Here is a 230,686-nt window from a genome sequence, read left to right as displayed (position 1 = left end):
ATATTTATATTTTAAATTTGCAGAGTATCTCAACTCTGCCGGTTCAAAACAGGTCATTTTTGTATCTGTGTAAAAAACGTGTTCATAAAGCTGTATTTCACTAACATTTTGTTAACATTTTTGCATGGGACGGCATTTATGTGTCCATATGTTTTTATATCAATAGGTTATCTATCAAACAGCTGTTTGTTGCGAAAGGGTTATGAACCCTGATGTTAATAACTTTAATGTTGAGAAGGGTATTCTTATTAACATTTTATAAACATTGTTTTAAACAAAAAAGGCATGATGGTATCTTAAACCATCATGCCTTTCAGGTTATGTCTATTACTTTTGAGTTTTAAACATTTATTAAACCCCTGTGATATCCCAGGAATATAAAAACCGGCATGGGGTACAGGTAAAAATCATACCGGTATTCTATGCCGGTATCAGGCTGGATGGGAAATATCTCCAGGAGGTCTGCCTTAGTGATCAAAAGTAGGATGATACCTCCCTGATTTCAGAGAAGAGTTTTTGTTGGGAAGGGAAGATCTACGTACCATTCCGCCCCCTTTGGTTACCCTGACCGGATTAAATGGCAACGGTCGGCATGGACGCCGAAAGAGTTGCCATTTTCCTCGGAGCGGCCCATGGACGGGCTGCGAGAATGAGGGAAGGGCAACACCCGTTTCCGCCTGCCGATTTGAAGTGAATCTAAAAAAATTGATAATCGAGTGATAAGGTTGTGCTTTTGTCTCCACGGAATAAATGAGGTCCAAAATGGCCTCCATGTTGTCCTGTTGGGTGCCGAAAAGCATGGCGGAGGTCAGGGGTATGTTCCCGCCCAGGACCACATCGTGAATGTCACAGATTCTCTTGGCCTTGGCCAGGTCCACGTTTTCATCCACTGATATGGAGTCACTGCCGGAAAAGTATTTATATTTAGTGGCTGACCGAAAACCTGTGTTTGAACGAAAACTTACCCATATGCACGGCGCAAAAAATTCTGAAACCGGAGCGTACTACTGTACGTGAGGATTTCAGGATTTTGCAGCAACGCCGCAGATGGGTAAGTTTTCGTTCAAACACTATTTAATTATAATAATAATTAATAAGCAGTGTACGAAAGTTTAAAAAAATAGTAAGTATTTAAAAATATTAAATTATTTGTATTATAATTCTGTGGACTAATCAAATTAAATCGGTTTTATAAACGGTCATTTTTGTCTGTTTTAAAAAAAAGTGTTTATAAGTCTGGAGTTGTTGACATTTTATTGACATTATTCAATATAACAGGATTTTAGGCTGTATTATATTTTATATCAGCAGGTTATCTTTTTATATGCCATGTGTTGCGGAAGGGTTATCAACCATAGTGTTTATATCTTTCATGTCTATAAGGGGAGTCTTATAAACATTTTATAAACATTATTTTAAACAAAAAAGGCATGACGGTATTTTAAATCGTCATGCCTTTCAGGTTGTGTCTATTAACGTTGAGTTTTGAACATTTTTTTAACAGGGGTAGATTATAATTGAATCCATGCCCTCATGGCTGTAAGATCCTGGGCCGTCCAGGTATCGGATATTCGCCTTTTTATGTAAGCCGAATACAGGGCGTCTATAATTTCAAAAACATTGTTGCACAGAAAAACCTTTTCAAGAACAGCGCCTTCAACTTCATCGGGACCTTCTATTTTTCCGGAAGTAGGTGTTTTAAGGCCTGTGATATTCATGCTTTCGCCTTTGATGGTAAACCGGTACTCTGCCTCATCAATTTTAAGGTTCAGGTTAATCTCTGTGACGACACCACCTTTTTTAAGGGCCATGGTACCCTCTTCAAGACCTGCATCATCTCCCTTGATGGATATTTTTTCCTTTGCGTCATCTCCAAGTGAGTTTTCAAGTACAATACTATTTCCTATTTTTATTGATATCAGCCTGTCTTTGATCTGGGTCAATTCACCCAGGTTTATATCAGCCTCAATGACATACCACAGCCATGTCAAAAATTCGTTACCCAGAAATTTATACTTATTGTATGCAACTGCAATATCTAACATAATGTTTACCTCGAATATTTTACGGGAACAATATTGGCAATTTTATCCCTGTCATGGTCGGAAAAATCCTTGTCGCCCTCTGCCATAGTAAAGGGAAAGAGCCGGATTAATTTGAGTTTGAACGATGTTTTAAACAAGGTTTCAAGCTCTTCATTGGCAGCCTTCTGGGTGGTGAAAAACAGCAGGCTGTGATCTTCGGGTATCCAGAGCAGATCGTACATGTTTGGAATGGACGGCATCTGGCGCATGAGCTTTTCCGTGATCATGTCCTTGATGTCGGTTTTTTCGTTTTTTGACAAAAATTCACGACCGCTCTCCTTTAGTCGTTTTGTAACTTCCATGGCCACCTGTTTCTGAACAATTTTTGAAGGCACACTTTTTTTATCAATTCTTAAGGTAAAAACAAAATAGGTGCCAAATGTGAATGAAAACTTTTCAAAATCTGGGTCAAAAGGACTTTCAAAAGGGGTCCAGCCCACTGCAATTTCAGCATATTCATCTTCTATTTCACTTACGGCATTTTTTTTAAGCCCCTCTTTTATTGTTTCAACCAGGGATTCTTCAATTTCTCCTTCAACCCTGTATCTTGCAACAGACACACTCGATGATAATAAACCCATAGATACTCCGATACTGTTAATTAATGGTTGCGCTTCCTGTTTTTAAAGGACAGATTAATTTAGCACATCTTGAAAATTTAAAATAGTTTGGGATCACAATACTAATGGACACACTGTGCCATTACTCAACTGACTTGATTTGCGTTATAATCATGGAAATAAGGGAAGTTCACCCCAGGTAGATAAACCATGTTTAGCATTTACATATAAAATGGGCTGATGTATAAATATCAGCTTTAAAGGATAGTGTTATGGACTCTAATTACTTTAAAAGGTGGTTTTATGAAAAAAAATATGCAGACGATTGACGGGAACACAGCGGCGACCCATGTGGCCTATGCCATGAGTGAGGTTGCCGCCATTTACCCGATTACCCCTTCAAGTCCCCTAGGTGAAATTGCAGACTCCTGGGCTGCAAAGAACAGAAAAAATATATTCGGCCAGGTGCTTAACATCAAACAGATGCAGTCTGAAGCCGGTGCCGCCGGTGCCGTGCATGGATCCCTTGCCGCAGGTGCATTGACAACGACATTTACTGCCTCACAGGGTCTTTTATTAAAAATTCCAAATATGTACAAGATAGCAGGTGAACTTTTACCCTGTGTTTTCCATGTCACGGCAAGGGCTATTTCAGCCCATGCACTATCCATCTTCGGCGATCATCAGGATGTGATGGCAGCACGTCAGACAGGCTTTGCCATGCTTGCATCGGCCTCTGTTCAAGAGGCCATGGACCTTGCCCTGGTTGCCCACCTTGCAACCCTGGAAGGGCGGGTGCCGTTCATGCATTTTTATGACGGGTTTAGAACCTCCCACGAAATTCAGAAAATAGAGGTAATTGACTACGATGATATGCGTTCTCTGATGAACTGGGATGCCTATCGGGCGTTCAAGGCCCTTGCCCTGGACCCTGAAAATCCCAACACCCGTGGAACAGCCCAGAATCCGGATATTTATTTCCAGGGACGAGAGGCGGTCAACGCTTATTACAATAGAATTCCATTGATTGTAAAAAGTTATATGGAAAAGGTCGAGGCGCTCACCGGCCGGAGTTACAAGCTGTTTGACTATGTGGGAGATCCTGAGGCGGATCGGATCATCATCAGCATGGGTTCAAGCTGTGAAGCCATTGAAGAAACGGTGAACAAGCTCAATGACGACGGTGAAAGGGTCGGTCTTGTGAAGGTTCGGCTGTTCAGACCCTTTGATATTAAAGCCATGATGGAAGCTATCCCGGCAACGGCAGAAACCATCACGGTGCTTGACCGAACAAAGGAGCCCGGAAGCATTGGCGAACCCCTTTATATGGATGTGTGTACAGCCTTCATGGAAAAGGGTACGGGACCCAGGATCATCGGCGGTCGTTACGGGCTTGGTTCCAAAGAGTTTAACGCACCCATGATCAAGGCTGTGTTTGACAACATGAATAGTGCTGGACCCAAAAACCATTTTACAGTGGGCATCAAGGACGATGTGACCGATTATTCCCTTGATGTTGTTCCCGGATTCAACCCGGCGCCAGAAGGCACGGTGAGTGCAAAGTTCTGGGGTCTTGGATCCGATGGTACCGTTGGTGCAAACCAGAGTGCCATCAAGATCATCGGCGACAACACAGACAAGTATGCCCAGGGGTATTTTGCCTACGATTCAAAAAAATCAGGCGGTATCACCATTTCCCACCTGAGATTCGGCGATGTGCCCATCCAGTCAACCTATTTGATCAACCGGGCCGATTTTGTTGCCTGCCACAAGTCAAACTATGTTCAGATTTATGACGTACTTGAGGGGTTGAAGGAAGGGGGAACTTTTCTGCTGAACTCTGCCTGGTCCCTTGAAGACATGGAAAAAACCATTCCCGGTGACGTTAAAAAGACCCTTTTTGACAACAAGATCAAATTCTTTAACGTGGATGCCGTGAAGATCGCAGGCGAAGTGGGTCTTGGAAATCGCATCAACATGATCATGCAGACCTGTTTTTTCAAGCTTGCCAATGTCATTCCCTTTGAAAGAGCCATCGAACTTCTCAAGGCTGATATTAAAAAGACCTACGGCAAAAAGGGCGATAAGATTGTTCAGATGAACATAGACGCCGTTGACAGAACCCTGGCTAACCTTGTTGAAATCGAAGTGCCTGAATCCTGGGGTGCAGCTTCCGGTACCATGGACATCAAGGATACTGGCATTGACTATGTTGATAAGGTCATGCGGCCCATCCTCTCCCAGAAGGGTGATATGCTTCCCGTGAGTTCCTTTAGCCCGGACGGTATATTCCCCAATTCAACCAGTAAATATGAAAAACGGGGCGTTGCCATCAATGTTCCCGAGTGGATCCCTGAAAACTGCATCCAGTGCAACCAGTGCTCGTTTGTCTGTCCCCATGCGGCCATTATTCCCATCGTTGCAACCGAAGATGAGCTCAAGAACGCCCCTGGAACCTTTGAGACCGTTGAAGGCAAGGGTAAGGATCTTAAGGATTACAAGTTCAGGATGCAGATTAATCCCCTTGATTGCCAGGGATGCGGTAACTGTGCCGATATCTGTCCGGCCAAGGTCAAGGCTCTGGTCATGAAACCCCTTGCCACCCAGACGGAACGAGAGATTCCAAACCACGAATTTTCGCTGACCATTCCCTTTAAAGAGGCCCTTGGTAAGCGCGATAGCGTTAAGGGAAGCCAGTTCTTCAAACCCCTTCTTGAGTTTTCCGGCGCCTGTGCCGGATGTGGTGAGACCCCTTATGTAAAGGTGTTAACCCAGCTGTTTGGCGAAAGAATGACCGTTGCCAATGCAACGGGCTGTACGTCCATCTGGGGCGGTTCCGCACCCACGGCCCCCTACTGCACAAACAGTGAAGGGGAAGGTCCTGCCTGGGCAAGTTCCCTGTTTGAAGATGCGGCCGAATACGGCTACGGCATGATGCTCGCGTTTAACAACCGGCGAAAAACCCTTGCCGCCAAGGTTAAAGAGGCCCTTGCTTCTGACATTTCTCTGGAGATTAAGGAGAACCTTGAGGGCTGGCTCAACAACATGAACAATGCCGGAGAATCCAAGGTTTACGCAGACAAGATCAAGTCGCAACTGTCTGTTGGAACGGGCAATGCAACGCTTGACTCTATTTTTGAGGATGCTTCACTGCTGGTGAAAAAGTCCCACTGGATTTTTGGCGGGGACGGCTGGGCCTATGACATTGGTTATGGTGGCGTTGACCATGTGCTGGCATCGGGTGACGACATCAACATCCTTGTGCTGGATACGGAAGTTTATTCAAACACCGGGGGCCAGTCATCAAAGGCAACACCCACCGGGGCCATCGCAAAGTATGCGGCATCCGGCAAGAAAATCGGCAAAAAGGACCTTTGCGGGTTAATGATGCATTACGGCTATGTGTATGTGGCCTCCATTGCCATGGGCGCCAATAAACAGCAGACCATAAAGGCCCTTGTGGAGGCTGAGAGCTATCCTGGACCTTCCCTTGTCGTCTGCTATGCACCCTGCATCAACCAGGGCATCAGAAAGGGCATGGGCAAGACCCAGCAGGAGTCAAAACTTGCGGTTGAGTCCGGTTACTGGCCCCTTTATCGGTTTAATCCCCTGCTTGCCAAGGAGGGAAAAAATCCGTTTATCCTGGATTCAAAGGAGCCCGACGGAAACCTCCAGGAGTTCCTTGGCGGTGAAAACCGTTTTGCAGCCCTTGAGAAGAGTTTTCCAGACGAATCCATCCGTTTGAGGGCCAAGATTGAAAAAGAGCTCAAGGATAGGTACGAGATGTTGAAAAAACTCGCAGAGTAAATTCATATTGACATGATTCATCCAGGGTCGGGAGCGTTTTTCCCGGCCCTTTTTTGTTTAATCATTGGAGCCCAATGGAACAAGATAACGGTATTCTTGGGATACTTGCACCGGCATTTTTGTCAAGATCGATTATTAACACCGCCAACAGGTTTATCTATCCCTTTGCACCGGTGATCAGCCGGGGGATCGGGGTGCCCCTTACTGCCGTTACATCTGTAATTGCCCTGAACCAGGCGACCAATTTGCTGGGGCTCTTTGTCTCTCCCCTTGCGGATAAAACCGGTTATCGGCGAATGATGGTGACGGGTCTTCTGGCCCTGGCAGCGGGCATGCTTATGGCCGGCACCTTTCCCTTTTACTACACCCTTGTCATTGCCATGTTTTTGAGCGGGTTGTGCAAGAGTATATTTGACCCTGCAATCCAGGCCTATGTAAGCAAAAGGGTCTCCTATAAGCGCCGTGGAATGGTGGTGGGCATCCTTGAAATCAGCTGGTCTGTGGCTACCCTTCTGGGAATTCCCGGAATCGGCATCCTGATCAACTATTTTGGATGGAGATCCCCTTTTTTTGCCCTTGCTGGGGGGGCTGTTATTTCCCTTGCGCTTATTTTAAACTATGTCAAGGATGACTTTAAGCAGGGATCAGGAGCTGCAAAGACAAAGGCTCATTTTTTGGAAGGGGTCAGACATCTTCTGAAAATAAAAAGGGCCCGTGGTGCAATCGGAGTTGGATTCTGTATGGGTTTTGCCAATGATAATCTTTTTGTTATTTATGGTGCCTGGCTTGAAAGCGCCTTTGATTTAAGTGTGGTGGCCCTGGGTATGGGGACGGGTGTAATCGGGGTTGCCGAACTCATGGGTTCAAGCTTTACTGCCGCTTTTTCAGATAGAATCGGTATAAAATTATCGGTTGCCTGGGGTATAACCTTCTGTTCTGTGGCCTACCTTTTAATTCCCCTGGCCGGGGGGTCCCTGACGTTTGCCCTGGCCGCCCTGTTTGTTGTTTTTCTTTTTTATGAACAGTCTATTGTGGCGTTTATTTCCCTGTGTACGGAGCTTGTACCCGGTTCAAGGGCAACCATGATTTCCCTGCTGCTGGCCTCGTCTGGCCTTGGCAGGGTGATGGGCGCCTTTTCAGGAGGGTTAGTGTGGCAGCATTTTGGAATGGGAACCGTTTGCCTGGCATCCACCGTTTCAACCCTTATGGCCCTTGTCTTTTTGATCTGGGGAACCCGGGGGTGGGCGCCGGAATAGTGCTTTACAATGGCCAGACCGAATGGTATTTTATGAGATTAACTGCCTGTTCTCTATGGCAGTATTGAAGGAAATAGACCTCAGCATCAGGAGTCTTTTATAATGATGGAAAAAATTAAAATTCAGTTTGGCGACAATTTTGAAAGACAATGTAAATTAGAAAAACCCCTTGACGAGATGTTTCATTCCATGAATCCCATGTTCTGTCTTTCCCAGCGGATATGGAAACCCCAGATGGATATTTATGAAACACAGAAGGATATCATTATCCATGCTGAGATTGCCGGTGTTGAAAAGGATGATATAAATATAGAGGTCAACTCCAAAGCCGTTAAGATTGCCGGCGTAAGGTCCATTAAACCCCCGGGAGAATCTGCCAATTACAGGCTTGCAGAAATACAGTTCGGCAGGTTTGAAAGGGTTCTTTATCTACCTAATATTATTGATATTGAAAAAGTGTCCGCCTGTTTTTTTAACGGGTTTCTTGAAATCAAGCTTGCAAAATTTCCCATGGACAGGTCCCAGAGGATAAAGCTCTCCTACAGATGATACAGTCACAGGCATAGGAAATTCCATGAACCAACTTAACGATTCCGTCGATATAGGCCCTGATCACATCCCTGAAATTCTTCCTATTCTTCCCATTGTGGATACCAATCTTTTTCCAAAAATGGTTATTCCCCTGGTTCTCATGCAGGAGGAGGCCATAGCGCTCATTGATGAAACCATGGCAGGCTCCAGGATCCTGGGGTTACTGCTTTCCCGACGTTCGGATATTAATTCCCGCCATTCCGTAAAAGATCTCCACAGAATAGGAACGGTTGCCATGATTCTCAAGATGGCAAAATTGGAGGACAACAAGGCCCAGCTTTTGATCCAGGGGATCAGCAGGTTTAAGGTGGCCGAGTATGTTGAGGGAAAGTCCTATATGCAGGCAAAGGTGAGTGTGCTTGAAAGCCGTAACATCATACGGGACAAGGAAACCCGGGCATTGATGTCCAATATTGTCGAGCAGTACGAGAAAATTGTTGCCCTTTCTCCGGGACTACCCGCCGAGATCGGGGGTATGGTTAAATCCATACAGGAACCCGATGTCCTGGCCGACATGGTTGCTTCAACCATAAATGCACCCATCATTGATAAGCAGTCTATTCTAGAAATTCTGGACGTAAAAAAACGGCTGAAAAAGGTGACCCGGCTCGTCAATGACCAGCTTGAAATTCTTGAAATGGGATCAAAGATTCAGACCCAGGTGAAAGAAGATATGGACAAGCGCCAGCGGGAATATTATCTTCGCCAGCAGCTCAAGGCCATCCGGGAAGAGTTGGGAGAGACGGACAATGAACGGGTCGAGATTGAAGAGTATCGGGGCAAGATAACCGCCAATGGTCTTCCGGAAGCAGCCGTGAAAGAGGCGGACCGTGAGTTACAGCGCCTTTCACGGATGCACCCCTCATCGTCGGAATATATTGTGGCTTCAACCTATCTTGACTGGCTCACAACCCTTCCCTGGCAGAAGAAATCCAGGGACAGGCTGGATATAGCCGAGGCAAGAAATGTTCTTAACCAGGATCACTACGGCCTTGAAAAACCCAAGAAACGAATCCTGGAATACCTGGCCGTCCGGAAACTCAAAAAAGACAGCAAGGGTCCCATCCTCTGTTTTGCAGGACCGCCGGGAACAGGTAAGACCTCCCTGGGAAAATCCATTGCCCGGGCCCTTGGCAGGAAATTTGTCAGGATCGCCCTGGGCGGCATGCGGGACGAGGCTGAGATCAGAGGCCACAGGCGAACCTATGTGGGTGCCCTTCCTGGAAGAATCATCCAGGAGATACGACGGGCCGGAACAAACAATCCGGTTTTCATGCTCGACGAGATAGACAAGGTGAATTCCTCCTACCACGGCGATCCTTCGTCCGCCCTTCTGGAAGTACTGGATCCTGAGCAGAACTTTTCCTTTACTGACAATTATATGGACGTGCCCTTTGACCTTTCCGATGTAATTTTTCTGACCACGGCCAATGTACTTCACACCATACCCGCCCCCCTGCGGGATCGCATGGAGGTGCTGGAACTGTCTGGTTATACCGAAGACGAGAAGCTGAAAATTGCCACCCGTTACCTGATTCCAAGGCAGCGGACAGCCAATGGGCTTACCCGGTCAAACATCAACATTACCCAGGGAGCCGTCAAGGAGATCATATTCGGCTACACCAGGGAAGCGGGTCTCAGAAACCTTGAACGGGAGATCGGTTCTATCTGCCGTGGGGTTGCAGCAAGGGTGGCTGAAAGTGAGGTTGAAAGTGAAGTTGAAATGGTCAAGGTCGGGAAAAAGGACCTCCACGGCTATCTTGGCCCGGTGAGATACAAGCCGGAAAACGGTAATGAAATCATGGTTCCCGGAGTGGTGGTTGGCCTTGCCTGGACCCCCACGGGTGGTGAAATCCTCTTTGTGGAGGCAACGGCCATGAAGGGTTCCAAGGGCCTGACCCTCACGGGTCAGCTTGGGGAGGTGATGAAGGAATCGGCAACCACGGCCATGAGTTTTATCCGGTCTAATGCGGCAACACTCAACATTGCTGAAGATTTTTTTGAAACCCATGATATCCATATCCACGTGCCAGCGGGTGCCATCCCCAAGGATGGACCGTCTGCCGGGGTGACCATGCTGACAGCCTTAATTTCGCTCATTACCGGGAAACCCGTTAAAAAGGGGCTTGCCATGACCGGAGAGATCACCCTGAGGGGGGAGGTGCTTCCCGTTGGTGGCATCAAGGACAAGGTGATTGCGGCCCACAGGGCCGGTATACGGACATTGATTATTCCGAAATGGAATGAAAAGGATCTTGAAGATATTCCAGACAAGGTCAAGGAAAAAATTAAATTTAACTTTACGGACAAGATGCATGACGTCATAAAAAGGGCCCTGAATTGATGGAAAAAGCATGCAGGCTTGCCGTATTTGTTTTGTTGATGTTTGTGGTCGTTATTGCTGGATCAGGATGCGCCACCCATGAACCTGCGGGCGGTTCATATCCCGGGCCGGAAAAACCTTCCGGCACCCCGTCGGGCAAGGTTCCTGCCCATTCAAAACCCTATAAAATAGACGGTAAAACCTACCGGCCCATTGTCAGTTCAAAGGGGTTTTTACAGACGGGCAAGGCTTCCTGGTACGGTAAAAAATTCCACGGCAGAAAAACCGCCAACGGCGAAATTTACGACATGTATGCCATGACAGCGGCCCACAAGACCCTTCCCCTGGGCACCTGGGTCCGGGTTGAAAACCTTTCCAATCAGAAAAGTGTCATTGTAAGGGTCAACGACCGGGGACCCTTTGTTACGGGTAGAATCATTGATCTGTCCTATACTGCGGCAGAAAAAATCGGAGTTGTGGGACCGGGAACCGCCCCTGTAAAGGTCACGGCCCTTGGACGGGCAAGCGAGGACCCCAACCTTGCCAAGGGTCCGGTAACCTTTACCCCTGTGAATTACATCGACGGCAATTTCACCGTCCAGGTGGGTGCGTTCAAGGACATCACCAACGCCAACCGGCTTAAGACAAAACTTGAACAACGTTACGCCAATGCCCACATCGTCACGTACAGCGATTACCGGGGGGTGTTCTACCGTGTCCGGGTTGGCAAATATACCACCCTTGAAAGTGCCGAAGACTTTGAAGATCAAATGCTTCGGGAAGGTGCTTCAAATGCCTTTGCCGTGGCTGAATAGACCATGGTTTCCCAAAAATTGACCATATTCCTGGACCGGGACGGTGTCATCAATGTTGATTCTCCTTTGTACATTAAAACGCCCCGGGAGTTCCGGTTTATTTCCGGCAGTGCCGAGGCCGTGGCCCTTCTTTCCCAAAAGGGCTTTCACATCATTGTCATAACCAACCAGTCCATGATCAACCGTGGAATTTCCAACCGGGAAAACCTTGATGCCATCTTTGCAACCATGAAAGCCGGTATCCGGGAAAAGGGCGGTGAGATTCGTGACATTTTTTACTGCCCCCATGCCCCTGAAGAGGGGTGTTCATGTAGAAAACCAGGACCCGGGCTGATCGATCTTGCGTGCAAAAAATACGCGATCGATCCCCAGGCGTCGTTCATGGTCGGAGATTCAGCCAAGGACATGGAGTGTGCCCATAATGCAGGGGTTGGAAAAGCCGTTCTTGTGCTGACCGGCAACGGTCGAAAAGCCCTTAAAAGCCTTGAAGCGAAACAAATAAAACCCGATTTCATTGCCCTGGATCTCATGGATGCTGCCCGATGGATTCTGCAACAGCAGCAGGGGTCTTTAAAAGAACCATGATCGTTCTCCAGGGAACCCTTGAGCGGATCACCTTTCGCAACGAGGAAAATCACTATACCATCGCAAAAATAAAGACCCGGGAGACCCGGGACGCCGTTGTGGTGGTGGGTACCATGCCCGGGGTCAATGAAGGAGAAACCCTTAAACTTACGGGGCAGTGGGTGGCCCATCCCAAGTATGGAGATCAGTTTAAGGTCGACCGGTTTGAGGTTACACTCCCTGCAACCGTCGCAGGCATCAGACGCTATCTGGGCTCCGGGATCATCAAGGGCATTGGCATGGCCATGGCCAAACGGATTGTAGAGCAGTTTGAGGAACGTTCCCTTGAGGTCATTGAAAACGAGCCCGAACGACTCAGGGAAATTCCAGGGATTGGAAAATCAAAGGCCGACCTGATCACCAGGGCCTGGGACAAGCACCACGCCGTCAGAAAGGTGATGCGTTTTCTCCAGGACCATGACGTGGGAATTGCCCATGCATCGGCCATTCTGAAATACTATGGCACCGACAGCCTCAATATCCTCAAGCATAACCCCTACTCCGTATCAAAGGACGTTCCTGAGGCAGGTTTTGAGGTGGCGGACGCCATTGCCCTTAAGGCCGGTTTTAAACCGGATGATCCTGAACGGATCAAGGCCTGCCTCTTGTTTCTCCTGTGCAAAAAAGAGTGCGACGGCCACGTGTTTGCAGAATTTGAGGCATTGAATCTGGGCTGTGAGTCACTCACCGGGGCAGGCAGGGAAGATGTTGAAAAGGCCCTGGGGGCCCTGGCCGATGCCGGCGAGGTTGTTGTGGAACAGGATCAGGTTTATCTCAAGCGACTCCACATGGCGGAAAAGGGAATTGCTGAAAGGATACGGGCAATGCTTTGTGTGCCCATTAATCCTGTTGACCTTTCCGACGAAGCCATCACCATGGAGGTGGCCACAAGGCTTGCTGTAAAGCTTTCCCAGGAGCAGATTGATGTAGTAAAACAGGTGATGGCCCACCGGGTGGTGGTCATAACGGGTGGGCCGGGAACGGGAAAGACCACCCTGATCCGGGCTGTTTGTGCTGTTTTGAAAAAACTTCGCAAAACCGTGACCCTTGCCGCTCCCACGGGCAGGGCCGCAAGAAGGCTCTCCCAGGTGACAGATAAAAAGGCATCCACCCTCCATCGCCTGCTGCTGTGTGATCCCGACACCGGGGAGTTTGCAAGGAATCTGTCCAACCCCCTTGATTCGGACGTGGTCATCGTTGATGAGGCATCCATGGTGGACACCATGCTCATGTTTAATCTTCTTCTGGCCGTGCCTGTAAATTCAAGTCTTATTCTGGTGGGGGATATATTTCAGCTTCCTTCGGTGGGGCCGGGCAATGTGCTCTCCGACATCATTGCATCCAAGGCGGTCAAGACCTTCAGCCTGACCCGGATTTTCAGGCAGGCGGAACAGAGCCCCATTGTCATGAACGCCCACGCCATCCGGAACGGTGAAATGCCCTGCCTTGAGAACAGCTCAGACGGGCTGTCAGAGTTTTATTTCATCGAGAGCGCCTCGCCGGAACGGGTGGTGGCAACCATTGTGGAGCTGTGCAGCAACCGCATCAAAAAGGCCTTTCCCCATGTGGACGAAATCCAGGTGCTGACCCCCATGCACAAGGGCGAGGCTGGAACCATCAATCTCAACCAGAAGCTGCAGCAGGTGCTCAACAAGGCTGCCGGCGGCATTGAGGCAAGGGGATTGACCTTCAAGACCGGCGATAAGGTGATGCACCTGAAGAACAACTACCAGAAAGAGGTGTTCAACGGCGATATCGGCATTGTCCACGAGGTGGTGAAATCAGAGGGAAGGTTGTCCGTGGACTATGACGGACGGGTGGTGGACTATGACCTGCTCGAGCTTGATGAGCTGACCCTTGCCTATGCCGTGTCGGTCCACAAATCCCAGGGGTCGGAATACTCGGCCGTGGTCATTGCCATGACGGTTCAGCACTATCCCCTTCTCCAGAGAAATCTGCTGTACACGGCCATGACCCGGGGGAAAAATCTTGTCATTGTGGTGGGATCAAGAAGATCCATGGAGATTGCCCTGCACAACAACCGCACCGATTGCAGGCTTTCCGGACTCTGCAGACGGCTGGAAATGCCGGAGATGGATTCACGTGGGGTTGAATCTTGAATTAATTTCAATATATTGATTTTTTGTTTTAATTCATTTATTTTTCCTTCATATATCGGTTTTTTTAAAATGAAGGAAAAAAATGGGCCTTATAGAATTTACCGACAACCAATCCAGATTTTTTATAGATACCATCCAGTTATACGATGCATGGATAGATGCGTTCAGGAAAGGGATTGCATACCGAGGGGGGATGCACTGGAAAAAAGCGGGTGGAAAACAATACCTTTTTAAAACGACCGATCGATACGGAAACGGCAAAAGTCTCGGCCCAATGAGCCCTGGGACCCAGGAGATAAAGGCTGAATTTCAAAAAAATAAACAACAGGTCGAAAACAGAATCAAGACACTGAAAAATCGTCTCAAAGATCAGGCACGATTCTGCAAAGCGGCAAAAATATCACGTGTTCCAAGAATTGTCACCTCAGTATTGAGGGAGCTTGATAAACACGCGCTTCTGGGTAACAATATAATGCTCATAGGAACAAATGCTTTGTACGCCTATGAAACTGCTGCCGCCGTTTTTTTTGATCGCCAGCTCACTGCCACCCAGGACATGGATATCCTGTGGGATATTCGCCCTAAACTTTCCATGGTATCGGATAACAAAACAAAACAGAGCGATCTTATCAATATTTTGAAAAAAGCGGATAAAAGCTTTGAGATCATGGACAGGCAACGATTTCGAGCTGTCAACTCCCAAGGATATATGGTTGATCTGGTCAAAAGAAGCTTCTCAGGATGTTTCCAAACGACATTGTCGATTATGGTATCGATAGTATTGTTGCGTTTTGAACAGGAATGGAGAAACCATGGTTGAAATGATCTACGATATTATAGATTCCCCAATGGGGCCGATCCTGGTTGCAATGGATCAAAGGGGGGTAAGGCACCTTAGCTTTGAAGGGGGTACCCATCCCCTTGGCATCGATCCCGGCTGGACCAGGGACCCAAAAAAAGTAAAGCCGGTCATGGACCAGCTCGTTGCCTATTTTGCAGGAAAACTGACTCAATTTGAGGTTGACCTTGCCCCCCTGGGAACGGCTTTCCAGCAAAAAGTGTGGGCCGCCCTCTGCCGGATCCCCTACGGCAGGACAGCCTCATACCTTGATGTGGCAGTGGCTGTTGGCAATGAAAAGGCGTGCCGGGCTGTGGGTGGTGCCAATGGTAAAAATCCCATCCCCATCATTATTCCCTGCCACAGGGTCATTGGCAAGAGCGGGAAACTGGTGGGGTTCAGCAGCGGGCTTGACATAAAGACAAGGCTGCTGCAACTTGAATCCAGGGCTTACAGCAACGGCGAATGATCAAACAGGCGGTCCCGGGATGACAGATCAGCACAGTATTATCTTTGATATAAAAAAGTACGCCATCCACGATGGTCCGGGCATCCGTACAACGGTGTTCATGAACGGGTGTCCCCTGTCATGTCCATGGTGCCATAACCCGGAAGGGTTGTCCCTGGAATCAAGGGTCACATACAATGGTCAATCATGCATAGGGTGTGGGGAATGTGTGGCAGCCTGTCCTGAACAGGCCCTTGAACTAAACGAAAACGGTGTGGCACGTGACCTGGTAAAATGTATAAACTGCGGACATTGTGCCGAAATCTGTCCGGCCAACGCAATGGAAAAAACGGGCCGATGTCACAGCACGGACAGCCTGATGGAAATGATCAAAAAAGACCGGCTTTTCTATGAAAGTTCCGGGGGCGGCGTCACTTTTTCCGGGGGAGAGCCCCTGGTACAGTGGAGATCCCTTGATCGTCTCCTCAGAGGCTGCACCCGTCTGGGCATTCATACTGCCGTGGATACTTCGGGGTACTCAACCTGGGGGATCCTTGAAAAAATTGCTGAAAACACGGACCTTTTTCTTTTTGACCTCAAGGTGATGGATGACAGTCAACACCGGCTCTATACAGGTGTTTCCAATGGGTTCATTTTATCAAACCTGAAAAAACTTTCCCGCAGGGGGGCTGCCATTATCATCCGTTTTCCTTTGATTTCCGGTGTAAATGCAGACACTCAAAACCTGGAAAAAATGGGTCGGTTTGTCGCTGACCTGCCCCAGGTGCACCAGGTTGATATTCTACCCTACCATGATTTCCAGCGGGCCAAGTATCACAAATTCGGTCTGGCCTATCCTGGAGAAAAAATTGAACCGGTTTCAAAATTACAGATTACCAGGGCAGTGGACACATTAACGCATTTTGGCTTGAACGTCCATGTGCACTGACGCATTGGCCCTAATACCGGCCAGGGGAGAAGAAAAATGAACCCGCGAATCGCAACCCTCCGGGAACAGAGTTTTACTGCCATACCTGCCATCTCCATTGAACGGGCACTGCTGCAAACCCAGTTTTACCGGGAAAACCTGGGAAAATATGCAACCCCCATACTCAGGGCATTGAATTTTAAAAACCTGTGTGAAAAAAAGACCATTTACATCGGGGACCAGGAATTGATCGTGGGTGAACGTGGGCCCAGGCCCAAGGCAACGCCGACGTTTCCAGAATTAAACTGCCACTCTGTTGAGGATTTGGAAACCCTGCACAACCGGGAAATGACGCCCTTCAGGGTTGATCCCGGGGATATGAAAATCTACCGTGACGAGATCATTCCCTACTGGCGGGGACGAAGTATGCGTGACAGGGTGTTCGAACACCTACCCCTGCCGTGGCAGAAAGCCTATGGTGCGGGACTGTTCACGGAATTCATGGAGCAGCGGGCCCCGGGTCATACAGCCCTGGACGGCACCATTTATCAAAAGGGCATGACAGATTTCAAACAAGAGATCGCACAGGGCCTGGAAGCGCTCGATTACCTGCACGATCCCCAGGCCCAGGAACGGTCCGATGCCTTGACGGCCATGGATATCTCCTGTGATGCAGCCATCCTTTTTGCACAAAGACACGCCCGGCTGGCCGAAGAAATGGCTGCTCAGGAAACCCGGCCTGCCAGAAAAAAAGAACTCCTTGAAATTGCCCGTGTCTGCCGCCGGATTCCGGCTGAACGGCCGACAAGTCTGTGGGAGGCCATCCAGATGTACTGGTTTGTTCACCTGGGAACCATCACAGAGCTCAATGGGTGGGATGCTATGAGTCCGGGGCACCTGGATCAGCACCTTTATCCCTTTTACATGAGGGAACTGGAGCTTGGCACCATGGATGCCGATGGAGCCAAGGAGCTTATCAGTTGTCTGTGGATAAAGATAAACAACCATCCAGCCCCCCCGAAAGTAGGGGTAACGGCCAAGGAGAGCGGCACTTACAACGATTTTACCAACATCAACCTGGGGGGATTAACAAGGCAGGGTGCCGACGCTGTCAATGACCTTTCCTATATCATGCTGGACGTCATAGATGAGTTAAAGCTGCTCCAGCCCCAAAGCAATGTACAGATCAGTGAACGAACCCCCTACCATTTTTTAAAGGCGGCCTGCCGTGTTATCCGCAACGGTTATGGATACCCCTCGGTGTTTAATGCCGATCAGGTTGTTCTTGAACAGGTCCGTGTGGGCAAGCGTATTGAAGATGCCAGGGAGGGCGGCTGTTCAGGCTGTATTGAGACCGGGGCTTTTGGCAAGGAGGCCTATATTCTCACGGGTTATCTCAATCTTCCCAAGCTGCTTGAACTGACCCTGAACAACGGCAGGGATCCCCTTGGGGGTGGGATGGTTGGTCTTGAAACCGGAGATCCCAGGGGTTTTGAAACCTTTGATCAGCTTTATGACGCCTTTACCCGGCAGCTTGCCCATGTGGTGGATTTGAAAATCCGGGTCAATAATTATATTGAGCGCATGTTTGCCGCCAATGCTCCGGCACCGTTTCTATCCGTGGTGATCCAGGATTGCATTGCAAAGGGTAAAGATTATTACAACGGTGGCCCCCGGTACAATACAAACTATATCCAGTGCTGCGGGATCGGCACCATCACCGACAGTCTGTCAGCCATTAAAAAGCATGTGTTTGACGATAAAATCGTGACCATGGAACTTCTTTTAAAGGCATTGGCGGATAATTTTAAGGGCCATGAGGCCCTGCGCCTGCGCCTTTTGAACAAGACCCCTTTTTTCGGCAACGACGACGACCGTGCCGACCAGATCATGGTGCAGGTATACGATTCGTTGTTTTCTGCCATTGACGGCCAGCCCAACACTAAAAACGGGGAGTACCATCTGAACATGCTCTCCACGACCTGCCATGTCTACTTTGGTAAAAAGCTGGGGGCTTCGGCCAATGGTCGGTTTTCAGGGCTTCCCGAGTCCGACGGCACCTCCCCCTCCCATGGAGCGGATCGTAACGGTCCAACCGCTGTCATTAAATCTTTGGGTAAAATGGATCAGTCAAAATCCGGAGGAACCCTGCTGAACCAGCGATTTTTGCCCGGGGTGCTTAAAACCGAACAGGATCTGGACAAACTGGCGGGTCTGATCCGGACCTATTTTAAGTTTGGCGGTCATCACATTCAATTTAACGTGGTGGATACACAAACATTGAAAAGGGCCCAAGAACACCCGGACCAGTATCGCAATCTGCTGGTGCGTGTGGCCGGGTACAGTGATTATTTTGTTGATCTTGACAGGGATCACCAAGAGGAAATCATCAGCCGCCATGAACACCGGGGGCTGTAATCAATTGGGATACAGGGGGAGGGTGAAGTGGTGATTCCCTCCCCCTAATTTTTGCGCCTTGCATATGGGCAATTCTTTGCCCAAACACGGGCTCTCGGTCAGCCACTACTTATAATCGTGGGTGCCAATAATGACTTCAATGCCGAATTTTTCCTTGAGCATTGCTGCTTTTTCTTCGGCGGTGCTGTAGGGGCAGTCCGGTTTTGCATTGGCCATGCACGTGGAGAGATATATTTTGTCCGGCTTGATCTCGGAAAGTTTCATGGTCATTCCGGTGTTGGGAACCAGGGTGCGACCGGGGCATTCACATTTGACAAAGCCCACTACCTGGGACTCTTCGGTGAATTTCCCATCGCCAAGGGCCGCGGCCTTAAGACATCGCCATTCGCCTGGACAGCCGTAACCTGCGTCCATGTATGATCCGCATCCAACCACCAGTACTTTTTCCATTTTTCCTCCTATTCAAAAGCGTTTTTAAATGAATTCTGGGAATAAATCTCAGATTATGGGCTTTTGCTCATACCGTTAGGTATCAATCCCAATTGAAATATTCAACAGGAAAATTTTTATTTTGACAAGGTTTCGGGAAATGTCTATATCAATAGGCTCTATGGATAAACTTGGATACATCTATATTCTGGCGGCAGCCACCCTGTGGGGGGTTCTCGGACCCCTTGGGAAGATGGCCTTTCAGGAGGGGGTTGCCCCCCTTGAGGTTGCCTTCTGGCGGGCAATGCTTGCCTGGTTTTTGTTTGCGGTTCAGGCCCTTTTTCAACGGCGGGTTGCCGTGAAGCCCCGTGATCTTCCCGGTTTGGCCCTGTTCGGTTTTCTCTGTGTCACCCTGTTTTTTGGATCATACCAGATTGCCGTGGAAAAAGGCGGGGCTGCCATGGCCTCGGTGCTGCTCTATACGGCGCCGGCCTGGGTTTTTCTGCTTTCCCGCCTTTTTTTAAACGAGCGGGTGAATCTTAAAAAAACAGTGGCCCTTGTTCTTACCCTTGCAGGGGTGGTGCTGGTTTCCAGGAATCAGCAGGTTCAGCCCCTGGGAATCACCGGGGGGGCAGGCATGTCAGCCGTTCTGTTTGGACTTTTGTCGGGTTTCTGCTATTCTCTTTACTATATCTTTGGCAAGCATTTTTCAGACAAATACTCGGCATCGGTTCTTTTTCTTTACACCCTGCCTTTTGGTGCTGTCTGTCTTTTGCCCTGGTTTTCCTTTGCTGAAAAGAGTGCGACTGCCTGGGTGGCCCTTGGCTCCATAGCCGTTTTTTCCACCTTTGGGGCCTACCACTTTTACTATGCAGGTCTCAGGAGAATCGAGGCTGGCCGGGCGTCGATCATTGCCACGGCAGAGCCGGTTGTGGCTGCCCTGGTTGCCTGGTGCTGGTGGGGGGAGAGTTTCACCGTTTACGGCTATTTTGGAAGCGTGCTCATCCTTGCTGCCGTGGTTCTCATGATCCGGGACTGACCCTGGGACGGCTTGTTTGGAAGCTCTTTGCAGGACTTTAGCCAGCCAACACAGGGCACTTGCACAGGTGGAAAATTCTTTACATAAATACCAAAGATTGTTAAAGTTCTAGGCAACAGAAGTTTTTAAATATGATTAGAATTTTTAATTCTAAGGGGCTCGTTAGATGTTTATTTTCTGCTCTGAAATCAATAATTTCCATGAAATGCCTTAATTCAGTTCATGGAAACAAAGATGCTTAAAACCCCTTTTTTTAAGTTAAATATCAAAACAAAAATTATCATAGGGTTTGTTCCCCTTCTTTTGATTATGATTATAATCGCTTTTTTTTCCTTCTTCAGTTTAAAAGAAGCCGATCAAGTCAACAGAAATTTTATTGAACATGATTTGGTTTTGTTGGAAACAGCTGATAAGCTGGTGGATGAACTCCTGGCCCAGGAGTTATACGGGCGTCGGTATACTATTCTTAAAAATTCTGAAATGCTGGATGCTTTTTGGGATCAAAGTAAAGCGTTTGACAAACTGGTCACAGTGATACAACGCCTTCCTGATCCTTACAACGGTCCTGCATGCAGACTTTCAATCCTCCACGAGGAATTTAATTTATATTATCAGGTATGGTTTAAAGAAATTGAAAATTCTTCAGATATCCGGGCTGATGAGAATGATATCATCATTAAAAACAAACTGGATGAATTGATTTGTTTTGTTCAAACCGTGGTTAAGGATACCAAAAAAAGTCAAAATCATTTGGTATTGAAAACAGAAAATAAGGCACGTAAGACCATTCAAATCATTGTTCTTCTGTCGGGGATCGGGATTTTGATTGGGATAGTCATTGTCTCTTTCATAACCCGGAACATCTCCCGGTCAATTAAACAGTTAAAAATTGCAACAATGAGGATATCAAAAGGCAAATACGACCATCTTCCGCAAGTCAATACCAAAGACGAACTGGGAGAACTTGCCGGTGCATTCAAAAAAATGGCCCGGCGTCTGGCTCAGCTGGAAGAAATGTCTCTGGATGCCAGTCCTCTAACCCGGCTTCCTGGAGGGGTTGCCATTGAAAACGTTTTAAAAAAACGACTGGAAACCGATCGTCCCCTGGCATTTGCTTTAATAGATCTGGATAATTTCAAGTCCTACAATGACAAGTACGGTTATGCCAAGGGAAATGAGATCATTACATCCAGCGCAAAAATTATTGAAAGTGCTATTGTCGAACACGGCACAAAGGAAGACTTTGTTGGTCATATCGGCGGAGATGATTTTGCCGTGGTCACAACCCCTGAGAAATATATATCCATCTGCAAAGCCATTATAGATACTTTTGATAAAAAAATTGTAAACTTTTATGATTCTGAAGATATAAAAAAAGGCAGGATCATCAGTAAAAACAGGCAGGGTGAAACAATGGAATTCCCGATCATGACCATATCCATTGCTGTTATCCTAACAAGCGAAACAAAGCAGTTGAATCAATTTGAAATTGGAGAGATGGCGGCAGAATTGAAAAAGTATGCAAAATCACTTCCCGGCAGTGTATTTGTAGTAAACCGAAGAGAGACGCAATAGATGAAAGTTTTATGAATGATCCATTGAAATTATTCCATCCAGCCCGGAGCATCCGTGCAGTCATTATTTTGATATTTATTGGTTCAGGGATGAATTTATTCGGATGTACGGTAAAACAAATACCCAGCACCGCAGAACAAACACCTGTAATGAAGCCGGTTTCCCGGGATTATTTAAGTATAAAGGGTGAAAATATAGACGCTGAAATTTTCCATTTGGAGACTCAATTAAAAGATCAAACCGGAGAAGCGCATGATCCAAAGTTACTCTTTCATCTGGCTCTGCTGTATTCAAGCCCCCATAATCCTTTCCCGGATCATGGAAAAGCCCTGCAACTGATCAGGACATACATGGCACAAGCTCCGGATGAAATGAAAAACGATTTTGAACAATACGTAATGACGCTTCTTTTTGAAATCGAAAGTAGAAAAAATAAACTTAAACAATGCAAAACCAGCCTGGAAGCTCAAGATAAAACCAATCAAAAATTAAAAGTAGCCTATGATGAACTTTTTGATGAAAATAAAAATCAGGCAGAGATTATTGAAAAACTGAAAAGCCTGGGTACTCGTCTTGAAGAAAAGAGAAAAAGTATTGATTAGGCTCCTGGGCGAAATAAAATCTTCCTCCCTCTGAGCAGCCCATGGACGGGCTGCGAGAAGGCCATCGCCCCAACCCCGGTCTGAATCCATGACCCTGAATAAACAATGCTCATCCTTGCTGCTGTGCTTCTCATGATCCGGAGTTGTTCCGGTCAAGGCTGTTTACGAATTCTTGTATGATTTCATCCAGCAGCCGGTTCCATCCGCCGACAAGGGCCTGGGGGGTGCTTTCCTTGATTGCCGTCTCTTTTGAAAAGGTTTTTTCGTCGGTTGCATCAAGGGCAAGGGAGATCTCCATGACTGCCAGGGGGTGGCCTGGCTGCCTGAAATCGCCGTATAGACGATTGATCCTGCCCTGGAGCCGATGGTCTGCGGGTTTGTCCGGAAAGGCAGGAGAAAACAGTCGTGCATCAAAAAGGGCACGTTTGACCGCAGCTGTGATCATCCGCTGGGGGGGAATGATGAACTCGTTGAAGTAGTCTGTTTCAAACTGGAATTCATCCCTGCGGTAGACAAACGAATTGGCCATGTACATGGGGGCCATGTCAAACTCCTTTACCAGAAGCGTTGGCAGGGGGGCGTGCACGGAGGCAACGGTGGGAACTATTTTTGTCCCAAGGCTGTACAGTTTTTTTTCACTGATGTTTCTCTGAAAGGAGAAACATCCTGCCACCAGTACCAGGGTGCCGGCCATGGCCAGCATGACAAGCAGCCTTTTTTTTAACCCCCAAAAGCCCTGGGTAGACAATAGATTATTTTTCAAGGGTTTTCTCCTTTTCCGGGGGTGCCTCAAACAAAAGCCTTGCAGGATAACGTTTGATATCCTGGCTCATCTGTCTCAGGTTTTCCGAGGTGATCTTGAGGTTGTCAACAACGTCCTTGATGCTGTCCGTGTTCACCCATACCATATCCCCAAGGAGCCGGGAGGTTTTGTCAAGGGAACCGGCAAGGGAGTTGGCCGTGGCAGCCGCACCTCTAAACTCGTTAAGGGCCTGGGAAATGGGTGCTTTCGACGATTCAACAATATCTTTTGCCCCATTCACGGCGGCCCTGGCATCGTTCATCAGTCCCTTTGTCTGGGTTGAATCAAACAACTCTGCGAGCCGGGCATTGGTGGTTCTGATCTCTCTTAAAAGGGTGGCGGTCTGGGTGGATATTTCCTTGATGTTTGCGTTGTCAAGCTTGGCAGCGCTTAGGGCTATGACCGACTGGAGTTCAGCCAAAACCCCCTGGATGTTGATATCTTCGAGTTTTTTCATTATCCTGTCCAGGGATTCGCCCATCTGGGTTATTTTATTGGGTTTTGAGGGTATGTAGGGGTGCTTGGGTTCCCAGGGAATGGTAAGGGGAATCCTTTCGGTTTCGCCCATATAATTGGTTTCAAGATAGGCGGCCCCGGTCAGCCCCATAAAGGCCATTTGAACGGTCAGTCCTTCTGCCACGGCATGCTCGATTTTATCTTTGACTGAACCGCCGGGCTGGCCAAGGGAAACATCCTCAAACAGCGAGATGATCACCAAAACATAGTCGGATCTGACCCCGTAAACCCGTGAAGCCCCGGTGATCTCCTTGACCTTGCCAATATCCATGCCCCGGTATTTTACCGGGGAACCCACGTCAAGGCCCTGGACACTTTCGTTAAAACAGGTTTCAACAAGGGTTTCCTGCTTAAAAAAATCCCCGGCACCGAGCAGGGCAAGGGCAGTTACCAGCAGGGCAAACGAGATGATGACAAATAGACCTAATTTAAAATTGTTGGCTTGTTCGCTCATATGTTTCTCTTTTTCAGGCTATTCGGTTGAAAAAATTGTAAACCAGTGGTTTGGTTTGGTCCTGTTTCAGTTCAAGGGGCCCGCCCGTTGCAATGATACCCCTTGTGGACTTGTCTAGCATGATCACCCGATCGGCAATGGAGAAGATGCTGTCCAGCTCGTGGGTGACAATGACAAAGGTGATGCCAAGTGAAGTGCGAAGGGCCTTGATGAGTTTGTCAAGTTCGGCCGAGGTGACTGGATCAAGACCTGCAGACGGTTCGTCTAGAAACACAATGGCCGGATCAAGGGCCATGGCCCTGGCAAGGGCGGCCCTTTTCTTCATGCCCCCGCTCAAGGCATCGGGCATGAAATTCAGATACTCACCCAGCCCCACAAGGGCGAGTTTTGTTGTTGCAATGGCATCCATGGCCCCCTGGGGAAGGTCGGAAAATTCTTCCAAAGGCAGTTTGACGTTTTCAATCACGCTCATGGAACCGAACAAGGCTCCGCTCTGGAAAGCCACCCCGATTCCCCTGAGAATGGCGATCCGCTGGTCAAGATCTGCATCTGCAAGTTCCTGTCCCTGGATCAGGATGCTTCCCTTTTTGGGTTTAAAAAGCCCTGTCATCAGTTTCATTAGGGTGCTTTTTCCGCATCCTGAAGTTCCCAGGATAGCAAAGATTTCGCCTGGGTTTACCTGGAAGCTGATGTTGTCGAACAGGGTGAAATTCGTATAACCGGCGGTCAGGTTTTTTACCTCAATGATCGGATCTGTTCTGGTGTTCATGGGGTTAAATTCCAAGGCAGTAAAAGAGAACTGAAAATATGCCGTCAAACACGGCGATCAGGGTAATGCCCGTCACAACGGCGCTTGTGGTGCTTGCGCCTACGGCGCCGGGTCCGCTTTGGGTCTCTATTCCCCTGATGCATCCTGCAGCTGAGATCAGGATGCCGAACACAAAGCACTTGACCAGGCCCCCGGTGAAATCGATCCAGGTGACAAAGGAGATCACCTGGCTGTAGTAGGTGATGGCAGGATAGCCCATGGACAGAAGAACAATGGAGCCGCCCATGATACCGACAAAATTTGAAAAGATGGTCAACAGTGGGGTGATAAACACGGCGGCCAGGATTCTCGGGACCATGAGAAATCGGACAGGGTCAAGCCCCATGGTGGAAAGCGCGTCGATTTCTTCGTTGATTTTCATGGTGCCGATCTCGGCGGCAAACGCCGAGCCCGACCGGCCAGCCAGGATAATGGCCGTCATGAGGGGGCCAAGCTCCCGAACCATGGCAATGCCGATGAGGTTGGCCACATAGATCTCTGCGCCGAACATTTTCATGGGCATGGCCGCCTGAAAGGCCATGACAAGGCCCACAATAAAGCTGATAAGGGCGACGATGGGAAGGGCGTTGACACCCGAGCGTTCTGCGGTCAGCAGGGCGTCCTTCCACCGGACCGACAGGGGATGAAAAAAGGCGTGGATCAATGCCCGGGTGATCTGTCCCACAAGGGCGATGAACGAGGTTGCCTTTTCCATTTGATCTGCAAAGTTTTTCCCCCGGGTTTCGACAAATGAGGGGGGCTTTTTTTTGGGCTTTTTTTCTCCATCCCTGGTGTCAGGAATCGTTTCAGTCAGGTCCATCACCTGTTTAAATGCTGGTTTAAGCCCCAGGACCGAAATTTTTCCACCGGTTCTTTGTTTCCAGGTGGTCTTGATGAACCAGACCAGGGCCGCTCCGGCACTGTCCATGTGGTCCACCCGTTTAAGGTCAATGACCAGATCTCCTGTTCCGAAAAGGGCCTTTTCGGCCTTTTCCCACACCTTTGAAACACCGGCAATGTCCAGGCTGCCCGAAAGGGTGACCGTGGTGCCCTGGGCATTGTCATGATTTATTGACAGGGCTGCCAAAGGTCTTTTTTCCCTGTCATTCAATGCTTCGCCCCTCTTCAACTGCGTGGCAGGCCACCTGGGTGCCGTTGTCAAGTGTTACAAGTTTGGGGTTTTCCCGGGTGCACCGGTCATTGGCAAACAGACAGCGGCCGTGGAACACGCAGCCCGTTGGAAGGTGCACCGGGGTGGGCACCTCTCCCTTTAGTTTTATGTTGTTGGGCCTTGTCTGGCCCACCCGTGGAATGGCACTCAAGAGTGCCCGGGTATAGGGGTGGGACGGGGTGGCAAACAGGGTTTCAGGGGTGGCAAGTTCACACAGGGTGCCAAGGTACATCACGGCCACCCGGGTGCTGATGTGCTGGACCACGGAAAGATCGTGGGTGATAAAGAGATAGGTGAGCCCTCGTTTTTTGCCGGCATCCATGAGCAGATTGAGGATCTGGGCCTGGATGGATACGTCCAGGGCTGATACAGGCTCATCGGCCACGATGAGATCCGGATCAAGAATCAGGGCCCTTGCAATGCTGATGCGCTGGCGCTGACCGCCTGAAAACTCATGGGGATAGCGGCCGGACCAGGCCGGATCCACCCCTACCTGTTCAATCACGGATTTCACCTTGGCGTGAACCTTATCGTCGGTCATGTGGGGATTGTGGAAACGCAGGGGTTCTTCCAGGGTCTGCTTTACAGTTTTCCTCGGGTTGAGGGAGGCGTAAGGGTCCTGGAATATCATCTGCATTTTTTTGCGGAAGGGAAGCATCTCCCTGTGGGTGAGATGATCGATCCGGTCTTCTTTATAATAAATCTCCCCCGAGTTTGGCGGGTACAGGCCCAGGATCACCCGTGCAAGGGTGGATTTTCCGCATCCGGATTCACCCACCACGCTCAGGGTCTCTCCCCTGTTGATGGTGAGGCTGACGTTGTTGACCGCCTTGACCGTGGTTTTTTCCCGGACAATGCGGCTGTTTTTAAATTTAAGCTGTTCCAGAAAGCCACCGGAGATGTCAAAGTGCTTTACTATGTTTTTGATGGTCAGGATTGGGGTGTTGTTTTCCATAATCATTCTCTAAATCAAATGGCATGCAGCCATTATGCCTTTTTCGGTTTGCTTCAAAGGGGGGACCTCCCTGAGACAGATATCCTGTTTGATGGGGCAACGGGGGTTGAATGCGCATCCAGGGGGGATTTCCGTGAGGTTGGGCATCATGCCGGGTATCTGGTAAAGGGTTTCTCCAGGCTTCAACACCCCTGGCAGGGATTTGATCAGTCCCTGGGTGTAGGGGTGGGAAGGCGAATTGACAACGGTGGCGGTAGCGCCCTTTTCGATTATTTTCCCGGCATACATGACGGCGATTTTTTCCGTTACCTGGGAGACCACCCCAAGGTCGTGGGTGATGAGGATCAGCCCCATGTCATCCGTGAGGCAAAGCTCCTGGAGAAGGTCCATGATTTCGGCCTGGATGGTTACGTCCAGGGCCGTTGTGGGTTCGTCAGCAATGATGATCGAAGGGTCGGTCAACAGGGATATGGCAATGATAATCCGCTGGCGCATACCCCCGGAAAACTCGTGGGGATACTGGGAGAGTCTTTTTTCAGGCGAAGGGATGTGAACCTTTTTTAGCTTTTCCAGGGCGACCTTTTTAGCCTCGGCCGTGGTGATCTTTTGATGGGCCTTCAGGGTTTCCACCATCTGAGTGCCAATGGTAAAGACCGGGTTGAGGGTCATCATGGGATCCTGGAAAATCATGCTGATCCGGTTGCCCCGGATGGATCTCATTTTCTTTTCTGGAAATGCGCTGATTTCATCGCCGTTAAAGAGGATTCTTCCCCCGGCGATGAATCCGGGCTTGCTCAACAGGTTGATGATGGCAAAGCCTGTGACGGATTTTCCAGCCCCGCTTTCACCCACAATGCCGAGTCTTTCCCCCTTATCCAGGGTGAAACTTATGCCGTCAATGGCCGTGAGATCACCGAATCTCAGGGCAAATTTTACTTTTAGATCCTGTACTTCCAGGAGGTGGGACATGGTTGACTATCCTTTGTAGAGTTTCGGGTTGAGCACATCCCTGAGCCAGTCCCCGAGCAGATTGATCACAAGGACAAAGAGGATGAGAAAGACACCCGGAAAGATGGTTATCCACCAGATGCCGGAAAAGATATACTCAAATCCGGACTTGATCAAAGATCCCAGGGAGGGCATGGTCACGGGCATTCCAAGGCCAAGGAACGACAGGGCCGCCTCGCTCATCACGGCATTGGCCACCTGGATGGTGGAGATGACCATGACCGAAGTCAGGGTGTTGGGAAGGACATGGCGGAACATGATCACGGGCTGGGACAGTCCGATCACCCTTGCCGCCTCCACATACTCTTTGTTCTTTTCCCCCATGACCGATGCCCGTATGGTCCTTGCGTATACAGGCCATTCGGCAAGGCCGATGATGACAACGAGAAGGGGCACGGCCAGCTTTTCAAAGCTGCCGATGCCGAACATGAGCTGGAAAATGGCCGATATGAAGATGGCCACCATGAGGTAGGGAAAGGAAAACTGGATGTCTGCGATGCGCATGAGAACCGCATCCACCTTGCCGCCCATGTAGCCTGCTGTAAGACCGACGATGATGCCGATGAAAGCCTGGAGAAATACGGCCCCGAGCCCGATGAGCACCGATATCCTGAGCCCGTAGATCATGGTGGAGAGAAGATCCCTGCCCATGTTGTCCGTGCCCAGGAGAAATTCCGTGGTTCCGCCGTCCATGAAGGCCGGTGGAATCTCGGAATTCATGAGATCCGTGGTTGATGCATCATAGGGGTTGTAGGGTGAAACCAGAGGGGCCACAAGGCTCAGCAGCAGAAAAAATGTCAGAATGACAAAGCTGATCCTGGCGGTCCTGTCCCGCTTGAAACTGTAAAAAAGATAGGACGATTTAAAACGAGAGATGAAATTTTTCATTTTCTTCCTGCTATTCTTATCGTGGGGTTGATCAATCCATAGAGAATGTCCACCAGGGTATTTACAATGACAAATACGGACCCCACGACGATGAGATAGGTAATGAGAAGGGAGATGTCCGAGCGCTCCACGGCTTCAAGGAACATGTACCCCATTCCCTGCCATTGGAAAACCGTCTCGGTGAGGATGGTAAAGGCGAACATGATGCCGATCTGTACGCCAAAAACCGTAACCACAGGCAGCAGGGTGTTTTTAAATGCATGGACCAGCCATATCCGCATGGGGGGCAGTCCCTTGGCCCAGGCAAATTTAATGTATTCGGTTTCAAGCACTTCCATCATCTCAGACCGGATGAGTCGAATGAACAGGGGCAGCATGATGGATGCAAGGGAGATACAGGGAAGAATCAGATGTTTTAAACCGTCAGCGGTGAAAAAACCCGACTGCCACCACCCGTTGCCGAAAATATCCACGGTTTCTCCCCGGCCGTAGGAGGGGAGCCAGTGGAGCTGGACTCCGAAGATGTAGATGAGCATGATGGCCGTTAAAAATACGGGCATGGAGACCCCCAGGGTGGAAAATCCCATGGTGAATCTCGATAAAAAACTTTTGGGTTTCAGGGCCGTGTACATCCCAAGGGGAAGGGAGATCAGGATGATGAGCAGTCCGGCCCCAAAGACCAGCTCCATGGTGGCAGGGGCCTTTGAAATGATCACGTCAAGGGCGGGTTTCTTGTAGAAAAAAGAGAGTCCAAGGTCCCCGTGGGCCGCATTTTTAAGGAATCTCACATACTGCTCGCCAAACGAGTCGTTAAGACCGAGGCGATCCCTGATCTCAGCCCTTTCCGCCGGGGTCACCCGCTGGCCCACAAGGTCCCGGACAGGATCACCGATCTTATTTTTAATGGCAAACCCGATGAGGCTGATCACCAGCATGACAAAGACCGCCTGGGTGATTCTTCGTACGATAAATGCAAACATGGATTTATGTTCTCTGTAATGGGGTCAGACTTTGGTTGAAACAGTCTGCCCCTTTTTTTTTATATGAAACACTCGCCAAAGCATTGTCAATGAAGGCGTTTCAAAATTCGTTGGGGCCGGAACCATAACTCGATCCGGCCGTGCCGGTTTATATGAAACTCGTATCATTCCGCCGACCAGAGGGAGGTATTACCCTCCGCTCATTCTCACAGCCCGTCCTGGGCTGCTCCGAGGGAAACGGCAGCTCCTTCAGCGTCCATGCTGACCGCTGCCGTTTAATCCGCTGCGGGTAAAACCTCCCCCGGTCGCCTCTGCTGTCGAGTATCTAAGTTTCATGCTTCGTTATGGCCGGAAGCCGTGTCTGGCTCCGGCCATGCCGGTTATTTAACGACAATATCCCCAAAGTAGGGGAAATTCATGGAGTTGATCACAGGCTTGATGCCAACGTTGTTTTTGCCGGCATAGGAAAGATTCTGCCAGTGGAGGGGAATAAAGGCCGCATCGTCATACAGGATCTGCTCGATTTCCTTGAGCATGTCGGACCGCTTGGCAAGGTCCGTCTCTGACTGGGCAGCCACTGTCAGTTCATCTACCCGTTTGTTGCAGTACACGCCGCTGTTGTATGCACCGTAACCGGTCTCCTTGTTGATGCACATCATGAGGAACTCGGTGAAATTACCGGAATCTTCTGTGTCTGAATGCCATCCGATCATCTGGATGTCAGCCACCTTTGCATCAAATTCATCCCAGTACTGGGCCTTGGGCATGGTCTTGAGGTTCACCTTGATGTTGATCTTGGCAAGCATCTGGACAACGGCCTCTGCAATTTTTTCATCCTTTACATAGCGGTTGTTAGGAGCGATCATGGTGCATTCAAACCCATTCTCAAGTCCGGCCTCTTTCATGAGGGCCTTTGCCTTTTCAAGGTCAAAGCGGGGTTTGAGGTTTTCCTTGTATCCCGCATATCCTTCGGGTCCCTGCTGGGCTGCAACCGTTGCCGTTCCCTTCATCAGTTTTTTGACAATGCCGGCGTTGTTCACGGCATATACCATTGCCTGGCGAACCCTGACGTCCTTGAACTCAGGACGACGCTCCTGGTTCATCTGGAAGGTGATGATTCGGCCGCCGTTGATGGTGACAAGCTGGACATTTTTGTCGCCCTCAATGCGGTTGAAATCCTGGGGAGGAACGGGGGAGATAAAGTCAACATCGCCTGAAAGAAGGGCGGCAACCCGGGTTGCATCCTCTTTGATGGGGGTGAGGATCATTTGATCCACATTGCCTGGAGACTTGGTGTCCCAGTAATCTTTAAACCGGTCAAACACCATCTTGACGCCCTGCTCCCGGGAGGAAACCACAAAGGGGCCGGTTCCGGAGAGATGGTCCAGGGCATAGGAGGGACCAATTTTTACAATGGCGTCCTTGGGCTGGCCGGACTCATCCGTTCCTGTGTAAAATTCAGAATCCATGGCAAAGAAATAGGTGGCCATGTTTAAAAGAAGGGCATAGGGTTTTTTTGTTTTAATGTCCACGGTGTAGTCGTCAATGATGGTAACGCCTTCAAAGGGCTCAATCAAACCCTTGTAGTCTATACTTTTTCTCATGCGGTCAAAGGTCCACTTCACATCCTTTGCCGTAAAGGTGTTGCCGGAATGAAATTTAACCCCTTTTCTAAGGTAAAAACGCATGGTCAGATCATCCATCCGTTCCCACTTGGTAGCAAGGCGGGGTTCAAACTGCATATCCTGGGTCCAACGGACCAGGGGATCAAAGCACCAGTGTGACAGCTGAAGCATTCCGCCCGAGAGTTGAACATGGATGTCAAGGGAGACCGGATCAGCATCAAGACCGACTTTCATTGTTTTGGCATTGGCTGAAAAACCAAATGCCATCACCATGAAAAGGGTTAAACCAAATACAATAATTTTCTTCATCCCATTCCTCCTAAAAAGTTTAATGTGGGGCAGGCAACACCGATTTGTTCAAGGGTAATTTTGTTGTCTGCAATAGCGTATAACCGATCAAAAATACCAGACGGAAGACAGGGGGTCAAGTAAATAACCCCCTGTTTTTAATATTCGATCCTGCTGAAAGGGCCTGTCTCGACCTGTTTTCGATTTACAGCTAATGTCGAAATGTCTTAAAAACCAAAAACTTGTTGACTATCTGTCGTTCAAATGTAATGAATGATAATTCATTTATCAAACAAGGGGAAGACAGTCCGTAGCAACCGGGGTAAAGCGAGTGCTTGTTTTTATAAAACTATCTGTTTCTACTTTGTTTATTGTTTGAATTTTTGTTTTGGCATTAGGGCTATTCCTTGAACATTTGCCTTTTGAAGCCGGATTTAGAATATGAAGGGAAATTCATATCCTGTCTGGTTCAGGGCGATTGATCCAGGGGCTTTATTAATAATAAATTCATGGGGAGTTCAGCAATGGCACAGTTTATTTCCGACAGAAGGGATATTGATTTTTTACTCCACGAGATGCTTGACACGGCAGGGCTTGCAAAGAAAAGCGAAAAATTTGCAGAGTTCAACAAAAAAACCATCGACCTCATTGTTTCCGAGGCCCGCAACCTTGCGGTCAAGGAGATCCTTCCCACCCAGAAGGAGGGTGATGAGCATGGCTGTGTTCTGGAGAACGGCAAGGTAACAACGCCTCCTTCATTCAAGCGGCTCTATGACCTTTTTAACGAGGGAGAATGGCTTGCAATGACTGAAGACCCTGAATGGGGTGGACAGGGCATGCCAAGGACTATTTCTTCGGCAACCATGGAATACTTTAACGGGGCCAACTATCCTTTCATGATGTACCCCGGCCTCACCCATGGTGCAGGCAAGCTGGTCGAAGAGTTTGGCACCGACGAGCAGAAACGGGTTTTTCTTAAAAAAATGTACTCCGGCGAATGGGCAGGCACCATGCTCCTCACCGAACCTGGGGCAGGATCCGATGTGGGCGCCCTGACCACCACGGCCAAACGAAACGATGATGGCACCTTTTCCATCACAGGTGAAAAGATTTTCATCTCCGGCGGAGAGCATGACCTGACCGAGAACATCATCCACCCCGTCCTTGCCCGCATTGAAGGTGCCCCCGAGGGCACCAAGGGCATCTCCTTGTTTCTGGTTCCCAAGTTTCTCGTAAACGAGGACGGCTCCCTTGGTGAGTTCAACGATGTGGTGTGCACGGGCATCGAGCACAAACTCGGCATCCACGGCAACAGCACCTGCTCCCTGGCCCTTGGCAGTAACGGCAAGTGTGTGGGAACCCTTCTGGGTGAAGAGAACAAGGGCATGAAGGCCATGTTTGTCATGATGAACGAGGCCCGGCTCCTGGTGGGTTTCCAGGGATTTGCCTGCGCCACGGCTTCGTACATGTATGCCGTGAACTACGCAAAACAAAGAATTCAGGGCAAAAATCTTCTTGAGATGATGGATGCCAATGCAAAGGCCGTTCCCATTATCCAGCACCCGGATGTCCGTCGTCAGCTGCTCAAGATGAAGGCCCTTGTGGAAGGCATGCGAAGCATTCTCTACTATGTCAACTATTGTGCAGACATGGCAGCCATTGGAAAGGATGAGGCGGAACGGGCCAAATACCAGGGCCTTGTGGAGGTTCTCACCCCCATTGCCAAGGGTTATGTCACGGATCGTGCCTTTGAGGTGTGCAGCCAGGGCATGCAGATCTATGGCGGTTATGGATTTATCGAAGAGTATCCCATGGCCCAGCTCCTGAGGGACTGCCGCATCACCATGATCTATGAGGGCACCAATGGCATCCAGGCCATGGATCTTCTCGGCAGAAAGCTTGGTATGAACAAGGGCAAGCCCATCATGGATCTCTTTGGTGAGATGCAGAAAACCGTTGCTGGGGCAAAGGAGATTCCCGCTATCCAGGCCTATGCAGAAAAGATCGAAAAGGCCCTGAACAAGCTTGGCGAGGTTGCCATGACCATGGGACAGACAGCCATGTCACCCAAGGTGCTCAATGCCTTTGCCAATGCCCATCCCTTCCAGGATGCCGCCGGCGACGTTGCCGTGGCGTGGATGCTGCTCTGGAGAGCCTCCATCTCAGCCACCAAACTTGAAAAGGCCAAGGCAAAGGACAAACCCTTTTACAACGGTCAGATCAAGTCACTGCAGTTCTTTGTGGAGACCCTTCTTCCCATGACCATGGGTAACCTTGCTGGCCTTAAAACCGTCAGCGGTGCAGCCGTGGACATTGACGAAGCATCCTTTGCCGGTTAATCTTTTTTGAAGTAATTTCTGTAAAAACATGCCCGGGTCGTTTTGACCCGGGCTTTTCTTTTTCAGTGGATTTTACCCGTGGCTACATGGATTTCAAGTCCGCCGTGGAACAGGGGATGTAACTCCACAGCAAAGGGAAGTTCCCTGGCAAGTTCAGGTTCAGGCAGGAGGATGCCCACCCTCCATCCCTGGAAATTCCGGGCAAGCTTGTCGCCGATCCGTTTGTAAAATTCTGCGGTTTCACCCTTTTCCCCCAGGCGTTTACCATAGGGCGGATTCAGGACCACCACCCCGGCCTGGTCGGTGAAATCCTTCGGCCCAAGGTCAAAGAAGTCCTGTTTGTCTACCTGTACCAGCCCTGAAAACCCATGGTCGGAAAGGGTTTGCTCAAGACCCGCAATCAGATTCCCGGCCTGGTCAAAACCAAAGATAAGGGGCGTTTCCACGTTCCGGAAATTTTTTTCTGCCGTTTTTTTCAGGTGGTTCCACTGGGCCTGGCTGAAACAGGGGAAATGTTCAAAGGCAAACTGCCGATAAAATCCCGGGGGAATCTGGGATGCCATCATTGCCCCTTCAACGAGGAAACTGCCTGACCCGCACATGGGATCCATCAACGGTTCCCTGCCTGAAAAGCCTGTCCGGATCAGAATCGAACGGGCAAGGGTTGACCGCAGGGGGGCCATACCCACTGCGCTTGTGAGCCCCCGCTTGTGGAGAAGGTCTCCGCTGGTGTCTAAAGAGATGAAAAACCGGTCGTCCCTGACCCGGATCAGGATCTTGTAACTGGCAGGTGCGCCGGGTGATTCTGGTGCCGCCATGTCAAGGTGGTCCTGGATGATCTGAACGGCCCGCTCTTCAATGGCTCGCGTGTGATATAGCCTTGAGTGGTGGGTGGTGGCCTCCACATGGATATGGCTCCTTTTTTTAAGAAAGAGCTCCCACTCGACCTGGGCCAGTTTTTTTTCAAGGGTTCTGAAGTTTTCAGCCTTGAATTCCGCAACCTCCATGGTGATTCTGGAGGCGGTTCCAAGGTAAAGATTGGCAAGGTAGCAGGATTTCATGGGACCTGTGAATACAACCCCGCCCTCGGCCATGGTAAAATGTTCCGTTTCCAGGGGAAGGGCTGCAAATTCAGCGGCCAGGATCTGTTTGAGCCCCGGGGTTGTGGACGCAAAAAAGGTCTGCTTTCTTGCGGTTACCCGTCGTTTTATCCGTTTTTCAAATGGTGTTGGTTTCATGGTGTGATTATATCCTTTTAAATGCCCCAAGTAAACGTCGGGTTTGACACTGGTTCATAATTCCGGTAAAAGTTTTTTATGAACAGAACAGATCAGATTCCAGAATCAATGCCTTCAAACAAGCATTCACATAATTAAAACAAAATAAACAGGAGTTTATCATGGCTGGCGTTAACAAAGCGATTATTTTAGGTCATCTTGGCAGAGATCCGGAAATGACATACACCCCCTCCGGGCTTGCGGTGTGTAAATTTTCCCTTGCAACCTCAAAAAAGATGAAGGACGGACAGGAGGTCACCCAGTGGCATCGCTGCACCGCCTTTGGCAAGACAGGCGAACTGATTTCCCAGTATGTGAACAAGGGTAATCAGCTCTATGTGGAAGGCGAGATTACTTACAGCCAGTATGAAAAAGACGGCGTTACCCGTTATTCAACAGACATCATTATAAGGGAGTTCAACTTTATCGGTGGTGGCGGTGGTGGTGGTGGCGCTCAACAGGGCGGTGGCTATCAGGGTGGCCAGGGGGGCGGCGCTCCCCAGGGCGGTGGTTACCAGGGAAATGCCGGTTATCAGCAGGGTGGGGCGCCCCAGGGCGGCGGATATAAGGGCGGCGGATCTGGCGGGTCTGTGCCGCCCAAGGATGATATTCCGTTCTAACCGTTACCATTATTTAAATTGTAAACTTTTAGGGTGTAAGGCTTCGGTTTTACATCCTTTTTTTTGTATCACGGTATCTCTGTTTACCGCTTTTGGGTTTGTCCTGAATGGTCTTTTCGACCAGCCCTGCTTTTAAAGCAGGGGTTTTAAAAGATCCGTGGGGAATTTGGTTCGATTCGTTTTACCTACCAGGGTCAATAGATCTGGAACAGCCTGTTATCTCTTGCATACTGTCAATATTTCAACTTGGTCCCGACCTAGTCCCTTTGCACCATTGCATTCTTATATCGGATTCGAGTCGTATCTGCCAGGACCACCCTCCAGTATACACGTTTCCTGAAGGAGCAGTTGATGGATCCATTAGGCTGCAATCTCTTTTACTTGTGGACAGGGCAAACCGGTCACAAGATGCGAATATCTGTAAAGCGAATAACAGGTTGTTGGCTGGAAAATTCTGGGCCCAGTCCCGAGTTTTGGGTTTGTTTATCGAAAATTGATTTTTAACGAAGTTTATTTCTTTACATGGGGCGACTAGCGTATTGACTTTTTAAGCTGTCCGTACTTATTCTAAGAATCGTATGTTTTAATAAAATTTTGGAGAGATGGTAGGAGTCGATAATTTTCTAAGGTATAAAAATTGTGGCGTATGCTGTGTCTCAGAGCATTATGCTTCAAAATTATGTCCATCATCTTAAGTTGCTTTAAATTTTGTTAGACGCAAATGACATATATCATAACCAAAAGTTATAACGCATATGATAGAATATCCCAATGATCCCATATTCCAGAGGTCGTATGCCCTTGCAATCACGAAGCCTGTCTGTCAGTTGCAGCCCCATCGTGAAACATCTCCTTTTTATGTTGTCGATCATTTTTCGCTTTTTGTGAATACAATTGAGTTTTGTCTCCATTCCCTTGCCCTTGGCAGCCTTGACAGTGAGTTACAGCGGGATGACCTGAAAAATAAAGTTTTCAGTCTGATCCATTTTCAGTTTCAGGCACTTAAGAACGAAAACCCGAGAACAAAAATCCCAGGGCCAGCTGAAATTGATAAATATTCCAGCGAATTTATCAATACGCTTTTGAATGTAAAAAAAGGCAAGGAGTTTACCGATCGTATTTATTCGATTTCCGACAATAGATTCTATGAAATTCGATTCCGGCTGTTATACGAACTGGATGCATTTGACGGTTCATTCACCATTCAGCCATCGGTGGAATGTATCAATTTATACTTGCAGGCCCTTTCCCAACCCCTGATTGACAAAACCATTGCAACACAGGCCATTCTTGAACACCAGCTTAGATCAGGAAAACTGAGCCAGGCCATTCAGACCGCCGAAGAGCATTATAAAATCACGCTTCAGCAGAAACAGTATCTGATGGAACTTAAGACGAGCATCAGTATCAATCTGAAAAGTGTTCATTGGACCCGGGACATTATACCCCGGGTTGAAGGGGCAGAAGAAAATCTTGCCCTGTTTCTGGATTCGGATAAGCGTATTCTTTCTCATATTGAAAATGATCCCAACCTTGAAGGGGAGAGTGTCGAACAGCTGGCCTTCATCCGCAAAAAGGTCATGGACTGCGCCAACACCTACAGCCAATTGTTAACCGAAATTACCACCATGGGTTCCCATCTCAGGAAAGCCCAGGATGACCAGGCATTTATTGATTCATCCCGGTATGAACATCTCCCGAACATTATCAACGACATTTTCCTTCCTTTAATGGGACTTCCGAAACAATTGATCCCCACGTTGAACGAGAAACTTTTTCCAGCCATTATTCCGCCGTCCCTACCCTACGTGGATGATCTTACCTTTATCGTAAACCGTGCGCTGGTTGAAAGAAATATGGATGAAAATGCCGTCCCTGAACAAGACGAGTTCCAGGAATTCCTACGGGAGGAAGAACCGCTTGTTTCTGAACAGGATTTGTCCGAGATCCTGTCTTTGCTGGATGGTATTTGCCTAACCCGGGAGAGCGTGCTTCTTTCGAATTTGCTTGATCATCTTGTTGACGAAGGTTACTCCCAAAAAGTAGCCGCTGTTTTGCTTGCACATTTTATATTTCAGGCGCCCAGGAACTACCACGGATTTACCGCAGAGAAAACAGATACGACATTTAAATTTGAAAACTTTTCATGCGATGATGTTTTGTTGAGCCGGTCGATAATAGAAAAGGCAGAGGAAGCGTTATGAGTGATATTCAGGATGCATCATACCTTATTACATGCGGTCTCAAACCAAAGCTTGTGCCCAATAAAAATCCAAGGTACCGGGAGCTTCTGGAGCGGTATAATTTGGATGCTGAGTTTCATGGGGTGGTGGAAGAAATTACGGCGGGTCAGGGGCTCGTCATTCTTGATTCCTCACGGCTTCTGGTCCTGGGGTTGAAGGACCAGAACAGCCCATATGCTCCCACTATCCGAGATGTTTTCGGTAATGTCAAACCTGAAGAGCGGATGATGATCGGTATGTCTATCCTTGCCCTGGCAGCTTTTTGTTATCCAACCCCTGAAAGCCTTGACAACCCCCAAGTGATATATCCTTCATGTTACAATATCCGGGAAAGAATGCGAGAGTTGGTTGAAATGGCCTCTAATATTCAAACAGACGAGGAAGTGCCCGGGCTCAGGCAGGTATGGGAAATCATCAAATCCAACGAGCCGATTCAACGCAAAAACGAGAAACACACAAGGGGATCCCTGGCGTGGGCGGTCAAATTTGCTTTTTCGTTTCTTGAGTCACGAAATTTTATTTCCCAGACAAGTGATGACCAGGAAGGGACATTTGCCACCCGGGAAAAATTTCGGGTCCATGTAAAAAACATGATGCTCCATCGTTCTTTCCAGGTGGTGCAGGAGATGGCAGGCATGATGACTTCAAACTAAATAACAGAGGTGCGTTAATGCCATATTTATTGAATACATGGTTTTCAAGGGCGGGACATCCGGCTGCACGCCTCTATGATCTGAAGGTTGAATGTTGCAGCCCGGATAATGCATCAGAGTATACAGATACCATTGTCATGGCGGAAAACGGTGATGGAAAGAGTTCCATCATTCAGCTCATTATTTCAGTTTTTATTCCAAACAAGCGCATGATTACCGGTGGTAAAGGGTTTGATGATGTTCGCACCCTGGATTCATACTTTAAAGCCGGTGAGGTGGCCTGGGTTGTCCTTGAATTCACGGTTGATGACAAACAGGAGTTTTTGTTTGACGATAAGCCCACTCGCATTGTCGGGTTCATGGCATACAAATCCACCGTTCGGGATGATGCCGGCAATTTTGAATTAAAAAGGCATTTTTTCAGTTTTAAAACCGGATCCGGCTTGTCCGCTGATGATATCCCCATGAAGGAGAAAATATCGTATATTGAAGCGTGTGATTGGGCGAATGGTATTTTAAAGCAGCATCCAAAGTCAGAGCCTTTCAGCCACAAGCGCCAGTCCCAATGGGCTGATTTCCTGAAAAGTATCAATATTCATCCGGAGCTTATGAAAATGCAGCTTTTGATGAATAAAAAAGAATCCAATGCAGATGAAATCTTGAAACTGTCAAATATCAATGAATTTGTGGATCTTGTGCTGACCCCGCTGATAGACCCCGAAAGAACAAGCGCCCTTCCAGAGACCATTGAGGCCCACCGTAATGAGCTTGCCAACATTCCGAATCTGCGAAAAGAGCAAGAGTTTATGAATAAATTGGCCCGGCAGGTTTCTTTACTTCAGGGGCCGGGCAAGAATGTAAAACGCCTTGAAAAAGAGATCCATGGATCAGAAAAGAAAAGGGGAGAGATTGCAGATAAAATATCCAACACGGTTTTCCACCTCAAAGAAAAATCTTCAAAACTTCAATCAGATACGCTTGCCTCAAAAAATGAAGTAAATACGGTAACCGACCAAATAAAAAGGCTTAATGCCACCCGTCTCTGGTTTGAAATGAGGAAACTTCAGATCCTGGAGGAGAATGCCAGGATAGATGAAGCGTCGTCAAACAAAAGGTTGGAACAGGCCGAATATAAACTCAAATTGCTTAAAGCCGCTTCGTGCCTGGGGGAACTATTAAAGGTCCAAGCCACGATCCGTTCCATTGATGAAGCCATAGCCAAAGCTGATCTGCCCGCAAAGGCAACCCTTGAACAACTCCATGGGGTTGGAGCCGCCCTTTATACCTTATGCAACAAAAGAATCCAGGCGATTGATAGGGAACTGTCTGATATTCGCAAAAAACTGGCAGACGCCCGCAATGAACAAAAGACGCTGGTCCGCAGGGAGTCATGCCTGAAAAGTGACAAGGTGCATAACAGTGAAATCATTTCCAAGATTGAAGAGTGGTTATCAGAGGCAAAACTCGAACTAAATCATCTTGTGGAATCAGGCGTGATGCTGGCCCAGGAAAATTTTGTACAAGGCAAAGACCGGTGTTTAAGTGAAATATCGGACACGGAAAAATCCATTGAAGACAAGAACCGTTCCATGGGGCAATTGGAAGAGCGGCTAACGGCTCTTAACAAGGATACATTTGAGAGTAAGGTTAACAAGGAAAATTGTAAAAATAAAATTGAGAGAATCAGGGAAAAGATTAAAGATTACAGGGAAAGCCTTGCAAAAATAGAGCACAATCAGACTCTTATGGAACTCGAAGGCGTGGATGTTGTTATCCCCTATGACGCTGGACTCTGTGCACGTCTTGAAAAATATATCGACGAACAAAGGGCTGAACATCAGATATTGACAACAGCCCTAGAGTCGGATCAATTGGATCTGGAAGCCCTTGAGCAGAATTCGGTGCTTCCGCCGTCAAAGGATGTTGTCCGGGTCCTTGATTATTTTTCACACCAGGACATTGCCTGTTTTGGGTTTGGACAGTATTTTGCGCAAAACCGGGTTCTTGCGCCTGGGAAAGTAAGAGAACTTTTGTCCCAACAACCTGCCAAGTACAGCGGCATTGTTTTTCAATCCCCGGAGGAGTTTAAAAAGGCCAAGAAAGTGCCTGCCCTGGCGCATTTGCGTGGGCCGGTTGAACTGACCCTCCAGCAAGAGGGTCTTTCGGTAAATAGCAATTTTTCAGATGGTGTCCATAAGCACGTGGTGCTGCCGGATACCGATGCCTCTTTCAATGGAGACGCCGCTGAAATCTACAAACAGGAACTGAAAAAAAGACTTTATAAAAATGAATCCAGATTGTCCGAGGTCAACAGTCGAGCAAAGAGCGCTTCTAATATTTTCCATCATTTAAAGCGTCATCTGTCAATTTATGGGGTTCTGTCATTGGAAACAATGATTTCTGATTTGTCAGCTTTAAAGGAGGATTTGGGTAAAATCAAATCCCGTATCCTTCATATCAACGCACAAATAGATGACACCATCCATCTTAAAAAAACCATGGAAGTTGAAATTGTTTCTTTCCGAGAACAGCTTGGAGAAAAAAAGAATCACCTGAACGAGTTCCGTGTCTATGAAGAAACCTATCACCGCAAAATTGTTGGGCAAAAGGAGATTATCGAAGAGAAAAAGCGGAAAAACAAGGACATCGATAGGGCACTCAAAAAGATAGTGGCGGATCGGCTGCCGCTTGACAGCCTTATTGATAATCTGGAGGAAAAGAAAGAGCGGCAGGTCGGTCTGCTTGAATCAAAGAAGATAGATAAAGACAGCATCCAGTATTATGACAGGCAGGTGGGTGATGGCAAGGATTATGCCGAAGTTGATCACCATGAATTAACTGAAATGTACAAACGAACAAAAGATCAATATGAGAGCCAGTCGGACCTTACTGCCAAATTGAGGGGGGAAAGGGAAGCCACTGAAAGGCAACGCATGGGCATGGAAAAGAAATATGCCAATCTCAGGGGGAATCTTTCTGATACAGAGGTCAGGGAGGCTTTTGAGACCGACACCCCAGGCATTCAGCAGGAGAGTATTTCTGAACAGGAAACTTTTGTAAATACGTTAAGGGAGAATGCCGGCCAGAAAAAGCAGCAATACAAACAGGCAAAAGAGAACCTGTCTGAATGGCGCAGTCAATATCCTACCATTGAGGAACCGGTGGAGGCTGGGCCTGTCTCAACCGTTGAACACGCTGAAACTGTTTTGGATCGCCTTGAAAACGAGCTGGTTCAGACGAATCATCTGCTTGAAGAGAAAAAATCGACCCATGAACAGTTTAAAATAATGCACAACAACTGCCTGGGTGACATCCGAGGAATTGAGCCTGTTTTGCAGCTTTCCCTTCCCCATGCCAACCATCAGGATAATGGGGACCAGGTTTTTTCCGACATTGAAGAGGCTGGCCGTGCCTGGACGCAAATAGGACAAACAATTGCCGACATTAATGGGGAACTGGATAAATCAAAAGACGCTATCGCCGGGATTACCCAGGCGATAGACAGAATTCTCCATGATGAATCCTATCAGGATATTGCCGAGAAAATAAAAGCCCGGATTCGGAACATTAAAGACAGCCTTTACCTTCAAGCAGAGCACTATCTTTCTGAAATCATCCAGCGGGTGGATAGCATTCATGACACCATCGGCAAGATGGATAAGCGTATCGAGACAATCGTTGAAATCTACCAGCAATATGTGAACGAGGCCCTGGCAAATTTCAAAGCCCTTGAATCCTCATCGCGGTTTCCCGTGAATACCGGAACCTGGGAGATCTGGAGCAAGGAACCTTTTTTCAAGGTTCAGATGAACCCCAAGGTGAAGAATCCGGACTATGTCCGTACCCAGTTATCCTCGTTCATTGAACAGATATTGAGAAATCCCCAGGTGAAATTGAGTTCAAATTCCGTACAATTGATTCTACGGGGGGTACATGAAGTGATTGGGGGTAATTTCTCCATCCGGGCGCTCAAGGTCCAGTCAAATCCCACCAGGGAACGGGATGACATTATGCAGACACTGGCCCATTCAGGGGGAGAGAAAGCCACGGCAGCGATTTATTTATATACAACACTGGCCCGTATGGTTGGCAATAACTGCTACCAGCGCAAAAATTTCCCGTCTTTTTTGATTCTGGACAACCCGTTCGGTCAATGTAACAAGTCCTCTTTTTTGAAATTGCAGAGGGAAATGGCGCGTATATCAAATGTTCAGCTCATCTATTTTACCGGCATCAAGGACACGAGATCGTTAAGTGAATTCAACCGGTTTGTGACCTTGAAAAAAACAGAACGGACCACAAGGGGAGACCAGCGTGTCCAGGCGGTTGAAACCCGTTTTGAGTCAATCACCGCAGATTTTTCCCCAGACCCGATAACAGATCCTTTTGCCCCTGTGCTTGGCATCAAGGCCGGTGCCGATGGCAAAAACACGGAAAGAATCAATTAAAAAAGGTATTTTGGGGCATGCCATATGGATTTAACCACAACATTTTTTGAAAAATTACCCGATAAACAAAAGATTGATCTTTCAGAACTGTGGGATGTTTTTGAAAAGGTGGTGCCGGCTGATATGTGCCTGAACTCCCGGAAAAAATTATCGGAGTTGATCGACAATATGGTAAACGCCCATGGGCTGGAACTGCCAAAATCCAAGGCGCAGTTTAACCGTTCGGCACAGCCCCCATTGCCCAAATTTATCAAGCGTAAACCAAAGCATGGAAGTCACCGGGAAAAGCTAAACCCCAAGCATTCTCTGTGGCATCCTAAATTGGCGTTTCTTCCAGAATCAAGGCTGTCCTCTTTTGACAACTGGCTCAAGGTCGATGGGTGGTTAAAAAACGGCGGGCTTGAAAAAGAGGTTGTACCGGTAAACGAGCGCTCCTATGAGCTCTTTGGTGACGAAAAATATCTGGACAAACAATTTTCCCAGACGGTTCCTTTTACAAAAGGTCAGTTCTCCCTTGATGACCTTCGCTGCCGGCGTATTTATCATCCCCTTTCCTGGGAGGCAGGTCCTGAAAGCGCAAGGGGTAAACCCTGCCTTGTAATTGAAAATATGGCAACCTGGTTTTCATTGAAAACCCTTAATGATGAGCAAGGATGGTATTCGTCGGTTGTTTTCGGGTGGGGAGCAAAATTTGAGGGTAACTGGGTGAACCTTGAATTTATTATGAAAAAGTGCAGGTTTTCAGAGGTCTGTTATTTTGGGGATATAGATGAAAAGGGCTTGATGATCCCTTTTTATGTTAAAAGCCGTTTTGAAGATCAATTTGATATGCCATTTAACCTTGAACCTTTTCTGTATGAAAAACTGTTGTCTCTGGAAGTTACGCCGGGTCCCGACAAGAGCCATACCGGAAAATTCGATTTTAAAAAAATAGCGCCCATCATTCCTGAAAAGATCCGTTCAACGGTCTTGGATCTAATCCAAAATAAAAAGCGTATCCCCCAGGAAGCGCTCCAACCTTTAACGATGTTGTAATTCCGCCTTTTATTCAACCTTGTTTAGCTGTAAAGCCAACAGTCTTTGTTGGTTACTATGAAATAATAATAAGATTGCGTCCATACTCGCAAACTAAATAAATATAAATCCTTGCGAAGGATAAAAAATGTTGATACTGATGTAAAAAACGCAATGGAGATGATGCTCAATTGAAAACCATCCACGTTTCACCGCAAAAAATGGAGCAACAAGACGACTGGCGGCCGGTAGTTTATTTGTCGGGCGGTGCCATCTTGCGTGGGATGGGTGTGGGTTGGTTAACTTTGGGGGATCTTGCTGAGACTTGCGTTGAAGGGTGGCGGGTGAGTCGTAACCCGGCTGCCTTAAATTTTGATCCCATGGTAGAGACGGCCCCGGTTTATCGATTACGAAATATCCAGCCCCACATGATAGAAACAGAGCCGGATCACTTTAGTTCTCCTATGATCGCAGGCCAGCCCTTTTGTGTGGAACCCCTGGATATAATTATCCGGAAGGTTGGCAGATCCTGTGCGGCAATGGTGACCGCCTCCCATGGACGCCATCCTGTTGATGCAAATCTTGGAATTATTCGCGGGTTATCACAAGCTCAAGCCGTATGGGTCTGTTTTTGCCTGAATCAGCCCCTGTATCAGGACTATCTCAACGAATCTGATTCCATTGGTGCCCTGATTCGCCTGGGCCTTAAAAAGATTAAAGGGATGCCAATTTGCCCGGTGCCCGATTTTGTCCAGGACCTTGCCCCCCTTTATATGGGTGTTTATACACGTCTGGTGGATGCCCAGCAGATGCTTGCTTCGGTAAGGCAGCAGGTAAAGGAGTGGAGTGCTACCCAGCTTGCAGGCTTTGACAGGCTTTACTGGACATATTCGAAAAAGTGCCGGGGACAATTCTTCAACCCGCGATACATTGGTGATGCGCTTCATGTTCAGCAGATTGAGCAGGAGTACCTGCGCATTCAACTGATCGAACAATATGGCTTTAAATCCATTACTGAACTTGCTGTTTTGAATCCCATCAATGGAGAAAGGGTTATGGGTCAAGAAAGTAAGGTGCTTCAGATCGCCAACATCTCGGAACATCTTTCCCTCAAATTTCCCCTTTTGGAACGAACCCATGAAACCTGGCGCACCCAATACAGGGCGTTGTGTCAATATGATGTCCTGGTTTCCACTTTTGCAGAAAATGCCCGTGTGGCTTACATGGATACACCCCCCGTGGAGTTGATTTATCCAAGTGGCCAGATTGCGGCACTTCGGTTTCATCAATATCCGGGCGCCTTTGCCTTGCTCATGGAATCACGCCTGGTAAGGATGCAGCTTAAACGGCTTGCAGTCAACGGCGGTCTTCGATTTATACCCTTGGGACAGCTTGATAAAATCGTACTGCCTGAGCCTGATCCGGCCACCGCAAAATTCTGGCATGAAAAGGTGGTGGAACATCATGAAAAAAGTAGGGATGCCACAAAAGAGCTGAATGTGATATTGCAGCAGCTGTTGCCTGTTTTTAATGCTGCCCACGGAATCAGCCAAGGTACAAGCAAGCCACACACTATTAATCGGCTTCCAGGAAAAGGAGATTCGGGAATATGAGCGATCTTTCCCACAGGCTGAACCACATTAAACGCAGCCTTGCCAGTTCACAACACCTGTCTGAAATATGGCAGACTTCCCCCTTACTATGGCAGGAAATCGGCTGGCACCAGTCACAATTGCGGTTGTGGCTGGCGGTATTGCCGGAAATTGTGGTTCGCAAAGGTGAAAGTGATGATCCGGTTTATCAGATTCCCCAAGACCTGCAGAAAGGCGATGGTCAGGCAGATGACCTGGCAGGGGTGATCTGGCAGATTGTCAGTGCGTCAGGCCGCCCCATGCCCGTGGCACAGGTTAAAAGTAAACTGCCAACGGGGGTGGTGGCCACGGAACCCATGATTCTTGCGGCGGTCCGGGAACATCCCAAATTGACAACCATGGGGCCGGTTATTAAAGCCCTGGGCTGATAAAAATTATCGTCAACCTCCCATGGGGGCTGAAAACATAAAAGAACAGGAACACAGATGGCAAAAAATAAAGAGACCGAGCAAAATCTTGAAGTAGACTTCCAGAAAATGTGTAAACAATATCGTGATTTTCCCATCCCTGAATTGATCGAGAGCGATCTTGATTTTGTATATGCCGGGAATATCCACGGTAAACCTGCCGGTAAAGAGACCCCGCGCATTCTGGTGATTGCCCTTAAAGAGGGCAACTGGAGTTATTCAGACCCTTCCAGACTGCTGGAGCTCGTGTATCAACTGCTTGAAGGCCTTTCTGCCGAACTATGGCCTGTGTTTGCAGTCCTTGGAGACGGCAAGAATCAACGCTGCTATGAGCTCTTTACCGCCCGTGGCATTGACGCCATTGATGAAATCCCTTCCATTGAAGTTATCCATGAGTATAAACGGCTCAAGACCGATCCCACCCTGAAATGGTCATTAAAGATTTACACCAAGCTCATGCATGACCTGGACGGGTTCCATGAGCAGGTCTACCAGACTGTGAAAGATATGGTGAACGATAAGAACGATATTATCGAAGAGGTGGCCAAATTTTTGTTTCTGGAATCCTTTCGGGTCCAGCACGACGAAGAGATTACCTTTCCATATAAAGATGAGATCCTTGATTTCAGGACCGTGTTTGATTATCGATATGTGAAAGAACACGGCAGTGTTGCGGTGGACCAGATCAAGGCAGCCTTTGAAGCCTTGAAGGGCCATGAAGATTATGTGACAACCGATGATCTTGGAAAAAACCATCCCATTTTTGGTGGCCAAACCCATTTTCGTCTGGTTCAGCCCCGCAATTACGAAACGTTGTTGGAAGCCATCCAGAACCTGGGACCGGTTACCGACAACCATGGTAGGCCCATCGCGGGTAAGGATAACGGCACCCTGAAAGATGTGTCAGGGGATGTGCTGGGTCGTGTGTTCGATGTTTTTCTAAGGGCCAACTTTGAATCCAAAGGGGGGCTGGGGGTTTACCTTACCCCGAATCCGGTGAAACAGGCCATGCTCACCATGGCGTTCCACGATATTGTCCAGGATGCTGAAACAGTCGGGCAACTCACCACACGGGATGCGAACAACCGCCCGGTGTTTCGTTTCTGCGACCCCACCTGCGGTTCCTACGGGTTTGGTTCCGTGGCCTTAAGCCACCTGAAAGCGGCCCTTGACGATATTCCCATGGCTGATTCAGCAAGGGATGCCCTGTTTAATGACATGATGGAATACAGCTTTGTGGGCGCGGATTCAGCCCCCCGCATGGTGATGCTGGCAAGGGTGAATATGGCATTGCAGGGGGCCAATAAAGCCAAAATATTTTACACGGACAATTCCTTGACCACACCATCCCTTCAACCCAACAGTGTTGATCTCATCTGCACCAATCCCCCGTTTGGTACTCCCAAGTTCGGTAAGGGCAAAGCAACACAGAAGCAACATTACCAGAAAGATATGGATCTTATTCTGGACAATTTCAGGTCTGATCTGATCAATGTTTCCACCACTAAAGCGGATAAGATGGAGTGCCGACCCACCACCGGCGGTTTGGCCCTGGGTAGCAAACCCAACAACAAAGGCGAATGGAAACCGGTCAAAGGCGGTTCCATTGATCCGGCCGTGCTCTTTATAGACCGTTGTCTTCAGCTCCTCAAACCCGGTGGCCGACTGCTGATTGTGCTGCCCGACGGGGTGCTGTGCAACTCTTCGGACCGCTATGTCCGTGAGTATATGATGGGCACCAAGGATGCCGACGGCCAGTTTGTCGGGGGCAAGGCCATTATAAAGGCCGTGGTCAGCCTTCCTGCAGATACCTTCAAGTTATCGGGCACGGGTGCCAAAACCTCGGTGCTCTATCTTCAGAAGCGTAAGGCAAGCCCGGATCATCCGGAACAATTCCTGCCCGAACCCCAGACCGACGTGTTTATGGCCGTGGCCGAAACCCTGGGGTATGTGGTAAAGAATAATATCGAAGATTATGATTCTGGGGTGCCCAATGATCTGGATAAGATTGTTGGGGCGTATAGAAGGGCTGAATGATGCGTAGTTATAAAATAATGAATTCAAATCCGAGCATTGTTAACGTAGCGTCTTCTTTTGTTGAAGAAAGAGTTGATGCTTGTTACTACAAATCAATGCATTTAGAAAATTATGCTCGTGTAATTAGCTTTGGATCAAGTCCTTTAGGTCGTATTGCCGATGTGACAAAACTTTCTGGATTTGAATTTACAAAATATTTTACAGAGAATGATAATTTTTCAAGGGAAGTTCCTTGTGTAATGAGTCAAAATGTTCAAGAAAATAATCTTGATTTAACCAACACAATTTTTATCTCACGAAATACACATTTTGCCTTAAAAAGGTCGAGTCTTTCGCATGGAGAAATTGTTTTGTCATATACTGGACAGTATCGGAGAGCAGCTGTTGTTCCGGCAAACAAAGGCTTACTACATTTAGGGCCTAATGTTTGTAAGATAACAATTCATAAAGATGATCCTTTTTTTATAACGTCTTTTTTGAATTCATATTATGGTCAATCAATTCTTGATAGAGAAAAGACTATTTCAGCACAACCAACTGTCAATATGGCACGAATTAGAACAGTACCTGTAATTACCATAGAAGATTTTTCTCAAAAATACATCGGTAACAAAGTCCGTCAGGCCGAAACGTTAAGAGCGTGGGAAAGAAAATGTAAAAATAAAGCGGAAAATCTGGTTACAGGTGAGTTAAAATGGGACAATAATATTCAAAACACTTCAACTTTTAATAGAATTTCTTCAGAAGAACTTCAAATCAGACTTGACCTGAAATTTAATTCACCACAAAGGATTGCCTTATTAAGACATTTCAGAAAACATGATGTGATAAGAGAAGAACTTTCTAAGTTAGTCTCTATTTCTGCAATGATTGGTTGGAAAGGTCTTACGACAGAATATTATCAAAAAACGGGACCATGGCTTCTCCGAGGTATTGAATTTAACGATGGGGTTATTGAAACAGATAAACTTGTATGTATTGCAGAACATAAATATCTGGAGCAACCACAAATTCATGTGCGAGAAGGCGACATAGCATTTTCAAAAGATGGGACAATTGGCAAAGCGGTTGTAATACCGGCCTTAACTAATCGCATGGCTGTGGGATCAACAGTCGCAAGATTGAGGATATTAGACAATGTGGAGATAAATCCATATTATCTTCAATTTATATTAAATCATAAGTCTGTTCAAATTCAGGTAAAGAGCTTTGCTACAGGTGTTGCTCAGCCACATATTACACAAGAATGGATTGCTCAATTAATAATTCCAAGATTGCTTAAAGAAGAAAAAGTTGCTGATTTATGCTTGTCTCAGAGTATCTCAAAAAAGATTTCAAGTTCATTAATTCTGTCAGCTAAGCTGCTTGTAGAAGCCCTTATCGAAAACAAACTAACCGAACAGGAAATCATCAACGCCCAGCAGGCTTTAGAACGAGGGGACAACACCCTTGATCGTCAAATCCTAAGCCGATTAACACTAAAGGGGATTGACGATAAAGCGGGTGCTCCCCTGTTCCCTGATCTGGATCAACTCTATGAACTCCTGGAAAAGGCGGAAGAACCCTTGGAGGAAAAACCATGACCCTTGACCTTGACACCCTCCGGGAAGGCTGGGACTTTGAAGCCAAGCTGGCAACGGGCAGGGATGGTACAGGAGAGTTACCTAAATCCCTGTGGGAAACCTACAGCGCTATGGCCAATACCCATGGCGGTCTAATCCTTCTGGGCGTAAAAGAAAGGGCGGATGGCAGTTTTGAAGTCAAGGGGTTGAGCAATGTGGAAAAGGTCGAGCGAGATCTGTGGAATTGCCTTGCCAACAGGGAAAAGGTCAGCTGCGATTTGTTGACTCGTGACCGGGTGGAACATCATGAAATAGAGGGAAAAACCCTTCTGCTGTTGCGGATTCCCCGGGCCGATCGTCGACAGCGGCCGGTTTATATCAATAACAATCCCCTTCGGGGGACCTATGTCCGCACCCATGAAGGGGACCGCCATGCCACGGAAGAGAGCATCCGGCGGATGTTTTCCGACGCTTCCGAACGTCCTCCGGACAGTGAAATCCTCAAGCATTTCAGCCTCAATGACCTGGAGCTGGACAGTCTTGCCGCCTTTAGGAATCTTTTTAAAAGCAATCTGCCGGGGCATCCATTCATGGCCGGAGATGACCGGGAGATGCTGCGGCAACTCGGGGGCTGGGCCATGGACCGCTCCACGGGCGATGAAGGGCTGACCCTGGCAGGGCTGCTTATGTTCGGCCGCCAGCGAAGTATCCTTGATCATTTTCCCTACTTTCATCTTGATTATCGCCATCTTCCTTCAACTGACATATCCAATGCCCCCCGGTGGCTGGACCGGGTAACCCTTGACGGGCTTTGGGCCGGTAATCTCTTTGAGTTTTACCGCAAAGTGATCCCCAAATTGCGGGACGGTCTTCAAATTCCGTTTAAGATGGGACCGGACCTGTTTCGCAGGGACGAAACGCCCCAGCATGAGGCCTTGCGCGAGGCCACTGTCAATACCCTGATCCATGCCGATTACCAGGGGCGGGGAGGCATCAGAATTTTTCGTCTGCCCCATGGGTTTGAATTTCATAATCCCGGGCGTCTGCGTCTGCCGGCTGAACAGGTTCGTTCCGGGGGTAAAAGCGACTGCCGCAATCCTTCGCTGCAGCAGATGTTCCAGATGATCGGTGCCGGTGAAAAGGCAGGGTCCGGTTTTCCAAAAATACTTCAGGCCTGGCGGGAGCAGGATTGGCGCGCCCCGGCTTTGGAGGAAAATACCGAACAGGAAGAGGTTTGCCTGCGTCTGACAACCATCAGTCTTTTTCCACCCGAGGTGACCATTGAGATGGAACGACGATTTCCCCAGAAAATGCATTTGCTCGATGAAAATGGACGCCTGGCCATAGCTACGGCCATTCTTGAAGGAAGCGTTACCAACGACCGGCTTCAGGAACTCACGGATCAGCATCCCCGGGACCTGACCTTCCTTCTTAAAACCCTTGTTAAAAAAGGATTTCTGACGGTAAAGGAGAAAAGACGCTGGAGTTCCTATACCTTGGCACCGGAGGGGACGCATAGGGGGCGCAGCAGCTTACCCCATAAGGACGGCAGCTTACCCCATAAGGACGGCAGCTTACCCCATAAGGACGATAGCTCCCAACATAAGGCGGCCGAGACCTCACAGGGAGAGGACGTTTTGCCGCCTGAAGCTCCTGCAATTGATACTGACGCCACATTACCTGATATTGTTCGGGAGATCAGGAACCGCCAACGCAGTACCCCGGACAAAATGGAGGAGGCGATTCTGATTTTGTGTGAAAACAGGTATGTGATGCCCCAGGAGCTTGCTGATATGTTGAACCGGAAGATGAAAACCTTGAAAAATCATCTTTCAAAGCTGGTCAGTCAGGGAAAGCTTGTGTTGCGGTTCCCCGACCAGCCCACCCACCCGGCCCAGGCCTATCAGGCAGCAGTAACGGCAGACAAAGGAGAAAACCATGGGAGCTGAGGAACCATGGCTTGCGACGGTGCAGAGACTAAAACAACTGTTCATAAAAGGGGTTTGCCGTGTGGAACAGAGATCCCTTGCCGAACAGTTAAAAACACTTCTTTCTGGCATTGCGGCCCCGGCCTGTCCGGCATCCATGGAGGAAAGCCCCACCTCCCCTTTCCAGTGGATTGCAGCCAAGCCCCTGCTGGCCCTGCGTCAACGGGTGGCAACGGACAACGAGGCGGTGGCAGCCATTTTGGCAACGGCTGTTGGGATCCGGTCGCCGTGGCTGTCAATCATTGCGGCCCGTGTGAAAGAGGCCTCCGGGCTGAAAGCGTCCGAAGTTCTGGTTCAATTGGTGACCCAATTGGGTGAAGCCGCATCCTGGGTTGAAGCATCGTTACCCGGGGCAAAACTTGCTGCCACACCCTGGGGGGACCTGGAGAGACAGCTTTTGGGGTCGGTTGCAGAACTTGCTCCGGCAACGCCTGTTTTGTGCCGGGTGTTGTCTGCGGCAGCCTGGTTAAAGTCATTTCAAAGCAATCCGCTTACGGCGCTGAAACCGGTGGATCCTACGGGCCTGCGACCGGACATCAACTGGTGCAGGGGACGTTTGCTGGGATTGCCCCAGGCAGACGATGGAAATGCATTGCGTGGCGGTCCCATGCTGAATCAGATGATAGCCGGGGATTTTCTGCTCACCGGTGTTATTGAAAATAAAGGAGCTATCCAGGAAACCCATGAAATGGGAGCCCTTGCCTGGGTGCTGGCCAATCCCTGGGCGTTTCTGCTCACCTGCCTGATCTATGCCCAGGACAGTTGGGCCGCAGAACAGCAGGGGGGAATTTTGCTGGAACTTCCCGGCGGGCAGAATCCTTTTTTTCCGACCCGGATTCAGCTCCTTGTGGTGGATAAAGATGAAAATGAGGTGCTGTGCGGCACATTGGCCGGGTTGATCGTTCGTTTTCTGGAGAGCCGATCCATATATCTTTTTCCGGCAGCACCGACTGTGGATGAACTTGACACCCTTATGAGGCCTGTGGTGCAGGCACTGTTGACCCATCGGGTGTGGCGGTATTACGACGGCCTGTCCGAAGAGCAGGGGTATTATCGGATTGATCCTGATTTTGCGGATCTCTGCTACCGGCGTCTGGGAAGCAGGATTTTCCAGCGCTATGGCAGAACAATATGGCAGGAATTCAGACCCCTGGCTGAGGCGTGGCAACGGGAAAAGAGCGGTGTGGGCATGAACGAGCGAACATTAACTTTGATCCGAGGCGGTGTACTGTGAAAGAGATAAAAGAGGCTGCTGTTTCATATGAAATAATCGATCTTGCCATTAATCTGCATACCTGGGCAGCAACCGGTGTGTCGGATTATCCTCCCCGTGATCCCCTTGTGGGCCAGAGCCGTTTTTTTCATCAATACCGCCAGTTTATCCGAACGGTTGATCAGGATTCCGACAACTTTGCCCATGTCTTTGCCGTCATTGGTGAATGGGGACGGGGTAAATCCCGCCTGGGACATGAGCTTGTTTCCCAGACAAACGACTGCTCCCAGGGCTGGTATGTGCGAAACAGCCATCGGATTCTTGAAGATGCGGCCCTGTTTGACGATGACGCCGGCCGGGATGGCTATCTGGCCCTTTATATCCGATATTCACAGGTGGCTTCGGATTATCAGAACTCGGATAACTGGTTTGGTTTTGGTTTGTACAAGGCGCTTTTACCCCTTGCCACGAAAAAATTTGACGATTCCATCCAGAGTGAGATCGCAAAACAGGCCCTGCGCCGATTGAGCCCCATGGGGTTTGAGCCGGAAACCCTTGCCCATGTGATGCAACTTGATGCCGGTCATAGTGAAGAGGACCTTTACTATGATGCCAATCTGGTGACGGAACTTGTTCAGGCGGCTTACGCTTATCTCCATAAATTTGGCATAGATTATATTCTGGTGGTCCTGGATGAGCTTGAAACAGTGGCTGAAGCCGCCACCTTCGGCCTTGAGCAGGATGAAGCCAAGCGGCTGGACGGCCAGGCCATTCGCCTCATCGGCAAGGCCATCAAAGAGGAAGATCCCAGACGCAAACTGCCCTGGCTTCGTTATGTGGCCCTGTGTTCCCCCTTGCTGGGCCAGCAATTGAGGGAAATTCAGTCCACTGCAAGGCGTTTTGAACTGGTGGAGCTTGAAAACAACGCATTTGCCGATGTGGCCGATTATGTCAAAAAACTGGGGGAACAGCGGAAGCTGAGACACCGCTACCCTCCGGGATTGGTGGAAGCAGCCTATGCCATGAGCGGGGCAAATTTTGGCTGGTTCAATGTGATCATGGCCAATGTGGATGTTCTGCTGGATGATTACATCAATTCGGGCAAACCCGTGCCTGGGGTGGGTGAGTTGTTTGATGCCCTGCTCAAAAGCAGTGGACGTGTGGCCCGCTATATCCTGGATTACAAAGCCATTGAGGGCATCAACACCAGTGATCGTGCGTTGCTTGAAGCAGCCCGCAGCCTGCTGTTTGGCCAGCTTCCCCTCCCCCTGGCCAAGGCCGGTGATTTGACACGGAAACTGACCGATCATCAGAATGAATATGACGAGCCTGTGGCAAGCCTGTACCGAAAAGTCACCTGGGATCGTCTTGACTGCCGCAATGCCCTTGTGACGGCAAAATTTCAGCGGGACAAGGAGGAGTGGTTTTATCCCAGTGTGGATCAGGGTTTAAGTCTTGAAGGACTGCTTGAAAATTTGCAGACCTTTGCCATCCATGAACGGGAACCGGATGTGTTGCTGGTCCCCCTGGAACAGGGCGAATTCAAGCACCTGGTACAGCTTTTGTACAACCATCCCGCAGCAGAGTATGCGGCCGACGCCCTGTGGCAGAAGTTTTTTGGTCCTGAAAAACAGCTGGAACCCCATGAAGCCACCCATATCGGGCCAAGTGTGGCCATGCTGCTGCGTTTGGACCTGCGGTATCGCAGCCAACAGCAAAATTCAATGATTTTCAGGGATCCTGCCCATTCCGACAAACACAGCCAGGCAATGGAGGCGTATAAAAAAGAGGCTAAAAGTGTCGGTGCCAATAAAAATATGGTTTGCCGCACCCGGTTGACCGGCCTTTACCGTTTGCTGGACAGAAACTGGGAATATGCGGATCTGCCATGGCCAAACAAGGTCGGGCTGACCATTTTGACATCACCCAGGGCAAACGGTAGAACAGGCGGACTCATGCATTGTGATGGGTTGAAACTGCATCCCAAAAGGCAGGCCTGGTTTGCCTGGGTCGATACCAAGGATCAACTTGATGAACTACACGATCAGGTGGCCCAGATCAAAGGGGATGCCGGTCGTATTCCGGTCATGGCTTTTACGGCATCCATTGGTGTGAATGACTATTACGTAAAGGGGTTGAGCCATGAAACCCTCAGGGATGATATTTTACTCTACCACCTTAACAGCAGTGAAGTGGATGTGGTGGAGCGCATCGGTTTATTGCCTGAATACATGGCCGGTTTTGAGTTAAAAGAGAGTGTCTTTACAAGCAAGTTTAAAAACCGCCTGAATAACATTCGTGATTTTGCCTACAAGGCGATTCATCAATGGCGCCAGGAGTTGTCCCGGCGGGGCCTGATTGCATGGCCTTTGCGTCCCACGGCCAAAATAAATTCAAATGATCGACGGTTGCTGGCCGCTGCATGGCGGCTTTTGTGTATTGATGAGCCAAAACTTGGCGGTTTGTATGGGCTTACCGCAGATCACGGGGAACAAGGTGTGGACGTCGAGGCGTTAAGCGCATTATTGGGCCGGTTGCAGATTGATCCGACCCTGTATACCCAGGGGTATGAACAGGATGAACAGGCAGGTTTGTTCAATCATCTTGCCTCGCCCACCCAGGCCCAGGCAAGTTTTCCCACTTTTCTTGCCCGCATTGCCAATCCTGCAAAATCCCAGAGTTGGGATTATAAAAAAGCGCAACAGGAATGGTATTGGGGATATTTGTGGTCTGCAACGGGATTAAATGCAAAAAATGTATTTGATGACTGGATGTGGTTAGCCTCTGAAATCAATTTGCTGAAACCCCAGATGAACGCCGTAAAAGAAGGCGAGTGGATAACTGTTAACCGGGCAGGCCTTGAAAACGCCGTGACCGAAGCTGAGAACTGGTTGGACGGCGACAGCACCGAGGGGTATAAGGCCATTGTAAATCAACTGGAGAAGGTCTACGGCAGCAATCGAATTCGCGGGCTTTTTGCCCCCAGAGGTTCCATACAGGAAGGCACGCAGACCACCCATGCCCTTGAAGATCTGGAACGTGCACGCAAAGAGTTTGACCTGCTGAAGTGCCTGGAAGAGCAGGAACTTGGCAGTTTGTCCCCTGAGAGAGCTGCAACGCCCCTGGCCAAGGTCGTTAAAGCCCGGGGTATTGTTTTAAAATATGCAGCCGCTGTCTACAGTCGTGATTTTCCCCGGGTAACGCTTGATAACTTTAAGACGGTAAATCTGGAGGATCGCACCCAGTCACTCCACAATCGTATTGAGAAGGCACGGCTGTTTGCCCAGCGTGTCGAGCTTTGTGACCGGCGTGTGGGAGATCAGGTGCAGGCCTTGATCGAAGAGATTCACAAGGATCCTGGGGCTGCCCCGCCCTTTCCCCAACGTTTGTTTACCCTTTCCCTTGCAAGCATTACCCATATTTTTGACGGTGTATTGCGAAAATCCACAGATGGTGAGACCGCCAAAGGCGAAACCGGCTCAAGCAGTGATACCCTTTTGCACTATTTGCGTGATCTTCGTATGGATAAAGCAACCGAGCGTCTGGAACTCTTGAGCCATGAAGTCGGTTATGATCTGGCAACCGACCAGATGAAACCGCTTTCTGAAATTGAAGGGTATGTGATCGCTTGTTTCCGGAATTTCAAGCAGCGTTACCAGGTACAGCGCTCATCCCTTGAACGGTCAAATGTTAAGGTCGGTGCACTGTTGAAAAAAGTTGATCCGCCCCCTGCAGATTATCCCTATCCGGAACAGGTGGGAGAACTGGCTGAATTAAACAACAAATTGATTTTTATTGACGACAGTTTCAAAGATCTTGATGAAAAGGTGGATGAAGAACGCAGCAGGTTTATTACCCAGGCACGGAAAGGTAATTTTTCTGCCATCAAAGATATTCCGGATCGATTGATGAAACCCATCCAGTCCACCCTGGCGGGGATATCGGGTCAGATCAACACCATTGAATTAAAGATTGATGCCTATCAAAGAAAGCAGATGAAACGGGCCAACAGCGAGTTTGTGGAACAGCTTAAACCGCTTTTCAAAGCGTCCAGAAACAGGGATATCCCATTGATGCAGGATGCTGAAACAGCCGGTTTGACGCTTCTTGAGATTGAAATGGCCGTTAATGTACGGCTGGATAACCTGCATAAACAGGCCTCTGATATTTTGAACGGTACCGGGGTCACTGTTGAACGCTGGCTGGATATCGCCCGTTTGCTGTTAAGCGGTAATGAACCTGGGTTGAGCGTTGAAGAACAAACGGCATTGGTCAATCGCGGATTTCTTCGCGTAAAAGTGGCATTTGGAGGCTGAGATGGAAGGTTCCATATATCCGATCTTATATCTGGCGGGCTCGCTTGCCACCCACCGGCGCAGTCGTATTCTTGTTCAACTGCTTGATGCTGAACTTGCCGGGGATCTCCTTCCGGAAAAAGGCATGTGTCTGATGTTCGGCCAGGAGTATCAGCAGGCAAAACACGAGAAACAGAAAAAGTGGCAGGAGTGGTGCAAACAACCCGGAAGGACGCTCTTGTTGATTCCTCCTTTCCAGGCAGGGCAAGTGGGTGAGGGGGTAGATTGGTCCCTTGCCTTTTCCGGAGATGATCTTAAGGCTGAAAAAAACAGTGTTGCCCAGATGGTGGCCAGTGAAGTGACCTTTTTGCTGCAGAGTAAATTTCCGGTTTTTGATCGGACCCCGGGCTATCATTTGAATCATCAATGGACGGATTACACGTTTAACACCCTTTTTAACAAGCGGCATTCCGGGTCGGGGGTGTTTTGTGCAACCACCTTACCCCTATGGTCCATCTCTTTAATGGACGCAGGGGATAAACTGAGAAAATGGCTGGGACGATTGCATGAACATGCCGGAAACGCCTCTGAATCCAAGGGGGGTGTTGAAGATAAGGCGGTTTTCAATATTCTGGAACCCCAGGATTACAGTGTGTTGTCATGCGTTTACGCGTGGCAGACAACAACGCCAAAAGCACTTGCCGAAAAACTGGGCAGTCAAATAGTACCATTGTTTTCTTTTGATCTGGATTGGCTGACCACAAGTTACAATCGTCTGGAAAAGGCGGGTGCCCTGCAAAAGGGAGCGCTCACCGAGCTTGGGCTGGCACAATTACAAGAATGTCCCTGGTGGGGTCATGCCCAGCAGATGAAGGAGGTTTCTTAATGAAATCGGCACAACTTGCACAAACCCTTGCCATTGAAAGTCAGATCAGAATGCCGGGAAGTGCCGGGCGGTTATTGAAACAGATCCGGGATATTGAATCCGTTGCGCCCCTGTTTAAACGGGCAGGATTGGTAAAGGGCGTTGAACGTCCTGCCATAATGGATTTAAGTGTATCCGGCATTACCACCAAATCTTCTGTTATCAAAGCATTGGGAGGCTTTATTTTTGGTTCTGCGGCGGTTCGTACGGATATGCGGATCGATCAGAATCAAGTTTCCACCTGTGGCTCGGATTCCGTATCTGAGCTGGATGATATCGACTTTGAAGCCCAACGAAAACGGCTGGACCTGGTGGAGATGCGGCATGCCTATGCCCTGGTTGAACGGATGCTGAAAAATGAGTCTCCATCCCAATTGATTCTGCTGGATACGCCCCTTTTTATCAGCCGTGAGATGATTCCGTTGAAGCGGAACATTAAGCACTGGGCCGAGTATGAGAAAACCAGGAAAACCATTGGAAATTTTTGGGATGATTATCGTGGAATGTTGTTTCCCTGGAATCCTAACGGACCCGTGCTTGCAAGTCTTCTAGCCGAGCGTTTCAGTGCCGTTGTCAGTATTGCAAGGCAGGATCTTAGAAGCGATGAAGGCCGTAAACATTTGTTGCAAAGTGACGGGTTTGATTTCGAGAAAGCTGCACCGCTGCAAAATTTAGATGAAAAACTTTCAGGAATAGGTGATACCCGATTCATTAACGGTATCTTAACGGGGTTTACCCGAACCATTGCTTTTAGAATGACGGCGAATCGTTCCCGAATGGAACCGGCAGGAGCGGTTGACCATGGGGTTGTTGGATTTCACTACAAAGGCGGGCAGAGCAGCCAGATTAAGATGGTACAGCTTGCCGGTGACGAGCCTGAATGGTCAGGTGCTTTGCTGGATAGTGTGGCCTGGAAACTGATGGTCCTGGACATGCAGAATAGAAGTAATGCACTGCCGTTGCCACAACTGTTGGGGCAACAACAGTTGAAATTGCTGAATGACTTCGTTAAGTATTATCGCCGGGGAATCACGGATGCGCTGAAAAGAAACGACATTGAAGAAACCTGGATATCGGGTTTAGATGGAGAATAGATTATGCAATATCAGGTTTTAGGTACGCTGGTCGGAAATACAGGGGACTCACATAAACTGACCATGGTCATGAAAAATTCGTTCTCCGTCCGAAGGGGTGAATTTGTAAGGATTATGCACAAGGAGCGGATTGATGAACAGAGCGTTGCCGTGCTTGGACGTGTAACAGGGATTCACCGCTCCAACATGCTTTACAATGCGGGTTTTGGAGAGGGTGTGACAGAGTTGGAACTTATGCCCGGTGCCAACGTCACGGGTGAAAACATCTTTGCACAGCTTGAGCTGGTGGGGTATCGGGATCCTGTGTCCAGACAGATCAAAATACCCCGCAGGCCCCTTGATCCGGGTGCCCGGGTTGAAACGGTGGATTATCAATTTTTATGCGATTTCTATGAATTTAATGAACACGTAAGCTTGCACCTTGGCAATCTGGTGGGGTATGAGCGTGGTGAAAATACCGTGCCTGTGTTTCTTGATGTAAATAAGATGGTCACCGAACACCTGGCCGTATTGGCCATGACCGGTTCTGGAAAATCCTATACCGTTGGCCGGATTATTGAGCGCCTGGTGGCGCTGAATAACGGGTCGGTTGTAGTTTTCGATCCCCATGGGGAATACGGAAAGGCCCTGGCCAAGGGAAAGCTTCATTTTTCCGACGAGATAGAACAGGTGGAAGATCTGCGTGATCAAAAGACATTGCCCCAGATCAAAAACATGATTGAACGATTGCAGGAGGTCGGTGCGGGGATTCAGGTTTACACGCCCCAACACGAGTCCTTCCGACACAAATATGCCGGTAAAAATCATTGTCTGGCCCTCCAGTTTGATCGTTTTGAAATGGATGATGTGGCTGAAATTTTACCGGGCTTGACAGAACCCCAGCAACGGGTCTTGGATGTTGCGATTCGTTACTGGCGCCATGCAGACAGGCAGGAACCCAGGGACATTAACCGGTTGCGTTATTTCCTGGGGGATGGTCTTGAGGAAATTAAAGGGTGGGATGATCTTTCAGATGCCGAGGCCAAAGCATTGAATGGCCGCAGTGCGGCTGTTGCTTCCATGAAATTAAGCCGGGTTTTGAACGAGGCCCAGAGTTTTTATTCTGCTACCATGGCCGAACCCACCGATATTTACCAGATGGTTGGTCGACCGGGTAATAAAAAAGGGCGATTGGCGGTGGTTGATCTTCAAGGGCTCAGTGACACCGCAAAACAGGTGGTGTGCGGGCTTTTATCCAGTGAAATACTGCGTGCAGCATCCAGTAAAACAGATCCCTTACGACCCTGCTTTCTGATTTATGAGGAAGGGCATAGCTTTGCACCTGCCGGAGGAAAGGCGGTCAGTCATCGGATCATTAAAAAAATTGCCGGGGAGGGGCGCAAATTTGGTGTTGGATTTGGTATCGTCAGCCAGCGTCCTTCAAAGCTTGATGCCGATGTAACCTCCCAATGCAATACTTTGATCACCATGCGTTTAAAGAATCCGGATGACCAGCGGTTCATAGCCAAAGCTTCTGATATGGTCAGTAAGGCGGATCTGGATGAACTGCCGAATCTGTCAACGGGGGAGGCCCTTGTTTGTGGTCGTTCCATACCGGCACCGTTATTGGTTAAAGTGGGGGTTAAAGCCCTGGTGCATGGTGGTGAATCACCTGATGTACTGAAGGTGTGGGATTGCTTTAATGAATAAAATGGCTTTGTTGATCCAAAATAAGATGTCCATTGCTAATTTTGTTTCAAACGCATTTCCCATGCTTTGTGAGTGGGGCGTTGAAGATCAGGATGTCATGGTTCACAGCCTGGGAGTGAGTGCCTGGAATACCCTGGGCCATGAATTGGGGTTTATGGCTGTGGCTGAATGTCCAGCACCGTTTGCTGCGTTTGCCGATGATATTCGCTCTGATTCGGTCTGGTTTGATAAGACTACGGGACTGCCTGTGGTTGTCATTGAGTTTGAACGTTATGACGGGACGGAAAAAGGTCGGCAAAAGATGGGTGAGAAGGCTGAACATTTACTTGAAGCCAATCAACGATGGGGAGGTCATCCCCAGGTGCTGATACTGGCATCATGGAGTAAGGGGATGGTGTCTGTTCCTGATCATAGAAACTTTTGCACAATGATTCATCAAGGGTTTAAAAATCAAAAAGGCACCAGGGTCAATGGCAACCCTGGTGCAAAGTTTCTTTTTTCACGGTTCTGTTTCCAGCAACAGCTACAAGATAAAAAACTAAAATTAGATCGCATCTTGTTTGAGGCATAATATGAATATACATTCGGCACATTACCTGCCAGGCACCAACAAAAAACTGGGGGATCGCTATTTGTTACTGGAGTGCCTTGGGGATGGCAGTCACGGCTGGGTATGGCGTGCTGAACGTCTGGCCGACGGAGCAACCGTTGCGGTTAAAATTCCCAAACAACTCGTAAAAGAAGATCGGTTGCTGGTTGAAGGTAAGGAGTTGATTGGTACAACACCCCATGAAAATCTCATTCAGATTTTCGATATGGGAAGAGTGCCACCTGAAAAAGAGTGGTTTGCCATAGAGATGGAGTATTTTCCCAGTGAAAGTCTTGCCCAGAAACTGGAACATCGGGCTCGAAATTTCAGCGGCACCTATGAACGATTGCTGAACATTTTCAGCCAGGTTTTAAATGCCGTGGGCCATCTTGCTTCGTTATCTCCACCCGTTTCCCATGGGGATATTAAACCGCACAATATCCTGATCGGCCAGGGCGATCTGATCAAATTGACGGATTTTGGCAGCTCAGCATTGCCCGAAGAGATTTATGTTCGTACCCGGGAAAACGGTGGAACCGTGCTGTATGCGGCACCTGAATTTGCTGATTGCATAAGCCGGAAAGGTAAATTTGAAGAATTGCTAAGGGGGGATATTTATAGTCTGGGGGTGCTGTTGTATCAGCTGATGACGTCACGATTGCCCCATAATACCCAAAATCAGGTCAGGACATATGCACCCTTTCCAAAACCAAAGGAGGTCAATTCAGGTCTCTGTCGGGCATTGGAAGATGTCATTCTCAAAGCGTTGGCAAAGAAGCCGGAAGATCGTTTCAACTCCATTGATGATTTTAAGGTGGCGTTTAATAGAGCCAAGTTTGCTCAGCTTGAATATTCACCAGCGCTGCAGTTTCAGTCTCTACCCCAGTCAGAAGTGGACTGGGCCACCGACATTATAAAGCAGTTGGGTAACGGGGAGTATGAAAAGGCTGTAAAGGCAGCCCGGCAGGCTTATCTGAATACCCCTGAAGTAGCGGCACTCCTGCAATTGCTGGATGCATTATATCAGGCGGAAAGGTTTTATGATTTACAGCAAGAGCTTACCAATACTCCAGATGTGTTAAACCTTGACGGCGATGATGGTAAAACGATTCGTCTCATTGCACTTAAAACCATGCTGAAACTGCACCAAGTAGATGATATACAGCCCTTGCTGGAGAAAGCTTTCGAACTTGATGGCAATGGTTTTGAATTGAATTTGATTTATGCATCAACTCTGGGAATGCAGGCCCAATATGAAAAAGCCAAGGGTGTTTTGGAGGGCATGAATAAACAGAATCCAGGTCAGATTCAGATTCTTAACAGGCTCGTTCAGGTGTGTGAGCAGCTTCGCGATTATGAAGGTGCGTCCGGTTATCTTCGGGCGGCACTGAGGTTTGTGAAAAATGATGCAAAGCTGAATGATAAAAGGGTTAGGTATGAGGCCTTGGGGCTTTGGTAATATTTAATTTTATAAGCCCCGTGAATACGGGGCTTTTGTAATCGAAAAGGTTATATTCGGTCACCTTAACCGTTTTTATAAATACCTTGGATTCCATCTTTTTATCGGCATTCAAGGATAGGGTTGCTGCCATGCCTTCTCGGTTTGATCAGGTATATTGGCTGCTGCAAGGATGATGGAACTGGAAATCCAGTCGGTGAAATTGCCGAATCAGACCTTTAAAAACGAATCAGATGTGGAAGCCTGGCTTGCAAAATCACGAAAGATTTTAATTGAAAAATTGAAAAACGGACCGGTTATGGTATGAAACATGGTGCCCCATTGAAGAAGGAGCCGTGAATGAACATAAATAAACTCGAATTAGATGAAGCACTCAAGAAGGGAGAGAGCCTGGCGCTTGAGTTTAAGAGTGATCTCAAGTCTTTGCCCGATCGTGATCTTATTGCTGCGGTGGTTTCCCTTGCAAATACCGAAGGAGGGAACCTTTTGCTGGGGGTCGAAGACGATGGTGCCGTTACAGGATTGCATCCCAACCATCAAAATACGGCAGGCCTTCCCGCATTGATTGCAAATAGAACCACTCCGTCCCTATCGGTAATGGTTGAAGCCATCGAGATCGGAGGCGTGAAAATAGCCCGGATTGTTGTTCCCAAATCAAGAGGTTTGGTTTCTACGTCTGATGGGCTTTTGTTGAGACGTCGTTTGAAACTTGATGGCACCCCTGAAGCCGTTCCTTTTTATCCCCACGAATTTATCCAGCGTCAATCTTCCATGGGGCTGTTGGACCCAAGTGCGGCAATGGTTCCTGAATTATTGGCAGAAGATTTAAATCCATTGGAGCGCCATCGGTTGCGGGAAGCCATTCGCCGGTACGGGGGGGACCAATCTTTGTTACCCCTGGCTGATAATGAGCTGGACGGGGCGCTGGGGTTGTCAACCCTTGTTGATGGTGTGGCCAGGCCAACGGTTGCAGGATTACTTTTGCTGGGAAAAGAAACGGATATACGCAGATTGCTTCCTGCCCATGAAGTGGCCTTTCAAGTTCTGCATGGCACCAATGTCCGCGTGAATGAATTTTTTCGCAAATCGCTTTTGCAGACGTTTGAAGATGTGGAACAGCTTTTTAAGGCGCGGGTTGAGGAAGAGGAGATCCAGGTTGGACTGTTCAGGGTCCCGATTCCAAACTATGATCGTCGGGCCTTTCGCGAAGCCTTTGTCAATGCGCTTGTTCATCGCGACTTTGCAAGGCTTGGTGCGGTGCATGTACGGATAGATGAGCATGGACTCTCCATCTCAAGCCCCGGCGGATTTGTCGAAGGCGTTACCCTGGAAAATCTCCTGGTTGTGGCCCCCCGTTCCCGTAATCCCCTGCTTGCAGATATCATCAAACGGGTTGGCCTGGCCGAGCGTACCGGCCGCGGTATTGATCGCATTTTTGAGGGAATGCTTCGTTACGGCAAACCTGCGCCGGATTATACCATGTCTGATTCCTTTACCGTCATGGTTCAAATGTTCAATGCAAATGCCGACCTTGATTTCTTGAAAATGATTTTGGAGCACGAAGAAAAATCCGGTGTGATGCCCATTGACAGTCTGATCATTCTTGCCCGACTTTGTGAAGAGCGGCGTCTCACCACAACGGATTTTGTGAAAGCCACTCAAAAGCCTGAAGCCGCTATTCGCAGCATCATCGAAAAACTTTGTGAGGCCGGAATGGTTGAAGCCCATGGCGTCGGCCGCGGACGCACCTATATGCTCAGTGCAAAAGTTTATCAGCAGACAGGAGATAAATCTGCCTATGTTCGTCAGGCAGGTTTCGATCGAATTCAGCAGGAGCAGATGGTGCTTAAATATATTGATGTCCATGGTTCCATAAAACGGGCGGATGTGGCGGATCTATGCAAGATCAGTCCTTTCCAGGCCAGCCGGTTGCTGAAAAAAATGTCGGAAGCCGGGACGATTCAGCCCAAAGGGCGGGGCAAGGGAACCTTTTATGAGCGGAGGTAACCAAAATACGAGCGCGCACGTATTTTGCGAGCGCTGCGTAATAAATGCGTTTTGGCTAATTTTTTATATGAAACGCGTACCGAAGCATTGCAATCAGAGACGTTTCATCATTCGTTGTGGCTATGACAGATACCATGCTCCGGCCATGCCGGTTATATGGGAATAGGATTTTAGAATACATCCTTTAGATAAAACCTTACGAAATAGACTTGAGGGTACCATAAAGAAAGCCCGTGACATTGCCGAAGTGCGGCCAGGGCGTCGCTCCAGTAGATAGGAGTTGAGAGTGCCAAGCCATTGGACTATTTAAGCGAGGATGACCGGAACCTTCGCCGCAGACTTCGTGTGTACGGCCGTCAGCTGGGGGATGTCAGAAGCGCCAAAACACAAAAACAGGAGATGGATCGGCTGGTTGAAGAGGTTGCCTACGAGCACTGGCACCGCATGCTCTTTGCCCGGTTTCTGGCAGAGAACAATCTGCTCATGTATCCCGATCCTGATGATCCGGTTGCGGTCACCTTGGAAGAGTGTGAGGCTCTTGCCGGGGACGAAGGTGCAAAAAACGGCTGGGAACTTGCGGCCCGTTATGCGGCCCGGATGTTGCCCCAGATCTTCAGGCCTGATTCTCCCTCCTTTGAGTTGATTCTGCCGCCGGAGCATCAGCAACGCTTGGAACGCCTGTTGGCAGAGCTTGAACCGGAGGTCTTCTTAGCATCTGATTCCCTGGGCTGGGTGTATCAATTATGGCAGACAAAGCGAAAAGACGAGGTGAATAGCTCCGAGGTGAAGATAGGCGCCCGGGAACTGCCCGCCGTTACCCAGCTTTTTACCGAGCCTTATATGGTCAGCTTTCTGTTGGATAACTCCCTTGGGGCATGGTGGGCAGGTAAACGGCTGACCGAAAATGATTTAAAAACGGCTGAAAGCGAAGAAGCGCTTCGTCATAAAGCATCCCTTGATGGCGTGCCCCTGGCGTATCTGCGATTTGTACAGGATGAAGATGGTGCATGGGCTCCGGCAGCAGGAACCTTTGACGCTTGGCCGAAAACTTTGGCTGAACTTAAAACCCTTGATCCCTGTTGCGGGTCGGGCCATTTTCTGGTGGCTGCCTTTTTGATGCTGGTGCCCATGCGCATGGAACTGGAAGAATTGTCAGCCAAAGCGGCTGTGGATGCGGTGTTAAGGGATAATCTCCATGGTCTTGAGCTGGATCAGCGTTGTGTGGAGTTGGCCGCCTTTGCCTTGGCACTCACCGCCTGGTCTTATCCCGATGCCGGAGGTTACAGGGTTTTTCCAGAATTAAATGTTGCCTGCTCAGGGCTTTCAATTAGTGCCAAGAAGGATGAATGGTTGGCTTTTGCTGGTGGTGACAATTGTTAAAAGCAATTGTGGATTAGCTATGAATCTTGTGTCTCAACAGGTCCTATAAGTTTTGGGCCAAAATGTAAAAAGTTTGGCTTTAATTGAAGACAATATTTACAATAAATTTTACAAATATTAGAAATTTACTGTTTGGGATGACCTATTATTGGCATATTAGTTAATTGCGGTTTGTAAGGTATTTGTAACCGTTCTGACGAACACCTGAGATCAAAATGTAAAGTTTGATGTTAAGAGCCCCTTAACTTAGGGGCTCTTTTTGTTTTAATATGTTGTTTTCCCAAACGAATTTTTTTATCAAATCTTTATACCAGGACCAGTTACCTGTAAGAAATTGATACTGCCCGGCAACAATACCAGGGCTTAAATTTAATTTTTTAGCAAATTTTTTTATTTGCACCTTGGTAGTAAGGGAAGGTATTTGGTCCCTGCAGCCATCGGGAAAGAGAATGTTTGCAGCAAACTCATCGGCTCTTTTTTCAACTGGATCATCGCTGTGATCATTTATGTAGAGAGACTTTTTATTATCATTTATCACATGGCCAGCTTCATGGAAAAAAGAAAACCAGAATTTATCTTCACTTTTCCCTCTGAGGTTAATTATTATCATTGCCTTTTTAGGGGTTAACCATTTAGTCGCGCCGCTCCACGGCACTTTTGGCATCTCCGGTACCAACGAAATTGCGACACCTGCCTGTGCACATATTTGGATCATCTGAGGGATGAACTCTCGAGGAGATTTGAGAGTTAAACTTCGTATGTTTTGTAACGCCTGTTTAAAAAGAGTCTTATCAAAGGATCTACATTCGATATCCATTGCAAGAATTTCTCCAATTCGAATCCATGTAGCTGCATGTCCAGGTCGAGATTCGAAGCATTGAGAACGCCGTGTTGCAACTTTTGGTTCAACCCATATTTCTTCCCATGAAGAAACACTACTCACTCCAAAAAATTTTAACGTTTCCCTTAATTGTAGTGTTTTTTTGTCTGATTTCTGAATCAACCCTCTCTTTGTTAGTTCAGAAACGGGTATGGATTCAAGCCAGCCAATATCTGCATTTAAACGTTTCAGCTCTTTAACTGTTTCAAGCTGTTCTCGATATTTTGATTCTAAATTATTCCAAAATCTTGCAGGAACACCTGTGACAAGCTCAAGCTTGTTCGCAGTTTCATAGTTAATCGGTTGATCACCGTTATATATTCGATTGATCGACTGAACGGTCAAGCCTGTTCTTTTGGATAATTCTTTTTGAGTCATGCCTTTGAATTCTACCGTTTCTTTCAATGTTTCCCCTGGCGAGACGGCATAATCAGGGCTAAAACCATATTGCTTTTTTGCTTTTACCATATTTTCACCTTTTTAGTGGGTGTCTTCAATTTCAGAGATTTCAATCTGGTCAATTTTTTCTTTATTCATCCCACCATCGTCCCTCATTGGAATTGATTCATTCGCTGGGATAAATAACAACCGGTATGGATGATCAAGGTCTACAGAAAATTGTCCTTTCCGATTTCCTGAAAGTTCATGAAGGCGGGGAGGTGGAAGGTAGGAAATATCACTTAATGTTATAGCTGCACTTAATTCTGACAGTCTTTGCATAAGCTTTTTGCCTCCCTTTGGTCCAAGCTCTTTAACTGCCGCTCTTTTTGTTGAGCATATTTTTTGCAACTTTTTTGTCTTAAAGAATATATCCATAAAACACCTGTGTCAATAAAAAAGTTAACATGATGTGTTAATGTTTTTATAAAAACTTCATTATGTCAACATCATAAGCTCATCATCCAGCCCATACCGGCATAAATCCATGCGTGAAGAAATAGACAGAGCCATACTGCCTGTAATTGCTTGAAAAGCAAAGGTAACGGCGGCTGGGATTTGCATTAATGAATCCTACCTGTTCCGCAACCTTTATATTATCAATCTTTCGATTGATCAGATTTCGTCAGAGGGTAAGGGACTCGGAAAAAATAAAATTTACCATATGGCTTGTCTTTTTACTCGTCTTCTTCGTTGCATCAATTGGCACATATTCCAATATGCTCCAATTGATGCGCCTTGAAGACAAGCAAAAATCCAGCGCCCTATTGGTATATTTTAAAATTTCCGAGCCCCTAAATTGGTTAAACAGCGGTGCCCTTTTTCTGTGATACGGTATCTCTGTTTGCTGCTTTTGGGCTTGTCCGGAATGGTCATTTCCACCAACCCCTGTCCAAGCAGGGGATTTAAAAGATCTGTGTGGAATTTGGTCCGACCCGTTCTACCTACCATGGTTAATAGATCTGGAATAGCCTGTTCTCTCTTGCATACGGTCAAAATTTCAACTTGGTCCCGACTTGGTCCCAAAAGGTTGTTGGCTGGATCAGCCTGGGTCCAGTTCCGAAATTTGGTTTTATTTTTGAGGGGCATATTCCAGGGGGTTAAGTAGAAAATTTATCCTCCTGAGTATCGCAAATTTTATTGATACGTTCAAGATTACCGGTAATGACCTTAATGAGGTCATTATAAATTTTAGACGCACCATATTTTTTTTCATGTTCAGTAATCAAAGGAAGATAAACTTTATTCACTGCTTGCCTTATCTCATCCATCAAGGAAATAAGTTTTTGAGGCCGGATATTGATGTCCTGGGCGAATTCTTTTAATGAATGCTCCTTTACCCTCTCAAGCCGATACGTTTTACCTATAGCCATGGCAAACTTATTGTCCAAAGGATAAACTTGCGTGGACAGTAAATCATAAAAAGGTGCGAATGTTGGGTCATTGCCATGGAGGATGGAAAAGTTTTTTGCGTGTGCATCATGATTTCCAATCAAATAGTTAAATGTCATTATTCGTGCAAAATTCGTTCGGACATCTGTTCCTTGTTTAAAAAGGAATTCATCAACAATTCTTCTGCATTGTAAAAAACCTGGCCCACCACTTTCCTGATATTTTCTATCTGCCGGTAACCCCATGGCCTGGCAAAAATCTTCCTGATGGATACGTATAACTTTTTTCTCTGTTTTTTTTCGATCGTAACGATTTATGACAAAAAGTTCATGGGCACCAATTTTAATCAGCCTCGACTCGGGAACGGGCAATCCTATTTTTTGAGCCAGGTCCATGCAGAATGTCTCATTCCTTTGAATGTCTGGGAAGCCAGCATTTGCGGGTTTTAGAATGTGGGTAGTTGCAGAGCCGGAGGTGAGTGGCAGGTAAAAGTCATTGCCCTCAAAATAAATGGGAAGCTTATCCTGCGCCCCGGCAATCGAAAGCCTGGCTTTTTTCATTTCCGGAAACAACGTAAATTTCCCTGGATCAGCCATTATCTTATCAAGGGTTTCTATCAGTTCTGTATTGATGCACTCGTATTGTCCGGGTGTAAAGTCTATATTATCTCCATCAGGAAGAATTGAAAGGGCTCCAGCACAATCCGCACCAAAGTTTTCAAGAAAGGCGAATGTATCTTTTTTGTCAAATCGATGATTGAAAGCCAGAATCGTTCTGGCATTATTTTCTGGAAGCAAGTTTTCAAAAAAAGCAGTACTGACTGCAGGTGGGTACTGCTTTTCGCTACATGGTAGGGAAAAAGAAATAGGACGGCCAGCATTATCGAGCCAACCCTGGGAATATTGGAATACAACTTTTCCCTTTTGATGCCGTTCCAATGTACCAACAATTTGTTCATCCCAGAAAATTAACAGTCTGTTTTTGTTATTCATCTGTTATCCTTTGGAAAAAACGGATCTATGGTCAAATAGATTTGAATGCCTAAAGCTCTCACCAAATCAAACACTTTATCCATTTGAGTTGTTTCTTTCCCACGTTCGACGTCACTAATAAATTTTACGCTGGTCCCGGTGATATCGGCCAGATCTCCCTGGGTCATATTTTTCTTCTTGCGGATATCTTTTATCGCTTTTCCCATATAGTTGGGTAGACGAACAAGGTAGGGATATCTTAAGTCTGTCAAAGCCTTTCCTTTTTTAACCGTTCGGTATAATTATACAAAAAACGAGTTTTTTAACTGTACGGTTAAAATAACTTTCTGTCAAACATATTTAACCGTGCGGTGAAAAGAAAGAAACGAGATAAATCACAGTATGTTATTGGTTACCGCATGCATACGCTTTCTGCAATTAATCCTTTAACCGGTCACTGTTTTCCATTGGTTTCTCTTATTGGAGCAGCCAATCATCATGATAGCCTGTTTTTAACGCCAGTGATTAAACTTGCCCAGGCATTGGGCATTGATGTGAAGTTGATCACAGCTGACCAAGCCTACCACGATAGTAATGGGTCTGTTCTTGAAAAGACCGGGGTTTATGTCGTAGCACCCCCGTCTGAAAAGGCAAAATTGCCTGACAATGGGTGTTTTCAACCGATACCAACTTTTCATGAGGAGGCTCAAAGGGCAATAGATATTCGCAAAAAAAGATTTTTGGCGATCAGGGAAAAAAGATGCTGGAGTTCGTATACATTGGCTCCGGAGGTGACTCATAAGGGGCACAGCAGCTTACCCCATAAAGATGGTAGCTTCCAACATAAGGATATGGCATTTACACAGAAAGAGGGCCTTTGGGTGGATGACGTTCCGGCCCCCGGATCGACATCGCGTGTCACTTCTGACATGCAGAAAAGCTCTTGGCACTGATACAAAAGGAATTGACATCGGCCAAGATTGGACGGAAAATATTGGAGGAAGCATTGGAATATTGATCTATCCTGAAACTGGGCGGGAAATAAAAACCCTGGTAGGACAGGCAAACAATGCAATGTACAAAGTGAGGGAGGCGGGACGAAACGGATATTGTCTTGACCGGGAAGAACCATGTTGCTTGGACAGGAACATTAACGGTTGATATTGTTGTTACCTATCCCTCATCCTAAAGGAGATTAAATGATTCGAATTGCCGTGCTTTCCCTCTCATTGCTCACAGTAATGTCCGGTGCGGCTGTGGCCCCGGCCATGGCAGACATCATTGCTTTTTTCCCGGATGCATCAGCCCTTTTGGGTAAGATGGTGCTCACCACACCGGCCTTGAGCATTATCCCGGTGGCACTGCTCACCGGCATGCTCAGCAACAGGGTTCCCCGAAAACGGCTAATCTACACCGGCATTTTCTTCTATATTGCTGGCGGGTTCGGAGGAGGCATGGCCGATTCCATTCCGTTTCTGCTATTCATGCGTGCCATTCTCGGCATCGGGGTGGGAATTCTCATGCCACTGTCCACCGGGATCATCGCGGATTTGTGGTCAGGATATGAAAAAACCAAGACCATGGGGTATGCTTCTGCATCCACCAATCTTGGCGGCGTCATCGCGACCTTGCTGTCAGGACTCCTGGCATCCATCAGCTGGCGGGCTTCGTTTTATATCTATCTACTCGGGGTGCCGGTCTGGCTACTGGTCTTTTTCTTTTTGCCGGAGCAGTATCCCAAACAAGCGCAGGAAAAGCAGCCGGGTGATCAGATTCAAATAATGTAACGGTTTTTTGAATCCTCAAATTTTGCCTGTTGAGCGATTTTTAAATAAATAGAATGAGTTAGTCTGAGTATCAAAGATAAGCAAATTTACAAAATAATGTAACGCCATAAAAAAATCTCAAAAACCACCAATAAATCAGGGTTTTGTAAAGACGTTTCGGTTAAATCTGAAATCAACGGATGGATCTGAATGAAGAGAGAACACAGACAGGCCATCCTTCGACTAATCGAAGAGATGACCTGTTTTTAATCAGACAGGTTGTGTTTAAAAATTATTGAGGAGGCAGGTCCGAGATAAATTCCAGGGCAAGATTGACGTCGACAAATTTATAACCCAGTTCTTTTGCCCTGTCTCGGCAGTCTGTACAGATTTCTTCAAACTTTCTCATGTCGCCTTTGACGGCCATATAAATTTGCTCCACGGCTTCTTGCTGGATATCTTTGCAATTTTCAATAAAATCTTCCACTACTATGGGATACAACATGAGGGTTTTCAGTCGGCTGAGTATGTCTGGGTGGTTGCGGCTCAAATAGGTTCTGACATTTGGCTGTCCGGCAAAGACCATGGGTACGCCTGCATCAATGATTCGTTTGAGATATGGCCAGACCCGGGTGTCCAGATCGCTGGCTTCATCAATGATAATAAAGCAGTTGGACAGGTTGCGAATCATTTTCAGGTATTGTGGGGTCCTGCGATAGGTGGCGGTGGTATCATAATTCAATTCTTTTAATATGGCAGCCAGGATTTCGTGTATGTTGAACAAGGACTCCACCCATACAGCATGAAGCTTTTTAGGCCGCAGCAATTGTAAAAACCGGGTTTTCCCTGCCCCGAAATCACCCTCAATGAGCACACTTTTTCCCCGGTAAATCCGGTTATAGGTGGCGCTCAGATAAGATATCCGGCGCTTATCACTGATAAAATCTTCTTTCATGTTAAATCCCCGTTGGTTGCATAAGTGACGATGTGATTCGAACCCATCGATCTTTCACAATCCAGAATGAATGCACGGAACAATGCCGTCCCTTTTTCTGTCTCCGGCTGCCTCATTCTTTTGGTGTATACCGCATAGCGTGATTGATTATGATGAAAAACCTGTTTGGCCCGGGCGAGGGTGAGGCCCTTGTGATAAACCTCAATCAAGGTGGACCGGCAAACGGCTATGTTGTGTTCTTCCAAAAGAGTGATGATTCTGTCGAGCTCATCAGGCTGCACTTTTTCCGAAAACTCGGCCGGTTTCTCAAAAGGCTGTCGGGCAAGGGCTTCCCCCAGCAGTATGCCATCCTCCCCCTGCTCAAAAATGAAAAGCTTGTCCCTGTATATGGAAATCTGTACCGGTGTACTTTTATGCCTGCTGAATATCTCCGCACCACAGGTCACATGGTAATCCCGATTTTTGTGCCGAATGGTTCTTTTTTTTGACACCGTGGCTTTGATTTTTCTGAAGCCGTATTTCACATATTCCTGTACTTGATCCGGGGTAAAGGTCAGGGGATCAGCCTGGATCACTAAAAAAGCATCTAACTTTTGAGCCGGAATCCATTCACGGATTTCAGCTTTCTCGCTAAAATAATGTTTGTTGTTGTTATGTTCGTTGCGATACTCCTCGATCAAAGGGCCCTCTTTCAACTCCTTGAGGGTGATATCAAGGAGGGTCACCGTGATCTTCTCTTTTTTCCCGCGATTAAAAATAGTGCCGGCAACTGTGTCGCAGATCCTGTCTTCAAACGCCTTGATAATTTTTATCTCAAAGTTATGCAGGCTCCGGTGGGACGACTCAAGATGGGCCTTGTCTTTGGGAGCATGCGGCCTTGCAAAATCCGATGCCATATAAAATCCGCCGGGTGTAGAATGCTTCAGATTCAGGGCATTTACGGCTCTCTTGAGATTTAAAAAACCTTTTGCCTGGTCAGGTCTGAATCGAACTTTTTGTTGGGGAAACGGTGTGCTTAATAAAAACTGGGTAAAAAGATCCACAGAATTCAGGCTGCTTTCGGTAAAATAAGCATCCAAAACAAACATATGCCGGGAGCCGGTATCAAAGATCTCTATAACCTGGGGTGTTTGCCAGTTGTTGTTTTCATTTCTGATTTTTAAATATCGGAACCGGCATCCGTCCATCTGGATCAGACAAAATACCGGTTCCGGATTAAAGGCCTTGGGTGGCCGGGGCTCATCTTGATAATCCTCTTTTTCCAGATAGAATTTGAGATTTTCCCTCTTGGCACATCGCCTGAGCGCCGGAAGGCTGATGGATTTGCCCAGCTCTTTCTCAAGCCAGTAGTGGTAATTTTTAATGGTCCTGGCCTTCCGGGTGATAAAAATAAATTCCTGGGATGATGGGTCACTGGAGGTCTTGACCATTTCGATAAATCGTTTTCTGGTTTGTTCGTCGATGGAACGGGGACGTCCGCTGCATTTTCTGCCCTCCATGATCCCTTTTTCAACCAGTAAGAGGGGAGCGGGGATGATGCCCGTTTTCTTATACTGGTCCTTGTAGTATTTTTTGCTCCTTCTTTTGGCAGATCCGGTTTTGTTCATGATTTTTCTGTGAAGCAGCAAATGAAAGCGGTCATCAATGCTCAGGTTGTCCATTATCCGTCCCCCTTTGACAGGATCTTTTCCCGCATAACCCGGTTCCACAACAAAGCCGCCTGCCTGGAAGTTTTCTGCCAATGATCATGCTGGGCTACCCGAACCTGTTCCAGCATGGCATTTACTGCGGCCAGGTATTCGTCTGTAATCCGTTCAGTCAGATCCGGTTTGCTTTGTGGTTGGGGTTTCCGGGAATCAATGAATCTTCTGATGTTCAGTGCGCTCGACTCAACACCGCTGTTTATGAAATCCTTCCAGGTCTTGCGTTGCTCATCAGGCGCCAGTTGAGCCAGGGGGCGGACTTGGGATTCATTGGCAGGCATCCTGTCCCCAATTGGCGACAAATTGTGGATGACTTCATAGGATTTAATCAGGCGGTATGCCTGGGATCTGCCCATATCCCACCTTGTCCTGGCATACGCCTCAAACGTATCGAACAGGGCCTGCCTGTACAGACGTCCATCTCTTATTGCTTTCAATGCCCGGCCAATTTGGCAAAAACGCTCCTGGTTGCGGGCAATGAGTGTCTCCAATTCAATTAATCGATCCATTGTTACCGTCCCCCTGGGATAGGGCGGCCGATACCGGCGACAATCCCGGCCAAAGCCCCTGCCGGAATATGGGGAGGCACAGGCAGTTCTTGCAGGTACAAGACACTGTCCCGGAATCCATATTTTCTGACCACCATGACAAGATCGATGGTGTTGAAATTTTTTTCACACCGGAAGCACCTGGCCAGGTTGGTGGCCGGATTTACTGCGGTTTGAAATTCGTTACACAAGGGGCATAAAAAACGAAAAAAGCCGTCCCTGATTTTCGACGGGATCTGTAAATGATCCCTGATCAGTATATCCACAGGAATGTTGTTTCGCAGTTTAAATAATTCACGGGATGAGAATCTCTTCGTCATGGTGGCACCTCACTTATTTTGAATTTTCAGATACCTTCTCTTATATCCCAGGTACGGATTGCTGTCTGTTGTCTCTTAAACAGTCAACGGTATTAGTCTGACGAAATCTCCTTTAATTCTCAATAGGTTACGCTTATGATGCCTCTTAAAATCAATAACGGATTAGTCTGTCGAGTTTTATTTATATTCCAAGGGTTTATCTCAACCATGTCTCTTGAAATGCCCCAGTGATTAGTCGGCTTTGTCAAAATCAGGATTTCACGGCATTTTATCAGATTTTTATTAATATTTATGGGGATTTATAGATTCTACCGTGGGTGATGATCTGGCTGGCCAGATATTGAATAATGACGGCAGGCTTTATCCCATACTCTGCCACAATGACATCCATCGGCAGAACAGGCTTTGTCTGTCTTTGTAATGAAATTACCGCACTTGCTGAATTAGATGTGAACTCAATCTCAGCCTTTTCAAGTTTTTTGGTCAGGTAGTTGTTTTTATAATCGGCTTTGTTTTTCCTGTTTAAATTTTCACATTGCCTCCGATGGAGTTCTTTTCGGCAGGCTGGGCTGCAAGTTTTCTGCCGTCCCTTTTGTCTCACATCCGGCTGAAACCATTTTCGGCAAATAGAACAAGGGCGTTTTCCACGGGAATTTTTTGCCATTCTATCTTCTCCAAGATTTAAGTCTGATAGAATAGAATGACAAAATTTTATTCTGTTGTGAATCGACGGCGGGATATCAGCGGGGTAAGCGGGGTATGACGAATTAATTTTATTGGCGGGGTATAGCGGCGGGGTAGCGTGATAGCGAGTTACATTTTTTCGTCATTGATCGGCGGGGTAAGCGTTACACTTTTTGAATCTTAGCAGCCGGGAAAGGCCGCTGGCAATCTTGGCTTCTATGCCCTTTGGGGAATCGGGATGTTTTTGCTCATGACGGCCTTTTACACCATTCCAGTAAACATTGCCCTGTACCTCCAGGAAAATGGCCTTGGAGACTCCCGGATGGCAGGATTTGCCATGGCCGTTATGACAGCTTCCTCGTTTTTAACCGGTCTTGCCTTTGGTCGTCTGAATAAACGTATCGGCCAATGGCTTCCGACATTAAGCTTAAGTGGATTTGCCATCTCTTTTTACGGCCTATCAGCCTATCCTTCCATTGTTTTGCTGTTTTGTTTTCTCATTTTAAATGGCATTGCTTTTGGTATTCTGGTGCCGTCTATCATGAATGGCGTAACCCGAAAAACTGCAACATCTTCAGGCACGGCTGGCACTTCGGTGGTCACCAGTTTTCTGTTTGCCGGCCAGTTTGCAAGTCCTCTGCTTACCGGTGGGGTCTCCGTACTCATTTTTGGTCCAGGCACTGCCAACATCTTTTTAACTCTGGCTTTTGGGATCGGCACAGCTGCGGTCCTGGCACTATTGGCAAAATTGATTTCCCCCAACCCATCCGAGCAGGATTAGACGTCCTTTTTTTATTTATATATTGCGAATTCAAGGCCTTCGGCCCAGCATCGGTTTTCGACAATTACATAATCATGGTAACCGGTCTCAGCTAGGGTCGGTTGACCGTTTTTATAATAAGTCCCCACCTTCAGGATGAATCCCCCAAGAAGAATCTTTCGGATACCCTTTGGAGGGGTATCAAAAAATAGGCGGTGGATTTGGGGGGACAGGGAGCTTGCCTTTTTCAAAGGAAATCGGGTATTGTTCAGGTGGCTTTTAAACCTCGTCTGATCATGGAGTTAATGGCCCTTTTCATGGTACAGGTTTGTGTCGTGGACTTTCTCGACCGGAAGCCTATTTCAATGGCCCGGTCCCAGATCCACGACCCGGCAAATCCTGGTAATGAAAAAGAAGGCGATAGGCCCAGGCTTATGGCTTGAAAGATAAGAATTTGAAATTGCATAAAATTTCGGGGAAAAAAATGGGTATTCGACAAAAAATAAATATCATTTTCATCGGCTTGTTAACCCTTGGTTTGCTATCTGGCTGCGGTTGTCTGCGGGGTGAAACAGCACTGATTCCAATGAAATCGTTTTTTAAAAATCCGGAACAGACCGGGTTCCAGCTTTCTCCGGACGGCACTTCCCTGGCATTCATGAAACCCTGGGAAAACCGGATGAATGTGTTCATCAAAAAAATAGGACAAATCGGAGAGAAAAGGGTAACCCGGTCAACGGCAAGGGATGTTGCCGGCTTTTTCTGGGCCAACAACAATCGTATTGCCTTTCTACAGGACAGGGGCGGCAATGAAAATTTTCACCTGTTTGCCGTGGACATTGATGGAAGCAACCTAAAGGAGTTGACCCCCTTTGAAGATGTCCGGGTCAATATTGTTGACGACCTGGAAGAAATCAAAGATGAGATGCTCATCGGCATGAACAGGAGAGACCCCCGTGTGTTTGATGTATACCGCATCAACATTGATACCGGAAGGATGGAGATGATTGCCGAAAATCCGGGAAACATCCAGGGATGGCTCACGGACAATGATGGCCGGCTCAGAATAGCAATGGCCACAGATGGTGTTAACCAATCTTTGCTGTACAGGGAAACAGAAAAAGAGCCGTTTAAAACCATTGTTACAACAAATTTTAAAGAGAAACTGTCCCCTTTGTTTTTCACCTATGACAACCGGTTTGTCTATATGGCATCCAACCTTGGCCGGGACAAAACCGCTGTTTACAAATATGATATTGCTGACAATAAAGCGTTGGAATTGATCTATGAACACCCAGATGTCGATGTTTCTCATCTTTTGAGAAGCAAAAAGCGCCATAAAATTACCGGGGTGGCCTATGTGACGGACAAACGCCATTATCATTTTTTTGATGACCAAAGAGGGGCGCTCCAGGCAGACCTGGAAAAACGCCTTCCCGGCTATGAAGTCAATATTGCCAGCAGCAGCCGGGATGAAACCAGAATACTGGTGAGAACTTACAGTGACAAATCTTTGGGGGCCTACTATTTTTATGATTTAATCACCAAAAAATTCATAAAGATAGCGGATGTGAGTCCATGGCTGGATGAAAAAACAATGTGCGATCAGAAACCGATCTCCTATGAATCCCGTGATGGGCTGACCATCCATGGCTACCTGACCCTTCCCAAGGGGGGAGCACAGAATCTTCCGGTGGTTGTGAATCCCCATGGTGGCCCCTGGGCAAGGGATTACTGGGGCTTTAATGCCGAAACTCAGTTTCTGGCTAACCGTGGATATGCCGTGCTGCAGATGAATTTCAGGGGCTCGACCGGCTATGGTAAGGCTTTCTGGCAGGCTGGCTTTAAAAAATGGGGAAAAGAGATGCAGGACGACATCTCTGACGGTGTGGCCTGGCTGATAGACCAGGGGATTGCCGATCCGGCCAGGATCGGCATCTATGGCGGTTCCTACGGTGGTTACGCAACCCTTGCGGGAATGGCATTTACCCCGGAGCTCTATGCCTGTGGCGTTGATTATGTGGGCGTTTCCAATATTTTTACCCTGCTTTCAACCCTGCCGCCTTACTGGGAGCCGGGCAGGCAGAAATTTTATGAAATGATTGGTGATCCGGTAAAAGACCGCGCGCTTTTAGAAGCGATATCCCCGGTATTTCATGCAGATAAAATCAAGGCGCCCCTGTTGGTGGCCCAGGGGGCAAATGACCCCAGAGTTAAGAAAGCCGAAGCCGATCAGATTGTCAACGCTTTAAAAAAACACAATATTGAGGTTCACTATATGCTCAAGGAAGATGAAGGCCATGGATTTCATAATGAGGAAAACCGGTTTGATTTCTACCGGGCCATGGAACAATTTTTGGGCAGGCATCTCCAGGGCAGGGTGGAGAAGATTGCAGGGTAAAATTTCCGTTCCCTCAATTTCCATCCCTTATGAATAAAATGTGATTGGTTTTGGTTCCATGACAGAAATAATTTCTGATGATATTAAAAAAGATCTGCACAGGGCTTGCACCCTTCACCAACGGGCAACCTCTGATTACGCACAATGTGAGGCTTTCAGCAAGCTGATGTGTGACCTGCTATCAAGGCTTGAGGATGCAGGATGTTTTGACGTTGCTGATAAAGTAATGAAAGTTCTTCTCGACTGCAATCCCAAAATCGGATCTCACTGTGAAAAAGCCACCGGTGTCAGCAAGGTGATGAAAAAACTTGATGGGATTATCCTGACAGACCCTGCCCACTTCGATGGATAAAGGACCTGAGCGATATAAACAGGGACCGTTTACTGGGTGTGTTTTTTAGGACCGCAAATGAAATAAGTTGACCAGAAATAGCGCCGACCAATCTATAAAATCTGGTGGTTCATATACAAGGCGGATTAAAGGTTCAATAGCAGGCCTATTGGGCCTTTGATGCAACGCGGTAGATGGACCAAAAGGCGAGCAATTTCGGTCAAGTTATAAAATTTGCGATCCTTAGGGTAAAGGACGGTGGATTTGGGGATGGAGCGCTGTCTTGACTAAATTTATTTCTTTGTTTATGGTACTTTTTTGTTGCAACATGTTTGCAACGTTGTATGGCTGTTTATATGATCATGGGCCTAAAAACCGATAAAAAGAACAGGACTTCTCTATGACACGAACTGTAAAATTTCTGACACTGCTTTTTGCGCTGCTTTTGATGACAACAATGACCCAGGCTGAGACAGTAAAACGCTATTCCCTGGCATCTGGGATGATTGAGTACGAGGTGACCGGTGGTGGTAATGTTATGGGTATGATTTCAGAAACCCGCGGGTATGGCACACTCTATTTTAAGAATTACGGTGATGTCACCATGGAAGAGCAAACAACCACAACCACCGTGTCGGGAATGGTGAGTAAGGAAGACAAAGCCCATACCATGAAAAAAATCGATCATGTCACTGTGTATACGGTTGATTTTGAAAGAGAAAAAATTAACAAGGGAACCGACCCCATTGCCAGTCAATATCTTGCTTCGGGTAAAAATATGAGTGTGGACAGTGAAGCGCAGCTGCAAAAAATGGGTGGCAAAAAAATAGGGACTGAAAAGGTCCTGGGCTACTCCTGTGAAGTGTGGAGCCTTATGGGGGGTAAACAATGGCTTTATAAGGGGCAGGTTCCTTTACGGATTGAATCTGAGATGATGGGAATGAAAAGTGGCATGGTCGCTGTTAAAGCAACGTTTAACAAATCCGTTCCCGACAGTAAATTTAAACTACCTGATTACAAGATAGAAGTCTCCCCCGATTATCTGTCCGAGGGGCAGGCATTGCAACAGGGTGAAGAGATGAATGAATTTGGTGCCATGATGGGGGAGATGCAGGCACAGATGAATGCCAATCCCAACATGACTGGAGCGGAACAAACCGCTATGATGATGCAGGCAATGGGTAATTTAGATCAAGATAACAGCCAATTGCAGCGGCAAAAAGAACAGATGCCTAAAATGCTGCAAGGGATGAAACAGATGGAAACCTGCTTGAGCAAAGCATCTTCCCAGGCGGATGCGGACCGCTGTGAAAAAGAATTTTCCCAGCTCACCAGGCAGCTTGGATTAGATGATGATGAGTTTAGCGATGATGAAGATCCTCTTGTGTGGAATGAAAATACGAAAGAACAGGTTCTTTCGGAATTAAAAGAAGGGATTCAAAGCATGGAACAGATGATGCCATGTATTGAAAAAGCACAGAATATGATGGATATGATGAAGTGTAATCCGGGAATGTAACAGCCTATAGGGGTGCACAAGACGTTCAGGCCGGAAAATCCAATTCAATTTCCGGCCTGAAAAAAATTGATGATTACACCCTGTCAATCCAGCCAATCAATTCAAATCTGATCATCAAAAAGCTGCTGAAAGGCAAAGCATACCCGGCCACCTCATTTTAACCGACCAGCTCACCGGCCTTTGACCCGGTCCTGGACGCCGACCTCATGGTCTCCTCGGATAAAATCTTCTTGGGGGCGGACTGCGGGACTATCTGGATTCCCATTCCGTACTCAAAAATTAGAATCATCATTAAGGGCCATGGAAACAATAAAACCAGGCAAAAAGCCTGCATTCTATTGGCGTGTTTTAATTTTTCCATGGTCCTAACCCGATGAAATGTGATGGAGGTCAACGTGTCAATCGCGTTATTTTCAGGCCGGATATATACGGCTGTTGATGAACTGCCAGCAGCAGAAGCCGTACTAATAGAAAAAAATACCATTGTTGCCGTGGGTACCAACTCGGAAATTAAAAAAAAGTGTACCCGGGGTACCCAACAGATAGATCTGGCAGGTAAATTTGTTGCACCGGGGTTTACCGATGCCCATACCCATGTCTGGTCAATGGGACGTCGTTTGTCCATGGTGGATTTAAGGGGCCTGACCTCTTTAGCTGCCTGCCAGGAAGCCATTGCCCGTTCAGCTGATAAGGCATCTCCAGGACAGTGGATCATCGGCAGAAACTGGAATCAGAACATCTGGGACAACGGCCAGGAACCCAATCGCCAGGATCTGGACCGGGTTACCCCGAACAACCCTGCCGTGATGATCCGTATCTGCGGCCATGCAAGCTGGGTGAATTCCCGCGCCCTTGAGCTTGCAGGTGTTACAGCGGATACCCCGGAACCCCAGGGGGGTAAAATTGAGAGGGAACCCGGGACCCAGATACCATCGGGCATTATCCGGGAAACAAGGCAGCTGGTGGAATACCTTTTGCCCGAACCAAGCCCTGAAATGAAAAAACAGGCCTTCTTAAAATGCCAGACATTGTTTTTCCAAAACGGGATCACCTGTGTCCACAGTTTTGAAACCCTGGAAGAATACAAGATCATCAAAGAAATTGAACGATCAGGAAAATTGAAGTTGAGGGTCTATCATTCCCTGCCGCCCGAAGATCTGGAATTATTTGACAAATGGGAAAAGACAACCACCCCCCAGTCAGACCTGCTGTGGCACGGTCATACCAAGCTGTTTGCCGATGGATCACTGGGAGCCCGGTCAGCCTGCCTCCATGGCCCCTATTTGGACACAAACGGCGACCGCGGCATTGCCTGCCTTACCCCCGACCAGATGCAGCAGGACATCGAACATTCCTACAGCATGGGCCGAAGTGTTATTGTCCATGCCATTGGAGACCGAGCCGTGACAGAAACCCTCAATGCCATTGAAGAAGCCCGTAAAAAGTATCCCGGTCCGAAACGGGATCGTATCGAACACATTCAGCTCTGCTGCCTTGAAGATCTGGTACGCATGGGCCAGATGGACATTGCCGCCAGTGTTCAGCCCATGGCTATCCAGACCGACCGGGATGTAGCCGAACGGATCTGGGGCGACCATCGATGCGGGCGGGCCTATGCATGGAAGACCATGGCGGACCAAGGCCTGCGCCTGATTTTTTCTTCTGATGCGCCCATTGAGCCCATTAATCCCATGGCAGCCATCCAGACGGCGGTTACCCGGAAAAGCTTTAACGAGCCCGACGGCCAGAGTTGGCATTCGGAACAATGCCTGTCCGTGGAAACGGCCTTAAAGGGATATTTCGAACATGCCGGCTGGGCCAGTGGCAAGGAGGCGCTTTTCGGCAGTATCCAGCCGGGAAAACGGGCGGACCTGACCATATTAAGCCGGGATCCCCGGTCTGTTGCGGCGGACAAAATCAAAGACATTGCCGTTGAAATGACCATTGTGGATGGCGAAATCGTATTTTTAGGTTTATAGTGTTTTTTCAATGGGGTACAATAAACAAAGGGGATAAAAATGGCATACAAACTGGATGTGGTGGCGCTTACACAAAAACTGGTTGGTTTTAATACGGTTAATCCGCCGGGGAATGAGGCGGAATGCGCCCTTTATCTCGGTGCTATACTTGAGAAAGCAGGTTTCAGGGTGGACTACCATGAATCCTCCCCGGGCAGGTTGGAGCTTGTTGCCCACCTTGGAAATGGGGACACAAAAAGCCCTATCTGTCTTGCCGGCCATCTGGATACGGTTCCCCTTGGACATGAACCATGGACTCTGAATCCCCTGTCTGGTGAGGTAAAGGACGGTAAGCTTTTTGGCAGGGGGTCAAGTGATATGAAGGGTGGTGTTGCAGCCATGGTGGTTGCCGCCGTTGAACTTGCTGAAAGGATCAGGCATTCCTGCGGAATTTCCCTTATTTTTGTAACGGGAGAAGAGACCGGCTGCAACGGTTCTGCCTGGTTGTCAAAAAGACCGGAACTCCTTGGTAAAGCAGGGGCTTTGATCGTTGGAGAACCAACGGATAATATGCCCTTTCTGGGGCACAAGGGGGCCTTTTGGTTAGATGCTGTTTCAAGGGGCAAAAGCGCCCACGGCTCAATGCCCCAAATGGGGGAGAATGCCATCCTCAAGGCGGCAAGGGCCATGCTCAGGCTGGCTCAATTTGATTTTAAAATCTCTGATCATCTGTATATGGGGGCACCCACCCTTAACATCGGCACGGTAAAAGGAGGGATGAATATAAATTCTGTTCCGGATCGAGCCCATTTCTCCATTGATATCAGGCCCATTCCCGGTCTTGCCATTTCCACGCTGTTCAGCCGCCTCAAAGAAGAGGTGAAAGATCTGGCGGATCTTGATATCAGGTTAGGGGTTGAGGGCATCTGGACCGATCCTTCCAATGCCTGGATAAAAGAGGTCTTCGATCTTCTCACTCCCATTCTTGGCAAAAGGCCCGATGCCGCGGCTGCAACCTATTTTACCGATGCAGGTATGCTGGTACCGGGGTTTGGGGGAATTCCTGCCATCATCATGGGACCCGGGCAGGCTGACATGGCCCATCGAACCGATGAGTTCTGCTCTGTTTTTCGTCTGAACCAGGCTGTTGATGCCTATCTTAAGATTTGTGCTGCATGGTGCGGCATATGAGTGTTCCGAAAGTTGAGTAATCAATATTAAAGGAGAAAAAAATGGGAAAATTTACAGCTGGTTTTATTTGTGCTCTGTCTGTTTTCTGGGCCGGGGCCGTTTTTGCAGGAACGGTATCCGTGGGGGCGGTGACACCGCTGACAGGAAAACTTGCAGTGTATGGCGAAGGGTTTCAACAGGCCATGCTCCTTGCCGCGGAAGAGATAAATGCTTCCGGGGGTATAAATGGCGACACCCTTGAAATTGTGTTTGAGGATAATAATTCCACCTCCAAGGGATCTGTTTCCGCCATTAGAAAACTCATCACAATTGATAAGCTCACCCTTGTATTTGGTCCGGCTGCAAGCTCAAATTTTCTTGCCATCTGCCCCATTGCCCAGAAAAACAAAACCATCCTCATTGGTGCTGAAAGTGCTGCCGCCGAAATTACCAAATGCGGATCTTATGTTTTCAGGGTATTTCCCTCGGACCTTCTCCAGGGAACAGGGGTTTCAGAGCTTGCCTCTTCCCTTGGTTACAAGGAGGTGGTACTCACCTATGTGAACAATGACTGGGGGGTGGGACTTGCCGAGGTTTTTAAGCGACAGTTTCTTGCCTCAGGTGGGAAGATCATAGATGAACTTGCCCATGCAGAGGGAAAAACAGACTACCGAAGTGAGATTCTGAGGATAAAACGTCATAATCCCAAGGTGGTTGTAAATCTCACCTATATCAAGGAAGGAGCCACCATTTTAAAACAGGCCTACGAGACCGGACTCAATACCCAGTGGCTCATGGGATCGGCGTCAAAATCTCCCAAACTGGTTGCCCTGGCAGGTAAGACCGCCGAGGGAATCATCGGTACCTATCCCACTTTTTCCCAGGAGTCCCCTGAATACCAGGCATTTAAGACCGCATGGGAGAAAAAATATTCCGGAAAGAAGACCCCTATTTTTGGTGAGTACAACTATGACATGGTGAAACTCACGGCCCTGGCCCTTAGGGATGCAGGTTCGGTTGATGCCGATACCGTCCGGGAGTCCCTCTTGAAGGTCAGCCAGGGATATATGGGTACAACCGGTGACAAGTCCTTTGATGAAAATGGGGATGTGGGTGCAACCTATGGCCGCTGGACAGTCAAGGACGGTGCCATCATTGATTATCAGGTAGAAAAATGATTGCTCGGAAACGTATCAACGGGGATGGGTGTTGATGTCAGCCTACTACCTCCAGCTTGTTGTTAATGGCATCGTTGCAGGTTCCGTCTATGCCATGTTTGCCGTGGGACTCACCATGGTCTATGGTGTGTTTAAGTTTATTAACTTTTCCCATGGCGAACTCATCACCTGGGGGGCGTACCTGGGGCTTATGTTTTCATCGCCGCCTTTTTCCCTGCCCATCTATCTGGCAGCGGTTCCAGCCCTTGGCATAACGGTGCTCCTGGGACTTGCCCAGGACTGGTTTATCTACAGACCCTTGAGGCAGAGCAACCCGGTTGCCCTTTTAATTGCATCCATTGGGCTCTCCTATTTCATGCGCAATGCCATCCGCCTCATCTGGGGGTCTGATTTTCAGACCTTTAATCTGCCTGCTGCAAGGGGGATGTCATTTGGGGGGATTTACATTACCCCGGTCCAGGTGATGATGGTGTCTGCTGCCGTGGTGTTTCTGACCATTCTTTATCTTCTTTTCACCAGGACCATTCTTGGAAAATCTTTGAGGGCGGCATCGGACAATATGGAGCTTGCCGACATCATGGGAATCAGCATGACACGGGTGACCATCACCGTGTGGGTGCTTGCCTCTCTGTTTGCCGCTACCGGTGGCATTCTCCTTGCCATGGATACCAACATGGATCCCATGATGGGCATGGCAAGCCTGATCAAAGCCTTTGCCGCCGTGCTCATCGGAGGGGCTGGAAATGTATGGGGGGCATTGCTGGGAGGGATGTTCATCGGGGTTGCAGAGAATTTAAGCGTGGCAGTTATCTCTCCGGGGTATAAGGATTTCATCTCCTTTGCCCTTATTTTCATCCTGTTGCTCGTCCGGCCCACAGGGATTTTCGGGATAAGGGGAGGGGTGCGCTGACCATGGATTATCTCTATCATATTCTCATACTTATCATGATCTATTCCATATTTGCCATCTCATTGAACCTGGAACTCGGGTTTGCAGGCCTGTACAATTTCGGCCATATTGCCTTTTTTGCCATCGGCGCATATACTTCTGCCCTTTTAAGCCTTGGCGGTATGCCCATTCCCCTGGCCGTTGTCCTGGCCCTTGTTGCATCTGGTGTGGCAGGGGCGATCCTGGCAAGGTTCACCCTTGGGCTTTCCGGGGATTATTTCGGCATTGCCACCCTTGTCTTTGCCGAGATGATCCAGCTGCTTCTCCTTAACGAGCGTGACATCACCCGGGGTCCCATGGGGTTGCCGGGCATTCCAAGGCCTGCCTGGATGGGGTCAGGACACGAAGGGCTCATCTGGTTTCTTGCTGTGGCGGTTATCGGGACGGTTCTGGTCTTTTTCCTTGTCCGCCGAATCTCCAATGCCCCCTTTGGCAGGGCTTTGAAGGTGGTCCGGGAAGATGAGTTCGTGGCACAGGCCCTTGGAAAAAATACTTTTATCCTCAAGACAAAGGCCATGGTGATGGGATCGGTACTGGCAGGATTTGCAGGTGTACTATGGGCCCATTATATCACCTATATCAGCCCCTCTGACTTTACCCTGAACGAAACCATTTTTGTCCTGCTCTGTGTGGTTGTGGGGGGCAAGGGAACCAATGTCGGCCCCCTGGTCGGTGCATTTGTCATTGTTTTTTTTGGAGAGTTTGTACGTTTTCTGCCCATTCCATCTGAGTTTTCAAGGTTTGTGGCTCCCTTACAGGGAATGGTCTATGGTGCGCTTCTCATTTTCATGATGCTCAAGCGTCCCCAGGGACTGATTTCAGAATCCAGGAGATAGGTATTTGCTGGTATTAAATAATGTTACAAAGCGTTTTGGTGGCCTTATCGCCGTTAATGATGTCTCGTTTGACCTGGGCGATGTGGGGATTTCCGGCCTGATCGGTCCCAACGGGAGTGGTAAAACCACCCTGTTCCATCTGATTTCGGGGTTTTACACCCTTGATTCAGGCACCATATCCTTCATGGAAAAAAGGATCTCGGGCCTTCCCCCCCATGCCATCAGCCAGATGGGTCTTTCACGGACCTTCCAGCAGACACGGGTGCTTCCCTTTCTCTCCACCCTGGATAATCTGATCTCTGCTGCCCCCAACCAGGCAGGAGAGAATATCCTGGCACTTTTTTTCAGGGCAAAAAAGGTGAGGCAGGAGGAGGCCTTTAATCGGGAAAAGGCAATGGATATCCTGGACCGGCTCAAGCTTTCGGATCTTGCCCATCTGCCGGCAGGAGACCTGAGTTATGGACAGCAGAAGCTCCTTGAACTTGGCCGGGTACTCATGGCTGATCCCCGGTTGATTATACTTGATGAACCCACCGCCGGAATAAACCCGACCCTTATTCGAGATCTTGTTACCACCCTTAAAGCACTCAGGGACAGGGGCATAAAAATATTTCTTGTTGAACATAATATGCCCCTTGTGGCTGAGCTGTGCGAAAGAATCCATGTCATGGATTCAGGGTCCCTGATTTTTTCCGGATCACCCCAGGAGGTTCAGGGCAACAAAAGGGTGATTGAGGCCTACCTCGGGAGGGATGACAGTGCTGCTTGAACTTGACAATATTACCGCAGGTTATGGTAAGGCCCCCATTCTCCATGATATCTGCCTGAATCTTGATAAGGGGGAGATCGTCTGCATCATTGGTCCCAACGGGGCAGGAAAATCAACCGTTCTGAGGACTGTGGCAGGCCAGCTTCAGCCCTCCAGGGGAACCATGGCGTTCAAGGGCCGGGACCTGACCTGCCTGAGCATTGCCCAGAGGGGCAGAAAAGGGCTTATCTTCATACCCCAGGGCATGAATATCTTTCCCAACCTTACAGTGATTGAAAACCTTGAGATCGCAGGTGCCCTTATGAAGGACTCCCGGGCACTCAATGCTGCTGTAAAAGAGATCCTCCAGCATTATCCCATGCTCGATAAAAAAAAGAACGCCTTTGGAAGAACGCTTTCTGGGGGCGAACGTCAGGTGCTGGCCCTGAGCCGGACCCGCATGTTAAAGCCGGACCTTGTGCTCCTGGATGAACCTTCGCTTGGGCTTGCCCCCCTTGTGGTGGACTTTATCTTTGATGAAATTAAAGAGATGGGAAAGGGCGGGTCTTCAGTGCTTCTGGTGGAACAGAACGCCCGGAAAGGGTTGTCTGTCAGCCACCGGGGGTATGTGCTTGAACTTGGCAGGAACAGGCTTACGGGTACGGGCGCAGAACTGCTCCAGAGTGATGAGGTCAGAAGGCTTTACCTGGGTGGGTGACCTGTTGTTCTTTAAGACCTGACCCTATCTTTAAAGGGATTTATCGATTGTTTGCTTTTTCACAAAATACATGGGTGGCCGTTTCCGTCGCAGGATTCTTCATGGTGATGCTTGTTATTCTGCGCCTGATGCCGGTCTTTGATAAACGGAACGGTTCTTTTTTGGCGGGTGCATGCCTTGCCGTGTGGGCGTTTGTTTTTTTCCTGGACCGGGCTGGTTATCATTCTTTAAATCTTGCCGCATATTCAAATATTCTAGGGATTCTGGGTACGTTGAATTTGATTGTGGCCGCAAGCATTCTGGGGCGCGCACTTGCCACCGGGTTGATGCGACCGGCAGAATTTGTTCCCGTATGTCTGGTTGCAGCAGCAACCGATCTTGCAAGCGTTTTGGCAGGGCCGACACAAAAGATAGCCGGCATACTGGAAAGTTACTATACCGGGCCGATGACAACGCCACCCCCGATTGTCGACTATTTTCTCATCAAGACCCCGGTGTGGGGGGCGCCCTATCTGATGCCCCTGTTTGGCGTTTCAGATCTGGTGTTTCTGGTACTTTTGTCGACAGGGGCCGAAAAATTTAAGATAAATGATAGATTTTTGAATATCCCGGTTGCCGGACTTGGTCTTTTTTTTGGTGTGTTCATGGCCCATTCAACCATGCTGTTCGTACCGGGAATGCCGTTGATGGTTCTTTTTTTTCTTCCAGTTGTTTTGTTTCAATCTCCCGGGGCAAGAAAGCTCCATCGATCCGATATCGCTTATTCCATTTTGTTTCCCGCCATTATTTTCATGGGGGTCAGGCTTTTCCAGTTTTAAACAATGAATGGTTGGAAGCCGTGCCCATAAACCCTTGACGGCGATGACGGCAAAATGATACGTCTCATCGACTATAACCCGGGGAAACCTGGAAAAAAATCAGCCTGAAACAGATGGAGCATTGCCTTGGATTTTAATCCTTGTATGAAACACCAGTTGGTCCGTAAAGCCGTGCGGGAGTTTGCCGAAAGTGAAATCAAACCCCATGTTTCCCAGATGGACAAGGAATCCAGGTTTCCCTGGGAAATTGTTGAAAAGATGAGGCCCCTGAATTATTTCGGACTCCAGGCCCCCCGGGAGTACGGGGGTGCAGGCCTTGATACCATCAGCTATGCCATTTGCGTTGAAGAGCTTTCCCGGGTATCGGCCGCCATTGGGCTCTGCGTCACCGTGCACAACAGTGTGGGCATCTATCCCATTCTGGCCTTTGGAACAAACGAACAAAAGCAGCGGTTTATACCGGCCATGGCCCAGGGGGAGAGCATCGGTGCCTTTTGCCTCACCGAAGCCAATGCAGGATCCGATGCCGGCGGGGTGGAAACCCACGCCGTTGAGACCGACCAGGGTTTTTTGCTCAACGGTACCAAGATTTTTGTCACCAATGGCGGCGTGTGCGGCACCTTGCTCGTGTTTGCCGTGACCCAGGAAGAGGACAAACCCCTCCAGGCCAATGTTTTCGTTGTTGAAAAAGATCGGCCCGGCTTCATGGTGGGTGAGATCGAAGACCTCTGCGGCATGCGTGCAAATCCTGTGTCATCCATTTTTTTAGAAGACTGCCTGATTCCGAAGAACAATCTGCTCGGCAGACCCGGTCAGGGCATGAAAATCGGACTCACTGCCCTGGATACCGGACGGATCGGGATTGCGGCCCAGGCCCTTGGTATTGCCCAGGCAGCCTTTGAAAGCGCGGTCTCCTATGCCAAAGAACGGCAGCAGTTTAACAAACCATTGTCAAAGTTTCAGACCATCCAGAATTATCTTGCTGAAATGAATACGAAAATTGACGCATCAAGGCTTCTCCTTTACAGGGCTGCCGCTGCAAAGGACAGCAAAAAGTCTTTTTCTGCCGAAGCATCCATGGCAAAGCTCTACTGCAGCGCCACGGCAAAGGAGGTGACGGACCTGGCCGTTCAGATCCATGGCGGATATGGCTACAGCAAGGAGTATGATGTGGAACGGTATTTCAGGGACGCCAAGGTGACTGAAATCTATGAGGGAACCAGTGAAATTCAGAAGATGGTGATCGCCAGAGCCATCCTGTCCCAACCCAGCTGAGGGGGAGAAAAATGTTAAATATAATTGTGTGTATCAAGCAGGTCCCCATGGTGTCCCAGCTGCCCTGGGATTCACGAACTGGAACCTTAAAGCGCGAACTTGCCCAGGCAATGATGGACCCGGCCAGCCGAAGGGGGCTTGAGGCCGCCATTCAGATCAAAGAACAACAGCCGGCCCGCATCACGGCCATCACCATGGGGCCTCCCATGGCCGAGGAAATTCTCCACCAGGCCAGGGCCCTTGGGGCAGACCAGGGGATTCTGCTGACGGACCGTAAAATGGCCGGGGCGGACACCTTTTTGACCAGCCTGATCCTGGCACGAGCCATTCAACAAGAGTGCAGGGGCTTTGACCTCATCATTTGCGGTGCCCAGACAAGCGACAGCGAGACGGGTCAGGTAGGTCCCCAGCTTGCCGAAGAGCTCGACATCCCGGCCATTGGCTTTGTCAACCATGTGGCAGTCAAACCGACAACCATTGAAGTTCAGCGTCATGTGGACGATTTTTCTGAGACCCTGGAGATGGATCTGCCGGGCCTTGTCACCGTTGATCTTACGGCATACAAACCCCGATACCTTGCCCTCGCCGGTGTGGAACAGGCCTTTGCACCTCAGGGAGTCAACCTGCCGGCGATCAGCATCGTGGATGCATCCCAGCTTGGGTTTGATGGGAAATTTAACGCATTAAAGGATTCACCCACACGGATCATTGATGTGTTTTCTCCGGCCGCCCAGAAAGAGACCCGGGTTTTAAAGGGGAGCGTCAAACAGGTGGTGGACCAGCTTTTTGACGAGTATGGCAAGATCATCGGCGGTGCCATGGGCAAAGATCTTAAAACACACGACCACGATGGGGTAAAATGAACACCACGACCACGACGGACAGAATTGACATGGCGGACACGACCAGGGATATCTGGGTATTTGGCGATTATCGAAATTATTTTCAAAACAGGGTCACCCTTCAGATCCTTGCAAGGGCAAGGGACCTTGCCTCCAAAACCGGTGGCAGGGTATGCGCGGTTGTGTTTGGCCACAAAGTGGATGAGTATGTGGCAGAATATATCGCCCATGGTGCCGAAAAAGTCTATACCATGGATGATCCGCAACTTGGGTCCTATTCCCTTGAAACCTATTCCCGGCTCATGGCACGCCTTGTGGACAAACACCGGCCAGCGACACTGCTGGTGGGTGCCACCCGGTTCGGCCAGGAGATGGCACCCAGGATCGCCAAAAAGCTCAAGACCGGCCTGACTGCGGACTGCATTGACCTTGAAATTGACGAACGAGGATTGCTGGTTCAGATTGCCCCTTCGTTTGGCGGCAATTTAATCGCAAAGATCGTCACCCCCCAGGCACGTCCCCAGATGGCAACGGTCCGGCCCGGAACCTTCCATGAGATGCCCCACGACTACGACGCAACAGGCGAGGTGATTTCAGAGCCGTTGCCCAAGGATCTTCCAAAGGATAAGATCCGGCTGATCTCGTCTGAACTCAAGCCCTCTGAAAAGCAGAAAATTGAAGATGCAGACATTGTCATCTGCGCGGGTCGGGGTATGGGCAGCAAGGGAAAATTGAAAAAGCTCTTTGATCTGGCTGAACTTATGAAGGCAGAGGTTGGGGCCACAAGGCCCCTGGTCTACGCCGAATGGATCGCCCACGAAGCCATGGTGGGCCAGGCAGGAAAGAACATCAAGCCTAAGGTCCTTTTTTCCTTTGGCATCAGTGGCGCCATCCAGCATACTGCAGCCCTGGGGGATGCTGATTTTATCGTGGCCATCAATAAAAATCCCAATGCCGCCATGATGAAAATGGCGGATGTGGCCATTGTGGCCGATGCCAACCAGGTCTGCCTTGGTATCATCAAGGCCATCAAGGAAAAAGTCCGGGATTAATTTTTAAGATATGCTTCGTTTAATTTTCATTGGTCTTTTATCCGGCCTGTTTTTCAGCGCCACCTTTGTTCTCAACCGGGCCATGAGCCTGGAAGGCGGACACTGGGTCTGGTCCGCGTCTCTTCGATATTTTTTCATGATTCTGATCCTGACAACCTTGATTTCCCTGTTTAAAGGCACCGCCACAACAAGGAGCCTTTTTCGGCTTTTCCTTGACAACTGGAAGTTCTGGACCCTGGCTGGGACCATCGGATGTGGCGGATTTTATGCGTTACTCTGCTTTGGAGCCGATCACTCTCCCGGATGGGTGATCGCTGCCACCTGGCAACTGACCATCATCGCAACCCTGATTGTACTTGCCTGTTTTGGAAGATCGTTTCCCCGAAAGGTGTGGTTTTTCTCCGGCATTGTATTTCTGGGCGTATTGATCATTAATCTGAACTATGCAGAATCCTCATCTTTTAAGGTGCTGTTCATGGGCGGTCTTCCGGTGCTTGTTGCGGCGTTTTGTTATCCCATTGGAAATCAGCTGGTATGGGAGGTCAAAACGGGCAACGCCTATCTTCCAAAAATAGACCACCCGCTTCTGGACAACCCCTTTAGCAAAGTACTACTTTTATCGCTGGGGTCTGTGCCGTTCTGGTTTATTCTTATCGCCCTTGTCGCACCACAGGCGCCCTCCCTGGGACAGATTGTCAACACGGCGTTGGTGGCCGTTTTTTCCGGAGTCATTGCCACATCCCTTTTTCTCATGGCCCGGCATTGGGCAAATAAGTCAAGTGAGCTTGCAGCTGTTGATGCAACCCAGTCGAGTGAGGTGGTCTTTGCCATGGCAGGGGAGATCGTCATCCTGAACGCCCCCCTGCCTGACATGGTTTCCCTTGTCGGCATCTTTCTTGTGTTTCTTGGATTGATGCTTTTTATCGGTTTTCAGGAGCAGTAGGCACAAAAAAAGCATACCCCTGGGGGGGGTACCGGAGGAAGTGGCCATGATTCGTTTTGAGCGATCAGAACTTATTGCATGCTTTAAAGACGCTTCAGGGAATGAGGTCAAAAGGGTCCAGGAGATCCGGACGGATCCTGTTACCCTGAAACAATGCAGGATTGTACCCTTTCGGGCCCTTGAGAAAGAAAGGGGCACGCAAAGGCTTTTTTCCCCGCCCCAGGAGGATCTGGACACAAAAAAATGCCCGTTCTGTCCGGGCAACCTTGAAGCCATGACCCCCCAGCTTCTGTCGGGGATCAGTGAGACCCCAAGGCTGTGCCATAATCGTTCGATTCTTTTTCCCAATCTTTTTCCATACACGGAATGGTCGGCTGTTTCGATCTTTGACAATAATCACCATGTTGAGATCGGCAGTGCACCATGGGAGGTCTACCAGGACAGCTTTATCAATTGTGCCGATTATTTGTCCAGGGTTGCGAAGGTGGATCCTTCGTCAATCTACATGTCCATCACCCAGAACCACCTGCCCGGGGCCGGGGGGTCCCTTGTCCATCCCCACCTCCAGGTGCATGCATCCAAAGGGATGTCAAATCATCACAGGTTGATCAACCAAAGGACTCTTGCCCATGGTCGTTGTATGTTCTCAGACCTGCTGGCGGCAGAAAAAAAGACGGGCCAGAGATATATTGGCAGCACAGGGTCATGGGAATGGATCGCTGCGTTTGCCCCGTCAGGTTTTTATGAAATATGGGGAATATCAACCGCCAGTTCGTCGCTTTTGATGCCCGACAGCGCCCAGGTCTGGCAGGACCTTGCCAAAGGGGTGGTGAATGTTCAGAAATACTATAAAAGCCTTAACCGCAATGCCTATAACCTTGCGCTGATATCCACCGAAGACAAAGAAAATAACCCCCACCTGAAGGTTTCCCTCACGGCAAGGTCGAGTTACGCGCCATGGGTCAGAAGTGATTTCACCGGTTTTGAAATCGCAACAGGGGAGATGGCCACCTTTATCCTGCCCGAAGATGTTGCTGCCATGGCAGCAGAGTACTGGCAGGAAGGGGCGGAATCAACGTTGTAACGCTTTTTTTCTGGAAGACATGGTCTCCTGGTTGATCACTACTTTATGTCCCACCGGCCCTGCCCCAGGCAGGGGAAGGGCCGGACAGATGGAAACGATTTAAATTAGCTGCATTCGTAGGTCGGTATGGCCAGGTCCGTGATATATTTCTCGACTTTAAACGAGCAGGTTGCAATGTCATATTCGTCATTCGGATTCTTATTGAAACGCACCTTGCCGCTGATGAATTGGATCTGTAACGGTACCGCAACTTTGACCGATTCAGAACATAAGCTCTCTTTTTCCATCGGCTCATATGTTTTCTGGGTTTCAAAATCAACTGTTACAATCACCCGGCTGGAGGTCGTGCATAACGCAGAAACGTGTCCTTCCTGATCAAAGCAAAGGGAATTAAGGTCGCCGGAGATGCCGTCTGGATCATTGTCAAACGCCTGCAATGTTCCGATGGAGGTTTCGACGGCGGTCGGGAGTGCCGGTTCCAGACTTTTTATCCCGCCGTCATCGTAAAAAGAAATTCCCGTTCTGGTTTCAATGTTTCCGAAGGCTGTATTGATTGAAATAATTTCACCCGGCCAAAACGTAATGCTCCGTATGTTTCCCGAATTATGAAAGCCAAGGCTGATCATTTTGGCCGTTATCTCACCCGTTGGAAGCTTCAGGGTAAGGTCCTCGGCAAGGGCAAACTCATTTTCTTCCGTCCAGAAACCGCTCAGTTTACCCGTGAGCGGGAAGAGCTTCTTCAGCGAGCCATCCTTGTAAAACAGCAGCATCTCCGCAGCAATTTTCCCATAGTTGGTATCAATATCCTGTTTCTCCTGCAGCGGCACTTTTCGCAGCGTTCCGCTTGGATAAAAAAGGACATATTTATGTTCCATTCTGCCGAAGTCTTCCACTTCATATTGGGGAACCAGTATACCGTAAGGTGTTTTGATTTCAGTGTAGCCGGTAATCATTAACGAGGCTGGCAGGCTGGAATCATGCATCTCAAGATTTAAATAATCCTTAATAACGCCGTACTCTGTTTTTACTTCTTTCATGAATTGTACCCCAGGTAGTGGTTAAGGGAATAGGGAATTGCTTTTTCAGTTATAATATTGCTCCAATGTTTAAATGTTGTTGTATGCAAGATAAACTTAATCTCTGTTAATGCATTGAATGCACCACACATGCAGAAATAATATAACATACTGATTTTAAGGTTTATTTTACTTGATGATAAAACAAGGCCCATTCTGATTAATTACAGTTTTGAATCTATTGATCGAATAAGTTTCAATTTTGTTGTTTTTTGTAACTGCTATGTCGGTTTTACTGACGCAACAAATATTAAAAAAGGGGAGGGTTGGCAGGCGTTTTTTTCTACGGTTGTGGTGGATATTTTTCAGGCACAACGTGTCTCTTTGGAAAGCTTTAACCGCAATGTCTATAACCTTGCACTGATATCCACTGAAGATAAAAAAAATAACCCTCACCTGAAGGTTTCCCTCACGGCAAGGTCGAGCTACGCACCATGGTTCAGAAGTGATTTCACCGGTTTTGAAATCGCAACAGGGGAGATGGCCACCTTTACCCTGCTGGAAGATGTTGCTGCCATGGCAGCAGAATACTGGCGGGAAGAGGGGGAAAGACCTTTGTAATACCAATGCCACAGCAGTTGAATGCAATGGGTAAAATAAATTTTGCGTGATTTATCAATGGAAATTTATTTAGTATTTCCAAAATGATCAGAGGTCCTGTATTCTTTTACGGCGTGGATCATGCCTGCTTGTTGCTGAAAATTGAATTTGCACAAAGCGCTTTACAACTTTTTGAACAAAAGGATCGATGCCATGGACTTAAAAGACAGGAAAGATCTGAACGTTGCCGTTGTTGGATCGGGTATCTCGGGCATCTGTGCGGCATATCTTCTTCAACACCGCCACAAGGTCACTCTGTTTGAAAAGAATGACTATTTTGGCGGACATACCCACACGGTTGAGATCCCCCATGGCCCGGACAAGGGGTTGCCCGTGGACACGGGTTTTATTGTACTCAACCAAAGGACCTACCCCAATTTTATTGAATTTTTAAACCAGCTGGGTGTTGAAAAATGTCCCACGGAAATGGCGTTCAGTTATTATTGCAGACATACAGGGCTTTACTATGCCAGCCGGAACCCGAACACCTTGTTTGCCCAGCGGTCAAATCTGTTTAAGCCCGTGTATCTTCGATTTGTCTATGAAATGATTCGATTTTTAAGCACACTGCGCAAGGCGTATTTAACGGATCGTCTCGACGATATTACCCTGGCCGACTATGTGAAGGCCAACGGACTGCATCAAGAGGTGATTTACCAGTTTATTTTTCCCATGGCCGCCGCCATATGGTCTGGATCAGACTTTCAGATGGGCCGGTTTCCGGTTCGCACATTTGCCCAATTTTATGAAAATCATGGTTTGCTAGGCATAAGCGGCCATCCACCATGGTATTTTGTCAAGGGCGGCAGTCACACCTATGTAAAGGCCTTTTTAAAATCGTTTAAAGGTAGGGCCCTTGCCTCGTCTAAAATTGTGTCCATCACAAGGACCGGATTTAAACCAACGCTTTACTTTGAGGATCAAGAACCCCAAACTTTTGATGCCGTTATCCTTGCAACCCATGCAGACCAGGCCCTGGACCTGCTGGATTCCCCCACCGACCTGGAAAAAAAATTGCTCGGTGTCTGGACCTACTCCCACAACCAAACCTTTCTGCACACGGACAAAGGCGTGATGCCCCCGAACCCAAGGGCCTGGGCCAGCTGGAATTACACCCGGCATACCCCATGGGATGTGACCTCCCCTGTCACTGTCAGTTATGACATGACACGGCTGCAGAAACTTGACACACAAAGGTCCTATTTTGTCACGCTCAATCCCAGGGAACCCATACCCCATGACCATGTGATCAAGGAGATGGATTATACCCACCCGCAATATTCGTTTGCCGCGTTCAACTCCCAGAAAGACCTGCCCGGGTTGAACGAAAATCAGCATACCTTTTTCTGTGGCAGCTATTTTGGATACGGGTTCCATGAAGACGGGGTAAGGTCCGCCGTCCAGGTGGCAGAAAAATTCGGGGTAGCGCTATGAATTCAAGAATTTACATCGGCACCATCGAACATCGTCGCCATCTGCCCTTGGTCCATGAGCTATCCTATCCCATTTACATGTTTGGGTTTGACCTGGACGACCTGCCCAGGTTAAATCGCAGGTACCCGTTGTTTGGGTATAACCGGGTTGGCATCACATCCATCCATGACAGGGATTACCTGTATCCGGGCACCATGGCCATGGGACAAAAAATTGCCCGCCTGCTGGACGAGCACAACATCCACGAACCCATTGCTTCGGTGATGATGATCACTTCGGCCAGATATTTTAATTATGTGTTTAATCCGGTGAATTTTTATTATTGTTTTTCAAGGGAGAATCTGCTGATCGCCATTATCGCGGAGGTTAACAATACCTTTGGCGAACGCCACCCCTATGTGTTGATCCAAAATACCAGTGCTTCAAATCAGTGGTTTGCACGTTACCAGGCAACCAAGGTGTTCCATGTGTCCCCGTTCAATACGATTGAGGGCCATTACCAGTTTTATTTTTCAGCACCTGGTGACCGCCTGGAAATCCGGATTGAACTCGTTCAGCAGGAAAAAAAAATCATGGAGGCGATATTGCGCGCCCATGCCATACCTTTGACCTGTCGCAATCATATAACGACCCTGCTCAAACACCCCTTTGCCCCCCATTTGAGTGTTCCCAGGATCTATTCCCAGGCATTTAAACTCTTTTTCCACAAAAAACTGCCATTTTACGAGAAACCCGTACCCGGCAGCCCCATGACATTAGCCAAACAGAACCCGAGTTTTTTGGAAGTCCTCTGCCAACGGCTGGTTCTTAGCCTTTTTAAAAAGATTGAAAAAGGATGCCTGCACCTGACTTTTCCGGATCATCGAACAATGATACTGGGCCAGGCAAACAGTGCCCAGACCGCTGATCTCCAGATCCGGGATTTCAATTTTTTTTTCAGAATTGTTTTTGAGGCAGAGATTGGATTGGGTGAAGCCTATACGGCAGGGGAATGGGAATCGTCTGATATTGTCAGCCTGTTAAAGCTGTTCATCGATAACAGGGACCGGTTTTCCGATGGTAACATGATCATGTCCTATCTGACCCGGATCCAGGAGCGACTGGCCCATGACCGACGCAAAAACACCGTCAAGAACACCCCCGGGAACATCGCTGCCCATTATGACCTGAGCAATGGGCTGTATGCTGTTTTTCTGGACGAGCAGATGATTTATTCGTGCGGTCTTTTTTTGGGAAAGGACGATTCCCTGGCCGATGCCCAGGCCCGCAAAATGCAGCGCATTGTCGACCAGGCAGACATCAAACCCGACCACCATGTGCTTGAAATCGGCTGCGGCTGGGGAGGGTTTGCCGTGTTTGTCGCAGGGCAGACCGGTTGCAGGGTCACGGGCATCACCGTTTCTAAAGCCCAGTATGACCTGGCATGCCAGCGGGTAAAAGCTGCAGGACTCACGGACAGGGTCACCATATTGCTCCAGGATTACCGCCACACCAGGGGCGTCTATGATCGGATTGTTTCCATTGAAATGATCGAGGCCGTGGGTCCTCAATTTCTGGGGCAGTATTTCAGGCAGTGCAACGCCCTTTTAAAACCCGGCGGCACCATGGTGTTCCAGGCCATCACCATTGCAGATGAACGATACGAACAGTATTGCAGGGAACGGGACTGGATCCAAAAACACATTTTTCCGGGCGGCCATTTGCCATGCCTGAAGATTCTTAATACGACCCTGTCCGACAAGACAGGTTTCAAGGTCACAGACATTTTCCATATGGGGCTTCATTATGCCACGACCCTTGCCCATTGGCGAAAACGGTTTGAGTCCCATGGGAAAGAGATTACCGGTATGGGGTTTGACAGGGAATTTTTCCGAAAATGGATCTATTATTTTTCAATCTGTGAGGCCGGGTTTGCCACACAAAGCACCGACGTCGTCCAGATCACCCTGGGCCGCTAACCGGTTTAAGCGTTCCCACAACACCTGCCGTTCCTCTGGCGATTCACCGGTCGTGGGAAAGACAATGGTTTCATGGGGCCGCCTGTCCAGCCAGAATCTGCCCGAGGATTTGCCTGCTTCCTTTGATGCGGCAAGCCATACAATGGTGTCAGCTCCCTGTTCCGGTGTTCTCAGGATTGGATGGACCAGCGAATGAAATTCCGGTAAAGCCGTCTTAATCCCGGGGGTATCCACCCAACCCGGGTGCATGGCGTGGACAACCCCATTGGCACCGGCCAATTGTTCGGCCCAGAGTTCGGTCAGGATAACGATTCCCCTTTTGGCCCGGGCATAGGCTCGTGTGCCATCATAGGGCTGATGGGTGTTTTGAAGATCGTCAACATCAATCTTCTGGGTGTACATTCCCCCTGAGGCAACATTGATGATCCTGGCCCCAGACCGGGTGAACGCCGTCCTTAGCAGCTGGGTGAGGTAAAAAACGCCAAGCAGATCCGTGGCAAAGGTTCGTTCAAACCCTTCGGCGGTCTCGCCACGATGGTTGAACAAGGCACCGGCATTGTTGATCAGGATATCGATGGGGCTTCTGCTGCGGATCAGGACCTCTGCCACGCGGCGAATGTCTGCCATTACGCCCAGGTCTGCCAGCAGAAAATCGACATGGGGATTTTGGGTCTGGTCGATAATCTCCTGCTGAACCTTGATCGCCTTTTCCCTGTTGCGTGCAATGAACGTCAGGTCTGCCTTTTTTTCAGCAAGCTTCATTGCTGCAGCCCGGCCGATACCCGAGGTGGCACCCGTGATAACCACCCTTTTGCCGTAGAGGATTTGATCGTTCCTGGCCCAGAACCGTTTGCCAATGGCGTATCCGAACCGGGTGAACATGAGCATGCCCAATAAAATCGTATGATCGGCCAGGTAGTCCATGATATTGGATCCCGACGCGAACCAGGTGTTGTGCCGGGCGGTCCCGTGGTCGGGATTCAGTTTTTTTCTCAGTCCCGCCATGGCCTTTTTCCCTGCGCATTTTAAAACAGGGGCGAGCAGAAATTCCATGGATTTTGAAACGCCTGAAAATTCAATGTCAGCCTGATAGTCGATTCTTGTGCCCGACAAGGTATGGACAAAGGTGATGGTGTCCGTGGCGTTAAAGTTATCTCCCTTGCCGTTTAAAACCACCCTGGCCTGGGGATCAAGTGCTGTGACCCCATACACCATTTTAGGACGGAACGGTCCAAATTTAAGGACCAGATCATAGACCGATCCGACCTGGGGATCGCCGGGGTTCGGGTTTACCGAGGATATCACCCCCGGGTCCCACTCCTGGATGTTCGCAAAATCACTGGTGTATTGGAAAACAGATTCAATGGGCCTGTTTACATGGATGGATTCTTTGAGTATGATCATTGGCCTGCCTTGGATAAGATTTTGTTTTTTATGGGTGTTAACCTTTTCAGCAGTACTTCTATAAAATGGCCATGATTTATAATACTTCAACATTAAATCAAAAACAGCTATAGTCATGATGGCGACATTGTTTAATCCCGACAGGATTGATAAAAATCCAAGGACCCTTAAGATGATAAGATTCGGCCTGTGCTGCATATTCAAAGAGCAACCCATCAAATTCCGGCGGACAACGGCGACATACCTTTCAAAAAGCTCAGATCGAGAACAGAAGCAGCGCCTGTCTGAAATCTGCCTGATCAATGCTGAAAATCTGTTAAAGGCACTCGAGTTCTGTCACCGGAACAGGATCGGCGGTTTCCGAATCAACAGCCAGATTCTGCCGCTGAAAACACACCCGGATGTGGGATATGATATCCTTGATCTGCCCGGTTCAGACGATATCGTTCAGGCATTCAAGGCCTGCGGTGAGTTCAGCCTGAAAAATGATATCAGAACCACATTTCACCCGGACCAGTTTATCATTCTTTCTTCTCCAAACCCGGATGTGGTCAAACGCTCCATTGCAGATCTTGAATACCAGGCCCAGGTCGCCCAATGGGTGAATGCCGATGTCATCAATATCCATGCCGGCGGGGTCTACGGCGATAAACCATCTGCAGTCCAGCGGCTGGTGCATACCATTGAAACCCTTTCCGACCCGGTCAGGCAGCGGCTGACCCTTGAAAATGACGACAGAAGCTATTCCCCCCGGGATCTTCTGCCCATGTGCCGGGAAATGAACATTCCCCTGGTCTACGATGTCCACCACCATCGATGTCTTAGTGACGATCTTTCCATCGAAGAGGCAACAGAACGCTGCCTTAGCACCTGGAATCGAGAGCCCCTGTTCCATATTTCATCGCCCAGGGACGGCTGGAACGCCTCGGATACGAGGAAACACCATGATTTCATTGACATCAATGACCTGCCACCCCTGTGGCTTTCAATGGATATTACCGTTGAAGTGGAGGCCAAGGCCAAGGAAGTGGCCATTCGGAAACTCATGGCAGACCTGAACATGATTTAACTGTCAATCGCCCGGATTAAACCGTCAACAGGCGGATGATCGCCTGCTTTTTTACCTGCAAAATAATACCGGACAATGCCTGAAGGGGTTATCACCACAGCACCTCCCAGCTGCATGGTGCTGCCCTGAACCGACCCCTGACGGTGACCGTTTGCCAGGGCAGACACTGCTTTGAACATTGAATTGATGCTCATAAATCCGGTAATGCTGCTGGAAAAATTTAAAACGGAAAAGGCCTCCAGGGAGGGGTCTGAAAACAGCTGGCCCCCATAACCGGTGATTTCCCGGAATTGTTTAAAATAACGGGGATCACCCGAACCAATGACCACAAGAGCGGCACCTTTGTCTTTAAACCGGTTCGCCTGTGTTGCCAGTTCAGCCACCTGCTGACGGCAGAACACTCAGCCAAAATGCCGAACAAAGACCAAGACAGCGGTTCTTTCCCGCCAGAAGTCCGATACTTTTACCGGATCATTTTGTTCGTTCAGCACAAACAGGCCACCGAGATCATCCGTTGAAAAAGGATCCTTTTCCATTTTTTTCACCGTCTCTGTCCAGGTTACTGGCCGTCGTTGTCATCCCCCACAAGGGGACGTTCTTTGACGAGTTCGAAAAAAACGAGGAACCTGTCTTCGTTCACTTCCTTTGCATATTTTCTGCGCTGGAGGGCTTCAATTTGGTCCGCGTTTTTCTCTTCCCTGACCATGCGCAGATAAAGCCGCTTTCCCTTATAACCCGGACCTTCTTCCATGAAAAGATATGCAGCATGGGGGTTGGACCCAAGGTTGCGGTGGGACAGGCGGTCCCGCATGATAAAGGCCAGTTTGTCGTCTTCTGTGAAATGGGGCCGGGAATAAACGGCTGTGTTGATATTGCCCTTGCTGTCTGCTGTTGATAGTACCCCTGTTCCAGCTGTTTTTTCAAAATAATCTTTCAGTGTCATTTTTATCTCCTCTTTGGTATGTCGTTTGATCCACGGTTTTTCTTTGGCATGTTGTTTCATACCATTTTTTTCAACGGCGCTTTGGCCGTGGATGGACCCTGTTCAGATTCATCCGGGCGGATTGAGAGAGACAATCGCCGGTGGATGGCGCAACCCGGTGATCCATCTGTTCGGCCAGCACGTAAACCCATTGGCTGCCCCCAGAATTGCACCGAGGACAGATCCTCTGCCGGCATTGTCGCCCCCGCACATGGTGTTGGCGATGAGCGCCTGTTCTGGATCCTGGCAATATTTCAGGGCCAGATAAAGGGTTGCCGGGATCGACTGGTCCATGTAGCAGGCGGAAGAAAAATGCCTTCCCACCACGATCTGGTCGGGAAAGTCAAACAAGGATTGAAGTGCCGGTTTGATTTCCCTGCCGGTTTCATTCTGGTAATGATCAAACACGGCACGCCCAAGTTCTCTTCCCTGGAGCAGATCCAGAATGATGTGGGCCATCATTTTCCCGCCATTTTCCATGGCAGGCCCACCATGGGTCAACCCCAGATGCCCTAGAGCGATTTGTTCAGCATAGGCCATATCCCGGGCAAACACAATGGCAATCGGCAGCATGAGACTCAACCCGCCAATATGATTCTCATCTTTTCTGCCGCATGCCATCGGGTCGCACCCTTGACCATATTGTGTAAAAAAATACCTGAGGTACTCTTCGACATAGGTGTCATTATGGTTGCCTGGTGTGGTCATGTAGGCGGCCAGGCGCGTCAGCCATTCTTCTGGGTCGTATGCTCCCTGGAATTGAAGCAACTTCAGCAGTTCGCCGGCCAGTTTAAGATTGAGAGTGTTTTCCCCGGCCTTGAGAAACTGATGATAATGAATACCCCGCTGTCCCCAGTATTGGGACTGATCGTGGAGGATGTCAGCGGACTTGTTCTGGGGTGAATAGGAAGAGCGCCAGAGAATGGAATCGGGATGGGGGTTGCGCGGCGCCATATAATTTTTCACCTGCCCGTAATCCCTGGCCAGCTTTCTGGTATCATAGTACCAGTGAACCGGCATTGCCAGGGCATCTCCAATGAACAAGCCATACAGTGCACCTTTTACCCGATCCTCAAATCCTGGTGTCTTGTTCATTCGGCCTCCCTTTGGGGATTGTTTTTTTGTAACCGGTTACACGGTGGTGGCCCGGATATAAAGATGCACAATGGATGCGTTTTCATCTGGTTTGCGCCGGTCTACCGCAATAAAGGGTAATGACTCAACCAGCTTGCCCAGCTTGTCATATCCATAGTTTCTTGAGTCAAAGGATGGATATTTCTTGTTTATATAGCCTCCAACGCCGGCAAGGGGCGCCCACTCATCATCCTTGGACACGGCATTAATGGCTGACACCAGTATGGCCTTTAATTCGGTCTCGTCAGACTCCCTGGGTATATTATCTTTGTTCTGTGGCCTGAGAATCTCAGTATACACGAATTTGTCACAGGCGGAAACAAATGCTTCCGGGGTTTTCTTTTCGCCGAACCCATAAACCGTTAATCCCGATTCCCGGATTCGGGTGGCAAGCCGTGTAAAGTCACTGTCAGACGAAACCAGGCAGAAACCGTCCAGCCTCTGTTCATGGAGCAGATCCATTGCATCAATAATCAGGGAGGAATCCGTTGAATTCTTGCCGATTGTGTAGCTGAACTGCTGGATGGGTTGAATGGCATGTTTATGCAGATGTTCCTTCCATCCCTTCAGGTGAGAGGTGGTCCAGTCACCATATGCCCTCTTTACACTGGCGACGCCAAACTTGGCAATCTCAGCCAGCAATTCCGAACAGATTGACGCCTGGGCGTTGTCTGCATCAATCATGACTGCAAGTTTTTGATTTTCAATGTTTGGCATAATCTGTCCTTTTTAGGTGTAAATAAAAACGTTAGAATATGACCGGGTCCATTTGTCAATTGATTTGTCATCTAAAAATTGCAAGCGTTAGTTGGCCGGGTGTTTTAGATATTGAACGTAACCTCTCCTATATCCAGAATTCAGGATACTTGCGGGTTTTGGCCATGTTGTTGACGATCAGGGCCACGGTTAACATGATGATGACACCCACTCCCACTGGAATCAATATATACCAGAAGCCCAGGGCATGGATTTTTTGGCTGCCGATGACGGCTATCAATGCTGTGGCCCCCCCGGGCGGGTGCAGTGTCTGGGTCAGATGCATGAATGCAATGGCCGTTGCTACGGAAAAGGCCGCTGCAAACCAGGGACATGGATAGAATAATTTGTATGATGCGACTCCGATGAATGCCGATAAAATGTGTCCGCCAACCAGGTTCCGGGGTTGGGCCAGGGGGCTTCTGACGGCCCCATAAATTAAAACGGCAGATGCCCCGAAAGAACCGATAATATACACAAAATCGCTTCCGGCAAACAAATTGTAATTCAGAAATGCCACAGGGGTTATTCCCAGAAATGCCCCGATCCAGGACCAGAAAATTTCACTGGGTCTTACCCTTGGCGGGCACTGGCCTCCCCCGGACATTTTTTTAAAATAAGATATCAATGTAAGTCTCCTTTTGCCATATCATCAGCACATGGCTTGAACAAGATCGGATCTGGCAATGATGCCTGCCAGTTTCGTGTTTTCATCAACCACTGGAACCCTGTTTATATTAAACCGGTCCATGGTGCTGGCCACGTCGAGAATGGATGCAGTTGTTTCAACGGTCACGGGAGGAGATGACATGATCTCTGCGGCTGAAAGGTTTTTAAAAGAAGATTCAATACAATGGCTGTTGTCAAGGCATTGCAGGAGGACACGCATGAAAGAGGGGGTTTTAAGATCGTTCATGCCCTTTAAAAAATCTTTTTCAGAGATGACACCCACCACGATCCTGTCCTTGTTCACCACGGGCAGTCCGGATATGTCATTTTCAGCCATTTGGGTCGCCACCTCAACCAGCGGGGCATCTTCGCCAACAACAATAACCTGCCTTGTCATGATTTGATTCGCCTTGATGGCTGTTTTTATCCGTGATACGGCATGGTCAAAGGCAATCTGGTAGATCTGGAGAAAATCAGACGGGGTGATGTCCAGGTAGCCGGGAATCTTTTTCATGGCCTCGAGGACATCTTCATCGGTTAAGGTTTGAACACATTCATTAAGTAGACTGAAATTCATTTTACCTCCTTTTAAAATTGGAAGTCCTGTCAAACGCCCGGTGTAAGTCCATCAATACCCACGTCCCACCGGTTGTCAATGCCAAGGCCCATTCTTTCTACAATTGCCATATAGTTTAAAACAAAATCCATGGGAAGTCTTTGATCTGGGTCAAGTTTTGGATCTTTTTTACATCGGCTTTTTTCATTACCAATATAAGGCACTTTACACTTTGATAATTCTCCTGACACAGCCCGGATATTTTTTGTTTTGCCAATATCCCCGGCGTCTCGCATCTCCAGCCAACTACCGCTTGCAATTTTTAGGTGGCATATTTTTTGCAGTTAACTATCCGGTAGAATCCATGAACAAACATTTCACCCGGAGGGTTATGGCGTGGTTAACAATAAACAAATATTCAAGAAAGGGTGGATTCTCTGGATTGCCCTGATGATAGTTACAGGGGCCATGGTCTTGTTGTGGTCCCGGAACAGGGGGTTGGAAAAACCGGATACCATTGCCTCGGGAAACGGTCGCATTGAAGCAACCGAAGTTGACATCGCAACAAAGTACCAGGGCCGTATTGCCGAAATCTTTTGCCGTGAGGGTGATTTTGTTGCGGCGGACCAGATCCTGGCCCGGATGGATACAAAAATACTTGAAGCCCAGCTCAGGCAGGCAAAAGCGTCCGTCGAACAGGTGCGTCATGGGCGAAGGTTTGCCCAGGCCCTTGTCCAGCAGCGAACCAGTGAACTGGCTGTCGCAAAAAAGGATTATCAACGTTCCCAGGCCACCTATGAGTCAAATAAATATGCCATTTCAGCCAGACAGCTTGACCATGACCGTGCAACAATGGAAACAGCAGCAGCCCTTCTTGCTGAAGCCCGGGCCCAGGTGCTTGAGTCAGAAGCCATGATCAATATTTCTATTGCAAAAACCGAAGAGATCGAGGCAACTCTCAAGGATAGTATCCTTAAAACCCCCATTCAGGGGAGGGTCCTCTATCGACTGGCTGAGCCCGGAGAAGTCCTGGGGGCTGGCGGAAAAGTTTTGACTGTGCTTGATCTGACCGATGTGTATATGTCAATTTTTTTGCCAACGGCCCAGGCCGGCAGGGTGGACATCGGGGCCGAGGCCCGGCTTGTGTTTGATGCCTTGCCGGATATTGCGGTGCCGGCCAGGGTCTCGTTTGTTGCCCCCAATGCCCAGTTTACCCCTAAGGCCGTTGAAACCAGAACGGAACGGGAAAAATTGATGTTCCGCATTAAGGTTAAAATTGCCCCTGAATTACTGATGGGGCATTTGGAAAAGGTGAAAACAGGGGTACCGGGTGTAGCCTATGTACGCCTTGATCCCCAGGCCCAATGGCCCGAGGATGTTCAGCGCAGGTCTTTGCCATGATCCCCAGGGCAGACAACCCAGCTTGTGTTGCCAATATTGACAATGTCAGCCATTATTATGGCAAAACCGTGGCCCTGGATGGTGTTGATCTTAACATTCCTGCAGGTTGCATGGCTGGACTGATCGGTCCCGACGGGGTGGGTAAGTCCAGCCTGCTGGCTTTGATTTCCGGGGTTCGGAAAATTCAGCAGGGCAGGATCTCTGTCCTGGGGGGTGACATGGGCGACAGGCATCACCGTGCCCGGGTGTGCCCGAGTATTGCCTACATGCCCCAGGGCCTCGGGCGTAACCTGTACATGACCTTGTCCGTGATAGAGAATCTGGTATTTTTCGGGCGTTTGTTCGGCCGGAATCGAGCCGAGCGAAAAAAACGCACGGACGAACTGCTTGCAGCTACAGGTTTACAACCCTTCAGGGACCGTCCTGCCGGTAAGCTTTCCGGGGGAATGAAACAGAAATTAGGCCTGTGCTGTGCCTTGATCCATGACCCGGACCTGTTGATCCTGGATGAACCGACCACGGGTGTCGATCCCTTGTCCCGCCGACAGTTCTGGCAGCTGATCGATACCATCCGTTCACGTCGCAGGGGCATGGGTGTGATTGTGTCCACCGCCTATATGGAAGAAGCCGAGGGGTTTGACTGGCTGGCAGCCATGGATGCGGGTAGAATCTTTGCCACGGGCAGTCCTGGCCAGCTGATGGAACAAACCGGCACAAGGGATCTGGACGCGGCATTTATTCGTCTGCTGCCCGAAGAAAAACGCAGGGGCCATAAACAGCTGGTGGTGCCACCGCGCATCAGTCTTGATGGTGGTCCGCCGGCAATCAAGGCCGAGGGTCTGACCCGGGTTTTTGGCGATTTCACAGCCGTGGATCATGTGAATTTTGAGATCGCCCAGGGCGAAATTTTTGGCTTTCTCGGCTCCAACGGCTGCGGCAAGACCACCACCATGAAGATGCTTACCGGTCTGTTGCCTGCCTCAGAAGGCAGGGCCATGCTGTTTAACTCCACTGTGGATGCAAATGACCTTTCAATCCGTAAACGGGTGGGATTCATGTCCCAGGGGTTTTCCCTCTACACTGAACTCACGGTTTACCAGAACCTGGAACTCCATGCCCGGTTGTTTCACCTGCCGGCGGAAAGGATTCCAGGACGGATCCAGGAGGTGATCCAGCGGTTTCACCTTGTCGATTATGAGAACGCCCTATCCAGCAGCCTGCCCCTGGGTATCCGCCAGCGTCTCTCTCTGGCCGTGGCGGTAATCCATGGCCCGGAAATGCTGATTCTGGATGAACCCACCTCCGGGGTGGATCCCGTGGCCCGGGATCAGTTCTGGGAACTTTTGATTGAACTTTCCCGCAGGGATAAGGTCACCATCTTTGTCTCCACCCATTTCATGAATGAGGCTGAGCGCTGCGACCGAATTTCCCTGATGCATGCAGGAAAGGTACTTGCCTCGGACACGCCTGCGGCGTTGATTCGTGCGCGTGGCAAAGATACCCTGCAGGATGCCTTTATTGACTATCTGGAAACGGCCGACAAAAAAATAAGCACGCTAGAGCCCCCCACGGAAGAGAGTGTATTATTTGATTCCAGGCCCCGGCCCGGCAGTGGGTTCAGCCCATTGCGTCTGTTCGGCTATGCCCATCGGGAGACCCTGGAAATCAGGCGCGATCCCATCCGGCTCACCTTTGCCCTCATGGGAACGGTTATTCTGATGTTTATCATGGGGTATGGCATCACCATGGATGTGGAAAATATCTCGTTTGCTGTGCTGGACTATGACCAGACGCCAGAGAGCTTTGATTATATCCAGAACATTTCCGGCTCCCGGTATTTTGTTGAGCGCCCATCCATTGCAGGCCAGGCTGAACTTGAACAGCGCATGCGCAGCAGTGAACTGAGCCTGGCCATGGAGATTCCGGCAGGTTTCGGTAAAGACCTTAAAAGGGGTCGCGTTCCGGAAGTGGGCGCATGGATTGATGGTGCCATGCCGTTCCGGGCAGAAACCATTGCCGGCTATCTCCAGGGCATGCACTATGCCTATTTATCAGAACTTGCCATCCGCAGCATCGGCCGGGTGCCCCGGACCACCATGGCCGATATTGAAATACGTTATCGCTATAATCAGGATTTCAAGAGTATTTACGCCATGGTGCCGGCGGTAATTCCGCTGTTGTTGATTTTCATTCCGGCAATTCTCATGGCCCTTGGTGTGGTAAGGGAAAAAGAGCTGGGCTCCATAACCAACCTTTATGCGACGCCGGTCACCCGGTTGGAGTTTCTCATTGGCAAACAGCTGCCTTATATCGGCGTCAGTATGATCAGTTTCTTCGGGTTGGTGCTGCTGGCAATTTTTGTATTCGGGGTGCCCCTTAAAGGCAGCTTCATGGCATTGACCCTGGGTGCGGTTTTTTATGTGACGGCCACCACGGGCCTGGGTCTGCTGATGTCGGCCTTTACCAATACCCAGATTGCCGCCCTAGCCGTCACGGCCATTGTCACGCTGCTGGCTGCGGTTAATTTTTCAGGCATGACCCATCCTGTGTCGTCCATGGAAGGCGTTGGAGCGGTGATGGGGAAATTTTTTCCAACCACTTATTTTTTGATTATCAGCCGGGGCGTCTTCACTAAAGCGCTGGGGTTCAGTGAGCTTTCCCGATATTTTATCGCCCTTGCCGCTTTTATTCCGGTATTAACGACCCTGAGCCTGATTTTTTTGAAAAAGCAGGAAAAATGATCATGAACAAATTTGCCAATATCTACCGTCTGGGTGTTAAGGAGCTGCGTATCCTTTTAAGGGATCCAGTGTTGATTGTTTTGATCATCTGGACTTTTTCGGGGGGAATTTACAGTATTGCAACGACCGCTTCCATGGAATTGCACAACGCCCCCATTGCTGTTGTCGATGAAGATCAGTCCCAGCTTTCACGGCGCATTATCAATGCCTTTTACGGACCTTACTTTAAAACATCTGAATCCATTGACCGTGATGGGATTGATCCGGGTATGGATGGAGGGAAATATACCTTTGTCGTTGATATACCACCCGATTTTGAGCGGGACCTGCTGGCGGATCGACAGCCGGCAATTCAGGTTAACGTGGATGCAACCATGGTCAGCCAGGCCTTTATCGGTTCCAGCTATATTCAGAACATCACCAGTGGTGAGATCAACGAATTTGTGCAGGGTTTTCGTGGCGAATCCCTACTGCCCATCGGGCTTGTTGTCCGCACCAAGTTCAATCCCAACCGGAACAGCGCCTGGTTCGGCAGCGTCATGGAGGTCATCAACAACATCACCCTGCTGTCCATTATCCTCACCGGTGCTGCGGTCATCCGGGAGAGGGAACACGGTACCCTGGAACATCTTCTGGTGATGCCGCTTACGCCGTTTGAGATAATGATGGCTAAAATATGGGCCATGGGGTTGGTTGTTTTAACGGCTGCGGCATTGTCCCTGCATTTCATGGTGCAGGGTGTGCTGGGTGTGCCTGTGGCCGGTTCCGTGGGGCTCTTTTTGTTCGGTGCCATGCTGCATCTGTTTTCAGCAGCGGCCATGGGTATTTTCATGGGCACAGTCTCCCGTTCCATGCCCCAGCTCGGCCTGCTCATGATTCTGGTCATTCTGCCCCTGCAGATGCTTTCCGGTGGTATTACCCCCCATGACAGTATGCCGAAAGTGGTCCAGGCCATCATGGCGTTGGCGCCGACCACCCATTTTGTCAGTTTTGCCCAGGCGATCCTCTACCGTGGTGCGGGGTTTGATCTGGTCTGGCCAAGCTTTCTGGCAATCATCGCCATTGGCAGTGTGTTTTTCATGGCGGCCCTGATCTTGTTTCGCAGGAGCATCAACGTAACGGCCTAATGCGCCGAAACAGAACCCTGCCTGGGGATTTTTCATAAATTTTGCATGATGGAAAACAAGAGGGATGATTAAAATGACAAGAACAAGACAGTGGCTTCCCCGGTCCCGCATGGGGCATATAAATCCGTTTTTTCCGTGTTTGAACCTCTCTGGACTCCTGCTTGGATTCCTGCTCGCCGGGTGTGCGGTTGTTGGCCCGGATTATATGGTTCCTGATCCCGGGGCTCCTAAGGGGTGGAACACGGCGTTGCCTAAAGGGCTGACAGCAGCACCTCCCGATGCCCGGACCCTGGCCGGCTGGTGGTCAACCTTTAATGACCCGGCATTAACGAAATTGATTGAACGCGCCGTTGCCGGCAATCTTGACCTGGGCCTTGGGCGGGCAAGAGTTCGTGAGGCACGGGCCCGGCGGGGGATTGCCAGGGCCGATGTTTTTCCAACCATGAACGTTTCAGGTGCTGCCGCCAGGGTCCACACCAGCAGTGAAACAGACCTTGGCACGGCAAACGACTTGTACGATGCAGGTTTTGATGCCGGGTGGGAGCTTGATCTGTTTGGCGGTGTCCGACGCTCCGTCGAGGTCGCAGAAGCCTCATTTGAGGCCAGTCAGGAGGGTCTGCACGATGTTATGGTGAGCCTGCTGGCCGAAGTTGCCCTGAACTATGTGGAAGTACGATCGTTCCAGACCCGGCTGTCCCTGGCTGAGGCCAATCAAAGGGCCCAGGAGCAGACCTACGGCATGGTCGCTACGCGCAGCCAGACCGGGATGACCAGTAACCTTGACCTGGAACAGGCCCGGTACAATCTTGAAGAGACCCGGTCACAGATACCGCTGTTGCATGCAGGGCTTGAACAGGCCAAAAACCGGCTGGCCGTGCTGGTGGGCCAGAATCCCGGTTCATTGAAAGATGAACTGGCTGAACGAAAAGCCATTCCCACGCCTCCCCCAACGGTTGCTGTGGGGGTGCCGGCGGATGCGTTGCGAAGAAGACCGGACATCCGCAAGGCCGAGCGGGAACTTGCCGCCCAGACCGCCGTGGTCGGAGTTGCCACAGCCCGGCTCTACCCCAGATTTACCCTGGCAGGTTCCATTGGTCTGGAAGCCTTATCCCTGGCCAACTTGTTTGAAAGGGAGAGCGGCACGTTTGGTCTGGGCCCGTCATTTCAATGGAACCTCTTTGATGCCGGGCGGATACGCCAGAACATCGAGGTGCAGAACGCCATCCAGGAACAGGCCTTGCTCCGCTATGAGGCCTCAGTGCTCAAAGCACTGGCCGAGGTGGAAGATACCCTGACCGGTTACGCCGAGGAGCAGACCCGGCAACGGTCTTTGACGGCGGCTTCAGGGGCGGCCCAGCGTGCCGTTGAAATTGCTCAAGATCAATACCGGTCCGGTCTGACTGATTTTCAAAATGTGCTCAATGGGCAGCGGGCGCTCTTGTCCCTTCAGGATCAGCTGGCACAGAGCCAAGGGGCCGTGGCATCTGATCTCATCAGTCTGTACAAGGCCCTTGGCGGTGGGTGGACTTCCCTTGAACCGGGTATCCCTGGTAAAAATTTTCCAGAACCGTAAAATCACCGTGAATCAGGTGGAGACTGCCTCTCCCTGTTCTACCCTACTTGAGCATCTCGATGAATGCCTCTATCCGTGTTTTTAACTGCCCGGCATCCTCCATTCCATAGTCGGTCTCAATTCGCAGGCTGGGAATACCCTTTGTATCAAGGGCATTTTCAACGGGGATCGCCTCCATGGTATAGGGTTGACAGAACTGGAGCCCATAGTGGATGACGCCGTCCGCCTGGTAATCCTTTGCCATCTCCTCGATATGGTTCAGCCGGTCGCTGTTGGGGGTGAAAATGGCACAATCCACCTTGAAGTAGCGATCCGTGATAGCGTCCATGAGTTCATCCACGGTGGTGCCGGTATCGTCCGTGAGATTTCGAATACCGCGTTCACCCACGCAGGACTCTTCTCCCACGATTACGGCACCCGAGGTCTCAACAATCCAGGGCAGTTTCCAGTTGGGCACGGCCATGGGGCATCCTGCCATGAGAATCCTGGGGTTCTTTTTCGGAGACACACCCTGGTTGGCTGCGATTCTTTTTTCCAGCTCGTCACAGATTTTATTGAGGGATTCAGTGAACCTTGCCGGGTTGTCATAAAACGAGACCTGGTTTGCCAGAAGTGCGTCAAGTCCGGAAATGGGAACGGGATCCGCCTTTCTGAGCCGGGCCAGGCGGTGGAGGGCCATTCGTTTGGCATTGACCGTCTGGATTGCCTTTTTTAGAGATTCATGGGTGATGGTGACCGAAGTCAGGTCCTGGACGGCAACCTTGAATCTTTCATATTCCGACCGGAGAAGGGTGCGGCCCTGGTCGGATTTTACCTGGGGAAGATCCATGACGTAAAGGTTGTCTAGGAGTGGCCCCAGGGATTCATAGGCCTTTTTTTTGCCGTCACAGGTGTTTTCGCCCACCACCATGTCGGCACTTTCAAGGTAGGGACAGACCTTGCCGAGCTTGAACCCAAGGGCGGATTTGATCAGGGCGCAGGTGTTTCTCGGCAGATATTTTTCCACCTCCTCCATTGCAAAGTCAGCCCCGGAACAGAGTCCCACAAGGGTTGCATTGGCCGCAAGCGTAATCTCTTCGGGCACAAACACGCAATAGGAACCGATTATTTTGCGGCCCTGTTCTTTTTCATCTAAAAGTTCTTTGATCCTGAGGCCATGCACCTCGGACATCACAAAATCAAAGTAGGCCATTCCATCGGGCCGTTGTTTCTGGGCAAGATAGATATCTGTATAGGCGTCTCCAAGAACCTTCAGCAGAGCATCATGGGCCGTCAGATTCAGGCCTAAATGCTTCCACATGGACACATGTTCTTCACTCATATTAGTTTCCTTTGATTTACGATTATGGATTGGACTTATTTCTAATGGAAATCATGGGGGGAATCAAATTCATAATCTGATTCAATAAAACCATATGGATTGAGAAAAACTATGGGGGGCCACCATTTGTTGACCAGATGATGGCCATGGCAAAAAAACAGGGGCGTTCTGTAAAAAAAATAGTGTCAGCGGTGTGATTAAGGTCTTTTGTTCCGGTGGCTGGGAGCCAGGCCCTGCCACCGGAATTTACAGCTGATCAGCTGGTTTTGATTTCAATTTTTTTCCCGGAGCTCTCTTCCTTGGTTTTTTTGAGGACAAGGGTTAGAACCCCTTTCTTGTATGAGGCATTAATGGTATCAGGGTCCACCTCTGCAGGTAGTGAAATGGTGCGGCTGAAATACCCGTAGCTTCGTTCTATGCTGCGAAAAGTGCCTTTTTTTTCGTCTTTTTCCTGTTGCTTTTCACCTTTTAAGGTTAGAAGCCTTCCGTCAAGACTGGCGTTGATGTCTTTTGCTTCGCATCCGGGCAGGTCGGCCTTTACCGTGATCTCCTTATCACCCTCGTGTATATCCACCCGGGGAGTCCAGTCCTCATCGCTGAAAAAACGACGCATGGGTGTGTCCAATTCAAAGAAATTGTTGAACAGATTGTCGAGTTCACTTTTGAAACTGACCACATCCTTACCATGCCTTTTACCCTTGGAAAGTAAATCAAACATAACCTATCCTCCTTTGGTTAGGATTTGAACCATACACAGCCATGTGCCCCGGGAACGAGATCCCTGTCAGACAATGACTGTTATCCAGATTAACAGCATAATTCGTGCCTTGGAAGATGGTCCTGAAATCGTCACAGTGAGAGAATCTATCCCATTTCCTGTGTCAATTTTTTTTACAAAGTGTAAAATGACCACAGAAAAAATCTTATCGCCTGGTTTTCCCCACGACGACATAGAGGGGATCTGACAATTTTAATGTTGAAGAATAATCGTCGTGTTCCGGCCTTGGATAGCCCCGCAGGGAAACTGTTGAAAGTGCCGTGTATCGGTTGGATTCAAAAAAATACTCCAGGACCAGGCCCATGCGTTCAAAATCATGGAGATCTGTCCAGACGTTGACGGCCTTTTCAGGAAACCAGCGGTTTGAAAACGACAGGGCAAATGTGCCGCCGGGTTTGAGCACCCGGGCCACCTGATTGAACACGGTCACAGGGTCTGTCAGGTACTCCACGGACAGTGAACAGATTACTGCGTCAAAGGTGTGATCGTCAAACAACAGGATGGGATCGATATTGAGATCCTGTACCCCATATCCGGTAAGTCTTGGATTTTGCCTGAGTTCATTGGCATTAAGGCCGATGCCGTGGACCCTTGAACAGGAAAGTTCTTCGGGGATGTGGGATTCCCAGCTAGCCATGAGATCCAGTACAGCATCTCCGGGTCGGATCAGGGTTGCGTACAGCTTTGACAGATTTTTGCGTGCAGTCTGATCAATGTGGTGAACAAACCGGTCTGTTTCGTAAAAAAGAGGATCAGGCCTGGCATCTTTCCGGTGAAACCGGTTTGTACTGGAAAAACGGGTGGGGATAAGGTCGTGGCGGGACTGCATTCCCGGTCCTGTCAGGGCAAGGTCAATCCAGTCCGTGCAGCTTCCACCCCGCTCACCGGAGCCCGGAGAGCGGGTATGCACCGTCATGGTCACCTCCATGGGAATTCCTGCCATGGGATGGTTCAGGTCAACGGTCGCCAGGTCCTGGTACAAACCGATGCATCGAAAGGGGATGAGGTTGTCACTGAAGACCCCTGGGAGCCCAGATATTATGCCCTGGGGGTAAAACCGGCCAAGGTCAGGGACTTCAAGGGAAGAAAAGTTATTCAACCGGGAAAGGGGCAGGGTCAGTACCTTGTCCGGGCGGTAATCGGGTATGATGTGGCCCGGAGGAATAGGTCGAACAATGGTCTGACCGGGGGCTGCCGTCATAATTGCTTCTAACACGCTGCCGGGAAAAATGTCCCGCCAGCAGTTCATGTGGTCTGCAAAATAGCTCTCCCTATGATGGATACCGTGTCGTTCCCAGGTAATGTCAATGGAGAAATCCATTGTGTCGTAAGCGTTGTCACAGAGGGTCATGGTTTTCATGTTTTACTCCTTTGTCTTGGGGATTCAATGAAAAGGTATGACCGAATGACGGTTTTTACAACAGGGGGTGATAGGGGGGCTTGTGGGGGGGTAAAACCATCATTGTGACATGGACAATAAAAAAGACCTGAGATTGGCCTGTCTGTTTCTGATACCAAGCTTGTTGCGTAGATTCTTTCGGTGAAAACTGACGGTTGCCTCTGCAACAAAAAGGATTTCGGCTATTTCAGCGGTGGTTTTGCCGTCTTTGACCAAAGATGCGACCTGCATCTCCTGGGGGGTTAGCATCACACCGGCGTTGGAGAAATTTTGCACCATGGGTGAAATAATGTCAGTTAAATGATCTCCTACAATATTGACCAGGGTGCTCTGTCTTTCATTGAGTCGTTCCTGTTTGAGCTTATCGATATAGGGCATGATCAAGGTTTTTACATTAACGAGGAATTTTTTTTCCATGTCCGCCTTGTCCTGTTCTCTCTGGTGAAGCAGCACCTTGAGGGCTACGTTTGCCTCTTTAAGGCTTTGATTCTTATCATTAAGATGATGTTGATTTTCGGTCAATGCCTCCTGGGTAAGCTTTAGCTGGGTGATATCTTCATGGGAGACAATCACCCGTTTGGGGCCGTTTTTGTGCATTAAAACAACGCGCATGTAGAACCAGCGGGGACCCTCGGGAGAGTGACATGGATAATCGTGGAGAAACTCAGTTATTTCACCGTGCATGACCGCTCTGATGCCCTGGGCAACGGCTCGGGACTCCTCAACGTTTTCGCCCGATGCCGTTTCACACACGTTCAGATAGTTCATCTGTCTAAAATCGAAGTCTTCTGGAAGGCCATTGGCTAGGGAAAAGTTTTTCCAGGCGGCATTGGTTTCAAGGATGGTACCGCTTTCATCAAGAATGGCGATATGGGCTGACAGGGAATTAAATATTGTTTGAAGCAGTTCATTGGAAAACAAAAGTTGCCCGTCACAGGTTGAATCCTTCACTGTATGTCCATCGGTTCCAATTGGCACTTCTGTTCCTTAGATATAAAGTTAAAATATAGATTGTTAATTTAACCTTAAATCTATTCCGGTGTAAACCCTAACCTTTTTTTACGCCATGGTGCTGTTTTTGCAAAGCTAATTTGTAAAAATTGAAAATACAACAGTTGCTCTTCCAGCAACAATGCTGGGAAATGTGATAACTGTTAAAAAGCTGGAGAAAATAAATGGTTTATAGATCTCCCAGTGAAGTGGTCAGAGCTGTGAACATTGCCGGTTTGACAAAGGTTAAAATGGGGTTTGACAAGACCTTGATCATGGGGTTCATGGCCGGTGCATTCATCGCCTTTGGGGGGTTGCTCGCCATTAAGGTCGGAGGGGGCCTGCCTGGGATCAAGGCTGCGAATCCTGGGCTCCAGAGTTTTATTTTCGGGGCCGTCTTCCCAGTGGGACTCATGCTGGTTGTGATTGCCGGGGCTGAACTTTTTACGGGCAACACGGCCGTCAGCATCCCAGGGGTTCTTTCCCGAAAAATTTCCTGGATTTTATGGCTCAGGAACCTTTTTCTTTCCTATTGCGGGAACCTTCTGGGGGCGCTTTTTGTGGCATACTTTCTTGCTTACCAGACCCACCTGGTCGCACCCGAGCCCTGGCTGGGATTTACTCTGGCCGTGGCAGAAAGCAAGGTGGCGGCCAGTTTCTGGGTGTTGTTCCTAAGGGGGATCGGGTGTAACTGGCTGGTGTGTCTTTCCATCTGGCTGGCCGTGGCATCCGATGATGTAACAGGAAAAATTCTGGGCATCTGGTTTCCCATTATGGCCTTTGTGGCCCTGGGGTTTGAGCATTCCATTGCAAATATGTTTTTTATCCCCCTGGGTATTTTTCAGGGTGCCCAGGTTACCTGGACTCAATTTTTTGTTGTTAACCTGATACCCGTTACCCTGGGAAACATTGTGGGGGGAAGTTTCTTTGTCGGTTTTTTATACTGGTATGTGTATGAACACAGGGTTACAGAATAAGGCTATTTTTTTCTGGGGTGTTGTTTTCTCCAGGATCTGGGGCTTTGGTAGTTGCCGCCAAGGCCCCAGACACCCCTGTATGCCTTTTTTGCAGCAGCCTCGGCACGTCTGTATGGTTCCGGGTCAAGTCCTTTGACAAGATACCCCCTGTAACGCTCAGCCATTCCAGCTGTAAGGAGTGCCATATTTACGTTGATCCCGTCTGCAAAAACTTCGGCAAGTTGGCGGTTATAGGTGTCCATGCCATAGCACTTGAGGGTGATTGTTTTGCCTGCCACAAGGTTTGAAAGCATCTGTCGTGCCTCCTGGCTGAAGGGCTGGCCTGGCCGTCGTCTATAACTTGTTTCAGGGGCATCAATGCCGACCAGTCTGACCATGAAGGTGAGGGCCGATCCTTTGTCTGATGCTTTACCCGTCCCCTGAACCTTGATTGAATCCCCGTCATATACGGCCAGCACCTTAAACAGAGGACCTTGTGGAACGTCAATGGCAACCCTGGGATGGCTGGTTTTTTCTTCGATGGTTTTCCGGGTGGCGGCCGATGATGGGGGGGTAACATTGCTGAAGTGCCGTATGCCTTTGGTGTCGGTCCACAGGTAAATGTCCCCCATGCATGGGGCTGTCATCATGAAAAATACGAGAAAGGTGAAAATACCTTTGATCATGGGAACGGATCTCCCGGTCATGGGTGGGAATCGATATTTTCAAGTATTGAGGGTTTGTGACGGATCGTCAAGCAAAAAGAGGCTGCTCCCTTGCGGGAACAGCCTCTTGTTTAATTGTTAAACACCTTTGTCCGGGAGATTAGAATCTCTCAAAAATTCCAGCAGCACCCATACCGCCGCCAATGCACATGGAAACAATACCGTAGCGACCCTTGACTTCCTTAAGGTTGGCAAGGCAGGTTGCGGTCAATTTGGCACCTGTGCATCCCAGGGGATGACCCAGGGCAATGGCACCACCATGGATGTTGATCTTGTCCATGTATTTTTTAATGCCCAATTCCCGGATGCAGTAGATGGCCTGGGAGGCAAATGCTTCGTTGATTTCAAAGATGTCCATGTCGTCCACGGTCATATTGGCCTGTTCAAGCACCTTTGGAATGGCGTATCTGGGACCCACGCCCATTTCGTCAGCCCGGCAGCCCACGGTTGCGTAGGAGATGAGCCTTCCAATGGGTTTGAGGCCGAGTTCTTCGCATTTTTCCTTGGACACGATCAGGGAGGCAGCAGCACCGTCCGTGGTCTGGGAGGAGTTACCGGCCGTGACGCTTCCGTTTACGGCAAACACCGTGCGAAGTTTACCAAGACTCTCGGGTGTGGACTCCCGGATACCGTCGTCGGCATCCACGATGAATTGCTCTTTTTTGTAGGTCTTGTCAGCCTGCTCCACATACCGGTAGGCAGGGGTGGGAATGAGTTCGGTGAACAGTCCGTTGTCCCTTGCCCGTGCGGCCTTTGCCTGGGATTTAGAGGCAAATTCATCCTGCTCCTGGCGGGAGATCTTGTAGCGGTTTGCCACATTCTCGGCCGTGATACCCATAGAGGTGTACATTTCAGGGTCGGTCTTTGAATATTCGGGATGGGGACGGGGTACGTTGCCGCCCATGGGTACAAAGGTCATGGACTCAACCCCTGCGCCGATGACTATCTCTGACCAGCCCATGGAAACCCTTGCAGATGCAAGGGCAATGCCCTCAAGACCCGACGAGCAGAAACGGTTGACTGTGGCACCCGAAGTCTTGTCGGGAAAACCGGCCATTTTTGCGCCGATTCTGCCGATGTTGAGCCCCTGCTCTGCTTCTGGAAACGAGCACCCGCACATGACATCTTCAATGTCGTCGGGGGTGACGCCGTCTGTTTTCTCAACAAGGGTCCTGAGGATAAATGAAATCAGCTCCTCGGGCCGGGTCTCCTTGAAATGACCCCTCCTCTGCTTGCAGCCCGGGGTTCTGATTGATTGTACTATATATGCATCTTTCATCTGATTTCTCCTTTAGTTTCTGAGCGGTTTACCGGTTTTCAGCATGTGGTCGATTCTTGCCACAGTCTTTTCCTCTTTTGAAAAGTCCACAAAAGCCTCACGTTCAAGTTTGAGGATTGCTTCCTCATCAACCATGGTGTTTTTGTTGACATCACCGCCGCTCATGACATAGGCGATACGTTTGGCAAGGAAGGCATCATACTCGCTCATCATTTTGCCGCAGAGCAGGTTGAATAGTTCGCCGTTGACCATGCCCTGGCCGGCATTTCCCATCACAAGGAGACGTTGTTTGGCAGGGGGTGCATAGGCATCGTCAACCATTTTCAATACTTCTTTCTTGGCTTCGCCAATGAGATTGTCACGGTTGAATACGATTCTGTCGGCAAGTCCCAGGTAGCCGTTGCCCTTTGCCTGGGCCGCTGACATGGAAACCTTTGCCATGGCAACGTTCATGAAGGCTGGGATGAACAATTTTGCAAGATCCATGTCCTTGGCCGTTCCTGCGGGAAGGGCACTGACAAATTTTTTCCAGATGTTCATGCAGCCGCCACCTGCGGGAAGCAGTCCAACGCCGATTTCCACAAGTCCCATGAAAAGCTCCGCATGGGCCACAATCCTGTCGGCACCCAGGCAAGTCTCGCATCCGCCGCCAAGTACCATTCCATAGGGAGCGGCAACCACGGGGAAGGGGGCATATTTGGTTCTCTGGATACCATCCTGGGCCTTTTTAAGGAAGGCGTCCATTTCAGCGTATTTTTTGTCGTGGCAGAGTTTGGACACAAAGGCAAGATCGGCGCCCGCGGAAAATGCACCGGGCATTCCGCCTGCCTCGTTGCCGATGACCAGGCCGACACCATTGGCATCCACATGGTCCAGGGACTGGTCAATGGTGTCAACGATTTCACCGTTAATGGCGTTCATCTTGGTGTGGAACTCGATACAGAATACGCCGTCACCAATGTCGATGAGGCTGGCTGAACCGTTTTCAAAAACCGTCTTGTTGTTGCCCTTTGCCGCGGCAAGGGAAACCATGGTCTTGTTCACGGGAACGGCCTTATAGGATGCTGAGGCAAAGTCGTAGAACTCTTTGACGCCTTTTTCAAGCCTGTAAAAGCTCTTGTTGCCGGCGGCAAGCATGGCCATCACATTGGCAGGAACCTCAAGGTTCTCAGTCTTCATTCTCTCAACTGCGGCCTCCACCCCGTAGGTGTCCCACACTTCAAAGGGGCCCATCTCAAAGTTGTATCCCCATTTCATGGAGTTGTCGATTTCGATGATGGTGTCTGAAATCTCGGGAATCCGGTTGGCTGCGTACTGGAAGCTGTTGGCTGCCATTTTCCAGGCAAACTTGGCGCCCTTATCATCGCCCGTGAGAACGCAGACAATCTTTTCGGCAAGGGTTGCTTTTTTCTTGGCTGCATCCAGGCAGGGGAACGAAGGTCTTACAAGGTCTTCATACTCAAGGGTGGCAGGGTTGATCACCTTTCTGATTTTTTTCCACTCAGGCGTCAGATCTGTCTTGTAAAAACCTGCCCGGGTCTTGTTGCCGAGGAGTTTCTTTTCAAGCATTTTTTTGACATACTCAGGAACGACAAAGGCGTCTCGCTGTTCGTCATCAACACAGAGATCATAGGAGTTCTGGCAGACATGGGACATGGTGTCAAGACCAACAAGGTCTGTTGTCTTAAAAATGGCAGTCTTGGGTCGGCCAAGGGCCGGACCAAAAATGGCATCCACTTCGGGAACGGTCATGCCATCTTCAACCATCAGCTGCATGACCTTGCCAATACCCTGTACACCGATTCTGTTACCCACAAAGTTGGGGGTATCCTTGGCCCAGACAATTCCTTTGCCAAGGTGTTTTTCGCCAAACTTGGCGACAAAAGCCAGAACTTCGGGAAGGGTCTCAGCCCCAGGGATCAACTCAAGGAGATGCATATAGCGGACGGGGTTGAAAAAATGGGTTCCCATGAAGTGCTGTTTGAACTCAGGGGAGAGACCGGCTGACATATCCTTGAGGGGAATACCGGATGTGTTGGAACTGATGATGGCATCAGGCTTTCTGATTGCTTCGAGCCTCTTAAATAGCGCCTGTTTGATCTTCAGGTTTTCCACAACCACTTCAACGATCCAGTCGCATTCTGCAAGCTTGTCAAAATCGTCCTCAAGGTTGCCCGTGGTGATGAGTGCGGCGTCTTTTTTGGTCATGAACAGCGATGGTGCAGAGGCAAGGGCTGCGTCCATGCCTGCCTTTACGATTCTGTTTCTTGCTGCTGGGTCGCTTTTTTCTTCGTCCTTTAAATCAAACGGAACAATGTCCAAAAGCAGTACATTAACTCCAGCACCGGCAAGGAGGGCGGCGATTCCGCCACCCATTATTCCTGACCCGATCACTGCAGCCTTTCTGATCTTTCTTACCATGACTCCCTCCTGTATATAAATTAGAACCATGCAACCAACTTATGAATGAGCATTCATTTTTGATTAACAGAGTTGCCCATGGAATGTCAAGTGATTTTGTTATTTATACGATTCAGGATCATTTATCCATTCTCTTTCAATTTCAGAAAGTTAGCATTTCACACCTTTGGTTTTTAACCCCGGGTGTCTAAAAAATGACCCCGGTACCGAAAAAAATAAACAACATGAATTATAATTCATGAGTGGGCGGCCGTAACGCCTTGCCTTTAACCGGTGGTTCTGGTATTAACTCCCTATTTGATTTGCCCTTATTAATTTCAAGGACGATTACCATATGGGGAGAATGTAATGGAGTTTGATACTTTCCAGGCAAGGCAGTGCCCTTCACTGAATATTGGCTCAGTGGCGAATCTCATCGTCTCCCTGCAGAGAAATACCGGAGAAATTCCCTGGCACACGGGTGGTAAGACCGATCCATGGGACCATGTGGAATCGGCAATGGGTCTCAACATTGCAGGTTTTTATAAAGAAGCCGACCTTGCCTATCGGTGGATGGCTGAACGTCAGAACCCGGACGGGTCATGGTACTCTTCATATATCAGTGGCGAGCCTGAAGACCGGACCTGCGAAACCAATATGAGCAGCTATCTGGCAACGGGAATGTTCCACCACTGGTTGGTCCGCAAAGATTTGCCGTTCGTGGAATCCATGTGGGAAACGGTGAAACAGGGAATCAATTTTTCCGTGGGCCTTCAGACGGACCGGGGAGAGATATACTGGGCCAAGAGCCCCCAGGGAAAAATAGATCCCATGGCGCTGTTGACCGGTGCAAGTTCTATTTTCATGAGTCTCAAATGCGCCCTTGCCATTGCCGAACTTGTCGGCCAGCGTCAGCCCAGGTGGGAGCTGGCCTTTGAAAAGCTCGGTGCAACGATCCGGGATAATATTCACATTTACAATATCAGCAAATCCCGGTTTTCCATGTACTGGTTCTATCCGGTGCTGTCAGGGGCACTCAGGGGTGATGCTGCGGTCAAACGCATTGAGCGGTACTGGAAAAAATATGTGATCGAAGGTCAGGGCATTCGATGCGTGTCTGACCGGCCCTGGGTCACCATGGCTGAGACCTCGGAGTTTGTCATCGCCGTTGCTGCCATGGGCAATTTTCGGCTTGCCAGGCTGGTTTTTTCCTGGATTCAGGAGCGGGTGTTTGACGACGATACCTTCTGGTGTGGCTACACCTTTCCAGACATGACCGTCTGGCCCGAAGAAAAAATATCGTGGACCAATGCCGTGGTGTTGATGGCGGCCGACGCCCTTTACACCATAACCCCTGCATCCCGGCTTTTCAGCCACGATGCCTGGGACGGTTTCAGGTTCAAGGGGTAGAATTAGCGTGCGAAAAGATCATCGTCCCTATCTTGTTAAAAAGGCGTGGTTCAGCTTTCAGAATTTCTATCTCCACCATTTTCTGGAACCCCAGCTCGAAGGCCTTGGCCCCAATCCCTATGTGGTTAAACCCTGGCACATTGAGGTGTTTGGCGCTCCGGTCACCATTGGTGCCAATGTGACCCTGCTCGGCGCTTCAGACAAAAAGACAAGGCTCACCGTATGGACCGACAAGCCTGATGTCAGGGGGATTGAAATCGGTGACCATGTTCTCATCTCCCCTGGGGTCAGGATCAGTGCGGCCCGGGAGATTCTTATATCAGACAACTGTATGATCGCAAGCAACGCCTATATCACCGATTCTGACTGGCACGGTATCTATGATCGCAGCCTGCCCCCTGCCGAGGCATGCCCTGTGAGGCTTGAGCAAAATGTATGGATCGGCGACAGCGCCATTGTGTGCAAGGGGGTCACCATTGGAGAGAACAGCATTATAGGCGCCGGCGCCGTGGTCAGTTCCCATATCCCGGCCAACGCCATTGCCGTTGGCAATCCTGCCCGGGTGATCCGTACCCTTGATCCAGACCAGCCCATCACCACCCGTAAGGACCGGTTCTCCGATGTGGATAAAATCTCCATGCTCCTGGACAACCAGGACAGGGCCATGCTCCAGGCGAACACTTACTTTGGGTGGCTCAAGCAGCTTTTTTTCCCCTCCAGAAAAGAGTAGCCACCGGGGGTGGCGGGTGTGAAAACCAGGCATCCCAGATCTCTGTTCTTTCTGCCACCTCCCCACAGTTTTGACAAAAAATCAAACAATGTTTAAATTAGGCATTCAATCGTTGTTTTAATCGGTGGCAATTTCGGACGCTGGTTTACAAAATACGAGATACAAAAATAAAAATCCTTGACGTTGCTGAACGGCTCATCCCCTTCGTTTGGAGCTGAACTGCATTTTTATTCGGCTTAGAAAGGGGGCAAGATATTGTCAAAGGCATGGAGCCTGATAAAAGATTCAGCCTCAAAGAACACAAGCCTGACCCGATCATCAAAGTTGAAGTCCGAAAGTTGAGTAAAAAAATAAAAAGGATGAATTAAGATGAAACTCAAAAACGGGTTGATCTGGATGGTGGTGGCGGTTTCGCTCATGGTACCGGGCCTTGAAGGTGCAATGGCACATGATGGGGCGGCGTCCCCTCCGGCAAGGGTGGTCACGGCCCCTGTGATTGAACGTGTCGTTGCTGAAAGCACCAAGGTTTTGGGAACCCTTTTTTTTGATCGGGTGAGCAACCTTTCCACCGAGGTGGGCGGGCTTGTCAGTTCGGTTCATTTCAACGAGGGCGACCGGTTGAAACAGGGGGCCGTGATGTTTCGATTGAACACAGACTTCATCGACAACGAGATCGAATCTGTCCTGGCCCAGATGGACCAGGTCAGGGTTCGCCTTGCTAAGGCAGAAAAGGACCTTGGCCGTTACAAGACCCTGTTCGACCAGGAGGCGGTGAGTGAAACAGAGTATGACAATATTCTGCTTTCAAAAGAAGAGCTTGTCAAACAGACGGTCATCCTTGAAAAACAGCTTGAATTTGCCCGGCTTAAACGGGCCAAGAGTGTTATTCGGTCGCCGTTTGACGGTCTGGTCCTTGAAAAGACTGCGGAAAAGGGGGACTGGGTTTCCCAGGGTTCCAGGCTCTGCGCCATGGGTTCCATGGATGATCTTTTTGTCAAGGTCCCGGTTTCAGAAGATTTTCTTGTATTTGCCCAAAAGGGTGAACAGGTTGAGGTTTCCATTGATTCCCTTGGCAAGAGGCTGATGGGGGTCGTTGACGGGGTCATTCCCGTGGCCGATCCCCAGACCAAGAGCGTGTTTGTCAAGGTCAAGCTCCCCCAGCTTGAAAACCCGGTGCTCAATATGTCGGCCACGGTGTCCATGCCCGTGGCCTCAAAAAAGAACATGCTCCTTGTGCCAAGGGATGCCCTGGTCAACTTCAACGGCCAGAATATGGTCTACACCGTGGCCGATGGTAAAGCCACACCCATGCCCGTCACCATCCTCGCCTATGTGGGAGATCATGTGGCCATTGCCTCCGGGGGATTTAAGGCGGGTATGCCCCTGGTGGTGGATGGGAACGCCCGTTTGAGACCAGGCCAGGCCGTTACAATTATCAACTGATGTCAAACCAGGAGCAGTTGTGGTTCTAACAGTGGAAATCATTTAATTATGAATATCATTAAAAGTGCAATAGAAAGGCCCGTTACAACGGCGGTCATGGTGATTCTCATCGTTTTGTTTGGTGTGATCGGCCTTACACGACTGCCGGTTCAGCTGGCTCCAGATACGGATCTTCCCGAGATAGAGGTCCAGACGGTCTGGTCTGGGGCAAGCCCTACGGACATGGAGAGCGAGGTGGTGGAAAAACAGGAGGATAAGTTAAAGAGCCTCCAGAACCTCCAGAAGATGGAGAGTTCCTCCTACAACGACTATGCGACCATCACCCTGACCTTTGACCTTGAGACCGACATTGACACGGCGTTGTTCCGTGTTTCCAACAAACTCAATGAGGTTGACGAGTACCCGGACAATGTCATGCGGCCTGTGCTGTCAAGCTCGGGCGGTTCTTCCCAGCCCATCATCTGGATGGTCATGAAGACCATTAAGGGCAAAGACACGGCTATCCTGACACACCGGACTTTTTTTGAGAACGAAATCCGACAGTACCTGGAGCGTATTGAGGGCGTATCTTCCCTGCTGGTGTTTGGTGGAACCGAGGACCAGCTGGAGGTCATCATTGATCCTGAACGCATGACCCAGAGGGGCATCACCATCAACCAGATTATCTCCAAGATAACAACGGCCAATCGAGATGTGTCGGCAGGCGTTCTTGGTATTGACCGGAAAAATTACCGGATTAGAACCGTTGCAAAATTCCAGAATGACCAGGATCCACTGGATGTGGTGGTCTATGACGACGGCATCAAGCGGGTCTTTTTAAGGGATGTGGCAACGGCATCCATTGGCCATGAGCCCCAGTTTGTTTCGGTGATGCAGGACGGCCGGGAGGGCATTGTGGTTGGTGTCAGAAAAGAGAAGGGTGCCAACGTCATCGATATTGTAGACAGGGTCAGGGCCGAGGTGAACCGGCTTAACAACGATGTGCTGGCCAGCCGAAATCTTTTCATCGACTGGGCCCATGACGAGGCCCCCTATATCCTGACATCCATTGATAACATGAAAACAAATGTCATGATCGGCGGCGTGCTTGCCATCGTTGTCCTCCTGATCTTTCTTGGCAGTCTTCGATCCACCATCACCATCGGCCTTGCCATACCCATTTCAGCCATTGGAACCTTTATTTTCTTGTGGCTGCTCCACAGGAATCTTAACGTGGTGAGCCTTGCCGGGATTTCCTTTGCCGTTGGCATGCTGGTGGACAACTCCATTGTGGTGCTTGAAAATATTGACCGCCAGCTTCAAACGGGCAAGAAGATCTTTGACGCCGTGCTCCACGGGGCTAATGAGGTGTTTGGTGCAGTTGTCGCCTCAACCCTCACAACGGTTGCCGTGTTTCTGCCCGTTATTTTCATCAAACAGGAGGCAGGCCAGCTGTTCAAGGATATTGCCATCGCCATCACCGCATCGATTGTCCTGAGCCTTCTGGTTTCAGTCACTGTGATTCCTTCTTTCATGCATTTTCTCTACAAGAATCGTAAATTATCCTCTGGCAGTGGGAAACCTGGCCTGACAAAGGCTTTGGGCGGTTTTTTTGTGCTCCGGATCATGTCTGTGTCAAACTTTTTCCAGAAAAATGTGCTGACGCGTCTCGTCTGCATCATCGTATTCACCTCGCTTTCCATTACCAGCGCCTGGGTCCTGATGCCCAAGGCCGAGTACCTGCCCCAGGGTAACCAGAATTTTATCATGACCATACTGGTTCCACCGCCGGGTTATTCTGCCCAAAAGCGACGTGAGGTTGGTGAGTACCTGTTTGAACAGACCGATAAATACAGAAAACCCGGGGATCACAACCTTCCCTTGATTAAAAACATGTTTTACTTTTCATCGGATTTTCTTTCAGGGTTCGGGCTTTCGGCAACGGAAGAGTATGAAACCGAGGCAAAACGGTTTATCCCGGCACTCAACCGGATCATCAACTCCTTGCCGGGTATGTTCGGCATCAGCATCCAGCCGGGAATCTTTGAATCGGGCATCGGCAAGGGTCGTACTGTGGATTTGAACATTTCCGGTGAGGAGATGGACGAGATCGTCAATGCCGGAAGGGTGCTGTTTGGAGCGGTGGCCCAGGCGGTTCCAGGTTCCCAGATTAGACCGGTTCCCTCCCTTGAAATCTCCTACCCAGAGGGAAAGGTGATTGCCGACAAGCGAAAGCTTGCCGCAAGCGGCCTGACCGAGCAGGAGCTTGGCGTGTACGTGGATGTCCTGATGAACGGCAGGAAAATAAGTGAATTTGGTCCCGAAGGCAAGAACCGCATTGATCTGGTGCTCAGGGGAGCGGAAGCCCAATTCAAGACCCCCGAGGATATCCTAAATGCGCCCATTATCAATAACATTGGGCGCCAGGTGAGGGTGGGGGATGTGGCAACGATTAAGTACGACACGGGCATGACCCAGATTGACCGTTTGGAAAAAAAGCGCAATATCCGTCTTGAGATCACGCCCCCTGTTTCCGTACCCCTCCAGACGGCCATTGAAACCATTAAATCCACCTGTGACAATCTTCTGGCATCGGGTGAAATCAAAAACATATCCCTGGATCTTGGCGGTAATGCAGACAAGCTTGTGGACACCTTTGACGCCCTTAAGTGGAATCTGCTTTTGGCCCTCATGATCACCTATCTTCTGATGGCAGCCCTGTTTGAAAACTTTCTCTATCCCTTGATCATCATGTTCAGCGTTCCTTTGGCTGCCGCAGGGGGCCTTGCGGGTCTGAGGCTTGTGGATGCATACATTGCTCCCCAGCCCCTTGACGTTCTCACCATGCTGGGGTTTATTATCCTTATCGGAACGGTGGTGAACAATGCCATTCTCATTGTTCACCAGTCGTTGAACAATGTCAGAAACAGGGAGATGGACGGAATGCGGGCGATCTCTGAATCGGTCAGAACCAGGATACGCCCTATTTTCATGAGCGCATTCACCAGTATATTCGGTCTCATGCCCCTTGTCCTTGCAACGGGTTCGGGCAGCGAACTCTACCGGGGTATCGGAAGTGTATTGCTCGGCGGACTTGCCGTTTCAACGGTCTTTACCCTGTTTGTAATTCCGGCCCTGCTGGCCTTTTTCATCGGGTTTGAAAAGAGCAGGGTCGCCGTCTGATAACCATTCAACACAACGGTTAAATGGAGCATGGAATGAAAACATTTATAAAGATACCACTTCTGGTGATGGGGGCGGCACTCGTTTTTGTGGGTGTTGCCCCGGCTGCCCAAACCCTTGAAACCCTTCAGAAGAGCGCATGGGAAAACCGGGAACTTGTAAAGCGATACCAGGCCGATCTTAACCTTCGCATGGAGCGGATTAAAGAGGCCAGGGGTGAATTTCTGCCCTCCCTGGACCTTGGATATACCCTCAACCGCCTGAACCACGACACGGCAATCGGTGAAAACCGGGAGAACGACACCTTCACGGGTGGTGCTTCGTGGAATTTGTTTGCCGGGTTCAGGGATTATTATACTGTCAAAGCGGCCGAGGGGCTTACCCATGCGGGCCAGTTTAACCTTGAAGCAATCAAGCAGGACATCAGCCTGAACGTGGCCCTTGCCTTTCTTTCGGTTTACCGGGCACTTGAAAACCTGACTGTTTCTGAAAGCGAGGTCAAGCTTTACGAGGACAGACTCCGTGAGATAAGTCTCAAGGTTAAGGTGGGGGTGCTTAAAAAAACCGATCTTTTAAAGGTCAAGGTGGAGATGGACAATGCCATCCAGAACCGCCGGCGGACAGAGGCGGCCGTGGGTGCAAGTCTGAACCGTCTGCGCTTTGAAACAGGCCTTGCCATGGACAGGGAAAACCTTGATTTTTCCCTGTTTGACCAGCTGCCCCAAAGGGGGGATTATAAGACCTACGAGGGGGCACTGCTTAAAAACAGAAGCGAACTCAATGCCCTTAAAAGCGCCTTTGACGCCTCTGGTATGACTGTCCAGGCATCCAGGGCCTCCCTCTACCCCAGGGCCGACCTTTCCCTGGGCTATAGCTCCTACACAAGGGATGATTTATTCATGGGTGCCTTTGAAAATTCCGACGACGAGGTGCGCTGCCAGGCAGTGATTTCCATGAACCTGTTTGACGGCATGAAAAAATATTCCAGAACCCGCCAGGCAAGGATCGACCAGAAAAAGATCGGGTTTGACATTGCCGAACTTGAAGCAAATCTTAAAACTGAACTCAAGAACACCCTCATCAACCTGGGTGTGGCCTTTGATAACCTTGAGGTTTCCAGGGCCGGAATCCTTGAGGCCCAGGAAAACCTCCGGGTTACTGACCTTGGGTTCAGCCAGGGCATCGGTACCTCGTCGGATGTGCTCGACGCCATCTTTAACCTTTCCAGGGCAAAGTTCAACCTCATCAGCGCCTATACCGAGGTGTTTGAAAACGATTTCAGACTCAAGCGCCTGGTCGAGGCAGGTCCTGGACACAGACCCTAATAATTAACTGTCTCACCCAATTAATTGAAACATAACTGCCTCACTATTCCGAAGCACAGGTGTCTTGATTAACGGGGACACATGGGATATTTTTTTTAGTGTCAAAGTAAAAAATACACGATTTAACTGTTTGAATTAAAAGGGTTTTAAAGCTATATGTAAAATATCAAATAAATGGCCCAAGTTTTGCTTTACAGATAATCCTGACTAAATGAGCAGGAATTAAAGAAAGGAATAAACTGTGAAGAAAAAATTGTTGTTCAATTTGATATTGATATTGTTATTATTAACGGGTATCAGCAGAATGGCTAATGCCTCTTTTATTGTTGAACAGTATGACGATTTCTGGAGCAAAGACTTAAGTTTACTGGAAAATTATGCTGCAAACAATACAGCAAGCTCTACTGCTGTTTGGGATTACATCGATTTCACCGATACAACCTGGTTCTCAGGTGATATCAAAGGCAGTAATCTTTGGCCTTCGGCCGATGCTCTAAATGCCATAGGAACAGGCCATGTCTCAAATGATACTTTCTTTGTTAAAATAACCGGTGATTTCTTTATTGGCTCAGCAGGAGAGTATTCTTTTAAAACATACAGTGACGATGGCGTATTTTTGTATGTGGATGATATTCTAACGATCAATGACCCGGAGTTACATGCCTTCGAAAGAAGGACTGGAATCCAAAATCTATCCACAGGACTTCATTCTGTTGAACTGTACTTTTTTGAAAAGACAGGAGCCGCTTCCCTTGAGTTTACCCTGGCACAGGGAAGTGGAGACTATGCCCACTTCAATGATGCAGCTTATCAGGTTTTGGCATCAGAACCTGATGAGAGGATCCTTTCTGGCATTAGCAGTTTGAATGATGCAGCCTACCAAGCTCCTGTACCAGAGCCTGCAACAATGATTCTTTTTGGCATTGGCCTTTTAAGCCTTACCGGTGTGGCCAGAACAAAAGTCTCCAGAGTACAAGGTTCTTGACAGGGAATATTTTATATCATACAGGGTATGGCATATCTGTCATCTGGTTGATATTAAGAGATAATAATCTGGGGATTCTCGAAAAAGGTTTCCCCGGACAGGCTATTGCCATACCTTTTATTTAGGGGAGCTGAAATGATCTGGAATTTATTGATATTGAGTGTCGCCGTTTTTGTCGTAGCCAATTTTTTACCGGGAATCCGCATCAAGGGTCCGGGCACAGCCGTTGTCGTGGCTGTTGTCTATTCGATCATTAACTTTTTGGTGGGCTGGCTCCTTGTGTTCCTCTCCATTCCCCTGGTGATCGTCACCTTTGGTCTGTTCATGTTTGTGATCAACGCCTTTCTTCTCTGGATCACGGATCAGCTGATTGATGATTTCAAGATCAACTCGTTGGGTACCACATTGGTGGCTGCCTTTTTGATCACCGTGATTGATTCAGGTCTCCACTGGCTGTTCTGATCGGTTCGTCCATGGATGGTCAAGAAGGCGGTGGGGGTTGGAATGAAACAACGTCGTTTCCATGGATTTCGGCACGGATTACCGCAGTCCCATTGCCGGGGGTGGGCCGGAAGAAAATGAAAAAATTATCAATACTCTTTTTATTGTTTTTACTGGGATGTGCAGGAATTCCTGAAAATATAACACCCGTTGGTAATTTTAAAATAGAGAGATACCTGGGCAGGTGGTACGAAATTGCGCGGTTGGACCATTCATTTGAGCGGGGTTTAACGCAGGTTACAGCGGATTACACGTTTCGGGATGATGGTGGTGTAAGCGTCCTGAATCGAGGATTCTCAGTTGAATTAGACTCATGGAAAGAAGCCGAAGGAAAAGCTTATTTTGTAAAGGGAGCGGATCAGGGCTATCTGAAGGTTTCTTTTTGGGGACCCTTTTATGGCTCCTATATCGTTTTTGAACTTGATCACGAAAACTACCAGTATTCCCTTGTATGCGGCCCCAGCAAATCCTATTTATGGGTTTTGGCAAGAAGTCCAATAATCCCAGAGAGGATAAAATCCACACTCCTGGAACAGGCAGCTGCATCGGGATTTGACATCAATAAATTGATATTTGTCGATCATACCGAATCGTTGGATTCTAATTCAGCCGGTGCAAGGATTCCTGCGGCTGATTCCCAGCAGTAGTTTTGTGTTCATAAAAATGTTCATAAGGTAAGCGTTATGAACATTACTTTTTCAAGGGTATAAAAAATCGTGTTTTTTCTTCAAATTTAAAGAATGCAATTTTTAGTGTGAGGGGCGACCTGAAAGTGCCATATTCTTCCTGGTTTGAAGATGTACCCTTCTTCTTTTTATTTTCTTCCTGATTTCAATTTTTTTAAACAGATTTTCTTCATCTTCTTCCCGTTTCACTGACAATCTTTTTCAGGCATAACCATATCTACATCTTGGACGATGATATGTGGAGGCTGGTTGTGAATGAAAAAGAATGAACAGCGAAAGTGCCAGAATTGCAATGAATTGTTTCCCCCCGATCCCAGGAATATCAACAAGCAAGAATATTGCCGAAAGCCTGAATGTCGAAAGGCCAGCAAGGCGGCCAGTCAGAAAAAATGGTTAACCAAGCTTGAGAACCAGGGATATTTTTCTGGTCCGGATAATGTTGAGCGGGTTCAAAAATGGCGTAAAAAGAACCCGGGGTATAGTCGACGCAAAAAACCTTCGATTGCGTTACAAGATCACTTACCTTTGCAACCTGCTGAAAACAAAGAGGATATTTTCATACAGTCATCTTATGCGTTACAAGATCACTTAACCGTACAACCAGCTGTAATAATTGGTTTAATATCCAGTTTTATCGGTTCAACGTTACAAGATGACATAGCCAGGACCCTCCTTCGTATGGAACAATTCGGGCAGGAAGTTTTATTGTTCCTACCCCAAAACAAAGGAGATAAGCATGATTGTAAAAGAACCGGTTCTGAAAAATAGAATTCGTAAAATTCCCAAAAGCTTCAGCTGGATCGATCACCGGTTGGTCCGGCAGCGGTACATTGAGTCATGCAGCCATGAACAATCGGCCTTGTATCTGTTCTTAGTCTGTGTTGCGGATGCCCGGGGGCTGAGTTACTACGCGGATAAATCAATCATGAAGCAGCTGAACATGGATATGAATACCCTGCGGCAGGCCCGGTCCGGTTTGATAAAAAACAACTTGATCGCCTGGCAGGAGCCGATATACCAGGTACTCAGTCTGGAACCCCGTGTTATTCCCCGGGGTTCGGGTCAGATGATGAGCCTGGCAGAAGTGTTGGCCGGTGCGGCAGGAGGTGGCCGATGATTGATTATGAAACGTATGTGCAGATCAGAAATTATTACACCCGAGATCATCTGAGATACAGCCAGGTGGCCGTCAAACTGGGCCTGGATCAGCGGACCGTGGCATTCTGGGCTAATGAAAAAAAGTATCATCCCAGGAAAACTGCATTCAAAACAAGCAAGCTGGATCCGTTCAAAGACCAGATCATCCGGTTGCTGGAAACCCATCCGTACAGCGCCAAGCAGATCTTTCAACGTATCAGGGAAGACGGGTTTGAAGGTGGTATCACCATTGTGGAGGATTATGTCAGGAAAATCCGTCCACCCAAAGTAAAACCCTTTTTGAAACTGGTGTTTGCACCGGGTGAATGCGCCCAGGTAGACTGGGGATCATATGGTTCGGTCCGTGTAGGGTCCACCTTTCGCAGGTTGAGCTTTTTTGTCATGGTGCTGTGTTACTGCCGGTTGATGTATCTTGAATTTACCTTATCCCAGACCATGGAGCATTTTTTGGGATGTCATCAGAATGCGTTCCGTTTTTTTGGTTTGGTTCCCGAAAAAATAATGGTGGATAATCTCAAATCCGCTGTGTTGAAGAGACCCCTCGGAACCAGTCCGGTGTTCAACCCGGGTTATCTTGATTTTGCCAGTCATTATGGATTTAAAATTGTGGCCTGCAACGTGGGCAAGGGCAATGAAAAAGGCCGGGTGGAAAACGCGGTAGGGTATGTCAAAAAAAATTTATTGAGCGGCCTGGATATACCGGACTTCAGCGTATTGGAACCGCTGGCGAAACAATGGCTGGATACGGTGGCCAATGTCAGAATTCATAAAGAAACCGGCAAGCGTCCCATAGATATGTTTGCAGATGAAAAGCCCTATCTTCGAGGTTTGCCGGTCTCACCTTACGATATTGGTCAGACCAGCCAGGTACGTGCATCTGTTCAGTACAGGGTCAGCCTTGACGACAACCGATACACGGTCCCTGCCCAACTGGCCGGTGTCAGACTCACCTTGAGAAAATATCCGGATCACCTGGGCATCTACCATGATAGTACCCTGGTGGCCCGGCATGCCAGAAGTTATGACAGGAAAAAGGATATCCAGAACCCAGATCATTCCAAAGTACTGCTGGAACAAAGGAAAAAAGCAGCAGACCAGGCTATTTATATGCGTTTTTTATCCCTGTCTGACAAGGCTTCAGAATATTATCAACAGTTGGGCCAGCGGCGGTTGACCCCCTTCCATCATATTCGCAAAATTGTTGCCCTCAGTGAGATCTATTCCAAAGAACAGGTCGCCCTGGCCATTGAAGATGCCATTAAATTCGATGCCTTTTCAAGTGAATACATCACCAATATCCTGGAACAGCGGTCCCGTCTGACCCATGAACCCGGTGCACTACATGTCACCAGAAGCAGTGATCTGTTGAACTTGACCATTGATCCACCGGATCTGTCCGTATACAAAACAGGAGGTGACCATGAATGAGTTTGAGATGCACCTGGCGTATCTGAAGCTTCCCTATATCAGGGAAAATTATGAAACTGCGGCAACAGCAGCCGCTCAAAAACAATGGACCCATGTCCATTTTTTATCAGAATTGATCAAACAGGAGGCTGGGCTGCGAAAGGACAAGGCTGTTCTACGTCGAATCCGCCTGGCCCGGTTCCCGGTTGTAAAAACAATGGATCAGTTCAACTGGTCATGGCCAAAAAAAATCAACAGGGTTCAGATTGAAAACCTATTCCGCCTGAAGTTCATCGAAGAAAAAAGCAATGTTATCCTCATTGGGCCCGTCGGGGTGGGGAAATCCCATATTTCTATAGCACTTGGATACCAGGCCTGTCTCAAAAATCAGAATGTGTTGTTCACATCTGCCATCGATGCTGTGAATAATCTTGTGGCAGCACAGCATGCAGGTCAGTTGAAGCAGGAGTTGAAAAAATACCTCAAACCCTCTTTGCTTTTGATAGACGAACTGGGGTACCTGCCTATCGATAAAACCGGTGCAGACCTACTGTTCCAGGTTATCAGTCAACGATATGAACAAGGATCGATCATTATTACCACAAATCGTGTGTTTCAGGACTGGCCTGCTATCTTCAACAATGACAGCACACTTACCTCTGCTTTGCTCGATAGATTACTGCATCATACCGAGGCGGTGGTCATCGAAGGAGCAAGTTACAGAATGCGAAAAGAAAAAACTGAATAAATCTTATGGCCGGCAGACCCAAAAAAAGGGATCCGCCGGCCGTTTTTAAACATACATTTTCAAACCGGGCATTTTATGACATTTTCACGCCGCCGCTAACATTTAGGTTATAAACGGGGTCACAATAAAGTAGATGCCTAAAAGAGCAATTGTTGAACCGGCAACTTTCCTAAACCAGTGACCCGCTCCATTCCATGTGCTGTTTTCAATTAATCTTTTTACTGCCGCTGTTGAACTGCCGGCAATCACAATTGGAAGACAATGCCCAGTTGCAAAAAGAAGAATGTAAAGTATACCGGTTACCACTTTTTCCTGGACTGTGATAATTGCCAAAATCGGAGCAATAAATCCAAAAGTACAAGACCCGGAAAGAACACCATAAGCAAGCCCAAGTACAAAGGCCCCAAACATTCCTTTTAAATTCAGCTTGTATAAAAGGCTTCCTGACAGAGAACACTTTTCGACGCCTAGCATTCCCAATGCCACCCAGATCAAAATAATACCAATCAAAATTTGCCAATAGTTCCCCACATCACCCAGCATTCTGCCAAGCAGTGCACAGATAATACCGATTAATGCAATGGTAAGAAAGAGCCCTGAAGTGAAGAGTACAGAATAAAGTCCGGCCTGGCGGGGGTGAACCATTTTTTCCTGTCCGCCAACATACCCGACAATCAGCGGAATAGATGCAAGATGGCAGGGGCTGAAAAGGACACTGATCATTCCCCAGACAAAACAGCCAACAGCTGCAAAAGCTGTCCCACCTGCGATCCATTGGTTGACTGTTAAAAAAAGAGTCTCCAGCATTTTAACTATCCTTTGCTGTCAGGTCTGGGGCTGCTACACCTATTTTTGTCAATTGTTCAACAATGGATTTTTCATCTAAAAATCCGACATGCCGGTATACCTCTTGGCCCTGTGCATTGAAAAAAATCTGTGTGGGAATCGCTTTTATTTTGAATCGTTGTGCCGGTTTTTTGTTTTCCCATACATCGATAAAAATAATCTCGGCTTTTCCCTCGTAGGCTTTTTTCATTTTTACCATGATCGGGGCCATCATTTTACAGGGGATACATTTTTTTGCCCCCAAATCAATCATGGTCACCATCCCTTTGGCCGGGATATTCAAAAATTCATCAGCTGCAGCACCCGTAGCAAAAAACAGCATCAAAATGACAATCCATACACTCAATTTTTTAAGAACCTGTTGCATCAATCCTTTTTCCTTTTAAAATAATTTAAACATGAAATGCGTTTATCACCATGAAGACGGCAGCCAGCCAATTGGTATAAGCAAACAGTTTTTTTAAAGATTTGGGTTTTGTTTTAAGTGCAAATTTACCGCCGATTACGCCCCCTGCAATGGTTATGACTGCTAGGAAAATAGCCCATGCAGGGTTAAAATCCCCTTGGACGGCATGGCCAAAAAAACCCATAAAGGCTGTGGCAGCAATAAGTGTGGATGCTGTCCCAACGGCTGTGTGCATCGGGATACTGCAGGCAATAACCATCAGGGGCACCAGAAACGATCCGCCGGAGACACCGACCATGCCGGAACCGAAGCCTGTCAGAATGGTTACAGGGATTGCAATCCACAAATTAACGCCATAGATTTGATTGTTGGATTTAATTTTAATGATACCAAACCTGTCCTCTAGGCTTCCCTTGTTTTCTTTCTTAACAGGTACAAGCATAACGGCACCAGCTGCAAACAGCATAAAGGCAAAAATCAGCTTCAGCGTAAATCCGCTGAAAAGATGGGAAAAATATCCACCACCAAGGGCAGCAAGGGATGTTGTACTACCGATTAACAATGCAAGGCTCCAGGATACGGATTTATTTTTCTGGAAAACCACCATTGCTGCAATTGAAGCGGCAAACAAAATAAATTGCCCCGTTGTTGCCGCCTGGTGCATTGGAATCCCTGCCATTACAAGGATAACAACATAAAAATTACCCCCGCCTTTGCCAACCATGGTCATCAATACGGCCACAACAAAAATAAGAGCGCCAACTATAATCTGCTCCATTTTTTCCTCTTTATTTGTTTAACAGCCAATTTTTGATGTCGTCTTTTTTCGGCACCTTACCTGTGCATTTAACTTTTCCATCCACGATAACTGATGGCGTGCCGAATACACCATATGAAGCGATTTGCATCATATCACTTACTTTTTCAACAGTTGCGTCAACACCGATTTCTTTGATGACTTCCTGAACCAGTTTCTCCGTCTTTTTGCATTTGGCACAACCAGGTCCCAAAACTTTTATGTCCACGTTACCCTCCTTTAATTAGGTTAATTTTATATGAAACACTCGCCAAATCATTGTCAATGAAGGCGTTTCAAAATTTGTTGAGGCCGGAGCCATAACTTGCTCCGGCCATGCCGGTTTATAGCGTTTTAAAGAATTATATTAAATAAATACCCTACAAACAGAATCCCGGAGGCAACAACCCCCACAAACACCCCAATCAATCTGGGTTTTAATACTTTTCTTAAAATCACCATTTCAGGTAATGACAAAGCAATGACACTCATCATGAATGCCAGAACTGAGCCCAAAGCGGCTCCTTTTCCCAAAAGCGCCTCAACAACCGGAATAACACCGGCTGCATTGGAATACATGGGAATGCCGATCACAACTGACAGGGGGACAGACCACCAGGACCCTTTGCCCATGATGGATGCCATAACCCCTTCGGGTACAAACCCATGGATCCCAGCTCCCACAGCAATTCCAAGGATGACATAAATCCACACACGGCCGATGATTTCTTTAACCGCATCCCATCCATAAATAATCCGGTCATTCCAGGTCAATTTTTCTTCTTCCATGGTCAGGTTTGCCGCGTTTGACTGTGTGACCCAGTCTTCAATATGATTTTCAAGCTTCAGACGACCGATCACCCACCCCGCTGATATGGCAATAAATAAGCCCGTTCCCATATAAATGGCGGCAACCTTCCACCCCAGAAGTCCATATAAAAGGCCAAGAGCGATCTCATTAACCATGGGGGCGGCAATTAAAAAAGAGAATGTGACGCCAAGTGGAACCCCTGCGGTCACAAAACCAATAAACAGCGGTACAGCGGAACAGGAACAAAAGGGGGTGATAATGCCTAATAATGCGGCAAAAATATTACCGACAAACTCACTTTTTCCGGAAAGAAAAGCCCGGGTTTTTTCAGGGGTGAAAAAACTTCTGATGATACCCACTCCAAAAACAACCAGGAATAAGAGCATCATGACCTTTGGGGTATCATAAAAGAAAAATTCCACAGAAGATCCCAGATGAGATCCCTTTTGGATTTGCAGCAGGTTGTAGGTAAGCCACTTTGACAGGTTCGGCAGCACCTGGTAAACAGTCCACCACAGATATACGCCAATGGTCGCCATCAATAAATTTAAGGCGATCATCTTGTTTGTTTTTCCCTCACCTTGAATGGGTTGGGTTGTTTTTGATTCCATAATTTTTTCAACTTTTCATTATATATGGTCATTTAAAGATCTAATCTTGTAACTCTTTTTATTTTTAATCATTTCCCAACAATTGCATGACGGTCAATGTCCGGAAGAATCTGGGTTAATTCTTTTATTTCAGATTCATCATCCAGCCAATGTCTCAAATTTCCAATCATGCTCGCAGAATAAGGGGAGCCGCTGCCGTCGGAAAGAGAATAGTTTACCCATAGCCCGTCTTTAAAACTCCTTACCAGTTCGGCATCTTCAAGAATTTTTAAATGTTTGCTGGCAGTGGACTGGGCAATACCAAGTGCTGTTTTAATCTCGCAAACACAAAGAGGGCGTGCCTGAAGCATTTTCATCATTTTTACCCGGTTGGGGTCGGACAATGCTTTCATCACTCGAATGAATGATTTCATAGTTTTTTATTCCTTTCTTTCCTGGTTTTCATATCGTTAAAACAGAATATATCGATATGAAATTGTTTGTCAAGCGATTGTTTCCATTTTATTCAAATTCTTTGATTATCCGTCCAGATGGATTTCATGTTTTGAAAGATTTTATTCCGATCTTGAACCCTTTTTTACTTGTGCCGGTCATCTGAATCAGCAATTTTCGCCCTGGGTCCAGACAGTGGGCCAGCCTGTATTTTGAAGCGTCAAATAAAAAACGGGAAAATGAGGTCAACCCCTTGCCTTTTTTTTAGCTCCGGGAAACATCTCACACAACAGGGTGCCGTTCCCGCAGGATTCGGTTTCAAATTGAAAAACTGGATGGTCAATGCCGAATTTATGGAAAATTGAATGCCTGATCCGTTCGGATAAGGCCCCTGTCTGGCTGACCAGTTGATCGGAAACGACCAGGTGGCAGGAAAATGAAATTCCTGAAGAACTGATCGGCCAGGCATGGAGATAGTGAACGCTTTTTATCTCTTCGATTGATAGAAGGTGGGCTTGGACATCGTCTAAATCTACACTGCTGGGAGTGGCATTCATTAATATATTGGTTGAAGACTTGAGAATTGACCAGCAGTTTTTGAGAATAAAAACGGCAATCAGGATGGACAGCGACGGGTCCAGCCAGTACCAGGGTTTATACATCATCACAAGGCCGCTGATCAATACCACCACAGAGGTCAAAAAATCCCCCAGCATGTGCAAAAAAGCGCCTTTCATATTCAGATTGTGTTTTGAATCCCGGTGGAGTAGCCAGGCGGAAAATCCGTTTCCCACGATACCCGCTAAAGCGGCCCAGATGACAATTTCTCCTGCTACTATTTCAGGTACTAAAAATCGTTGAAATGCACCATATAGGATAAAAAAACATGCCCCTGTCAAAAGGACCACATTTAACAGGGCGGCCAATATTTCCGCCCTGCGGTACCCGAAGGTATTTTTGGCAGTAGCCCCTTTCCTGCCGATTCGATAGGCAATATAGGAAATAAGAATCGCCATGAAATCGCTGAAGTTGTGGGTGGCATCGGATATCAGTGCCATGCTGTGTGCAAAAGTCCCTGCAACAACCTGAACAACAGGTATAATCAAGTTTAAAACAAGGGTTATTAAAAGTCTTGTTCCGCTGGTTTCTTCCACATTCACATGGTGGTGATGGCCTGAGTCTTTGTTGTTAGAGCTGTTTTCATCAGGGTGCAGAACCTTGAATGGCCCCCCAGTGTCTGCTGATTGGCAGCATGATTCTTGGCTGTTTTGATCGTGGCGTGGCATCGTCTCACCCCTTTAATAACGTTAAAACGCAATGTAGCGATGCAGATAGTGGATGTCAATATGTTTTTTGCTGTTTTATTTTAAAGAAGACTATAGGGGGATCAATCCTTTACCCTGAAATAAGGTTGCCTGCTCCTATGAGCAAGGAATCTTCCCCTTTCCCATTTTTTTTTATATGAAACTCGCTTCGACCGGCCGGCGGAAACGGGTGTTGCCCTTCACTCATTCTCGCAGGCTGTCCATGGCCTGCTCCGAGGGAAATGGCAACTCCTTGGACCTCGTGTCCACCGTTGCCATTTAACCCGTTCAGGGCAACACCCGTTCCCACCGGCCTACTACTGTCGAGTTTCATGCTTCGTTGTGTCCGCCAGGACATGTGGGTTATATGAAACACTCACCAAAACATTGCAAACAGAGGCGTTTCATCATTCGTTGTGGCCGGAGCAGATACCTCGCTCCGGCCGTGCCGGTTTTATATCAAACAACTGTCGAAACATCATTGTGAAAGTCTCGACTTTCGAGCCCTCTTTTGTTTCCCTGACCGGAACATTGTAAACCAAAGGGGATAGGGTTTTTGCCCTTCCAGGCGTTAAGAAGCGCAGGCTGTTTGAGGACTTTAGCCCGCAGTTCCTGCGCTTTAGTCTGGAAGGGCAAAAAGCCCCCCGACGTTTACCGTTCCGGTCAGGGAAACAAAAGGGGGCGGAATGGTACTATCGCCTGCCCTGTATCATCGTGTTTCATGCTTCGTTGTGGCTAGAGCAGATAACTTGCTCCGGCCGTGCCGGTTATATGGACTGCTGCTTCAATTATCCCATCTGCGGAGGTCATCATCCTTTCCGTTTTCGGTTGATTTTCTGCTTGACAGGCATATCATATATCGTTAAATTCTATTTTAACGATGTAATTGCGGTCTGATATATTTTATCAAGGAGATGAAAGCCCTGTCCAATCCCAACAGGATCAAGAGGGTTAAACTACTTTAGCAAAAGGTGTTGCCTGTGTGTGAGGTTCAGGCCGCATCGTCATGGGACGAAATAAATATGATGGCGACCCACGACACCACCGACCGGAACGTGAAGCCGCTGGAAAGGAGATCGAAAAATGAAAGAGCGTACTAAGCTGTTGTTAATCGTGGGTGCTTTTATAGGGGCCTATTATATTCCATGGAGCCATCCGGTGATCCGACAATCCGGGCTGGAAGCCTTTATGATGCTCCAGGAGTATGCACGGGAACATGTCCTGACCTGTCTGATTCCTGCTTTTTTTATCGCCGGGGCCATAGCTGTCTTCGTTTCCCAGGCATCGGTACTTAAATACTTTGGAGCCCAAGCCAGCAAAATTTTATCATATTCTGTGGCGTCGGTTTCGGGGACTATCCTGGCTGTATGTTCCTGCACGGTGTTGCCGTTGTTCGCAGGCATTTATACGCGGGGAGCGGGTATCGGACCCGCCACGGCTTTCCTCTACTCTGGACCTGCCATCAACGTTCTGGCCATTACCCTGACCGCTAAAATCCTGGGCTGGCAATTGGGTCTGGCCCGGGCTGTGGGTGCGGTGATCTTTGCTGTGGTGACCGGTTTGTTGATGGCCCTGATTTTCCGCAAAGACGATGCCGCGCGCACTGCCGGGCAAATTTATCTGCCCGATGCCGAAGCCAAGGAGCGCACCCTGTTGCAGGACAGCTTGTACCTCTTAACCATGGTGTTGATTTTGGTGTTTGCGGCATTCGCAAAGCCGGAGGCCGGCTCGATTGGTTTGTGGCCAGCAATCTTTGCCGCCAAATGGTACATCACCATTGTCTTGCTGATCATCCTGGGGCTGATGCTTAAAGCCTGGTTCACAAAGGATGAGTGCAAAAGCTGGGTGGAATCCACCTGGGGTTTCATGAAGCAGATCTTTCCCTTGCTGGCCGGCGGAGTGCTGGTGGCCGGTTTCATGCTGGGCCGTCCGGGCCATGCAGCCCTGATTCCCGAGCATTTCATCCAATCTTTTCTGGGGGGTAATTCGTTGTGGGCCAACCTGATTGCGTCCATGGCTGGAGCCTTGATGTATTTCGCCACATTGACCGAAGTGCCTATCCTCCAGGGGCTACTGGGGGCCGGCATGGGCAAGGGGCCAGCCCTGGCTCTTTTGCTTGCCGGTCCGGCCCTTTCGCTGCCCAACATGCTGGTGATCGGCAGTGTGATGGGCGTGAAAAAGACAGCGACCTTTTGCGGCATCATTGTGATCATGTCTACCATCGCCGGTATGCTATACGGTGCATGGGTCGTATAGATGGTAGCCGGGAACGATATTTGTTCAAGGCTGTGGGCGGGAAAACAGGCTTACCGGGTCCAGCGGTTCTCTGGGTTGCCGGCAGCCTGTTCAAGTATTTCAAGGGTGGCCGGTGTGTTTAAAAGCTGTCTGCAAAGGTCGCATTTTCTGTAGGTGATGATATCCCTTGAACGTATGCCGGAGAACAGGGCAAGACTTGAGATGCCCACAGTTCGGATGAGGTTGAACAAAGGGTTTTGCTCATTTTTTTCAAACAGGGCATCAACGCCTGTGTGGGCAAGGTTGCCAAGGAAAAAAACCCGGGTTTCTGTGAAATTACTGCCGGCATCGCAGCAGGCGTACATGTCAAGTTCAGGCGTGATATAGGGGTTCATGGCACAGCAGTTTGCCTGGAAATCCGTGTGGATCGGACCATGGTCAAACGCCTGGGCACGTCCGGACAGAATCAGGGGTTCGGGAAAGAATCGAAGCTTGTTTGCCCGGAGAAAATCCTCGAGTAAATCGTCGGCCTTTGAAAAATCCGTCACAAACGAAACAAAATAGTCCATCCGGTTCTTTTTGCAGCCCTGGGCTGCATGGACCAGGTTCTGCTGGTCTACCCCTTGCTGGTGCCATCGGCTGCAGCTCAGCCTGAGTTGATTCAGGCCGTTTTGTTTCAGCTCCTTGACCACTGTGCTGGCCCGTTCCGGGCTGCTTGCCCAGAAGCTGTTAGTGACGATGCGGGTGTAGATGTTAAGATCGTGGCACAGGCGGACAAGGGCCTTTATTTCGTTGAAAAAAATCAGGGGTTCTCCTGCCGTGAAACTGATGCCCCTGACACCGGCTGCGGCCATTTCATGGATGAGCTCCCTGGCCCGGCCAAGGTCCATGGTGGCGGTTTCAGGGATTTCACCCTTTGCAACACAATGGCCGCATTTCAGGTTGCACAGGGTTGAATATCCAAATGCGATGGTTCTCATGCGTGTGTTCCTTTGTTGTTTGGTGGTTTACAGGACATTTTGCAACGGGGTTTCCTGGCTTGTTCTATCGGATGAGGTGGGCCATCCACATGGTAATGGGCGGATAAAAGGTGATGACCATGAGATCCACGATGAGGATGAGCAGAAACGGTACCACCCGCCGGGACACGGCCCCGAGACCCTGATTTGAAATGGCGCTGGCAACGATGAGGCAGATGCCCATGGGCGGGGTGAGCATACCAATGGCAAGATTGGTCACCACAATGACGCCCAGCTGAATCATGTCAATGCCAAGGGCAGGGAGCATGGCCGTGATCATGGGAACAAGCAGAATCAGGGCCGCCGTGGTCTCCACAAAGGTGCCGGCAACCAGGAGCACGGCGTTGATGATGAGCAGCAGCAGGATGCGGTTGTCCGTGATACCGAGGATTCCGCCTGCCAGAATTTCTGGAATATCCTCAATGGCCGCAATCCAGGAAAAAACAGATGCCGTTGAAATGATGAACATCACAATGGATGCGGTGATGGATCCGTTGACCAGGATCCCATAAAGATCCCTGGGGCGGAGTTCTTTATACACCACCGTGGAGATAAACAGGGAATAGACCACGGCCACGGCAGCCGATTCCGTTGCCGTGAAGATACCCATAAGAATGCCGCCAAGGATGATGGCAGGGGCGCCCAGGGCGAGTCCTGCCCGGCAGAAGGTGGTCCATACAAGGCCAGGGGAGAACCGGTTTTCCGGTGCATATCCTTGTTTCCAGGAGATGATTGAACTGACGATAATCAGGGACAGGCCAATGAGAAGTCCGGGCAGGATGCCTGCGGCAAACAGTTGGCCAATGGAGGCCCCTGTGAGGAATCCAAAGATAATCATGGGAATGGATGGGGGGATGATCACTCCCAGGGAGCCCCCCGACGCCTGGACTGCTGCGGCAAAGTCCGGTTCATACCCCGAGCGTTTCATTGCCGGGATGAGTACGGCACCCACGGCTGCGGCATCGGCTGCGGCAGAGCCTGAAATGCCGGCAAAGAACATGGCCGAGACAATGGTGACTGCGGCAAGCCCGCCGGGCAGCCAGCCGGCCAGGGCATTGGCAAGGTCAATGAGGCGCTGGCTGATTCCCCCTTTTTCCATGATGGCCCCCACATACATGAACAGGGGAACGGCCATGAGATGAAACGAGTCCGTGCCCGAGAACATGCGCTGGACTACCATCATCAGGGAAAAATCCCCCTGGACAAGGATGGCTGTCACCGATGCCGCCCCAATGGCAATGGCAATGGGGGTGTTGATGGCAAACAGGGCTGCAAGGGCAACCATCAAGACTGTTGGGATCATTTTTTGCCCTTTGGGTCCTGTTGTTCAGGCCCGTATTTTTTGCCGATGTCCTGGGCAAGAAAGCGTACCCCATGGACCATGAAAATCACTCCACTGAGGGGAAGAATTCCCATGATGATCCACTTGGGAATGGCCAGGGCCGGGGTGATTTGGAGGCGGACAAAGGAGGCAAACTCGAAGCCATGAACAATCATGATGGAAAAAAGACCCATGGAGACCAGGTGAACCAAGGTGGTCAGAATTCGTTCCATGGTCATTGGGAGCCTTGAACCAAACATGTTGACCCCGGGATGCACCCTGTCATGGTATGCCACGGATGCCCCTAGAAAAGAGATCCACACCAGGCAGTACCGGGCAAGTTCCTCAGACCAGAACAGCGAGCTGTTGAGCACATACCGTGCAAACACCTGGGCCACCACGATCAGTGTCATGGCAAGGCCCAGGCCGAAGATGAAATGCCGCACCCATGTGTTAAGGGTGTTGCTCAAGGCGTTAAGGATATTCATGTAAATAGTCGCCTATCTGGTGGCCTGGATCATCCTGATGAGCAGATCGTGAACCTTGGGATTCTGGTAGAGTTCCATGTCCTTGAGGGCTGCCACCTTTGCCCTAAAGGCATTGATGTCCGGCTGGGTTTCGATCTCCATGCCCTTCTGGGCAAGAAGGACCAGGCGGGCCGCATCTTTTTCCCGGTTATCCCTTCGCTGGAACCGTGCTGCATCTGCCATGGCCGTCTGTATCAGCGCCTGGTTTGCCTTTGAAAGGGTGTTCCACCATTTCAGGCTGGCCACGTCAAGGTGGGGGGAGTAGACATGGCGGGTGAGGGTCATGTAGCGCTGGATTTCGTAGAATTTGTAAACCTCCATCACCCAGAGGGGGTTTTCCTGACCGTCGATCACTCCCTGCTCAAGCTCGGTGTAGATGGGCCAGGGCATGGGTGTGGGGTTTGCTCCCAGGGATTGCCAGATGGTCTTGTGCAGGGCCGAGGCCATCACCCTGATTTTGAGGCCCTTGATATCCTCCGGGGTTTTGACCGGCCTGCGGTTGTTGGTCAGATTCCTGAATCCGTTTTCGGAAAAGCAGAGGCCCTTGAACCCGGAAGATTCAAGGCTATTAAAGATCTCCCGGCCCAGGGGGCCGTCCAGAATGGCGTCTGCCTGGTCATTGTCCTTAAAGAGAAAGGGATAGTTGACCACCCGCACGATGGGGTCAAAGGTGTCAAAGGGTCCGCCCGTGATTACCCCCATTTCAATGGTTCCCATCTGGAGCTGCTGGAGGATTTCGGTCTCGTTGCCAAGGGAGGCGGAATGAAACACTTTGACCTTTATCTTGCTGCTGCTGCGTTCTTCAATGAGGGCCTTGAACTTTTCGGCCACAATGTTCTGGGCCGACCCGGGTTTTGTCACCACCCCGAGTTTAATTTTAAGGGCTGCAAAACAAGGGGTTGAAATGACTATCATCAGAACAGGAATCAGGATCATGGTTAAAACCATTGAGAATTTTTTCACAAAACGCCTCCGCTTGGAAGATTAAAAATAAATGTTCTTGCCCCATGGGGCCAGGTTAGGGACTCAGAAATAAATAATTCCTCAATCTTGCTTGTCTTTCAGCTCGTCTTCTGCGTTGCATCAAAGGGCACATATTTCAATATGCTCCCTTTGATACGCCTTGAATACGAGCTGAAATCCTGCACCATATTTGTGGAATTATTTACATCTGAGCCCCTTATTTTGTCTTTACAGTATAGGTCAGGGCGATCTGGTTTTCAGGTGGCACCTGGATCTCCCACAGGGCCTGGTGGGCTGTTTCTTTTTTGTGGGGATGGCTCTCCTTCTGGATATGCCAGTCCCCGGGCATGGATTCGTATATCTTTACCGTTACAGGAACTTTTTTGGCGTTCATTATCCTGATATCATGGGAGGATTGAAACTGAAAGGTATCCTGGCCCGTGGATGGCAGCTTCCTGAAATCGGTCTGCCGTTTTTCCACCGTGATATCAAAGGCATTGCCAAGCTTTAGATTAAGTCTGCCCCCCTCCGGTGTGTGGTCAATGTTGTCTTCGCCGGCAAATTGAAGCATTCCCCTGGTGTCGGTTTTGTACACCCGCACGGTCCCCTTTGGAAGGGGCATGCCAAGGTTGTTGTTCTTACTGTTTTCAAGGTTAAGCAGCACCTCGACCTTTGGACGCTGGATCCCGTCGCCCACGTTTCGGGCGAACCAGTAACCATTGCCGCTGAGCCTGTACTCTTTTTGGCAGGGAATGTTTTCCGCCTGGAGCAGGGCCACCTGTTTGGTCTGATTGTTTTTGAGGGTTGTTTGTCGGCCAAGTGTATATAAATGATACTCAAACATCTGCTCCTGGACAAAACCGTCCTCGGCCATGGCTGAGGCTCTCATCATAAGGGGGTTTGCCCTGTCCTGATTTTGCTGTGGGGCAAGGTGAATGTCGCCTGCCACAAGTTGGAGCCGTGCATTGGTGTAGTCTGTGCTGCTGGTGTTGGTGAGGGTGACCCAGGCGCTCAGGTTTAGACGGTCGTCGTCTGGATTGAGTTCAGCCACATAATCGGCCTTCCACGAAAGTCCGTGGGTAAGATAGGAAAGGGCCAGGTTTCGGTTTTCTGCCTTAATGCTCTGGACGGTCATGGTAAGGGTGGGGCTTGTTCTTAAATTGCCAGGAATGTGTGAAAAGACGAGCCTGCCCGGCAGTCCGGTTTCGATCCCTGAGCCTGTCTCAAGAACAATGCCGTTATGGGTGGAAAGCACCTTTGCCTCCACGGTTTTTTCCTGGCCGGTTTCCCTGTTCTCCCGGATGATTTTAATGGTTTTGCCGGTGAATTTTTTAAGGAGGGATTCGGGAGTGAGAAGATCAAATTCAAAGTTCTGTTCCAGGACCCTTATGTCGTCTGAGCTCAACAGTGCTGTTTCCGGGATGATCCTGCCGCTGACATCCCTGATGGCAAGGGTTACTTCCCCCTTTGGCAGGGTAACCGATCGCTGTTCCTTTATAAGTGCCATGTCCTGGTTGTAAATGGTGACAGAAAGGTCTGTCTGGTCTGCGGCATTGGTTTCGATTTCCCCATCCTGGGCAGAACAGGGCAGAATTGAAAAAAACATCTGAAAGGTCGCAATTTGGACTAGCATCAGTATAAAAATAATCTGTTTCATGGCACCCTCCTTTTTTTTTGCAACCATAAGCGGTCTTACCCTGTAATGCAAGATTTTTCAGTCCTCAAACAAGCGCTTTTTACCTCCTCTTTTTTCTATGGTTCTGGTATGATCCAGGTTTATTTCATCTGCCGGGTACCAGAATATTAGGAGGACAAGGGACTGCATGGATTCAATCGACCAATTCCAGAGCCTGGAAAAGATTCAATACCTTCTCACGGATATCGACGACACCATGACCTGCAATGGCAGGATACCTGCCTGTGTCTTTGCTGCCATGGAACGACTGCAACGGGTCGGTATCCGGGTGGTTCCCATTACGGGAAGACCCGGGGGGTGGTGTGATCACATTGCCAGGATGTGGCCGGTGGACGGCGTTGTGGGAGAGAACGGCGCCTTTTATTTTGCCTATGACGATCAAACCAGGCGAATGGTTCGCCGCTACTTCAGAACCCGGACCCAGAGGGCTGAAGACAGAAAGAGGCTCATGACCATACAGGCGGAGGTGCTGGCAAAGGTCCCGGGGTGCAGGGTGTCTGCGGACCAGGCCTATCGGGAGGCGGATCTTGCCATTGATTTTTGTGAGGATGTTTCTCCCCTGGACAGCGGGGAGATCAGAACCATCAAGGAGATCTTTGAAGCCCATGGTGCCGTGGCAAAGATAAGTTCTATCCATGTGAACGGCTGGTTCGGCGATTATGACAAGCTTACCATGACACGGCTGTTTTTCCAGGAGATCTTTGGGGTCGACCTTGAAACGGTCAAACACCAGGTGGTTTTTTCAGGGGATTCACCCAACGATGAGCCCATGTTTGCCTTTTTTCCTAATTCCGTGGGGGTGGCCAATCTTCTTGATTTTGAAAATGACTTGACCCACAAACCGGCCTGGATTACAAAAAAATCCGGAGGGCAGGGGTTTGCCGAGATGGTGGATCGGATTACAGGTCCCGGGCCTGAATTTCACCATGGCCAGGGATCTGTCTAAGCGCCTGGAGCATGGATCGAATCTTTTGGAAAGGGGTGTCAGGGATATAGCGCCAGAACCCCCAGGGCTCTGGCGCTGATATTGTGTTTATTCGTTTACAAGGGCCTTTGCCTGTTCAACAATATTTGCCGCTGTGAATCCATACTCTGCAAGTACCCTGTCTCCAGGTGCTGAAGCGCCAAAGGTGTTTATACCGATAACCTTGCCTGCATCCCCCACATACCGTTCCCAGCCCATGGGAATACCGGCCTCTACAGCCAGGCGTTTTTTGACTCCGGGAGGAAGGATTCGTTCCCGGTAGTAGGCGGGCGCTTTTTCAAAAAGTTCCCACGAGGGCATGCTCACCACCCTTGCCTGGATATTTTCTTTGGCCAGGAGTGCTGCCGCCTCAACGCAGATGTGAACCTCTGAGCCGGTTGCAATGAGGATGAGATCGGGTTCGCCCTTGGTCTTTTTAAGGGTGTAGGCCCCAAAGACCAGTGCTCCGTCGGCTGCTGCGTCAAGAATGGGAAGGTTCTGGCGGCTCAGGATCAAGGCCGTGGGCCCGTTGTGGGTGTTCAGGGCCTTTTTCCAGGCCTCTGCGGTTTCATTGGCGTCCGCCGGCCGGATAACGGTAAGGCCGGGAATGGCCCGCAACGATGCCAGGTGCTCCACGGGCTGATGGGTGGGGCCGTCTTCTCCCACGGCAACACTGTCATGGGTCAGCACATAGATCATGGGAAGCCCCATGAGGGACGCCACCCGGATGGCCGGTCTCATGTAATCGGCAAACACGAGGAAGGTGCCGCCAAAGGGTCGGACACCGCTGTGGAGATACATGCCCGTCATGATGGCGGTCATGGCATGCTCACGCACCCCGAACCGGATGTTTCTTCCCTGGGGGGTGTCGGCCTGGAACACCTCCATATCGTTCAAGAAGGTGTTGTTGGAGGGGGCAAGGTCGGCTGATCCGCCCATGAGGGAGGGCAGGTTCTTTGCAATGGCGTTGAGCACCTTGCCCGAGGCAGACCGGGTGGCCATGGGTTTGTCTCCAGGTGTAAAAACAGGGATTTCATCATCCCACCCGGCTGTCAGGAATCCGGAAATGGCATCCACAAAGTTGTCGGCAAGCTCGGGCGTCTCGGACCTGTAGGTGTCAAAGATTTCCTGCCATGCCTGCTCCTTTTCCTTTCCAATATCAATGGCTTTCCGGCACTCGGCAAGGACCTCGTCGGGCACATAAAAATCCTTGTCCTCAGGCACGCCGTAGAATTTTTTTACCAGCTTGATCTCGTCCACTCCCAGGGGGGCACCATGGGCTCCGGATGAATCCTGCTTGTTCGGACTGCCATAGGCGATGTGGGTCTTGAGCTTGATCATGGTGGGGCGGGATGTTTCGTCTTTTCCCGCCTGAATGGCGGCCCTGATTTTTTCAAGGTCGTTGCCGTCGTCCACCACGATGACCTGCCAGTTCATACTTTCAAACCTTGCCTTTACATCCTCGGTAAAGGCAATGGCTGTCGTGCCCTCGATGGTGATTGAATTGTCGTCATAGATGCAGATGAGTTTTCCAAGGACCAGGTGGCCGGCAAGGGAGGCAGCCTCCTGGGTCACGCCTTCCATGAGGTCGCCGTCTCCGCAGATGACATAGGTATGATGATCAATGAGGGTTTTTCCATCCTGGTTGAATCTTGCCCCGAGATGGCGTTCGGCCATGGCCATACCAACGGCATTTGCAACACCCTGGCCCAGGGGACCCGTGGTGGTTTCAACCCCGGCCGTGTGCCCGTACTCAGGATGTCCCGGCGTTTTGCTGCCCCACTGGCGGAAGTTCTTGATGTCGTCAAGGGTGGTTCCGTAGCCGTTCAGGTAGAGCAGGCTGTACAGGAGCATGGATGCATGGCCGCCGGACAGAACAAATCTGTCCCGGTCAATCCAGGCGGGATTTTTGGGGTTGTGTTTTAGAAAATCCTTCCAAAGGACAAAGGCCGCGGGCGCAAGTCCCATGGGGGCGCCGGGATGGCCGGAGTTTGCCTTTTGAATGGCGTCCATGGCAAGGGTTCTGATGGTGGTGATACATTGCTGATCAAGGTCTTTGTTGGCGCAAGCCATTGTGTTTCTCCTGTTTGGGGGACTTACCTTCAAATGGATCCCCTGTTATTCTGTTTTAATGGGGACAGATGTCGACTCTGTCCCCTGATTTACAATGCTCTCATGAACTCTGGTTTGAGTTCTATTTTACCCTCCAGGGCTTTTGCAATATGGGCAAGGGTTCGTTCCTTGTCCCGGGGAAGCTCTGCCCTGATGGGAAGATAGTTGGATGCATGGTTGGCATGGAAAAGACCATTGGTGAGATGGGTGGCCGATATCATGGCGCCAAGCTCCAAAAGGATCTCGTCCGGGTTGATAAGCTCAAACTCTCCCTTTGCATGGCTGTCGTACATTGGGGTTCCAGGGATGAGCATCAGGCTCAAGGCCCCTACATACTCGGGGTCAATGGCCGTAAGTACCCGGCCTGTCTCGTTTGCATGGATCATGGATCGTTTGCGGCCGGCAATGCCGTTGAGGACGGTGATGGACAGCTTGATGCCTGCCCCACGGATTTTCCGGCCCATTTCGATCATGCGCTGGGCGTCGGCTCCCTTGTTGATCGCCTTCAGGGTGACGTCGTCCCCGGTTTCAAGGCCCATATAGGCGATTTTGACCCCAAGGGAACGAAGTTGTTCCAGTTCCTGGTCAGACTTCATGCGGATACTCTTGGTGTTGGCATATAGCCCGATACGTTCAATCCAGGGCAGTCGCTGGTTTATTTGTTCAAGGATCGGGACCAGCCGCCTCTGGGGAATGATCAGGGCATCACCGTCACAGATGAACAGCCGGTTCTGGCGACGGCAGTGCCGGGCTGCAAACTCAATATCTTCCATGATAACAGGGTCTTTCTTGATCTTGAACCGCTCTCCCTTGTAGGCGCCGCAAAAGGTGCATTTGTTGTGGGAACACCCCACGGTCACCTGGAGAAGAATAGAGTTTGCCTCGCTTGGGGGACGTATGATGTTGCCTTCATAATGCATGTGACGGTCTCCATTCGTGTAAATGCCATGGCCCATGGGGGCCTGTAACCATCGGCCCGGGGGCTGCAATCCGGTCCCTGCGACGACCCAGGATAATTAACAGGTTTTGCCGTAAAAATCAATATAATCAAATATAATCAATGGATTGATCTTTTAGCGCACTTTGCCGGTCCAGGTGTCTTAAGAGTTCAGGTATTTAGACCCCTGGCCGGTCGATTTTTAAGGGTTGAAACTTGACAATCTTGAATTTAAACCAATTATTTAGATGAAAAAACGACTGACAACCACAGGCTTTAAGCATGTAACAGAAACATTCAGGAGATACCATGGGTACAAAAAAAGAGACGTGTGAATTTAAAACCGAAGTGCAGCAGCTGTTGCACCTTATCATTAATTCCCTTTATTCCAACAAGGAAATTTTTATCCGGGAGCTCGTGTCAAACGCTTCGGACGCAATCGACAAGGCAAGGTTCAAGGAGCAGACAGAGCCGGAACTGTTCGAGGGGAGTAATGATTTCAAGATCAGGATTGCCACGGACCCGGAAAAGCGGACATTTGAAATTTCAGACAACGGCATCGGCATGACCTTTGACGAGGTCAACGAGAACATCGGTACCATCGCCAGGAGCGGCACCGCAGCCTTTGTCGAGGCATTGGAAAAATCAAAGGATGCGAATGTCCTCTCTCCTGAATTGATCGGACAGTTTGGTGTCGGTTTTTATTCAGCATTCATTGCCGCAGACAAGATCACCCTTGTGACAAAGGCCGCAGGGGCCGACAAGGGCGTGCGCTGGGAATCAGACGGCAAGGGTTCATACACCATTGAAGAGACGGAAAAAAAGGACCGGGGAACCACAATCACCCTTGAACTCAAGAAGGTTGAAGAGGGAGACCAGGACTTCACCGAAGAGTACACCATCCGCCATATCATTAAAAAGCACTCTGATTTTGTTACCTACCCCGTTGTGATGAACGTGGAAAAGAGCGAGCCCATCCCCGAGGAGGCCATTGTCAAGGATGCCGACGGCAAGCCCATTGGAGAGACCTATCGAAAGGTGAGGGCCGATGAAACCCTGAACTCCATGAAGGCAATCTGGACCAAGAGCCAGGAGGATGTAACCCCGGAAGAGTATGAGGAGTTTTACAGGCACATCAGCCACAACTGGGATAAACCCATGGAGATCCTTCACAAGCGGTTTGAAGGTATCACCGAGTACGATGCACTCCTGTTTATTCCGTCCAAGGCCCCCTTTGACATGTTCAGGCCCGAACGGAAAAACGGCATGCAGCTCTACTGCAAGCGCATCTTTATCATGGACGACTGTAAGGAACTGCTTCCCGAATATCTGGGATTTGTCCAGGGCGTTGTGGATGCCCCCGATCTTAACTTGAACGTCAGCCGGGAGATCCTCCAGGAGGACCGCCTGGTTCGCAACATCAAAAAGAACCTGGTCAAGAAAATTTTTGCCCTGCTCGAAGAGATGGACAAGGAGAAGTACGAGGCGTTTTTTGATGAATTCGGCCAGGCCCTGAAAGCGGGCCTTCCCACGGATTTTGCCAACAAAGAGCGGATCGCTTCGCTTTTAAGGTACAAGACCACCAAATCCGACGGCAAGTATGTCTCCCTTGACCAGTACATTGAAAACATGAAAGACGATCAAAAGGAGATCTACTACATCACGGGCGAGAATATGAAGTCGCTTCTTAACTCCCCGTTGCTCGAGTCCCTAAAGGCAAAGGATTATGAGGTTCTTCTCATGGTGGATCCCGTGGATGAGTGGGTTACCCAGAGCCTTCCCGAGTACAAGGAGAAAAAACTCAAGAGTGCTGAAAAGGGAGACCTTGACCTTGACGCCGTGGATGACAAGAAAAAGGACGAGTACACACCCCTGTTTGACTTTCTCAAGGAAAAACTTGAGGGTAAGGTCAAGGATGTCCAGATTTCAAAGCGCCTCAAGGAGTCCGTTGCCTGCCTTTCCGGTGACGATCATGGCATGAGCGCCTACATGGAGAAGATCCTCAAGGCATCAGGCCAGGAAGCCCCGGAACAGAAACGTTCCCTTGAGCTCAACGTCGGCCATCCGGTCATGGAAAAGATCAAGGGTGTTTTTGAGACAGACACAACCAATCCTGTGCTCAAGGATTATGCAGATCTTCTGTTTGACCTTGCCGTGATCAGCGAGGGGGGCAAGATCGAAAATCCCTCACGCTTTTCAAAGCTCATGGGTGAAATGATGACAAAAGCCCTATGATGATTTTTCTCGAAAGCCTGGGGTGCTGCCGCAACCAGGTGGACAGCGAAGTAATGCTCGGCCGCCTTGCGTCAGCGGGCCATGGCATCGTCCATGACCCGTCCCAGGCAGACGTGATCATCGTCAATACCTGCGGGTTCATATCAGCAGCCTCGGCAGAGGCTGTTGATACGATCCTGGACATGGCTGTGTACAAACGCGATGGCAGGTGCAAACGGCTGGTGGTGACCGGCTGTCTGCCCGAACGATTTAAGCATGACGACCTCGGTGGCGAGCTTCCAGAGGTCGATGTGTTTCTGGGAACAGGGGCCTGTGATGAAATTGTCCGGGTGGTTGAATCCACCGGGTCCATGGTGCTGGTTCCAGACGTTCTGGCTCGGCAGATGCAGGGTCACCCCCTTCCCAGGTGTCTCACCCTTGATTACCTTGCCCATGTGAAAATTTCAGAAGGGTGCGACCGCCACTGTACCTATTGCATCATCCCCAGACTCAGGGGCATCCAGAGAAGCCGTGGGGTGGATGCCGTGGTAACCGAGAGCGAACTTCTTGTTAAAAACGGGGTAAAGGAGATCGTTCTTGTGGGAGAAAACACCTCTGATTATGGGGTGGACCTTGACGGGGAAGTTAACCTGGCAGGCCTTTTAACCACCCTTTCCCAGCGAATTAAGGCCCTGGACCCGGATGTCTGGATCCGGCTTCTCTATACCCACCCCTCATCCCTTGACTTTGATGTTATCAGGGTTATTGCAGGGCTTGACAATGTGTGTACCTATTTTGACGTGCCCATCCAGCATGCGAGCTCCAGAATATTGCGTCGCATGGGTAGAAATTACACAAGGGAGGATCTTGACCGGCTGATTGCCTTTATCCGCAAAACAGCGCCGGATGCAGCGCTCAGGACCACTCTTATAACGGGATTTCCCGGTGAAACAGAGGCGGACTTCAACGAATTGCTTGCCTTTGTCAAAGAAATCCGGTTTGATCAGCTTGGTGTGTTTGCCTATTCAGATTCTGACGATCTTGCATCCCACGGTCTGAAAGACCATGTGGATGAGGAAACCGGAGAAGCCCGCCGGGATGCGATCATGGCGGCCCAGGCTGAAATTTCCGAATCCCTGAATGAAGCGTACCTTGGTAAAACCTTTACCGTTCTTGTGGAAGAGAACCCGGACGAGGGAATTTTTCTGGGACGGACGAACTTCCAGGCGCCTGAAGTCGACGGCATCACCTTTATTTACGGTGAAAACATTGACATTGGCACCTTTGTAAGGGTAAAAATCACTGAAACCCATGCCTATGACCTTGTTGGAGAGCTTGTATGAAAGATGCGCTCAAGCAGCGAATCCTGGCGTCGGTCAGCGAGGATCTGACTGCCATTGAAGGGGCCCTGGCGACAAATTTAAGGCCCAACCTCGACCTTGTCAGACAGATTGCAGGCCATCTGCTGTTCAGCGGCGGAAAAAGGCTTCGACCCCTGTTGTTTTTATTGAGTTCAAGGCTGTGCAACTATGGTGGGGATCTTGCCCTGGATGTATCCACCCTTTTTGAATATCTCCATGCCGCCACTTTACTCCATGACGATGTGGTGGATGAAGCAGAGATGCGACGGGGCAGAAAGACCGCCCACTCAACCTGGGGCGCTGCCCAAGTGGTGCTGACCGGTGATTTCCTCCTGGCCCGGTCCCTTTGCCTTGCCGCTCGAACCGGGCGTCCTGAAATTATCAATGTCATTTCCGGCATCACTGAAGAGATGTCCCAGGGTGAGATCGATCAGCTCGATAAAAAAGGGAAATTGAACCTCAGCGAGGCCGAATATATGGCCATCATCAAGGGTAAAACCGCCGTACTGATCCAGGGGGCGTGCAGGAGCGGTGCTATCCTTTCCAGGGCGCCAGCAGACAGGGAACAGGCCCTTGCAGACTATGGTTACCATCTGGGCATGGCCTTTCAAATGGCGGACGATCTGCTGGACTATACGGCAGATGCCGCAACCCTTGGGAAAAACCCCGGAGCAGACCTGAGGGAGGGAAAACTGACCCTGCCCCTGATTCTTGCCCTGGAGCGGGCCGATGGGCCGGATCGATCCTGGATGGAAAGTGTGATTTCAACCCAGGGATTCAACGATGACGACTTCTACAAGCTGGTGGAAAAACTTCATCTTTACAAGGGGATAGACGATACGCAGTCAAGGGCTGAACACCATGTTGACCAGGCAAAAAAATGCCTTGAACCCTTTGACGATTGTGGGGCAAAAGATACCATGATCATGCTTTCAGATTACGCCATTGCAAGAAAGGCTTAGGAGAATTTGATGATGAGACGAATGGTTACAGGCCTGGCAGGGCTGATGGTTCTTTTTGTTCTGTTGGGAATGGTAACAACGGATGGGGTTGCGGCCCCGGAAAAGAAAAAATTGATTTCCCTTGGAAAACAGACAATCGTTAACGACAAACTTCCCCAGGCCAAAAAGGCCGCAATTTCAGACGCCCTGTACCGTTCGGTTGAACGGGTTGTGCTGGACACACTCTCCCAGGCCGACATCACCGGTAACCTCGACCTTATTTACGGCCAGGTACTTTCAGACGCTGAACGCTACGTTGAAACCTACCGGGTACTTGCCGAGGTTGAACGAGAGGGTCAATACCTGGTTGCTGTGGAATCTGCTGTCAACACCCCGGCCCTGGAAGAGGTCTTTACACGGACCGGTATTGTTAATACTGAAAAAATGAACCCTTCGGTTTTGCTGCTGATCAGCGAACAGTCCTATAACGAAGTGCTCTCCCGGTACTGGTGGGGCAAGAACCCGTTGCCCTATACTTCCTTTGCAGAGGGTTCCCTGATTGATATCCTTGAAAAAAAGGGTTTCACCCTTGTGGGAAAAGGGCCTGACCGGCCGAACCTTGAAGCCCTTGGTATCGCCTTTGATTTTGTCCACGATTCCGTGGGGGCACTCAAGCTTGCCGGAGCACTCAAGGCAGATATTCTTGTCATGGGAAGGGCCAGGGCTGACGAACCATCCAACCGCATGGGCGATGAACGATCCTACCCGGCGACGGTTGACCTGGAGGTCTTTGTCGTGGAAACGGGTGAACCCATGGGCACCATTGATCAATCTGCCGTTGCCAAGAGCAGTGTGGAATCAGAGGGGCCAAACCAGGCCCTGGCCCAGGCCGGAGATCTTGCGGCAGAGGCCCTTTCGGCAAGGGTCAGCGATTTCTGGTCGGCCCGTCCGCAGACCGTTCACGCCATTGAAACCCGGGTGGAGGGGACCGACTACCTGTCTAGTTTTATCCTGCTCCGAAAGGTGCTGAATGACATGCCCGGCATCCAGGATGTCAAGACCAAGGAGCTTGGATCAGATCGGGCCATGGTGGAGATCATGTTCAAGGGCAATGCCGAAACCCTTGCCAACAACCTCATGCTCAAGACCTTTGACTTGTTTACCATTGAGATTTCAGAGGTGACGCCTTCGTCAATGGTCCTTCGGTTTGTCACCCAAAAGGATGTGGCGCCGGTTCCTGAATCTGAAATAAAAAAGGCATATATTTCAGAATAGCCGTTGTAATATTCTTGACAAAACCTTGCCGGGATGGTAATTAGTTTTCCGAATCATATAGGCGCGTAGCTCAGTTGGTAGAGCGCTACCTCGACACGGTAGAAGTCAGCAGTTCAAGCCTGCTCGTGCCTACCATAAAATCAAGGGTTTACAGTCAAACGGCTGTAAACCCTTTTTGATTTTGCTACCATTTTGCTACCACTATTTTAAAACCGCATCCTCTAACCTGCAAGCTGCCTCCCGGTTTGTTCCCTTCATCAAATGAGCATAAACATTCAGTGTCACTGTCGGGTTGCTGTGGCCCAACTGTGCTTGAATATATTTGATATTTTCCCCCTGGTCAATTAATAAGCTGGCATATGTGTGCCGCATATCGTGAAAGCGGATCCTCTCCAGCTTGGCCGCCTTGAGCCCTGGCAAAAAATATCTGTTAACCATGTTGTTATGATTCATCGGGTTGCCCTTCGCCGTGGGGAATACCAAATCGAGCCCCCCAGGGGGACAAGCAAGCCGCCATTTTTTTAATTTCTTGAGCATGACCGGCCCGATATCTATCTTGCGGTTTGAGCCCTTTGTTTTGGTATCATAAAACCGCTGGTTGTTAAAACTGCGCTGTATGTGGATCTGACTGTCCCCCCATAATATATCTGACCACTTGAGCCCCAAAAGTTCCCCCTGCCTGGCGCCACTGAAAATAGCCAATGAAAACAGTACATGGTATTTCTGTTCTGTGACCACCTCCAGGAAAGCGGTTATCTGGTCATGGGTAAGAATCTGTATCTTGTCGGCCCCGTCTGTTTCCTCTCCCTGGCTTTTTGGCATGTCTGCATAGTCCAGGGGGTTCCTGGGGCAATAGCCCCTTTTCACCGCAAGGTTGAATATTTGCCGCAATGAAACAAGAATTTTCCTCAGGGTCGATAGGTTCATCCCGGCCGCCTGTCGGTCGGTGATAAATTTTTCCACCCGTTGAATTGTGATCTGGTGGATTTTTAAATTCTTGAACTCAGGAAAATGATTTTTTGTATGGCCCTCGTAAACGGCCCAGGTGGATGCACGGATGTTCATTTTTTTATGATCAAGCCATTCTTGCGCCACCTGGTCAAAGGTCGGTGTCTTTTTGGGGGAAATATAATTACCTGTGGCAAGGTCATCCTCTACCTTTCGGAGTTCTTCCTTGGCGGCTTTAAGGGTTGTTCCCTTGGGCATGGTGATCCATTTTCTCTTGCCCTCCAGGTCGTAAAAATCAAGCACGTACCTGTCACGCCTTTTTGCTATTTTCGCCATGCTATCCCCCTTTTAATTCTGTGTCCCCACTTTCCTATCACCACCCCGACAAAAAAACCAGCCCCCGGATAAAGGAGCTGGTTTCCGGTGATCTCATTTTTTTAGAACAATGGCGGTTCTGGTGCTTCGATGCTCCCCACCACCCTGCCCAAACTCTGATTGAACATGCGGACCACCTCCACAGCTCCCCGGATGTTGTCAATGAGAATATCCCTCTTTATGATATCAACGCCGGGATTGCCAAGGGCCTTAATGGAGTTTTTAAAATATTGGTCTATTGAATGCCTGAATACGACTGTTTCAATCTCAACTGTGCTTTCGGTCTTATCCATGGTTGGCCTCCTTTTCCTCCCGGATTACCTCACGGATAATTTCAATGACACGATCCCGGCCAAAATCCTCAACGGCTGCCCGGATCTCCTTAAGCTCCTGGTGGGAAAAATTATCCCACGGTGGAGTTTTTTCAATCGGTGTCTGGATTTCTTGATTTTCTGTAGGATTGCTGGTAGGAATGGATTTAGCCATGATTCATCTCCTTGATAGATGTTTTGTGGTTAGGCCCTGCCGGGTGGTGAGTCACCTGGTGGGGCTGTTTTATTGGTTCTTCAAATTTTTAACAGCCATTCTGATATTGGCATCCGTCCAGGGCTTGCCTTTGGCCGTCTTAATTCCCTGGTCATTCAATCGGTCGGCTTTATCCTTCCAGGTGCCGGGTTGGTTGGCAACGTCCAGCAGGAGTTTTTCCAGGGGCATAGGCTCAATGGGTATTGGCTCCGGCTCAGGCGAACCATAAGCCACATCAATGGCCCGTTCAACTATTTCCGGTGTAGTTGCCCCGGTCTTTTCCCGTTGCTCGGCAATTAGATCCATGGTTCCCTGGTGAACCATTACATTCAGGTGCTTTAATCCCTGGTCTCGTTGCTTTTGCTGCCAGCGTTTAGCCCTGGCGTTTGCCGTTGCTCTTAGTTCTTCGATTGTTTTGGTCGGTCTTGCCATGTTAAAATCCTCTAAAATTACCGTTTATAATTCACGGTAAACCCATTAAATGAGCTTGTCAACTATTTTTTTAATTACCGTTAATGTTTTGCGTTAAGTAATGGGGTATCATGCAAGAAAAATTACAGGTGGGACAAATGTCCCACCCACCGCAACCACCTGTAATGATGAGGAAAAAGGTGGCAACACTGGCAACAAATCAAACCCCGTTCATCATCCCATAGCCCGTAAATTTTTTCTTTCGCCGGATCATTTCTTTGGCATCCAGGGCCTTGGTGTGCCGCAACTTCGGCTGAAAAATTGCCGTCAACAACGCAATGCACATATCAAGGTCGGAATTCAGGTCCGGGCCTTGTGGCTTCAAGGTTTCATCATTCACATAGGGGCAACCCTGGCAGGTAAACGGCTTATTATCGACCGTGGCCTTGTCCAGGCATTCAGAATATTTTTTACACCAAATTTGACGCATAGAGCCCTCCAGGGGTAAGAAATTAGAAAGGCCCCGTATCTCGACCAGGAGTGGGGCCTTTCCAACTTTACAAACAGAAAACACTTTGAAGATCACACTAAGGAGCAGAAACCTGTAGTGTCTACCTTTTGTTTAATGTGGCAGGTTAGAGCGCCACATACTGCTTATTCGTCCCTTGCGCCCAGGGTGATAAATGGGCTCAGGGTCACAGTTCCGTTCAGGGGTGTTACAGGGGCAGACCATGTGCTCATACCGTCCACCCGGACAATCAGGCGGTAGTCGGTCATGTCCTCGGTCCAGCCTGGCGCATTGCTGATATCAAGGGAAAGGTCTTTCCGCAGTCCTACGGCATACTGGGTGAAGTCAACCAGGTTAATATCTCCCTGGGCTCCCAGGCTGGCGCAATGTTCTGTGAAAATCACGGGGATTCCAAAAATGGAGAACGTGCCGTTGGACTCGTTCAGCAGGGGGGCATGTGTCCCGTATGTTTCACCAATGGGTACATAAATTTCAAGCAATGACTGCATACAATCTTGATTGCATAACCAGACTGCATTCTTGTATGATCCAGGGGCAAGCCGGGCATACATCTTTGACAAATTCCGGTAAACAATGGTTCCCTCTGTCTGGCTGGTTTCTTTTGCAACGGTGATCAAGGCCGGGTTCGCAGTCGTCAGAACCCCGGCTGGTTTTGCCACGCCATCGCCGTTTATAAAATTTGAGTCCAGACCAAACCCAACGGACGTTTTAAGGGCAAATTCAAGCTGTTGGGCAAAAGACATGCCGTCATCTTTCAGCTCGTTGCTGATCTGGGCAAAAATGGCACCCTTACGGGCCTTTAGGGTCAAGACTTCCATTTTGCCGGTCTGCCGGGTCCCGGTCTGGGCCTCACCTAACCACTGCATTTTAAAACCGCCGAACAGGGTGCCGCCGCTGTGATCCTTGCCGGACCAACCAGGAACAACACGTTCAGAGCTTTTCATTGGCCAAACCTGCGCCCTGGTTCGTACAATTTCAGCAGGAAGGGAAGAGTCAAGCCACTTGGCCGCAAACTCTGTGGGGACTGAAAAACCGCCATCCTCAGAAACGCCCTCGATCATGGATCTCTTTTCACTCCGGGTGCGTTTCAGGCGCTCGTCATGCCGTCCAGAAAGTAGGACATTAAGAAATTCGTCCGGGTCTTTCCAGCTATCACGGGAAAGGGGCTCACCTACGGCAAACATGCCACGATAGGAACGATCTTCTGTGGGCCTGGTGTGGTCCCTTGTGGAAAACTGGCCGCCGAGCTGACCGCCAGCCGGTGGGGTTACATAGGATTTGTCAAGGTCATCAAGGAGCTGCCGTTCCTCGGCCCCTTGCTCGATATCGGTTTTAAGGTCCTGGCACTCGCTCAGGAGGGTGCGCTTTTCGGTCTTTTCTTTGTCCGAAAGACGATCCTGTCCAACAAGGTCCTTTAGTCTCTGTGCTTTTTTTGCAAGGGCCGCTTTCATTTCTTCTAAGTTCATTTTTTTTAAGCCTTTTTTTGAAGATTGAATTTTAAAATCGTTTCAGTTTTTGGCTTAAAACAGTGATTCGGTCTCGAATATGGTTTAAGGTCTGTTTTGTTGCGGATCTTCACAAAAAGGGCAAATCGGTCTCGATGATTCTTGTTCGGGTCCAGTTATGGTTTATTTTACTAAAGTACTGAAATAAAGCAAGCAATTTAAATCATTATTTTGTAATTATTTCAGTACTTTACTTTGTTTTACTTGTTGGTACTTTTAAGCCTGAAAGCTCATTATTAATAAATACTCCCTGACCATATGTGGTCGTGCTGAATGCCCAGGAGTTTAAACGCCTTGAGCATGGCCGCCTGACTCTCTTTCTCGATTTTCAAGCCTGGGTGTGCGTGTGATACCCCGGATCTCTCGGTTTTCTGGATCATGCCTTCCTTGGCCACGAGCTGCCGGGCCTGTTTTGCTCGGTCCATTGCCTCAAGGCCCGATTGAAACAGGGCAAGCCGGGCAGGGGATTTGATAATGGTCCCTGCATACTCAAGCCATATGGATTCTGCCGATTCTGATAGGTGTGCTGGCGCTTCGATTGCTTCTGATTTCTTTTTCATGGTTTTTGCTCCTGATAACTTTTATGTTTTTGACCCCTGGTGTTTATTTTGGCATGGGGAAAGTTTTCCTGCCATATATCGGTCTACGTGTTAAGACTGTGGTCTTTGAATGGCCCCCTGGGGGTAGCTGGTGCCGTTGGCCGGTGCCGCTGTGCAACTTTTAATAAAAAATGCTTTAGGTACGTTTTTTACAACTTACTAATCAAAAGACTGCCCATTCGGTGGGCAGATATAAATTAACGATATGACTTTTTACCCCCATACCCCCTGGCCATCATCGCCCACCATCCGGCACCCATCCAACCATCACCGATCCATTGCGCACCATCCGCAGCGTGACCGTGCCGCCGTCACCCCATGCCCTCGTCTGCTTCTCGCTGATCCGTACTCCATCGGGTATGCCTTCCAGAAGGGAACGAAGATCCTTCATGGTGCGCATCCTGTTGGGCCTGTCTGCCTTGTCCATCAATCACACCCTCCGTCTGTCTGTCGTCCCTGCATCCTCCACCCGATCCAGCCACGCCCTAAAGTCAAGGCACCGAAGCTGAATCAATCCCAGGTGACGCCTGATCTGTTTCGGGTCGTTGGCCTGGCGGATCTGGTCCAGGTCGCCGGATAATAATTTTAGCCGGGTGTTCTTCTCGTGTTGGTCGGTGCTGTTCATGGTCTTAATCCTGTTTGGTTTTTATGCTGTGCAGTTCTGGTTGCCTTCTCGTCTCCCTGACCACAATCAGGGTGACGATTACAACAGAATCGTCCCCCCTGTAAGGGGTAGGTTTTTGTAATCGTCAAGACGCTTGATTGACGCGGTTCTCGACGATTATGAGGCCCATTTATAATCGTGGCCGTTGTAATCGTCAAGACCGTTGTCAATAGGGGCTTTGACGATTACAAGTGGTTTTTTATAACCGTCAACAATCGTCACTTTTATAATCGTCAACAATGAAAACCAACCTTTTTGACGATTACAAATCCACTTTTATAATCGTCAACACAAAAACCGTTAAAAGCCTTGTCAATAGGGGGTCTGACGATTACAAATGGTTTTTTATAATCGTCAATAATCGTCAAGACCTTTCACCCGTAACCGGAACCAAAACCTCCTTGGCATTCCTGCCCGGATTGGTAAATTCCTTCCTTAAAAGTCCCTCGTCCATCAGCCACTTGATAACCGGCTCCATGTCTTTGGATCTTGCAAAATTGGAATGGTTTGTTTTTATATCCTGGCAAATATCTTTTCCAGCCGGTGTCGCAACCAACTCTGAATAGGTATATCTTTTGGGGTCATCAACAAGCAGATCGAACAGGGTTCCCCCCAGGAGCTCAAGTCTCCCTTGTTTAAAATCGACGTATTCAAGCACCCCAGAATTGCCACGCTTAAAATAGATTTGCCCGTTCATGTCTGCCGCATAATTTGACTTGGGAACATCAAGCGCCACATAACCCCTGGGGTTGTCAATTCCGTACCTGTCAGCCGTCTCCTGGTCCATCCGCACCATACCTGCTTGCCACCGGCAACCATCGACAATGGCCGACGCCCCTCTGCTCATATTTTGGGATATTTTGCCTCCATCCTGTTTGGATGTATGGTGTGCAAATAGAATATTAAGATTGTATTCCTTGGAAAGGTATTCCAGGCATTGAATCCATTGAGTCGCATGGTCATTATTATTTTCATCGAGTCCATAAAAACGGCTTTTGGGGTCAATGATCAAGACTTCCAGCCCATCATATAAGCGGATTGTTTCTTCCAGCCATTTAAAGCCTGGTGCTCTCCTGGGGCGGTTTCCGTCAAGCTCCATCAATGGCCCGACCTCACCAACTGTTGACGCACCATAAAGAAGCTCAGGGAAATTACCCCCGGTGATATTCCACATGCGCCGGTTTATCTCGTCCTGGTCATCTTCGCCGCAGATGATCAACGTTTTGGTCGGCCTTGGGGCTTTAATCGGCCCGAGACTCCCCCCTGCGGCTAATGTGGCCCCCAGGGAAAATAAAAAGAAGGTTTTACCAGTCCCGCCGGTGGCAGTGATTACCCCAACAGTTTTCTTTGGTAAAAATCCAACCCCATTACAGGTTAAAATAAATTCCCTGCTTGGTGGGCAAGCAATGACATTCTTTTTGAATGATGTTGATCCGGGCCCCTGTGGTGGGAAGTTTAGAGCATCCCGTAAACAGTTTTTCCGTATTCCCTCAACGTGCTCTGTCAAAGCGTCGATATCCACACCCTTTGACGCTGCATCTACAAGACGTTGCGCTCGTGAAAGGATCTCCCGTCTTGTGGCACAATCAGAAATAATCCTGGCATATGCGCCGGCATTCATGGCCATCGGTGCGGAGTCGGCAATTTCAACGAGATACGCTGCCCCACCAATGGCATCCAGTTCCCCGGATGTTTTAAGCCATGAGGCAACAGTTGTTAAGTCAATAGGCTCATTCTTATGGAATAAAGCGACCATGGCCCGATAAATCTTTTGATGGGGACTTGAATAAAAAGATTTTGGGGATAGGTCGGCGCATTCAGCAAAGGCCTTATCGTCAATCAGACAAGCACTGATCAATGACTTTTCGGCATCCTCGTCGCTGTCTCCAGGTTTCAAGGTTGTGATCCCAGGCAATGCCGCCTTGAGCTGGTCAACCTTGCTCCCGTTCGCTGCTCCCCATGGCTGTGGGGCTGCCGGTGCTGCCGGTGACGTATAGTCCTGGCCCTGGTCCGGTTTTTGCAATTTTGATTCGCTAAAATCAAACATAGGCCCCCTTAATACCAATTCGGGTTAAGCTGTAAATTGACAATCCCATTGTCACAGCTCGCCCAAAGGTTGCAACTGGACACACCGCTTTCAACCTCAAATTTGACGCTTGAATAGGACAACCCTGTTGCCTGTGAAAGGTCTTTAATGGTTGTTGGGCTGAAAGGGAAAGGTTCATATCCCATCATTAATTCAATTCGCTTATACATGGCCTTGCGTTGAAGACCTCTAAACCTGTGCTGGTCATAGCTCATGCCTGGCCCCCTATTTCACCCGTTGTTCTAAAAACCACGCTTCCACCTCAGATTTGCGGAAACGTAAATCCCTACCAATTTTGAAACGTGGGATTGATCCCGGCCCCGTTTGCATGGTAAGGGCATAACCCTTTGTCTTTGGGAGTTTATACTCTTTGCAAAGGTCCTTGAATGTCCATGTTTCGTCATCGGCTGGCTGTGGGGCTGGTGCTGCCTGGTTGTTTAGAAGAGCATGGAAAAGGGCTTCAAAGTCTTCTGGAATGTCGATTTTTAATGTGATTTGCTTCATGGTGTTCTCCAGGTTTGAAGTCACCACCATTGACCTTAATCCGTCCTTAGGATAGAATAGAAGGGTCTAAACGATGACTTCTTGGTAGGGGTTTGTCGTGCTGACAATCGCCCCCCGGAGAACGCCAATTCTCTTGGGGGGCAACTCTTTTTTTATTTCTTCAAAATCTCTTTCATCTGCTCATAATGGTAAAGATCGTTAAGCAAGACCTGAATCACACCATTAGAAATCGTAGCCTCGATCTTGAACCCACCACGTTGTTCATAATCAAAATTCTGATCTTGAAAAAACAAAGTGATATGTTTTTCTGTGGGCAGATCGTCTTGATAAAGTCGGAAAGTGATTTCTGCCTCAGGAACAGACCGGTTAACCGTTATTGATTCTGGCCTCCTGTCTTCGCTGTCCTCTACCCCCATTCGATGAAAGTATTTCATGAAAGCATCCCCAAGGGTAAAGCCGTCTTTTGTCTCCAAACTCATTAACCGGGTTACCGCTTCTGGTGCATCTTTCGGCATCTCGGCCCCGAGCACGGCGAAAACGATACTTCGAATGTCTTCTTTCTCCATCTCGGCCCCGCCACGGCCCCGCCCCTTTGTGTCAATAATCCCGGCTTTCCGTAATTCTGCCACATACCCAACAATCCGGCTTTTAGGAACCCTGGTTAAACTTGCCAAAACTTCAGTTACTATTGTGCTGCTTACCATTTTGAACTCCTCAAAATAAAAAAATTGATCCGATGAAAAGGATTGTATGATTTTAAAAAACAGGTGTCAAGTAAAAATAATAGAATTGTGTTTTTAATTTATGGATTCATTTTTTAAAAGGGAAAATTGCCCAACTGAAGGATATATAGCAGGGCATCAAAACTGCTACCAGATTGCTACCAATTTAAAAAATATTAGGGTGGAACAAGAAGGATTAAAAAAGAATAGAAATTTAAAAACGGCTGAAAATAAAGGGTTGCAGACACTAAACAAGAAAATAATATATAATAAAAACAAGCCTTTATCAGATCGACACGGTAGAAGTCAGCAGTTCAAGCCTGCTCGTGCCTACCATAAAAAATTAAGGGTTTACGGAATTTTTCGTAGACCCTTTTTTGATTCTGGTCCCTGTTTTAAAAATAATCTTTTCAAGTCTGCCTGTTTTTGTCGTTCAATCCCTTGATTGTGTCCTAAACTTTCACATCCCTTGACGCCATATGGGTAAAGAATCCTGCAGTCAAGCGCCACTGTAAAGATTGACATGGAACGGTAAATGTGATTGTGTATTGCCTCTTTGATTCTATATGAAACAGTCACTGGGGTTTCACAAACAGTGGTGTTTCATGGTTGGTTGTGGCCCGAGTCATCAACCACCCTAAGGGAATCTCTTGTGGTAAAGTGTAACGAGGAATAAAACGTGTCGTTGTTTTCAAATTCAGTGTTCTTATTGGTATTTATCATCATCACCGGATATCTTCTGGGAAAAATCACGGTGATGACATTTTCATTTGGTTCCTCTGCTGTCATTTTCATTGCACTCATATTCGGATATTTCGGTTACCAGCTGCCAACGGATTTTCAGACCCTTGGGCTTGTACTCTTCATCTACTCCATCGGCATTCAGGCAGGTCCCGGTTTTCTCTCTTCGTTCAGGGCCAATGGGGTCGCATTGAGTATTGGTGCTGGGGTGATCGTCGTTTCCGGTTTTGCAGCCTCTCTCCTCTGCTCCTGGTTTTTCGGGTTCAATGAAAGTATCTGTGCCGGTCTTTTTACAGGAGCCCTTACCAGTACGCCGGGGCTTGCTGTGGCTGTGGAAATGGTAACTGGAACCCATGTTGCGGCAGCCTACGGTCTGACATATACCTTTGGTGTCATTGGTGTGATTGTTTTTGTAAAGGTTGTCTCCCGGATCATGCAGGTTGATGTTGTTGTTGAAGAAAATAAAATCGCAGACGAGCTTAGAAAGTCCCATCGTCCCATGACGTTCAGACATATTGAGGTGACCAATCCGAATCTGTTTGGTAAATGCATAAAGGAAATTTTTCTGGATAAGATAGCACCGGTTACCATCACACGGCTTTTGAGGGCCGGAGAAAAAGAGCCTGTGCTGGTCGACGGAGAAACCGTTCTCATGAAAGGGGACCATCTCAGGGTGGTCGGTCTTGAAGAAAATCTGAGCAGCATCATGCTCTATATCGGGAAGAAAATTGAAGGGGAAATAGAGTTTAATTCTGTTTTGAAAAAACGAAGAATCAGTGTTACGAAAAAGGAAATTCTTGGTAAAACATTGGGGTCCTTGAATTTAAGGGAAATCTTTAATGTTCAGGTGTCGAGGATCACAAGAAATGGTATGGATATCCCTGCCCAGGCAAACATGCGGGTTAATATGGGCGATATCTTTCATGTGGTCGGTCAGGATAAAACCTTGAATAACGTCCAGAAGTACCTGGGAAATAATATTTCCGAGCTTTATACGGTCAATGTGATATCCATTTTTACAGGAATTCTTGCCGGGTTTGTCATCGGGCAGATTCCCCTGACCATTCCAGGGCTCGGTATTTTAAAGCTGGGTGTCACCGGGGGCGTTCTTGTCGCTGGCCTGGTGCTAAGTGCCCTTAAAAAGACCGGGGTGGTGATATGGTTTGTGCCGTCGGCCACCAATTCCCTGATCCGGGATATCGGACTGTATCTGTTTCTTGCTGTGATCGGAACCACTGCGGGTTCGACCATTGTCAGCACCATCAAGGAATTCGGTATGCCGCTTTTAATTTCCGGAATTATCGTTACCCTGTTTCCGCTGATTGTTTCAAGTTTTGTCTGTACCAAAATTCTTAAAATTTCATTTTTAAGAATGCTGGGGGTGCTCACCGGGGGCATGACAAGCACGCCCGGGCTTGCTGCAGCAACCACCATAAGCAATACTCCCTATGCCTCTACGGCATATGCCACGGTATACCCTGTTGCCCTCATTGGAATGATTCTCTGTACAAAATTAATTGTTTTTTTGATCTGATACCCAGGTCCCCAGCCCTGTGCCAACTTGTGACATTCCCGAAGTTTCTTGATGATGGACAGTATTTGCAGTCTGGAACCCGTGTATTCCTGGAAATGGGCTTGCAAGCTGTCTGAAATCGGCTTAAGCTCATGATCGCAATAAATAAAGAGAAACTTGTTCATAACAGAGCCATCAGGGTATGGGACCCGGATAAATGATTAAAAATTCTTTGCCTGAACCCATTTTTATTCATGGTAAAAGTAACAGCCAAATTGCGTTATATCGGTACGCGAATCCGTCCAGCACATTTTTTCCCGTGATATTAACCCACGGCACATTTTCCAACGCATTGATTTGTGCAAAAATAGCAGAATTTTTGAATGACAATGGATTTGAGTGCTGGATTTATGAATGGGTCGGCCATGGACGCAGCAAATACGGAGCCCTTTATCCCGATGTTGAAGACTTTGCCATTAATGATGTTCCTGCCGTGGTTCAAGCGATTTTAGCCAAAACAGATAAACCCTCGTGCATTTGGGTTGCCCACAGTGGCGGTGGTTTTTTACCGCTTATTTATATGGCAAGAAATGTTCATCAGCAGCATAAAATTGAAGCAATTGTGGGGCTGGGTTCTCAAACAAGCGGGGCGGGAAAAACATGGACAGGTAAGCTTGCTACAAGAATCGTCCCCATGATAATTGGAATGATCGGTAAAGTTCCCGGCCCGCTGTTTGGATTGGGACCGGAAGATGAGATTTCAGGATTTCTAAGGCAATGGTGTCAATGGAACCGTTCAGGACAGTGGATCGGAAAAGATGGGTTCAATTATTACAATGCAATGAAACAGATTCAGATCCCAACCCTTTTGATTGCAGGAGGCAGCGATTCCATTGCTCCTCCCAATGGATGTCAGCAATTGCTGCAGTCCCTGGGCAGCACCCGAAAGAAATTTGTTTTATGCTCAAAGGCTAGGGGATACATGGAAGATTATAATCATCCAAGACTCATTGCCAGCAGAAATTCTAAAACCGAAATATGGCCGGTTGTGCTGGAATTTATTCGTTAATAGACGGGTTTAAAAAGGCGTTTTTTGAAAGGTGTAAGGCTGGGAAAAGATCCAGGTCAAGTGTGCACTTCAGATGGGAGGCAGACCAGATCGCTGAACACATAGGTGCAAGGTGAGAAGACATCCAGGTCAAGAGTGCACCGATTCAGAGGAATCCACCCATTTTTTCAGCAGCATGGGAGCATCGCAGAAGATGGATGATTTCAAGGGACATTTGGCGTCCAGCACCCCGCCGTCCATCATGACCGAGACAGGAGAATCCGAAGAGACCACGATGACAATGACATTTTCATGTTCAGCCGTGAATCGCAGGGCTGAGTTAAACCGTGCACCCCGGGCCCTGTGCTCATTCGGGATATGATGACCGTCCAGGAGACAGGCAAATTCGTGAAGTTTCAGATCAGCCGTGATATGGAGGGCACCGTCCACCCGGGACAGGGATTTGGCCAATTCGAATTCGTCATGGTTTTTAAGATCAAGGGGGTGTTCAAGACATTGGCTTGAGATAAAAACAGGGGGGGTATTCAGATCAACCACAATGGCGCAGCCATGGCGAAGATTTGCGGCATTGTGAACAATTTCGGAAATCATTTTAAACAGGGTGGCTACATCTTTAGAATCCATGTTTGAATCCAGCAATGCCTCTTCCACCTGTACAAGTTTTGCTTTGCGGGTGGTTGACTGGAAGCATCCATCTGAAAAAGAGCAGACTTTATCGTTGTTCAGCGCTAAAAATCCGTATGACCCCTTAAATTTGGCAGAAATGGAAAAAACAGGACAGTCACCCTTGATTATACCAATGATTGTTTTTTCATCTGCAACAAGTTTCCGATCTGAGTTTTCAACGCTCTGGAGCAGCTTCCTGATATGTTTGATTTTTCCCAGTTCAGGCCGTTCTGCTTTGGGAAACTTTGCAATGAACTGCAGTTTGGCTAGAGAGCGCTTTTCCACGAAGATCAGCTTGCCTTTTGGCCATGAACCCTCTTCCGGGGTTCTGGATATTTTGAGTACGGCTTCTAAAATGGGATAGATCCTCATCCGTGTGTCCCATCCGATCAATACATTCATTTCATCCACGATATAGTCCCGGACTGCATGGGTGGCATACTCTTTCAAAAAATTGCCCGAGATCCCTGTATACAGGTCTTCTTCATTGGCCACATCATGGGATAACCGCCAGACGGTTTGTTCGAGCCAACGTTCGGTGGGGCCGATGGAGCACATGTCTGGATGGTGTTCGGTAAACCACATCTGGTAAACAACCGAGCTGGATCGTCCCCCGTAGGAAATCAGTCCGGCCAGCTCCAGATTTTTTTCCAGAATCAGATTGCTGAATTTTTTTTTGTCATACCCGATGGCAGTTTTTTTTTGCCATGCATCTGAATCAATGTACAACTCCTTGAACTTGGGCTCATGACCGAGCAGCAGGTTTTGTGGATCATAAATGTAGATGGGATCTTCGGGTTTAATCGAATAAATTATTGCAGTCCTGCTCGGCCCGGAAAAATGGGTCAGTCCATCCCGCAACCCCTCTGCGGTTTGCTTAATACACATGTGTGAAAAGGTAAACTCATCCATACGCAGATTCTCCTTGTGTTGCCGAGGCTCCTAGGATTTGGAGCATGAACTTTACCGGATACCAATGGAGATCAGGACGCCATGGCCGGAAAGTAGATCTCAAAGGTAGCGCCTTTTCCCACCTGGCTCTTGACAACAATGAATCCCCGGTGGCTCTTGACGATGCCATAGGCAGATGCAAGTCCGAGACCTGCTCTTTCCTGGTCAGTCTGCTTTTTTGTCGTAAAAAAGGGTTCAAACACCCGTTCTTGAACTTCGGGGGGCATGCCCACGCCCGTGTCCCTGACCGAGATGCAGACATACCGTCCCGGTTTTACGTCAAACGGATAGTTATGGTTCCGTTTGATCACCGTTTTTTTCATACCCACGTAGAGGTCACCTCCCTGGGGCATTGCCTGGCTTGCATTTACAAACAGGTTAAGCATTACCTGTTCAATCTGGGAGGGATCTGCCTTAACCTTCCATAGGGGCTTTTCATGGGTTGTATGGATGGTTATTTCTTGCCTGCTGCTGGCAAAAAGCTCAAGGGTCTTGATCACAATCTCACCTGGATCAAGGTGCTGAGGTTCATGATTTCCCTTTCTTGCAAATCCGAGAATTCTGCCGGTTAATGATGATGCGCTGGCAAGATGGGCCTCAATGGATGTGGTGTGGGCGATCAGGGGGTGGTCAGGGGAAAGGTTTGATTTAAGGATGGAGATGTGACCCTGTATGCCCATGAGGATATTGTTGAAGTTATGGGCAATCCCCCCGGCCAGGACGCCCAGTGCCTCCATTTTCTGGGCCTGGCGTAGCTGCTGTTGCAGATTGTGCAGTTCCGAGGCATCGGTCAGGTTGACAATATACCCCATGGATAAATCGTCCGGGTTAAAGGGAGATGCACATATGATGCATGCCAGGGATGTGCCGTCCCCCCGGATCAGTTCGGCTTCAATGGTGGCCCTGCCGTGTTGGTTGATCTGGTGTTCCATGCTGGCTTTTTCCCGCTTATAGGTTTCTATGTTAGCAAAGAGGACACTTCCCTTTTTTCCCACAAGCTCTTTTTCTTTGTAACCCAGCATGGCGTAAAACGCCTGATTGACCCATGAAAAGCCGTTTTTTCCGATTCTGCCGATTCCCACTGGGGAGGTCTCAAGGATGGTTTTAAGCCGTGTTTCATCCTGCTGCACCGCTTTTTGATGGAGGGCTTCAAGTTGCCTGAGGGAGTGAATTTCCGCCTCCAACTCCTGGCGGCTCATCTGTTCAACGGCTTTTTTTTTTCTTTTGTCGTCTTTTAACGGCATAGGGCCTGCCCCTGATCCAGAGAGGGTGAATGATAAAAAAATAATCATCTAAGATTTATCAAACACCCTGCGTTTGTCAATTGCTTTTATCGTTGTGCTTTTTTTAGCGCAGGAAAAGGGAAACAGGGTTTTTCTGGAAAAGTGTTTGAATAGTTGTTTTAAAAGTGTTGAGACGAAAACGATCTTGACAATCTCCGTCCGAAGTTAGTAGTTTCCAAGATTTTAAATCGATCACGTTGAGACCATTTTAAAAAAGTAATTTACTAGGAGAAATGAATGTCTTTTCCAAAACAGGCGCCATTCAGCAGGATCTTTTTTCTTTTTGTCTTCTTAATGCTTGTTTGTAGTTGTGGCGGTGGTAGCTCAAGCGATGGCGATCCAGATAGTAAAGCTTCTGTTGCTCTGCAGGATCCGGATGGCATTTTAGCCTCAGTCGACATTTCCACCATGGATGAACTCAAAGAAAAAATTTCCACAAAGGGGGCCCTTGCTCTGACTGTGGAAATAGGGAATGCAGAGCAGGATGTGTCCACTGAAAAAATCATCAGGCTTCTTAGAGACAATAATCAAAATCTTGAGTACCAGAAACTCCTTGATGAAGGTCTTAGCGCTGAGGTGGTTGATAAATTAAAACAACTGCATTATGCTCCGGTTGCGGTTGAACAATTTGTCGAACTTCCTGACCCTGATATTTTCCCGATGCAGGCAACCGATGAAGCTCTGGCCATACTGAATCGGGAAAAATTAAAAAAATTAAACCGAAAATTAAAATTAAGTGGCCAGACTGCCCTGAATCTGGACGATTTTCTTGCCTTGCAAAATGCCTTTCGCCAGGTAGATATTGTTGATAATTTTGGCAACCTTGATCAGCAATTTCAAAATGTTCCTGTTCTGGATACCAGTCTTGCAGCAACTCTTAGCGTCAATACAGTTGGCATGTATGACGTTAAGGCTGTTGGCATGTCTGCAGTCAAGGCTGCTGGCTTGTCTGAATCTTTGGAAGACGCCACACCGCAAGGTTACGTACTGGTCAATGCCGTAGATGAACTGAAACAAAGTGGTGGTATCGGCGAAACTCCTGCTGGTGAAAATGTCTGTTTTATTTCAAGATTGCCCAATCTGCCCATGCAGATTGCCAATCCCTGGGAACCCATAGATACGACGCTGGTCGGTTCGGATGGAAATGATGCCCTGGTTTCTTTTCCTGAAACCGGCATCGCCGTTATTGTAGCAAGCCGGCAGACCACCATTGTTGACAGTGACGGTGTGACGCTGAGTTCCGGAGACTCAACTGATACCCTGGTTTATTACCTGCCCATAACAAACAGTAACCGTTGCATGCCCTATCGATTTGTGGGTGCCAGTGCGTCATACAGTATCACGCTGGTGGATATGATAAAACCTGAGCGTATGACCGACCATGTTATTTCAGACGGCATGGAATACCTGAGCAATGGCCCGGCAGCCGAACTGTTAAATTCAAATACCATATTTAATGCAAAATCCTATACATTCAGTACCCTCAACTCCCATTTGTCTGATTTGACGGTAACCTTTGATCTGGATTCCAATGATGCGGCCCATGCATTGTTTAATTTTATCTTATATTCCCCATCCGGCACTGTTTATTCGGGCACTGAAAGGGATATGCCTGAAAGGTTTGACAGGGATTCGGGCATCTGGCGGTTGGATATTTTGCCGCCTGGCAGCATTTCCATCGTTTCCAACAAGATAGCGGGTCTGCCCCCCGCGGCTGTTGATGTTTTTAATAAAAAAACACTCGAAATGACAATCCTTGTCAATACCGACCCCCAGGTTCAAACCAAAGAATTCATGCTCGGTATTGTTAAAAATATTTCTTTAAAAACCCAGGGTGAAAACGGCACCTTTAATGAAGGTGAAGTGACTATTGATCTGAATACCAACATGGCACCCGAACTCCTGATCCCATCCTATATTGATGATATCGTCAATAGTGGTGATAAAATGAATGATACCATTGCCCTGTGGCAATGCTGGAGAAATTCGGAACAAACCGGTCTTGAGTTTGAACCCGACGGCAGTTGTTTCAGCTTTAGAGCGGAATTTCTGCGCCGCCAGGAGCTCTATGAAAGTGCTCACACCTATGATTATCAGAATGACCCTGAGATATACCAGTGCCGGGACCAGAATGGGGAAGAGGCGGTGTGTGTCCGTGGGGAGCTTGGGCCTTACAATATGCCTGAACCGATCTCCGAGGCGTCTAAGGTCCAGGTGGTCATGAACGATTTCTCAAAAGGAATGCAGCGCCAGTATCAGGATATCGAGTATTTAAACCTATTGTCCAATTACTATGACTTGTATCAAAACTGGAAAGACCGGACCGTTCAGGTGGACACGGCCCAGTTTCCCTATGATGGGTTGCCCTATAAAACACATGAATTTACAGGTTGTGCGGCCGGAGACACTGCCTGCCTGGCATCGGCACTGCAGGGGAATTATCCCCGCATACCTGTGGTTATGCAGACCGATCGGCCCATATTTGGTGTTCCCCTGGACCGGCTGAAAGAGAGCACCTTACCCATCACCTTTGATTATACGGCCAGTGACCAGGATGTATATGATATCAATGCCGCGAACTGGGCTTTTTTAAGTTATCTGGCCAGCCAGACATTCAATGTTGTGACGGGTAATTTTGTCGGCCTGATATGTGACAGTGTTGATCTGGTGGATGATCTTCATGATGTGGAACTGGCGGCACAGGATGATCCCCTGGGAAGTGCCAGAGCCAGCATTAACCGCTACTCCAGCAGTGATCCTTTCTATGGCTTGCACAGCCAGGACGCATTTGAATTTTTCATATCGGGTGTTCCTGAGCAGAATACCCAGGTGGACACCTATGGTCAAAAATTGAATTATGCCCAGATTGCCTGTAATTTAGCAAATCTCTCAAGTTCAGGGCTGACGTTTGCACAGAATGCAGATTCAGTTTTAAATCTGGATTATGAGGAGTTGGGAACGGCTGCAGATGTGTACAAAATCATCGGGGGAACCTCGACTGCCATTGGCGGTGCGCTGATTATGGCGGAAGCTGAAGAAATTGTTCAAAAAATCAAAGCGGGCGATATTGACGGGGCAAGAGACCTGATGAAAACAAGCAGCAATATTGATGCGCTGAATCAGGGACAGGACCTTTTTGATGATCTTGACAGTCTGCTATCCGGATATACGGGTGCGGGCTCTGCTGGAAATGGAAACAATGTTTTAAAATCAAGTGCCGGCTATTTGCTGGGCACCGATAAAAAAACCCGGGCCGAAGTGGCATTTGAACGCGTCAGTTCTGTTCCGGTTTCCAGCATATCCGTTATGCTCGACCGGGTTAAGATTTTGTCCAATTATGAGGAAGATGATGAGGCGGAGATCCGTTTGATTCCTTTTGTTGGGGTTATCAGCGACAAACCCAGGGTGGGAGATGAATTACAGACGCTTTTTACCGACAGTGAAGAGATCAGCGACGGCGACCACCCATGGAATTATCTTCGCTTTAACGATGTGGCGGACGGCCAGACACTTGAAACCCCTAATACCGTTCTCTATTCAGGTGGCGGGTATAATACGGCCGCACTCTATGTCGAACTTGTTGTCATGGAAGATGATTCCTTGAGTGTCGAAGATGATGACATGGTTGGTATCTTCAGCCAGACCATCAAACTTGAAGAGATCTTTAACCAGAATGCCGAATTCAAATGGACATTTTTAGGGGGCAGTGATTACGAACTGACGATCAGTGAATATCCGATCTACAACTCAAGCAACCAGCTCTGCCTGGAAAACCCCCTGAGTGATGATTTTGAACGTCAGAAAGCACACAATCAAAACAGAACGCCATCTGCCCTGGTCTCCATGACCATTAAGCTGACCATGGGTGATATCAGTGTCCTTCATCCAGTGGTGGATACCTCCCTTGATGTCGGCGTCATGGGGGCTGGCCGGGATACCTACTCCATGGAGATGAAAACGGTCAGTGAAATCGAAACCAGTGGGTTTAACCGTATTTTTGATGTATTCCAGGGTAACGCCATTGTGGGTAGCATTTATGATCAATTGTTGACAGCGGCGATTGTATCCTATGGGGTGGACCCCTATTATTTAACAAACCGGTTTACATATAATGTAAATGATTTTTCAGGAGACTTATTGCCCATAAAAGAGGGCATGACAGCATCAAGTTCTTTGGCAACGAGTTTTCGTAATGCTGGTAATGAAACGGTCAAGGAGTTGCCACTGGTCCAACTGCTCCCGGATAATCGACTGCTCTTTGTCATCTCCCATGATCAAGGTGCCAGAATAATGATTGTCAGTTATACCATCACCGGCGATATGACCCTTGAAACCAGCGTTTTGGTTAAAGATGCAGCGGATAATCCGGTCTACAGTCTGTTGAATGCAGCACTGTCACCGGATCGAACGCGCCTGATGGTGCCCTATGTACCAACGGATTACGCCGGCACTGACAAAACCATCCCCGCCTATCCAAAATTGAATTTATATGCGATTGATGGTGATACCATAACCCTTCAGTCGGCCAGTTCCTTTGGAAATGGCGTTCCCTTGACCAATGTCGAATTTATAGATGAATCCCATGTGGCCATGCTCACCCGAACACTCGTATTCGGCAGTAATGGTGATGCCTGGTGGCCGGACTGGGAAACCGTTCAAGATAATTGCAGCTGTGGCGATTTAGATTGTCTGTTCGAAACAGTGGGCCGGAATATATTATTGTTTACCATCAATGCCAGTAACCGGCTGGAGTTGACCGATTCCCAGGACATTTTCTATACACCGCCCTATGAAATATATCTAAAGGATTTCATTCCGCTTAGAACGCTGCTCTCCATGGATGACAGCAACAATGACCTGCAGCTTGTCTCAACCATTGAGGGCTACTCATCCATATTGCGGTTGGGACAGAAAATTTACCAGTTGAATCTTGAACCGTCTACAGGTGATTATTATTTTGGAAACAGTTCTTCCTATCAGAATACAAAATCACTGAGATATAATGCCGATGGTAACTATTACTGCGCCGATGGTATCACCTGTTCCGGTTATCTCCGGTCGGCATTGAATCCGTCAAGGGACGATACAAATGTTTTTAGAAGCGAAGATAAGATATGGTCGTTTGAATTTGCCGATACGGACCGGGACCTGGTCCTGGGAATATATGGCAACAATCTTCAACTCGTGAGTTTATACGATGGGGCCGCCTATAAAGGTCCTCAAATCAGCAGTGATATGTTTGATACAACAATAGAAATTGATGATTCAGGTGTCATCGACTTTTCTTTCACCGTGACGGACCGGGACACACCGGCGGACCAGTTGACAATGACGGTTACCGCCATAACGGAAGAGGCACCCGACGGCTACAGTGGAACCCATGTTTCGAACATAAATTCCACCACAGACAGTGATGGCGTTATTCATTGCGCAGGTACCATTACAATAGATGATATTACTAATATCAATCTTAGCCAGAAAATTCTGGTCAGTGTCACTGACGGCGTCTATACCTCACAACAATGGTTCTGGATAACCCATGAGGTAAAAACGATTATCGTTCCATTTGCAGATCATGATCACGGCACGGAACCGTGGGTCACCGATGGCACCCCATCTGGGACCCGCATGGTGGGCGATGTGAACGAGGGAACGGGAAGTTCTGTCTATTTTGATTTGGGTGGATTTTATCGACTCAAGGATGCCTACTATTACAGCTTCTGGTATGTGCCGCCCGGTGAGGACAGCTGGAACGGGTATGGAAAATTCTACAGGGTCACCCAGGACGGTGTCCATTTGGTTAAAGATTATTTTTCTGTAGAGCCCCGCTTGGCAGACAGTTTTACAACGTTAAACGATACGCTTTATTTCAAAGGCCACACAGATCCCTGGATGGACAGTGACGGCACCCTTTTGTGGACCAGCGACGGCACTGCCGCCGGAACGAAAATAGTGAAGGATATGGTTGCCGGTACGCGCCTTGATCAGATCTCAAGCCGGCTTTTTACCCTTGATAACCAGATATTTTATTCCGCAGCAACCAATAATGGCGACAATGACAACGCCCTCTGGAAGAGCGACGGCACAGAGGGGGGCACGGATAAATTACTCGATATTTACGGATGGAGCCCCTTTGGAGACGGGGGTGAAATAACCGATATGGTGCCCATGGGCAGTCATCTATACTTCCAGGGAACCGATCAGAACTATAACGACAGTCTCTGGATAAGTGACGGCACCAGTGCCGGCACACAGAAATTGAAAACCATCTTTGCCGATGGCTGTGATATCCGCAATCTCACCGCGGTTAACGATACCCTGTTTTTTGATACCCATACCCTGAAGGAGCTTTGGAAATCAGACGGCACAGAGGCCGGGACCGTAAAGATCCCCCTTACAGCAGCCGGTACCGTTGATAACTTAATTGCCTGTAACGGCAAACTGTACCTAACCATTAGCAATTACCTGTACACCAGTGACGGAACAACGGCCGGGACGGTCAGGGTAGATGGCTTTGGCGGTATTATCGGGTATTTTACCCCGGGTCCCAATATCTTTGTCCACAGTATGTTCTCCTTGAATGATATTCTTTACATTAAAACCGTTAATATGGGCACCAACCAATACTCGCTTTATGCCTTGAACCCGGCAACAGGCAATGATGCCATCATCGTGAACAGTTTGCCATATAACTCACTGAATGTGGTACAGTACCCGTTGGAGGATGCTTTGATCTACATCACTGATGACGGCATAAATACCGAATTGTGGAAATACAGTATCACCGATGGCAATGTTTTGATTCAATCAAACCCCAAGTAACCGGCATGGCCGGAGCGAGGTATGGCTCCGGCCTCAACGAATTTTGAAACGCCTTCATTGACAATGCTTTGGCGAGTGTTTCATATAAACCCACATGTCCTGGCGGACACAACGAAGCATGAAACTCGATAGCAGTAGGTAGGCGGGAACGGGTGTTACCCTGAACGGGTTAAATGGCAACGGTGGGCATGGACGCCCAAGGAGTTGCCATTTTCCTCGGAGCAGCCCACGGACGGGCTGCGAGAATGAGAGAAGGGTAACACCCGTTTACGGCTGCCGGTTTGAAGTGCGTTTCTTATAAAACCGGCATAGCCGGAGCAGGGTATCTGCCCTGGCCACAACGAATAATGAAAATGGTATTATGCCGCCGGGGGCTCTGCTGTCGACAATTTGAGGCTGCCTTTTCTTATCCCCGGGGACTATACCTTGCCCCAGGCATTTACTGTTTGCTGGAATATTTTATATATGGAGAACTGGGTACAATGGTGACGAAAAAATCAGATGACCTGCCCTTTAAAGGGCTGTATGCAATGGCTCCGGAATCCGAATTTACCTTTCAGGTGAGATCTTGAATCAACAACCGGCCGGTGCAAATCATCTGCTGTCGGGCGCTTTCTCGGCGGCTTTAAGTGCAATCCTTCTGACCCTTGCCTTTCCCGGACCGGGTCTTGACTGGGTCGCCTGGGTTGCCCTGGTGCCCCTCATGGTCGCTGTCCAGGGCATGGCCCCGAAACAGGGGTTTTATCTGGGGCTTGGGGCCGGTGTGGTCCATTTTGTATCCCTTTTGTACTGGATTGTGCCGACCATCCAGACCTATGGGGGTATCTCCCTGGTGCTTGCCATTTCAGTGCTTGTTCTGTTGGCCTTTTATCTTGCCCTGTATGTGGGGCTTTTCTGTGCCGGCATGACCCTTTTTTCCAGGCACTCGATCTGGATGCCCCTTGGGGCAGGAGCCCTGTGGGTCGGGGGTGAATACCTCAGGGCTTCGCTGTTTACCGGATTTCCCTGGGGGCTTCTGGGCAGTTGCCTTTACACGCAAACAACCCTGATCCAGGTGGCTGATCTGACAGGTGTTTACGGGGTTTCCTTTGTCATTGTCATGGTGAACGCCTCCCTTGCCAGGGCCTGGGTGCTCCATGGAACGAAAAACAGCCTGGGCAGAGTTGCTGTTTCCATGATTCCCTGTGTTGTGGCCCTGGTTCTGGTGGTTGCCTACGGCAGAATGCGGGTGGCGGAAATGGACCTTGCCATGGATGGTGCCGAAAAGACGAGGGTTTCTGTGGTCCAGGGCAATATCAGCCAGGCGGAAAAGTGGGACCTTCAATACCAGGAGTCAACCGTTGACACCTATTGTGATCTTTCCCGACAGGCAGCAACGGAAAAACCGGACCTCATCGTATGGCCGGAAACGGCCCTTCCTTTTTACTACGGCCTGGACCAGGCCCTGTCAGATCGGGTGGATCAATGCATTCGCCAGGTAAAAACCTGGTTTCTTGTGGGCAGTCCGGCCCTTGGGGAAAACAGCCAGGGATACACCTACTACAACCGGGCCCATATGATCAATCGATTCTCCGTTACCACGGACCGTTACGACAAGGTGCACCTGGTTCCCTTTGGGGAGTATGTGCCCCTGGGCCGCTATCTCTCTTTTCTTGGCAAGCTGACGGCCCAGGCAGGGGATTTCACACCCGGGAAAAAACAATCCCTTCCCCTCAGGTATGACAGGGGGTCGGCAGGCGTTCTTATCTGCTTTGAGGTGATTTTTCCAGGGCTTGCCCGGAATATGGTAAACAACGGAGCTAAAATACTTGTGACCATTACCAACGATGCCTGGTTTGGGCGGACATCAGCCCCGGCGCAACATTTCTCCATGGCCGTTTTCAGGGCTATTGAAAACAGACGGGCCGTGGCAAGGGCTGCAAATACAGGCATCAGCGGATTCATCGACCCCCTGGGAAGGATTATGGCAACCACCGACCTTTACACCCGAACGACCCTGACCCGATCCCTGCCCATGGTGAATACGGTCACCCTTTATTCCATTGCCGGGGATTGGTTTGCCATGATCTGCCTGGTTGCAATGGCCCTGGTGTTTATGGTAAAAAGAGGGTTTAGAAAAGTTTTTTAGTTAATAACGATCAGGAGAAACATCATGTCCACAGAACTCAAACAGGCGATAGCAGGATTTTACGAAAAAGCAGAACAGTTAAAGGAGTATCTTTGACCTTCCAGTCAAGAGAAACCGCCTAAGGGAGCTTGAGGGCATGATCGCCCAGGAAGATTTCTGGAACGACCCGGACACTGCCACGGCCAAGCTGAAAGAACGAACCCGGATATCTGATCTCATCGAGACCTGGGACAAGATTTTTGCCGAAATTGAGGATGCAGAAACCCTGCTTGAGCTTGCCCATGAAGAGGAGGACAAGGAGGTCGAAAGGGAAGTGGAACTCCAACTGAACCGGCTCGGGCAAAAGGTCAAGAAATTTTCCGTGGCCATCATGCTCGACGGTGAGGATGATACCAAGAGCGCCATTGTATCCATTAATGCAGGTGCCGGGGGAACCGACTCCCAGGACTGGACTGAGATGCTGTTTCGCATGTACACCCGGTGGATCGACAAAAAGGGGCTGAAACTTCAGATGATCGATTATCAGCCGGGGGATGAAGCAGGTATCAAGGGGGTCACCTTCAGTGTATCCGGAGAGTACAGCTATGGGCTGCTCAAGGTTGAGTCCGGGGTTCACAGGCTGGTCCGCATTTCACCGTTCAATGCCGGTGGTAAGCGCCAGACCTCGTTTGCGTCTGTGTTTGTCTACCCCGAATTAAAGGATGAGATCCGGGTGGAGATCGACGAGGGGGATTTGAGGATTGATGTTTACCGGGCAAGCGGTGCCGGCGGCCAGCACGTCAACAAGACGAGCAGTGCCGTGCGCATCACCCATCTTCCCACGGGGGTGGTGGTCCAGTGCCAGCAGGAACCGTCCCAGCACCGGAACAAGGAGATTGCCATGAAGGTGCTCCAGTCAAGACTCTATCAGCTCGAAAAGGAGAAGCAGAACAGGAAGATGCAGGACCTCCATGACACTAAGGATGATATCGCCTGGGGAAGCCAGATCCGTTCCTATGTGCTCCATCCCTACCGAATGGTCAAGGACCACAGGACCGATTACGAAGTCGGTGATGTGGACAGGGTCCTGGACGGAGATCTTGATCAGTTCATTGAAGAGACCCTGCTGTCGGGAAAGGTGAAATAGAGTGACCATGAATCCAAGGGATATTATCCATGAATTCTATCCCCCCGGATCCAAGGCCTGTGAAATTCTTTTAAGGCACGGGGAGCAGGTGGCCCAAAAGAGCATTGAGATCGCAGCCCTAACTTCCCATCCAGACCTGGATCTTGTTTTTCTTGAACAGGCCGCCATGCTCCACGACATCGGGATTTTCATGACAGAGGCCCCGGGTCTGGGATGCTTTGGCAGCCGTCCTTACCTGTGTCACGGTTTCCTTGGCAGGGAACTCCTTGACAAACTTGGCTTTCCCGCCCACGGTCTTGTGGCGGAACGCCACACCGGTGCCGGTATAACTGAGGTGAACATACGGGAAAACGGGCTGCCCCTTCCCCGGCGGGATATGATTCCTTTGACCACGGAGGAGATCATCATCTGTGTTGCGGACAAGTTTTTTTCAAAATCCCCCGGAAACAACATACGAGAAAAGTCCATGGAGACCATCATCAACGGGCTTGAATCCATTGATCCCAGCCATGCGGCCCGTTTTTCTGCCTGGGTCAATGAACTGATTCCCCTGGCAGTAAAGGGGTGACCCTTTTACAAAGGGGAAAAAATGTTGACACTTTTTTTCGTTCCTGAGCCCTTACCTGGTTCATGTACCACTTTCAGGGGTATTCAAGCCCATGGGATTTAGAATAAGGGGCTTTCGGGTTCTGTTGGCATGGTGTTTGCTGTTTTTCTATTGTGGTCAGGGCAGGTATTCTGCTCCGGTCATGCCGGTGGGTTCTATTTGAAAAAATTTTAACGGAGGGTTCGCCATGGACTATTGCGAGGATGAAGCCCTGTTTTCAGGGAAGATAGAAGGTCGAGTGGCTGTGGTTAAATTCAAGGAGGATCTTCTCCGGAACCTGACCTGCCTGATGGCCAAGGAGCGATTGTTCCAGTTTCTCGACCAGATTGAAAAGGATAAAAAGGTCAGGGTCCTCCTGATCTTTGGTGCAGCCAAACGTATAGACCAGGAGGAGTGCCAGGGGTTTTATACCAAATTTGCAACGGGAGAGGCAGGCCTTGACGATCTTGAACGGCTCAACAATGCTGTGAATCAGTTTGTTCTCAGGATGTCGGCCTTTGACAAGATGGTCATCCATGCCGGAAAGGGGCCGGTGGCACCTGTGTTCTTTAATATGGGGCTTGCCTGTGACTGGCGGATCGTTGGCGATGATACGATTTTCCAGAATCCCTGCCTGGACATGGGGCTGATACCAAAGGGGGGCGGGGTCTTTTTTTTCCAGAGGCTCATGGGAAGAGGGGTTACTGCAGATCTTCTCTATTCCGGACGGACCATTGATGCCCGTGAGGCATTGACACTCGGGCTTGTGAACCGGGTGGTACCATTGGATACCCTTGAGGCGGAAGCGTTGTGTGCCGCTCAGGATTTTTCCCAAAAACCCCTTCGAGCCATCATGGGAATTAAGCGACTGCTGAATTACCCCATAAAAGAGCTTGCCGATTTTCTTGAGCATGAGGATGAGGTGATCCGAAATTCTTTTATAAAGGCCCTTGCCCAGAAACGATGAGGGTGTCCACCTTGTAACCGGTGTTTTTATTGACCTTTCAGACCTGATTCAGGGTATAAAAAGCAGCTGATAACAGAAGATTGAGATTCCTGGGTAAAAGGGTTGAATGGGGTCAACCCATGTTTGCTTTTTTCCATGGGTTGACCTCTATGATTGCAAATTTTATAATCTGAACGAAACGGTCGGCCTTTTGGCCCATTCATCGTGTTGAACCATCAGTTTTTTATCTCTTCATCCCTGAGCACCCGGCGCAATACCTTGCCCACGTTGGATACCGGGATATCGTCCCTGAATTCGATTTTTCTGGGCTTCTTATAGGGGGCCATGTTCTCCTTGCAGAACTGGATCATCTCCTCCTGGGTCATGCTTTCGCCGGGTTTGAGCTTGATGAAAGCCTTGACGCTCTCGCCGCTTTTCGGGTCGGGAATGCCCACAACGGCCACCAGTTCGACCTTGGGATGGGTATATATGATATCCTCCACATCCCTTGGGTAGACGTTGAATCCGCCTACGATGATCATGTCTTTTTTCCGGTCCGTGATGACCACGTATCCGTCCTCATCAATGTGGGCGATGTCGCCGGTGCGAAAGTAGCGTTGTCCGTTGATGGTTTTGAACACTTCGTCATTGGCGTCCGGACGTTTCCAGTATCCCTTCATCACCTGGGGACCGCACACGGCAAGCTCGCCGTCCTCTCCCCTGGCAAGTTCGTGTTCTCCTGTCTCAATGTCCAGGATCTTGACGTCTGTTCCGGGCAGGGGAAAACCGATGGAGCCGATTTTGCGGGTCTCCTTGAACGAGGGGTTGATGCATACGGCAGGGGCCGTTTCCGTGAGGCCATAGGCCTCGAATATGATGGCACCTGTGGCCTCTTCAAATTGCCGGCACACCTCGGGGGGCAAAGGTGCTCCGCCGGAGAGACATCCCATGAGGGACGAGATGTCATATTTTTTCAGCAGGGGATGGTTGGTAAAGGCCACAAAAATGGTCGGAACCGCCGTCATAAAGGTGGGGCGATATTTTTCAACGGCCTTAAGAACGTCTGTAAACGGTGGTTTGCCAGATCTCGGGTCTGGAATGCAGACGAGCCTGCTTGCCGAAAGCACACTAAAGAGCAGGGCGCTGGTGATGCCGAAGCTGTGGTACCAGGGAAGGATTCCAAGGAAGGTGTGATAGCCGCCGTGGCGAATTTTGTCAGGCTTTTCATTTTTCTTGTGCACGAACCTGAAGTACTCTTCACAGGCCTGGATATTGTAGGTAAAGTTGGCGTGGGTGAGCTCGGCTCCCTTGGGAACTCCCGTGGTGCCCCCCGTGTAGAGCATGACGGCTGTATCCTTTTCTGGATCTATCTCAACGGCCGGGGGGGTGGGACGTGCGGCCTTGACAATGTCGTCAAACATGAGGTGGCCGGGTTCATGACGGTCGGCCTTGGGAATCTTTCCAAGCAGCGAGCCGATAAATGCTTTTGATTTTGGAAGGTAAGACTTGATGTTGCAGATCACAACCGTTTCCACATCACTGTCAACTATGGCCTTGACCGTGTTCTTGTAAAATTCAGGGTGATCCATGCAGAACACCATCTTTGCTTCAGAGTCGCACAGCTGGTGGTTGAGTTCCGTTGGCGTGTAGACCGGGTTGCAGTTGACGCAAACGGCCCCGGCCTTGAGGATGCCAAAGAAGATTTCGGGAAACTGGGGGATGTTGGGCAGAAAAAGGGCAACCTTGTCCCCCTTTTTAATGCCCTTTTCAACGAGGAAGTTTGCCACCCTGTCCGCCGTATCCTTGACCTGGGCATAGGTTTTGGTGGCACCGTTGAAAATGGTGAAGACATTCTCAGGATAGCGTCGGGCAGCGTTGTCAAGAACCTGGGAAAGGGGGTAGTGGAAGTTTGATATGTTGTGTGCTACGCCTTCCGGCCAGAACGGGGTTTCCCATTTTGATACGTTCATTTTTGCTCCTTAAAGTCGTTTCAAAGCCCGTCAGCAATAAACCTGTATTGCTGACGGGCTTTTTTCAATATATACAAACCTGTCCCGGTGGGGTCAGGCCTTGATCTCTTCATCCCTGAGCACCCGGCGCAGGACCTTACCCACGTTGGATACGGGTATTTCGTCCCTGAACTCGATACTCCTGGGCCGCTTGTAACCGGCCATGTTCTGTTTGCAGAACTCCTTCATATCATCCTCGGTGACGGTTTCACCTGGTTTGAGTTTAACAAAGGCCTTTACGCTCTCTCCGCTTCTCTTGTCTGGAATGCCTACCACTGCGGCAAGTTCCACACTGGGGTGGGTGTACAGGATATCTTCCACATCCCTGGGGTAGACGTTGAATCCGCCTACAATGATCATATCCTTTTTCCGGTCCGTGATCAGGATGTAACCGTCCTCGTCAATGTGGGCGATGTCGCCGGTGAGAAAATAACGGAGGCCGTCAATGGTTCTGAACACTTCGTCGTTGGCATCGGGGCGGTTCCAATACCCCTTCATCACCTGGGGACCGCATACGGCAAGTTCGCCGTCTTCTCCCTGGGCAAGTTCGGTTTCCCCGGTGGCAAGGTCCACGATCTTGACATTGGTTCCAGGCAGGGGAAATCCGATGGAACCGATTTTTCGCTGCTTCTTGTTGGTGGGATTGGCACTGACCACGGGCGTGGTCTCGGTCAGTCCGTATCCTTCGAAAATGGTGGCCCCGGTTTTATCTTCAAACTGTTTGCATACCTCAGGGGGCAGGGGAGCCCCGCCTGAAAAGCATCCTATAATGGAGGTGAGGTCGTATTTATCGATGTCCCTGTGATTGGTAAAGGCAACAAAGATCGTGGGAACAGCCGGCATGATGGTGGGTTTGTAGGTCTGAACGGTCTTGAGAACATCTGTAAACGGGGGCTTACCGGCCCTGGGGTCAGCGATGCAGACAAGCTTGCTTCCTGAAAGTGTGGCTGAAAGCATGGCACAGGTGATGCCGAAGCTGTGATACCAGGGCAGCACCCCAAGGAAGGTGTGAAATCCGTTTTGTCTGAGTTTTTCCGCAGGCTTGCCCGGTTCGTGGACATAGCGCCCGTATTCGTTCAGGGCCGTGACGTCGTAGGTGAAATTCGTGTGGGTCAGCTCCGCACCCTTTGGAACACCCGTGGTGCCACCCGTGTAAAGCATGACGGCCGTATCATTTTCAGGATCAATGGAAATCTTTGGAGGATTCGGGCTTGAAGCGGCAACCATGTCGTCAAACATGATATGGCCGGGTTCATGGCTGTCAGCCTTTGGGAGCTTTCCCAGAAGGGAGCCCAGGAATCCTTTGAGTTTTGGCAGATAGGATTTGATGTTACAGACCACCACTGTCTCCACACCTGTACCCTTGATGGCATTGACCGTATTTTTGTAAAACTCAGGGTGGTCCATGCAGAAAACCATCTTTGACTCGGAGTCGTTGAGCTGGTGGTTGAGTTCGCTTGCTGTGTATATCGGGTTGCAGTTGACACAGCAGGCCCCGGCCTTGAGGATGCCAAAGAAAATTTCGGGAAAATGGGGGATGTTTGGCAGAAACAGGGCAACTTTGTCTCCTTTTTTAATGCCCTTTTTTATAAGAAAGTTAGCGATCCTGTCAGCGGTATCCTTTGCCTGGGCGTAGGTCCTGGTGCCCCCGTTAAAAATGGTAAAGACATTGTCTGGGTTTTTTGCGGCAGCGTCATCAAAAATTTTGAACAGCGGAAACTTGTAATCAGGGACAGTCTTGGCAACTCCTTCGGGCCAGAAAGGGGTGTTCCAGGTTGGTACGTCCATCATTTTTCTCCTTTTGTTCAGGTCCTTAGAAATAGTGATGTTCCCCAAGGTTTAATTCCTGGTGGATCTCTATATTGCCAAAGCCTTGGTTTATAAAAGGATCTTCTCGTACAGGGCGAAGACCCACTCTTTGATTTTGAAAAAATGATCTGACAGCCGTGTCTCTTCTTCCTCCTTAAGGTTAAGTCTGTGAATGGCTCTTCGCTGGACAAGATATGCCTGCTTGATCTGTTCAGCCTCGGTATCGGTTAAGATCTTCTCAAGGGCCAGGGTCTCAATAATGCGTACATTGTCTGTCCATCGGGTGAGTGCCGGGTGGTCATGGCTGTACCGCAGAACCAGGTATTGGACTAAAAATTCAATGTCCACAATGCCTCCCTTACCCTGCTTGAGATCCACAACCCCGGATTTGAGATGTTTTTTTCGGAGACGCTCCCGCATCTCTTTTACCTCTCGTTTAAGGGTCAGCGGGTCTCTTTGTTTCCTGAGCACACGATCCCTTACCCTGGTAAATCGGTCCTGGAGCTCAGGGTCGCCGGCAATGGGTCTTGCCCTGACAATGGCTTGAATTTCCCAGGTCCATGCCTCTTCGTTTATGTAGGTTTCAAAGGCGTTGATTTCGCTGACGATCATTCCAGACTGGCCAGACGGTCTCAGGCGCATGTCTGTTTCGTATAGGGTTCCGGCAGGGGTGTGAACGGTGAGGGCGTGGATGATTCGTTGGCCGAGCATTGAGTAAAAGCGTGTGATTTCTATATCCTTTTTGCCCCCCCGGGTGGTGCCTTCCCCTCCAGAATGGATAAAAACAAGGTCAAGGTCCGATTTGTATCCAAGTTCAATTCCTCCAAGTTTTCCATAGGCAATGGCGGCAAACCCGGGGGACTCCCCCCTTTTCCTGTCCATACCCGAGGGGGTGCCGTATTTTTCTGCAATGTGGTCCCAGGCAATGTCAATGACCCGTTCAAGAACGGTTTCAGCAACATAAGTGAGACTATCACTCACCTTCATCAGGGGATAGTCCTGGTTCACGTCTGCCACGGCGATCCCCAGGGTGTTTGTATGTTTGAAGAGGCAGAGCTCTTCGATTTGAAATTCTTGATCCGAAGGGGGGATCTGGGACATTCTGCGCTCAAGTTCGGCTCTAAGCTCGTCCCGGGTGGGCAGGACAGGGTTTTTGCCCGGCCCCAGGAGCTCGTCCAGAAGGGCGGGATGCTTTGAGAGAAAGCCGATGATCCAGGGGCTTTTGGCGGCAAGCCCTGCAATCTGATCAAGGACATCGGGCTTTTCAAGGAGAAGCGAAAGGTAGCAGGTGCGTTGCTCAATGGTGACGACAAGGTCCACAAGCCTGGCAAGGACAGTTTCAGCATGGGGCTGTTCCCCGGCCTTCTGGATGATCTTGGGAACAAGGCGGTTAAGGCGGTTGCGTCCGTTGGCCGTGAGTCGTCGGGTGCTGGGGTTTGCCTCCAGGGATTTGAGCAGCCGGATTACCGTTTTCTTGTCTTTAAAACCAGGGATGTTATTGACCATGGTACAGCCGGCCTCGGCGTCATCAAACTGTGGATCGGTGAGATTCTGCCACAGGTAGCTCAACGGGTTGGTATCGCTGGGTGTCGGCTGTTTTTTTTCCACAAGCAGATGATTGAAATGGGTGTGTACGATGGAGAGGTGCCGGTTGAGCACATGGGCAAACATGGGCCAGGTGTCAAATCCCATGGACAGGGCAAGCCTTGATTGTTCTGTTGGATCTTCTGGAAGATCGTGGGTCTGGAGATCCCCGTACTCCTGGAGCCTGTGTTCAACCCTTCTGAGGAAGACATAGGCGTCTGACAGATCCGCCAGGGTCTGGTCGTCAATATAGGCCCGCTGGTTGAGCAGGGTCAGAATTTTCAGAATTTCCCTTGCCTGGAATTCGGGCTCCACGCCTCCCCGGATCAGCTGGAACAGCTGACCAAAGAATTCAATCTCCCGGATGCCGCCAGGTCCTATCTTGATATTGTTTCTGAATTTTTTGTCTTTGACCTGGAGGGAAATTCTTTTTTTCATGTCCCGGAAGGATTCAAAACTGCCATAGTCCAGGTAGCGCCGGTAGACAAAGGGGTTGAGGGATTTCAGTAGTCGGTTTCCTGCCGGAATGTCCCCGGCAATGGGTCTTGCCTTGATCAGGGCATAGCGTTCCCACTCCCTGCCCTGGGTTTGGTAATAGTCCACCATGGCACCAAAGCTTGCCACCAGGGGGCCGCTTGACCCAAAGGGCCGCAGCCTTGTATCCACTCTGAATATGGTTGTTTCAGCCATGGTTGAATCAAACACCCGTAAAAAATTCCTGCACAGTTTTGTGAAAAATTCTTCGTTGGTACTGCTTTTCCCATTACCATTAATAATGCCGTCCCATGGATAGGCAAAGATGAGGTCAATGTCAGACGAAAAATTCAGTTCTCTGGCACCGAGTTTCCCCATGCCGATAACAGCAATTTCCTGTTTTGATCCCTGCCGGTCTAAGGGCGTTCCGTGCGTGAAACAGAGTTTATCATAGAGAAGCGTAAATGTTTTGTCAACACAAGCCTCAGCAAGGGCGGACAAATCTGTTGTGGTACGCTCAAGTGTCGCTGTTCCGGTTAAATCCTGCCATGCGATTCTCACCATTTCACGCTGGCGCAGACGGGTGAGAATTGCCTTGAAATCCGTCTCGTCCGTGGTGGGGGTGAGATCCTTTTCAAGTCTGTCACCAAAGGTGTTGGGACCATAGGCCTGCTCAAGGTCCTTTGATTCAATCAGGTCAACAAGAATTTCAGGGGTACGGGTGACGGTGGATGCGATGAATTCGCTGAAGAGAAGTGCCCTGTCAAGATCGGTCTTAAAGGATTGCGTCTGTGGCAGGACGATTCCCCGTTGGCTGAGTTGTTCGTCAAGGTTGGCATGTCTGTCCCTGAGCTGTTTGGCCAGGGGGTCGGAAAGGTTTTTAAGTTCCATTTTTGTATCTTGCCCCCATCCGGGTTAAAATTGTTCACTATTTTAAGGCCCAGGGCGGATTTGCTGTGCTGCTTTACCCAAAAATGCCTATAGTGGATGGGAAAAAAACAAAACTATTGAAAAAACCGGTATTTTTCCCTATAGTATTGGATTTATATATTGCTCAAACCATTGAAAATAACAAGGAGAAAAAGAGAATGTGCCGTCTGTTTGCACTTACAAGCAAAGATCCAGTCTCTCCCATGGAAGCCATCAATGCCCTTAATGTTATGAAAGAGGGGCATGATGGTTCGGGGGTTGGGCTTCTGCTTAAAGATCTTGGGGGACCCTTTGAAGAGATGAAAGAGGCACCCATCCTCAGTGGTATTTTTACTGAGGAGGGAATCCGCCGTCTGGATCTGTTCATGATGAACCAGGGGTTCATGACCAAGTACAAGGTGAGCATCAAGGTGCCCAAGACAAAAATGTTTGGAATCCCCCGGCGCGGTCTCTATCTGATCAGGGCATATGAATACCCTGAAACCTGGGATGGTCTTGCCAAGGAAGAGATTGAGGAACGACTCATGGACACAAGGCTCAAGATCCGTGAGATGGGAGAAGAGAACAGGGACATGATCGTGTTCTCGTTCTGGCCGGATACCATTATGATTAAAGAGCTGGGCGATCCCATGGATGTAGCCCATTATCTGGGACTTGACCGAAAGGACCTCAAGGCCAGGATAATCATGGCCCAGGGCCGTCAAAACACCAACTACGCCATAAACCTCTACGCCTGTCACCCCTTTTTCATCAAGGGCTTCAGTACCATGACCAACGGTGAGAACACGGCTTTTATTCCCATCAAGAATTTTCTTTTGTCCAGGGAATATCCAGGATACACGGGGTACCAGTCTGATTCTGAGGTGTTTGCCCATATTCTTCACTACACCATGGAGACCCTTGGGCTGGGGATTGATGCCTATAAGCATGTCATTACCCCCCTTCAGGAGAATGATCTGAAGCAACACCCGGATGTGGCTTTCTTAACCCATCTGAAACGATCCTGCCGCCAGCTGATCATTGATGGTCCCAATTGTGTCATTGGTACCCTTCCGGACAATACCCTTTTCATGGCCCAGGACAGAAAAAAGCTTCGTCCGGGCGTAGTGGGTGGACGTCCGGGTCTGTTTGCCTTTTCTTCGGAGGTGTGCGGACTTGACGCCATCATTCCAGACCGGGACAAATCCTTTGACATTCAACCCATGCACCTTGATACCGCAATTGTAAGCCCTGACCGCCAGGAGGTAAAAATATGTCGTCAAACAGAACCATTAAACCTTCCTCTCTAAGTCTTAAGGATCTGCCCTGGCAGATCGACTGGAAAAAGGATAGATGCACCCTGTGTGGTCAGTGTACGGCTGTCTGCCCTGTCCAGGCCATTGAGCTTGCGGTGTTTCGAAAGAGAAATCTTGTCACCTCCATTCACAGGGTCGAGGACAACAGATCAACCTTTGATACCTTTTATGGCATCAAACAGAAAACAACCATAGCCGAGGCGTGCATCGGGTGTGCCATGTGTTCCATGGTCTGCCCCAACGACGCCATTGAACCCAACCCCCATCCCGGGACTCCCAAGCTTAAGTTCCATGTGAACCAGGGTGGGGAACCCAGGAAGCGGGGCGGTCGCCGAAATTCGACTGAATCACTGCTGGACCGGATCAAATTCATCCGGATCTCCATGCTCACGGACCCTGCCCTGGATGCCGGACGCCATGAGTTTGAGATGCGCACTCTTTTGGGTCGAGTGCTGCCGCCCAAGGAGAACATGGCCCGTCTTAAAACCCATGGCTGGATACCGCCGGTTCGGGAAATTTATCCCTTGATCATCGGCGGCATGAGCTTTGGGGCGCTCTCTCCCACTATGTGGGAAGGGTTGCAGATGGGGGTGGCCTATTTAAATGAAGAGCTCAACATGCCGGTCAGGATCTCCACGGGTGAGGGTGGCTGCCCGCCAAGGCTGCTGCGCAGCCGGTTCCTCAAATATGTGATTCTCCAGATTGCATCGGGCTATTTTGGATGGGATGAGATCATCCATGCCATTCCCCACATGAAAGAAGATCCCTGCGCCATTGAGATCAAGTACGGCCAGGGGGCCAAGCCCGGTGACGGGGGACTGCTCATGTGGCACAAGGTGAACAAGCTCATCGCAGCCATCCGTGGGGTTCCCCAGGGGATCAGCCTGCCGAGCCCTCCTACCCACCAGACCCAGTATTCCATTGAGGAGTCTGTGGCAAAGATGATCCAGTCCATGTCCATGGCCTGGGGATTCAGGGTGCCGGTCTATCCCAAGATTTCGGCCTCTTCCACCTCCCTTGCGGTGCTCAACAACCTGACAAGGAACGAGTTTGCGGCCGGTCTTGCCATTGACGGTGAAGACGGAGGCACCGGGGCTGCCTATGCCGTGTCCGTTGATCACATGGGGCATCCCATTGCATCCTGCATCCGGGACAACTACCTGAACCTGGTCAAGATCGGCAAGCAGAACGAGATCCCCATTTTTGCAGGCGGCGGCATCGGGAAAAACGGCAACATTGCCGCCAATGCAGCAGCTCTGATCATGCTCGGGGCCAGCGGTGTCCAGATTGGAAAGTATGTGATGCAGGCCGCAGCCGGTTGCATCGGCACGGAAAATGACCGGTGTAACGTGTGTAATCTCGGCATCTGCCCCAAGGGCATCACCTCCCAGGACCCCAGGCTTTACAGAAGGCTTGATCCAGAGGCCGTGGCCCAGCGTGTGGTGGATTTATTTGTCAGCTTTGACACGGAGCTTAAAAAGATCGTGGCACCCCTGGGACGCTCCACATCCCTTCCCATAGGGATGTCAGACGCCCTTGGCATTGATGATCGCGACGTGGCCGAGCGGTTGAACATCAAGTACGTGGTTTAGGAGACGAGGTGAGATGAAGGAAACAGAGTACTACAAAATTGCAGGTAAAAAAGAAGGCGAGCGCCTCTCCTCCAGAATACTTGAAGAGGTGATTCAAAGGGAGGTCAAGAACGGGCACCGGTACATTGAGGTCGATGCATTTGGCCAGCACGGCATAGGCGGCCGTCTCTGGAAGGCGGACGATGAGCCGGTTAAAATAAGAGTCATGGGTCACTCCGGCCAGCGGACAGGTTCCCTGGGATGCCCGAATACCCAGATCGAGATTATGGGGCCGGCATCGGATGATATTGGATGGCTCAATGCCGGGGCTGAAATCACGGTCCACGGCAACGCCTCCAACGGCGCCATGAATGCAGCGGCCCAGGGTAAGGTCTACATTGGTGGTAACATCGGTGCCCGGGGTATGACCATGACCAAGCAGAACCCACGGTTTGATCCGCCGGAAATGTGGATTCTCGGGTCTGCCGGGGATTATTTCGGCGAATTCATGGCCGGTGGAATTGCCGTGATCTGCGGCTATAAGGCCCAGAATCCTGATAACATTCTGGGCTACCGACCCTTTGTGGGCATGGTGGGCGGCAAGGCTTTTTTCAGGGGTGATGCCAATGGCTACTCCCGGGCAGATGCCGTGGTCGCTCCCATTGAAGACGAAGAATGGGCCTGGCTGTTGACCAATATGGAGACCTTCCTTTCAAGGATCGGCCAGATGGAGTTGTTTGATACCCTGTCCAAACGGTCTGAGTGGCAGCTTCTCCGGGCAAAGACCCCCCGGGAAAAGATGTCAAAGAGCAGCCGGTTAGGCATGTCAGCCTTTCGCCAGGATGTGTGGAACCGGGAACTTGGACGGGGCGGTCTCATCGGTGATCTCCAGGAGATAGAACCCGGTGCCATTCCCCTGGTCACCCGGGGAGAGCTGAGGCGGTACGTGCCTGTGTGGGAAAATCAAAAATACAAGGCCCCCTGTCAGACGGCCTGCCCCACGGGGATTCCCGTCCAGGAACGCTGGCATTTGATCCGGAATGGCCTTGTGGACGAAGCCCTGGAACTGGGACTCAAGTATACCCCGTTCCCGGCAACCGTGTGCGGCAGTCTCTGCCCCAGTCCCTGCATGGCCTCGTGCACAAAAAATACCCAGTATATGACTCCGGTGAATGTTCGGCTTCTTGGCAGGGCCGGACTGGAAACGGAACTTCCCGAACGCAAACCTGCCAGCGGTAAACGGGTTGCCGTGATGGGGGCTGGCCCCGGTGGCATATCAACGGCGTGGAACCTGGCCCTTAAGGGCCATGAGGCGGTCATCTTTGATGCATCGGATAAGATCGGCGGTAAGATTTCCGCACTGATCCCCGAGTCAAGGATCGCCAGGGAGACCCTTGAAACCGAGCTTGACCGGGTCCGGAAGATGGTTCCCGATATCCGGCTTAACCAGGATATCACGGCCCAGGAGTTCAAGCGCATCACCCGGGAGTTTGACTTTACCGTGGTGGCAACCGGTGCCAAAAAGCCGAGGATGCTGCCCGTTCCCGGCATTGAACGGGCCGTTTCTGCCAACGAATTCCTGGCTGCGGCTAAACAGGAGGGTGCTGTCTGCGGCCGACGGGTGGTCATTATCGGGGCGGGTAACGTGGGATGTGATGTTGCCACTGAAGCCAGTCGACTTGGTGCGGAAACCATCTCCATGATTGACGTGCAGAAGCCTGCGGCCTTTGGAAAAGAACGGGAGGATGCTGAAGCCTGCGGTGCCACATTTGCCTGGCCCTGCTTTACCCATGAGATAACGGACCAGGGGGTTGTGCTCAACAGCGGAGAGCTCATTGAGGCTGACACCGTGGTGGTTTCCATTGGAGACGTGCCTGAGGTCGATTTTCTGGGTCAGGAGGTTGCCACAAGAAACGGTTTCATTGTAGTGGACGGGTTTAACCGAACGTCGAACAAGCGCATTTTTGCCATTGGAGACACGGTTGCCCCGGGACTTATCACCGACGCCATTGGTGCCGGGAAAAGGGCCGCAGACGCCATTGATGCCGTGATTGCGGGTCGAGAGCCTGAAATGGCCGACACCCGGCTGCCCATTGACAAGTCAAGGATTTCCCTTGAGTATTTTGACCCGTCAATCAAAAGTTATGACAGCCTGGACATGTGCGGCGGGGAGTGTGCTTCCTGCGGGCGGTGCAGGGACTGCCACATCTGTGAAACCGTGTGCCCTGAAGGGGCCATCAGCCGGGTTGAACTCGTTCCGGACGGTTATGAGTACAGGGCTGATCCGGAACTATGCATCGGCTGCGGGTTTTGTGCCGGGGCCTGTCCCTGTGGCATCTGGGCCCTTGTTCCCAATGTGCCCCTGTAAATTTTTAAAACCTAGGCGGAAAAGAGAAAACTATGAAAGCATTACTGGCACTTGAGGACGGCAGGACATTCCCCTGCCGCAGCTTTACCGGTCCGGGGGAAGCGTCGGGCGAGGTGGTTTTTAACACCAGCATGACCGGATACCAGGAAATCTTGACCGATCCTTCGTATTTCGGGCAGATGGTCACCATGACCTATCCCATGATCGGAAACTACGGGGTCTGCCCCGAGGATATGGAGTCGGAAAAAATTCAGGCAGGCGCACTCATTGTACGGGAATATGTGGATTTTCCCAGCAACTGGCGGTCCACCGGAACCCTGGCCGATTTTCTCAAAAAAGAGGGGGTTCTGGGTATTGAGGATCTTGATACCCGGGCCCTGACCCGCCATATCCGAAACAAGGGTGCCATGGGAGCGGTCATCTCCACCAGTGACCTTGATCCGGCAAGCCTGGTCGCAAGGGCAAAGGGCGTTCCCCCCATGATGGGATGCGATCTTGTGCAGAAGGTGACGACCCGGTTTCCCTATTTCTGGCGGGACAACAGGCCCGTCCATGTTGCCAAGAACGCCCTGCTTGATGCCTCGATCTGGCGCAATGGCCCGGATAAAAAACGGGTGGTTGCCCTTGATTTCGGCATCAAGTACAACATCATCCGCTGCCTTGAGGCTGTGGGATGTGAGGTGCTGGTGATGCCTGCCACAACTGACCCGGCCGATGTTAAAGCCCTTGAGCCCGATGGTATCTTTCTCTCCAACGGTCCCGGGGATCCAGAGCCGGTGACCTATGCCGTTGAGACCATCCGGGCGCTTCTGGGATTTAAACCCATGTTCGGTATCTGTCTGGGCATGCAGCTCATGGGGCTTGCCATGGGAGCCAGAACCCACAAGATCAAGTTCGGCCACAGGGGTGGAAACCAGCCTGTGAAAAATTTTGCCACCAACCGGGTGGAGATCACAGCCCAGAACCACGGGTTTGCAGTTGATCTAACGACCCTCGGGGAGAAGGAGGGTATCATGACCCATATCAACCTCAACGAGCGTTCCCTTGAGGGAATCAAGAATGAATCACTCAAGGCATTTGCCGTTCAGTACCACCCTGAAGCTTCCCCCGGCCCCCATGACGCAGCCTATCTTTTTAACCAGTTTGCATCAATGATGGACAAAAGAGCATAATGCCAAAACGAACCGACATACACAAGATTTTGATTATCGGAGCCGGCCCCATCATCATCAGCCAGGGGTGCGAGTTTGACTATTCAGGCACCCAGGCGTGCAAGGCCCTCAAGGAAGAAGGATATGAGGTGATCCTGGTCAACTCCAATCCCGCCACCATTATGACCGATCCTGAAACAGCCGATCGGACCTATATTGAGCCGGTCACCCCGGAAACCCTTGCCAAGATCATTGAAAAAGAGCGGCCCGACGCCCTGCTGCCCACCCTGGGCGGTCAGACCGGGCTTAACACGGCTGTGGAAGCCGCCAACATGGGGGTGCTTGAGCGTTACAATGTAGAGATGATCGGAGCTTCCCTTGAGGCCATCAATAAGGCTGAGGATCGGGAGCTGTTCCGGGATGCCATGAACAAAATCGGGCTGCGGATTCCAGAAAGCGGGTTTGCCCACAATATGGCCGAGGTCGAGACCATTTCTGCGAGGATAGGCTTTCCCATCATTGTCCGACCCAGTTTCACCCTGGGCGGCACCGGGGGTGGTGTGGCCTACAACCCTGAGGAACTTGCAGACCTTGCCAAGAGCGGCCTTGACGCAAGCATGATCACCCAGGTGATGCTTGAGGAGTCGGTTCTCGGCTGGAAAGAGTACGAGCTTGAGGTGATGCGGGACCATGCCGGTAACGTGGTGATCGTCTGTTCCATCGAGAACATTGACGCCATGGGGGTTCACACGGGCGACAGCCTGACCGTAGCCCCTGCCCAGACCCTGTCGGACAAGGAGTACCAGGTCTTGAGGGACGCCTCCATCGCCATCATGCAGGAGATCGGCGTTGACACGGGTGGCTCCAATGTCCAGTTTGCCATCAACCCTGAAAACGGGGAGATGATCATCGTGGAGATGAATCCCAGGGTATCGAGAAGTTCTGCCCTGGCCTCCAAGGCCACAGGGTTTCCCATTGCTAAAATTGCGGCAAAGCTTGCCGTGGGATACACCCTGGATGAGATCACCAACGACATCACCGGCGAAACCCTGGCCTGTTTTGAACCCTCCATTGATTACTGCGTGGTGAAAATTCCCCGCTGGACCTTTGAGAAGTTTCCCGAGACCGAAGATATCCTTTCCACGGCCATGAAGAGCGTGGGCGAGACCATGAGCATCGGCCGGACCTTTAAGGAGGCCTTTCAAAAGGGGCTTCGATCCCTTGAGATCGGCCGGTTCGGATTCGGGGCAGACGGCAAGGATCCGGCCCCCGGATCGATTTCCCGCACCGAGCTTGAGTACAAGCTTGCTACCCCTAACTCCCAGCGGATTTTCTTTATCAGGCACGCCCTTGAAAACGGCATGGACATTGAGACCATCAACGCACTCACCTCCATTGATCCCTGGTTCCTCTTTCAGATGAAGCAGCTGGTGGAGTTTGACAAGACAATCACCCTTGCCGGTCGTGAACTTCCCAAAGAGATGCTGAAAAAGGCCAAACGGTGGGGCTATTCCGATCGCCAGCTTGCCCATCTCACAGGAAACAGCGAAGAAAAGATTGAACGACAGCGCAAACGCCTTGGCATCGTGCCCGTTTATAAGCTTGTGGACACCTGTGCCGCCGAGTTCAGGGCTGCCACCCCCTACTACTACTCCACCTACGAGGAGGAGTGTGAAGCAAGGGTTTCGGATCGAAAAAAGGTGATCATCCTTGGCGGTGGACCCAACCGCATCGGCCAGGGCATCGAGTTTGACTATTGCTGCGTCCATGCATCGTTTGCCCTCAGGGAAGAGGGGGTTGAAAGCATCATGGTCAACTCCAACCCCGAAACCGTGAGTACGGACTACGACACCTCGGACAAGCTCTATTTTGAGCCGTTGACACGGGAAGATGTGCTCCACATCGTGGAAAAGGAAAAACCCTTTGGTGTCATTGTCCAGTTCGGCGGCCAGACCCCGCTGAACCTTGCCATGGACCTTGAACGGGCAGGGGTTCCCATCATCGGCACCAGCCCGGACAGCATTGACCGGGCAGAGGACAGGGACCGGTTCCAGGAGATGCTTGATAAGCTCGGCATTGCCCAGCCGGCCAATGGCATTGCCGTGAACATTGAGGAGGCCTATGCCGTTGCTGAAAAGATCGGCTATCCCGTGATGGTCCGGCCGTCGTTTGTTCTCGGGGGCAGGGCCATGAAGATCGTGTATGACCGTTCAGCCCTTGAGGAGTATTTCAACCTTGCCGTGCTCGCCTCCCCGGATCATCCGGTGCTCATTGATCAGTTCCTCGAGGATGCGTTTGAGCTTGACGTGGACGCCATCTCCGACGGTGAGAACACGGTGATCGGTGGCATGATGGAGCACATTGAAGAGGCTGGTATCCACTCGGGTGATTCCGCCTGTGTGCTTCCTCCCTACTCCATATCAAAGGTCCACATCGACGAGATGACCGAGGCGGCAAAGGCCCTGGCAAAGGAGCTCAAGGTCAAAGGGCTGATGAACATTCAGTTTGGCATCATGGATGACAAGGTTTACGTGATTGAGGTCAATCCCAGGGCGTCCCGGACCATTCCCTTTGTGAGCAAGGCCACGGGCGTTCCCCTGGCAAAGCTTGCCACCAAGGTGATGCTGGGAAAAACCCTGGCCGAACTTGGACTGACCGAGCAGAAGATTCCGGCCCATTTTTCGGTAAAAGAGGCTGTCATGCCCTTTGACCGGTTTTCCAAAGTGGACCCGGTGCTCGGCCCTGAGATGAAGTCCACGGGTGAGGTCATGGGCATTGACATGGACCTTGGGGCCGCCGTTGCAAAGGCCCAGCTGGGGGCGGGTCAGAACCTGCCCACCCAGGGTACGGTGTTCATCAGCGTCCAGGACAGCGATAAGAATGCGGCCCTGTCCGTTGCAAAGGATTTTTACGACATGGGTTTTACCCTTATTGCCACAAGGGGTACGGCCATGTTTCTCGGTGAAAATTCCATCCCGGCTAAGGTTATTGAAAAGGTTTCCACGGGTCGGCCGAATGTGGTGGATGCCATCAAGAACAAGGAGATTCAGCTTATTCTCAACACCGGGGCCAGCAGTCAGACCAAGGCCGACGGCTATGCCATCCGCAGGTCGGCCATTCGGTACAAGGTTCCCTATGCAACCACAACTGACGGCACACGTGCCATCTGTAAGGCCATCCAGGCCCTTAAAAGAGAGAGCCTTACGGTTAAGGCGATCCAGGAATATCACAAAAAGGTGAATTAAGATGTTTGAAAATGAAAGACCCAGGGATGAATGCGGTGTATTTGGCCTTTATCGACACTCTGAGGCGGCAACGCTTACCTATTTTGGACTCTACGCCCTGCAGCACCGGGGTCAGGAAAGTGCAGGCATCTGTGTCTCCAGGAAAAACAATAAGATGGTTTCCCACAAGGGCATGGGGCTGGTCCACGATGTCTTTAAAATGGAGGACCTGGCGCGTATTGAGGGAGGAAGCGCCATCGGTCATGTGCGCTATTCCACCACCGGAGATTCTGTCCTAGCCAATGCCCAGCCCTTTGTGGCCCAGCACAAGGGCCGTGCCTATGCAGTGGCCCACAATGGGAACCTTGTGAATGCCCATAAACTAAAACAGGAGCTTGAGGAGAGTGGGTCGATTTTCCAGACCACCATGGACTCGGAAGTCTTTCTTCATCTTTTTGTTAAGAACCTCAAGGATGGGAATGTGGTAAGGGCGATCCAGCGCTCAGTTGCAAAGATTGAGGGGGCCTATTCGTTTGTGATTCTGACCTGTAAAGGTGAGGTTATCGGTGTAAAAGATCCCAATAGTTTCAGGCCCTTGGCCCTTGGTAAAATCAATGGCAGCTATGTGCTCTCCTCGGAGACCTGTGCCTTTGACCTGGTCCAGGCCGAGTTTGTAAGGGAGCTTGATCCCGGCGAGATCGTCATCATCAATGAGGACGGTGTTACGAGTATCAAGGCTGATCCGGAGCCGAAAACCGCTTCCCTGTGTATTTTTGAGTACATCTATTTTGCAAGGCCTGATTCCACCATTTTCGGCAAGAACGTCTACCAGATGCGAAAGGCCCATGGAAAGCGCCTTGCCCAGGAAGCCCCTGTGGATGCTGACTTTGTCATGCCCTTTCCGGATTCGGGCAACTACGCGGCCATCGGCTATGCCGAGGAGTCGGGCATTCCCTTTGAGATGGGCATGATCCGCAACCACTATGTGGGCCGAAGCTTTATCCAGCCCACCCAGAGCATGCGGGATTTTGCCGTGCGGGTCAAGCTCAACCCCGTCAGGGAGCTGATCCGGAACAAGGAGATCATCATCATTGAGGATTCCATCATCCGGGGAACCACGGCCATGACCAGGGTCAAGGCCCTGAGGGATTTAGGGGCTAAAAAGGTCCATATGCGCATCTCGTGTCCCCCCCACCGTTTCCCCTGCTACTACGGTATTGACTTTTCCTCCAAGGGTGAGCTGATTGCAGCCTCCAAGACCGAGGAAGAGCTGACCCGGTATCTTGGGCTTGACACCCTGCATTATCTCTCCATCGAGGGAATGCTCGAGGCAAGCGGGGTGGAAAATCCAGAAGATCATTTTTGCAAGGCATGCTTTGACGGATCCTATCCCGTGGCCTTTGATCCTGCTGTCACCAAATGCTGCATGGGTTAGGAGGAGGGATGATGCAGCGAAGAACAGTGGCCTTTTCAAAGGATTCGTCTAATCTTTTTTTTCACATTCTCACCAAATGTAATCTCCGGTGCAAGCACTGCTACATCAACCGGGACGAGCACGGCAGAGAAACCCTGGACATTGGCACCATCAAAGCCTGGCTGGCCCTGTTTCTGGATCGAGCCCCAGACACCAACCTCATTTTTCTCGGGGGTGAGCCCACCCTTCACCCCGACCTTGCCCCTGCCGTTCGAGCGGCAAGGCAGATGGGATTTTCATCCATCACCATTGATACCAACGGATATCTTTTCCATGATATCCTGGAAAAGATCACCCCTGAGGATGTGGATTTCATCAGTTTTTCCCTGGACGGGGCAACCCCTGCCACCAATGACGCCATCCGGGGCAAGGGGTGCTATGACGCCTGTATCGCAGGCGTTAAACGGGCCGTTGCCAAGGGTTTTTCTACTTCCATGATCTACACGGTGAGTGGTGCCAATATCCATGAACTCCATCTGATGCCTGCCATGGTAAAAGACCTGGGCATTGATCGATTCTTTATCCAGGTGGTGGGTATCAGGGGAGAATCTGCAGGGGCGAACAACGATCTCCAGGTCACCCGGGAACGCTGGCTTGAAACTGTTCCTTTGGTAGCCGAACAAATTGCAGAGACCGGCATCACGGTCACCTGGCCCAAAGTGTTCCTCAATCCGGGTGAGGTGTTTGAGTGCGCAGGCATTGTGGCGGACAACTATTTTGTCTTTCCCAACGGCAGGGTCTACCGCTGTCCGTTGTGCGAAGACTATCCCGTCCACGGCCTTGAAATCAGGGACAACCAGCTCATCCCCACCACCACCCTGAACGAGACCGCCTTTTTTAAACTCACCATTCCCGAAGGCTGCGTCATGAACAAGCTGGTACAGCCCGGCAACATCACCTATGGACCGGATGGCAGGCCTGAACAGAAAATTGCCTGCTGCATGCTCAAACAGGAGATTGTTCCGGATTAGCCATGGGTATACCCCAAACGCCATGGTCCTCACCGGCTGAATGGCTTGAAGCCAACCAGAGTCTGGATTATCTGATCCGCCTCCACGGGAGGGATCTTAAAAAAGCAAGGTCCCTTGCCCAAAAGCTTGCAACCCGGCTTGGGGCGATCTTTCCCCTTGTTGAGGAACTCTGTCTTGTCACCTGTCCGTTCTGCCCGGACCCCTGCTGTCTGGTGGCCAAGGTCTATTTTGATTTTTCCGATCTGCTGTTTCTCCACCTGACCCATCAGCCAATACCCCAAGATCAGCTGCGCCACAACCGCCAGGACATCTGCCGATTCCTGGGTCCTAAGGGCTGCACCCTTTCCAGGATTGTCCGGCCCTGGGCGTGCACAAGGTATATGTGTCCGCCGCAAATGGGGGTTCTTCGCAAACGAGATCCTGGAACACAGGCGTTTTTCAATGACTCCATCCTGGCAATCAAGGTGTTGCGCCAGGATATGGAATCTGAATTTATTTGTAATACAATTTTGGAGATGCCATGAACATTCTTTTTGCTGCGTCAGAAAATGCATGGGGTGGATTTCTCGAGAGAATCCGTTCCAAACTTCCTGGTCACCATTTCAGGGCCGCGGGCAGTTTCCACATCGACTCGTTAAAAGGTGTGGACGTGCTCATCCCTGCCATGACCTGGATCACCCGGGAAATGATGGAAACAGGGGACAGGCTGCGGCTCATCCAGCAATGCGGGTCAGGCCTTGAAGGCGTGGACATCAAGGCTGCCACGGATCAAGGTGTGTCGGTGGCCAATGTGCCTGCCGGTACGTCTGGAAATGCCGACTCTGTTGCAGAGCTTGGCATCTACATGATGATCGGTCTGTCCAGGAACATCCAGGGCATGGCCCAGAGCCTCAGGAACAAAAAAATGGGAGAGCCTCTGGGAATGGCACTTCCCGGCAAGACCGTGGGCATCATCGGGCTTGGCGGCATTGGCCAGGCCCTTGTACAAAGGTTGAAACCCTTTGGCGTCAAGCTCATGGGCATCAAGCGCACCAATCCCCAGCAGGCAAAGGACACACTGGGCCTTGACTGGGCCGGTACCCCGGCAGATCTGCCCTTTTTGCTGGAAAATTGCGATTATGTGCTGGTCTGTGTTCCGGCCACCCCGGAGAGCAGCAATATGATTGATGGCCGTGCATTTGCCCGGATGAAGAAAACCGCTTTTCTGATCAACCTCTCCCGGGGGGCCCTCGTGAACCGGGATGCCCTGGAACATGCCCTTGAATCGGGTGCCATTGCAGGGGTGGGCCTGGATGTGTTCTGGCAGGAACCCCCAGACCCCAGTGATCCGATTTTTAACTACAATGTAATGGCCACCCCCCATATCGCAGGGGCCACCGACATCTCCATGGAACGAACGGCCGATGGTGTGGCAGAAAACATCCGCAGGCTGGCGGAAAACAGGCCGCTCCTCCACCTGCACCAATAACGATTATACAGAGAAAAGGGATCAAAGGGTTTAAGATGGAAAGCAGCAAAATGGAAGATATGACACAAAGGGCGAAGGGCCTTGCTTTTGTCTTTGATAAGGACCGTCTGGTCCTCCTGGTAGATGGCCCGCTACTGCGCCTCCCCCTTGTGGGAGAACTTTCATTGCCGAGACAGGGACGCTGGTTTGGGACCCATCAACGCCTGGACTGCTTTGTCAGCGAGCTTCCCAAGGGGTTCCCCCTTCCCCTATCTGCACAGCTTCTGGGCCTTCGCCAGCTCTTTGGCCAGATTGATGATTCCCTCTACGTCCTGGCCGGTCGGGCCGTTCAGATTCTGACCTGGGACCTGGGTCATCGATTCTGCAGCGCCTGCGCAACTCCCCTGGTGGACAAACAACGGGAGGTCGCCAAGATCTGCCCCGCATGCAGTGTCATCAGTTACCCCAGGCTCTCTCCTGCCGTGATCATGACCGTTGAACGGGGCCATGAGATTCTCCTGGGCCGTTCCCCCCGTTTTCCCAGGGGGATGTACTCCACCCTGGCAGGCTTTGTGGAACCGGGGGAGACCCTGGAGCAGGCGGTTCGGCGGGAGGTTAAAGAGGAGGTGGGTGTCCTTTTGGAAGAGGTCAGGTACTTTGGCAGCCAGCCCTGGCCCTTTCCCCACTCGCTGATGGTGGGCTTCAATGCAGAATATGCCGGGGGCGAAATCGTCCCGGATCCCACGGAGATCGAGGATGCCCGCTGGTTTTCAAGGGATGCCCTGCCAAAACTGCCCTCCCGCATCAGCATTGCCAGAAAACTCATCGACAACTTTCTGGCACGAACCCGACCGGACTGATCCAGAATCTGCGGCACCTATGCCATGAATCGCCGAAGGGTTTTGAACAGACGGTTTTCCATGGGTGCCTTGAAACTAAAACTTTCGACCTGTGCGGTTAGCTTTCCGACTGGCACGACAAAAATAAAATCCGATAACAGAGGTGAACGGGAACAGGTATTGCCCGAAGCGGATTAAATGGCAGCGGTCAGTATGGACGCTGAAGGAGCTGTCATTTCCCTCGCAGCAGCCCATGGACGGGCTGCGAGAATGAGCGTAGGGTAATACCTGTTTCCGTTCGCCGGCTTTATACTCTTTTCGTGTAAAAAAGGCTAACCGCACAGGTCGAAAACTTTTAGGTTGAACGTTTCGTGGGCGGATGATGTGGATGTTGATGTGACGTGGATGGTAAACGGGAAGCGTCGGATTCCCCAACGGAATCCGAAACGCTTCCCATCAGGGGTGATGTCAATGGGTATATTTTTCTATAAATTGATTTCGTTTTGCATAGAAGGAATAAATATTGTCATAGGTTTCCCGGAAGATCGCATACAGATCTTTATAAATCGGCGTAATTTCCTTGTTCGGATAAAAAGTCTTATCTATGCCGATTTTTGCGGTGGCCGCTCCATAGCTGTCCCACAGGCCGATGCCGACCCCGCCGATCATTGCTGCGCCCAGTGCGGTGGACTGTTGCGGGGAGTTCAGGCGGCTGAATGCCATATCATTGACATCGGCATATATCTGCATCCATAAATCATTCAACACACCCCCGCCAATGGCACGAATGGTATCCAGACCATAAATGGTAAACCCCAGCTCTTCATACAGGTCATAGAGCCAGCGCATATTAAGACACACCCCCTCGTAGATGGCGCGAAGCATATGGGAACGGGTATGGGAAATATCCAAGCCGATAAAGCTGCCCCGGGCGTTGATATCGAAATGCGGAGCGCCGCCGCCGCGAATATAGGGATAAAACAGAAGCCCTTCAGCACCGGGAGAGATGCTTTTTGTATCTTCTGTCATTCGTTTGTACAGTTCTGCCTCGTATTCATCCACGCTCTTTGTTCCTTTTTCGGAGGAATAGAACCCCTTTTTGAACCAGTCTTGTGCGATTCCCCCGGCCGCCGTGATCATGACCAGATTGTAACCTCCTGTGGGCTGCATGGTGTTGCAGTTCATTTTATATCTCGGATTCAAGGAGGGCGTGTCGGAAAACACGGCAGACCAGTTCGCAGATCCGATACAGGTGTATCCTACCCCTTTTTGGGTAATACCGGCCCCAAGGTTTGCACAGATGACATCTCCGGATCCCAGGGTGACGGGAGTCCCCTCTGGTATGCCAAATTCCCGGGCCGCAGCCATTGTCACATGTCCTATGATTTCGTCGGAGTTCCTGATTTCCGGGATCTTTGACGGATCCACATTGGCCGCTTTGAAGATGCTCTCCGATAGTCTTTTCTTGGCGCAGTTCATCATCCCGTTCATGGACATGTCCCCGTATTCGGTGGCCATTATCCCGGTCATCCGATAGGCAACAATCTCTTTGTATTGTAAAAATTTATAGGTGCTGTCATAAATGTCCTTTGCATGATCCTTGTACCACATGATTTTACAAATGGGTGCCAGATCAGGTGCCCAGCCGACGCCGGTGATTTTGTAATATTCATCATTTCCGCCAAGCTGTTTCATCAACCGATCCGCCTGCTCATGTTGCCTCATATCACACCAGATACCGACTTCGTCCATCAAGACTTGTCCATCCCGATCTACCGGTACCATTGTCATCATTTGATTGCTGAATGAAACCACGGCGATGGTTTTGGGGTCAATGCCGCTTTGTTCAATAACTTCCTTTGTACATGAAATGACGACCTTATATACTTCGGAAATTTTCTGTGTCGACCAGTTCGGCTTTGGATAGTAAGTTTCATAGGTTTTGCTTACTGAAGCCACTACCTCAAGTGTTTCGTCGAGCAACGCCGCTTTGTTGCCTGTGGTTCCCATGTCGTTGACTAAAATATAGTGCTTTATCATTGAACCCCCCCTTGGTTTAAAGGTTTACCGATTCTGGTCAGCCATGATTTAACTGATTGGCCTGTCTCCACTCATCTATCCATAGGGTCATGGCTTGCAAAAAGGCTTTCCGGGCCTGTTCCAATTCTTTTGGCATCATAGCCGTTAATTCTTTTTTCTTTTCAAAGCCTGAATCGCCGCAATCCCACACCTTGTGGCTTCCGACAAAACACAGGGGCATATCTGCTTTTCCATCCCAATTTTCGACCACATGAAATCCCAATGCTTTTAAAGGGGCATCAATGGTGACGTCTAACTGCACCCAGCGACCGTCAACCTCAATTTTGACAAAATTGTGAAAATCGATGATTTCATTGTTTTCAAAATGTGCCATTAAATGATCGGGTAATTTGACGATGTTGTATTCATCATCTGGAAACCAGGTCAGGTCTTTCCAGCGTTGCATACAGATCATGTCTTTTGTTTTGACCCCGATTGCCTTAAAAAGTTCTTTGATTAAAAAATTCTTACCCGAACAGGTCCCCTTGTTGGCTTGATAGACGTCGAGGGGATCCCTGGATCCGATACTCCCAAAGGGAATATCCCTCACCTTTTCGTAAAGGGTGATGATCTGATCATTAACAGGGAGTGTGTTAATGGCCCATTTTTTCAATATGTCCTGTCGTTGTTTTTTTGATAGTGTTTTTCCCATTGAGATCATCCTTAAAATATGAAAATTTCAGCCTTTTCAGAGTTCCATATTTCCATGTTTAGTTGTGGCGAACGGTTTGCCACTGTGCCGTGGCCGGTCCTTATCCAATCAATGATAAATTCTATAGGTTTCGCCGCATGAATATTCACCCATTCCCGATAACCAGAGATGTAAAGCCCATGTGAGCTTGGGCAGCACATCGTTGCTGATGTGATCGTAGGCGATCCCATTGACCGACCATCCCTTGGGAATGAGACTGCGGGCAATGGAGGTCATCATGCCGGTCACCCCCCCGGAGCAAGCCGCCTCATGAAGGGAGGCCTCGAGGGAGCTGATTTCTCCTTCTCCTTCGCCCTCTCCTGTATATCCGCGCAAAGAGTGGAAGTAGACAATGCGTCGATTTTTTTGGTCGCTAAATCGTTCGGCCGCCTCTTTGAGAACAATAAATTGGTTGATGCACCAGTCTCTTAGCAGCCCAGACCATTTAATGGGATTCATGTCATCGTCTTGGATGCGTTCTCGAAACCCCTCTAAATCATAGGTGCAAAGAATGAAATCGATATCCCCATGGGGGTGTATGCCTTGATCGAAAAGCCGTTTCACCGATTCTGGATTGCCAGTCTCAAAGCGTTGTTCAGCGAGATCTTCTTTGTCCGCCGGATCCATTGGAATGATCTGCATGCCTTTTTCCGTGCAGAACTGTTTTAAATATCCACCGATGGCTCCGGTTGAGCCAAGTAACAGACATCGTTTGTCCGTATAGTCGTAAAATTTATCGTTCATCTGTTTTTTCCCCTTATCTCATGTATGTAATGCCGCCGTCGGACAACAAAGAGACGCTCGACACTTCCGAGTCTTCGGCAACGGCAAACCATGCATATAATTTCGCAATTTCCCGGGGCGTGATCATTCGCCCGGTCAGGGAATGGGCATGCATTTTTTTGAGGCCCTCTTCCACATTAATCCCTTTTGATGCGATTACCCGGCGGATCATGGGCGTTTCCGTATGCCTGAGTGCGAGAACAAGGGTTTTGATCCCCTCTTTGTCGTAACGGGCAGATAGGTGTTTGGCCATGCTGATAAACCCTGATTTTCCGGCCAGATACGGACAGGGAACTCCCGAAGAAGATCGAGGTGCTGCCGTAAAAAGCACCCTGCCGGATTTTTTTTCTCTCATGCCGGGCAGGACCAGAAGCGTCAGCCATACTGCCGCTGATAAATCAATGTCGATTGTTTTTTTGAAATTTTCCAGGCTCATCTCTGGAAAAGAATTTTTCGTTCCGCAGCCGTCCACGGCAGCGTTGTTGATCAAGAGGTCTACGCCACCATGGTCGGCGGTTATTTCTTGCACCATTTCTTTGACCTGCTCGTATTCGGAAATATCGCATGCATAGGGAAATGGTCGGTTTGGGACGCCCTTTGACGCGATTTGGTCGGCCAGTTCACGGCTGTCGTTGATATCGCACATACACACTGTTGAACCAAGGCGGGCAAATTCATAACTTATTGCACTGCCGATACCGCCGGCAGCCCCTGTGATCAGGGTCACCTTTCCCTGCAGAGGCAGATAATCATTTTTCACAGCATTCCTCCTCTTTATAATGCCTGTTTTGTCGTCGCCTGTCTTTAACACTTTTTAAGCGATTGCTCACATGCTGTTAAATTCATTACCACCCCAAAAAGAAAACAACAATGAACTTTTGACATTTTTTTTGCTCCGATTGACGTGGATGCGTTTTTAGATTGGCTAAAAGGCAGGCAATTTTGTTCAGGTTATAAAATTTCTGGTCCCAGGGTTCTTTAAGGTTCTCTTTGGAGCTCCAATAAAAAAGCTTGCTTTTTTATCTGTTTCGTAATAACTGAAATTCATTGATTTCGCTTCATAAATTCATTTTCGTTCAAAAGGCGCAGTATATTAGGTCCACTGCATGAATATCGCCTGATATCGCTCTCATCTTGGTTTTAATCTGATTTTTATTGCAGCTCTGCCAATCATGCCCGGGCCCCCTGTCCAAGGGGACCCGGGACATATCCGTGGTAGACTCCGGGCCGAACAGCACAAATCCGGCCCGGAGTTCAGGATGGATAATATTTCAATTCCTGCCATGATAATTGTAAATTTAAAAGAGGAGGTAACATGAAGCGTTTTTATTCGGTGCTGCTTGTATTGTGTTTGATTATAGTATGTTCCCCAAGTGTTTTTGCGGCAGACAGGGAAGCAATCCAAAAAAATGTGGATGGTATTGTCGACGAAATCAATAAGGGAAAAACAGCTGATTCGTTTAAGGCAAATGACTATAATCCCTATGCCTTTATCATGGAAAAAAACGGTGTTCTTGTGGTGCACCCCTCCCTGACCGGTGACAGCCTCAAGGAAAAAGCCCCCCCGGTTTATGAGGCCCTGCTTAAGTCAACATCCACAGGAGCCTGGGTGGATTATGTCTGGAAAGAAAAACAGAAGCATTCCTATGTTCGTACAACCACAAGTGGCCTGATCGTGGGCAGCGGCTACTCAGAATAAAAAATTTTCCCCGGCAATATTTTTGAGTCCCTTGATTTGCCGGGGAATCGCTAAAAAGATTTGTGTATCCCTGTCGTCAGGTGATTTTGTATTTAAGGAGCTTGGCGTAAAGGGTGTTGCGGCCGATTCCCAGAGCTTTTGCCGTGTGGCTGATATTGCCGGAAAATCGGGCGTATGCAAGTTGGATGGTTTCTTTTTCAACCCGCATGAGGTTGAGCCTCTCCTTGTCTGGAACAGAAAGAGCCGTCTCCTGAAGATTTCCAGGGCTGTCACAAAGCGCATCGCCGAAAAGGGTATCGCCGGACATCAATGCAATGGCTCCTTCAATTGCGTGTTTTAATTCACGTACATTGCCGGGCCAGGTGTGGTTGTGCAGGGATCGGTAAAAACTTGGATCTACTCTTTTGACGGTCTGGTTCAATTCTTTTGACAACTGATTGATGAAATGCTCTGCCAGTAAATCCATATCCCGACCCCGTTGCCTGAGGGGAGGGAGATCTATTTTTACGACCTTGAGCCGGTAATAAAGGTCCTCACGGAATGTTTTTTGAAGGATGAGTTCCTTTAAATTTTTGCTGGTGGCAGAGAGGATGCGCACGTCGACCGGGATGGGGTGATTTCCGCCCACCCGGGTGACAGAATTTTCTTCCAGAACTCTCAGGAGGTTCACCTGGAGATCCAGTGGCATTTCAGCAATCTCATCCAGAAACAGTGTCCCTTCATTTGCCTGCTCAAATTTGCCTGGGTTTCCACCTCGGTTGGCACCGGTAAAGGCTCCCTGGGCGTATCCAAAAAGTTCACTTTGAATCAGTTCATGGGGGATGGCCCCGCAATTGATGGCTACAAATGGCTTTTGGGCCCGGGGGCTTGCCCTGTGCAGCGCTTTGGCCATGATTTCCTTACCTGTGCCGCTCTCGCCGGTAATAAGGATGGAGGTCATCTGGGGGGCGACCTGTTTGGCGGTTTCAACTGCGCTCAATATGGCGCTGCTGACGCCGATGACTGCATTAAACGGGTCATGAGTCTTTGTCTCCATGGGTAGTGCCATATGTGGCCGGTTTTGGGATTCGTAAAGCACCAGCAAAAGGCAGCCCAGGGAGCCGTTGGGGGTGGTGATGGGATAAACTCTGGCGTTAGCCGATGCCCTCTGTTTCCATTTAACTGTGACACCCATGGTGGCGTGAATTTCCGGTGATTTTTTGAGACGCTCCAGTGCGGTCTCGATTTCGAAGCAGATCTGAGCAGAACATCCGATGAGTGATTCCTGGCTCATATTTAAAAGAACCGCAGCCGTTGGGTTGACTGTTTTGATGATGCCGTTGGGATCCAGAACCATCATTCCCGTTGCCACGGCATTAAAGGCAGATGTGACAAGGTTGACAGATTGCTGTTTTAATTCATTGGCCTGTTTTTTGAGCAGTTGGGATTCAATAATCCTGGCGCCATTGATGGCCAGGGGCAGGGGTATGTTGTGAATTGACGTTGTGGGACCGGAAATATCGATGCAGCCGATCATCGTACCGGACAGATCAAATATCGGCGCAGCTGAACAGATCCATGACTGGTGACCTTCACAGAAATGTTCCAGACCGGATACAGTAAGGGCAACGCCTGAGGCCAGGGCCGTTCCAATGGCGTTGGTGCCGACACTTGCTTCGGACCAGTTGGCGCCGGGGCCGAAGTTGAGTTTTTCTGCGCAAATAAGTGCGCGGTAGTCCCCGAACATATTTATCAGATATCCCTGGGGGTTGCTGATGGTGACAATAAGCCCCCGTTTTCGGATCAGATTATTTATATGGGGCTGGGCTTCGGTCACAAGGTCGCACAGCAGTCGAGTTTCCGGTGCAAGTTTTTTGATATCACAAATGTCCTGGCACTTGCCAAAGGCTGGATCAACCCCCAGGTTGTGGCACCTCTGCCATGAATCTCTGATGGGTTTTTTTATACACGACAGATCAGCCTTGCCAAAGTTGACGAAATTTTTCCACAATTCTCTGTCTATGGGTTTTGACTTTGGCCTGGTGGGTGATATTGTTTTTTCCGTTGGTGCAGGTGGAGGACCGGGGTCTGTCAACGGCTTTTCGCCCCTGACAATCTGAAATCCGGTGCTGTTCCAGACCAGTTCGTGCATGGTACCCCCTGGGTTTTTTTCAAAAAACTATCATATCCTAATGAATCCCCAAACACATGACAAGTCTTTTTCATAATAGTGTTCGAAAATAGAACGTTTTGATTCTATCATGTATGTATCTATTTGATATCATATCTAAAATAAGCTGGCATTGTTTTTGCTAACTTTCATTTTAAGGGCCGCTTGGAATAACTGATTAGGACCGCAGATAAAATAAAATAAACCGAAATTGCGCAGAACTTTGGCTCATTACAAGGCGAACCAAAGGCGCAATAGCAGGCCTATTGGGCCTCTGGTGCAACGCGGTAGATGGGCCAAAGAGCAAGAAATTTCGTTCACTTTATAAAATTTGTGGTCCTTACTCGCAGACAGGGAGGAGATAGCGTGGCTACTGAAATTTTGATGCCCAAATGGGGATTGACCATGAAGGAAGGCAAGGTGTCCAAATGGATCAAAAACGAAGGCGAAGCAGTCACAAAAGGCGAACCGCTGTTGGAGGTTGAGACGAGTAAAATCACCAACAATGTGGAGTCACCCGATGACGGAATACTCTTCCAGATTGTTGTCAAGGCCGGTGAAACCGTTCCGGTTCAGACGGTACTGGCTGTTCTGGCAAAAGAGGGTGAGACGCCCGATCGAAGAGAGGCCGTGGTCAGGGGCGGGGACGATCAACCTTCGGGTGATGCAGAAAATACTGTCAGGGATGGGAAAAAAGAGGGTAAGGCTGAATTTGTACCGGCCACCCCGGTTGCCCGGCGACTGGCCAGGGAATGGGGGATTGATCTTGCCAGGGTACCAGGCAGCGGACCCGGCAACAGGGTGACAGAGAGTGATGTTCGCGATTTTAAGGAAAAAGGGGGCGATACCCTTCCCGGGAAAACGGTCAATGCTGCAGATAGCGCCCTTGCAGCTGCCAAAAAGGCCGGCATTGATATCACACTCGTCACCGGAAGCGGGCCTGACGGGCGTATCACCAAGGCCGATGTCCTGCGAGCCGTCAGCCCGGCAGTCCAGACAAAGACCACCACAGCCTCTTCCCCTGGGCCGTTGGTTGCAGGCACCATCATCCCCCTGGAGGGGATGCGGCGGATTATTGGTGACAATATGATGGCCAGCCTTCAAAACGCAGCCCAGTTATCGGTGTTTGTGGAGTTTGACGCCACCCGGATGGTATCGTTTCGGGACAAGGTAAGGAAAAAATATGAATCTCAATCCCTGCCAAGGATTTCGTTTAACGATATTATCGCCATGGTGGTTTGTCGGGCACTGGCAAAGCATCCGCTGATGAACAGCAGACTCACCGATCAGGGGATTGAGCTTTGCAAAGGCGTTAATCTGGGAATCGCCGTGGCCCTTGACAATGGTCTTGTGGTGCCGAACATCAAGTCTGCCGACACCCTTGGTCTTGTGGAAATGGCCATGAAAATTCGCGAACTTGCTCAAAAGGCAAAGGAAAACAAGCTGACCATGGACGAAATCCAGGGCGGCACCTTTACCATCAGTAATGTCAGTATGCTTGGGGTGGACGGGTTCACCCCCATATTGAACCCGCCGGAAACCGGGATTCTGGGGGTTGGCCGGGCAAAGGATAAGCCGGCAGTCCACCAGGGAAAGATAGCAGTGCGTACCTTGATGACCCTGAGCCTCACCTTTGATCACCGGGTGGTTGATGGGGTTCCGGCCATGCAATTTTTAAGGACCTTGGCCGATTACCTGGAAGATCCGGTCATGATGATGGTGTAGACTTAAGGGCGGCGGTTATAACGGGGGTATGGTTCAGAGGAGGTGGTATGGGACTAAAGAGGTATGTGGTCGAGTTGGGAACCGGTGCGGACCTCCATGGCAACGATGTTACCAAGGCGGCCTGCCGGGCCGTCAGGGACGCAATTTCAAGAAGCTGTTTGTGCGGAATCATGGAGATCCTTGATCTTAAACAGTTCCAGGGCGTTCATGTGGAGGTACTGGTTGCCTCACCTTTTCCGGATAAAGTGGATTCCATGGCGGTCATGGAAGTGATTCCCATGGGAACCAAAAACATCCGGTCGGTTATGGGCGGCATGATTGCCCAGGGAATCTGCGTGGATTGTTTTGGTCGTAACTGCGACAGCATCCTGGTGGCAAATGCGGCAGTGACTGTTTTTGTGGATGTCGATGAACGCATCGGCGGCCCAGGGATAAAACACAGCAACAGATAAGGAGGCGTTGAGATGAGTTTGTCCAACGAACAGATGGTTGGGATGTACACCACCATGGTTAAAATACGGCAGTTTGAAACCCGGGTACAAGGCTTTTTTGCTGAGGGTAAAATCCCTGGGTTTGTTCACCTGTACATTGGCGAAGAAGCTGTGGCCACAGGGGCTTGCGCGGGTTTGAGGATTACAGATTATATTACAAGCACCCACAGGGGGCACGGTCACCTCATCGCCAAGGGTGGGGATCTGAAACAAATGATGGGTGAAATATTTGGTAGGACCACGGGTTACTGCAAGGGTAAGGGCGGGTCCATGCACATTGCGGATATCGATCTGGGGATTTTAGGGGCCAACGGCATTGTCGGCGGCGGCGGTCCCCTGGCCAATGGTGCGGGCCTTGCCATTAAGGCCCGTAAGGAGGACAACGTAGCTGTCTGCTTTTTCGGGGATGGTGCCTCCAACCAGGGAACAACCCAGGAAGCGTTGAATCTGGCCAGCGCCTGGAAGCTTCCCGTTGTTTTTGTAAATGAAAATAATGGTTACGGTATCTCCTGTCCCACCAGCAAATCAATGGCAGTAACCGATATTGCAGACCGGGCTGCAGCCTATGACATACCGGGCGTTGTGGTGGACGGCAATAATGTCCTTGATGTTTTCGAAGCCGTGTCTGAAGCCGTTAAAAGGGCGCGTAGTGGCGACGGACCCTCGTTGATTGAATGCAAGACCTATCGATGGCGGGGGCATTTTGAGGGCGATGCCTGTGTTTACCGTGAACCCGGGGAGCTGGAACGCTGGGTCGAAAAGGATCCTATTCCACGATTTGAGAACAAGCTTTTGGCAGAGGGGATTTTAACCCCTGAAACGGTGGCGGAAATAAAGACTGCCGTGGAAAAAGAGCTTGAGACGGCTGTCACCTTTGCCCTGGACAGCCCCCTTCCCGACCCGTCAGACTTGACCCGGGACGTCTATGCCTGAAGGCGGCGCCAGCCACATTAACATCAAGGAGGAAAGATCATGGCGACCAAAACATATTTACAGGCCATAAACGACGGCCTTCGGCAGGAAATGGAACGCGATTCCAATATCATTCTTCTGGGTGAGGACATCGGACGGTTTGGCGGCTGTTTCGGTGTTACCCAGGGACTTTTTGATCAGTTTGGGGAGGACCGCGTCAAGGACACCCCCATCACGGAAAGTGCCATCATCGGTGCCGCCACGGGTGCTGCAGCAGCAGGTCTGAGGCCAGTGGCAGAACTTATGTTTGTTGATTTCATCGGCGTGGCCATGGACCAGCTGTTCAACCAGGCAGCCAAGATGCATTTTATGTTTGGGGGTAAGATCAAAATCCCCATGGTTGTTCGAATGCCCCAGGGGGCGGGCCTTGGGGCCGCAGCCCAGCATTCTCAATCCCTTGAGGCCTGGTTCATGCACGTGCCCGGTCTCAAGGTGGTGATGCCGGCGACCCCCTATGACGCCAAAGGGCTTTTGATTTCAGCCATAAGGGATGACAACCCCGTGGTGTTCCTGGAGCACAAGCTGCTTTACGGCACCACAGGCGAGGTGCCGGATGACCCCTATACCATTGATTTTGGTAAGGCCAATATTTGTAGAAAAGGGGAAAATCTGACCATCGTAGCCACATCGCAGATGGTTTTGACTGCCCTGGATGCGGCGGAACAACTGGCCAAAGAGGGCATCAGCTGCGAAGTCATCGACCCACGCACCATTTCTCCCCTGGATATGGGCACCATTATTGAATCGGTTAAAAAGACCCATGCATTGCTGGTGGTCCACGAAGCAGTCAAGATCGGAGGGGCAGGTGCAGAGATTGCGGCCCAGGTGGCAGAGGAGGCGTTTGATTACCTTGATGCTCCCATTGTTCGGGTGGGAGCACCCTTTACGCCGGTTCCTTTTTCAACGCCCCTGGAGCAGGCGTTTATTCCAAATGCCGGCCGCATTATAGAAGCAGTCAGAAAGATGAGGGGATAGTTTTTCAACTTGCGGGGGCCTGATGACCTGTTTGCAGGCCCCTGTTTCCAGATTCTTTTTAAAAGGAATAACCGTTTTGACTACAGTCGGCATCATAGCCAACCCGGTATCGGGCAAAGACATCCGGCGTCTGGTCGCCCATGGCAGTGTTTTTGATAATCAGGAAAAGGTGCGTATGGTGCGGCGGATTCTGACCGGCCTTGCTGCCACAGGTGTTAAAAAGGTTTTTTACATGCCTGATGGCTATGCAATCGTACCCCGGGCGGTCCGGGGCGTATCCGTTCCCATGGAAATAGTGCCCATCCCCATGGAACTTCAAGATTGCCAGATGGACTCCACCAATGCCAGCCGGCATATGGCTGAAGCCGGGGTCAGGGTTATCATTGTCTTGGGCGGGGACGGCACCTGCCGGGCAGTGTCCAAGGGCAATGATACGGTTCCCATGCTTCCCTTGTCCACCGGCACCAACAACGTGTTTCCCTATATGATCGAGGCAACCGTGGGCGGACTTGCCGCCGGGTTTGTCGCCACAGGGCAGGTTCCCCTTGATCCCTGTGTTTATCGTTCCAGTCGGCTGGAGATCATCAAGGATGAAAAGATCATTGATATCGCCCTGGTTGATGTGGCGGTTTACAATGATCGTTTTATCGCATCCCGGGCCATATGGGACATGGACAAGGTGTTGCAGATTTTTCTGACCCGGGCCCGCCCGGATTCCATTGGCCTGTCGGCCCTGGGAGGACAGTTGACAACGATTACCCCCCATGACCACCGTGGGTTGCACCTTTTGCTGGGCAATGGGGGAGATAAAAGGGTGACAGCCGCCATTGCACCAGGCCTTTTGGGGTCAGTATGGGTGAAAAAGGAGGAGATCATGCAGGTCAAGGATGCCCTGCCAGTGGAAACCATCCCCTGTGTTCTGGCCCTGGACGGGGAAAGGGAGGTGGAAGTCAAAAAAGGGGACACCCTGACGGTGTGGCTTTCAGATCAGGGGCCCCTGGTAATTGACCTTGCTGAAACCATGGCATTTTCCCAGAAAAAAAGATTGATGGTAAAAACGTCGTTTTCGTAATATAAAATTGTGCAGGAAAAATACTGTTTTTTTATCCAGGAAATTAAACACTTTACCGGTATTATTAATTTTAAAGGGAGAAATAAAATGGGTGATATCTTAAAGGCCGCTTTTATCTTTGTGGCGCCGGATGCGGATCCTGCAACCCACCGCCAGTGGGTGAAAACGCCAAAGGTCCATCTTCTGGCCATTGGGGTCAAAGATTACGCCGGGGCGGTTGACGCTGCACGAAAAATCGTCGCAGAGGACGGCGTCATGGCCATTGAGCTTTGCGGCGGGTTTGGCGCCCGGGGTACCGCCATGGTATCAGAGGCGGTGGGAGCTAGGATTCCTGTGGGTGTGGTGCGTTTTGACATTCATCCGGGGCTGGGCAATGCCAGCGGTGATACGCTTTTTTGAGAAAGTCTTTTCAGGAAGTGGCAGGGGGACAGCCCTTCATACCAAAGGGCTGGTCTCCCTTTGTTTTTTTTAAAGGTTCAAATCTCATGCTTTGTTGTGGCCGAGAACCCATGCCATGCTCCGGCCCTGCCGGTTAGTCGAACAGGTCTTCAAGGGCTTCAAATACATAGCTCATGTACATCAGTTTTGGGGATCCGCCCATGGCAACCGACATGAACGCCGCCTGGAGGATATCCTCCCGGGATGCGCCCAGGGATGCAGCGTTTTCAATATGAAGGGTGATGCACATATCGCACTGACTCATCACGGCAAGGGCCACCAGAATCAACTCCAGGGTTATTGGGGATAATCCGCCTTTTCCCCCCAGGGTCTGGGTGAATTCAAGATATTTTCCATATTCCCTGGGTGCATACTTCTGCAGGTAGTTCATGGCTTCGGCGGTTTTCTCTGCTGTGTTCATGGGGTTCTCCTTTCTATCTTTGCGTGTACGGGTATTGCCGATTCATTAGGGGGCTGAGCTCCCCCCTCGGGCACTATCTATCTTTCAGATATAGCAAAACCCGTGCCGGGCGAACCCTGGTTTTATCTGTTAAATTCATGGAGAATTTCTGTGCCCAGGTTTTAACAACACCCCTGTTTGTTCAATTATTCAGCACTTGTTGTTGATGGTGTTCGATTTTAGAACAGTTCTGGTGCAAGGGGTCGGTATGATCTATCTGAACATCTGTCATTGATTAAAACCCGGTCAAGAGCTTCTGCCACATGGGCAGGGGTATGGCGTCGACCCATGAGGGCCGACGCAAGTTCCAAAGCCTTTTGGGCGGTCAGGCGTTTTCCGTTGAAGCGGGCGTTCTGGATAATTCCCCTTTGAACCTGCAATTGAATTTTCAGCTGGTCGGTCATTGATTCCAGGACGGTTTCAAAACGGTAGTCTGGTGAACGGGCAAAATTCCATTCCCATGAGTTGTATTTGCCCTGGGCAGTGCCATTGATTATGCCCTGTTCTGCCATGGACAATGCCGTTTGAAAGGCCCCTGGATTTTTTTTCTGAAAAAAGGTCAGGAATCGCCGCATGAACGTCCCAGCACTGAGGTCTGTTTTAAGGAGGGGGCGCAGGTTGGTCACCTGTTTTCGGATTGAGTCCACAGACCTGTCAATGTATTTACCAGAACCTTTTGAGAGTGCATGGGAGAGCGTCCCAAGGTCTGTGTCATACAGGAGCGTGCCATGGTGTAATCCCCGACTTTTGTGAAGGTGCTGGGCATTTCCTGATATTTTGCCGCCAGGGACCGCAAGATCGCTCTGGCCTTCCAGGTGGACGGCAACCCCCATTTGATCCAGAAATTCAATGACGGGTCCCAGCAAATGATTAAAATTGATGGCATAGGGGTTCTGTATGGTGCGGATCATGGTGAAATTGACATTTCCCAGGTCGTGGTACACGGACCCTCCGCCGGTAATGCGCCGGAAAACAGGGATGTGGTGGCGTTGCACATAATCATGGTTTATCTGGGCAAAGGGATTCTGGTTCCGGCCCACAATGATGGATGGCCTATTTTGCCACACCATGAAAAAATCTTCACACCTGCGGGTCAGGAGGTATTCCTCAAGGGCCAGATTCCGGGCCGGATCGATACAGGGATTGAGCAAAAGGATCATAACTGCATTTCCCTTATGGCCTGGCGATGAAATGGGGCAGAGGTGTGTCGATTTTTTTAATTATGGATTTGATATCAGTCATAAGAGGAACCCCACAATCTTTGGATAGCGGTGAGAATAAACAGGGGACTCACCTTAACTGTTCTTTCCAGGTAGACCTCTGGGTTTTAATCGTTTATCCATTCAAGTATACCGGCTTTTTTAAGGTTTAAAAACCCTGGTCTTACGTTACGTTAGACTATGTTCAAAAATCAGCTGAAATATGTGCCCTTTGATGCAACGCAGAAGACGAGCTGAAAGACAAGCAAGATTGAGGAATTATTTGTTTCTGAGTCCCTTAGTTGTCCATGATGTCCAGGGGAAAGTCGTGTCCAATGTTTTTTCGTATTCTGCCGGCAACAAGAATAAGGCTGATACCAATAAGCATCATTGTTGCGGGTACACCGGCCGTGCCAGTGATGGTGCTTTCTGTCACGCTTGCTTCTACTAGCTCTATCTGTGCTTCCTGGGAAACGCCAACCGGAGCCGGAAAGATCAGTAAAAAGAACACTATTAAAATGAGGGAATGCTTTGTATGGGGTATCATAACATCTTTTTTTATCCTGCATCCATAGGTTATGAATAATGCACAAAGTGGAGAATTAAGCCTTTCCTTTATCTGTTCATTATGGCCTCGATGCCAGGATCACATCCATCTGGGCTTTAAAGGTCCCTTTAGTTTTTCCAGGTCCCCCCTTTTCCGGAGAACTGCCGCCACCGCCAGAGGGGCCGCCACCGCCAGAGGGGCTGCCACCGCCAGAGGGGCCGCCACCGCCAGAGGGGCCACCACCGCCAGAGGGGCCGCCACTGTCGTGCATCCCCTTTCCGGAATGTTCAGAATCGTTGCCGGGAAGCCCATTGTCCTGGGATGACAAGGTCAGCATCAGCCGGGTGGGGGGGGCAATTTCTCCATGGGAAACAAGGACATCCCGGCGGATAACCGCCTCAATGACAAGGGGGCCGTTTTTCGAATTTCCCATGCCCAGTTCAATTCCATTTTCCCTGGCTTTGGAAAGGGTCATGGTCATGGGTACGGGTGACTGGGGACAGGTGACCACAAGGGTTCCCGGCAGTTTTATCGATCCCTTTTCCATGTCCCGTCCCGGGCGATCCGGTCTGTCCAGGGGGGCAGACCCCCCTTGATCGGGATCTGAATTTGATTCAAACGTCTTTTTTCTACCAGGTTGGTCAGGGGATTTTTGCCCCTTTACCGAGATGGAAAACGGGACGGCTTCTCCCTCCTTTCCCGGGGCCAGGCTCAGCGTAAACCCGGCCAGCATCAATTCCTGCTTTACATCCTGGTCTCCAATAGTGGCATATATGCAAAACGCCCCTTGATCGTTCATTACACGAATACTTGTCCGGGTCTCTTGATCATGGTACTGGGGTGGGGTTTCAGGCCACTCCCGGCCCTGGCCGTCCGCCGTTATCCGGACCGTCTGCCAATGGCTTTCACCCTGGGGTATTTTTGTGCTGCACCCCCCGGCCACGGCCAATACTGCAGAACAAAGCACGACCGCCAACACTCTTTTTTTCTTTGCCTTCATGGATACATTTTCCTTTTTTATACATCGGCTCGCTCAGTAATATAAAAATCAGGATAAAGTTTACCTGTAAAATATGATGAAAAACAGAGGAAATTAAACGGTTTTGAAGTGTTTAAATCCCGAAAATCTGCCATAGGTTACAACGTATCCAGGTTGTGCCGGTTAGAAATTAAGACCCAGGGTCGCCCCAAAAGTCCGGTCTGTCATGGGATATCCCTGACTGTTTGAATACGTTTCATCAAACAGATTATTGACGTAAAGTTTCAAGGTGCCCTTTTTAAGGTGATACCAATCGTGGAACAACTGCTGCTCCACGGCAAAGTCAAACACATGGTAGCTGTCTATGCTGACCTCGTTCACATACAGGTCGCTTGGATCATCATCAACCATGCTGATCACCTGCTGAACCTGTTTGTCCTGGAATTTGTAGTCCAGAAGCAGCAATGTGTTTTCAAAGAGATTGTACTGAAGCCCGGCGTTCAAACGGTGTTTGGCCCGGTCACCCAAATCCTGGTCTGCCCATTCTTCCGGTCCTCCGTTGTGGGGGCCTTTGTCTTTCCACTCATTAAACGAGTAACTCAGATAAAAGTAAAGGTTGTCCAGAATATTGCCGTTGAGTTCCACATCCACGCCCTCTTTGTGGACATCTTCAAGTTCCACCATTCGTCGTCCCCAAATGGCCTGTTTGAAATAATCCGTGGCCGCATTTGCCCAGATGCCATAATCCTGAAATTCATAATGGGAAACATCGATGTTAAGGGAAATATTACGCCACAATCTTCTGGTGAAAACCACATCATATCCAATACCATGGGTGGGATCAATCTCAACACCGGATCCCCAGCTGCAAACTTCGCAGTAATCCCTGGGCGTCCATATTTTACTGATCCCAAGGGAGACTGAGGTATCCCTGAGCCATGGGGCAAGCTCGTCCATCTCATATGTGAGAAAGGATTTGGGTGCCAGTTGATCATAGTTTCGTCGCACATGGGTTGAACTATGGGAGGGATCTTTAAAGGCCCCGTCAGGATAAGTTGTGGAGGGCTCCCACCAGTTGTCCCACCAGATATCGATGTTTTCGTACCTCAGGCCTGCTGTCCAGGAGAGACAGGGAATGATCTGCCATTTGTCCTGGAGGTATCCGGCCCAGGTTTCAACTATCTTTTCCGAGTATTTCTGGTACAGGTGGGCCGTGTCCATGCCCATGGTGATTTGATGATTGTCTGATATGTTAAATTCGTTTTTTACCAGGGCACCATAGGAAACATAATTGGTGGCATATTCGCTGTAATCAAAACCGTCACGGTGAAAGGCCTGGCTTTCGTCCGTATAATATGTCCCCAGGGACCATTTTCCCATGGCTGACGGCTGCACAAAATCAAAGCGAAGGGAATGACCTTCATAATCTCTCCTGCTGTCATCATCCGGGTTCAGCCACCTGGGAGAGACATCCTTTGCCTTGACCACTGGATAATTATTATCATAATCCTTCCTGGAAGGATCATTTGCACAGGGAATTTCCCGTTCAAGGTCGCTGTATGTTCCGGTCAGACGGATATATCCCCCCGATGGAAGTTTGTAACCCAGCCGTCCGGTTACAGTCGCCATGTCGGCCTCGTTGTTTCTTAAATATCCATCGGTGTGATATTTTTCATAACTGAAACCTAAATTCAAGCCGCCTTTTCCACCATTAAGGTCTACCTTTTGGCTCTGGGTACCATAACTTCTAAAACTTGTGGAAATACTGCCTTCCAATTGTGGGGTTTCAAAAAAAGTCGGTTCCCTGGTTTTTAGATTAAGGACACCGCCAAAACTTTTACCATCATAAAGTGCGGAATGGGGGCCTGAAAGAATTTCAATGCTATCCACAAGGGAAAGGGGGATCATGCCGAAGTCCACATAATGGTCACCCCACCAGCCACCGGTTTTTTGAATGACCAGACCATCCACTGATACCAGAAACTGACGGGTGTCAAACCCTCTCATCTGGATACTGTCGGACTCGGGAACCAGATCGCTTTCTCCTCTGAAATCAATGATTGCCCGATCCTTGAGGATATCCAGCACATTTGTGGGCTGTCCTGCAATATTGTAATCGTCCATAAAAACTTCGGTTTTGTTGGGGCTGAGTTTGACGTTCTGGGCTGTTACTCTTATTTCATCCATTACAAAAGCATTGTCCGATGGATTATCCGAAGATTTGTCGGAAATTTTGTTTTCTTCGGACAGGGCTGTCCCGGCCATTAACAACATTAAAAATATCGTCAAAATAAACGTTTTTTTCATCTGTGCAATTCTCCTTTTTATGGGCTTTTCAAAGGGGTTTCAGCCTGAACGATTAAATCCCAGAACGACAAAAGCCCGAAAGCCTTCCATGGATATATTTCTTATCCTAAGGAAGCCTTCCAGGCTTCATTGAGTCTGATATAACAATTTTTTTTGGGCCGGAATAATCCTTCCGGCATTTTGGATTACGAACTTTTAAACGGTTTTCCAACCTGGAAATATCCCAGGGTCACCCTTCCTTCGCCAACGGCTTCTGCCGCCACTGTTACTGGCAAATGCTAACTAATATCCATCAATAAAAAAGTCAAGTCTTATTCGGCATCGACAACTTGCTTGACGAAGAGATCACCAACCATCTCTCCACATCCCGGTGTGAGGAGCTGATACTATCTTTGTGTTTGGAAAATATAGATTTAACTGGTAGGATATCGCCAGGTATTGGTAATCGGCATGGAGCGGGGCCGCCATAGGAATTTTTTTGGCATTTCAAGCTGACAGCCAATAGCGGACAGTTTAAACCTCTGTTACAGACAGGAGATAGCCAATGGCCGATGGAACTTTTGAGAAGGTGACCCATTCTGACAGGCCCTTTTACGGTGCCCGAAAACTGCTGATTTGTGGATTTAGTTCCAAAGCGCAGGTCAAGTTTAAAAATTTGCTTCAAATGGTCAATATCACAGACCTTCCGATTGTCTGGGCCACATCCGGGGAGGATGAGACGTGTCTGTCCGACCTGTTTGCCCAACCCGACAATACCGGCAGCGGCGTATCTTCAACGCTGCCCAGGGCTATTGTCCTTTCCGGTATTACCAACAATGAGCTTCACCGGCTCATGGACATGGCCCGTAAAACCGGCATGAAGCCGGTTTTGTGGGCTGTTTTAACCCCCACATCCGAAACATGGACCCTTAAATCGCTGCTGGGTGAGTTGGCAGCGGAACGCAGGGCCATGCAGCAGAAGAAATAGCATTGTCAGAGGGTTTCATTGGTCACCGCTGAAAATATATCCCGGGTTTCAATGAAACCTTCACTGGCATCAGGAATCTTGTTTTCACTCAGGGGTTGGTATTTATATTGAATCCGCATTTAAACGGATCGTCATCTTCGACTACAAATTGATGGATCCCGGTAATGTGGGCCCGGCCCGTAATTTCTGGAACGATAGCGCTCTTGTCTCCAACCTGTAAAGTATCAACAATACGTCCACGAAAGGCCGTGCCGAAAATGCTTTGGTACTCATAGGGCTCTCCAATTTTCAGCTGGCCCCTAGAATGAAGCAGTGCCATCTTTGCACTTGTTCCTGTTCCGCAAGGGGAGCGATCTATTTGCCCTGAACCAAAAACAACGATATTTCTCGGCGGCACTGTTTTTTCATATATTTCAACAAGTTTTACCTGTGCAGGATTGCCTGTGCCGGGATGAAAGATCTTTGTGATCTGATTTACCTGATCTCGAATCGTCAATCCCCATTGTCGCAATTGATCAATGTTTTTTGGTTCCACGGTTGTTTGTAAATGCTCTGCTGCCACCAGAGCAAAGAAATTTCCGCCATAGGAGATATCAATGGGTGTTCGGCCGATTTCCGGAAGATCCAACTCCACCGTATCATAAAAAAAAGCCGGCACATTTCTGATTGTGACATCGGTCACCTTTTTATTTTCAATGACGGCACGAGCCAATATCTTTCCAGCAGGCGTATCAATGATAACCGTTTTTTCGTTGACTCCGGTTTTTGAATCCATGGTAACCATTCCGGTTTCCAGCAAAACCGTGACAGCGCCAATGGAGCCGTGACCGCACATATCCAGATAACCGCCGCCATCCATGAAAATAACACCGGCATCGGCATCCGGGGAAACAGGTGATGTGATAACGGCACCAAACATGTCCTGATGTCCCCTTGGTTCCCACATAAGCATCCTGCGCAGGTCGTCCATATTTTGCTGCATCCACTCTTTTTTCGCCGGCATATCTTTTCCGGAAATATGGGGCAGGCCACCGGTTATAATCCGTGTGGGTTCTCCGGCTGTGTGCGAGTCGACGGTCGTAATCATCTTTGAAAAATGCATAATCTCACTTTTTTTTATTGATGGAAACCAAACATACGTGGGAACCACAAAACGGCCGATTCCCAGTACGTCACAATCATAAGCACCATGATTACCGCAATCAGGAAGGGAATCAGGGCGCGTGAAACTTTTTCAATAGAAATTCTGGCAATATTGGCACCCACAAACAGGCACATTCCCACCGGCGGTGTGGCCAGGCCAATGACCAGGTTAAGAACGCAAATAACACCGTAGTGCAAAGGATCTACGCCTACCATTTTGACCAAGGGAAGAAACACCGGCGTCAAGACCAGCAGGGCTGGCACAACATCCAAAAACATGCCAAAAACCAGAAGAACGATGTTGACCAGTATCAGGATAAAGATTTTGTTGTGGGTCAACGAAAGCACGGTTTCTGCAAGCATTTGGGGAAAGAGTTCAGTGGTTAAAATAAAGGAGAATATGGCCGCCGTGCCCATCAAAATCATGACCCCTCCGGTGGTAATACCTGTTTCCACGAGGACGTTGATCAAAATTTTGAGTGTGACAGTTCTACGGATGATGACACCCACAATGAAGGCATAGAAGGCGGCAATCGCGGCGACTTCGGTGGGAGTGGCTATACCACCGACGATACCTCCCAGGATGACCACCGGCATAATCATTGCCAGCATGGCATCTTTGCTGATCTTGATTTTTTTTTGCAGGGAATATTTTTCCTCCAGTCTGGGTAGATTTTCCCGACACGATGTTATGAAAATAACCGCCATCATGGAAAGTCCAAGGAGCACACCTGGAACAATACCCGCCAAAAACAAGGCGCCAATTGAAATGCCTGTGATTGAACCGTACACAATAAATGGAATGCTGGGAGGGATAACAGGTCCTATTGTCGAAGAAATGGCTGTAACCGCAGTGGAAAAGTCCTTACGGTAATTGTCCTTGACCATGCCGGGTATCATGATGGAGCCCACCGCTGCTGTGTCGGAAACACCGGCACCAGTCATGCCGGCAAAAATCATTGATATAAGGACATTAACATATGCCAGCCCGCCTCGAACCCGTCCGACAAAAATCTTGGTGAATTCGATCAATTCTTCGGTCAGTCCCGCAGCATTCATCAAGTTTCCGGCAAGAATAAACAGTGGAATAGCCGTCAGCAAAAATGAGTCCATCCCGGTAAACATTTTCTGGGCCACCAGAATAAAAGATACGTGGTTGTAAAACACATAACCCAGTGAAGCGACACCCAGTGAAAAGGCAATGGGTATACCACAAATAGCAAAAAATATGAAAAGCAGAAATAGTAAATAGACCATGTTACCCTCTTAATGACAATAGTTGAGTCAGGCTGTCAAGAATGTTCATTAAAACATAGAATAGCATGGAAATACCCCCAATAGGTATCGCCAGGTATGGATAAAACATGGGAATTTGCAATCCCAGAGAAATTTGTTTTAAATTGCGTACAGCAATTTCAAAACCGCCGATGATCATGACAACCAGAAAGACTCCCAGGAGAATATTGCCTGCGATGCGAAGCCAGGTGGCACTTCGTTTTGTAAGGCGGTCTTGTAAGATATTGACAGCAATGTGCCCCTCTGACCCAAAAGCAACGGCAGCCCCAAGCAGGGCAACCCAGATCATTGTGTATCTGACCAACTCCATGGTTCCCATGTAGGTTTTGCCGAAGAAATAACGTCCCACCACATGGAACACAACTGCAAACATAATTAAAGCGATGCCCAGGGCAAGAATCCACCGGAGGAGGCGCTCCCAGTAGCCCACCAAAGTCCGCATTCTGGCAGTCCACCTCTCAAAAACAGCCAGGGTATTTGTTTCAGTATTGTGCATTGAAAATCCTCATTACGATGAATATGGGTAAGCGCTTTGAATCTGAAGGGATTCGGCATTCTGTGTTGGAAAAACGTATTGATTGCTGTTATCTTTTTCCGTGTGCCGGGTTGACGTACAATGCCAACCCGGCAATGATTAAAATAGACTGCTTTTTTTAAATATTAAAATTTTTCACCAAGGGTCTTGATCTGCTCAATAATCGGCTTCCAATCAGGATGTTTGGCATAAATATCGGTGTAGACCGACTCGGTTGCCTTTCGCATGGAAGTCAGGTCTGGATTTCTCTCCACAATCATGTTGTGATCAATGGCTGTCTGGAGGTGTTTTTCTTCTGAATCACGGCCCAGTTTGCGGCCATACTGGCTGGCCGCAATACCGGCATCCATAACGACTTTCTGATCTTCTTTTGACAATTTTTGAAATTTATCAAGGTTGACAAGCAACACCGCACCACCCCAGATGTGCTGGGTGATGCTGATATATTTCTGGACTTCCCAAAGACTTCGTGCGGTGATCACCCAGTTCGGGTTGGACTGACCATCAACCACGCCGGTCTGCAGTGCGGTATAGAGCTCGCTATAAGCGATGGGGATGGGATTGGCGCCCAGCGCCTTTGTTGTGGCGATTCGGACAG

General features: G+C 49.3%; 195 protein-coding genes and 1 tRNA gene (1 of these 196 cut by a window edge). 109 read left to right on the top strand and 87 right to left on the bottom strand.

Annotated features, from left to right (window positions below):
- Positions 1–1,511: 1,511 nt before the first annotated feature.
- Positions 1,512–2,045 carry a hypothetical protein gene (locus tag HRM2_RS24455; RefSeq protein ID WP_015906700.1) on the bottom strand — a complete coding sequence of 178 codons (534 nt, stop codon included), beginning with the start codon at positions 2,043–2,045 and terminating at the stop codon, positions 1,512–1,514.
- A gap of 5 nt (positions 2,046–2,050) precedes the next feature.
- Complete coding sequence (gene rdgC / locus HRM2_RS24450; protein WP_015906699.1) at positions 2,051–2,665, bottom strand: recombination-associated protein RdgC; 615 nt, start codon at positions 2,663–2,665, stop codon at positions 2,051–2,053.
- A 282-nt stretch (positions 2,666–2,947) separates the two neighbouring features.
- On the opposite strand from rdgC, the gene nifJ reads away from it, so the two are divergent.
- From nifJ to hypD, 11 genes are all read left to right on the top strand, one after another.
- Positions 2,948–6,451: a pyruvate:ferredoxin (flavodoxin) oxidoreductase gene (gene nifJ, locus HRM2_RS24445; RefSeq protein WP_015906698.1), complete on the top strand. Its 3,504-nt coding sequence runs from the start codon at positions 2,948–2,950 to the stop codon at positions 6,449–6,451.
- A gap of 74 nt (positions 6,452–6,525) precedes the next feature.
- Positions 6,526–7,707 carry an MFS transporter gene (locus HRM2_RS24440; RefSeq protein WP_015906697.1) on the top strand — a complete coding sequence of 394 codons (1,182 nt, stop codon included), beginning with the start codon at positions 6,526–6,528 and terminating at the stop codon, positions 7,705–7,707.
- 102 nt (positions 7,708–7,809) lie between these two features.
- The gene (locus HRM2_RS24435) at positions 7,810–8,256 is read left to right on the top strand and encodes an Hsp20/alpha crystallin family protein (protein WP_015906696.1); all 447 of its coding nucleotides are present in this window, start codon (positions 7,810–7,812) and stop codon (positions 8,254–8,256) included.
- A 25-nt stretch (positions 8,257–8,281) separates the two neighbouring features.
- Positions 8,282–10,642, top strand: coding sequence for an endopeptidase La (gene lon, locus HRM2_RS24430; protein ID WP_015906695.1), 2,361 nt, complete (start codon positions 8,282–8,284; stop codon positions 10,640–10,642).
- The gene (locus HRM2_RS24425; protein WP_015906694.1) at positions 10,642–11,436 is read left to right on the top strand and encodes a septal ring lytic transglycosylase RlpA family protein; all 795 of its coding nucleotides are present in this window, start codon (positions 10,642–10,644) and stop codon (positions 11,434–11,436) included. The genes lon and HRM2_RS24425 overlap by 1 nt, the downstream gene beginning before the upstream one ends.
- 3 nt (positions 11,437–11,439) lie before the next feature.
- Positions 11,440–12,021, top strand: a complete 582-nt coding sequence (gene gmhB / locus HRM2_RS24420; protein WP_015906693.1) for a D-glycero-beta-D-manno-heptose 1,7-bisphosphate 7-phosphatase — start codon at positions 11,440–11,442, stop codon at positions 12,019–12,021.
- The gene (gene recD2, locus HRM2_RS24415; RefSeq protein WP_015906692.1) at positions 11,979–14,180 is read left to right on the top strand and encodes an SF1B family DNA helicase RecD2; all 2,202 of its coding nucleotides are present in this window, start codon (positions 11,979–11,981) and stop codon (positions 14,178–14,180) included. The genes gmhB and recD2 overlap by 43 nt, the downstream gene beginning before the upstream one ends.
- An 82-nt stretch (positions 14,181–14,262) precedes the next feature.
- Positions 14,263–15,000 carry a GSU2403 family nucleotidyltransferase fold protein gene (locus HRM2_RS24410; RefSeq protein ID WP_015906691.1) on the top strand — a complete coding sequence of 246 codons (738 nt, stop codon included), beginning with the start codon at positions 14,263–14,265 and terminating at the stop codon, positions 14,998–15,000.
- Positions 14,993–15,487 carry a methylated-DNA--[protein]-cysteine S-methyltransferase gene (locus tag HRM2_RS24405; RefSeq protein WP_015906690.1) on the top strand — a complete coding sequence of 165 codons (495 nt, stop codon included), beginning with the start codon at positions 14,993–14,995 and terminating at the stop codon, positions 15,485–15,487. Before HRM2_RS24410 ends, HRM2_RS24405 begins: the two co-directional genes overlap by 8 nt.
- Before the next feature lie 19 nt (positions 15,488–15,506).
- Positions 15,507–16,415 (top strand): glycyl-radical enzyme activating protein, encoded by a 909-nt coding sequence (locus tag HRM2_RS24400; RefSeq protein ID WP_015906689.1) that lies wholly within the window; start codon positions 15,507–15,509, stop codon positions 16,413–16,415.
- A gap of 36 nt (positions 16,416–16,451) precedes the next feature.
- Complete coding sequence (hypD, locus tag HRM2_RS24395; RefSeq protein WP_015906688.1) at positions 16,452–18,812, top strand: trans-4-hydroxy-L-proline dehydratase; 2,361 nt, start codon at positions 16,452–16,454, stop codon at positions 18,810–18,812.
- A gap of 105 nt (positions 18,813–18,917) precedes the next feature.
- Here hypD and HRM2_RS24390 read toward each other — a convergent pair whose 3' ends face one another.
- The gene (locus HRM2_RS24390) at positions 18,918–19,262 is read right to left on the bottom strand and encodes a CGGC domain-containing protein (RefSeq protein WP_015906687.1); all 345 of its coding nucleotides are present in this window, start codon (positions 19,260–19,262) and stop codon (positions 18,918–18,920) included.
- Positions 19,263–19,422: 160 nt separating this feature from the next.
- Between HRM2_RS24390 and HRM2_RS24385 the strand changes: the two genes are divergently transcribed.
- The 3 genes from HRM2_RS24385 to HRM2_RS24375 all read left to right on the top strand — a co-directional run bounded on the left by HRM2_RS24385 (position 19,423) and on the right by HRM2_RS24375 (position 22,457).
- Positions 19,423–20,280, top strand: a complete 858-nt coding sequence (locus HRM2_RS24385; protein ID WP_041273491.1) for a DMT family transporter — start codon at positions 19,423–19,425, stop codon at positions 20,278–20,280.
- A 396-nt stretch (positions 20,281–20,676) separates the two neighbouring features.
- Complete coding sequence (locus HRM2_RS24380) at positions 20,677–21,855, top strand: sensor domain-containing diguanylate cyclase (protein WP_187149313.1); 1,179 nt, start codon at positions 20,677–20,679, stop codon at positions 21,853–21,855.
- 11 nt (positions 21,856–21,866) lie between these two features.
- A complete protein-coding gene (locus tag HRM2_RS24375; protein WP_015906684.1) occupies positions 21,867–22,457 on the top strand; it encodes a hypothetical protein in 591 nt (196 codons plus the stop codon).
- Positions 22,458–22,587: 130 nt separating this feature from the next.
- Here the strand turns inward: HRM2_RS24375 and HRM2_RS25700 are convergent, their stop codons facing one another.
- From HRM2_RS25700 to HRM2_RS24330, 9 genes are all read right to left on the bottom strand, one after another.
- Positions 22,588–23,220 (bottom strand): ABC-type transport auxiliary lipoprotein family protein, encoded by a 633-nt coding sequence (locus HRM2_RS25700; protein ID WP_015906683.1) that lies wholly within the window; start codon positions 23,218–23,220, stop codon positions 22,588–22,590.
- A complete protein-coding gene (locus HRM2_RS24365) occupies positions 23,210–24,229 on the bottom strand; it encodes an MlaD family protein (protein WP_015906682.1) in 1,020 nt (339 codons plus the stop codon). The genes HRM2_RS25700 and HRM2_RS24365 overlap by 11 nt, the downstream gene beginning before the upstream one ends.
- Before the next feature lie 13 nt (positions 24,230–24,242).
- The gene (locus HRM2_RS24360; RefSeq protein WP_015906681.1) at positions 24,243–24,998 is read right to left on the bottom strand and encodes an ABC transporter ATP-binding protein; all 756 of its coding nucleotides are present in this window, start codon (positions 24,996–24,998) and stop codon (positions 24,243–24,245) included.
- A gap of 4 nt (positions 24,999–25,002) precedes the next feature.
- Complete coding sequence (locus HRM2_RS24355; protein WP_041273489.1) at positions 25,003–26,148, bottom strand: ABC transporter permease; 1,146 nt, start codon at positions 26,146–26,148, stop codon at positions 25,003–25,005.
- Positions 26,141–27,163, bottom strand: coding sequence for an ABC transporter ATP-binding protein (locus HRM2_RS24350; RefSeq protein WP_041273488.1), 1,023 nt, complete (start codon positions 27,161–27,163; stop codon positions 26,141–26,143). The genes HRM2_RS24355 and HRM2_RS24350 overlap by 8 nt, the downstream gene beginning before the upstream one ends.
- Before the next feature lie 9 nt (positions 27,164–27,172).
- A complete protein-coding gene (locus tag HRM2_RS24345; protein WP_015906678.1) occupies positions 27,173–28,132 on the bottom strand; it encodes an ABC transporter ATP-binding protein in 960 nt (319 codons plus the stop codon).
- 6 nt (positions 28,133–28,138) lie between these two features.
- A complete protein-coding gene (locus HRM2_RS24340; protein WP_015906677.1) occupies positions 28,139–29,059 on the bottom strand; it encodes an ABC transporter permease in 921 nt (306 codons plus the stop codon).
- Entirely contained in the window at positions 29,056–30,039 is a 984-nt protein-coding gene (locus tag HRM2_RS24335) for an ABC transporter permease (RefSeq protein ID WP_015906676.1), read from the bottom strand. The genes HRM2_RS24340 and HRM2_RS24335 overlap by 4 nt, the downstream gene beginning before the upstream one ends.
- 380 nt (positions 30,040–30,419) lie before the next feature.
- Positions 30,420–31,973 (bottom strand): ABC transporter substrate-binding protein, encoded by a 1,554-nt coding sequence (locus HRM2_RS24330; RefSeq protein WP_015906675.1) that lies wholly within the window; start codon positions 31,971–31,973, stop codon positions 30,420–30,422.
- 503 nt (positions 31,974–32,476) lie between these two features.
- Between HRM2_RS24330 and HRM2_RS24325 the strand changes: the two genes are divergently transcribed.
- Positions 32,477–34,291 carry an acyl-CoA dehydrogenase gene (locus HRM2_RS24325; protein WP_015906674.1) on the top strand — a complete coding sequence of 605 codons (1,815 nt, stop codon included), beginning with the start codon at positions 32,477–32,479 and terminating at the stop codon, positions 34,289–34,291.
- Between the two features lie 62 nt (positions 34,292–34,353).
- Here the strand turns inward: HRM2_RS24325 and HRM2_RS24320 are convergent, their stop codons facing one another.
- A complete protein-coding gene (locus tag HRM2_RS24320) occupies positions 34,354–35,529 on the bottom strand; it encodes a THUMP domain-containing class I SAM-dependent RNA methyltransferase (RefSeq protein ID WP_015906673.1) in 1,176 nt (391 codons plus the stop codon).
- 161 nt (positions 35,530–35,690) lie between these two features.
- On the opposite strand from HRM2_RS24320, the gene HRM2_RS24315 reads away from it, so the two are divergent.
- The gene (locus tag HRM2_RS24315) at positions 35,691–36,188 is read left to right on the top strand and encodes a single-stranded DNA-binding protein (protein ID WP_015906672.1); all 498 of its coding nucleotides are present in this window, start codon (positions 35,691–35,693) and stop codon (positions 36,186–36,188) included.
- Between the two features lie 49 nt (positions 36,189–36,237).
- Here the strand turns inward: HRM2_RS24315 and HRM2_RS28415 are convergent, their stop codons facing one another.
- Positions 36,238–36,354: a Fic family protein gene (locus HRM2_RS28415; protein ID WP_408605360.1), complete on the bottom strand. Its 117-nt coding sequence runs from the start codon at positions 36,352–36,354 to the stop codon at positions 36,238–36,240.
- Between the two features lie 718 nt (positions 36,355–37,072).
- Between HRM2_RS28415 and HRM2_RS24310 the strand changes: the two genes are divergently transcribed.
- The 18 genes from HRM2_RS24310 to HRM2_RS24225 all read left to right on the top strand — a co-directional run bounded on the left by HRM2_RS24310 (position 37,073) and on the right by HRM2_RS24225 (position 66,843).
- Positions 37,073–38,392, top strand: coding sequence for a hypothetical protein (locus HRM2_RS24310; protein ID WP_148214706.1), 1,320 nt, complete (start codon positions 37,073–37,075; stop codon positions 38,390–38,392).
- Entirely contained in the window at positions 38,389–39,084 is a 696-nt protein-coding gene (locus HRM2_RS24305) for a hypothetical protein (protein WP_015906670.1), read from the top strand. The genes HRM2_RS24310 and HRM2_RS24305 overlap by 4 nt, the downstream gene beginning before the upstream one ends.
- 17 nt (positions 39,085–39,101) lie before the next feature.
- Entirely contained in the window at positions 39,102–43,532 is a 4,431-nt protein-coding gene (locus HRM2_RS24300) for a hypothetical protein (protein ID WP_015906669.1), read from the top strand.
- Between the two features lie 24 nt (positions 43,533–43,556).
- Positions 43,557–44,567 carry a hypothetical protein gene (locus tag HRM2_RS24295; RefSeq protein WP_015906668.1) on the top strand — a complete coding sequence of 337 codons (1,011 nt, stop codon included), beginning with the start codon at positions 43,557–43,559 and terminating at the stop codon, positions 44,565–44,567.
- A gap of 170 nt (positions 44,568–44,737) precedes the next feature.
- On the top strand, positions 44,738–46,159 hold the full coding sequence (locus HRM2_RS24290; RefSeq protein ID WP_041273487.1) for a hypothetical protein: 1,422 nt from the start codon (positions 44,738–44,740) through the stop codon (positions 46,157–46,159).
- Positions 46,156–46,566, top strand: coding sequence for a hypothetical protein (locus tag HRM2_RS24285; protein ID WP_015906666.1), 411 nt, complete (start codon positions 46,156–46,158; stop codon positions 46,564–46,566). Before HRM2_RS24290 ends, HRM2_RS24285 begins: the two co-directional genes overlap by 4 nt.
- Positions 46,567–46,623: 57 nt before the next feature.
- Positions 46,624–48,642, top strand: coding sequence for an HsdM family class I SAM-dependent methyltransferase (locus HRM2_RS24280; protein ID WP_015906665.1), 2,019 nt, complete (start codon positions 46,624–46,626; stop codon positions 48,640–48,642).
- A gap of 17 nt (positions 48,643–48,659) precedes the next feature.
- Positions 48,660–50,225, top strand: coding sequence for a restriction endonuclease subunit S domain-containing protein (locus HRM2_RS24275; protein WP_232364150.1), 1,566 nt, complete (start codon positions 48,660–48,662; stop codon positions 50,223–50,225).
- Positions 50,222–52,153 (top strand): RNA-binding domain-containing protein, encoded by a 1,932-nt coding sequence (locus HRM2_RS24270; protein WP_015906663.1) that lies wholly within the window; start codon positions 50,222–50,224, stop codon positions 52,151–52,153. Before HRM2_RS24275 ends, HRM2_RS24270 begins: the two co-directional genes overlap by 4 nt.
- A complete protein-coding gene (locus HRM2_RS24265) occupies positions 52,143–53,426 on the top strand; it encodes a hypothetical protein (RefSeq protein ID WP_015906662.1) in 1,284 nt (427 codons plus the stop codon). The genes HRM2_RS24270 and HRM2_RS24265 overlap by 11 nt, the downstream gene beginning before the upstream one ends.
- Positions 53,423–57,721 carry a hypothetical protein gene (locus tag HRM2_RS24260; RefSeq protein WP_015906661.1) on the top strand — a complete coding sequence of 1,433 codons (4,299 nt, stop codon included), beginning with the start codon at positions 53,423–53,425 and terminating at the stop codon, positions 57,719–57,721. The genes HRM2_RS24265 and HRM2_RS24260 overlap by 4 nt, the downstream gene beginning before the upstream one ends.
- 1 nt (position 57,722) lies before the next feature.
- On the top strand, positions 57,723–58,586 hold the full coding sequence (locus HRM2_RS24255; protein WP_015906660.1) for a hypothetical protein: 864 nt from the start codon (positions 57,723–57,725) through the stop codon (positions 58,584–58,586).
- On the top strand, positions 58,586–59,719 hold the full coding sequence (locus HRM2_RS24250; protein ID WP_015906659.1) for a hypothetical protein: 1,134 nt from the start codon (positions 58,586–58,588) through the stop codon (positions 59,717–59,719). The genes HRM2_RS24255 and HRM2_RS24250 overlap by 1 nt, the downstream gene beginning before the upstream one ends.
- A gap of 69 nt (positions 59,720–59,788) precedes the next feature.
- Positions 59,789–61,408 (top strand): ATP-binding protein, encoded by a 1,620-nt coding sequence (locus HRM2_RS24245; protein ID WP_232364149.1) that lies wholly within the window; start codon positions 59,789–59,791, stop codon positions 61,406–61,408.
- Complete coding sequence (locus HRM2_RS24240; RefSeq protein ID WP_015906657.1) at positions 61,401–61,979, top strand: hypothetical protein; 579 nt, start codon at positions 61,401–61,403, stop codon at positions 61,977–61,979. Before HRM2_RS24245 ends, HRM2_RS24240 begins: the two co-directional genes overlap by 8 nt.
- A 1-nt stretch (position 61,980) precedes the next feature.
- On the top strand, positions 61,981–63,456 hold the full coding sequence (locus HRM2_RS24235; protein WP_015906656.1) for a protein kinase domain-containing protein: 1,476 nt from the start codon (positions 61,981–61,983) through the stop codon (positions 63,454–63,456).
- Positions 63,457–63,795: 339 nt separating this feature from the next.
- Positions 63,796–65,463 (top strand): ATP-binding protein, encoded by a 1,668-nt coding sequence (locus HRM2_RS24230; protein WP_015906655.1) that lies wholly within the window; start codon positions 63,796–63,798, stop codon positions 65,461–65,463.
- Positions 65,464–65,760: 297 nt separating this feature from the next.
- Positions 65,761–66,843, top strand: a complete 1,083-nt coding sequence (locus tag HRM2_RS24225; protein ID WP_015906654.1) for a DNA methyltransferase — start codon at positions 65,761–65,763, stop codon at positions 66,841–66,843.
- A 241-nt stretch (positions 66,844–67,084) separates the two neighbouring features.
- Here the strand turns inward: HRM2_RS24225 and HRM2_RS24220 are convergent, their stop codons facing one another.
- The 5 genes from HRM2_RS24220 to HRM2_RS24200 all read right to left on the bottom strand — a co-directional run bounded on the left by HRM2_RS24220 (position 67,085) and on the right by HRM2_RS24200 (position 70,751).
- Positions 67,085–68,191 (bottom strand): helix-turn-helix domain-containing protein, encoded by a 1,107-nt coding sequence (locus HRM2_RS24220; RefSeq protein ID WP_015906653.1) that lies wholly within the window; start codon positions 68,189–68,191, stop codon positions 67,085–67,087.
- Between the two features lie 12 nt (positions 68,192–68,203).
- Positions 68,204–68,539, bottom strand: coding sequence for a type II toxin-antitoxin system RelE/ParE family toxin (locus HRM2_RS24215; RefSeq protein ID WP_015906652.1), 336 nt, complete (start codon positions 68,537–68,539; stop codon positions 68,204–68,206).
- 399 nt (positions 68,540–68,938) lie between these two features.
- Positions 68,939–69,250 (bottom strand): Fic family protein, encoded by a 312-nt coding sequence (locus HRM2_RS28215; protein ID WP_015906650.1) that lies wholly within the window; start codon positions 69,248–69,250, stop codon positions 68,939–68,941.
- Positions 69,251–69,261: 11 nt separating this feature from the next.
- On the bottom strand, positions 69,262–70,545 hold the full coding sequence (locus HRM2_RS24205) for a type II toxin-antitoxin system HipA family toxin (RefSeq protein ID WP_015906649.1): 1,284 nt from the start codon (positions 70,543–70,545) through the stop codon (positions 69,262–69,264).
- Positions 70,542–70,751 carry a helix-turn-helix domain-containing protein gene (locus tag HRM2_RS24200; protein WP_041274322.1) on the bottom strand — a complete coding sequence of 70 codons (210 nt, stop codon included), beginning with the start codon at positions 70,749–70,751 and terminating at the stop codon, positions 70,542–70,544. The genes HRM2_RS24205 and HRM2_RS24200 overlap by 4 nt, the downstream gene beginning before the upstream one ends.
- Positions 70,752–70,895: 144 nt before the next feature.
- Here HRM2_RS24200 and HRM2_RS27985 point away from each other — a divergent pair, with 144 nt between their 5' ends.
- Genes HRM2_RS27985 through HRM2_RS24190 form a run of 3 tightly spaced genes read left to right on the top strand, consistent with a single transcriptional unit; the run spans position 70,896 to position 72,311 of the window.
- A complete protein-coding gene (locus tag HRM2_RS27985) occupies positions 70,896–71,477 on the top strand; it encodes a hypothetical protein (RefSeq protein WP_232364148.1) in 582 nt (193 codons plus the stop codon).
- Positions 71,410–71,685: a diguanylate cyclase domain-containing protein gene (locus tag HRM2_RS28410; RefSeq protein WP_408605359.1), complete on the top strand. Its 276-nt coding sequence runs from the start codon at positions 71,410–71,412 to the stop codon at positions 71,683–71,685. Before HRM2_RS27985 ends, HRM2_RS28410 begins: the two co-directional genes overlap by 68 nt.
- Before the next feature lie 38 nt (positions 71,686–71,723).
- A complete protein-coding gene (locus tag HRM2_RS24190; protein WP_015906645.1) occupies positions 71,724–72,311 on the top strand; it encodes an MFS transporter in 588 nt (195 codons plus the stop codon).
- Positions 72,312–72,582: 271 nt separating this feature from the next.
- Here the strand turns inward: HRM2_RS24190 and HRM2_RS24185 are convergent, their stop codons facing one another.
- The 5 genes from HRM2_RS24185 to HRM2_RS24165 all read right to left on the bottom strand — a co-directional run bounded on the left by HRM2_RS24185 (position 72,583) and on the right by HRM2_RS24165 (position 76,480).
- Positions 72,583–73,245: an ATP-binding protein gene (locus HRM2_RS24185; RefSeq protein ID WP_015906644.1), complete on the bottom strand. Its 663-nt coding sequence runs from the start codon at positions 73,243–73,245 to the stop codon at positions 72,583–72,585.
- A complete protein-coding gene (locus HRM2_RS24180; protein WP_015906643.1) occupies positions 73,242–74,906 on the bottom strand; it encodes a hypothetical protein in 1,665 nt (554 codons plus the stop codon). Before HRM2_RS24180 ends, HRM2_RS24185 begins: the two co-directional genes overlap by 4 nt.
- The gene (locus HRM2_RS24175) at positions 74,906–75,457 is read right to left on the bottom strand and encodes a hypothetical protein (RefSeq protein WP_015906642.1); all 552 of its coding nucleotides are present in this window, start codon (positions 75,455–75,457) and stop codon (positions 74,906–74,908) included. The genes HRM2_RS24180 and HRM2_RS24175 overlap by 1 nt, the downstream gene beginning before the upstream one ends.
- Before the next feature lie 2 nt (positions 75,458–75,459).
- Positions 75,460–75,816 carry a CHC2 zinc finger domain-containing protein gene (locus HRM2_RS24170; protein WP_015906641.1) on the bottom strand — a complete coding sequence of 119 codons (357 nt, stop codon included), beginning with the start codon at positions 75,814–75,816 and terminating at the stop codon, positions 75,460–75,462.
- 289 nt (positions 75,817–76,105) lie between these two features.
- Complete coding sequence (locus HRM2_RS24165) at positions 76,106–76,480, bottom strand: hypothetical protein (protein WP_015906640.1); 375 nt, start codon at positions 76,478–76,480, stop codon at positions 76,106–76,108.
- Positions 76,481–76,738: 258 nt separating this feature from the next.
- On the opposite strand from HRM2_RS24165, the gene HRM2_RS24160 reads away from it, so the two are divergent.
- The 18 genes from HRM2_RS24160 to HRM2_RS24075 all read left to right on the top strand — a co-directional run bounded on the left by HRM2_RS24160 (position 76,739) and on the right by HRM2_RS24075 (position 95,082).
- Positions 76,739–77,281, top strand: coding sequence for an MFS transporter (locus tag HRM2_RS24160; RefSeq protein ID WP_015906639.1), 543 nt, complete (start codon positions 76,739–76,741; stop codon positions 77,279–77,281).
- A gap of 275 nt (positions 77,282–77,556) precedes the next feature.
- Positions 77,557–77,703, top strand: a complete 147-nt coding sequence (locus tag HRM2_RS27270) for a hypothetical protein (RefSeq protein ID WP_232364147.1) — start codon at positions 77,557–77,559, stop codon at positions 77,701–77,703.
- A 41-nt stretch (positions 77,704–77,744) separates the two neighbouring features.
- Positions 77,745–79,661, top strand: a complete 1,917-nt coding sequence (locus tag HRM2_RS24150; protein ID WP_015906636.1) for a S9 family peptidase — start codon at positions 77,745–77,747, stop codon at positions 79,659–79,661.
- Positions 79,662–79,719: 58 nt separating this feature from the next.
- Positions 79,720–80,013 (top strand): hypothetical protein, encoded by a 294-nt coding sequence (locus HRM2_RS24145; protein ID WP_148214705.1) that lies wholly within the window; start codon positions 79,720–79,722, stop codon positions 80,011–80,013.
- A 427-nt stretch (positions 80,014–80,440) separates the two neighbouring features.
- Positions 80,441–81,511, top strand: a complete 1,071-nt coding sequence (locus HRM2_RS24140; RefSeq protein ID WP_232364146.1) for a hypothetical protein — start codon at positions 80,441–80,443, stop codon at positions 81,509–81,511.
- A gap of 395 nt (positions 81,512–81,906) precedes the next feature.
- The gene (locus HRM2_RS24135) at positions 81,907–83,490 is read left to right on the top strand and encodes an amidohydrolase (RefSeq protein WP_015906633.1); all 1,584 of its coding nucleotides are present in this window, start codon (positions 81,907–81,909) and stop codon (positions 83,488–83,490) included.
- A gap of 39 nt (positions 83,491–83,529) precedes the next feature.
- Positions 83,530–84,660 (top strand): M20 family metallopeptidase, encoded by a 1,131-nt coding sequence (locus HRM2_RS24130; RefSeq protein ID WP_015906632.1) that lies wholly within the window; start codon positions 83,530–83,532, stop codon positions 84,658–84,660.
- A gap of 41 nt (positions 84,661–84,701) precedes the next feature.
- Positions 84,702–85,817: an ABC transporter substrate-binding protein gene (locus HRM2_RS24125; protein ID WP_015906631.1), complete on the top strand. Its 1,116-nt coding sequence runs from the start codon at positions 84,702–84,704 to the stop codon at positions 85,815–85,817.
- Between the two features lie 34 nt (positions 85,818–85,851).
- Positions 85,852–86,727 (top strand): branched-chain amino acid ABC transporter permease, encoded by an 876-nt coding sequence (locus HRM2_RS24120; protein WP_015906630.1) that lies wholly within the window; start codon positions 85,852–85,854, stop codon positions 86,725–86,727.
- Positions 86,728–86,729: 2 nt separating this feature from the next.
- The gene (locus HRM2_RS24115) at positions 86,730–87,602 is read left to right on the top strand and encodes a branched-chain amino acid ABC transporter permease (protein WP_015906629.1); all 873 of its coding nucleotides are present in this window, start codon (positions 86,730–86,732) and stop codon (positions 87,600–87,602) included.
- Between the two features lie 4 nt (positions 87,603–87,606).
- Positions 87,607–88,371 carry an ABC transporter ATP-binding protein gene (locus tag HRM2_RS24110; RefSeq protein WP_015906628.1) on the top strand — a complete coding sequence of 255 codons (765 nt, stop codon included), beginning with the start codon at positions 87,607–87,609 and terminating at the stop codon, positions 88,369–88,371.
- A complete protein-coding gene (locus HRM2_RS24105) occupies positions 88,361–89,068 on the top strand; it encodes an ABC transporter ATP-binding protein (RefSeq protein WP_187149310.1) in 708 nt (235 codons plus the stop codon). The genes HRM2_RS24110 and HRM2_RS24105 overlap by 11 nt, the downstream gene beginning before the upstream one ends.
- A 101-nt stretch (positions 89,069–89,169) precedes the next feature.
- Positions 89,170–89,886, top strand: a complete 717-nt coding sequence (locus tag HRM2_RS24100) for a hypothetical protein (protein WP_015906626.1) — start codon at positions 89,170–89,172, stop codon at positions 89,884–89,886.
- Between the two features lie 144 nt (positions 89,887–90,030).
- Positions 90,031–91,161 carry an acyl-CoA dehydrogenase family protein gene (locus tag HRM2_RS24095; protein WP_015906625.1) on the top strand — a complete coding sequence of 377 codons (1,131 nt, stop codon included), beginning with the start codon at positions 90,031–90,033 and terminating at the stop codon, positions 91,159–91,161.
- 11 nt (positions 91,162–91,172) lie between these two features.
- Positions 91,173–92,024, top strand: coding sequence for an electron transfer flavoprotein subunit beta/FixA family protein (locus HRM2_RS24090; protein ID WP_015906624.1), 852 nt, complete (start codon positions 91,173–91,175; stop codon positions 92,022–92,024).
- On the top strand, positions 92,021–93,055 hold the full coding sequence (locus HRM2_RS24085) for an electron transfer flavoprotein subunit alpha/FixB family protein (protein WP_015906623.1): 1,035 nt from the start codon (positions 92,021–92,023) through the stop codon (positions 93,053–93,055). Before HRM2_RS24090 ends, HRM2_RS24085 begins: the two co-directional genes overlap by 4 nt.
- Positions 93,056–93,065: 10 nt before the next feature.
- The gene (locus HRM2_RS24080) at positions 93,066–93,998 is read left to right on the top strand and encodes a DMT family transporter (RefSeq protein ID WP_015906622.1); all 933 of its coding nucleotides are present in this window, start codon (positions 93,066–93,068) and stop codon (positions 93,996–93,998) included.
- Between the two features lie 46 nt (positions 93,999–94,044).
- Positions 94,045–95,082, top strand: coding sequence for a galactose-1-phosphate uridylyltransferase (locus HRM2_RS24075; protein WP_015906621.1), 1,038 nt, complete (start codon positions 94,045–94,047; stop codon positions 95,080–95,082).
- 104 nt (positions 95,083–95,186) lie between these two features.
- On the opposite strand, the gene HRM2_RS24070 is transcribed toward HRM2_RS24075, so the two are convergent.
- Positions 95,187–96,119, bottom strand: a complete 933-nt coding sequence (locus tag HRM2_RS24070) for a hypothetical protein (RefSeq protein WP_015906620.1) — start codon at positions 96,117–96,119, stop codon at positions 95,187–95,189.
- 333 nt (positions 96,120–96,452) lie between these two features.
- Between HRM2_RS24070 and HRM2_RS24065 the strand changes: the two genes are divergently transcribed.
- The 3 genes from HRM2_RS24065 to HRM2_RS24055 all read left to right on the top strand — a co-directional run bounded on the left by HRM2_RS24065 (position 96,453) and on the right by HRM2_RS24055 (position 100,150).
- On the top strand, positions 96,453–96,719 hold the full coding sequence (locus HRM2_RS24065; protein WP_232364145.1) for a hypothetical protein: 267 nt from the start codon (positions 96,453–96,455) through the stop codon (positions 96,717–96,719).
- A 171-nt stretch (positions 96,720–96,890) separates the two neighbouring features.
- Positions 96,891–98,192, top strand: coding sequence for an NAD(P)/FAD-dependent oxidoreductase (locus HRM2_RS24060; protein WP_232364144.1), 1,302 nt, complete (start codon positions 96,891–96,893; stop codon positions 98,190–98,192).
- A complete protein-coding gene (locus HRM2_RS24055; RefSeq protein WP_015906617.1) occupies positions 98,189–100,150 on the top strand; it encodes a DUF1365 family protein in 1,962 nt (653 codons plus the stop codon). Before HRM2_RS24060 ends, HRM2_RS24055 begins: the two co-directional genes overlap by 4 nt.
- Here HRM2_RS24055 and HRM2_RS24050 read toward each other — a convergent pair.
- On the bottom strand, positions 100,085–101,554 hold the full coding sequence (locus HRM2_RS24050) for an SDR family NAD(P)-dependent oxidoreductase (RefSeq protein ID WP_049770506.1): 1,470 nt from the start codon (positions 101,552–101,554) through the stop codon (positions 100,085–100,087). The two genes, HRM2_RS24055 and HRM2_RS24050, sit on opposite strands and share 66 nt — an antisense overlap.
- A gap of 115 nt (positions 101,555–101,669) precedes the next feature.
- On the opposite strand from HRM2_RS24050, the gene uvsE reads away from it, so the two are divergent.
- Positions 101,670–102,623, top strand: a complete 954-nt coding sequence (uvsE, locus tag HRM2_RS24045) for a UV DNA damage repair endonuclease UvsE (protein ID WP_232364143.1) — start codon at positions 101,670–101,672, stop codon at positions 102,621–102,623.
- Here the strand turns inward: uvsE and HRM2_RS24040 are convergent.
- From HRM2_RS24040 to HRM2_RS24015, 6 genes are all read right to left on the bottom strand, one after another.
- Complete coding sequence (locus HRM2_RS24040; protein WP_272502272.1) at positions 102,620–103,159, bottom strand: peroxiredoxin-like family protein; 540 nt, start codon at positions 103,157–103,159, stop codon at positions 102,620–102,622. The two genes, uvsE and HRM2_RS24040, sit on opposite strands and share 4 nt — an antisense overlap.
- A 23-nt stretch (positions 103,160–103,182) precedes the next feature.
- Positions 103,183–103,566, bottom strand: a complete 384-nt coding sequence (locus tag HRM2_RS24035; protein WP_015906613.1) for a pyridoxamine 5'-phosphate oxidase family protein — start codon at positions 103,564–103,566, stop codon at positions 103,183–103,185.
- Positions 103,567–103,674: 108 nt separating this feature from the next.
- The gene (locus HRM2_RS24030) at positions 103,675–104,700 is read right to left on the bottom strand and encodes an ADP-ribosylglycohydrolase family protein (protein WP_015906612.1); all 1,026 of its coding nucleotides are present in this window, start codon (positions 104,698–104,700) and stop codon (positions 103,675–103,677) included.
- A 36-nt stretch (positions 104,701–104,736) separates the two neighbouring features.
- Positions 104,737–105,456, bottom strand: coding sequence for an NYN domain-containing protein (locus tag HRM2_RS24025; RefSeq protein ID WP_015906611.1), 720 nt, complete (start codon positions 105,454–105,456; stop codon positions 104,737–104,739).
- Positions 105,457–105,583: 127 nt separating this feature from the next.
- On the bottom strand, positions 105,584–106,123 hold the full coding sequence (locus HRM2_RS24020; protein ID WP_015906610.1) for an HPP family protein: 540 nt from the start codon (positions 106,121–106,123) through the stop codon (positions 105,584–105,586).
- A 24-nt stretch (positions 106,124–106,147) separates the two neighbouring features.
- A complete protein-coding gene (locus tag HRM2_RS24015) occupies positions 106,148–106,741 on the bottom strand; it encodes a CBS domain-containing protein (RefSeq protein ID WP_015906609.1) in 594 nt (197 codons plus the stop codon).
- Positions 106,742–107,116: 375 nt separating this feature from the next.
- Between HRM2_RS24015 and HRM2_RS24005 the strand changes: the two genes are divergently transcribed.
- From HRM2_RS24005 to HRM2_RS23990, 4 genes are all read left to right on the top strand, one after another.
- Entirely contained in the window at positions 107,117–108,121 is a 1,005-nt protein-coding gene (locus HRM2_RS24005; RefSeq protein ID WP_015906607.1) for an HlyD family secretion protein, read from the top strand.
- A complete protein-coding gene (rbbA, locus tag HRM2_RS24000; RefSeq protein WP_269719600.1) occupies positions 108,085–110,862 on the top strand; it encodes a ribosome-associated ATPase/putative transporter RbbA in 2,778 nt (925 codons plus the stop codon). Before HRM2_RS24005 ends, rbbA begins: the two co-directional genes overlap by 37 nt.
- Positions 110,863–110,864: 2 nt before the next feature.
- Positions 110,865–111,989 (top strand): ABC transporter permease, encoded by a 1,125-nt coding sequence (locus HRM2_RS23995; RefSeq protein ID WP_015906605.1) that lies wholly within the window; start codon positions 110,865–110,867, stop codon positions 111,987–111,989.
- Between the two features lie 73 nt (positions 111,990–112,062).
- On the top strand, positions 112,063–113,562 hold the full coding sequence (locus HRM2_RS23990; protein WP_015906604.1) for an efflux transporter outer membrane subunit: 1,500 nt from the start codon (positions 112,063–112,065) through the stop codon (positions 113,560–113,562).
- Positions 113,563–113,605: 43 nt separating this feature from the next.
- Here HRM2_RS23990 and HRM2_RS23985 read toward each other — a convergent pair whose 3' ends face one another.
- The 4 genes from HRM2_RS23985 to HRM2_RS23970 form a co-directional block, all read right to left on the bottom strand.
- Positions 113,606–114,883 (bottom strand): double-cubane-cluster-containing anaerobic reductase, encoded by a 1,278-nt coding sequence (locus HRM2_RS23985; RefSeq protein ID WP_015906603.1) that lies wholly within the window; start codon positions 114,881–114,883, stop codon positions 113,606–113,608.
- A 256-nt stretch (positions 114,884–115,139) separates the two neighbouring features.
- A complete protein-coding gene (locus tag HRM2_RS23980) occupies positions 115,140–115,601 on the bottom strand; it encodes an Hsp20/alpha crystallin family protein (RefSeq protein WP_015906602.1) in 462 nt (153 codons plus the stop codon).
- A gap of 205 nt (positions 115,602–115,806) precedes the next feature.
- Positions 115,807–117,021 (bottom strand): methyltransferase domain-containing protein, encoded by a 1,215-nt coding sequence (locus HRM2_RS23975; RefSeq protein WP_015906601.1) that lies wholly within the window; start codon positions 117,019–117,021, stop codon positions 115,807–115,809.
- A 99-nt stretch (positions 117,022–117,120) separates the two neighbouring features.
- On the bottom strand, positions 117,121–118,011 hold the full coding sequence (locus HRM2_RS23970; protein ID WP_148214703.1) for a LuxR C-terminal-related transcriptional regulator: 891 nt from the start codon (positions 118,009–118,011) through the stop codon (positions 117,121–117,123).
- A gap of 224 nt (positions 118,012–118,235) precedes the next feature.
- Here HRM2_RS23970 and HRM2_RS23965 point away from each other — a divergent pair, with 224 nt between their 5' ends.
- On the top strand, positions 118,236–119,027 hold the full coding sequence (locus HRM2_RS23965; RefSeq protein ID WP_015906599.1) for a formate/nitrite transporter family protein: 792 nt from the start codon (positions 118,236–118,238) through the stop codon (positions 119,025–119,027).
- 2 nt (positions 119,028–119,029) lie between these two features.
- On the opposite strand, the gene HRM2_RS23960 is transcribed toward HRM2_RS23965, so the two are convergent.
- The 3 genes from HRM2_RS23960 to HRM2_RS23950 all read right to left on the bottom strand — a co-directional run bounded on the left by HRM2_RS23960 (position 119,030) and on the right by HRM2_RS23950 (position 123,431).
- Positions 119,030–119,713 carry a thermonuclease family protein gene (locus tag HRM2_RS23960; RefSeq protein WP_041273483.1) on the bottom strand — a complete coding sequence of 228 codons (684 nt, stop codon included), beginning with the start codon at positions 119,711–119,713 and terminating at the stop codon, positions 119,030–119,032.
- Between the two features lie 118 nt (positions 119,714–119,831).
- The gene (locus tag HRM2_RS23955; protein WP_015906597.1) at positions 119,832–121,010 is read right to left on the bottom strand and encodes a thiolase family protein; all 1,179 of its coding nucleotides are present in this window, start codon (positions 121,008–121,010) and stop codon (positions 119,832–119,834) included.
- Between the two features lie 12 nt (positions 121,011–121,022).
- Positions 121,023–123,431, bottom strand: coding sequence for a 3-hydroxyacyl-CoA dehydrogenase/enoyl-CoA hydratase family protein (locus tag HRM2_RS23950; RefSeq protein WP_015906596.1), 2,409 nt, complete (start codon positions 123,429–123,431; stop codon positions 121,023–121,025).
- A gap of 348 nt (positions 123,432–123,779) precedes the next feature.
- Here HRM2_RS23950 and HRM2_RS23945 point away from each other — a divergent pair, with 348 nt between their 5' ends.
- The 12 genes from HRM2_RS23945 (at position 123,780) to istB (ending at position 136,965) form a co-directional block, all read left to right on the top strand.
- Positions 123,780–124,820, top strand: coding sequence for a prenyltransferase/squalene oxidase repeat-containing protein (locus HRM2_RS23945; protein WP_015906595.1), 1,041 nt, complete (start codon positions 123,780–123,782; stop codon positions 124,818–124,820).
- 7 nt (positions 124,821–124,827) lie between these two features.
- A complete protein-coding gene (locus HRM2_RS23940; RefSeq protein WP_015906594.1) occupies positions 124,828–125,550 on the top strand; it encodes an acyltransferase in 723 nt (240 codons plus the stop codon).
- Between the two features lie 369 nt (positions 125,551–125,919).
- Positions 125,920–126,993, top strand: a complete 1,074-nt coding sequence (locus HRM2_RS23935) for an efflux RND transporter periplasmic adaptor subunit (protein ID WP_015906593.1) — start codon at positions 125,920–125,922, stop codon at positions 126,991–126,993.
- Positions 126,994–127,041: 48 nt separating this feature from the next.
- Positions 127,042–130,155, top strand: a complete 3,114-nt coding sequence (locus HRM2_RS23930; RefSeq protein ID WP_015906592.1) for an efflux RND transporter permease subunit — start codon at positions 127,042–127,044, stop codon at positions 130,153–130,155.
- 35 nt (positions 130,156–130,190) lie between these two features.
- Positions 130,191–131,480 carry a TolC family protein gene (locus HRM2_RS23925; RefSeq protein WP_015906591.1) on the top strand — a complete coding sequence of 430 codons (1,290 nt, stop codon included), beginning with the start codon at positions 130,191–130,193 and terminating at the stop codon, positions 131,478–131,480.
- 241 nt (positions 131,481–131,721) lie between these two features.
- Positions 131,722–132,465 (top strand): PA14 domain-containing protein, encoded by a 744-nt coding sequence (locus tag HRM2_RS23920; protein ID WP_015906590.1) that lies wholly within the window; start codon positions 131,722–131,724, stop codon positions 132,463–132,465.
- Positions 132,466–132,600: 135 nt separating this feature from the next.
- Positions 132,601–132,927: a phage holin family protein gene (locus tag HRM2_RS23915; protein ID WP_015906589.1), complete on the top strand. Its 327-nt coding sequence runs from the start codon at positions 132,601–132,603 to the stop codon at positions 132,925–132,927.
- 116 nt (positions 132,928–133,043) lie between these two features.
- Positions 133,044–133,613 carry a lipocalin family protein gene (locus HRM2_RS23910; RefSeq protein ID WP_015906588.1) on the top strand — a complete coding sequence of 190 codons (570 nt, stop codon included), beginning with the start codon at positions 133,044–133,046 and terminating at the stop codon, positions 133,611–133,613.
- A gap of 294 nt (positions 133,614–133,907) precedes the next feature.
- Entirely contained in the window at positions 133,908–134,420 is a 513-nt protein-coding gene (locus tag HRM2_RS23905) for a hypothetical protein (protein WP_015906587.1), read from the top strand.
- Entirely contained in the window at positions 134,389–134,769 is a 381-nt protein-coding gene (locus tag HRM2_RS23900) for a hypothetical protein (RefSeq protein WP_015906586.1), read from the top strand. Before HRM2_RS23905 ends, HRM2_RS23900 begins: the two co-directional genes overlap by 32 nt.
- Entirely contained in the window at positions 134,766–136,238 is a 1,473-nt protein-coding gene (istA, locus tag HRM2_RS23895; RefSeq protein WP_015906214.1) for an IS21 family transposase, read from the top strand. Before HRM2_RS23900 ends, istA begins: the two co-directional genes overlap by 4 nt.
- Positions 136,231–136,965, top strand: a complete 735-nt coding sequence (gene istB, locus HRM2_RS23890) for an IS21-like element helper ATPase IstB (RefSeq protein WP_015906585.1) — start codon at positions 136,231–136,233, stop codon at positions 136,963–136,965. Before istA ends, istB begins: the two co-directional genes overlap by 8 nt.
- A 102-nt stretch (positions 136,966–137,067) precedes the next feature.
- Here the strand turns inward: istB and HRM2_RS23885 are convergent, their stop codons facing one another.
- The 9 genes from HRM2_RS23885 to HRM2_RS23850 all read right to left on the bottom strand — a co-directional run bounded on the left by HRM2_RS23885 (position 137,068) and on the right by HRM2_RS23850 (position 142,505).
- On the bottom strand, positions 137,068–137,772 hold the full coding sequence (locus tag HRM2_RS23885) for a cytochrome c biogenesis CcdA family protein (RefSeq protein WP_015906584.1): 705 nt from the start codon (positions 137,770–137,772) through the stop codon (positions 137,068–137,070).
- A gap of 1 nt (position 137,773) precedes the next feature.
- Positions 137,774–138,178 (bottom strand): thioredoxin family protein, encoded by a 405-nt coding sequence (locus HRM2_RS23880; protein ID WP_015906583.1) that lies wholly within the window; start codon positions 138,176–138,178, stop codon positions 137,774–137,776.
- 25 nt (positions 138,179–138,203) lie between these two features.
- Positions 138,204–138,995 carry a sulfite exporter TauE/SafE family protein gene (locus HRM2_RS23875; protein WP_015906582.1) on the bottom strand — a complete coding sequence of 264 codons (792 nt, stop codon included), beginning with the start codon at positions 138,993–138,995 and terminating at the stop codon, positions 138,204–138,206.
- A gap of 10 nt (positions 138,996–139,005) precedes the next feature.
- The gene (locus HRM2_RS23870; protein ID WP_015906581.1) at positions 139,006–139,242 is read right to left on the bottom strand and encodes a thioredoxin family protein; all 237 of its coding nucleotides are present in this window, start codon (positions 139,240–139,242) and stop codon (positions 139,006–139,008) included.
- 125 nt (positions 139,243–139,367) lie between these two features.
- A complete protein-coding gene (locus tag HRM2_RS23865) occupies positions 139,368–140,435 on the bottom strand; it encodes a permease (RefSeq protein ID WP_041273482.1) in 1,068 nt (355 codons plus the stop codon).
- A gap of 68 nt (positions 140,436–140,503) precedes the next feature.
- A complete protein-coding gene (locus tag HRM2_RS23860; protein ID WP_041273481.1) occupies positions 140,504–140,848 on the bottom strand; it encodes an ArsR/SmtB family transcription factor in 345 nt (114 codons plus the stop codon).
- A gap of 264 nt (positions 140,849–141,112) precedes the next feature.
- Positions 141,113–142,021: a cation diffusion facilitator family transporter gene (locus HRM2_RS23855; RefSeq protein WP_269719599.1), complete on the bottom strand. Its 909-nt coding sequence runs from the start codon at positions 142,019–142,021 to the stop codon at positions 141,113–141,115.
- A 2-nt stretch (positions 142,022–142,023) separates the two neighbouring features.
- Complete coding sequence (locus HRM2_RS27980; RefSeq protein ID WP_232364141.1) at positions 142,024–142,212, bottom strand: hypothetical protein; 189 nt, start codon at positions 142,210–142,212, stop codon at positions 142,024–142,026.
- A gap of 50 nt (positions 142,213–142,262) precedes the next feature.
- Complete coding sequence (locus HRM2_RS23850) at positions 142,263–142,505, bottom strand: hypothetical protein (RefSeq protein WP_041273480.1); 243 nt, start codon at positions 142,503–142,505, stop codon at positions 142,263–142,265.
- Positions 142,506–143,254: 749 nt separating this feature from the next.
- Between HRM2_RS23850 and HRM2_RS23845 the strand changes: the two genes are divergently transcribed.
- Positions 143,255–144,427, top strand: coding sequence for a permease (locus HRM2_RS23845; protein ID WP_015906577.1), 1,173 nt, complete (start codon positions 143,255–143,257; stop codon positions 144,425–144,427).
- 50 nt (positions 144,428–144,477) lie between these two features.
- On the opposite strand, the gene HRM2_RS23840 is transcribed toward HRM2_RS23845, so the two are convergent.
- The 5 genes from HRM2_RS23840 to HRM2_RS23820 all read right to left on the bottom strand — a co-directional run bounded on the left by HRM2_RS23840 (position 144,478) and on the right by HRM2_RS23820 (position 149,893).
- Positions 144,478–145,386: a radical SAM protein gene (locus HRM2_RS23840; protein WP_015906576.1), complete on the bottom strand. Its 909-nt coding sequence runs from the start codon at positions 145,384–145,386 to the stop codon at positions 144,478–144,480.
- A 64-nt stretch (positions 145,387–145,450) separates the two neighbouring features.
- Positions 145,451–146,728 carry a TRAP transporter large permease gene (locus HRM2_RS23835; RefSeq protein WP_015906575.1) on the bottom strand — a complete coding sequence of 426 codons (1,278 nt, stop codon included), beginning with the start codon at positions 146,726–146,728 and terminating at the stop codon, positions 145,451–145,453.
- On the bottom strand, positions 146,725–147,234 hold the full coding sequence (locus tag HRM2_RS23830; protein WP_015906574.1) for a TRAP transporter small permease: 510 nt from the start codon (positions 147,232–147,234) through the stop codon (positions 146,725–146,727). Before HRM2_RS23830 ends, HRM2_RS23835 begins: the two co-directional genes overlap by 4 nt.
- Positions 147,235–147,246: 12 nt before the next feature.
- Complete coding sequence (locus HRM2_RS23825; RefSeq protein ID WP_041273479.1) at positions 147,247–148,236, bottom strand: TRAP transporter substrate-binding protein; 990 nt, start codon at positions 148,234–148,236, stop codon at positions 147,247–147,249.
- Between the two features lie 217 nt (positions 148,237–148,453).
- Positions 148,454–149,893: a DUF4139 domain-containing protein gene (locus HRM2_RS23820; protein ID WP_202944675.1), complete on the bottom strand. Its 1,440-nt coding sequence runs from the start codon at positions 149,891–149,893 to the stop codon at positions 148,454–148,456.
- A gap of 166 nt (positions 149,894–150,059) precedes the next feature.
- Here HRM2_RS23820 and HRM2_RS23815 point away from each other — a divergent pair, with 166 nt between their 5' ends.
- Complete coding sequence (locus tag HRM2_RS23815; RefSeq protein WP_015906571.1) at positions 150,060–150,878, top strand: HAD-IIB family hydrolase; 819 nt, start codon at positions 150,060–150,062, stop codon at positions 150,876–150,878.
- An 87-nt stretch (positions 150,879–150,965) separates the two neighbouring features.
- Here the strand turns inward: HRM2_RS23815 and tkt are convergent, their stop codons facing one another.
- Both tkt and HRM2_RS23805 read right to left on the bottom strand, forming a co-directional pair.
- Positions 150,966–152,969, bottom strand: coding sequence for a transketolase (tkt, locus tag HRM2_RS23810; RefSeq protein ID WP_015906570.1), 2,004 nt, complete (start codon positions 152,967–152,969; stop codon positions 150,966–150,968).
- An 89-nt stretch (positions 152,970–153,058) separates the two neighbouring features.
- Complete coding sequence (locus HRM2_RS23805) at positions 153,059–153,928, bottom strand: radical SAM protein (RefSeq protein WP_015906569.1); 870 nt, start codon at positions 153,926–153,928, stop codon at positions 153,059–153,061.
- Between the two features lie 326 nt (positions 153,929–154,254).
- Between HRM2_RS23805 and htpG the strand changes: the two genes are divergently transcribed.
- From htpG to HRM2_RS23780, 5 genes are all read left to right on the top strand, one after another.
- Positions 154,255–156,180 carry a molecular chaperone HtpG gene (gene htpG / locus HRM2_RS23800; protein WP_015906568.1) on the top strand — a complete coding sequence of 642 codons (1,926 nt, stop codon included), beginning with the start codon at positions 154,255–154,257 and terminating at the stop codon, positions 156,178–156,180.
- The gene (gene rimO, locus HRM2_RS23795; protein WP_015906567.1) at positions 156,177–157,502 is read left to right on the top strand and encodes a 30S ribosomal protein S12 methylthiotransferase RimO; all 1,326 of its coding nucleotides are present in this window, start codon (positions 156,177–156,179) and stop codon (positions 157,500–157,502) included. Before htpG ends, rimO begins: the two co-directional genes overlap by 4 nt.
- Positions 157,499–158,482, top strand: coding sequence for a polyprenyl synthetase family protein (locus HRM2_RS23790; protein WP_015906566.1), 984 nt, complete (start codon positions 157,499–157,501; stop codon positions 158,480–158,482). The genes rimO and HRM2_RS23790 overlap by 4 nt, the downstream gene beginning before the upstream one ends.
- 9 nt (positions 158,483–158,491) lie before the next feature.
- Positions 158,492–159,736, top strand: coding sequence for a hypothetical protein (locus tag HRM2_RS23785; RefSeq protein ID WP_015906565.1), 1,245 nt, complete (start codon positions 158,492–158,494; stop codon positions 159,734–159,736).
- Positions 159,737–159,795: 59 nt separating this feature from the next.
- Positions 159,796–159,871, top strand: a tRNA-Val gene (locus HRM2_RS23780).
- A 66-nt stretch (positions 159,872–159,937) separates the two neighbouring features.
- Here the strand turns inward: HRM2_RS23780 and HRM2_RS23775 are convergent.
- The 13 genes from HRM2_RS23775 to HRM2_RS23715 all read right to left on the bottom strand — a co-directional run bounded on the left by HRM2_RS23775 (position 159,938) and on the right by HRM2_RS23715 (position 168,586).
- Complete coding sequence (locus HRM2_RS23775) at positions 159,938–161,020, bottom strand: tyrosine-type recombinase/integrase (protein ID WP_015906564.1); 1,083 nt, start codon at positions 161,018–161,020, stop codon at positions 159,938–159,940.
- Positions 161,021–161,121: 101 nt separating this feature from the next.
- Entirely contained in the window at positions 161,122–161,352 is a 231-nt protein-coding gene (locus HRM2_RS23770) for a hypothetical protein (protein WP_015906563.1), read from the bottom strand.
- Complete coding sequence (locus HRM2_RS23765; protein WP_041273478.1) at positions 161,345–161,545, bottom strand: hypothetical protein; 201 nt, start codon at positions 161,543–161,545, stop codon at positions 161,345–161,347. Before HRM2_RS23765 ends, HRM2_RS23770 begins: the two co-directional genes overlap by 8 nt.
- Before the next feature lie 69 nt (positions 161,546–161,614).
- Positions 161,615–162,016, bottom strand: coding sequence for a hypothetical protein (locus tag HRM2_RS23760; RefSeq protein WP_015906562.1), 402 nt, complete (start codon positions 162,014–162,016; stop codon positions 161,615–161,617).
- A 199-nt stretch (positions 162,017–162,215) separates the two neighbouring features.
- Positions 162,216–162,485 carry a hypothetical protein gene (locus tag HRM2_RS23755; RefSeq protein WP_041273477.1) on the bottom strand — a complete coding sequence of 90 codons (270 nt, stop codon included), beginning with the start codon at positions 162,483–162,485 and terminating at the stop codon, positions 162,216–162,218.
- Positions 162,486–162,649: 164 nt separating this feature from the next.
- The gene (locus tag HRM2_RS23750; protein WP_015906561.1) at positions 162,650–163,990 is read right to left on the bottom strand and encodes a phage major capsid protein; all 1,341 of its coding nucleotides are present in this window, start codon (positions 163,988–163,990) and stop codon (positions 162,650–162,652) included.
- Between the two features lie 275 nt (positions 163,991–164,265).
- Positions 164,266–164,589 carry a hypothetical protein gene (locus HRM2_RS23745; protein ID WP_015906560.1) on the bottom strand — a complete coding sequence of 108 codons (324 nt, stop codon included), beginning with the start codon at positions 164,587–164,589 and terminating at the stop codon, positions 164,266–164,268.
- Between the two features lie 274 nt (positions 164,590–164,863).
- Positions 164,864–165,055, bottom strand: a complete 192-nt coding sequence (locus HRM2_RS23740; RefSeq protein ID WP_148214702.1) for a hypothetical protein — start codon at positions 165,053–165,055, stop codon at positions 164,864–164,866.
- A gap of 3 nt (positions 165,056–165,058) precedes the next feature.
- Positions 165,059–165,253 (bottom strand): hypothetical protein, encoded by a 195-nt coding sequence (locus tag HRM2_RS23735; protein ID WP_041273475.1) that lies wholly within the window; start codon positions 165,251–165,253, stop codon positions 165,059–165,061.
- Between the two features lie 403 nt (positions 165,254–165,656).
- A complete protein-coding gene (locus HRM2_RS23730; RefSeq protein ID WP_015906559.1) occupies positions 165,657–167,339 on the bottom strand; it encodes an AAA family ATPase in 1,683 nt (560 codons plus the stop codon).
- 8 nt (positions 167,340–167,347) lie between these two features.
- Entirely contained in the window at positions 167,348–167,593 is a 246-nt protein-coding gene (locus HRM2_RS23725) for a hypothetical protein (protein WP_015906558.1), read from the bottom strand.
- A gap of 10 nt (positions 167,594–167,603) precedes the next feature.
- Positions 167,604–167,882, bottom strand: coding sequence for a helix-turn-helix domain-containing protein (locus HRM2_RS23720; RefSeq protein WP_148214701.1), 279 nt, complete (start codon positions 167,880–167,882; stop codon positions 167,604–167,606).
- Positions 167,883–168,034: 152 nt separating this feature from the next.
- Entirely contained in the window at positions 168,035–168,586 is a 552-nt protein-coding gene (locus HRM2_RS23715) for a hypothetical protein (RefSeq protein WP_015906556.1), read from the bottom strand.
- A gap of 100 nt (positions 168,587–168,686) precedes the next feature.
- On the opposite strand from HRM2_RS23715, the gene HRM2_RS23710 reads away from it, so the two are divergent.
- The 3 genes from HRM2_RS23710 to HRM2_RS23700 all read left to right on the top strand — a co-directional run bounded on the left by HRM2_RS23710 (position 168,687) and on the right by HRM2_RS23700 (position 171,927).
- Positions 168,687–169,049 (top strand): hypothetical protein, encoded by a 363-nt coding sequence (locus HRM2_RS23710; RefSeq protein ID WP_015906555.1) that lies wholly within the window; start codon positions 168,687–168,689, stop codon positions 169,047–169,049.
- Positions 169,050–169,304: 255 nt separating this feature from the next.
- Positions 169,305–170,879 carry an aspartate:alanine exchanger family transporter gene (locus HRM2_RS23705; RefSeq protein WP_232364140.1) on the top strand — a complete coding sequence of 525 codons (1,575 nt, stop codon included), beginning with the start codon at positions 169,305–169,307 and terminating at the stop codon, positions 170,877–170,879.
- A 298-nt stretch (positions 170,880–171,177) separates the two neighbouring features.
- Positions 171,178–171,927: an alpha/beta fold hydrolase gene (locus HRM2_RS23700; protein ID WP_232364139.1), complete on the top strand. Its 750-nt coding sequence runs from the start codon at positions 171,178–171,180 to the stop codon at positions 171,925–171,927.
- 129 nt (positions 171,928–172,056) lie between these two features.
- Here HRM2_RS23700 and HRM2_RS23695 read toward each other — a convergent pair whose 3' ends face one another.
- Positions 172,057–173,505 (bottom strand): diadenylate cyclase, encoded by a 1,449-nt coding sequence (locus HRM2_RS23695; protein WP_015906550.1) that lies wholly within the window; start codon positions 173,503–173,505, stop codon positions 172,057–172,059.
- A gap of 71 nt (positions 173,506–173,576) precedes the next feature.
- Entirely contained in the window at positions 173,577–174,788 is a 1,212-nt protein-coding gene (locus tag HRM2_RS23690; RefSeq protein ID WP_015906549.1) for a two-component system sensor histidine kinase NtrB, read from the bottom strand.
- Positions 174,789–175,064: 276 nt separating this feature from the next.
- Here HRM2_RS23690 and HRM2_RS23685 point away from each other — a divergent pair, with 276 nt between their 5' ends.
- The 5 genes from HRM2_RS23685 (at position 175,065) to HRM2_RS23660 (ending at position 186,456) form a co-directional block, all read left to right on the top strand.
- Positions 175,065–181,649: a hypothetical protein gene (locus HRM2_RS23685; protein WP_015906548.1), complete on the top strand. Its 6,585-nt coding sequence runs from the start codon at positions 175,065–175,067 to the stop codon at positions 181,647–181,649.
- A gap of 568 nt (positions 181,650–182,217) precedes the next feature.
- Complete coding sequence (gene lnt, locus HRM2_RS23675) at positions 182,218–183,777, top strand: apolipoprotein N-acyltransferase (protein ID WP_015906546.1); 1,560 nt, start codon at positions 182,218–182,220, stop codon at positions 183,775–183,777.
- Positions 183,778–183,801: 24 nt separating this feature from the next.
- Positions 183,802–184,903 (top strand): peptide chain release factor 2 gene (gene prfB, locus HRM2_RS23670; RefSeq protein WP_187149309.1). Its coding sequence is split into 2 segments (ribosomal slippage): positions 183,802–183,858 and positions 183,860–184,903, totalling 1,101 coding nucleotides; the frame shifts between segments, so codons are not numbered across the junction.
- A gap of 7 nt (positions 184,904–184,910) precedes the next feature.
- Positions 184,911–185,471, top strand: a complete 561-nt coding sequence (locus tag HRM2_RS23665) for an HD domain-containing protein (protein WP_015906544.1) — start codon at positions 184,911–184,913, stop codon at positions 185,469–185,471.
- Between the two features lie 226 nt (positions 185,472–185,697).
- Positions 185,698–186,456 (top strand): enoyl-CoA hydratase/isomerase family protein, encoded by a 759-nt coding sequence (locus HRM2_RS23660; protein WP_015906543.1) that lies wholly within the window; start codon positions 185,698–185,700, stop codon positions 186,454–186,456.
- 215 nt (positions 186,457–186,671) lie between these two features.
- Here HRM2_RS23660 and HRM2_RS23655 read toward each other — a convergent pair whose 3' ends face one another.
- From HRM2_RS23655 to glnE, 3 genes are all read right to left on the bottom strand, one after another.
- Positions 186,672–188,405, bottom strand: coding sequence for a long-chain-fatty-acid--CoA ligase (locus HRM2_RS23655; RefSeq protein WP_015906542.1), 1,734 nt, complete (start codon positions 188,403–188,405; stop codon positions 186,672–186,674).
- 93 nt (positions 188,406–188,498) lie between these two features.
- On the bottom strand, positions 188,499–190,235 hold the full coding sequence (locus tag HRM2_RS23650) for a long-chain-fatty-acid--CoA ligase (RefSeq protein WP_015906541.1): 1,737 nt from the start codon (positions 190,233–190,235) through the stop codon (positions 188,499–188,501).
- An 87-nt stretch (positions 190,236–190,322) separates the two neighbouring features.
- Positions 190,323–193,202: a bifunctional [glutamate--ammonia ligase]-adenylyl-L-tyrosine phosphorylase/[glutamate--ammonia-ligase] adenylyltransferase gene (glnE, locus tag HRM2_RS23645; protein ID WP_015906540.1), complete on the bottom strand. Its 2,880-nt coding sequence runs from the start codon at positions 193,200–193,202 to the stop codon at positions 190,323–190,325.
- A 197-nt stretch (positions 193,203–193,399) separates the two neighbouring features.
- On the opposite strand from glnE, the gene HRM2_RS23640 reads away from it, so the two are divergent.
- Genes HRM2_RS23640 through nudC form a run of 10 tightly spaced genes read left to right on the top strand, consistent with a single transcriptional unit; the run spans position 193,400 to position 207,602 of the window.
- Positions 193,400–194,530 carry a class II glutamine amidotransferase domain-containing protein gene (locus HRM2_RS23640; protein ID WP_015906539.1) on the top strand — a complete coding sequence of 377 codons (1,131 nt, stop codon included), beginning with the start codon at positions 193,400–193,402 and terminating at the stop codon, positions 194,528–194,530.
- On the top strand, positions 194,494–196,128 hold the full coding sequence (locus HRM2_RS23635) for a glutamate synthase-related protein (protein WP_015906538.1): 1,635 nt from the start codon (positions 194,494–194,496) through the stop codon (positions 196,126–196,128). Before HRM2_RS23640 ends, HRM2_RS23635 begins: the two co-directional genes overlap by 37 nt.
- A gap of 13 nt (positions 196,129–196,141) precedes the next feature.
- Entirely contained in the window at positions 196,142–198,475 is a 2,334-nt protein-coding gene (locus HRM2_RS23630) for an FAD-dependent oxidoreductase (protein WP_015906537.1), read from the top strand.
- A 32-nt stretch (positions 198,476–198,507) separates the two neighbouring features.
- A complete protein-coding gene (gene carA / locus HRM2_RS23625; RefSeq protein WP_015906536.1) occupies positions 198,508–199,647 on the top strand; it encodes a glutamine-hydrolyzing carbamoyl-phosphate synthase small subunit in 1,140 nt (379 codons plus the stop codon).
- The gene (gene carB, locus HRM2_RS23620; protein ID WP_015906535.1) at positions 199,647–202,871 is read left to right on the top strand and encodes a carbamoyl-phosphate synthase large subunit; all 3,225 of its coding nucleotides are present in this window, start codon (positions 199,647–199,649) and stop codon (positions 202,869–202,871) included. Before carA ends, carB begins: the two co-directional genes overlap by 1 nt.
- 1 nt (position 202,872) lies before the next feature.
- Positions 202,873–204,285: an amidophosphoribosyltransferase gene (purF, locus tag HRM2_RS23615; protein ID WP_015906534.1), complete on the top strand. Its 1,413-nt coding sequence runs from the start codon at positions 202,873–202,875 to the stop codon at positions 204,283–204,285.
- 11 nt (positions 204,286–204,296) lie between these two features.
- On the top strand, positions 204,297–205,295 hold the full coding sequence (locus tag HRM2_RS23610; protein ID WP_041274300.1) for a radical SAM protein: 999 nt from the start codon (positions 204,297–204,299) through the stop codon (positions 205,293–205,295).
- A gap of 2 nt (positions 205,296–205,297) precedes the next feature.
- Positions 205,298–205,819 (top strand): hypothetical protein, encoded by a 522-nt coding sequence (locus HRM2_RS23605; protein ID WP_015906532.1) that lies wholly within the window; start codon positions 205,298–205,300, stop codon positions 205,817–205,819.
- Positions 205,816–206,763: a 2-hydroxyacid dehydrogenase gene (locus HRM2_RS23600; protein WP_015906531.1), complete on the top strand. Its 948-nt coding sequence runs from the start codon at positions 205,816–205,818 to the stop codon at positions 206,761–206,763. The genes HRM2_RS23605 and HRM2_RS23600 overlap by 4 nt, the downstream gene beginning before the upstream one ends.
- Before the next feature lie 50 nt (positions 206,764–206,813).
- Complete coding sequence (gene nudC / locus HRM2_RS23595) at positions 206,814–207,602, top strand: NAD(+) diphosphatase (protein WP_041274299.1); 789 nt, start codon at positions 206,814–206,816, stop codon at positions 207,600–207,602.
- A gap of 447 nt (positions 207,603–208,049) precedes the next feature.
- On the opposite strand, the gene HRM2_RS23590 is transcribed toward nudC, so the two are convergent.
- The 4 genes from HRM2_RS23590 to HRM2_RS23575 form a co-directional block, all read right to left on the bottom strand.
- Positions 208,050–209,621 carry a xylulokinase gene (locus tag HRM2_RS23590; RefSeq protein ID WP_015906529.1) on the bottom strand — a complete coding sequence of 524 codons (1,572 nt, stop codon included), beginning with the start codon at positions 209,619–209,621 and terminating at the stop codon, positions 208,050–208,052.
- Between the two features lie 37 nt (positions 209,622–209,658).
- Positions 209,659–210,312, bottom strand: a complete 654-nt coding sequence (locus HRM2_RS23585; RefSeq protein ID WP_015906528.1) for a hypothetical protein — start codon at positions 210,310–210,312, stop codon at positions 209,659–209,661.
- Between the two features lie 108 nt (positions 210,313–210,420).
- The gene (locus HRM2_RS23580) at positions 210,421–211,095 is read right to left on the bottom strand and encodes a hypothetical protein (RefSeq protein ID WP_015906527.1); all 675 of its coding nucleotides are present in this window, start codon (positions 211,093–211,095) and stop codon (positions 210,421–210,423) included.
- 13 nt (positions 211,096–211,108) lie between these two features.
- Positions 211,109–211,894: an SDR family NAD(P)-dependent oxidoreductase gene (locus tag HRM2_RS23575; RefSeq protein ID WP_015906526.1), complete on the bottom strand. Its 786-nt coding sequence runs from the start codon at positions 211,892–211,894 to the stop codon at positions 211,109–211,111.
- Between the two features lie 555 nt (positions 211,895–212,449).
- Between HRM2_RS23575 and HRM2_RS23570 the strand changes: the two genes are divergently transcribed.
- Entirely contained in the window at positions 212,450–212,833 is a 384-nt protein-coding gene (locus tag HRM2_RS23570; protein ID WP_015906525.1) for a cache domain-containing protein, read from the top strand.
- 76 nt (positions 212,834–212,909) lie between these two features.
- On the opposite strand, the gene HRM2_RS23565 is transcribed toward HRM2_RS23570, so the two are convergent.
- Positions 212,910–214,964 carry a sigma-54-dependent Fis family transcriptional regulator gene (locus tag HRM2_RS23565; protein WP_015906524.1) on the bottom strand — a complete coding sequence of 685 codons (2,055 nt, stop codon included), beginning with the start codon at positions 214,962–214,964 and terminating at the stop codon, positions 212,910–212,912.
- A 384-nt stretch (positions 214,965–215,348) separates the two neighbouring features.
- On the opposite strand from HRM2_RS23565, the gene HRM2_RS23560 reads away from it, so the two are divergent.
- The 6 genes from HRM2_RS23560 to HRM2_RS23535 all read left to right on the top strand — a co-directional run bounded on the left by HRM2_RS23560 (position 215,349) and on the right by HRM2_RS23535 (position 220,616).
- Positions 215,349–216,707: a dihydrolipoamide acetyltransferase family protein gene (locus tag HRM2_RS23560; RefSeq protein WP_041273472.1), complete on the top strand. Its 1,359-nt coding sequence runs from the start codon at positions 215,349–215,351 to the stop codon at positions 216,705–216,707.
- A gap of 47 nt (positions 216,708–216,754) precedes the next feature.
- Positions 216,755–217,159, top strand: coding sequence for a Lin0512 family protein (locus tag HRM2_RS23555; RefSeq protein ID WP_015906522.1), 405 nt, complete (start codon positions 216,755–216,757; stop codon positions 217,157–217,159).
- 12 nt (positions 217,160–217,171) lie between these two features.
- Entirely contained in the window at positions 217,172–218,131 is a 960-nt protein-coding gene (locus tag HRM2_RS23550) for a thiamine pyrophosphate-dependent dehydrogenase E1 component subunit alpha (protein ID WP_015906521.1), read from the top strand.
- Positions 218,132–218,170: 39 nt separating this feature from the next.
- A complete protein-coding gene (locus tag HRM2_RS23545) occupies positions 218,171–219,145 on the top strand; it encodes an alpha-ketoacid dehydrogenase subunit beta (protein ID WP_015906520.1) in 975 nt (324 codons plus the stop codon).
- 22 nt (positions 219,146–219,167) lie between these two features.
- Positions 219,168–220,217 (top strand): ATP-NAD kinase family protein, encoded by a 1,050-nt coding sequence (locus tag HRM2_RS23540; protein ID WP_015906519.1) that lies wholly within the window; start codon positions 219,168–219,170, stop codon positions 220,215–220,217.
- Positions 220,218–220,304: 87 nt separating this feature from the next.
- The gene (locus HRM2_RS23535) at positions 220,305–220,616 is read left to right on the top strand and encodes a DUF6506 family protein (protein ID WP_015906518.1); all 312 of its coding nucleotides are present in this window, start codon (positions 220,305–220,307) and stop codon (positions 220,614–220,616) included.
- A gap of 133 nt (positions 220,617–220,749) precedes the next feature.
- Here the strand turns inward: HRM2_RS23535 and HRM2_RS23530 are convergent, their stop codons facing one another.
- The 5 genes from HRM2_RS23530 to HRM2_RS23505 form a co-directional block, all read right to left on the bottom strand.
- Positions 220,750–221,076, bottom strand: a complete 327-nt coding sequence (locus HRM2_RS23530; RefSeq protein WP_015906517.1) for a carboxymuconolactone decarboxylase family protein — start codon at positions 221,074–221,076, stop codon at positions 220,750–220,752.
- A gap of 218 nt (positions 221,077–221,294) precedes the next feature.
- On the bottom strand, positions 221,295–222,275 hold the full coding sequence (locus HRM2_RS23525; protein ID WP_015906516.1) for a lipoate--protein ligase: 981 nt from the start codon (positions 222,273–222,275) through the stop codon (positions 221,295–221,297).
- Between the two features lie 337 nt (positions 222,276–222,612).
- Entirely contained in the window at positions 222,613–222,861 is a 249-nt protein-coding gene (locus HRM2_RS23515; protein ID WP_015906515.1) for a hypothetical protein, read from the bottom strand.
- A 79-nt stretch (positions 222,862–222,940) separates the two neighbouring features.
- Entirely contained in the window at positions 222,941–223,861 is a 921-nt protein-coding gene (locus HRM2_RS26320; protein ID WP_015906514.1) for a hypothetical protein, read from the bottom strand.
- A gap of 162 nt (positions 223,862–224,023) precedes the next feature.
- Positions 224,024–226,147, bottom strand: a complete 2,124-nt coding sequence (locus HRM2_RS23505; protein WP_015906513.1) for a TonB-dependent receptor, FCYXU motif-type — start codon at positions 226,145–226,147, stop codon at positions 224,024–224,026.
- A gap of 544 nt (positions 226,148–226,691) precedes the next feature.
- On the opposite strand from HRM2_RS23505, the gene HRM2_RS23500 reads away from it, so the two are divergent.
- Positions 226,692–227,114: a DUF3783 domain-containing protein gene (locus HRM2_RS23500; RefSeq protein ID WP_015906512.1), complete on the top strand. Its 423-nt coding sequence runs from the start codon at positions 226,692–226,694 to the stop codon at positions 227,112–227,114.
- A gap of 88 nt (positions 227,115–227,202) precedes the next feature.
- On the opposite strand, the gene HRM2_RS23495 is transcribed toward HRM2_RS23500, so the two are convergent.
- From HRM2_RS23495 to HRM2_RS23480, 4 genes are all read right to left on the bottom strand, one after another.
- Positions 227,203–228,201: a proline racemase family protein gene (locus tag HRM2_RS23495; RefSeq protein ID WP_232364138.1), complete on the bottom strand. Its 999-nt coding sequence runs from the start codon at positions 228,199–228,201 to the stop codon at positions 227,203–227,205.
- Between the two features lie 29 nt (positions 228,202–228,230).
- Complete coding sequence (locus HRM2_RS23490) at positions 228,231–229,514, bottom strand: TRAP transporter large permease (protein ID WP_015906510.1); 1,284 nt, start codon at positions 229,512–229,514, stop codon at positions 228,231–228,233.
- A 1-nt stretch (position 229,515) separates the two neighbouring features.
- A complete protein-coding gene (locus HRM2_RS23485) occupies positions 229,516–230,049 on the bottom strand; it encodes a TRAP transporter small permease (protein ID WP_041273470.1) in 534 nt (177 codons plus the stop codon).
- Between the two features lie 164 nt (positions 230,050–230,213).
- Positions 230,214–230,686, bottom strand: partial view of a TRAP transporter substrate-binding protein gene (locus tag HRM2_RS23480; protein ID WP_015906508.1) — the final stretch only. 535 nt of this gene lie beyond the right edge of the window; only the last 473 of its 1,008 coding nucleotides appear in the window; its start codon lies off the right edge, out of view; it ends in the stop codon at positions 230,214–230,216.

Source organism: Desulforapulum autotrophicum HRM2 (assembly GCF_000020365.1).
Taxonomy (GTDB): domain Bacteria; phylum Desulfobacterota; class Desulfobacteria; order Desulfobacterales; family Desulfobacteraceae; genus Desulforapulum; species Desulforapulum autotrophicum.
Note: the sequence above shows the minus strand (reverse complement) of the source record. Positions and strands in the feature narration are given on the sequence as shown.

Coding starts and splice junctions, on each gene's coding strand:
- HRM2_RS24455 (WP_015906700.1), bottom strand. CDS start 2,045: ATGTTAGATATTGCAGTTGCATACAATAAGTATAAATTTCTGGGTAAC.
- rdgC (WP_015906699.1), bottom strand. CDS start 2,665: ATGGGTTTATTATCATCGAGTGTGTCTGTTGCAAGATACAGGGTTGAA.
- nifJ (WP_015906698.1), top strand. CDS start 2,948: ATGAAAAAAAATATGCAGACGATTGACGGGAACACAGCGGCGACCCAT.
- HRM2_RS24440 (WP_015906697.1), top strand. CDS start 6,526: ATGGAACAAGATAACGGTATTCTTGGGATACTTGCACCGGCATTTTTG.
- HRM2_RS24435 (WP_015906696.1), top strand. CDS start 7,810: ATGATGGAAAAAATTAAAATTCAGTTTGGCGACAATTTTGAAAGACAA.
- lon (WP_015906695.1), top strand. CDS start 8,282: ATGAACCAACTTAACGATTCCGTCGATATAGGCCCTGATCACATCCCT.
- HRM2_RS24425 (WP_015906694.1), top strand. CDS start 10,642: ATGGAAAAAGCATGCAGGCTTGCCGTATTTGTTTTGTTGATGTTTGTG.
- gmhB (WP_015906693.1), top strand. CDS start 11,440: ATGGTTTCCCAAAAATTGACCATATTCCTGGACCGGGACGGTGTCATC.
- recD2 (WP_015906692.1), top strand. CDS start 11,979: ATGGATTCTGCAACAGCAGCAGGGGTCTTTAAAAGAACCATGATCGTT.
- HRM2_RS24410 (WP_015906691.1), top strand. CDS start 14,263: ATGGGCCTTATAGAATTTACCGACAACCAATCCAGATTTTTTATAGAT.
- HRM2_RS24405 (WP_015906690.1), top strand. CDS start 14,993: ATGGTTGAAATGATCTACGATATTATAGATTCCCCAATGGGGCCGATC.
- HRM2_RS24400 (WP_015906689.1), top strand. CDS start 15,507: ATGACAGATCAGCACAGTATTATCTTTGATATAAAAAAGTACGCCATC.
- hypD (WP_015906688.1), top strand. CDS start 16,452: ATGAACCCGCGAATCGCAACCCTCCGGGAACAGAGTTTTACTGCCATA.
- HRM2_RS24390 (WP_015906687.1), bottom strand. CDS start 19,262: ATGGAAAAAGTACTGGTGGTTGGATGCGGATCATACATGGACGCAGGT.
- HRM2_RS24385 (WP_041273491.1), top strand. CDS start 19,423: ATGGATAAACTTGGATACATCTATATTCTGGCGGCAGCCACCCTGTGG.
- HRM2_RS24375 (WP_015906684.1), top strand. CDS start 21,867: ATGAATGATCCATTGAAATTATTCCATCCAGCCCGGAGCATCCGTGCA.
- HRM2_RS24365 (WP_015906682.1), bottom strand. CDS start 24,229: ATGAGCGAACAAGCCAACAATTTTAAATTAGGTCTATTTGTCATCATC.
- HRM2_RS24360 (WP_015906681.1), bottom strand. CDS start 24,998: ATGAACACCAGAACAGATCCGATCATTGAGGTAAAAAACCTGACCGCC.
- HRM2_RS24350 (WP_041273488.1), bottom strand. CDS start 27,163: ATGGAAAACAACACCCCAATCCTGACCATCAAAAACATAGTAAAGCAC.
- HRM2_RS24345 (WP_015906678.1), bottom strand. CDS start 28,132: ATGTCCCACCTCCTGGAAGTACAGGATCTAAAAGTAAAATTTGCCCTG.
- HRM2_RS24340 (WP_015906677.1), bottom strand. CDS start 29,059: ATGAAAAATTTCATCTCTCGTTTTAAATCGTCCTATCTTTTTTACAGT.
- HRM2_RS24335 (WP_015906676.1), bottom strand. CDS start 30,039: ATGTTTGCATTTATCGTACGAAGAATCACCCAGGCGGTCTTTGTCATG.
- HRM2_RS24330 (WP_015906675.1), bottom strand. CDS start 31,973: ATGAAGAAAATTATTGTATTTGGTTTAACCCTTTTCATGGTGATGGCA.
- HRM2_RS24325 (WP_015906674.1), top strand. CDS start 32,477: ATGGCACAGTTTATTTCCGACAGAAGGGATATTGATTTTTTACTCCAC.
- HRM2_RS24320 (WP_015906673.1), bottom strand. CDS start 35,529: ATGAAACCAACACCATTTGAAAAACGGATAAAACGACGGGTAACCGCA.
- HRM2_RS24315 (WP_015906672.1), top strand. CDS start 35,691: ATGGCTGGCGTTAACAAAGCGATTATTTTAGGTCATCTTGGCAGAGAT.
- HRM2_RS24305 (WP_015906670.1), top strand. CDS start 38,389: ATGAGTGATATTCAGGATGCATCATACCTTATTACATGCGGTCTCAAA.
- HRM2_RS24300 (WP_015906669.1), top strand. CDS start 39,102: ATGCCATATTTATTGAATACATGGTTTTCAAGGGCGGGACATCCGGCT.
- HRM2_RS24295 (WP_015906668.1), top strand. CDS start 43,557: ATGGATTTAACCACAACATTTTTTGAAAAATTACCCGATAAACAAAAG.
- HRM2_RS24285 (WP_015906666.1), top strand. CDS start 46,156: ATGAGCGATCTTTCCCACAGGCTGAACCACATTAAACGCAGCCTTGCC.
- HRM2_RS24280 (WP_015906665.1), top strand. CDS start 46,624: ATGGCAAAAAATAAAGAGACCGAGCAAAATCTTGAAGTAGACTTCCAG.
- HRM2_RS24275 (WP_232364150.1), top strand. CDS start 48,660: ATGAATTCAAATCCGAGCATTGTTAACGTAGCGTCTTCTTTTGTTGAA.
- HRM2_RS24270 (WP_015906663.1), top strand. CDS start 50,222: ATGACCCTTGACCTTGACACCCTCCGGGAAGGCTGGGACTTTGAAGCC.
- HRM2_RS24265 (WP_015906662.1), top strand. CDS start 52,143: ATGGGAGCTGAGGAACCATGGCTTGCGACGGTGCAGAGACTAAAACAA.
- HRM2_RS24255 (WP_015906660.1), top strand. CDS start 57,723: ATGGAAGGTTCCATATATCCGATCTTATATCTGGCGGGCTCGCTTGCC.
- HRM2_RS24250 (WP_015906659.1), top strand. CDS start 58,586: ATGAAATCGGCACAACTTGCACAAACCCTTGCCATTGAAAGTCAGATC.
- HRM2_RS24245 (WP_232364149.1), top strand. CDS start 59,789: ATGAAAAATTCGTTCTCCGTCCGAAGGGGTGAATTTGTAAGGATTATG.
- HRM2_RS24240 (WP_015906657.1), top strand. CDS start 61,401: ATGAATAAAATGGCTTTGTTGATCCAAAATAAGATGTCCATTGCTAAT.
- HRM2_RS24235 (WP_015906656.1), top strand. CDS start 61,981: ATGAATATACATTCGGCACATTACCTGCCAGGCACCAACAAAAAACTG.
- HRM2_RS24230 (WP_015906655.1), top strand. CDS start 63,796: ATGAACATAAATAAACTCGAATTAGATGAAGCACTCAAGAAGGGAGAG.
- HRM2_RS24220 (WP_015906653.1), bottom strand. CDS start 68,191: ATGGTAAAAGCAAAAAAGCAATATGGTTTTAGCCCTGATTATGCCGTC.
- HRM2_RS24215 (WP_015906652.1), bottom strand. CDS start 68,539: ATGGATATATTCTTTAAGACAAAAAAGTTGCAAAAAATATGCTCAACA.
- HRM2_RS28215 (WP_015906650.1), bottom strand. CDS start 69,250: ATGCCCCTCAAAAATAAAACCAAATTTCGGAACTGGACCCAGGCTGAT.
- HRM2_RS24205 (WP_015906649.1), bottom strand. CDS start 70,545: ATGAATAACAAAAACAGACTGTTAATTTTCTGGGATGAACAAATTGTT.
- HRM2_RS24200 (WP_041274322.1), bottom strand. CDS start 70,751: ATGGGAAAAGCGATAAAAGATATCCGCAAGAAGAAAAATATGACCCAG.
- HRM2_RS28410 (WP_408605359.1), top strand. CDS start 71,410: ATGACGTTCCGGCCCCCGGATCGACATCGCGTGTCACTTCTGACATGC.
- HRM2_RS24190 (WP_015906645.1), top strand. CDS start 71,724: ATGATTCGAATTGCCGTGCTTTCCCTCTCATTGCTCACAGTAATGTCC.
- HRM2_RS24185 (WP_015906644.1), bottom strand. CDS start 73,245: ATGAAAGAAGATTTTATCAGTGATAAGCGCCGGATATCTTATCTGAGC.
- HRM2_RS24180 (WP_015906643.1), bottom strand. CDS start 74,906: ATGGACAACCTGAGCATTGATGACCGCTTTCATTTGCTGCTTCACAGA.
- HRM2_RS24175 (WP_015906642.1), bottom strand. CDS start 75,457: ATGGATCGATTAATTGAATTGGAGACACTCATTGCCCGCAACCAGGAG.
- HRM2_RS24170 (WP_015906641.1), bottom strand. CDS start 75,816: ATGACGAAGAGATTCTCATCCCGTGAATTATTTAAACTGCGAAACAAC.
- HRM2_RS24165 (WP_015906640.1), bottom strand. CDS start 76,480: ATGGCAAAAAATTCCCGTGGAAAACGCCCTTGTTCTATTTGCCGAAAA.
- HRM2_RS24160 (WP_015906639.1), top strand. CDS start 76,739: ATGTTTTTGCTCATGACGGCCTTTTACACCATTCCAGTAAACATTGCC.
- HRM2_RS27270 (WP_232364147.1), top strand. CDS start 77,557: ATGGAGTTAATGGCCCTTTTCATGGTACAGGTTTGTGTCGTGGACTTT.
- HRM2_RS24150 (WP_015906636.1), top strand. CDS start 77,745: ATGGGTATTCGACAAAAAATAAATATCATTTTCATCGGCTTGTTAACC.
- HRM2_RS24145 (WP_148214705.1), top strand. CDS start 79,720: ATGACAGAAATAATTTCTGATGATATTAAAAAAGATCTGCACAGGGCT.
- HRM2_RS24140 (WP_232364146.1), top strand. CDS start 80,441: ATGACAACAATGACCCAGGCTGAGACAGTAAAACGCTATTCCCTGGCA.
- HRM2_RS24130 (WP_015906632.1), top strand. CDS start 83,530: ATGGCATACAAACTGGATGTGGTGGCGCTTACACAAAAACTGGTTGGT.
- HRM2_RS24125 (WP_015906631.1), top strand. CDS start 84,702: ATGGGAAAATTTACAGCTGGTTTTATTTGTGCTCTGTCTGTTTTCTGG.
- HRM2_RS24120 (WP_015906630.1), top strand. CDS start 85,852: ATGTCAGCCTACTACCTCCAGCTTGTTGTTAATGGCATCGTTGCAGGT.
- HRM2_RS24115 (WP_015906629.1), top strand. CDS start 86,730: ATGGATTATCTCTATCATATTCTCATACTTATCATGATCTATTCCATA.
- HRM2_RS24100 (WP_015906626.1), top strand. CDS start 89,170: ATGGTGATGCTTGTTATTCTGCGCCTGATGCCGGTCTTTGATAAACGG.
- HRM2_RS24095 (WP_015906625.1), top strand. CDS start 90,031: ATGAAACACCAGTTGGTCCGTAAAGCCGTGCGGGAGTTTGCCGAAAGT.
- HRM2_RS24090 (WP_015906624.1), top strand. CDS start 91,173: ATGTTAAATATAATTGTGTGTATCAAGCAGGTCCCCATGGTGTCCCAG.
- HRM2_RS24085 (WP_015906623.1), top strand. CDS start 92,021: ATGAACACCACGACCACGACGGACAGAATTGACATGGCGGACACGACC.
- HRM2_RS24080 (WP_015906622.1), top strand. CDS start 93,066: ATGCTTCGTTTAATTTTCATTGGTCTTTTATCCGGCCTGTTTTTCAGC.
- HRM2_RS24075 (WP_015906621.1), top strand. CDS start 94,045: ATGATTCGTTTTGAGCGATCAGAACTTATTGCATGCTTTAAAGACGCT.
- HRM2_RS24070 (WP_015906620.1), bottom strand. CDS start 96,119: ATGAAAGAAGTAAAAACAGAGTACGGCGTTATTAAGGATTATTTAAAT.
- HRM2_RS24055 (WP_015906617.1), top strand. CDS start 98,189: ATGAATTCAAGAATTTACATCGGCACCATCGAACATCGTCGCCATCTG.
- HRM2_RS24050 (WP_049770506.1), bottom strand. CDS start 101,554: ATGATCATACTCAAAGAATCCATCCATGTAAACAGGCCCATTGAATCT.
- uvsE (WP_232364143.1), top strand. CDS start 101,670: ATGATGGCGACATTGTTTAATCCCGACAGGATTGATAAAAATCCAAGG.
- HRM2_RS24035 (WP_015906613.1), bottom strand. CDS start 103,566: ATGACACTGAAAGATTATTTTGAAAAAACAGCTGGAACAGGGGTACTA.
- HRM2_RS24030 (WP_015906612.1), bottom strand. CDS start 104,700: ATGAACAAGACACCAGGATTTGAGGATCGGGTAAAAGGTGCACTGTAT.
- HRM2_RS24025 (WP_015906611.1), bottom strand. CDS start 105,456: ATGCCAAACATTGAAAATCAAAAACTTGCAGTCATGATTGATGCAGAC.
- HRM2_RS24015 (WP_015906609.1), bottom strand. CDS start 106,741: ATGAATTTCAGTCTACTTAATGAATGTGTTCAAACCTTAACCGATGAA.
- rbbA (WP_269719600.1), top strand. CDS start 108,085: ATGGCCCGAGGATGTTCAGCGCAGGTCTTTGCCATGATCCCCAGGGCA.
- HRM2_RS23995 (WP_015906605.1), top strand. CDS start 110,865: ATGAACAAATTTGCCAATATCTACCGTCTGGGTGTTAAGGAGCTGCGT.
- HRM2_RS23990 (WP_015906604.1), top strand. CDS start 112,063: ATGACAAGAACAAGACAGTGGCTTCCCCGGTCCCGCATGGGGCATATA.
- HRM2_RS23985 (WP_015906603.1), bottom strand. CDS start 114,883: ATGAGTGAAGAACATGTGTCCATGTGGAAGCATTTAGGCCTGAATCTG.
- HRM2_RS23980 (WP_015906602.1), bottom strand. CDS start 115,601: ATGTTTGATTTACTTTCCAAGGGTAAAAGGCATGGTAAGGATGTGGTC.
- HRM2_RS23975 (WP_015906601.1), bottom strand. CDS start 117,021: ATGAAAACCATGACCCTCTGTGACAACGCTTACGACACAATGGATTTC.
- HRM2_RS23965 (WP_015906599.1), top strand. CDS start 118,236: ATGGTTTATAGATCTCCCAGTGAAGTGGTCAGAGCTGTGAACATTGCC.
- HRM2_RS23960 (WP_041273483.1), bottom strand. CDS start 119,713: ATGACCGGGAGATCCGTTCCCATGATCAAAGGTATTTTCACCTTTCTC.
- HRM2_RS23955 (WP_015906597.1), bottom strand. CDS start 121,010: ATGAAAGATGCATATATAGTACAATCAATCAGAACCCCGGGCTGCAAG.
- HRM2_RS23950 (WP_015906596.1), bottom strand. CDS start 123,431: ATGGTAAGAAAGATCAGAAAGGCTGCAGTGATCGGGTCAGGAATAATG.
- HRM2_RS23945 (WP_015906595.1), top strand. CDS start 123,780: ATGGAGTTTGATACTTTCCAGGCAAGGCAGTGCCCTTCACTGAATATT.
- HRM2_RS23935 (WP_015906593.1), top strand. CDS start 125,920: ATGAAACTCAAAAACGGGTTGATCTGGATGGTGGTGGCGGTTTCGCTC.
- HRM2_RS23930 (WP_015906592.1), top strand. CDS start 127,042: ATGAATATCATTAAAAGTGCAATAGAAAGGCCCGTTACAACGGCGGTC.
- HRM2_RS23925 (WP_015906591.1), top strand. CDS start 130,191: ATGAAAACATTTATAAAGATACCACTTCTGGTGATGGGGGCGGCACTC.
- HRM2_RS23915 (WP_015906589.1), top strand. CDS start 132,601: ATGATCTGGAATTTATTGATATTGAGTGTCGCCGTTTTTGTCGTAGCC.
- HRM2_RS23910 (WP_015906588.1), top strand. CDS start 133,044: ATGAAAAAATTATCAATACTCTTTTTATTGTTTTTACTGGGATGTGCA.
- HRM2_RS23905 (WP_015906587.1), top strand. CDS start 133,908: ATGAAAAAGAATGAACAGCGAAAGTGCCAGAATTGCAATGAATTGTTT.
- HRM2_RS23900 (WP_015906586.1), top strand. CDS start 134,389: ATGATTGTAAAAGAACCGGTTCTGAAAAATAGAATTCGTAAAATTCCC.
- istA (WP_015906214.1), top strand. CDS start 134,766: ATGATTGATTATGAAACGTATGTGCAGATCAGAAATTATTACACCCGA.
- istB (WP_015906585.1), top strand. CDS start 136,231: ATGAATGAGTTTGAGATGCACCTGGCGTATCTGAAGCTTCCCTATATC.
- HRM2_RS23885 (WP_015906584.1), bottom strand. CDS start 137,772: ATGCTGGAGACTCTTTTTTTAACAGTCAACCAATGGATCGCAGGTGGG.
- HRM2_RS23880 (WP_015906583.1), bottom strand. CDS start 138,178: ATGCAACAGGTTCTTAAAAAATTGAGTGTATGGATTGTCATTTTGATG.
- HRM2_RS23875 (WP_015906582.1), bottom strand. CDS start 138,995: ATGGAGCAGATTATAGTTGGCGCTCTTATTTTTGTTGTGGCCGTATTG.
- HRM2_RS23865 (WP_041273482.1), bottom strand. CDS start 140,435: ATGGAATCAAAAACAACCCAACCCATTCAAGGTGAGGGAAAAACAAAC.
- HRM2_RS23860 (WP_041273481.1), bottom strand. CDS start 140,848: ATGAAATCATTCATTCGAGTGATGAAAGCATTGTCCGACCCCAACCGG.
- HRM2_RS23850 (WP_041273480.1), bottom strand. CDS start 142,505: ATGAAACTCGACAGTAGTAGGCCGGTGGGAACGGGTGTTGCCCTGAAC.
- HRM2_RS23845 (WP_015906577.1), top strand. CDS start 143,255: ATGAAAGAGCGTACTAAGCTGTTGTTAATCGTGGGTGCTTTTATAGGG.
- HRM2_RS23840 (WP_015906576.1), bottom strand. CDS start 145,386: ATGAGAACCATCGCATTTGGATATTCAACCCTGTGCAACCTGAAATGC.
- HRM2_RS23835 (WP_015906575.1), bottom strand. CDS start 146,728: ATGATCCCAACAGTCTTGATGGTTGCCCTTGCAGCCCTGTTTGCCATC.
- HRM2_RS23830 (WP_015906574.1), bottom strand. CDS start 147,234: ATGAATATCCTTAACGCCTTGAGCAACACCCTTAACACATGGGTGCGG.
- HRM2_RS23820 (WP_202944675.1), bottom strand. CDS start 149,893: ATGAAACAGATTATTTTTATACTGATGCTAGTCCAAATTGCGACCTTT.
- HRM2_RS23815 (WP_015906571.1), top strand. CDS start 150,060: ATGGATTCAATCGACCAATTCCAGAGCCTGGAAAAGATTCAATACCTT.
- tkt (WP_015906570.1), bottom strand. CDS start 152,969: ATGGCTTGCGCCAACAAAGACCTTGATCAGCAATGTATCACCACCATC.
- HRM2_RS23805 (WP_015906569.1), bottom strand. CDS start 153,928: ATGCATTATGAAGGCAACATCATACGTCCCCCAAGCGAGGCAAACTCT.
- htpG (WP_015906568.1), top strand. CDS start 154,255: ATGGGTACAAAAAAAGAGACGTGTGAATTTAAAACCGAAGTGCAGCAG.
- rimO (WP_015906567.1), top strand. CDS start 156,177: ATGATGATTTTTCTCGAAAGCCTGGGGTGCTGCCGCAACCAGGTGGAC.
- HRM2_RS23790 (WP_015906566.1), top strand. CDS start 157,499: ATGAAAGATGCGCTCAAGCAGCGAATCCTGGCGTCGGTCAGCGAGGAT.
- HRM2_RS23785 (WP_015906565.1), top strand. CDS start 158,492: ATGATGAGACGAATGGTTACAGGCCTGGCAGGGCTGATGGTTCTTTTT.
- HRM2_RS23775 (WP_015906564.1), bottom strand. CDS start 161,020: ATGGCGAAAATAGCAAAAAGGCGTGACAGGTACGTGCTTGATTTTTAC.
- HRM2_RS23770 (WP_015906563.1), bottom strand. CDS start 161,352: ATGGATAAGACCGAAAGCACAGTTGAGATTGAAACAGTCGTATTCAGG.
- HRM2_RS23765 (WP_041273478.1), bottom strand. CDS start 161,545: ATGGCTAAATCCATTCCTACCAGCAATCCTACAGAAAATCAAGAAATC.
- HRM2_RS23760 (WP_015906562.1), bottom strand. CDS start 162,016: ATGGCAAGACCGACCAAAACAATCGAAGAACTAAGAGCAACGGCAAAC.
- HRM2_RS23755 (WP_041273477.1), bottom strand. CDS start 162,485: ATGCGTCAAATTTGGTGTAAAAAATATTCTGAATGCCTGGACAAGGCC.
- HRM2_RS23750 (WP_015906561.1), bottom strand. CDS start 163,990: ATGAACTTAGAAGAAATGAAAGCGGCCCTTGCAAAAAAAGCACAGAGA.
- HRM2_RS23745 (WP_015906560.1), bottom strand. CDS start 164,589: ATGAAAAAGAAATCAGAAGCAATCGAAGCGCCAGCACACCTATCAGAA.
- HRM2_RS23740 (WP_148214702.1), bottom strand. CDS start 165,055: ATGGACAAGGCAGACAGGCCCAACAGGATGCGCACCATGAAGGATCTT.
- HRM2_RS23735 (WP_041273475.1), bottom strand. CDS start 165,253: ATGAACAGCACCGACCAACACGAGAAGAACACCCGGCTAAAATTATTA.
- HRM2_RS23730 (WP_015906559.1), bottom strand. CDS start 167,339: ATGTTTGATTTTAGCGAATCAAAATTGCAAAAACCGGACCAGGGCCAG.
- HRM2_RS23725 (WP_015906558.1), bottom strand. CDS start 167,593: ATGAGCTATGACCAGCACAGGTTTAGAGGTCTTCAACGCAAGGCCATG.
- HRM2_RS23720 (WP_148214701.1), bottom strand. CDS start 167,882: ATGAAGCAAATCACATTAAAAATCGACATTCCAGAAGACTTTGAAGCC.
- HRM2_RS23715 (WP_015906556.1), bottom strand. CDS start 168,586: ATGGTAAGCAGCACAATAGTAACTGAAGTTTTGGCAAGTTTAACCAGG.
- HRM2_RS23710 (WP_015906555.1), top strand. CDS start 168,687: ATGGATTCATTTTTTAAAAGGGAAAATTGCCCAACTGAAGGATATATA.
- HRM2_RS23695 (WP_015906550.1), bottom strand. CDS start 173,505: ATGGATGAGTTTACCTTTTCACACATGTGTATTAAGCAAACCGCAGAG.
- HRM2_RS23690 (WP_015906549.1), bottom strand. CDS start 174,788: ATGCCGTTAAAAGACGACAAAAGAAAAAAAAAAGCCGTTGAACAGATG.
- HRM2_RS23685 (WP_015906548.1), top strand. CDS start 175,065: ATGTCTTTTCCAAAACAGGCGCCATTCAGCAGGATCTTTTTTCTTTTT.
- HRM2_RS23665 (WP_015906544.1), top strand. CDS start 184,911: ATGAATCCAAGGGATATTATCCATGAATTCTATCCCCCCGGATCCAAG.
- HRM2_RS23660 (WP_015906543.1), top strand. CDS start 185,698: ATGGACTATTGCGAGGATGAAGCCCTGTTTTCAGGGAAGATAGAAGGT.
- HRM2_RS23655 (WP_015906542.1), bottom strand. CDS start 188,405: ATGAACGTATCAAAATGGGAAACCCCGTTCTGGCCGGAAGGCGTAGCA.
- HRM2_RS23650 (WP_015906541.1), bottom strand. CDS start 190,235: ATGATGGACGTACCAACCTGGAACACCCCTTTCTGGCCCGAAGGAGTT.
- glnE (WP_015906540.1), bottom strand. CDS start 193,202: ATGGAACTTAAAAACCTTTCCGACCCCCTGGCCAAACAGCTCAGGGAC.
- HRM2_RS23640 (WP_015906539.1), top strand. CDS start 193,400: ATGTGCCGTCTGTTTGCACTTACAAGCAAAGATCCAGTCTCTCCCATG.
- HRM2_RS23635 (WP_015906538.1), top strand. CDS start 194,494: ATGTCGTCAAACAGAACCATTAAACCTTCCTCTCTAAGTCTTAAGGAT.
- HRM2_RS23630 (WP_015906537.1), top strand. CDS start 196,142: ATGAAGGAAACAGAGTACTACAAAATTGCAGGTAAAAAAGAAGGCGAG.
- carA (WP_015906536.1), top strand. CDS start 198,508: ATGAAAGCATTACTGGCACTTGAGGACGGCAGGACATTCCCCTGCCGC.
- carB (WP_015906535.1), top strand. CDS start 199,647: ATGCCAAAACGAACCGACATACACAAGATTTTGATTATCGGAGCCGGC.
- purF (WP_015906534.1), top strand. CDS start 202,873: ATGTTTGAAAATGAAAGACCCAGGGATGAATGCGGTGTATTTGGCCTT.
- HRM2_RS23610 (WP_041274300.1), top strand. CDS start 204,297: ATGCAGCGAAGAACAGTGGCCTTTTCAAAGGATTCGTCTAATCTTTTT.
- HRM2_RS23605 (WP_015906532.1), top strand. CDS start 205,298: ATGGGTATACCCCAAACGCCATGGTCCTCACCGGCTGAATGGCTTGAA.
- HRM2_RS23600 (WP_015906531.1), top strand. CDS start 205,816: ATGAACATTCTTTTTGCTGCGTCAGAAAATGCATGGGGTGGATTTCTC.
- nudC (WP_041274299.1), top strand. CDS start 206,814: ATGGAAGATATGACACAAAGGGCGAAGGGCCTTGCTTTTGTCTTTGAT.
- HRM2_RS23590 (WP_015906529.1), bottom strand. CDS start 209,621: ATGATAAAGCACTATATTTTAGTCAACGACATGGGAACCACAGGCAAC.
- HRM2_RS23585 (WP_015906528.1), bottom strand. CDS start 210,312: ATGGGAAAAACACTATCAAAAAAACAACGACAGGACATATTGAAAAAA.
- HRM2_RS23580 (WP_015906527.1), bottom strand. CDS start 211,095: ATGAACGATAAATTTTACGACTATACGGACAAACGATGTCTGTTACTT.
- HRM2_RS23570 (WP_015906525.1), top strand. CDS start 212,450: ATGAAGCGTTTTTATTCGGTGCTGCTTGTATTGTGTTTGATTATAGTA.
- HRM2_RS23565 (WP_015906524.1), bottom strand. CDS start 214,964: ATGCACGAACTGGTCTGGAACAGCACCGGATTTCAGATTGTCAGGGGC.
- HRM2_RS23555 (WP_015906522.1), top strand. CDS start 216,755: ATGGGACTAAAGAGGTATGTGGTCGAGTTGGGAACCGGTGCGGACCTC.
- HRM2_RS23550 (WP_015906521.1), top strand. CDS start 217,172: ATGAGTTTGTCCAACGAACAGATGGTTGGGATGTACACCACCATGGTT.
- HRM2_RS23545 (WP_015906520.1), top strand. CDS start 218,171: ATGGCGACCAAAACATATTTACAGGCCATAAACGACGGCCTTCGGCAG.
- HRM2_RS23540 (WP_015906519.1), top strand. CDS start 219,168: ATGACCTGTTTGCAGGCCCCTGTTTCCAGATTCTTTTTAAAAGGAATA.
- HRM2_RS23535 (WP_015906518.1), top strand. CDS start 220,305: ATGGGTGATATCTTAAAGGCCGCTTTTATCTTTGTGGCGCCGGATGCG.
- HRM2_RS23530 (WP_015906517.1), bottom strand. CDS start 221,076: ATGAACACAGCAGAGAAAACCGCCGAAGCCATGAACTACCTGCAGAAG.
- HRM2_RS23525 (WP_015906516.1), bottom strand. CDS start 222,275: ATGATCCTTTTGCTCAATCCCTGTATCGATCCGGCCCGGAATCTGGCC.
- HRM2_RS23515 (WP_015906515.1), bottom strand. CDS start 222,861: ATGATACCCCATACAAAGCATTCCCTCATTTTAATAGTGTTCTTTTTA.
- HRM2_RS26320 (WP_015906514.1), bottom strand. CDS start 223,861: ATGAAGGCAAAGAAAAAAAGAGTGTTGGCGGTCGTGCTTTGTTCTGCA.
- HRM2_RS23505 (WP_015906513.1), bottom strand. CDS start 226,147: ATGAAAAAAACGTTTATTTTGACGATATTTTTAATGTTGTTAATGGCC.
- HRM2_RS23500 (WP_015906512.1), top strand. CDS start 226,692: ATGGCCGATGGAACTTTTGAGAAGGTGACCCATTCTGACAGGCCCTTT.
- HRM2_RS23495 (WP_232364138.1), bottom strand. CDS start 228,201: ATGATTACGACCGTCGACTCGCACACAGCCGGAGAACCCACACGGATT.
- HRM2_RS23490 (WP_015906510.1), bottom strand. CDS start 229,514: ATGGTCTATTTACTATTTCTGCTTTTCATATTTTTTGCTATTTGTGGT.
- HRM2_RS23485 (WP_041273470.1), bottom strand. CDS start 230,049: ATGCACAATACTGAAACAAATACCCTGGCTGTTTTTGAGAGGTGGACT.